The following is a 230,686-nucleotide window of genomic DNA, read 5'->3' on the forward strand; positions in this document are numbered from 1 at the left end:
ACAGATCAGCTCTGGTTCCGACGCAGCGGAAAGGACCTGGAAATAAGCATCCTGGGAACGTCGGACAAAACGATTATCACTGACTGGTATAAAGGGACCAAGTATCAGGTAGAGGAATTTCAAACTGCTGACGGCAGAGCTCTTCTCAATAATCAGGTTGATGCATTGGTGACTGCAATGGCCGCTTTTGCTCCGCCTGGCGCGGGTCAGATGACGTTACCGGAAAGCTACCAGGCGGTGCTTAATCCTCTATTAGCTGCAAATTGGAGATAGATCTTTAGAAAGTTTTCCGGTTGGAAACTTCTAGGATAAAGCGAATACTAAAAGTTCTTGGGAAGGGACTGGGAAACACTTCTTACAAGAAGGGTTTCCCAGATCTTCTTTCTTTGAATCCAATTGAGAGAGGCGTGTTTGGTGATGGAGGGAGGTAATCCGCCACAAATCGATCCAGGTTTAGCCTGTCTCGTTATTATCGCACGTTTCCATGCTATCGCAGCAGATCCAGATCAACTTGCCCATCAATTCAAAGTGGATGGCAAGCCATTCTCCAAATCCGACATTCTCCTTGCGTCCAAACAACTCGGTCTGGAAGCCAAAGCTGTGAAAACTGTCCCGAAGCGTCTCGATAGAACCCCCTTGCCTGCTCTTGCTCTCTGTAAGGATGGTAGCTGCTTCATACTTGCACGGAGCAACAGTGAGCAAGTCTTGATACACGATCCGGCTGCAGGACTTCCTCAGATGATATCGCTCGCTGACCTGAGTAACCGATGGACCGGTGAGCTCATTCTCTTCACGTCACGTGCGTCTCTTGCTGGAGAGATGAGCAAATTCGATTTCACCTGGTTCATTCCAGCAATAATGAAATATCGTAAATTGTTGAGCGAAGTGCTCCTGGTCAGTTTTGTGCTCCAGATCTTCGCCCTTATTACTCCTCTCTTCTTTCAAGTGGTAATGGATAAAGTCCTGGTACACAGAGGCTTCACGACTCTTGATGTCATTGCTATAGGCATGTTTGTGGTAATCGTCTTCCAAGTAGTCTTAAACGGTCTACGGACCTACGTCTTCTCGCACACCACCAGTCGGATCGACGTTCAGCTTGGGGCTCAATTGTTCCGTCACTTGCTCAATCTGCCAATGGCGTATTTCCATTCACGGCGAGTGGGAGATTCGGTCGCTCGAGTGCGTGAACTGGAGAACATACGGAATTTTCTTACCGGCAATGCAATCACGCTGGTTTTGGATCTGTTATTCTCCGTGGTATTCATGGCAGTAATGCTCTATTACAGCATGTGGCTCACTTTGATAGTGGTAATCTCCCTACCCTGCTATGCAATTCTCTCGGTGGTTTTCACCCCTGTTCTTCGTGCCCGCCTCCATGAGAAATTCAATCGGGGTGCCGAGAATCATTCCTTCCTGGTGGAGACCCTCTCCGGCATCGGAACAGTGAAGGCAATGGCAGTCGAACCTCAATTGACCCGCAGGTGGGATAATCAACTGGCAGCGTACGTGTCAACGAGCTTTCGCACCGCGACAACCGGTAACTTGGCCAGCAGCGGTATTTCACTCATCAGCAAACTGGTGACGGTTGCTACTCTGTGGCTTGGTGCCCGGCTCGTCATAAATGGTGACATGACTGTGGGCCAGCTCGTTGCCTTTAACATGCTTGCCGGCCAGGTCTCACAGCCCATAATACGACTCGCACAACTCTGGTCGGATTTCCAGCAGACTGGTATCTCCATTCAACGACTTGGTGACATTCTCAATGCTCGCACCGAAGTCTCGAGCGCTAAGAGCACCCTTCCGCCGATTCAGGGAAGGATTGTATTTGACAATGTGGTCTTCCGGTACAAAGCTGATGCTCCTGAAGTGCTCAGAGGAATCACCTTTGACATCCGCCCCGGCGAGATCATCGGTATAGTCGGCCGGTCCGGTTCAGGCAAGAGTACTGTCACCAAGCTCATTCAACGACTGTATGTTCCGGAACGTGGTCGGGTGATGATCGACGGTCTCGATCTTGCTCTGGCCGACTCCTCCTCACTTCGGCGCCAGATCGGGGTCGTACTCCAGGAGAATGTGCTCTTCAACAGGACAATTCGAGAGAACATCGCCCTTGTCGACCCGGGAGCGAGTATGGAACAGGTCATCCATGCAGCCAAACTTGCAGGAGCTCATGAATTCATACTGGAATTGCCCGAAGCCTACGACACCATGGTCGGAGAACATGGAGACACTCTGTCTGGAGGCCAACGCCAAAGAATCGCAATCGCTCGTGCTCTTATGACAAACCCTCGCATTCTTATATTCGATGAAGCAACGAGCGCTCTTGATTATGAATCGGAGCGAATAATTCAAAACAATATGAAAGCGATTTGTGCAAGCCGTACGGTGATCATTATTGCGCATAGACTCTCTGCAGTCCGCATCACGAATCGCATTTTCGTCATGGATCACGGACAGATCGTTGAACAGGGCCCTCACGCAGAACTGCTGAATCGTGAAAGAGGCTATTATGCTACTCTTTATCGCCTGCAACAAGGTTGAGCTAGGCTATGGGCATGCTGCTTCGACTCAGAGCTTTCGGCGATCTCTTGCAACGCTATAAGATGGTGATTGCGTACGCATGGAAGCATCGGAAGGAAATGGATTCACCTCCTCGTTTGTCTCATGAGGCTCAATTTCTTCCCGCTGCACTCGCCCTGCAAGAAACACCCGTCTCCCCTGCCCCGCGTGTCATCATGTGGCTGCTTATTGCATTTGCGGCAATCACTTTATTGTGGGCGTTCTTTGGTCATGTCGATGTTGTTGCCACTGCCCAGGGAAAGATCGTCCCTAATGAAAGGGTCAAAACAATCCAGCCGTTTGAGACTTCCACAGTGAGAGCAATCCATGTCACGGACGGGCAAAACGTGAAAGCCGGCGACTTGCTGATAGAGTTGGATTCCACAGCAACCGCTGCCGACATGGCTCGACTGGAAAACGATCTCATCGTTGCTAGATTACAGGCAGCCCGATCAGGTGCTTTTCTCCGGGCAATGGACGGTGGCGACCCTGTCCTGAGCGATTTGCCTGATATTCCTGTGGATCGATCGAGAGAAGAGCAGCGTCTTCTCGAAGGCCAGTGGCACGAATATAAAGCGAAGCTGGATCGCACCGAGGCTGAAGTAACCCGTGTTGAAGCGGAACTGCGTTCCACCAAGGAGGTGGTCAACACTCTTGAACGCACTGTCCCCATTGCACGTGATCGAGCGGAAGTGTTCAAAAAGCTTTACGAACAGGACGTCGCTTCAAAGCAAGACTATCTTGAACGTGAGAAGACGCTTATTGAGCAGGAGGGCCAGCTCGCATCTCAAACGGAGAAACTTCGGGAGAGTCAAGCAGCTCTCGATGGGGTCAAGAAGCAAAAAGCTTCACTTATCGCGGAGACCCGCAGAACCATGATGGACACTCAGCGGGAAGCCGACCAGAAAGTAACTGCGAATTCTCAGGAGCTGATCAAAGCTCAGCAGCGCCATAAGCAGATGAAGCTCCTTGCACCTGTAGAGGGTTCAGTCCAGCAGCTTGCAATCCATACAATAGGAGGTGTGGTCACTCCCGCGCAGCAGCTCATGATCATTGTCCCTAAAGATGATGCTTTGGAGGTGGAAGCATTCCTCGAGAACAAGGATATCGGTTTTGTCACTCCCGGTCAGGATGCAGAAGTAAAAATCGAAACTTTCACCTATACGAAGTATGGAACGATCCACGCAGAGGTGAAGCACGTATCGTCCGATGCGATACAGGATGAAAAACGAGGTCTGATCTATTCGACACGCGTCAAGCTGGGGCGCTCCACGGTTCACGTTGGCAAGAACGTGGTGAACCTGTCCCCTGGAATGGCGGTAACAGTCGAGATAAAAACCGATAAACGAAGAGTGATCGAATATTTTCTTACACCTCTTATCCAACACGCAAATGAAAGCCTACGGGAGCGATAGTAAATGTGATGACAACCCTCTATTACCATCACATTGATGCAACCATTCTCGGTAGACTCTTGACTCTGTATTTTCCGAATTACCCACCTTGTAAGAAAGATCTTGATGCACTGGTGTCAGAGTTGAATGAGCAGAATTGTTAACTGACACATATTGTGGAAGCCTGCCAACGCGTCCTCCTACTCTTGTCCATTCCCGGATCCGCTATTGCAGCAGAATTCGACAAGTTCATTGCCAAACGCCGACTGAATCAAAACGATGCTCTGCGTGAACCGATTTTACCCTTTGTGAATGCCCTACGATTGTTCTCTCGACCCTGGCGTTGCACCCCTGACCTCCTCGCTGGACAGCTTGAATCTCATGAATGAGACAGTCTCAGATGTGAGACAGGTCATGAATAGTCCGTTTGTACGGGTATCCATTCTCGAAACTAAGACAAGGACGGTGTGCTGGGGCATCTATCATAAGTTCCAGGGACCGCTTGAGATCTGGCTGGCCGAGAATTCGTCCGATCACGATGCCATTCTCCTTCCTGCGACCAATACCTCGTAATGGCTCCGTTCCCAATGGCTTGCCACTTTTGGGGCAGTCAAAGACCGCCTCGGGCTAGGGACTCGACGTTTCGTACACCGACAGCTCTCTCGCACTACAAAGTGAGCAAGCACTTTTGGTACATCCCTTGCATATAGCGTTGACGCGATAAAGAGATAATAAGGAGGTCACAGACCTTGTCAACCGAAAGGAACAAGAAACTGCTGGAGGTTCTGCAAAGTGTGGTGACGCCGGCCAGCGGCTGCACAGAACCCGTGGCAGTAGCCTATTCTGCCGCTCTGGCAAGATCAAAGGTTTCGGGTACGTTGGTGGGTGTGGAAATCCGATTGGATCCGTTGCTCTTCAAGAATGCGTTAAGAGTAGGGATACCAGGAACTACTGCCAGAGGTTTGCAGATAGCTGCTGCTTTGGGGATAGTAGCCGGCAAACCCGAAAAGGGATTCTGTGTAATAGACCAGTGCACTGAAGAGGATGTCGAAAAAGCCCAAGAAATAGTTCAACAGAAAAGGGTCACCATCACAGTGCCGGAGAATTGTACCGAATTATTCATTGAAACCATTTTAACGACCGATCAAGAAAAAGTGCGCGTCATCACGAAAAACCAACATCTCAATGTGGTCAGCATTGAAAAAGGAGATCATTTTCAACCGTGGGACCTGAATGCGCAACTGCCGGACTCGTTGGCCCATGATATCCAGGCCTACGACTTGGAGGATTTCATCTCATTTGCCGAGACTGTGTCAGTCAGTGATTTGAGTTTTCTCCAGGACGGGATTGCAATGAACATGACTATTGCCAGGGAAGGCTTCGCCATAAAGAACGGCGCGAGCCAAAATTATGCCAAGCTGGTTTCCGAGACATTCGTGAGCGACGATATGATCAGTCTGGCGGAAAGACTCTGCGCTGCCGCGTGTGAAGCAAGAATGTCCGGGAGTCGGCTGCCTGCTATGACCTGCGCCGGAAGTGGCAATCAAGGCATCACTGTTTTCCTCACCATGGAGGCTGTGGCGGAAAAGACTGGGGTCTCCCAAGAGAAGCTCTTGCGGGCTCTAGCGTTGAGTATCATTATCACCGTCTATTGTAAGTCGTTTACAGGAACTCTATCCCCCATGTGCGGATGTGCAATATCCGCTGGGGTGGGCACCTCCGCGGGGGTGGCATACCTCCTCGGTGGTGATGCCAGGCGAATCCTGGGGGCGGTCAGCAACGTCGTCGGAAGTATTTCGGGGATGATTTGCGATGGAGCCAAAGAGGGTTGCGCATACAAAGTCGCCTTGGCCTCCGGATGGGCCATAAAAATGGCTCTTCTGTCCATGAGAGGCTCGGTAATCAGCAATACCAACGGAATACTTGCCGACAACTTCAGAGAGTTGTTTGACAATCTTGGAGCTCTCTGCAAAGAAGGAATGGCTTCGGCCAATAAGGTTATACTTCGGCTGTTGACAAAAGGAGGCAGATAATGTCAGCCACAATAATCGATACGGACGTGTTGGTTGTGGGGGGCGGCGGGGCCGGCTTCAGGGCCGCGATCGGCGCGCGTCAAAAGGGTGTCAGGGTGGCGTTGTTGAGCAAGGGGCCTATAGCACGATGCGGAGCGACCCCGATGGCAGGAGCGGATTTTACGCTGAATGGCGCGAGCATGGCTAAAATCGAAGGGCTGCAAGGAGATCCCAACGACACGCCTGAGAAGGTCTTCAACGACATTGTTACGCAGGGCTGGTTCCTGAACAATCAGAAGTTAGTCGAACAGTATATCAGAGTAGCGCCTCAATGCCTACGGGAGCTGATTGAATGGGGAATCAAGATAAAAATATCCGACGAGCGCATGGTGTTCACCTCCGGAATCGGCATCATGGACGCTTTGCTGAAAAAAGCGAGGTCCCTCGGCGTGGACCTGTTGGAGGACACCGCTCTCCTTGAGCTTTGCACGGAAGACGGAATCGTCACGGGTGCCGTCGGGCTGGATATTCGTTCCGGGGAGTTCGTACAGTTTCACGCCAAAGCCGTGATCATAGCATCAGGTGGCTGGCACAAGGCTTTCTGGCCCAATACGGGTATGCGGGATCTCTCGGGGGACGGGACCGCCATTGCCCATCGTGCGGGTGCGGACCTCGGAAACATGGAATTCATAACCTTTTGCTGCAACGTGTTTCTCGAACCCCCTATCTGGAGGGGGAGCATCGCACCGTACATTCTCAGCTTGTTCATGGGCGGTCGTTTGACCAATAGCGACGGAGAGGAATTCCTCAAGAAGTATGATCCCTTCGTCGTTGAAAAGGGAACCTTTACGGAGTGGAACAAGAGCTTCATTTCGCATGCCACCTTGCAGGAAGTCCGAGCGGGCAAAGGGTTGCCCAACGGAGGGGTGCATTACACCAGGGGAGACGTGCCGTGGGAGAGAGTCGAGGGCGTCGTCTCCTTGATATTCCCAAATTGGAAATATAAGGCTATCGACCTGTCCGACTGGGGCAAAAAACTCAAAGAGAATGACCCCATGGAGGTCGGGGCCGCTGCGGAATATTTTGACGGCGGAATCGTAATAAACGATCGATTTGAGACCACCGTTCCGGGTCTGTATGCGGCTGGGGAATGTAGCCTGGGCGTTTTTGGAGCCAACCGCGTTTTTTCGGCCATCACCGAGATGCTTGTTCACGGAGCGGACGCTGGAGCCAATGCAGGAGAGTACGCAAAAGCGGCACACGTTCCCAAGACCGACGCGAAGGTTCTTGCAGGCTTGCAGGAGAGCGCCGAGGCACCTCTGCGCACTTCCAATGGACTCAAGCCGGCTCAGGTGAGAAGACGCGTCCAAGAAGCTGCCCATAAACATCTGGGGCCGATACGCAACAAGGAAGAGCTTCAGGCATTCATCCAATTCCTCGACTCAGTCAGCAAAGACGAAATTCCGAATCTGGCGTGCAGCTCGAAGAGCCGGAAATACAATAAAGAGTGGCTGGACGTCATCGAAACGAAAAATATGGTTCAGTTGCTTGATATGGCCGCTCAAAGCGCTCTAGCCCGTGAGGAAAGCCGAGGAGTCCATTTCCGTGAAGATTATCCGAACACCGACAATGATATTTGGCTCCAGGAGAGCATTCTGAAACGCACAGGTGACGGATTTGCTCTGAGCAAGCGACCCGTGACAGTCACCGCTATGAGTCTACCCAAAGGCACTCATCCTTACTTGGAATTCATGAAGGAACTCATGGCGTCGCATTCTGACACTCTCGGAAAACACTAAGAAATGAGGGAGAACACATGTCCGCCGACACGATAAAGGCAAAGGTTTTTCGCTTTGACCCTTCCGCAGACGCTGAATCTCATTACGATACCTACGAGGTTCCTTTCGAGGAAGGGATGAGCGCTATGGATGTGCTCGATTACATATATCAGAATCTGGACAGCACCCTGGCCTATTACGACCACGCGGGCTGCTCGCTTGGAATCTGCGGTCGATGCACGGGAAGAATCGACGGCAAGCCCGGCTTGTTTTGCCAGACCAGCGTTGATGGCGACGTCACGCTAGAGCCTCTCTCCAAGGAGAAGGCTCTGAAGGACCTCGTGATAGATAAGGATTCCCTGGGGAAACAGAGAGAAACGGCCGCTGGAGAGCAGGAAGGACCCGCAGCCTCGGACATCGACACGGTCTCCACCCTCACACGAAGGGAAATTGAGGCCCTGATTTCCGTTCCGCTGATCGAAGCGTTTATTGAAGAATTCGGCCGTGAAAAAACTCTCGAGGTAGTGGAAAAGGCCATTGCCTCCCTGGCGAGGACTGCAGGCACTGCCCTGCGAGATGTGGTCGGAGGCGATACCCTGGAATACTTTCAGAACAAGGTCTTACCTCTTTTCGGCAAGGGCGGAGCTCTGGATGTTGAAGTGCTCGATACGACACCGTCGCGTGTTGCATTCAACGTCACACGATGCCGATATGCCGACATGTACCGGAAATGCGGGCTGGAAAACTTCGGATACATACTCTCCTGTGCCCGTGACTATTCGTTGATAGAGGGTTTTAACCCGAAGATCAAGTTTACGAGGACGCAGACGATCATGGAAGGCGCGGATTTCTGCGACTTTCGGTTGTCGATGGAGGATGCCTGAGTCGGCGACCCGTGGAAGCAATCCTCATGGCTACATGAGCATGTTTGCTCGCTGCAGAGGGCATGCAAGATCCGGCAGGCCGAACAGCGCCAGGCGTGTGCGATCAGAATGACAAGCCGGAAAGCCTTCGGCTATTCCGAGGCGTCATGCGAGGCCATTTTATTTCTCTCTGCAAGGCTGGCCCAAGGTTCAGGCAAGGTTGATAGCGATGGCCCCTGCAGCGTCTCGCAAGAAATAGACCAATTAACAGAGAGAAGGGAGACGACTGATATGAAAAAGCGAGTGATTGCATCCCCGGAAGCACCGACGCCGATAGGTCCGTATTCCCAAGCGATTCAAGCAGGCAACCTGGTGTTCTTGTCCGGACAGATTCCTATCGACGCTCAAACGGGAGATGTTGTCATGGGGTCCGTTGAAGAACAGGCAAAGCTGGTCTTGGAAAATATCAAGCACGTGCTGGTCGCGGCCGGGACCTCCCTGGACGCGGTAGTTAAGACCACGGTGTTCCTGCAGAACATGGACGACTTTCCCAGGGTCAACGAGGTCTACGCTACTTTCTTCACGGACGAGCCGCCGGCACGCTCCTGTGTAGAGGTGGCAAGGCTCCCAAAAGGAGTCCTTGTAGAGATTGAGGCCATAGCTCTCGTACCTTGAGCGGTACACAGAGGCAGGCGAAAGAGTTGTAGAGGTGGACAAAATGACGTCTGAAATAGGGCTCAAATGGGTGAACGAGCATTCCGAGCGGCTCATAGAGACAAGCGACAAACTGTGGGAATTTGCGGAAACAGCGCTGCATGAATACCAGTCTTCGGACTTGTTGCAAGGCGAGTTGAAGCAAGCGGGATTCGAGGTAGAAACTGGAGTCGCCGGCATGCCCACCGCATTCAGGGCTCGTTGGGGTAATGGAACCCCTACCGTTGGATTTCTGGCCGAGTACGACGCTCTTCCGGGACTGAGTCAAAAATCCGTCCCCAGGAAAGAGCCGATGAAGGAAGGAGCGCCCGGCCACGGTTGCGGCCACAACCTCCTGGGAACTGCGGTCCTCGGCGCAGCACTAGCTCTGAAAGCCGAAATGGAACAGGACAACTTATCCGGTACTATCGTTGTGTTCGGATGCCCGGCCGAAGAAATCATGGTGGGAAAGATTGTTATGGCCAGAGAAGGGCTTTTCGACGAACTGGACGTCGCCCTCACATGGCATCCTCAGTCGCTCAATGGTGTTATGAACTGCGGATGGGTGGCCATGAATTCGGTGAAATTCGATTTTCACGGCATAACGTCCCATGCCGCTTTTGCGCCGGAAATGGGGCGGAGCGCTCTGGATGCAGTCGAATTGATGAATGTGGGGGTCAACTACCTGCGGGAACATGTGTCGAGCAATGCCCGGATCCATTACGTAATAACGAATGGAGGCCGAGAACCGAATATCGTGCCCGGGTACGCTCAGGTTTGGTATTACATTCGCGCCCCGAAGAGAGAAGAAGTCGACGCAATATATGCACGCATCAAGGATATTGCAGAAGGTGCGGCCCTGATGGCGGGCACGAAAGTGGAAGCACGCCTCTTGACCGCATGTCATGATTGTTTGCTTAATACTTCTCTCAACCGACATCTCTCCGATTCCATGCAATGTGTAGCTTCACCTGTGTGGAGTGAGGAGGAGCTGAGGTTCGCAAGGGAATTGACACAAGGCTTCGACGCGAATCAAAGAATGAGGCAGATCAGCATCTTTACACGGGATAACCTGGAAGGGCACATGTTACATTCGGATGTGCTCCCTCTTAATGATACCCATATTCTCTTGCCCGGCTCTACGGATGTGTCTGATGTGAGCTGGATAGTCCCGACAGGTCAGATCATGACAGCCTGTTACCCTATCGGGATACCACCGCATTCCTGGCAGCTTACAGCGAGTGTCTCCACGAGCATTGGGCACAAAGGCATGCTGTACGCCGCGAAGGTCCTGGTAAAGGCTGCTTCGGAGTTGATTCGTGAGGCCGGCTTGTTGGCACGCGTGAAGGCGGAACATCTGAAGAATACTTCAGAGAAAAAATACGTATGTGCACTACCGGAAGACTTCTCGCTTTCGACTGTGCATTTGGAATAACTCGCGTTCGCATAATCGCAGCGCCTGCCATTCACCTCTGCCGATTAGAACGAATCGGCATGAGAATCGCATTTCTACCCGGCCGCTACGGAACTTGAATAACGCGCATACGGTCGGAGAGTGGTCATGAAGAGTCTGGAAAAAGTGAGATAGGTCATTCAAAGACTGGAGCGTTGTTCACGGAGGGGACAATCAGCGGCGGCCCTTGTGCAGACTTGAGAAATCAAAGGAGAATCGTCATGTCGATTGAAGCGACAAGATTGGACCAGCCCAGTGCCCCTGTGATAGCCAACGTCAAGGTTGGCAAGTTAAGATTATGGATTTGTGTGGTTACATTTCTGGCGTACATGGTAGCCTTTTTCGATCGCGCGAACGTTGCGGTTTTGATTGCGGATAACGCTTTCACAAACGCCTTCGGGATCACCGAGGACAAATCTGTCCAGGGATTGCTACTGACAGCTTTCTTATTCTTCTACGGTGCCGCCTGCTTCTTTGCCGGGCCTTTCGTACACCGCTTCGGGCCCCGAAATACTCTTGGGTTCGCTCTCGCATTTTGGGCTGTCCTCATGACCGTCATGGGCTCCATTTCATCCGTGGCCGTATTGCTGGTTTGCCGTGCACTCTTGGGTCTCGGCGAATCGGTCCTTGGTCCAAGTACTTCCAAGTTGGTTCAAGCCTGGTTCCCGGTTCACGAGAGAGCCAAGGCCAACGGGGCGTGGTACATGGGCATTCAGTTGTCCCAGATGCTTTCCATGCCATTAATCGCGTGGTGCATCGCCTTATTCGGCTGGAGAGAGAGTCTCTTCATGCTGGCAGTAGCTGGAGCTGTCCCGGTTCTTCTTTGCTTCCGGTTTGTGTACAATTCTCCTTCGCTGCATCCCAGAATCACCAAGGAAGAAGTTGCCTACATTACGGCGGGGAGAGAGGGGGAAGTAGCAGAGGAGCGTGCGGGACGATTCTCCTTTGTTCGGAACCAGGATTTTTGGTTAATCGCTCTCATTTACGCGTGTCTTAATGCCGGATTCTGGGGGTTCATGGGATGGGTTCCCACCTATTTCAAGGCTACCCTCGGGTTTTCATTTACCACCATGGGGGTGCTTTCAGCTTTGCCTTATGTAGCTGGAGCAATTTCGATCATAGTTGTCCCCCCACTCATGGATAAGTTCAACTCGAGAGCCGCTTTCGTCATGATCGGTTGTCTCGGCTTCGCCGTCCTGCTCTTCGTGGCCATGTACGCCACAACACCGGCCATGTGCGTGGCTCTCCTTTGTTTGGCTCAAGTGTTTCTTTCACCGGCAATCGTCGGCGTTTGGACCGTACTCCAAAACGTTACGAAATCTACAGAGGTGGCCAATGCGACAGGGTTCTTCAACGGTGTGGCATACGTGTTCGCATCGGCGTTCCCCTATGCAATGGGTGCCCTCTATTCTTTCACGGGAAATCTGCAAAACGGTTTCTTCTTACTCGCTGCCTTGATGGCAGTTGCCGTGTTCTCCAGCCTGCCTCTGATCAAGCGGCGCTTGTGAGGCAAGCAATTTTCCGGGCATGGCACTCGGCGAAACGGGTTCCAAGGCTTCCTAGGAGACGAGCGCGGATGTCGGCATGTCCGCAGTCTCGGCAACCTGTACCAATGTGCGTTCAAAGAAGTAATCCACGCCACCGGCGGGAGCAAATCCGGTCCCGGCAAATAACAGGTTTCTCAATATTCCCTCTATGAAAACACATTGGTATTATCCATGCCACTCTCTGCCCCGCGGCTTGAAGGCGAAGAACAACGCCTCATGCCGCGGCCCCTATATTGCTTCCCCTATCCCTCTTTGCTATGCTCGACGTCAGTCCTGTGGGCTCGACAAACGAATCGTTCAACTCCTTTGAGGAGACGCTATGCACCGTCGCACGAAAAGATCTGTGAAAAGAGGACAGGAGCCATCGCCCCCCAACAACGCCAAAACTCAAGGGGACAAATTCCTCTTCCAGGTATGCCCCGCTAACCGCTGCTTGTTAGAAAGGTAGGCGAAGTGAGGCCCGAATCATGTCAAAAGGACCGCGCACAGCTCAGGATTACCACCACCAGTACCAGCAACTCTCCCAGAGAGTCGCGGAGGCTATCCAGGCAGTCCTGCAAATTGACGTGACCATCATGGACCATCAAATGGTCCGGATAGCCGGCACAGGAATATACAGAGATTGCCTCGGTCAAACCATCGAGACGAAATCAGCCTTTCATTACTGCTTGCAGACCAAAACTCCGATCACGATAGAGAACCCGGAAGACCACACTATTTGCAAAGAATGCGTACGTCGGCCCGGTTGCTCTGAAAAGGCTGAGATCTGCGTCCCAATAAAGTACAAGAAGGAATCGGTAGGAGTCATCGGTATTATCGCCTTTACCGAGGACCAAAAACACAGGTTCCTGGAGTTCGCTGAACGCTACTGCAACTTCCTACAAAAAATGGCATCTCTCCTGGAGGCAAAATATTCGGAAATTCAAATACTCATCGAAAACGAACTGCTGAGGTCACGGATAGGAAATATCATCAACCACTTGCATGAAGCCCTTCTTCTCTTCAATGACAAAGGCATGGTCTTGTACAAGAATGCAGCTACTACAAAATTGTTGAGAGAATGTAAAGTTCCAAATGATAAGGCGTTTATCGATCAGGTGTGGGACAGCGAGCCGGTTCGTGCTGCAGTTACCCGGAGACGATGCGATGCAAAATTGGATGAGATAATCATCAGGTACAGGAACGAGCAGTTTTGTCTCCTGGCCACGATATTCATACTCAAGAGTCATAACGGAGAAGATGACATCCTGGTCTCACTGCAGGACCTCAAGAAGATGCAAGAGAAGGTAATGCAGTCCCTTGAGGGTAGCCAGGTCGTCATTCGATTCAAAGACATCATCGGAATCTCGAAAAAGATACTTGAGGCAAAAAATGCTGCCCAAAAAGCCGCTCTCGCGGGTTCTAACATATTGTTATTCGGAGAAAGCGGCACGGGCAAGGAAATATTCGCCAGAGCGATACATAATGAGAGCGCGAGGGCTTCCGGCCCCTTCTTGCCCATAAATTGCGGAGCAATACCCGACGAATTATTGGAAAGTGAGCTTTTCGGCTTCGAAAAAGGGGCTTTTACCGGTGCCCACAACACGAAAATAGGCAAGTTTGAGGCGGCTGAAAAGGGCACGATATTCCTGGACGAAATAAGTGAAATGCCTCACAGGTTGCAAGTAAAGTTGCTGCGAGTCATTCAGGAAAGAGAAATCTTTCGTATCGGGAGTAACAGGCCGCGTAAAATAAATGTTCGCATAATTTCCGCGACAAACAAGGATCTTTTTCAGCTCGTAAGCAGCGGCATGTTCCGGGAAGACCTTTACTACAGACTGAATGTCCTGCCGATTCACATTCCGCCTCTCCGCGACAGAAAAGGTGACATCTTGTTCATGACCGACCATCTGATTGCCTACTATTCGCGTATACTTAACAAGAAAATCACAGGTATTGCAGAAGAGGCGAAAAAAATACTCCTCTCCTACGATTGGCCCGGCAATGTGAGAGAGCTGCAAAACGTCATAGAATATGCCGTGAATTTCGCATCAGGCGCAGTGATATCCAAGGAACTCATACTGAAGAGAGTGAACGTGATGAGAGCGGGATGTCGGAAACGAAGTAGCGCAGTGGAAGCCAAGCAAGCGGATTCATTACAGAGTTGTGTGGAAAGAACGGAAAAGGAGATTCTTGAATACAAGGTGCGCTTGTATAAAGATGACGCAGAATTTGTCACCAGGATTTGTCAGGATCTCAAGATCGGCCGGGCCACCTTCTATAGAAAGATCAAGAAGTACAACATTTCTCTCAACGGCGAAACTACCTCGGAACCTCGTTTCACAGTGTGTTGAAATCGTCCCCTTGTGGGGTGAACCACTGACTGCTGCACGTCAGGTAAAGGAACAATACGCCACCCCTGAAGCTCAGTTATCAGCAGTATGACGAACGCTCGTGAGGCGACGATTCGTCTATTCTGTGATGTTTTCACCTGCAAATGTCACCGACTTCTTAAATCATGTTTTGCTCTCTCAGTTCCGACTTGAGCCAGGCGTACGCTACCGGAGCTGCAACGAGACCGGCAATGCCGAAAATTGCCTCCATGGCTATCATGGCACAAAGGAGTTCCCAGCTTCGGGCCTGCACTTCTCCCCCGATAATATGTGCATTCACCAGGTATTCGAGTTTGTGAATCCCCGCGAGAAACAAGTAGGAAGCCAATGCCACTTGAGGGGATATTCCCAGGCTGATCAAAACGATGAGAGTGTTTGAAATGACGTTTCCCAACACAGGAAGGAGGTTGGTAACGAAAGTAAAGGGGATCAGAACTGTGACTAGAGGGAAACGGACCCCGGCCAACGGCAGGAATACTGCTAAATAGAGTGCTGTCAGAACGGTATTGAGTGCCGAAATCTTCACTTGAGCGAGCACGATTTTATCGAAAGCATCTGTCAAGCCTTTTGCCCGAGCATGCAGAGCACTCGCGAACGGAGGAAATCCATCTATATTGCTAAAATGCTGAAGAGCTGTCATTCCTCCTACGATCATCCCCAACAAAACCTGCACAAATGTCTTTATCCCCGCAACTCCGGCCGCTGAAATTCTCTGAGCATGTTCTCGCAGCATTTCAGTGATTTGCGCTCGTAGATCTTCCACCGTATGGGGAATCAAATCGGACATGTCGTGAGGCAAGGAACGTTTCAGTTTTTCAAGGGTTTCCGCAGCGACTTTCAGAAGGGCCGCCATTCCCCCGCTTCCATTGAGGAACCAGGCCAGCCCAAGGCCAGTCCCCAGGAGTCCAATAACCACGAGGACAGCTATCGCAGCCAATGCCACTTTGTGCGTAAGGCCACCCCATCGAGCAGGTAGTCTCGATGCAAGCTTCAATGTAAGGACATGAACTGCAAGACCGGCAAAAACCGCAGGAAGAAGACCGAAATGGATTACCAGCGGAACGGCTAATGTGCAGAGGATGTAAGTAGCGTTCACGGAATTAAGCATCGTGATACTCAATCATAATCTACCATGCAAGGATTCCCAAAAGACACGGCATCCACGAAGTAATCCTCTTGGATGCGAAATCGTACCAAACTACTTGTCTCTTTATTCTCTCTTATCGTCCCGAGCAAGACACGAAAACCCTTCATTAGGAAGAATGTAAGCTGTCCGTAGGAATGTGTTTTGATGAAACAGCAGACAAGTACCTCTCCCAATAGCCCATCTTCATCGTGCGAAGCAGGTTGTAAGCGTCCTCAGAAGCACAATGCTTCCGAATACGGCGATGATGCCTCCGGACACGCTGTTCACCATGCGAAGGTGCATCCGATCCATTCTATGCGCAACCATTCCGGCGGTAAGCGCCAGTATTGGAGCCCAAATAGCTGAACCGACGATAACTCCGAACACCAGTTTGCCGGCAGCCACATAGTCTCCTTTCCACCCGGGCACGCCAAGGGCAGCAAAAGCGGCTGTGAAAACCAGAAGAGGCACGGGATTGGCAAGTGTAAGCAGAAGAGCCGATAAGAAGGCATCAATCAAGCCTCTTTTATCCGAATTGTTCCGCTGCATCGGAGGATCCGAGCAAACTATGACGATGCCGACGATAGCTATAAGCAGTCCGCCCACAAGCTGAATCCACTCATGCGCCCGTTCCAGGGCATCTGCAATGAACGTTATGCCAAAACCCGCTATGCAACAGTAGATTCCATCGACAGAGGAAGCCCCCAATACGGACACCAGGCCTGCAAGACGTCCATGGGTGAGTGTTCTCTTGACGCACAGCAAACCAATCGGGCCGATGGGAGAACATGCGAAAAACCCCACGAACAGTCCCTGCACGAATGCTGCTACTTCCATATCAACTCCTCAGATGTGCCGTCGCGACTTCCCTGCCCTGGCACTTGAGTAGGATGTTTCGCGAAAAAGCTTCTTTCGGGTTTTCCCTCGATCCGGCACATCTTCGGGGAACTGTGAATTATTCTCAGCCTGTGTTCACAGCCTCTAAAATTCTCATTCAAACCGTCATGGTGAAAAAGCCTGCCCCCAACTATATGATTTTTCAGAATAATCATATTATCACCCGGTTATTACCCGGCCGACATTGTAGGTTTGGGAATTTTTCCACGCTTTGACGGACAAAACGACACTCTCCCGCTTCGACTCAGGCGTTCTCTGAACGCGGTTGTTCTGGACAATGGTTTGCCTCATTTGCTTGCTGTTCGAGTCGATCCATCTCGTCCAGGTAAACCGCCTCCAGAGTGGTGCGCACTTTTCCCAAAATTTGAACAAAGTCTTCGATTTCGATTATATCGCTTTTTGCTTCACACATTTTCAGGCTCCTGTTCGGGTTATGGCATCGAAATGCATTAACGTTCAGTGATCGGCCGTTCCCGGAACTCTGGAGAAGATTACCCGGCTCATCTCGCCTTCCAGCTCCAAACTTGAGCGCAAGCTGCACTCTGGCTCGAGACAATAAGCGAAGACCCCCCGAACGCGGGGCCCCCGGCAAAACAGACTCCTGAGGAGCCTCTACCCTGTGTAGTGAACGAAATCAAGTGGAAGTTCCCTTATTTACACATTTCTCATACCATGCCAATGCTGCTTTCACATATCATGCGATGTTTCGTGGGAACGAATTCTCATTCGTTGATTTGAATCAAGCTAAGAAGTAATATTTTGAGTGAAACTTAACAATAGACAAATAACCCAGGCTTATATACGATGCACAATAAGGTCACTATTTGGTGAGACTTTGTCATTTTGTCAAAACAAAAAGGAGAAGACGTCAATGGATAAATTCTGCTATTCCTGTGGAGCACCTTTGGACATGCCCGACTTTAAGGGCATATCAGAAGACTACTGCAAATTTTGCATCGACGAACAGGGTAGTATAAAGCCCCGGGACGAGATTCAGGCGGTAGTTGCCGAATGGCTCAAAACGTGGCAACCCAATCTGAACGACAAGACAGCACTTGAGCGGGCAGCCAGTTATATGAAAGCTATGCCTGCATGGGCTGATTAAACTGCGAGCAATTGTTTCAAGAAATGTACAAGGGATCGACTTTCTGAAGAAAGTCCTTCCCCTGAACCTCCCCTCCTCCACATGCATAGACTTTGTTTCTAAGTGTTCATATCGCTAGTTGAACGGCACCAAAACTATCTTCCATTCTTTCCTCGGCTTGACAACAGGCGTATGTTTTTGGTAATTTACGGAAGAATTTTATGCTGGAAATTATCTAAGACGCACGGTGCGGAGGGCACTTTTTTAGACACCACTAACCTAAATCCTCAATTGAGAAAAGCCTGAACAAGGCATGCCTACAACGGACTACAAGACCGTCGTGGGCTTCTTGACTTCATTCTTTTCATTCAAAAGGGGATTCGGTGCGGTTTACTTTGTCGCAACCAGGTAATTTTCTTAATCAATGTATTACTGATTCTTCACCTTCTCGAACAAGAGGCGTCAATGGACTTCTATTGCAGGTTGCAAGAACGCTTTCAGTTTTCCCGGTGAAACGTTATAGACGGGGGATCGCTCTGCTTTTCAGTGAAAGACCCGGAATGAACGATTCCCTATTTTCTGAAATCCGTGCCCCTGAGACGCAGTAGCAAGAAAAACTATTAAGCATGAGAAGCGCGCAGGAATTTGGTCGGAGGGAATTCGTACATTGAACAGACATCATTTTTCAGGAATTCTTCTCCTTTTTTTATCTGTCATCTCGTTAGCCTGTTTGTACGGATGTGATGCATCCCAACCGAACACCAAAGCGGCTGATGCTACCGAGAAACTGGTTATTTCCACCTATCCGGGAGATCATTCTGCATTATTGTGGATTGCCGAGAAACAGGGATACTTCTCTGCGCGAGGTGTTGACGTACGACTGGAAATCGAGGAATCCGGACTGGCTTCACTACGGCAGGTGTTTGCAGGAAAGGCCGGTCTGGCGACCGTATCTGAATTCGTTTTTGTGAGCAACATTAGTGAACATCCGGAGCTTCGCGTCCTTTCCGCTATCGGACAGACTCGTGATGTAAGGCTTGTCGCGCGAAAGGATCATGACATCACCGAGATATCCGATCTTAGAAACAAACGAATAGGCGTTGTTCGTTCCACCGTTGCCGATTATTTTTTTCACCTTTTTCTCATGTTCCACCGCATTCCCCGCCAGGAAATCCACATCGTGGACCTGACTCCTTCCGAACAGATAAAAGCCATCGCCAAAGGCGAAATCGATGCAGCAGTAACCTGGGCTAATTTCGCCAAGGAGATGGAAAACACATTAGGTGATAAAATGATAAGTTGGCCGGCCCAGAGCGAACAAGATTATTATTGGCTGCTCGTCGGGACCAACTCCACTCTGGAAAGACAATCCTCTGAGATAAAAAAAATCTTGTCTGCACTGGATGCTGCAGATGATTTCTTGCACAATCATCGTGATGAGGCGCTTCGGATCCTGGTATCCAAACTGGGCCCCCATCACATACCGGAAGTATGGGAAAATAGCAGTTTCGATCTCAGTCTGAGCCGCCCTTTTGTCCTGGCAATGGAAGCGGAGTTGAGATGGATGAAATCCAGTCAGGGTGTTCAGGAATTCGAGATGCCGGACCTCTTGGACTTTATCCACTTTGGCGTGTTACAGTCCGTCCGACCCGAAAAGGTCCAGATGCTTCACTAGGGACCATTGATGACCATCAAGCGTAGAATTTTAATCACCTCCATTTTCTTCATCGTCCTGATGCTGATCATCGGTTCGATTCTCTTCTGGAATTCCCATGAGGTGAGAAAAGGTATTCGCCAGAGTGGAATTACCTCCGAAGTGGTCAGAAGCGCCTTCCTGATGAAGTCCTTCATGGATGAATACCTTACACATGCAGGCAGCCGTCCGTTGAGGCAATGGATCAAGCAGAACGAAGTTCTGGGTAAAATCATCGACGATGCGAAGGCAGATAGTTCATTCGATCGGGTACTATTACGGGATCTGGCTGATAAATATCGAGACGTCAACTCCGCGTACCGGCAAATTGTGGAAGTGGGCAAAAACACAGATCATTACCTTGATCTGAAGCTGCTCAAGGAAACATTGTCAGGCATGGTGTCCGTGCGTCTTGAGGAGTTGGTTAATGCAGCAGAACGCCTGGACAGGGCTACACGTTCCCAGATGCTGCAGAAACAGAGGATTACAGAAGTATCGGTGCTGATCGCGTTTCTGACAATGATCGGGATTATCATTCTCAATCTCCTCCTCATCAGGAAAGCGGTTCTTTCTCCAATACAAGAACTCTCCCGAGGTGCAGAGATTATCGGTTCAGGAGATTTCGATCATTCCATAGTCACAAACAGCAGGGATGAAATAGGAGTGCTGGCCCAAACTTTTAACGGCATGGTGCGGAGACTGCGTCAATCCTATGATTCCCTGCAAGCGGAGATCGAAGAACGCAAACGGGCTGAACAGACTGTTGTGGCCGAACGAAAACGGCTTTACGACATGTTGGAAACAATGCCGGTTATGGTCTGCCTCTTGACGCCGGATTTTCATATTGCATTCGCCAACCGCAGTTTTCGTGAAAAATTTCCTGACGAAAAGGGAAGGAAGTGTTTCGAATATCGTTTCAATCGTGAAGAACCGTGTGATTTTTGCGCGGCGTGCAATGTGCTCGAAACAGGTGAACCCCATCAATGGGAAAGTATGGCGCCGGACGGCAGCATCATAGAAGGTTTCAAATATCCGTTTACCGATGTTGACGGTTCGCCTCTCATACTGGAAATAGGTATCGACATTACCGAGCGTAGAGAAGCAGAACAAATTCGGGAAAAATCTCTTGAAAATGCGGCAATCCTCAGTAGAGTTTTCTCTACAACGCATTTTTCGCTTGTTTATCTCGATAAAGAGTTTAACTTTATTCAGGTAAATAAAGCGTATGCAGACGCGTGTGGTTATCCTCCGGAGTACTTTCCGGGAAAAAACCATTTCGATCTGTACCCGCATGAAGAGAACGAGTCCATTTTCAGGCGAGTGGTTGAAACGGGCGAAGCTTTCACGGTTTATGCAAAACCGTTTGATTTTCCTGACGATCCCGATCGAGGAACAACATATTGGGATTGGAGCCTTTATCCGATAAAAGATGCAGACGGACAAGTTGAAGGACTTGTCTTCATCCTCCTGGACGTAACTGACAGGCATAAGGTCGAGGAGGCTTTGCAGGCTGCAAGCGCATACAACCGTAGTTTGATCGAAGCCAGCCTGGATCCCCTCGTCACTATCAGTCCAAAAGGAATTATCACTGACGTCAATACCGCCACTGAGAAGGTCACAGGATTTTCCCGGGAAGAGCTTGTCGGCACAAATTTTTCGGATTACTTCACCGATCCCGAAAAAGCGCGGGAAGGCTATGAAACAGTATTTAGAGACGGTTTAGTGAGCGACTACGAATTGGAGCTTCAACATAGGTATGGCGGAACTGTTCCCGTAATGTACAATGCTTCTCTGTATCGGGATATGTACGGAAGCATTGTCGGAGTCTTTGCGGCTGCCCGCAATGTCAGTGAGCGCAAGAAGGCGGAAGAGGAACTTCTGAGATCGAACAAAGATCTGGAGCAATTCGCTTATGTGGCCTCCCACGATTTGCAGGAGCCTCTGCGTAATATCGCAGGTTGCATGCAAATGCTTGAGAGAAAATACCAGACTCGGCTCGATTCAGATGCGATTCAATACATTCATTATGCAGTGGACTCCGCGGTACGCATGAAAACGCTCATCCTGGATTTGTTGACGTACTCGCGAGTGGGAACCCGGGGAAAACCTCCAAAATTGACAGACTGCGGCCAAATATTGGCAGAGGCTTTGAACAATTTGAAGACAATCATTTCCGATACCGGAGCGATAATTACTCATGATCCTCTGCCCACTGTAACAAGTGACGAGACCCAATTACTCCAGGTATTTCAAAATCTCATAGCAAATGCTATAAAGTTTCGGAAGAAGGACGTTGCTCCGCATATTCATATTTCAGCAGTCAAGAATAGGAATAATTGGATCTTCTCCGTAAAAGATAATGGCATCGGGATCGATTCCCAGTATCTCGATCGCATTTTTGTGATTTTTCAAAGGCTCAACAAGAGATCGGAATATGAAGGTTCCGGAATGGGGCTGGCTATAGTAAAAAAGGTAGTGGAACGTCATGGCGGAAGAGTGTGGGCAGAGTCGGAGCCGGACGTTGGAACTACGTTGTACTTCACCATACCAAAAAGGGGTTTACAAGTATGATGGTCAGGGGCATGCAGGTGCAATCAGTTGAAATTCTCCTGGTTGAAGACAATCCTATTGACGTGTTGATGACCAAAGAAGCGTTTACCGCCGCCAGGATATGCAATAATTTACATGTTGTAGAAGATGGTGAGGAAGCTCTGGATTTTCTCTATAAACGAGGAAGATTTACAGACGCTCCTACCCCCGGCATCATTCTGTTGGATCTAAATCTTCCCAAGAAAGATGGACGTGAAGTATTGGCGGACATTAAGAAACATCCGTCTTTGCATCATATTCCCGTCGTTATTCTCACTACTTCTGAATCTCCTGAAGATATCTGGAGAAGCTATGAACTGCATGCCAATTGCTTCATCACCAAGCCGGTCGACGTGGAACAATTCAACCATGCGCTGGAACGCCTTGGCGAGTTTTGGTTCACCCTGGTCAGACTTCCAGAAGCCCAGTGCGAATAAACACAAGATCGGGGACTGAGAGTTCAGCATGGACCTAATACGAGTGCTAATTGTAGAAGACAATCCCGTAGATGCCCTTTTTCTGAAAGAAGCGCTGAGAGAGATCACGAACACGAAATTTTCGCTCACGCATGCGGAAACAATTGAGAGCGCTCAAAAGTGTCTGGAAGAAGAAACCTTCGATGTTATCACTTTGGATCTGGGATTGCCCGATGCTCAGGGAATTGAGACTTTTCTGGAGATAAAAAAGGTTAATCCTGATATTCCTGTTGTGGTCCTCTCCGGTCTCGATGACGAAACGGTGGCCATTCAATCCGTGAGAGAAGGCGCACAAGATTACCTCCTAAAAGACAAATACGACGGGTATTTGCTGTCACGATCCATAGCATTCGCTATAGAGCGTAAGCAAGCGGAAAAGGCTTTGAGAAGAGCCCAGCAACGCTTCGAGTTGGCCCTGACCGGTGCGGATCTGGGCTGGTGGGACTGGAATATTAAAACAGATGAGGGAGTCCTTAACGAGCAGGGAGCTAGAATACTCGGCTTTAGGTTAGATGAAATAGCACCGAGTCGTGAGAAATGGAGAAAATGTGTGCATCCGGATGATGAACCCTCTGTTCTAGCCGCACTGAATAGACACATGGAGGGAAGCACGGCTGCATTCGAATCTGAACACCGCCTGCGCACAAAAAACCGCGAATGGGTCTGGATTCTCTTGCGCGGGAAAGTTGTCGAATGGGATTCTGAAGGCCATCCCGTACGAATGGCCGGCACTATTATGGATATTACGGCGAACAAAACGGCTCAGGAAGCTATACGGCAAAGTGAGCAACGTTTCAGAGCCATTTTTGAAGCAGCCGAAGATTACATTTTTCTTAACGATAGATCCTCAAAGTATATCGATGTAAATCCTGCGGCGGAACGATTCCTGGGGGCACCTGCATCCAAAATTATCGGTAAAACGTACAAAGATTTTCTACATCCTGAAGATGCCGCTTACATAAGAGATGTGGATTCACGAGTTCTCAAGGGGGAATCAATACAAAGCGAGCACACAGCCAGAATTAATGGTGCAATGGTGACTCTTTCCGACACAAAAGTCCCCCTGAAGGACGATTCGGGCCAGGTCATAGGTATTCTCACCATAGCTCGCGACATTACCGACCTGAATAGAATCAAGATCTCTCCGGATACTATGGAAGAATATCCTTCCAAAGCTATGCAAGCTACTCTCAAGAAAGCGTTGATAGCAGCAAAGACGAATATCACTATCCTGTTGACCGGAGAAAGCGGTAGTGGAAAGGATCATCTCGCCCAATATGTTCACAGGCACTCTCTTCGTGCAGGGAGCTCGTATTTTTCCATTAACTGTGCGGCCATAGCACCGAATCTGGCCGAATCGGAACTTTTCGGCCATGAAAAAGGAGCTTTTACCGGTGCGGCTGCACGAAAACGAGGAATGCTCGAGTTGGCCGAAGGTGGCACGCTCTTGTTGAATGAGATCGGTGAGCTTTCATTGCCGCTCCAATCAAAGCTCCTGACGTTCCTGGATACCAAGAAATTTACGAGAGTCGGCGGTGAGAAAGAAATCTCGGTAGACGCAAGACTCATTGCCGCTACGAATAGAGACCTGGAAAAAGAAGTGGCAGAAGGGCGTTTCCGACAAGATCTCTTCTACCGGTTAAATGTTATGAGAATAGAAATTCCGCCGCTCCGGGAAAGATCTGAAGATATTCCCCTGCTTGTGGAGCAGCTTCTCGTAAAACTTGGCGTGGAAATGCAGCTTCATGAGAGACCTCTGATTTCTCCACAGATTCTCAACGCCCTTAAGAAATATCAATGGTCCGGAAACGTCCGTGAACTGAGAAACGTCCTGGAGCGTGCTTTGATGCTATCGGACGGGAGAACACTGACCCTTGCACATCTCGGGCTTCAAGACGATATGCAATTCTCTTCCGACGGCAATAAGACTTCATTTTCCATATCTTTCCCCACGGAACAGTCTCTCAATGAGATCACCCATGATTTGAAACGATTCATGGTCAATGAAGCTCTGCGACACTCGGGCGGCAGCAGGGTCGGAGCCGCCAAGTTACTGAGAATCTCACGCTATTCTTTGAAGCACTATATGAATAAGCTCGGGCTCGATGACGATATGGAGTGAGACGACTTCGTCTTCGGGTTGTCTTGACACAATTATGTACAGTAGCATCTTGTATTCGACAAAAGGGAAATTGGGTTATGCTGCATATGCGCTGTTACAGGTCCCTCTGTCAAACAGATTCTTGGCACTTACGGCGACCCCAAACCGGATCGGATGAAGACTCCGTTCCATAGGCATGGGGAGGTGGAACAATGTTCAAAGAGGAGCGAACGGCCTATAAATTCCGGTGGCAGGACTTGGGCGACATCGAGGAAGGTAGACCCAATCTGGGTCCAAGCACCGGCGTGGCCGTTTACAGACTTATGCAATACTCGTTGAGAGACGTCTTAATTGTCAAATACGGTGTGCAAAGGACCAATGAAATCCTCAAAGAAGCGGGAAAGCTAGCAGGCTCCGAGTTCTGCAAAAACGTGCTGAATATGGATCTTGGGCCGGATGAATTTCTCGCTGAACTGCAAGACAAACTTAGGTCGCTTGGTATTGGGATCTTGAGGGTAGAATACGCCGACTTCGAGAAAATGCGGTTTACGCTGACCGTTTCCGAGGACTTGGATTGCTCCGGCCTGCCTGTGGTGGGGGAGACTGTCTGCGACTATGATGAAGGATTTATCGCGGGAATTCTGTATGCGTATTCTCAAAAAGAATTTGATGTCACTGAAGTTGATTGCTGGGCATCAGGCGGAAGGACCTGTCGCTTTGCGGTTAGTTTGAAAGAATAGGGCTGGCGCTCACTGACACGAGCGTAGGCTTGTTACCATGCCCGCTGGACTATTGAGTTTGGGAGCGTGTGGTGACCGAGGCGGAACTTCGAACATTACGCAACCTCACGAAAAGCATTTCAGATCTGCTTAATGGTGACGTGCCCGAGCCTCTATCCCTATCCGAGCCCGTGCATGAGGACCTCGCTCTGCTGCGGAAAGCAACCAACGATCTGATTAAGGACTTCGATGAGTCACGTAGTTTTATAAGCAGCCTCGCCAGGGGAGATCTGGGCGTCGATCCGCCGGTCCGCAATTTAATGTGTTCCCCGTACAAGCAATTGCATGCAAACCTGCGGCATCTGGTTTGGCAGACGCGGCAGGTTGCCAAAGGTGACCTGGGCCAGCGGGTTGATTTCCTTGGCGGGTTTTCCCAGGCATTCAACTCGATGATACTGTCTCTACGAGAGAAGCGATCGCTCGAGGAGGCTTTGAAAAAGTCCCACGAAGCACTTGAGGCCAAGGTCCAGGAGCGTACCGGAGAGCTTGCGGCAATAAATGAGCACCTGAAGCAGGAAATCATTGAACGCCAAAAAGCTGAAGAAGGCTTGGAAAAGGCCCTCGCCCATCTAACCCGCATCAATGACGAGTTGCGCCAATTCGCCTACGTGTCTTCTCATGATCTTAAGGAGCCGCTTCGTAATATCGCTGTTTCTGTTCAGAAACTGCAAGAACTCCTGCATATTGAGGCCGGGTCCGATGAGGAGATGTGGATGAAGTGGGCCGTCGATTCAGCCTCTAGAATGGCTTCTCTTGTTGATGATATTCTGGCGTTTTCCAGGTTGGATTCACACAAGCCGTATAGGTTGATCGATTCCGAAAAGGCTTACGAAAAAGCCTTGTCCAATTTGCGCTCTGCTATAGAAGAGAGCGGTGCGACGGTAACACACGATCGACTCCCGGCCGTGAAAGCCGATTTGAACCAACTTGCTCAAGCATTTCAACATCTTATCGGCAACGCCATAAAATATCGACGAGATGAGCCGCCTCGTGTCCATGTTTCAGTTGTAGCCGAGCATAAGGAATGCCAATTCTGCGTTCATGACAATGGAATAGGGATCAAGCAAGAATACCGGGATCGTATCTTTTCCATTTTTAAACGGCTTCACCACAATAGCGAATATCCCGGGACCGGCATCGGGCTAGCGATCGCGAAGAAAGTTATAGAGGGCCACGGCGGACGGATTTGGGTCGAGTCCGAATACGGGAAAGGCTCTCGGTTCTATTTCACTATCCCGACTTAGTAGCTGGCGGAGTGCCTGCAGGTCCCGGGATCGAGAGGACCGAACGTCTGTTACTATGGCCGAATCACATCGGCCTGCTGGAGAGCGCGAGGCGTGATGCCAAATTAAGGCCCGTGTTCCGATTTTCCTTCTTTGATTGCTAATCGCTGTAAAGTCGCTGGTTGTCCGCACGCGACTTTGTCCAAGTCCTCGCATCTAAGCTTGGAGGAAGAACAGGAGGAAAAGAAGCCATGAAAACACTTCTTGGGTTGTTGTTATTGATAATATCTGTAACGATCAATATGGCAAACGCGGACACAATTACCGGGAACCCGTTTCCCGTATCGCTCTGTTACGGTATTCAGACCTATATAGACCAGATCGACAGGGCATGGACGCAATCCGGGATCGATTCGGATACGCGGAAGACCATCATGGATGCTGCCAGATCGCAGCTCGGGATAATTTACGATCAATCCAAGGACAACTTATCGATTGAAGATCGCCTGCGTTTCTCAATCGGGTTGGACGAATTTGTACAAAACTTAAATCGCGGTAATCTCGATACCACCGACTTGAATCGCCTGCAAAGCAGGTTGATGCAGACGTGTAGCATCGGTATGCCATAAAGCAGCCGTATGCAGTCTGTTTCACGGAGACGGGTAGAGGTCGGTTACTTGCTAAATCGATCTATAATACGCGATTACCGCATTTCAGGATTTGTCGTGATAACAAGATCATAGTTCCTAACTGCAATTTTTGAGAATTTGGTTAAGAGCGCCGTGTCATCTCTTTTCGAGAGCACCCATTAATGCTCGGATCTCGGTTTGCATTGCCCTGAAAGCGGCTTCCATGGTAGTAAGTTTGCCTTCCAATGCTCTCACGTGCTCGGTCGTCAGCATGTTTACCTGAATCTGATCCATTTGTCTTGAGTGTGAGTCCAAGTTTCTTGAGATGCCCTCCAGGCGAGAAGCCATTTCCTTGACAACTTCTGGAACCGGTAAAACTGCCATGTTGGCCCCCTCTATGGTAATTTGTCGCTTGCTTTTGCGACATGTGTACGTCCTTACGAGAATGAAAATCTATCATTGAATGGCAGTGGGATTGCCTCTCATTCCGAATTATTGGTCGATAAACTGTCAAGGATAATCTAATTTACTATTACAATGTTTGTGTCCTGTGTCAACACTTATTTTTAATTGTGTGCAAGCAACGATCGAAGTCCATACCAGAGCAACATGTCACTTAGTCGCCTGGAAACACGTCTTTACAGTGTGCTTGTCACCGTAGCCAAAGAGCATGGCGTAAGGAGCCGTCGAGGTTTCAGAATTCAGTTCCCTCTTACCCACGAAGATCTCAGTTTCCTTGTCGGTGCACATCGTGTGAGCATCACCAGAGCCTTGAAAGCCCTCAAGGAGTCCGGCCGATTATCGCAAGAAGGGAAGACATTGATTGTCTATCCCGAGGAAGCAGCATAGACATTATAACAGTTGCCAAAATTAGTGTCCGATTGAAGATTTAGGAATATTGGTGGGTGCCGTGCCTCCGTGCCGGCACATTTTTCAAATACAGATCAACCGGTTCGGGCCGGCAGAGAGGAGGGAGAGACCGTCTCAAAAATCAAAATTTACCCTGGATCGTGGCACGATTCTTTGTCCATTCATGAATTTTGAGACACTTTCGGGGCGCCGGTCCCTACTAATATCTTGTAATTCACACGAGGGATAAACTACAGAATTTTCGGCACTGACTATAAGTATTCGTCCGCTCTCCAACTCTCAGGAAAAGCGCATTCAAAACCGGACAATTATTCTCAAAATCAAGGACTCCAGACTCATTGCATGTGTTGACCGCAGAGAATTTACTTACGCAATAAGTCTCGTCTTATTACTTACTTGTCAGATTATTCATCCTCCGTCTTGGATTCAAGTTGAAAAAAAAACCTGGAAGGATATACTCCAGGGCTATGCATTTATGGCATATCAAAGCGGACGAAAATCTTGTCAGGACACATAACCTAATGCATTAGAACGGTGGGAATGAAGCCGTGAGTTTGGTCTTTATCATCGCAGCCGTGATTACCGGATTCGTGGCTGCAAGCCTCTGTTTTTTTCAGACTACCAGAAAAACGTATCCAGGCTTTGGCTATTGGACTGCGGGGGTGGGCGTTATCGCCGTGGGATATCTCCTGATAGGCATCCGGGGCCAAATACCTTTCTGGATCTCCATATTGAGCAACATGCTGTTTCCGCTCGGAATGGTTTTACATCTGGACGGTATACGACGTTTTTTCGGTCTGAGCCCTGCTTCCAAATGGTGGTACACCCTTCCCGCAGTGGTTGCAGGCGGAATAATAGTCTTCTATTGCGTGTGGGATGAACCGGTTTTGAGAGGTTGCGTCATCTCGGTTTCTCTCGTTGCTGTCCACTGGACAATGGCAGCATTACTGTTTTCGGGGGATCTCCCGTACAAATCCGTGTTCCGTCGGACAATCGCATTTCTTCTAGTCACAGGCGCAGCATTGATTCTTGCTCGGGCCATATGGATGATCTCTGACACAGGTTTTCTTTTATTCCGTTCTCCCGGAGAGTTCGTCTTCTTCACGCTCTTTATATTGATTCACTTGGGCGAGAATCTGTCGATGGTGATGCTGAACGCTGAACGGGTGGAAGACGAGCTTCTCGAAGCCGAAGCGGGGTTGAGTCAAACGGTAGCTCGCCTGGAAGAAGCATTGGCTCGACAGAAGATCGCCGAAAAATCACTGAGGGAAAGCGAAGAGCGTTATAAGACCTTTTTCGATACTTCGCGAGATGCGGTCTTCATCTCGACGACAACAGGTCAGTTTGTCGATTTCAATGATGTTGCCCTGGAAATGCTTGGCTATTCCCCGAATGACAGACAAGAAGTCATGACGAAGAGTACCTTTTCCTTCTATGTGAGACCCGAGGATCGGGAAATCCATGTAGCAGCGGTATCGAGGATGGGCTTCCTCAAAGATTATCCGGTAGATCTGCGTAAGAAGGATGGGACGATTATTCACTCACTGGTGACCACGGTAGCCAAGAAAGACTCCAGCGGCAATGTAGTGGGGTTCCAAGGGACCTTTCGGGATATTACCGAACTGAAAAAAGCTGACGATGCACTGCGAGAAAGCGAGGAACGATACAGGCTCATTTTCAACAATGCGCCACTAGGTATCATGCACTTCGACTCCAGCGGCGTAATTGTTGACTTCAACGAAAGATTTTCAAGAATTATCGGAGCCGAAAGAAACGCTATTCTTGGTTTCAACATGCTGGAGAGAGTAAAAGATCCCATGATGCTTGAGGCAGTTCAACAATGTCTTAACAGCGGATCCGGGTACTTTGAAGGCGATTATCTTTCTGTAACCGGCAATAAATCCACTCCTGTCAGAGCCCTGTACAGCCGGATCGATTCTGATGATGGCCGATTCCTCGGAGCGATTGGACTATTCGAGGATATCAGCGAGCGCAGAAAAGCCCAGCGGCAGTTGCAGGAAAGAGAACAAATGTTGGCAAGCATCCTCTCTGCTTCGCCGATCGGAATAGCATTAACGAATGTGGAGAGAAAACTTATTTGGGTCAATGACTCTTGGCTCCGCATATTCGGTTTTGAAAGGTATGACGAATGCGTCGGCCGGAGCACGGAAATGCTGTACCCATCCAAGGAGGAATTTATCCGCTTAGGCAAGATCATCCAATCGGCCTTGGTTGAGTCGAGAGTCATAGATGCTGAAGCAAAAATGGTAAGAAAGGACGGGACGGTTTTTGATGCCCATGTTCGGCTCAATCCGGTGGATCCGACAGATGAGAATAAAGGGTATATTTCAGCTCTCGAAGATATATCCGAAAAGATAAGGACCAATCGGGAACGTGAACAGTTAAAAAATCAGCTCTTCCAGGCACAAAAAGCAGAGGCAATCGGAACCCTGGCTGGAGGTATCGCGCATGATTTTAATAACTTGCTTACCATTATTCTCGGATATTCGGAAATACTCCTTCAAGAAACTGATGAGAACACTCTTGCACATGAGGATTTGCAGAAAATCGTGCAATCGGCCCAGAACGGTTCGGATTTGATTCAACGTTTATTGATGCTGAGCAAAAGGGCGGAAACGCATCCTATCTTTCTGGATTTGAATCGTCAGATTCGAGAGACCATGGCTCTGTGGTCTCGTTCTATACCCAAGACGATTTGGGTGGAACTGAGTCTGGACGATAATCTGGGTCTTGTCCGGGCAGACCCGGCTCAAATCGATCAGATATTGATGAACCTGGCAAACAATGCGGAAGAATCCATGGAGAACGGGGGGAAGCTTACCGTGACAACCTCCATGGTGACACTGGATGATGAATTTTGCAGAAGACACCCCGAAATGAGCCCTGGTAATTTTGCGCTTCTCACTGTTTCCGATACCGGCAGGGGGATGGATGAAGAGACTCAGGAAAGAATGTTCGATCCGTTCTTCACGATCAAAGGCTGGGATTCTCGAAAGGGAAAAGGTCTTGGACTCCCGGTTGTGCTTGGAATTGTCCAGCAACACGGCGGCTGTATTGAGTGCTTGAGTGAAGTCGGCAAAGGAACTGTGTTCAGAATTTATCTGCCTATCTTTGAGACTCAACCTTCTCCTGAACAGGAGATCTCCCCTACAATGCCAGCTAAAGGGACAGAGACGATCCTTCTTGCAGATGATGAAGTGCTTGTAAGGGATCTCGGATCGCGATTCTTGACAAAGTCGGGTTACCGAGTACTGACTGCAGCCAACGGTCGGGAAGCATTAGCAATATATAAGGAGCATCGATCCAATATTTCGTTGGTGATTCTTGACCTGATCATGCCTGAGATGGATGGCGCACAGTGTCTCAACGAACTTGTAAAAATAGACCCCCACGTACGAGTAATAGTATCCAGTGGACACTCCGATTCCGAACGCCTGAAGGATGTGCATTTCGAATCCATCAAAGCCTTTGTGAAAAAACCCTATGACGTGAAGCAGTTTCTTTCTGTGGTTCGATCCGTGCTTGATGCTGAATAGAAGATCCCCACATTTTCGGTATCAAAATACGCGTCGTTAAGCTGGAGTCACAGAGGGAGATCGCATGAGTCTTGCCAATCTTCTGCCCGGAAGTGATACAATTACAATTAATGGATTTTGCGAGCACAGGGGGGAAAGCAATGTTAAAAGAATTCAAAGAATTTGCCATGCGTGGCAATGTTTTGGACATGGCGATCGGTATTATTATCGGTGCCGCATTCGGGAAAATTGTAAATTCATTTGTTGCGGATATTCTCATGCCGCCCATCGGACTTCTGCTCGGAAACGTGGATTTCTCGAATTTATTCGTGAACCTTTCCGGCACTCGCTACAGTTCATTGGCTGAAGCCAAAACTGCCGGAGCAGCCACCCTCAATTACGGCGCTTTTCTCAACACATTGATAGACTTCATCATCGTGGCCTTCGCAATCTTTCTCCTTGTCCGCCAGGTCAATCGGTTCAGAGCTCAACCGGAAGTAACGACAAAAGAATGCCCGGAGTGTTTGTCGAAGATTCCCCTGAAAGCGTCGCGGTGCCCTCACTGCACGTCAGAGTTGAAGTCATCGTAACTGATCGTTCCTGTTTGATAAAGGGCCGATTCCGGATTTTTTTACTAGATGTGCCGGCACGGAGGCACTGCACCCACCGATTATCGAAAGGGCGCTTTTCGCAATCGAACAAAAAAATTCTGAAATTTGCTATAATCGTCCTGAATCGTGAGGAACGAACGAGGAAGTATGAGCAAGAAAATCCTTGAGAATCTCTGGCAAGTCGGCGGCAGCGGACTGACGGATCCTGCGGATGCGGCTGTTTATCTGGTTCGATTCGGTGATAAGGCAGCTCTCATCGATGCCGGATGCGGAAACGCACATTCGCGCTTGAAAAAGCACGTCACCAAATGCCTCTCTCCGAATGTGCAACTGGAATATCTTCTCCTCACTCATTGCCACTTTGACCACACCGGCGGCGCCGAAGCCGTAAGAGAGGACTTCGGCTGCAGGATCGTGGCACACGAGTTGGATGCTGTGTACCTCGAATCAGGTGACAGTGAAGTAACTGCTGCTTCCTGGTATGGCACGCGGATGCCCCCCCTGTCAGTCGATATTAAGCTTAGCGGCGAGAATTCGGTCCTTACAATTGGAGACGGCACAGTAAATGCTATTCACTGGCCCGGCCATTCTCCAGGTTCTGTTGTGTACACTACTCTGATTGAGAATAAGCTCGTGCTCTTCGGGCAAGACGTGCACGGCCCCATCCACCCTGCCCTCCTCTCCGACGAAGAACAATACCAATCCTCTCTGGCGAAACTCCTTGCTCTCAATGCTGATCTTCTGCTGGAAGGTCACTTCGGCATTCTCCATACAAAAGAAGAAGTGCAGGAGTTCATTCAATCCTTCATGAGATAATCAAGAACGAGAATCGGGGAGGAACTTCTTGTAAGAAGTTCCTCCCCGAACCCCACCTCAAGAACTTTCAATACTCGTCGAAACCTCGATTTCCCTGCGGGAAATGGAGGTTCCGACGAATGTTAAAAGTTTCTTGGAGGGAGTTTGGGGGGCTTTCTTTGCATAGAAGGTCCCCCGAAATCCGCCTTTCTCGATCTTAGAAGGTAGTGATTTTCAGTTCGATGCGGCGGTTGATTTTGCGGGAATCCGGTAGAATTCTCGGATCTATGGGGTGGAATTCGCCGAAGGAGGCTGATGCAATACGATTGGAGGGTATTCCGCCCGATATTAGATATCGCACCACTTCCATGGACCGTGCAGCGCCAAGTTCCCAGTTTGACTTGAATCTGGATCCTGCCGATGTCGGCACATCGTCAGTGTGGCCTTGAACCAGAATGACCATGTCCAAGTCCTTGGGTATTTTCACGGCCATTTCTTTGTAAATTTTCAAGAACTTGTCGAGTTCCTGTTTTCCTCGTTCATTCACGGTCTCTTTGCCGGAAGGAAAAAGAATCTCCGCCTGGAAAATGAACCTGTCTCCTTGGATTTTGATGTCGGGAATTCCTCTGAATACCTCATCGAGCTTGGAGAGAAACTCGCTCCTGTAGCGTGCCAGTTTTCGTAGTTTGTCTATTTCTTTATCTTTTTCTCCAATGAGATGCACCAGTTGTCCTATTCTGAACTGCTTCTCGGAACTTTCTTGAGTTTCGGCGAGCTTGGAGGAGATATTCTCCAACTGAGATTTCAGTGATACGATCTCTTTCTGAAGCTGCGCTGCTTTAGTTTTTTCTTTCTGCTCGGATTCGGCGGAATTGGCTAACATGGTATTGAGCCTGGAAATGTCGCTCAGGTATGTTTCTACTTTCTTATTCAAGTCTGCTATGGTGCGATTGAGGGCAGCGATTTCAGAAGTAAGCGTAGCAATGCGTGAAACTTTCTCCGTGACTTCGTCTTGGGCAGTCTTTGTCTTCTTCTCTGATTCACTCAACTGAAGATTTGCATGCGCCAGTTTCTGCTCGGAAGATTCCAGGAGTTCGCTCTTACTCTTTAATCCGGCAAGCAGCGTGGCAATTTCACCCTGATGCATTTCCAGCGCCTTTTGGGTTTGTTCTGCAAGGTCCTTCTGTTCGGACAGTTGCTTTCCGGAAGATTCCAGTTCGGCCTCTCTTTGGGCCAGGAGTTGTGTTTTCTCAAGAAGTTGCGCTGCAGATGCTGCTATTTCTCTTCGAAGCTGCTCCAATATTTGCTGGAGATTTGCCGACTTATTCTGTTCGGCTCCGAACAACTCGGCCAGCCTGGCAGTTTCTTGCCTGAATCGATCCAATTCTTCGGATGTGCGCCGAATTTCCTGGTTAAGCCTTTCCAGTTCGCTGTCTTTCTTGCTCAGTGAGCGTGACAGTATGGTTTCGGTAATCGTGAAAATGGTTATGACAAAGATGAAAATGAGAAGAAGCGCGACCATGACATCGGTAAAGCCGGGCCACACATTGAAATTTCGTTCCGTACGAGAGAGAGTTCGTCTAGCCATCACGAGCTTTCTTTACGGGTTTTTTCCGCTGTTCCATCAAGGATTTGAGCAGGATTCCCGCGGAGATTGGCAAGTCCGATGGATACGATTTTATTGACTAATCTGTCTTCGGATTCGAAGATTTCCCGCATCTCATGGCCGGATTTTTCGATTGACTCTCTGGATTTTCGCGTCTCTTCCAGAAGATCCTTCGTGTGATGCCCGAGAACATCGATCCGATCCAGAAGATTGCTGACCAGGTAGTCGAATTTCGGTGCGAGAGCGGGTTCAACCGTTGGCTGCATTGACATTTGGACGGTCGGCGGTTCCGCAGTGGCCGGCAACATGGAAGTTACCACGAAGTAATCCAGATCGGCATGCAATCTGGAGCGAGCTTGTCTCGTTTGAATATCTACAAACCCCACGAGCACCGATCCGGCCAATCCGAACAGTGAAGTGCTGAATGCTGTCGAGAGACCTCCCAGCATTCCGCTGATGGAAGATTTGAATTGCGTGAGAAAAGCAACCGGATCGTCGATTTTCTCTGGCTGAAGTGCGAACAGAACGTCCTTTACCCCTGAAACAGTGCTCAGTAGCCCCCAGAACGTACCGATCAACCCGAGGAGCACCATGACGCCCAGAAGGTACCGCACAATAGAAGCCTTGTTCTCTTCATATTCAGCGTCCACATCTGCCAGGAGCGGTGCAATCTCCATGATCAGGCCTGCTCGGTTCTCGATTGCCAGAACACTCGAGCATCTGTTTCGTACCAGACCCTGTACTCCATCAGTTCGGAGATCGGATTTCAGTTTTTCCAACGAATTGTCCTGCAGGGCATTGGAAACGGTACGCAACACTTGGCATTCACGCAGGATTCCGGTTAGCTGCCGAAAACAGAGCACAAATCCCAGAATGCCGATTCCTACGATCAAGCCGTTTAATTGCGGTGCACTGAGAAAAAAGTCAATGAGAAGATTTCTCAAGAGGATCAATCCAAATACTATGAGAACACAGAAGACTACAGAGACCAACATAGCCCGGCGCGCAGTCCGCAAGCAGTGTAGTTGCTCCATGCATGGCTCCTTTTTCTGGTGGAGTGCGAAGATAACGTCAGCATAATCAAGGCCCTTGGAATATTTCCATTTCGTGCGATTCTGATTCGGATTGCATGATCTTGACTTGCTGAACAAAAGTCAGAGCGTTTGCGTCTAGTCTAACCGAGCGTGCCTGATATCTCAAGAGCATCTGTGAGCACGGAGACTCCCGCTTACAATGCAATGCTCAAGATGAGCAAGTGAGGAATTTTTCAAGTAAATTCTAAGTCACCAGACCTGGGATCGTTTTGCCGTCATTTCACGGCAAGAGCCGGTTATAGCAAGCGTATAAAATAGCGTTCGATTGCGAAAAAACACCGCCCCACAATTGGTGGGTGCCGTGCCTCTGTGCCGGCACGTTTTTCAAATATTCACTGAAACAGGAACTGCTCTTTTGGAGGATCTATAGTCTCAACTCTTTCGGCGGTAATTTGCATTACTTGCTTGTCTTCGATGGTTTCTATCCCCAGTTTTCCTTCAACTCTGATCCATGACCCTGCTGCCAGATTGCTCGAGTCGGCATATTTTACGAGCACCCCAACAGGTCTGGCATCTGCTGCACAGCAAAACATAAGCAATTGATAGCAGAAAAACGTATTCTCAGGCAGCTTGTCGTTCGTATACACCATGCCTATGGTGCTGATTTTCCTACCTTCATAGGATTTCGCGTCCACGACGAGTCGAAGCAGTGACGGATCGTTCGGAAGGTCCGCGGCATCGTTTTTCGGAGAATTGGCTGCCATGCTGCTTTGGCCGGAATGGCTCATATCGATTGAACGTTTCTCCAGAGCTTCGGGACTGAGTTCCGATACAACAGCCTGCGGGAGGTACAGTAACGGCAGCAGGAGTATCCCTATCTGTACGAGCAGGGTCACGCCTCTCTTGCCGCGAGTATGCGGATCGCAATAAACACGCGCTATCACAAAGACAACCAGTATGCCCGCGCCTACTTCCACCAGCCACCAGTAATCGGGACGGAGAAACTTGGCAATCAGATGCCTGCCTCCCATCCCCTGTAGAAGAAGACAGAAAGCCGCAATCCATGCCACCAGGACAATCAACTGGAACAGATGGGAAAAAGACGCAGTTTCTCGCTTACTGTGCACCGGGCAGACCTCCTAATCCATATTGCAGAAACGAGGTGCACGCCAAAACCATCCCGAAGATGAGCAAAGAAAGAACCAGGATGGTGCGTTTGCGGAACATGGTCAGGTACATCAGCAGGAGTTTGACATCAAGCATAGGGCCAAGAAGCATAAAAGCCATTTGAGCAGTATCCGGCAGCACACCTCTGAACCCGGCTGCTATGAATGCATCGGTTTCACTACACAGATTGAGCGCCATTGCAAGCGCCATCATTGCGATGATTGCCAGTCCCGGTGAGGCAAACAGCTCACGAAAAACATCCACGCCGATAATCGTCCTGCATCCCGCCGCTACAAATGCTCCAATCACAAGAAACTTGCCGACGTCAAAGAAATCGTCACAGGCGTGCTGGAACGCTGCAAGTAAGCGCTGTGTTACGCTCCTGTGGCTGTCTCCATGATCGTGTGCGCCACAACCGCATGCTGAATGTGTCAGAGCATGCGCATCCTCCAGGAGCATATCTTTCTGTTGAAAGAGAAAGCTCATGATGAGCGCTATGGCAACCGCAATGCCGTAGCCGAACACCATGCGGGTACCAAGAAAGGTCCAGTCGCCGCGGTACGCGAGCCATGTGGACCCCGCCACAACCGGATTTACGATGGGGCCTCCGAGAAGAAACGCTATTGCTGCGGATGCGGGAACGCCTTTGTGCAGCAGTCTCCGTACGACAGGGATTATTGCGCACTCGCATACGGGGAAAACCGCCCCTAAACCGGCGGCAATAAGAATGCTCGTGTGGGTTCGTCCTGCAAGGATTCGACTCACCCATTCCTGCGGGATGAAAGTCTCTATCAAACCGCCGATTACTGCACCGATCAGCATGAATGGCATGGCCTCCAACATAATGGCCACAAAGCTGATGGACAGATCGTTGACAGCAGTATCGATCCCGAGCCCTTTTCCAAACACCAGCAACCCTGCGGCAAAGATCAGGAACGCTGCTTCAATGAGAAACGTGAAATTGAAAGTACCTTGATAATTGGCCGAATTCACATCAGCGACGGACAGATTCTGTGAGTTGGAGTCTCCACAAGTGCATGAAGTAACGTGGTATTCGGTTTGGCTGCAATGATGATCGTTGGACACGGACCGTTTCCATAGTTAAATCAGAGATTCAAGGGGTTGAGTGTCTATCGCTTAGCAGGACCAGAGAACTTGGATCGGATTTCGCTTCAGGATCTTCCTCGAGTCGAAACCCACTTCAACGTGGTGGCTGCAAGATAGGCTGCACCGGCAATGATGATCGTTGCCGCTCCGGCAGGATAATCCGGAACGTAGCTCAATGCAAGCCCCGACGTGGTAAATAGGGCGCAAAGAATGGCAGAAAGGATCATCATCCGCCACAACGTCCCGGAGTAAAGGGCCGCTATCCCGATGGGAAGTGTTAAGAGGGCAATTACCATGACTATTCCGACTACAGTGGATAGTACCACGACCGTCAGGGCAGTCAGGCACAACAGCAGCAGATAAAAGAACTCAACGTTGAGACCTCGCAGGCGGGCGAACTCGTCGTCAAAGCAGACAGCAAGGAACTGATTGTAAAAGAGCACTCCAATGAGAAGAATGACAAAATCCAGGCCGGCGAGAGTCCACAAATCGGTGCTGGAGACGAGCAAAATATTGCCGAAGAGATAACTCATAAGATCTTCATTGTATCCGGGTGTTCGGGAGATGAAGATAATGCCTATGGCCATACCTACGGCCCAAATAGCGCTGATAACGTTGTCTTCCCGCTGTTTTGCCCAGAGGCTCACCAATCCTATTATTATGGCTGCCAGGATAGCTGTGACGATTGCTCCATGCATCGGCAGCACTCCGGGCATATGATGGACTTTCTGAATGTACAAAGCCGCGCCCATGCCACCCAGTACTGCATGGGCAATGCCGTCGGCAATGTACGATATCCTGCGGACCACAACGTACGTGCCGATGATTCCGCAAGCGATGCTGGCAAGGATTCCCGTTAAGAGGGCATGCTGGAGAAAGGGATAAATTTGTACGTCAGTTATAAATTGCTGCAAATACTGTCCCCTTCACCATTATGTCTTATCATCCTCATAGGTGAGCCATAGATGTCATTGATTATCTCACCTGTTATCTCAGTTGTGGGATGCATGAGGACTTTGCGTTTCACACAAATCACGCTCTTGATAATTCTCGATACGAATCCCAGATCGTGTGAGACCATCATGATAGTGAGACGTTCATTCAACGTCCTCAGCAATTGGTATAGGTCTGTTTCCATGACTGCGTCCAGATTCGCAGCGGGTTCATCCAGGAGTAGCAGGTCCGGTTCGCAGGCCAAAGCGCGTGCTATGAGCAATCGCTGCCGCTGGCCTCCGGACAGGGCCGAAAATGATTTTTTTCGCAGCTCGTAGAGTCCGACCTGTTTCAGAGCCTCAGAGACGACGTTCTTGTCCTCCCGTGAATAGCCTCCGAATAAACCGCCGCGGCCGAGCCGTCCCATCAACGCCACATCCATCAACGTTGCGGGAAACAACGGATCGAGTTGCGTGTACTGGGGCATGTACCCGATCCGCGGCCGTGCCTGCTCCGGTGTCATCCCCATGACTCGGACTTCACCTCGAGTCGGTCGAAGCAATCCCAGTATCACCTTCAGGAGAGTGGTCTTGCCGCCGCCGTTCGGTCCGACAACGGATACAAAATCGCCTCGAGGAATGGAAAGATTCACATTCTCCAATGCAGGATATCCGTTGTACGCGAACCAGAGGTCCTTTACAAAAACTGCGGGACTGTTTTGTTCATCCATAGGATTTCTCGCTATCCGTTCTAATACTAATTTGCATTCAAAGAGATAAGATCTTACTGCCTTGAAAGCACATTGGTAAGTCACTTCTTCTGAGTCGCAAGAGCGGCTTCGAGCTTTGAAGCCATATCCTGCAGGTTCTTGAGATAATCCGGTGCAAGGTCATCAAGAGGTATCACCGCTCCACCAATGGATCTTGCCAGAGTTTCTGCGGTTTTTTGCGAAAATTGCGGTTGCACGAAGATGACCTTCACGTCGTCTTCTTTTGCTAATTCGATCAATCTGGCAAGTTGTCTTGCTGTGGGTTCTTTTCCACCCAATTGGACTGCCACCTGTTTCAATCCGTATGCATCCCCAAAGTAGCCATATGCCGGATGGAATACGAAAAATTTCTTACCCTTTATTGGCGCAAGAGCTTTGGTCAATTGATCGTCGATCGCATCCAAATCCTTCTGCACATCTGCCAGATTTTTCTCGTACACGGCTTTGTTGGCGGGATCGAGGCTAATGAGTGTGTCGGCAATAGTTTGTGCCTGAATCTTGGCAAGTCTCGGATCCAGCCATGTGTGCGGATCTTTCTCCCCGGCATCATGAGCATGACCGTGGGAGTCTCCGTGATCGTGCTCTTCCTCTTCCGTCATGGTCCTGAGTTCAATTCCCTTCTGAAGATCCACTACTTTAAGATTCTTGAACATAGGGCCGATCTTTTTGATGACCGATTCCTCGAACGGAAAGCCCATCTTGAACAGGACTCGAGCACCAGACAGCTTCGCGACAAGTTTCGGGGTCGGCTCAAACGTGTGGGGATCCTGACCGGGCCCTACCAACACATTGGTGTTCACATGGGGACCTCCAATCCGGTCCACAAAATATGCTGCAGGCAGCAAACTGACGAATACTTCTACTTTGCCTTTTTGATCTGCATTGACAGGCAGAGTGACTGTCAAAATGGCTATCAACAACAGAGTAATTGTGCCCAAAAAAGTTCGCATGGTGCATCTCCTTAGCGCAGAGCTGTTCGGCTCTTTCCGGAGGGCCCGTCAATCCGACGAATGGTGATGCAAGTCTTTGTTGTCGCTCCGATCGCATACCACATGGACGGCATTGCAGGTCTCACATTCCTCAAAATGATGATCATGCACGAACTCCTCCCAGTGCGGCCGCTGATTCGGCATAATGAGGCCGGTTCCCCTGCAGAGAGGGCATATATTATCGAGCGCTGCTATTACCGCTGCCCGTATAAATTCCGATCTGTTGGGGATGCCTTTCATTGCGTCTCTCAGAGATTCCGGGACTTTGAACGTGATGACATCGAGCTTTTCCCTTTTCATGTGGACACTCTCCCAACGCGAAGATTTGACAAGCATTGTTACTTTGTAACACCGACTTGTCAAGGCTCGTGCGATTGGGCATGTGGCCTAAGGCAGAAAACCCGGCTGAAATTCAACCGGAGACCCCAATCCCCCACAGACGGTCGTACCCGTGATCGTGCCCTTTGCCATGTTCATGCCCTTCGTGACTATGATGATCGTGTGAACCGTGTCCATCCTCGTGGGACTGGTGATCATCTTCGTGAACAGGATTAGCATCCCCGTGACTGTGATGAGCATCCCCATGATCGTGACTGTCCTTGTGACCGTGTTTATGGCTGTGCCCATGACTGTCCCTGCTTTGCTTACTGCCAAGATCTCTCAAATCGTATTTGCTTTTTGGTTTGAGATCATGCTTGTGAGCGTGTTGATGGATGCTTTGATCCGCTTGACGGTGCTTGGGCGGTTCGTGACCCTGAGCGATTTTGACATCATTCGCGTTGCACAGCGAACTCACCGTCGTCAGAGAGAACAAGATGAACGCGACGATCAATGTTTTCTTCATTTTCGAGTCTCCTTAAAGAGCCACTTTAAAAGTCGAATCTGAGCAGGAACTCGCCACCTATCACGGGGTCTATTTTTTTTGTCGGTCTGGTCCCGAAGAAATTCGCGGGAGTGCCTGTTTCCCATCCTGGAACGGATCGGTCTATGCATGCGTAGCTGAACCACTCGCCCGGCTGCCAATATGCAACGTTAACCGTGAATAGCCATTGCTCCAGGAGAGCCCAATCAATGCGGCCCATGATTTCCCAGCCCAGGGATCCATCCGGAATATTGGGCGAGGCCGGATATCGATTGAGATTCAGATCGATGTTCCCGTCAGGCGTCCCGGGAAACGCTCCAAGTCCCGCATTAGGGCCGATGCACCCCCAACTGTATCCGTTACTGGTCCTCTCGGCCCGCACATAGCTAAGGCAAACGTTCAAGTTCGCTGCCACCGCATAGTCAAGGCGACCTGCCAGGACAAAGGCGTCCCTCATATATCCCCATCCTGAGAGGCTGTAAGCATTGAGACCCGCCCCATAATCGCGAGCAATGAGCCAACTGTACGGCTTGAAAAGAACGTGATTACCAAGTGTCCGATCGTAATTAGGGTGACGAACAAAGACTGCAGGCTGTTTGTCGATGAGTGTGCCGTTTCTTCGATCCGGTCCGGGAGACCAAAACTGAAGCAGAGTCAGTTTTGCCGGCCCCATCAGCCAACCCCACTCCATTGCATAGCGCCATTGCTCGATGTATCGCGGGTTTGGAAAACCTACTGCCTGATTGGGGTCTGCATGCCACCTGTCCGTCCAATAAACCCATGCCGCCTCTCCATTGATGAAAAACCGGCCGTTGAAGTACTTGGCGAAGACAGAGCCATGGACTATCTCAGAGTCCTGGGGTACCAATCTCGTAACGAGTGGATCGTTAGGATCGTCGATGAGCGCCTCCGGACCGATGTGGTAACTCCCGTACGTGCCGAGGATTCCCATGTGCAACGGTCCGTTCATGTATCTGACGAACCCGAGCACATCCTTGGAAAAGGTCCCGCCCCCATCCGCTCTGCTGTAGTACTGTCCAGGTACGACGGCCCCGCTTGCACGCAGATATTCCGGTAAATTGTAAGGATCCCCCAACTCATCCGCGATGAGTTGAATGCTCGATGTACCCGCGAATCTGAAGGGATAATACGCGAGGCCAAAGTCCAGGGGGCCGAAGGGAACGTTTATGAGCATTGATTCCGTGGTTGCTGAAGAGCTGCCCAAATCTCCTCCGTCATACTGAACGCCCAGGCCGAAAGCCCACGGACGTTTTCCAAGGACAAACTGGCCCCAGGGCGTCTGTACCGTGGCCCAAAACAGCGTCCATTGGCCGTCACTCATGGCCGTGTTGATTCCCGGCGAGTTCTGGGTGAGGTAATCCTCACTCACCGGTTCACCGTATGAGGCGAGACGATATTTGGCGTTTAGCCGCATTGCGGGATTGAGTTGAAAGGTAGGCTCGAATTCCACTTCGAAATATGACCAGCCCGCCTTGGCTGAAGTGCTGATATTGGTGTCGAACTGCCCACCGTTCCAGAAATTAAAGTTCCCGACCCTTGTGCCGCCTCCATTGTCCACATTGTACGGACCGAAGAATCCTTTGGAACTGGTTTGGGCATACCATTCGTAATGCCACAACATATGCGCGTGCAGATCCATCTCCCAGGCTCCGACCGAACACGGGATTGAAGCAAGGAGCAGGGCGAGCAATGTGCCCATGAAACATCTGCGAACAATAATCGAACGCATCCTCCCTCCTCAGCCCTGGTGAAAACTTTCACTGGGCCCTTAAAGTAATACAAAGTATTACCTCACCGTGTAGCACAGCGAAAATCCGGTTGTCAATGTAAAATCATGATGCCGCGGCAACCATTCGCTGAGGGTGCGGGAGACATTAAAAGACATCTCATTGCGAGCGCGGAGTGGCGAATTCATCTTGTTGTTTGGAGGATTCGGATGCTGTTCAAAAGCCGCTAAGAATTGTGAAGGACAAACCTTGGAACAGTTTTGACGCACAAACTACACAATAAAAGTATGGCCAAAAGTGAAATTCGACAGAACCGATTAACAGAAGAATGGGTCATCTTTGCACCGGCCCGCAGCAAACGTCCCCACGATTTTATCAAAGAAAAACCTGACGGAGCACCTCTCCCCGAGTATGATCCTGATTGTCCCTTTTGCCCGGGAAATGAAGACAAGCTGAGCGAAATTTTCTTCGAGACCAAAGGAAAGGGCAAGTTGCCGTGGCTCACCAGAGTGATTCCCAATAAATACCCTGCCCTCACACCCACAGGTGATGCGAAACGGCACGTTCGCGGCCACCAGATAGCGATGCCGGGGTACGGTCATCATGAGGTGGTTATAGAGACTCCTGTTCACAACCGTCCCGTGGCGGCGATGAGTTTACCGGAAGTCTCGTCGGTTATTGAAACGTACCACATGCGATACCGATTTCTTACGAGCGATCGCAAGGATATGGTTGTGATAATCTTCCGCAATCATGGTGAAAGAGCAGGAACGTCCGTGTCCCATCCCCATTCGCAGATTATTGCAGTTGGAGCGACACCGAGGCACATACGATACAGACAACATATAGCGGAAGGTCATTACGACCGTTGGGGGACCTGCTTGCTATGCGACGTCGTTGCCTCCGAGGTCGAGGCCGGAACCAGAGTTCTTTTTGAAAATGATAATTTTTGGGCCTTCATCCCCTATGCGGCTGAAGTGCCCTTTCAGGTTTGGATAGTGCCTCGAAAGCATCAGGCCGATTTCGGAGACGTTTCGGAAGAAGAAAAATCCGATCTTGCTGCAATGTTGCTGAAGGTTCTCGCCATCCTGCATGCAAAACTGAAGAATCCTGCGTACAATTACGTGATACATTCAGCGGGCACACTTAAATCAGGCGAACCACACCTTCACTGGTATCTCGACATCCGCCCGAGACTAATTACCCGAGCAGGATTCGAGATCGGATCGGGAATCGGCATAAATCCGTCAGTTCCGGAAAAGGACGCCGAGTTTTTGCGACAATCGGATTGACGTCGAACACCTTATTTTGTCATGGCAACATAGCGTCCTCCTTTTACTCCATATTTTGAAGTCTTCCTGAAAATTGTCGATGAACCAAAACCTGGTCAAGAAATACCTCCAGCCATTGTCCCCTCTGTTCCCGGGGAATGACTATTTTTAAGGGAGTATTGAGGAGGAAGCCATGACAACCGAAGCACATAAAGCTATGGAGGAGTCCCGGTTATTGGAGGCGATTGAAGGCTTCGTGCAAGCAATCCGCTCCAAGGATCTCGATGGTGTCATGTCCATGTACGCGAAGGACGTAGTATGGTTCGATCTCATGGCGCCATTGCAGCATGAAGGAGCAGACGCATATAAGAAACTTTGGGAACAGTGTTTTGCCGCTTATCGGGGCCCGGTCAGTATCGAGATACGCGATCTCAGCATAAGTATGGGCGATGGTGTGGCATTCAGCCATAGCCTCAATCGGATGAGCGGAACATTTCAAGACGGGCAGATCCTCGATTTCTGGTTCCGCTGGACCGCTTGCTTTCGTAAGATCGACGGCAGATGGACGATCACACATGAGCATATCTCTATACCGTTCGATCTGGAAACGAACAAAGCTCTCTGGGAGCTTAAACCGCAGACAATCTCTTGACAGCAGCGAGGATCGAATTATGTTCACTATCACCAAGGCTTTCGGCAGTTTTTCGGTAGATGATTTGCAGAAAGCGAAAGAATTTTATGGTGAGACACTGGGACTGGAGTTTTCTGAAATGCCTGAGGGATTGGAACTGCACATATCAGGTGGAACCAGGGTATTCATATATCCCAAACCTGACCATATTCCGGCAACGTTCACGATACTCAATTTTCCTGTGGATCACATTGAAGAAGCAGTAAATGAGCTTACGAAACGAGGCATACGTTTCGAGGTGTATGATGAAGGCGCACTCAAAACAGATGAAAAAGGGATCTTCCGTGACGGCGGGATTAAGATAGCCTGGTTCAAAGATCCTGCAGGAAATTTTTTGTCAGTGCTTGAGGAAGGACGAGATTGATTTCATGTGAGTGCCATGTCTTCTGATATTTCTCCATTAGAGATCGTCATCCGGTCCATAATCGGCTTGGGTATTTTCTGCGCTTTGATTTTCGGAGGAGCCGGGACTTTTGCCTGGCCTGAAGGTTGGCTCTACATCGTAGTGCAAGCCGGTTCGTGGACGTACATGGTCCTGTGGCTCGAGAAATACAATCCCGAACTCTTGAAGGAACGGGCTGAATTGTGGAAACGAGTGACCAAGCCCTGGGACAAAGTTATCGTGATTCTCCTGATGGTCGGTTTTATACCGCTGATAGGGCTCCCCGGAATTGACGTTATCAGATACCGGTGGTCGAAAATTCCGCTTGTCTTTGAGATACTAGGATTTGTCGGAATTCTCGTCTCTTCCGGATTAATGTTTTGGGTTCTGAAAATCAACCCCTACTCCTCGGCAGCCGTTGAAATCCAAAGAGATCGGGGCCACAAGACTATCACTACAGGCCCTTACAAATATGTTCGGCATCCGATGTACGTGGGAGCTATACTGAACATGATCTCCATTCCTTTGGCTTTGGGCTCTCTGATTGCGTTTATCCCTGCTATTCTCATGACGGTCGTAATTGTGGTGCGGACCTACCTTGAAGATAAGACTTTGCACCATGAGTTGGACGGGTACGCAGAGTATGCTGACACGGTAAAATACCGGCTCGTTCCTGGAGTGTGGTAGATTTCTCCTGATGACATTCCTTTGAGGTGTTGGTTATGAGCGACCTTCCGAGTCAACAGATTGACGAATTCAAGACGCTCCTTTTTACGTATATCGTAATGGGGCCGCTTCTATCGGCATTGTTCGCAGACAAGATCGATAACATTTTTGTTGCCTGCCTTTTGTTCGTGGGACTTGTGGGGACTGCTTTCGGATATTTCAAAAATCGAATTGAAAAACTGGAAGAATCGCTCAAGGAGCAAGAGCGAAAGCTCATGGAGATGGGCGCTCTGAATAACGGGGAATTCGAGTAGGTTCATCCGGAATCATGAGTTGTCTCCCTGGGAAGTCTTTATAACGGGTGCTGAACGTCTTGACGTTTAGCCGTTAGTAATTCTTTTGGTAATCGCTATAAGGCGCGCGAACACCAAACCTGGAGAGAAACTCTGGTCGGTGCCGGGACAGGGAAGAGGAAATGACACGAGCATTCCACCAACAGCGAATCATATCGCGAAAACAAGAAAAGCTTGACTGACTGCGAGGCAAAGCCTATTCTCACACGGGGCAGGTAATCGTGCCCGGTTTCTTCTGCAATATTTGTTTTTGGGGATTTCCGAAAGATAGCTATAGTTTCGCCCTTTTTGTATTCTGGACGGTTAGATGGTGAGATAATCCTTGAAAAAATAAGGCGTTCCGCACATACCCGGTTTTGTGTAAAGATTCTGGGAAGGAGGAACGCCAGTTGAAGAGATCTATACCAGATCCGTTCGGGATTGACGAGATTCATTTCAGAGCGTGTTTCAGCGCACCGAGTTTCCGTATCTTCGTTGCGCTGGTGGTCGGTTGGGTGCTCACTATGGGCAAGCACACTATCAGCCAGGTGATTCTGACCATGAGACTCCATGAATCCAAGCACTTCGCCAGCATCTACCGATTCCTCGGCAAGGGACGATGGGAGACTGACTTTGTCTCCTATTTCGTCTTCAGAATGTTGGTAGAAACGCTGATTGCAGAAGGGATCGAGATCCTTGTGGTGATTGACGACACCTTGAACAAGCACACTGGCAAGAAGATCTGTGGCGCGGGCTGGCAGCATGATGGTTCACTCCCAAAGCATACTAAGCAAAAGGGGTATGGAGTGTGCTTTGTCATCATAGGACTGGCGATTCGCCTTCCCGGCATCAGCGATCGCATGTTTTGTCTGCCATACGCTGCCCGCCTTTGGTGGCCGCCAAAGGCCAAGTTTAATCCCAAGAGCCTGCCCTACAAGACAAAACCCGAACTTGGATTGGATCTTATAAATCTGACTCATTCATGGCTCCAAGAGGGAGAAAGACTGAGAATTGTGTTCGACCTGGGATACTGCTGCGATACCATCCTCAAAGCACGACCCAAGAATGTGCACATTACAGGGAGGCTGAGAAAGGATGCAGCTTTGTTCGCTGTGCTGGAACCTGCTCCATTTACAGTGATGGGCAGACCTCGCAAGAGAGGCGCTCGACTGCCCTCCCTGGAAACGATGTTCCAGGACCCCAATCTGGGGTGGAATGAGATTAGGGTCTTCTGCTATGGAAAACAAACTAAGCTCCTGATACATCAGTTCACGGCGCTATGGTATCATAGCGCAGGGCAACAGCCTCTTTCGATCGTGTTGTGCCATGACCCGGCCGGCCACCATGCCAATATGGTGTTTTTCGATACGGACCCTCAGGCTGCACCACAGCAGATTATCGAGCGCTACGCTGCACGCTTTAGCATTGAGATGACCAATCGAGAGACCAAGAACCTCCTGGGTGCGGCTGAACCTCAGTGTCGGAAAGAGACCTCGGTAACCCGTGCCCCTATGTTTGCTTACTGGGCCTACTGCTTTGTAGTGCTTTGGTTCGTTGGGCAATTCGTCACTGCAAAGAACCTCGTTGCCGACCCGGCTCCCTGGTACTGCCGGAAAAAGTCGTTCACCTTTTCAGACATGCTGGCAGCAGCTCGAAGGAGTCATTTCTCGCTGAGAATTTATTCGAAAGCCAGCCGAATCAATAAGTTCGAAAAACTCAACGGCCCGCGCTCCACGCGCGGACTCGACCATGCAAGAATCGCGAAACTATAGGAAAGATAGGACGACGGCCAAAATTGCTTTGGACGGCTTGCCGAAGGGCGAAGTCATACAGTTTGGCCCATGTAATCTTAGAGGAATTGCCCCCATGTTATGGTTACCATTCACGGGAGGCTCGGGAGCAAACAATCAAGCTTTGTACTTGTTCTCCCTGGCAGTCCCCCACCACATCGGTCACGCAAGAGAGCCGGAGCGCTAGCGCGTACAAACAAAAATAGTATTCAGAAAGAGAGGGGGATGGAACAATGGCTGACCTTAAGACTAGCGGAATAATACAAGGTGTAGTCTTGGATAGAAATCGGGACGGGATCATTGACGGCATTGCTGCAGATACCAACCGGGATGGTATCATTGACGCCGTAGCCTTTGATAACAACCAGGACGGCATTATCGATGCTATAGTCATGGATGTCGATCAAGACGGTATAATTGATGCTGTCGCTTTCGATCGAAATCGAGACGGCGTAATTGATGCCGTGGTATTGGATGTCAACGAGGATGGCATTATTGATGCTGTTGCCTACAATACAAATCAAGACGGTGTTTTTGACACAGTTGCTGCAGATGTCGATTACGACGGTCAAGCAGACTTTGTGGCTTTCACTTCAGTAAGCGATATTGACTCCGGCACTGACGTTTAGTAGTCGCCTTTATTGACATGTAGCTTTGGGAGGTAAGCTATGCCTGATGGACAGGATGCTCAGCCAAAGGGGATTATGGGTTCCATTTTTGACAAAACCAAGAAGGTAGCCGAAGCCGGCTTTGAGAGGACAAAGCAAGGATACGATCAGGTTAAAGGGGGATCCATTCAAAAGGGTATGCTCGATGCTATGAAGGCTTCAGCACTCTCGTTGGCTAACACCGCCGCCGAGATTGACGCAGAACTCAGGGACCGCAATTCACCTTATGAAGTCGCCTTTTATCGAGTATCCGGAAGTCTGACGCTTGTTGGGGGTGTAACTTTTGACATCCATTTTACCAAGACGTCTCTGGCCAAGCAGGAAAGCGACTTCATCGTAATAATCAATCCCAGAACGGACAGCCAGATTCGGGTTCCGCGCAAAGCGCTTGCCGGGAGGGAAACCGCCAAAGTAAGAGATCCCGAAACAGGAGAAATCCTGACCGTAGACGTAGGAACGAGAACAGTTATATCCTGAGCCTGATTACCTGAATGAATGATAATATAGACAAGCCAAAAGTTGCAGTATTGTCCCATCAAGAAGTATCCATTCTGTTATACGGGGTAGAGAAGATCTTTTCCTGCGATCACGGACCCTCCGATTTCATAAATCCCCCTACCCCCTTTACTAAGGGGGGAATTTGTGGACTATAGGAATTGCCAAAAACTAATGTCCGATTGAGGACAGGGGTACTGGTAGGTGCCGTGCCTCCGTGTCGGCACGTCTTCAATATGGTCAATGATATCGATAAAATGGACCGGCAGCGACGCCGGTCCCTACCAATATCCTGTAATTCAAACGCGGGATAAAAGACAGAATATTTGGCACTGACTATAAACTTACGCGCTTCACACAAAGCCTTGCACTTTTCGGCAATTCTCTCGGCAGCGCTTCGAGCTTATGTTTTTGGTGGTTTCGTGGTCGCGTCGACCTCTCTCACACATCCCGGATCACTCACTGCAGTTCAGCTTTCTTGCGAAATCAGCGGCCGGTGGTATATATATGGCCGAGATCTACAAAGATCGTCTCGATTACGTCAGAGAGAGTTCCAGCGAATCAGAAAAGTTTGATTCGCAATGCATGCACTCTCTCACCACAGAGGATCGCGACGATATGCTCTCGACACTTTTTCTCTGAAGTTCTACTCTCAATTCCAAGAGGGTCGCCTGTTTCAAAGTGAATCCATGAAGGCAGAAGTATGAAATTCAAATTATTCCATAAGATTTTTTCAGCATTCATAATCACGATTTTGGCAGCAATAATCGTTTTGGCCCTGGCGATGTACTTTACAGCGAATCGTCGATTCTCGGAGTATGTGACAAAAGTGGAAATGGGGCAATTGGACGATCTGGTAGTCTCTCTTGGCACTCTCTATCAGGAGAAACACTCTTGGGAGCAGTTCCAGGAAAACCCTCGCTTCTGGTTTCGATTCATCTGGATGTATTTACCTGAAATCCCCGGCTATCATCCTTCCCCTCCTCCTCCTCTCCCCCAACTGTCCGAGGGACACAGAGAAAGGAACCTTTCGGCCGCAGATCCTTCATTACGCCGTCAAAAGAATCAGGACACCGGCGATCGCCACGAATTCCGTGAACAAGAAGTTTCGGGGACGAGACCACTCGGGCCGCCACCTCTTCCTCCCCGGAGAGACTCCATTGGGCCGCGCGTTGCTCTTTTTGATGAGAACAAACAACCTGTTGCCGGCCCCCCGGGATTTCCTGTCCGAGGTTATGTGCTGCGCCCGATCGATGTCAGTGGACAGACGGTAGGCTGGCTCGGACTCATGCCTTTGAGGCATGGATCCCATCCCCTGGAGCTTGCTTTTATCCGGGAACAGACCCGAACGATGTTTCTGGCAGGATTATGTGTCTTCGCTCTGGCAGGCTTGACATCCTTTTTTCTCTCCAAACATTTGCTCTCACCAATCAAAAAGCTGACAGAAGCTGCAAGGGAGCTCCGCTCTCTTCGATTCAGCACAAAAATTGACGTACATACCCGCGATGAACTAGGCCAACTGGCTAATGCTTTCAATTCCATGGCGCAAGCGCTGGAGAAGAATGAAATGCTTCGGAAGCAGTGGACATCCGATGTGGCGCATGAATTGAGGACCCCTTTGGCCATACTTCGGGGGGAAATAGAAGCAATGCAGGATGGGGTCAGAGAAATCAGCCCCGAGAGGCTCATCTCACTCCATGATGAGACAAATCGAATCGGCAAACTTGTGGACGATCTCCACGTGCTCTTTGTAGCGGATTCGGAAAACCTTGTGCAGCAAAAGTACCCGGTGAAGCCGCTGAGAATCCTCCAAGAGGTCCTTGGCACGTTTGAAACTCGCCTGGAGCAAGCAGGTATTCAAGTTGAGGATCATTCAATCGAGGATCGGGAGTCGGTGATCATCGGAGATGAGGATCGCCTGAAACGACTGTTTACGAATTTGATTGAAAATACCGTTCGATACACCGATTCTCCTGGATTCTTGCGTATCAATACTTTTTGCTCGGTACAGAAACTTACTCTCGTCCTTGAAGACTCCCCACCGGGAGTCCCATCCGAGGCCCTCGACCAGGTTTTTGACAGACTCTATCGTGTGGATAAGTCAAGGAGTCGAGCTTCGGGGGGTAGCGGCTTGGGCCTTTCAATATGTAGGGAAATCGTCACGGGACATGGTGGTTTGATTCGCGCCTCACATTCATCACTGGGAGGATTGCTGATTTCTATCGAGTTCCCGCTTCAGAGCGAATGAATGAAGTTGAGGTAGGCATGGCCGGCAGAAATGTATTAATTGTAGAAGACGAATCCAAAATTGCCGAGTTGCTGCGGGATTATCTTATCGCGGCCGGTTTTGTTGTAACCATTGTCGGGCGTGGAGATTTGGCGGCCGGGGAAGTGCGGAAGACCTCGCCTGCACTGGTGCTTCTGGATATCATGTTGCCTGGAATGGATGGAATGGATGTGTGTAGAGAAATCAGGAGATTTTCTACCGTTCCTATTATTATGCTTACTGCCCGTGTGGAAGAAATCGACCGGGTCATCGGGCTGGAATTGGGTGCAGACGACTATGTATGCAAACCGTTCAGCCCGAGGGAAATAGTAGCGCGGGTAAAAGCCGTGCTCAGACGCACACAGCCGGAGCCTGGAGAACCTAAGCTGGAGGTGGGCCCGATCTTGATGGACTGTGATACGCGCGAAGTCACTCTCAGAGGAATTCCCGTGAGTCTTACCCCCAGTGAGTTCGCTCTTCTCAAAGCATTAATGGAACGGCCGAACCGCGTATTTACTCGCGGAGAGCTTCTGAATCTCGTTCAAGGCTACAATTTCGATGGGTATGAGCGAACTATCGATTCGCACATCAAGAATTTGCGAAAAAAGATGGCAGAAAACTTTGCGGACCAGGAACTCATAAGCACGGTACACGGGGTTGGGTACAAACTCGCTGTGGTTGACCGCGTTCCGGGAGGTGACGGCTAATACGGGTTCTCGGCTTGCATAGTGCTTTCCTGCGATTATCTCTTCACTCCATACTCTTAATACAGCTTCTCCATATTTTTTCCACATTCATAGTCTAGAATTTTCCTCAGACAAGCAAAGCCTTGGCGCCAACAGGTTATAGGTATTTCGCTATACCTGTCGGTATCTATCGCTTATCAGGAGGAAAATCTATGAAGAAGTCGGCTATCGTTTTAGTCCTCGCGATTCTATTTACTGCATCAGTGACTTGCCTTCCTGCTTTTGCTGAACCTCCAGCACCCCATCAAGGTCCGCCTCCTCCACATGGAGGAGCATTCTTCGGCGGGCATCCGGGACCGCCTCCAGGTCCGCCCCCTCCGCACATGGGAGGAGGTTTCGGTCTGTGGGATGCTCCACCTCCTCTGATGGAAAAACTTCAGTTAACTGACGACCAACGCAAACAGATGCGTCAGGCGTATGTGGATTTTCAGGACAAGACCAGAAAAACCCGAAATGCTTTGATGGGTTTGCATGATGAGAAAAGAACCATGTTGATTTCCGGCAAAATAGATCAAGCGAAGCTTGCGAAAATCGACGAAGACATTACAAAGCTCTCTTCTGAAGTAATGGCCGAAGAACTTCTCATGAAGAGACAACACCTGGCAAAACTCACCCCCGAACAGGTCAACCTCCTGGCTGACTTCTTGGCGAAAAAAGAGATGAAACACGGACCAAAGATGAGGGGTAGATAATCGTTTCTTATCCTGTGGAGCGCTCTGGAGGGTCTCTCTACTGCGCTCCACCACCATTTGGAAACACGCTCAATAGTAGTAGCGTAAAGTCACATAACATCCTTTTGGGAGGCTTTCCGTGCGAATCTCGAATCAGAATACAAGCATAGTATTAGAGCTCGTAGCCAAGGGTGAGAACCTTGATCCAAATGACCTGCAGGCTTTTTATCAATGGATAGACGATTCATATAACGCACTGGAATTCGATCAAGTTCAAAAACGACGGTTTGCCGCATATTGCCGCTCGTCTCTTGATTCGCCTTCCATGAGGATTTATGTAGGAGTATGGATTCTTAAGTTGTCCATATGGGAAGCGTCACAAGAACTCATCGATCACCAGGAACGACTAACATTGACAGAGACCGTGCTTTCACGTGCGACGAATGAGTGCTCGCACTTCTCGAGGAGAAGAGTGAAGTAATCTGGCATCAGGTATGCACACAAAGGCTTTCTGACTCCGGGATCGCGATCGGAATTCTGCAAAATTGCTTTCACCCTGGTCTCTCGACGATCTTGGGATTTCACAATTTGAAACAGACAAATATATGCCGAAGAAACAACTGAGACGCAAACATGCCGGAATACTGGTGACGATTGCCATAGTAATCCTTTGTGGGGGAGCTTATTGGCTCAATGGAGGATTTTCCGCCAAGCCGCAACAGGAATACGAAACGGAAAAGGTTCTGAAGCAGGATGTGAGGTCAGTGGTTCAGGCAACCGGAATCGTCAAGGCAATGGTGGGGGCTGACGTGAAAGTTGGAGCCAGGATGCCGGGTAAAGTCGTAGAGCTGCCCATCAATGTAGGAGATAGGGTCAAAGAAGGACAAGTCATTGCCAAAATCGAGCAGGATGATTTAGTCGCAAAGGTAAAGCTTCAAAAGGCGGTGCTAGCAGAAGCCAGAGCTGAAGAAGTGCGTTTGACAAAGGATTTTGAACGCGACAAGCAGTTGCGTTCTACTAATTCTATCTCCCCCCAAAAGTTAGACCAAAGTGAAGCTCAGCACGAAATGGCAAAGGCAAGGACTCTCAAGTGTGAGGCTGAGCTGGAGTATTGGGAATCTCAGCTTTCGTATGCTACCATCATCGCGCCCATTAAAGGCACCGTCGCCTCTGTCAATACGATGCAAGGAGAGACGGTGGTTACAGGGCTCAACGCACCCACCTTCATCAGAATCATCGACCTTGATAATTTGGAAGTGCTGGCCTATGTGGATGAAAACGACATTGGTAAAGTGGAGGTCGGTCAAGAAGCCGTCTTCACTGTCGCAGCCCATCAAGGTGCCGAGTTCCTCGGCAAAGTAACCTCGATCTATCCCTCAGCAACCACACAAGATAACGTCGTCTACTACATCACATCCGTAAGTGTGGACAATCGAGGAGGCAAGTTGAGGCCGGATATGACTGCGAACGTGTTGATCCTTGTCGATCGGAGGAAGGGCGTTCTCACTGTGCCTCATAAAGCTGTTCAACGCGATGGAAATCGGAAGTTCGTTTTTGTGATGAACAATGGCATGCCGATTAAACGGTCAGTGACGATTGGACTGAGAGATACCTCCTGCTTCGAAATAACCGATGGTCTGAAAGAGGGCGAGCTGGTGGTTGTCGGCGAAACTCTCCGGAAGTGACAATGCGGAGGCTTCCAGTGGCACAGGGGGGAACCCTTCTCATATGATCAGGATGCTGCGCATGGGCCGCCAAGCACTCAAATCCATTGCGGCAAATCGGACCAGAACAGTCCTCATGATGCTCGGTGTGATCATCGGCGTGGCGACGCTCACGGTTATTGCCTCTTCAGTACTGGGGGCTCGCGCTGAAGTATTGGCCAGAGTCGAGAAATTCGGTCTCCAGCAAGTCGGTATCATAGCCGGTGCGGGCAGAAAACCGGGAGTTCCGCAACCCGTTTGCACGAGTCTGAAGGTGGAGGATGCACAAGCGATGCTTTCCGAGATCCCCAATGTGAAGAGCGTGTGCTCGGAGATCGTACGCACGGATTTCCCTGTAAAGCACGGCAATAGGAGTACTTACGCTGCCATCATTGCAGCCGATCCCAGTTGGGCATCCATGTGGGGCATCGGTCTGGACAAGGGAAGATTCTTGTCACAGGAAGACAACATTCATCTGGCACGTGTGGGTGTCATTGGCAAGACCATCCAGAGGGACCTCTATGAACATGAAGATCCGATTGGGAAACGGATACTCATCAACAACAATCCCTTTACTATCGTTGGTGTCCTTGAAACGAGAGGGACAACGCCCCACGGTGACGACATGGATAATCAGATTATCATACCCGTTTCCACCGGGCAAAAGAGAGTCTTTCACCAGGATTACGTCTTCGCTATCAAGGTGGAATTGAAAAACTCCTCCAATATGTCCCGGAGCGTGAATGATATTCGGGAACTTCTCCGGGAAAGGCACAATCTCGGTCAGGGAGTCGAAAACGATTTTACCATTATCACTCCGACTCTGATCATGAACATGATGGCGAGTCTTTCTGCAACATTCAGCCTTTTTCTCATGTTGGTCTCAGGTATATCGCTTATTGTGGGGGCAATTGTGATCGCAAACATAATGTTCATGTCCGTGCACGATAGAAGGAAGGAGATAGGTCTTCGGAGATCGGTTGGAGCGAGAAAGAGAGACATTCTTCTGCAGTTCCTACTGGAGGCAGTCTGCGTTGCCGCCACAGGCGGGATCTTCGGGATTATTCTGGGACTTGTAGGACTCAAAGTGTTGTCAGGTTACATGAAAGTGCCTGCTACCATCATGTGGCAGCCCATCGTTCTTGGGCTAGTAAGTGCAATTGCGGTGGGACTTATAGCAGGAATTCAGCCGGCAAGAAAAGCGGCAAATGCACATCCCGTAGAAGTGTTGAGGTGAGCCTGGTGCGAACGGGTCAATTACGTGATTTCCGAATTGCTATAAGGTCTCTCACAGGCCACCCATTGAGAGTTGCCCTCTCCGTGCTGGCTATCATGATCGGCGTAGCATCCCTTATTGTCCTGGTCGGAATCGGAAGAGGAAGTGAGCAAAAAATCCGTAAAGTAATTGAAGATATGGGCCCAAATCTGATCGTCGTGAGTGCAGGACAGTCAAGGGTAGTCAAGGGGCAGCTCGGTCAAATGGGCATGATGACGAACTTGACATTAAAAGATGCCAATGCAATTGCTGCAGAGTGTCCATCGGTTCGCACGGTCGCTCCAGCTTACTTTAAGAAAATGCTGGTAAAATTTGAAAATATGACCTACAGCACCAAGATCGTGGGGACTATGCCTTCAATCCAGGAAGCACGAAATGTCTCGGTGCGACCCGGATCGTTTTTTGATGAAACGGAAAACAGCCTCATGGCACCGGTGGCAGTTATCGGCCCCACGGTAGTGGAGTCTTTATTCGGCCTACGTGACCCCATCGGTGCATCCATCATGATCGGAAGAGTGATGTTTCATGTCATTGGAGTAACCGCCTCGAAGGGGTCTGTCGCCGGTGAGGATCAAGACGATCAAATATTCGTGCCGCTACGGACAGCCATGGTAAAACTCATGAATGTGACGTACCTGAGCACTGTTTACGTTGAAGCTGCTGGAGTCAACCGGATTCACACTGCTGGGGCCGAAATAAAGTCGCTCCTTAGAGAACGCCATCGCTTGCGTGAGAACAAAGAGGATGATTTTACTATTCGGAACCAAACCGATGTGATGGAGACCCAGAAGTCGGTCGCAAAGACATTCAGCCTGTTGGTCGCGAGCATTGCCATCAGTTCCCTGATTATTGGAGGTGTGGGAATTCTGGGGGTCATGCTTCTTTCAATCCGGGAACGAATAAGCGAAATCGGTATCAGAAGGGCTGTCGGCGCGAAACGGAGGGACATACTTGTTCAATTCCTTGTCGAATCCTCGTTCCTTGGCATACTGGGCGGAATTGCAGGCCTCTTCCTCGGACTGGGCGCATCATTTGGAGTGAAGGCGACCTCAGGCATCCCGGTAATTTTGCAGCCAGACTACATCGTATTGTCACTCGTGTTTTCGCTCGCGACGGGCCTCGTTTTCGGCATCTACCCTTCCTGGAAAGCTGCCCGGCTCGACCCGATTGAAGCGCTGAACACTGAAGCATAATGCACAAGATCGCAGACGTTTGCAGAGATAGCAATTAGTTGCTGATTGCGAGTCGGCCGATTGAACTGCGCAGGGAATAGGCAAGGCTTATATGCTCCTACCCCACCTGCAGGATTTCCATTATTCGGCTCCCATATCGGCGACTCTCTTCATCGCTTCCCACAAGAATCGGTCTTGTTCAGTGCTTTAAGGATCTTCTTTGGAATTCCCGATTCGCACGGCACCCCTGTCTGACAAAGTCCACAACCATGCCCGTCAGAGCCGAAGCTTTTCCTCACATATTCACCGCAGGTCTCATGGACATGCTCCCGACATTTCTGCTTATCGTGACCCGTTTCGGTAATAGCGCCGACGGGGCATCGTTTACGGCACGCGGTGCATGAGCCGTCATAGAAAAATAGGCAGTATGCGTGGTGATTGTCATATGGTCTTTCCGTAACAGGCACAGACAGATCGGCAATTACCGAACCGACACGATGAGCTTTCCCCTTCGATGTGATCAGCCCGTCGCAGAGACCGAATGTTCCGAGCCCTGCTGCATAGGCTGCATGACGCTCCGACCATTTTGAAGAGAAGACGAACCTGGCCGATTTGACCCGACTCCACTCCGGGAGAAGGATTGGTGCCACGGATTTGATACCTCTGCTGCTCAATGCGTTAACCAGGTGCCGCCGAAGACTATTGTTGAATTCCTCGCCAGGGAACCGAGCTTGCACCCATCGTCGAGACGGGTAAAAGGTCTCTTTGCGATTGTCTGACCTCGTAGCCTCTCGTTGTGGAAGAATCCAACTGATGACCGTGAGATTGGCAGGATTGACGACCACGTCAGGAAACCCGATTGAAAAGGCTTCAAGTGGTGTCCAATGTGATTCGCTGACGAGATCCTTGTACGCCTCATAAAGAGGGTCAGCACCTGACGAAAATCCCACGAGAACGGCATCCCACGCCTTTTCATCAGGTTCCATCTTGAGAGAATTGTCTGGAGAATCTTTCAGATATTCTTCTATAATTTCGGTTAACCAGATTCTTGCATCTGCAGCCATAATACTGCTCCTGAACTTCTCGGATCCAACCGCGCCTTTCAAGCGTTCGCGCAGCGGTACTCCATGTGGAGGTCAGAATACTCAGCCATAAAGCTTTTTCAAAGTCCAGGCCATATTCTGGCCCAACTGCTTCATTGTCTGGAGGCCTTCCTCATCCTTCTCCACTTCACCAATCTCCCTGCCAACCCCAAAATTCCAATAGGAAGAGCCCGGGATAATCATTTGTCCTGACAGGAAGAAATGGTTCATCGTATCGAATGCGTGGATAGCGCCTCCCCTTCTCTGGACTGATACTGCTGCTCCGACTTTTCGCTTGAACATGTTCTCATTGGCCCTGGACACCATCCCCACCCGGTCTATGAGAGCTTTCATCTCGCTCGACACATCGGTGAAGTAGGTAGGAGAGGCAAGGATGATGCCTTCCACTTCCAGCATTACGGCAATGTAATCGTTCACGACGTCCTTTTCGTTCGTACAGCGTTGGTTCTTCTTTCCCCAGCACTTGTAACATGCCATGCACCCCCGGATTTCCTTGCCTGCCAGTTGAAACAGTTCAGTTTCTACACCTTCTTTTTCAAGTTCTCTGAAAACATGACCTATCAGAATGGCCGTATTGCCGTCTTTGCGGGCGCTTCCGCTGAAAGCTGCTACTTTCATGGTCCCCTCCTTCGTAGGTCCTATCAGTCCAGTGAAAATCCTGTTCAGGTTTGTTTCCCATGCTTAGTCTCTGCGAACCGACAGCAACAGGAAAGAAGCGATTATTCCACCGAATTATGACTTGTTGAGTCCTCTTTTCATTTCTCCCTTGACGACCTTGGAATGCACATATTCCCTATAGTGTAATTCGCTTCCCGATTAAACGGGGGTGTCCTCGATAAAGCGAAACAACAAACCTTATTTTAGAATTATTAGTGACAAATGTCGCTCGAATTTATTCGAAAGAAAGGGCTTTCAGCGGAGAATTTTGCGGGGTCTATTCGTCGCAACGCGATGTTAAGAATTCCAGATTCGAAAGAAAGTGAAACCGTACCGGGGTTAGAGAAAGGAACCACTTTCAAGAAGTTCCTTTCCGATTTTCTTCTTTGGTTACGGAATCGCATCTATTCCCTGGGACACGTATCCAAGTACCGTTGTCTATGCTTCTGCAGGACGGCTCGGAAATCCTGATTTCCTGCAACACTGCCGCGGAGCCGAACTGCCGATGCGGCATCCCAGGCCAATCCTTCGTAAATGTTCTGAATCTTGGAAACTCTGTGAGTTCCCGAATACGGCTGCAACTTGGAGTTCAATTTGTTTATGGCCGCGCGCATCTTCGTTTCGGCAGCATCGGGACTTGAGCGAAACGCCTCGTCCACTTCGTTGAAGAAAATTCCAACTTCCTTGCAGATGACACGGGTTAATTCTTGTTCACTGAATTCCTTAACCGGCTTCTGCTTTGGGGCCGCTTCTTGTTTCGAAGCTTCCGTCTCAGCCTTCTGGTTTTCGGGAATCACTACAGATTCCAGCATAACTCTCCTCAATTCGTAAACCAGATTTCTTAGGTCTCGGACTTCATCTCTTAACTGAGACACGTCTTTTCTGACCTGATCGAGTTGAGAAAACATGTCCTGCGAGTGGACCGCCGGTGCAGTCCCCAGAAACAAAACAGCAGAAACGACAAGAATAAGACTTGCTCTCACGTTCAGCATGTGCCGCCCCTCCGCAGATATTTGCAGGTACACTACACCAGCTCAAAATCCAAGTCTACACGATTTATGCGTTTGTAAGTAAGGCTTCAGTCTCGGGCGGTGGTTTGAGAGTATTTTGTCTGAGTACGTAGATATCGTTGAGCGAAGCGAACCGCCGTTGATGCCGGAGACGTTTGAATGCCTGTCATTGCGAGCGAAGCGAAGCAATCCTCTGAAGTGCAGGCACGTATCAGGAGATTGTCCCGCGAGACGCGGGATCGCTGCGCTCCTCGCAATGACATGTCCCATTTTCTTCTTTCGTTGGAAATCGTATTACGGCTCGATCTTGGTCCCCAGCACTTGGAGAAACTTGGCCAGCCAGTCGGGATGAGCAGGCCAGGCCGCGGCTGTGACCAAATTGCCGTGTACATATGCCTTGTCATAGCCCACGTCTACCCAGGTGCCCCCTGCACTATTCACGTCCGGTCCCACGGCAGGATATGCCGAACATGTCTTGCCTCCAACAACGCCGGCCGCAGCGAGTACCTGGGCTCCGTGACAGATAGCTGCTATCGGCTTGTTCGTTGCATCGAAATGCTTCACTATTTCGATCACTTCAGGGTTCAGGCGAATGTATTCCGGAGCACGCCCTCCCGGGATAACGAGAGCATCATACTCTTCGGCCTTCACATCCGCGAATGTGGCGTTAAGAGTGAAATTGTGACCGGGCTTTTCACTGTAGGTCTGGTCGCCTTCAAAATCGTGGACTGCAGTACGGATCCTGTCACCTGCTTTTTTATCCGGGCAAATCGCATGGACCGTATGGCCGACCATGAGCAAAGCCTGGAAAGGAACCATCACTTCATAATCCTCGACGAAGTCTCCCACAAGCATCAAAATCTTCTTGATTCCCATAGTCACCTCCCTGTGTTGTGATGCACAAATAGATCGGGTGTAATACCGATTTGTTTTTCTTTTTGTAATCTGGCAGGCTTGAGGTATCCTTCGCTGCGGACGACGCAAGGCCGTCTAATCACTCCGCTCAGAACACCTCCGCCTTCGCCATCTCATATGCATAATTGCGAAATGGTATAATGTCATTTTATTGTAATCGAAAAAAGGAAACAAAGGAAATCTTTTGCTTTCTGCTGCTTGTCAACGGACCTCATCAACTGCTTTGGTCGCAAGTCCCACTATACGGGTCGGCAGACTGCAGAATCCGAGCGCCTCACTGTAGTGCTGTCCCTCATCCAGGGCCCAGTGTACAAAATTCTTCACCAGCCCCCCTTTTGCTCCGTCAGAGTAGGTTTCGTAGAGCATTAACCAAGTATATGTCACTATGGGATAGGAATTCTCACCCGTAGGGTCCGGCAGAAACATGCGCAGGTTAGCAGGCATGTGCTCTGCAGAGTTCATCAGGGCTGCCTGCCCATTTGATGGCAGGGGCTCAACAAACTTACCGGACTTGTTCTCTACCAAGGCAAAGGCCAGGCCGGCTCGCTGCGCGAATCCGTATTCAACGTAGCCTATGGCTCCATCACTCATCTTGATTCGGCCTGCAACCCCTTCGTTGCCGCGTGCGGCCATGGCATTGGGCGGCCAATTCACGAGCTTGCTGACGCCGGGACCACGGTCGCGCCATTCCTTGCTCACGGCACTGAGGTGGTTGGTAAAAGCAAACGTAGTCCCACTGCTGTCCACTCGCGTGACGAGGATGATGCTCGCGGCCGGAAGGCTCAGGCCTGGATTCGCTTGCTGTATTCGAGGATCGTTCCAGGTCTTGATCGTGCCTGCAAAAATACCTACATACACATCTCGCGGAAGCCTGAGTATGCCGTTGAGGCCTTTCAGATTATATGCGAGTACGATAATGCCCGCAGTAGCGGGGATCAGTTTGACTCCCCTGTTGACCTTGGTCATTTCTTCATCGGACATAGCTGCATCGCTTGCACCGAAATCCACCTGTTCCTTGAGAAACCTTTTGGTTCCTTCTCCGCTGCCGACAGATTCATAAAAAATGGCTTTATCAGGATTGTTCTTCTGATATTCCTCGATCCATTTACGGTAAAGGGGGGCCGGAAATGTCGCGCCAGCTCCGGAAATCTGTACTTCAGCCTGAGGTTTCGTAGTTTCCGGAGCGTTCTGCCCACAGGCAACGAGGAACAATGCTATTAGTGTCATTACAATAATAATGGACTGTGACCGAGCAATCATGATGGAGCTCCCTAGAAAATTAACTGAATTGACCGCTCACGTACTCCTTCGTCAGTTCTTCTTGAGGATCGTTAAAGATCTGTTCGGTTGGACCATTTTCCACGAGAAAACCGGTCCTTCCGGCTTTGGAAATGTCTACGGAGAAAAAGGCTGTCTCATCTGCTACACGCATTGCCTGTTGCATATTGTGGGTAACAATTGCAATCGTGTATTTTTCTTTGAGTTCCAGCATTAACTCCTCGATAACACGCGTGGCGATCGGATCCAGAGCTGAACACGGCTCATCCATGAGCAAAACAGAAGGCTCCGTCGCAATTGCTCGTGCAATGCAAAGGCGTTGCTGCTGTCCACCGGAAAGGGAAAGCCCTCCGTTCCGCAGTTTGTCCTTTACTTCGTTCCAGAGTCCGGCACGTGTTAAGGCGTTTTCCACCTTTTCATCCATGACGCCCTTGAAACGATTCAGCCTGAGCCCAAATGCCACGTTTTCGTAAATACTCATGGCGAACGGATTGGGCTGCTGGAACACCATGCCTATGTACCGGCGAACCGCTACAGGATCGATCTGAGGCGCGTAAATGTCCTGACCGTGAAAGAGCAGTTCGCCCTTGAAGCGAAAAGAACGTATGAGATCGTTCATGCGGTTGATGCATCGAAGCACCGTACTCTTCCCGCATCCGGAAGGGCCGATGAATCCGGTGATCTTTCGAGATCCTATATTTATCTCGCTGTCGCGAACCGCAAGAAAATCGCCATAGTACAGTTCATCAATTTTGCATTTAATTGCGACTTCATTTTGACCGCCAATCGGCGACAGAGTCGCTCCATGCTGTTGGGATTTCCCGTTGGCCTTCATTTTACAGCTCCTTTATTATTCCCCTGCCGCCCTATGACTCTTTTCACAACGAGCAACATGGTTACCATTTGTTCTTTGCGTTGGCCGATTGTACGGCTGATGATGTTGAGGACGAGAACGAGAGTAACGAGCACTAGCGAAGCGGTCCAGGCGAGTTCGATTTGATTCTCGTACGGCATGCCGGAAAAATTGTAGATTAATACTGCAAGAGATGCCGTAGGTTGCATCACATCAACCCCCCCCTCGAACAACCAGTAACTGCTGAACAAAGCAGTGAACAGCAACGGTGCTGTCTCGCCGGCCGCCCTCGCGACTGCAAGCATTACCCCTGTGATAATCCCCGGCATAGCAGTTGGAACGACTACTTTCCATACCACCTGGCTTGGTGTGCATCCCATACCGTGTGCAGCGTCCTTCATGATCCGAGGGACCATTTTCATGGCTTCTTCGGCAGTCAGCATTACAGTCGGGATCATAAGCAACGAAAGAGCAATGCCACCAGCCGGTGCGGAATACGTTCCTGTCACGAGGACAACCGCTGCGTAGGCGAAAACGCCTGCAAGGATTGACGGCAAACCGGTCAGTGTCTTGGCGCAAAACCGTGCCACTTGTGAGATGCGGCTATCAGGGCCAAATTCTGCAAGAAATATTGCCGCCATTATGCCCAGAGGCACGCTTATAAGCATTCCTATACCGACCATAACTATTGTTCCGATAATAGCATTGCCGAATCCGCCGCCCATCTCAAAGGCTGTGGGGGGTAAAGAGCTAAGGGTTTCCCAGCTCAGTCTCGTTCCCCCGCGAATGATCAGCATGATAAGAACGGAAAAAAGCGGTACGCACGCTATTATTGCGAGGATCCACGTCCCCAGGCTAAGGAGAGCGCTGATCATAGAACTCCTCTCAAAAAAGGAGCGCTCTAATTTCGGCAATTGTATCTCCGCTGTTTCTTGTCGTAGAGGTTGCGTAGGGCTCATTGTCTCAGCTCCGATGTTGGCTGGTCAGTGTGATTATGGCCTGACCGATAACATTGACTACAAGGGTGATGACCAGAAGGACAATAGCTGCATACATCAGAGCCTGCGTCTCAACGGTTCCCGCTTCCGGAAAGTTCAACGCAAGGAGTGCAGCGAGCGTGTTCGCAGGAGAAAAGAGAGACAGACTGATCTGATTTGAATTTCCAACCAGCATGGCCAGTGCCATGGTCTCACCCAAAGCCCTACCCAGTCCAAGCACCAGTGCGCCGAAAATGCCGTGAGATGCCGTCGGAAGCATGACTCTCAGGATCGCCTGCCAACGTGTCGTTCCCATGCCGTACGCAGCTTCTTTCACTTTGTGGGGAATGGCCAGCAGGGAATCCTGCGAGATCGCCGCGACAGTGGGCAAGATCATAATGGCAAGCACCAGCGCTGCTGGGAGCATTCCCGGACCGGCCAGAGAAGTGCTGAAGAAGGGAATCCAGTTCAGCTTGTCGTACAGAAAATCAGTTACAGGCCTCACGAGAGGAATCAGAACAAAAATGCCCCACAATCCGTACACAACACTGGGGATAGCAGCCAGCAATTCAATGATATTCTTGAATACGACTTGAAGAGTGGGAGGCATGAAATCCTGAGTCAGAAAAATTGCTATGACAATACCGGCAAATCCGCCTATCAAGAGCGCCAAAAGCGAACTGTACAGTGTTCCCCAGATGTGAGGCAGAATGCCGAAATGGGCTTTGTTGGCATCCCACGTTGTGTTTACCAGGAAACTCAGACCATATTCCCGCATCGCAGGGATCGCTTTCCCCCCTATCTCCCACAGGATGATGAAGAGCAGCAGGATAACGGCCGCAGTACATCCCCACGTTAAATAATGAAAACCGGTGTCTGACCACATTTCGGCTTTCGTGGGAGGAGATGAAATAGACTCTTCGTCAACAATTACTCGTACAAGATGTCTTCCAAGCATGAGCTGTCACCATCGAATTCCGGAAAAGGGGAAAAGCCGCCTGTAAAAAGGCCGCTCTTCTCTCTATGATTCTGCCTAGTAATAGTGATGCGTTTCCGTGAATACGAATCAGGGTTGGGCGCAGAGAATCCGAAAGAGCCGATCCTGATTCATCGACAGGAAGGGCAGATCACTTTATGTTGTTCGACGCTTTTATGACCTCTTTAATAACGTTGTCCGGCAAAGGAATGTAGCCCAATTTTTCGGAATTCTTCTGCCCTTCCGTCAAACAATATTCAACGACTTTGCGACAAATTTCAGCCTTCTTGGGGTCTTCATATTTCTTGTAAAACATCATCCAGGTGTAGGTGACAATGGGATAAGAGTCATCACCATCCGGATCCGGCAACCAGGCACGCATGTCTTCCGGGAGTTGCACTTTCGACAGAGAAGCGGCTCCGGTCTCAGGGGTCGCTGCCACGTACTTGCCGGCTTTATTTTGGAGGAGAGCCGTAGGCGCTTTGGTCAAAATGGCATAGCCGTATTCTATGTACCCGATTCCTCCCGGGGTCTGTCGTATGGTTGCGGTGACACCGTCGTTCTTGGGAGCGGCCACAATCTTGTCGCTGTCGGGCCACTTTACGGTGGTACCGAACCCTGGACCTTTCGACCACTCTTCGCTGATGGCGCTCAAATGTTTGGTGAAAACGAATGTAGTGCCGCTGGCGTCAGCCCTTCGAACGACGGTAATATCCAGGTCGGGCAGCTTTACTCCCGGATTTTCCTTGCCTATCAAGGGATCGTTCCACTTCTTGATCTGCGCCATAAAAATCTTGGGGTACACTTCACGGCTCAGTTTCAGAGGCTGTGAAAGGCCCGGAAGATTATAGGCTATTACAATGCTTCCTGCGGTCATGGGAAGCAACTGGACTCCTTCTTTTACCTGGGCAATTTCCTCGTCTGTCATGGCAGCATCACTGCCGGCAAAATCTACAGTGTGATTTATGAAATCTTTGATTCCTGCCCCGCTCCCTTTGCCCTGGTAATTGATCTGGACATCCTTATAGGCCTGATTGTATTGTTTGAACCATGTCGAATAGATAGGAAACGGAAATGTGGCACCGGAACCGGTCAATCGAACGTCGGCAATTGCCGAACCGGCAAACAATATTACGATAAAACACGAGATTACTGTCAAGACAGTAGAGAACTGCTTGCCCACCATTTTCTTCATTTGTATCCTCCCTTTATTCTTACCGCACGTGCCTCCTGCATCTTACGTTTCCAAGCCATCATTTGGGGCGCGTTTATAAAACAACCTAGGGAGAGAGTATTAGGAAAGCGTTATTGAAATGTGAGCTTATCGTCAATGTGGATCCTCAACAAGATGGTACCACATTTTTACCAATGTTTCATAGACTGAAGAAAACAGCAATGTAGCTTTTTGCAACATAGAGATTACAATAATGGAGGCAACGCGAAGACATGCACGATCGAATGCGCCAGATGGACACCCATGGAGACTTTCAATCAGGTGGACACACAAGGGACTGTCAGGAAATCATACAGAACACTCTGTGATCGATTTTTGGATCGGACAAAGCGATTATTCGGGTCACGTACAATTAACAGGCTTTGACCTCCCGAGACGAACCTGCTCGAAGGACAATCTCTCCATAACAAATTTTGAATAAGCCTGCTCATATCGATTCGCTTTTTCTTCTCCATAATCTGGCAGGCTTGAGGTATCCTTCGCTCTGGACGACGCAAGGGCGTCTGATCACTCCGCCCAGAACACCTCGGCCTTCGCCATCTTATATGCGTAATTACGAAATGGTGTCAAGCGAACTATCCCGTGACAATTTCAATAGTTGGCTCTAAAAGTTCTTCAATTCTGACGAATGCTTTCCCCCCCTGCCAGGAGCCCGAAAAAGCTTTATCTTTTTCGGAATTCCGTAGTAAAAATACGTTACTTTGGGGAGCTGGGACAAGTTTTAAGTATAACTTCCTTTTGTGATAACTTTTTGAAAGTAGAGGGGAATCATCTCAATGACAATGGATACGCGCATTAATCGCGCAGGCTATGTCGGACTCTTTATCGTAGCTTCGTCTGCCTTGATGTATGAAATTCTGCTTACACGCATATTTAGCGTTACCATGTGGTACCATTTCGCGTTTATGGTTATTTCCATAGCCATGTTCGGTTTGACGGTGGGAGCAGTCTGTGTCTACCTTTATCCGAAATTCTTTCCTCGAGAGTTAACAAAATACCACCTGTCCTTGTACTCACTGCTTTTTTCAATTTCAATGGTTGCGAGCTTCGTCATCCAACTGTACGTCCCTTTTTCCTTTCCCTCGGATGACATCCTGTCGCTTTCCGTCGTGGCCAATTGGCTGTTCTGCTATTTCGTCATCTCTGTCCCTTTCATCTTCGGTGGCATTTGCACGTGCCTGGCGCTTACAAGATTCCCCATGCAATTGAGTAAATTATATGCCGCTGACCTCGCAGGGGCGGCTGCAGGGTGCGTCATCATCATTGTCTCTCTGGAGACTACGGACGCGCCCACCACATTGATTTTTATTGCAATTTTTGCCTGTACGGGTGCGTTGTTCTTCCTTTACGGAGAGCAATTCAAGAGATTGACTGTTGCGGGACTCTTCTGCCTTGTATCCCTCAGCCTGTTGGCCGCAGGCCACTCCTGGTTGACCAGGGAAGGTACTCCATTATTGCAGATCAAGTATGTGAAAGGTGCGCTCGAACCACCTTCCCTCTATGAAAAATGGAACAGTTTTTCCCGGGTGAAGATCTTCGGCGATCCTGACTTCATGTGCACTCCTTTCGGCTGGGGATTGAGTCCGAAACCCGTCGGCGATACCCGCGTGCGACAATTGTGGCTCAATATCGATGCCCATGCAACCACGATACTGACGAAGTTTGATGGGGATATTCGGCCGCTCTCCTATCTGAAGTGCGATGTAACCAACTTGGCTCATTGGATTAAGCCGAATGCGGACGTTCTCGTCATTGGGGCAGGAGGCGGCAGAGATCTGCTTTCAGCACTCGTATTCGACCAGAAATCCGTATTGGGTGTTGAGATGAATCCCGCTATAGTGTCGGCTGTCAACGGTCCATTCGGAGAGTTTTCGGGACATTTGGACAAACATCCCAAGATTCGGTTTGTCGTGGACGAGGCTCGCAGCTATGTCGCACGTGAGAACGATCGGTTCGATATTATCCAAATATCGTTGATCGATACGTGGGCGGCTACTGCCGCAGGCGCATTCGTATTGACCGAGAATTCTCTTTACACTCTGGAAGGGTGGAAGATTTTTCTCCAACACCTCACGCCTGACGGCATTATTGCCGTCTCTCGAGGCAGCGCCGCGGAGAACTACCGAGTTGCGTCACTTGCGCGAGCAGCGCTCCTCTCCCTGGGAGTGTCCGAACCGGAAAACAACATAGCTGTTGTCAAGTTTCGAACGGTGGCGACAACTCTCGCATCCAGATCTCCGCTGTCTGCACATCAGCTCGATACTCTTGAAAATGTGTCCAAAGAAATGGGGTTCAACGTTGCATACAGCCCTCGAGGGGGAACGGATAAGTTTTATCCCCCTATAGTGAAAGGTGAAAATACGGGATCTTTTGAGGATCGTTACCTGATCGATCTGGCTCCTCCTACGGACGACAAGCCTTTCTTCTTCCACATGCTGAGGCCAACGGACTTTTTCCGCTTTTGGACCATGAGCGACAATTTAGGAATGGGGCGGAATGCAGGAGCAGTACAGATTTTGCTGCTCGTGATCATTGTTGTGACTATTCTAACAGGAGTATTCATCCTTTTGCCGATCTTCGCCAAGGCAGGCCTGCCTGTGTATCGGAAAGCCGCTCCGTTCATGCTCTTTTTTGCAGGGATAGGCCTGGGCTTTATGTTTGTAGAGATATCTCAATTGCAGCGCTTCAACATTTTCCTGGGGCATCCTTCGTACAGCCTTTCGGTCGTGCTTTTTACGTTACTCCTGTCGTGCGGATTTGGCAGCTATCTGACGTGGAAAGTCGATACGACAAGATCCTTTCGACCGACAGCGGTGAGGCTTATCATGCTGCTCGGAGCATTGCTCTTTTTCGGGCTCCTCACTCCGAAAATCATACAAACCTTTCAGGCATCCGCCACGGTGGTCAGAATATTAATCGCGGTCGGCATTCTGACCCCGCTGGGATTATTCATGGGGATGGCCTTTCCCCTGGGAATGTCTGTCGCGTCCAGGACCCATCCGAACCTTGCGCCATGGTTATGGGGAGTCAACGGTGCAACATCGGTGTGCGGGTCCGTGTTGGCGCTTGGTGTCGCACTCTTTTTCGGAATCTCCACAGCTTTCTGGCTGGGTGCATGCTGCTACGTTATCAGCGGTATTGCCCTTTACTTCTCAATTTCCGGCAAGCAGACGGATTCGACGGCGGAAGAGTGTGCGGATCAGGGGGTTAGCTCACAGGTGGCGTAGCAGAGTCTCAAAACTAAAAACCCCCAGAAAAGCTTTAGCTCTTCCGGGGGCCCGAAGTAAAGTAAAGTTACTCTCTGGAGCGGGAAAACGGGATTTGAACCTTTTTCACTGCCAAGTAATAGTCATAATATCAACCTATTACCTTATCATAACTGCTATTGCAGACACTTTGCAGAATCGATTGTCCTGACGCTAGCTGGACCTTTCGCAACCCACTGGTATTTAAGTGAGGATACCTTATGAGTCCCCGAATCTTGAATTCTCAAAATGGCCCCAGGTGTTCCACAGCGAACAACTCACCGCAGCGCTTCTGGATCGCCTTACCCATCACGCTCACATCCTGACCATGAACGGAGAGAGCTATAGGTTCAAACAGAGCATGTCCAAAAAGAAGAAACAATGATTCTATGTTAGTCATGCTTGAGGTCTATTCGGACTTCAGCCCCCCGGCATCCTTCCAAAGTAATTTCGCCTCGAAATCTTTTGGCGAAAGCCTGTACGAGCTTAAGACCCAATGAAACACTCTTTTCCACGGTGTAATTCTCGGGAAACCCTACACCATCATCACGCACAACCAACTGATACTCGTTCCCTGAGATCCTCCGCAGAGTTATTTCTATGACACCTTCGCCCCCTTTGGGGAAGGCGTGCTTCAGAGCGTTTGTCACGAGCTCCGTTAGGATAAGGCCGCACGGAATAGCATTATCAATATCGAATACTACTGGCTGCATTTTTGTTGTAAGTGCTATTCTAGTATCTTCGTCACTTTGGAAGCCGATTAGGTCCTCCGCGAGTTCCGACAAATATTCGTCCATTCTGATTTTGCCCAGATCATCCGATTGGTATAGTTTCTCATGGACACGAGCCATCGCAAGAACGCGTGCCTCCGCCTCTCTGAGGCTCGCCCTATGGTCCTCGTCAGCAATGTGGTCGGCCTGAAGAATGAGGAGCCCCGCAATCATTTGAAAGTTGTTTTTGACCCTGTGATGTAGTTCCCTGAGAAGCACTTCTTTCTCTATAAGGGAAGCCTTGATCTGGTCCTCGGCTTTCTTGCGTTCTGTGATGTCCTGGTGATGCCACAACTGGCCATAGCGGTTCCCGTCGATGAATATAGGAACGAAATCTCGTAGATAGGTCCGTCCATCGCTCATAGCGACTTCCTCAGCCTTTACCGGGCGTTGCTGAGCAACAATCTCCTGTATGCGAGCGACGGCTTCGGCAGGCGGGGCGTAAGAATCCCGGATTTTTTGAATCATTTCGCTCGGCGACAGCCCATGCAGGCCGCTGGGAACATCGTCCAAATCGAACATGTCACAGAAAGCTTGATTGGCAAACTCGATCTTGCCTTCTTCTGACACGAGCAGCACTCCAGAATGCAAGCCTGAAAGCATAGTGTAGAATCGTTGGAACGTAGCTCTTAGAATATCTTCCGTCCGCTTGCGCTCACTTATGTCTCTTATGACGCCGCAAATGTGCCAACAATCAGTAGATTCATCGTGAATGAGCCGAGCGTTAGTAGAACACTGTGTCACTCTTCCATCCTTGCACTTGAGAGAAAGCTCATGGTCCGAGACCGCTCCATCTTCAGAGAGCTTGGCAATGAGCAATTGTCTTTCCTCAGGAACATGATAGATGCTCAAAATCGATGAGCCCACTAATTCCTCTCTTGAGAAACCAAGGACGGTCTCGACTGATGGACTGACTTCCACCACTGTGCCGTTGAGAAGGGTTTCCATATAAACATCCTGAATGTTTTCAAAGACTCGCCGGTGTCTCTCTTCACTCTCCCTAAGCGCTTCTTCCGCTCTTTTCCGTTCCGTGACATCTTCGAGCAGTCCGATTCCTCCGACCACTGATCCGTCTTGAGACACCATCGGGGCAAACTCGCACTTGATCGCTGAAGTCTTATTTCCCAGGACGGACGTGTAGTAATCTTCGTAATGGCTGTCTTCACCGGAGAGAGTCTTCCTAATTGCAGCAATGGCGTGCCGATCTTTCAAGTCTGCAAACAGATTCAGTCTGATGACATCTTCTCTCGAAGCGCCGATCACATGTGCGAAATTGCTGTTACAAGCTGTGACTGCTCCGTGGTGGTCGAAATGGATGACCCCGATCGGGGCATTTTCAAAAATTAGCCTGTACTTCTCCTCAGCCTGCCTTAACTGGTCGTTCAAATTACGGAGTTGGCTTTGCATGATATCACCGATGTTGGTCAAGCGCATTGATTGGCTGAGCAGCTTCCTGTATTTGTCCAAGAGGTTCCGATAGTGTGACGGCCATGCGTCATCCGAAGGAGCCAAGCATTCAATGAGTTCTTCGGCTGTTCGTATGGTTTCCTCTTCTTCGTGGAAAAGACTGTGATTCATAGCGGCAACCATTCCAATTAGTTCATAAAATCCGTTAGCTTGGCATAGATGCCTAACCCCACAATGAGCCAGTGGCGGCTGGCATCCCAATGCTGTTGAGTTAATGTTACCTGTTCGCTCATGCCACGGGGGTGATCGTCACCCCGTCGAAGGCCGGGGTCCAGAAAATATCGAAAGAACCGGATCCCGTCTTCCGACGGAATGACGAAGCAGTTGCGCCTCTCGGGCCAACCGCTTAAGTCAACAGGATTGGGGGTGACAAGTTAATCAAGCAATCGGACAATGTATTGGCAATATACAAAGAGCAAATTGGTACCAAACATTCAGGGAATAAGGCCTGTTATTCGTTCTCGATTTTCACGAGATTGAAGGTGACTGCTTCCAAGTCTTCCATGAATTCTTCCCCACATTCCAGCGCGGTATCGTTGTCTTCAAGATAGCGCCAGTTGATCACCACCTTTCTGCCTTTCTTGGCGAATCGATCCAGCATATCGAACAAGTTGAGGAAGGCCTTGGAACTGCTGCTGTTCAAATAAATCATTTCCAGGTTTAATACGATCCCCTTGTCTTCGCACTCATTCAGGCATTCATTCACCCATTGCAGAATAGGTTCGTAATATCTAGCGGCGTTCTCCGGATAGGATTTACCTTTCAGCTCGAGTACGCCGGTCGCCGCATCAAAGTGCACAGAAGGTGTAGATTTTGTTGCATCTAGAATGAGATGGTTCACGGTATCCCTCAAATCGATGTCACCATAGAGAAAAAGAATTTGTCATCATCCACAGGGATTAGGTTGAATTCCAGCGGCTTGCTCGCACGTCGTGCCATATCGATAAAGCCGAGCCCTGCGCCTTTGGATTTGCCTTCGCCAGATGCCATCTTACGCTGTTTTTTGTACAGGTCTTTGAGCTCTTCCTTGCTCATTTTGCGAAGTTCCTCGAGTCGCTTAGCGAGTATTTCCGCGCTTTGTTTGCCAACGTAATTTCCACAACAAACATAAAACTGGCCATTTGACTTTCCGACTGTAACGATGCCGAACCGAAGCTCCTCACCGCCGCTCTTCTCTGAAGAAATTTTTTCGGCTGAATGACTCAATATGTTCTGCATTTGTTCTACGAAGATCGGAAACACCTTGCTGATTGTGCTGGTCTGCGTCCCTTCAAGTTCCATCCTCTGCCAAAGCGTTTCCCCGATTCCTTCGACAATGCTTTGAGACACCGACCCGCAAAAGCAAAAAATTATTCCTTCTTTCATGAGGCTCTTGTAAAGTTCATGCACGGATAATGCCACTGCCTTGACCTCCTGGTACGGAAAAAGGATTGAATCCCACGAGGGTGATGTCATCCAGTTGCGGCTCGTCTCCTCTATATGTCTCAATTGCTTCCTGGATGTCCCGCATTTGATCCCGAAACGGTTTCTGGCAATTATCCAAGATGAGTCGCTTGAACCGCTTCTTGCCAAAAGGAAGCCGCCTCGGCCCTCCTGTTTGATGGAGTATCCCGTCAGTGCAAATATAGAAAATAGTATTGTCGTCGATCGCGACCGTGCGATTGACATATGAGAAGTTCAACTTGGAATTTTTGTACCCAACGCTCTGCCTGTCTGGAGGAACTTCATAAAGATCACCCTCTCTGCAGCACCAGAGCCCGATTCTGGCGCCGGCAAAGGTCAATTTCCTCTCAAGCTTATTCACTAAGCAGATCCCAATGTCCAGGCCATCGTCAGAAGAAGTCTCTTTATGGTGCTGATTCAGAGAGCTCTTGACGAGCCGATTAAGATGAGTCAGGAGGAGGGCGGGATCCTTGTACCCGACCTTTTCCACCGCTCGATCCAAACTTGCTCCGCTGATCATCGTCATAATTGCGCCAGGGACTCCATGCCCTGTGCAGTCTATTACCGAAAGCAGAAAGCCTTCCGGAACGGTCTCATATTTGTATATATCTCCACCAATCAGATCTTTGGGTTCCCAGATTATGAAGTAATCTCCCACATTGGAGGCCATTTCCTGTTGATTTGGCAGGAAAGCAGTTTGAATGGTTCGGGCATACCGGAGACTGTCCATGATCTCGGTATTTGCTTGCACCAAGCTGAGTTCGATCTCTCTCTTCTCTCTCAAAGAATCGATCATCGAGTTGAACGCATCTGAAAATCCTCCGAGGAAATCGACCCGCTGGCTCAAGTCGCCCATGGCTACTTGCTTTGTTTGCCAGGTTAAATGGCGCAGACTGGCGTGAAGTCGTTTGAATGGCGAAATCAGAAAATTCCTGCGTGGAGGCTCGATCTCCAGAAGCCCCTTAGAAAGAGACGAAAGGAAATCGGAAGCTTCGGAAAATTTCTCGATAAAGTGATTCGTGGTCTCGCAGAGCTCTTTCAGTTCGTCATCCAGGCACTGACCGTTTTGATCAAGAAGTCGCGCGGGGGTACCGTTGAGTAGACTCATGAGTGCTTGCTGCACTGATTTCACTATGGCTGATTGTGCTTGATTCAATTATGACCCTAGCTCTTCAAGTTTACAGAAAACCTGCAGGTTCTTTCCCCTGAGGCCCAGCAGTCTATTTCTCTGACCTCGAATTCCTTGCCTGTATACGTATCCAGTACTCCTGCGATGAATCCTTCATCGTAATCGCAAACCGTTTCGCCCTTCAAAGGGAGTCCCGAACAATCCAAGTCTTCATCAACGGTCAAAACAAATTCCATCTTCTCAAGATCAGCCTTTTCGATTCTGAGAATTCCAATTCTAAGCAGCTTCAGCTTTTCTTGAAGATCGGCAATAAACTCATTGAATTCGAGTTTAACGTTAAGAACACTTTTGCAGAATTCCGAGCCAGCCAACTTGCCGGCCTTTACGAGGATTTGGCTGGCAGCCTGCGGATCATATTCGACAATCAGGACGTCCCTCATAGTGTACTGCATCAGTCTATAGACAGCTACGAGGGTAGTGGGGCCAAGGTTCGGCCTTCCTTGGTCTATGTTACCCAAGTCTTCCCACCGGAAGTGACTGGTTGTCCTGTCTTCTTTGAACATTTGTCTTCTCCTGGGAAAGCAAATTCACATATATTAGTTTGGAAATTCCCTGTTGGTCAAGGATAAACGGCTTTTGGCTTTGTATCGCTACAAGACCTTGTTACGTGGAGAGACTCGCACTCTATGCTCGTGGTCCGGTGAGTAGAATCCCAATGTTTTCATCTGCCGCTTCAGCGAGTCTCTGCTTATTTTTAAAAGGCGAGCTGCCTCGGTCCTTTTGCCGCTGCATTTTTCAAGTGCTTGCTCTATGAGCGACCTCTTCAAATCGTTCGCCATATTGGTCAACGATTCCCGGAGGGGAAACGTCGCAGTCCATGTCCAGTCAGTCTGAGAAACCTCGTCGTGGAATGCTTCATCTTCGACCAAATCGATCTTGAGTTGTCCGCCTCGAGACAATATCAGAGATCTTTCAAGTACGTTTCGCAGCTCGCGAACATTCCCGGGCCAGGAATACCGGCAGAGTTTGCGCATCGCCACTGAATCGATTTCTGGGGTTCTGTCCAACTGCATCTCTGAGGTTAGCTCCTGCATGAGTTTTCGAGCCAGGATCGGGATGTCTTCAATCCTCTGTCTGAGAGGTGGCACAAAGACCGAATACACATTGAGCCTGTGAAAGAGATCAGCCCTGAATCTTCCCTCGGAAATCTCCTTCTCCAGGTCTCTGTTGGTGGCGGCGATCAGGCGTGCGCTTACCCTTATGGTCTTCTCTCCCCCAACTCGACTGAACGTCCTCGTGTCCAAAAAGGTCAGAAGCTTGGCCTGCAAAGAAAGCGGAAGCTCCCCAATCTCGTTAAGTAAAAGAGTTCCCCCCTCGGCAAGTTCCAGCAACCCACGTTTTCGCCTTGTTGCCCCGGTGAACGCACCAGCCTCATGTCCGAACAACTCGGATTCTGCCAATTCACGCGCCAGGGCGGCGCAGTTGATGGTGAAATACGGTCCGTCGGCACGTTTTGAATGCTCATGGATGAAGCGAGCCAAGTGGTCTTTACCGCTACCACTTTCACCTGCGAGGAGCACAGTGCTGTCCGTTTCCGCAACGAGCAAAGCCTTGTCAATGGTTTGGCGCATGGCTTCGGAAGTCGGACGATCCGGGACGATTCGATGCAATCTGGTCTGCACGTCCTTTCTATCTGTAATGTTCCGAAGGATGCCGCACAGCCCGTTGATTCTCCCGGATGCGTTTCGAATGGGCACCTTGATTTCCAGGAACGTGGTGGGTATCCCATTAACCAGTCTCGTCCGCTCTTCTTCTACGGTTTCGCCTCGCAGAACTCTTTCAGCCACTTCTCTGTTATGTCTTCCTGCTTCTTCACCGAAAAGATCCTCATCCGTTAATTCCACGAGATCGGCAGCAGGCTTGCCAAACAGCCTTTCCACTGCTGGATTCACATGCGTGTATTGAAGGCTTGAGTTTTGTACGAAAATGCAATCCTGGGCGGCTTCGAATATGGCCCGAAGTCGCTCTTCACTCTCAGCCAGCGCTGCGGTGCGCTTTTCAACGATGACCTCCAAGTCGGCTCGGTGTCGCTTGATCTCATCCTGAGCAGCCTTCATCTTAAGCAGGGACTCCATGCGAACCTTCAACTCAACCTTGTCAACAGGTTTGGAGATGAAGTCGTTTGCACCAGCTCCCACCGCCTCCAATCGGTCTCGTTTGTTTGTAAGAACGGTGACCATGACGATCGGTATGTCAGAGCAATCCTGGGAGCTCCGAATACGTCGAGTCACTTCAAATCCATCCATTCCGGGCATCATCACGTCCAAGAGTACCAGATCGAAGCTCATATCTAGCATTGCCAAAGCCTCGGTTCCGTTGGAAGCCACCTCGGACGAGTACCCAAGAGACTTCAGCATAGCTTGCAACAGATTTCGGTTGCGCTTCTCGTCGTCTACCACGAGTATATGTTTCCCAATGTTCATTGTTTTCACCGTATGCCATGAGCGAACCGATCGACGACACCTATCCTTCCGAGGTTCTCCTCAAGAGGTCACGAATCACCTGCCTCAACACGCGAAAGTCAAAGGGCTTCGAAATGTAGGCCGCACACCCGGTAGCCAGGCATTCTTCTTCATCAGCAGCCATCGCGCGGGCAGTGACCGCTACTACGGGAATGGCAGCGGTCTCCGGCGACTGCTTGAGAGCTCGGACAGCGGTCAACCCGTCCATCGCGGGGAGTTCGATGTCCATCAGGATCAGATCGGGCTTTTCTATCTTGGCGAGCAACAAACCGTCTTCCGCGTTTCTGGACTGTATTACCCGATGTCCCGATTTCCGTAAGATCGCCGACATCAGATTCAAGTTCCGCTCAACATCCTCAACAGCAAGAATTGTGGAGGGCGTTGAAAGATTATTGGTATGCGAGGATATCGTTTCGTAAACGCCGGGACCGGGCAGAAACGAATTCGGCGTGTTAGACTGTGGCTCAACTATTGGAATCGTGAAATGAAATGCGCTTCCTCGCCCTTCTCCTTCGCTTTCCACCCAGATTCCTCCGCCGTGAAGATTTACCAGACTCTTTGTTAAAGCCAAACCGATACCGGTGCCGGCTTCACTCCTTGTATATGATGAATCCACCTGCTCAAACATCTGGAAAATTCGCTCTCGATCCTCAGCCTTCAAGCCGATTCCGGTGTCTGTCACACTTACGATTACTTCGTCCTCTGTCCTGCGGAGGCCCACTGAAATTGCACCGCCGTCCGGCGTAAACTTGGCAGCGTTAGACAGAAGGTTATACATGATCTGTTTCAGTTTGACCTCGTCCGCCTGAATCTCCAGGTCTTCGAGCCCGCAGTCGACATTAAGGCTGATCGATAGCCCATGTTTCGTGGCTTTTTCTCTAATCATCGTGAGGCTGTGCTCTATCAACTGAACGACCTGCAATTCGGAGGCTTCCAGCTCCATCTTGCCAGCCTCAACTTTTGCCAGGTCCAGAATTCCGTTGATGAGATCGAGCAAATAATGGGCGCTGTCGAGGACATCTCCAAGGTAAAGCGACTGCTCGTCATTGATTTCGCCTGCTGAATGATCCAGCAATAGCTCTGAAAAACCAATGATGGCATTCAAGGGCGTTCGCAGCTCGTGGCTCATATTGGTCAGAAAATCCGTTTTCGCTTGGTTTGCATACTCTGCAATCATACGTGCTTGTATGAGATCAGTGACATCGATGAATGATTCTATCCCTCCAACTATTTCTCCTTGTTCATTTGTCATCATCGAGGCATTTTTAAGCACAGTCAGAACGCGTCCATCCTTTGCTCTGAAGTTGGCTTGTACTTTGACGATATCTTTGCCGAGATTCGGTAGATGAAGTGCACAGTTAGCTTTGCACTGGTCGCCCCAAAAACTGCGACATGTTTTGCCGATTGCTTCTTCTTCGCTATATCCGGTCATTCGACAAAACTCGTTGTTTACTTCTGTGATCTTACCGCCAGAGTCCACAATAAAGATCGCGGTGGCGGCTGTGGCTAGGAGCTGCTGCTGAAGGTCATTTGCTCGTCGCAATTTGTCTTCGGCTCGCTTGCGCTCTGTTATGTTGCGTGCCGTGTATACGGATCCCATGATCGGGCCGTCCTTTATACGTATTGGCGAAATTCGAACGTCGAAAACTCCCCCGAGCCTATCTGCCACCACTTCGGACTGACATTCGCCAGAACTATCAAGCATTTTGGCGTGCGGGCAATTGTCTGGGGAAACCGTTTGGCCATGCACGACCTCACAGCAATTCCGCCCGAGGGCTCGGTCTTGTTCGATTTTGAGAGCCTGACACATGGCGCGGTTCATGCGAACAATCCTGTGTTCCTCATCCAATATCATTGTGCAGTCGGACACCGCATCGAATGTCAGCTCCCACTGTGTTTTAGCTCGGAGGATCTCCTCTTGGGCAGCCGTTTCCGCCGTTATATCCTGATAGGTAGCGATGTGCTGACCACATCCAAGGATGACCGTCCGAAAACTAATCATCTTGTGGGTTCCATCTTTGCATGTGACGACGAAGTTTTTTGGTTCAACCTCGCCCATCCGGCCCTTGCTTAGAGTCTCCCTTCTCCAATCTGAGCAGACTCTGTCTCGATAATTGTTGTCTGGAAAAGCCTTTTCGAACAATGTGTCGATGTCGGAAACGTCATCAGTCGTATAGCCAAATATCTCAGTGAACTTAGGGTTGAAATATTCAAAACTAGTGTCAGGGGCCATGACTGATATGCCAAAAGGAGCGGCCTCGCTTAAGTTCCTAAATCTTGCTTCACTTGCCTTAAGTCTCCGTTCCATCCGGTTCTTGTAGAGAGCCATCTCTATGGCGCTTCGCAGCTCCTTCTCCCCGTAAGGCTTGACAAGGTAACCGAGGGGTTCAGCCTCTCGAGCCCTCGCCAGAAGAGCCTCGTCCGTGAACGCAGTCGCATAGATCACCGGAACATCCAAGACGGTCCGCAAGTGGCACGCTGTTTCAACGCCGTCCATCGGTCCCTCAAGTTTGATATCCATCAACACCAGGTCCGGCGGATCCTTTTCCGCGAGGGCGATTGCTTCCTCGCCAGTACTTACTATCGCTGCAATTTGATAGCCTAACTTTGCAAGGCGATTCCTGAGCAGCATGGAGATCACAGGGTCGTCTTCCACGACAAGTATCTTAGGTCTCGACATGGTTTCAACTCCATCCCTGAACTTCAGCTTGCTTGAATATCATCGAAAATTCGGTGTGTTCGGATGTGTCAAAACGAACCTCGCCTTGAAGCTTCCTCGCGAAGGCAGCCACCAACTCCAGGCCCAATGAACCTGAATTCTCTGGTCGCATTTCCCCCAAAATCCCTATTCCGTCATCTCTGATCACAAGTTCGAATAAATCTCTGTCCAATGATCGAAGGCGTACTTGGACTGTGCCTCCTCCACCTTCAGGAAATCCATGTGTCATGGTGTTGCCTAGGAGTTCTGTAATGATTATGCCTATGGGAATAGCCGTTTCCAGACTGAAGCAGATCTTATCGACATGAATATCGAGAGCGATTTTCGCGGTGGATTCATCACTAAACCCTATCAAGTCGTTCACGAGATCTGTGACATATTCATCAATCCGTATTTGGGCTAGGTTGCCAGATCCGTAAAGCTTTTCGTGAACTAGAGCCATTGCCTTTATCCGAGCATTCGCGCTCCTTAGCACGTCGACCGCTTTTTGTTCGTCAACATGGTCGGCCTGAAGAGTGAACAGCGCCGAGATGACCTGCAAATTGTTCTTCACTCTGTGGTGGATCTCTCTCATTAGCACCTCTTTTTCCTTCAGGGATGCTTTCAACCGTTCTTCCGCTATCTTTCTCTCTGTGATGTCCCTTGCAATAGCCTGAACTCCCGTGATCTGGGCATCTTTCAACAGGAGTTGCACGTTTTGGCCAATCCATATTGTGGTTCCATTTTTGGCAACAATTGGGAACTCGTAGTAAGTCTGAGGAGTTCTTTCGGCCATCTGCGACGAGTACCATTTAATGACCTCTTCAACGTGATCGGGATGAATAAGAAGGTAGTATGGTCGCCCCACAAGCTCTTCAACAGCATATCCGCTCTGGTTAAGGGCGACCGGGTTGAGATAAGTAAACCGCCCCCGGTCGTCAGTGGTATATATACTGTCATTGGCGCTTTCCACGACCCGTCGATATCGTTCTTCGGTCGCGACAAGCTCTCTTTCGACAGCTCTCCGCCTGCTAATTTCGGTTGTCAGCGCGTGGTTGTGCTTCTGCTCAAGAAGGAGTTGTCTCTGTTCAATCGTCAGATCCTCCACGAGCGTCATTACCAGCCTTTCCGTTCCAAGCCTAATCGATCGAAACGTAATACGGCCCCAAATCTCGATGGGTTTGATACCTAAGGCAGCATTCAAGACTCGTTGTTGTCGCGTGACAAAGACTTCCTTCACTGTTTCTTCCGCCTTCGCAGACTCCGTGAGATCAGAGAGTATGCTTGCGAATGGCTTTCCAACTATCTTTTCGTAGTCAGAACCCAATCTCTCACAAACCCGGTTTGCTGCAGCAATGTTGCAGGACTGATCGATTAGGAAAGCCATTATGGGTAGTGCCTGGAGTAGCTTTCCCAGGCTTGTTGTCCAGATCGTACAGCCCAGGTGAAAACTGCCTGACTCTGTGATATCCGATGAGAGTAGCTGAGTTAGGTCAAGTGTAACCGTATTTTGAGAATGAGGGTGTGGAAATGACGAAGGGTCGGAGCCTTCTGACCGATCGACCAGATCGATCTCAGCATCAGCCTCGGGGAACGCTCGCGAAATGCCGAGACCCACGCTTCGATTTGGCGAGCATGGTTCTGAATGCTCTCCACTGCGGCAATCTTCTTTCATACTTTTCTCCAGCGGATAGAACCTGAAAATGTTGACCATTGCCTCCATAGCCCGCTATCCTCTGCGGTTTTCACCGAGACCACTTTTGAGACATCCACTCGACAGGATACCCTATCAGCGTGTCGAGAAAAAATGAAAATCCACTGGGATAGCCCCTTACCTGAGATTATTGCACATATGGCATTAGAACCATAAATCCAGCGGGCTGTCATGCCGCTCCTGACTTCTTCAAGGGAGCTGAGACGTGAGACTTACCACAGTAGTTGCTCACTGGACCGAAACGCTCTTTTTTTTCCTTCCTCCGCCAATGCCGCACCAACAATAATTGCGGCGACGGCCACGATCCCAAACATAACCCGTACCGGAAAAATGAACTTTATTCAAAAATGCTCCTCCCCTGGTTTGTCTTGCATTAAAAGATCTCTGAACTCCCTGAATACTTTTTGATCATTCTTCATGAGTCTCATGCGATGTCCGTGATGCTTGAAGCATGAAGCATGCCAGTTTAGCTAACCTCTGACATCCTGACATAATGCTGCAGTGATCTTGATCCAGAACTATGGCTGTAGGAGTTTAACGAAGATCGAAAAGACGGAGCGGAGGGTCCGATTGACCCTACCTTCATTTCTGATGGCAATAAGTACCTATAATAATGAATAATTATCTGCATGGGTCACACCCGCCCTAACTTGCACTGATACTCAAAGATCTGGGCCCGCTTCGCGGTATCGTCGGCCGTGTCATTTCCAGCCACTTCTGGGCCAGTTCTCAGAAGATGCGCCCCTCCACCACTTTTCATCGATCTCACCCCATATTGAGAGATTCATCTCAAGAATCGTTTACCATTGTACAGGGTCGGACCTCTCCAGCCCGAGGCCCCAGGGTCTCCTAGACCCACAAGCAACAAATCTAAAATATTACATAGCCTTGTCAATATGAGCGTCTGGGAACGAGTCTATGAGACCCAACTCATGTCTGTCGAACTGGCAGTTGGGACAAAAGAGGTTCCAAAATTCTCCACAAGAAACGCCGCGATATTACTGAAGATATTTCTTCAAGGGAAAGTCTCTTCATGTTTGGCACAGCACATGCAACCGCCCGACTACGCTGATGCAAACGCAGGAAGGGCTTCCGCGCGGTGCCTGCAATGCCAAGCGTGGTTGCTTGCGAAGGGACTATAAGAAACGGCGAGCAAGACCAATAGGATGACCACGGGGAATGGAGGTGCATGACGGGCTGGCGATTCCTCTGTTCGTTGCATAGAAATCGAAGATACGCATTCAATATTAGAAAATTGGCCCATAAGGAGGCATGATAATGGCTGACTGGATTTCCTGGACCTCTGATTTGACTCTCAATGTGCCAAAGATCGATGAGCAGCACCGAGAATTGATCCGTCAGTTTAACGATCTCGGAGAAGCCGTGTGGGATGGTAAAGGGCGGGAAGCCATAGGCGACATCCTTAGATTTCTTGCAGACTATACGGTCAAGCATTTCCGCGACAGAGAACCTCTCATGGATACGTTGAGTTATCCCAATTCTGACGCCCACATGAAGGTCCACGCCGCCTTGATAGAAGAGGTAAGTGAGTTTATCCGCAAGGTTGAAGTAGGCTCGGTCGAGAGCCAGCTGGTGATCTCGGTCGTTGACAGGCTGGGCCAATGGACGAGGCAGCACATCAGATTAGAAGATAAGGCTCTGGGCCAATATGTTCTCAGCAAAGAGTGAAGCTTGGGTGTATCTGTCATTCAGATGGAAGGTTTTGGCCGAAATTGCTGTGAATTCCGAATCATGTCTGTCGCCAGATGTGGGCTGATCAGGAGGGGGCATGAACAAGCCTAAGATTTGTGCCAAGCAAGCTTTAGAAGATATTCAAGCAGGCAATGATGATGATTACCTCATGAAGAAATACAGGCTTTCGCCAAAAGGTCTCCAAAGCCTGTTCCAAAAATTGGGACAGGCTGGGATCATCAAGCATTTGAATGCACATGAGGTAATGGCAGACCTGAGAACTGGAATTAGCAGCCAAGGTCTCATGAAAAAATATGGGCTGACGTCAGAAGGACTGCAGAACCTGTTCCAGGAGCTCGATCGCGCAGGTCTTCTGAGGGGAACTGCTGAACAGCGCGGGGTGCCATCCAAGGTGGTCATCAACATTCACCGGATAGCGGAAGATATTCGGGTGGGTCTGACCAAGAGCCAGCTAATGCAGAAATACCATCTGAGCGCCCGAGGTCTAAGATGGATATCAATGACCCTCATCAGTTCGGGAGCGATCGCATGGTGGGAAATATACGACAGCCTTTGCGCAAATTACGAAGACCTGATTCCGGACAGGTTGAGGCAAACTAGGAGATACCCGCTGCCATTTCATTGCCCTGTCCATGAAGCGGACAATCCGCATGTGGTTGGACAATTGCGGGACGTTTCCGAGAATGGACTGGGAGTCGTCGGCATGAGAGCCCGCACAGGCGACACGAAGAATCTTGTAATACAAGGTGATGAGTTCGGTGAGTTCGCCAGCTTTTCACTCGAGAGTACATGCCGTTGGATCACGAAAGACCAACGAGGAGTATTTGTGGCCGGGTTCGAGATTTCCCATATCTCGATTGGAAATTTGAAGGAATTCGAATTATTGCTTCATATAGTGAAGTCGCGAGTAGAGACAAACCGTTCCTCAGTGGGAGGCACGTGTTTCGCGGAGGTACCTGTCTCAGACGGGAGACTGACGAGAAATGAGAAGCGGTCGGATATTGCGTCCGACTTAATGGATTGAGAACAGGTTTGCGAGGTGTCGGTTCATAATGCGAAAGATCGGTGCAAAAGAAATAACCGCTGATATCAGGGCCGGGATGGGCGACTACCAGCTAATGGAAAAATACAGACTTTCTGCAAAACAGTTGGAAATCATACTGAGGAAACTGCTGGAAGCTGACCTTATCACCCACATGCAACTCTATGAAAGAACGAGCCTGTCGGATAGTCAAATAACGAAGGCATTTGTCGATTCGCAACAAGCTGTCGGAGAATTAGAGTAGCGGCTCGGCGATGAGCCACTCAATCCAGATTCGCCATTCCAGGAACATCGGACTAATGGATTCCAAACAACCAATTCCCGCAAACATAGTGCTTCATGACATTCGTTCCGGTCTGGGGGATAATGGGATCATGGCTAAACATGGCCTATCGCAGAAAAGCCTTGAGACCCTTTTCCAGAAGCTCCTCGCCGCGAAGCTTATTACCCATGAAGAACTCTACAGGAGATCTTCCCTGTACAAGAAAAAGATGGACCGGATCGTGAGCCGATCGCACCTAAGGGCAGAGATTGGAGTGAGCATCCCCATTTATGATGTCACATGCGGCAGGGTGGGACTAATGAGGGACATCTCAGAAAAAGGGCTGCGCGTGGCTGGAATCCCAGCAGAGAAGGGGGATGAGAGGACATTTCAAATTCCTGTCGGCATGCTCATGCAAGCTGATCCCTTGCTGGTGATAGCCGAATGCAGATGGGTTACGATAAAGGGCAAAGAAAGAAAATACCATGTGGCAGGATTCGAGATCAAAGTTGTGTCTATGAGCGACCGAAGGCTTCTCAAAAGCTTGGTCGATCTTTTGTTGGCGCGAGCTGCCAGTGGCAAGTCGGGGAGAGAGAGCCTTAAAGAGATCGCAGAATCCCATGTATGCTCTCCAACTGATATTCAGGAACTGTTTTTGAAAGAGGATCACGGTGTTAGCCTGTCACATCAAAGCTCTGCGAAAAATGTTGCAGCACGTTGTTCCGCCGTGACAGACGCGGAGAGTACTAGATGAATTTTTCTGGTGAAAAGACTTCTCAAACGCTGGATTTAAACCAATTGTTTCCTTTGAGCCTTACCCAATCCGGGAGTTTCGACCTTAGGAGAATTCAATACAATTCCTTTGAGTCTGTGCTTCAGGCGCTGTCGATTCCTACCTTGCTTGTGGGTCGTAGCCACACTATAGAGTTGGCTAACGACTCTTTCATTTCGTTAGCGAACAACCTTGATCCGGTCGGACTGAAATTTTCGTCGCTATTCTTGGACAACAAAGAGCTAGAGCATCAGCAGTGGCTAGAACATGCCATTGCAGAGAGAAAACACCACGTCAAAGAGACGATCCTACAATTTGGAGACAAGACCGTTTGGGTCCGTATGCACTTGCGAACCATCAGGTTGGCCACCGATCACATGCTCTTGGTTCAAATAGAGAACCTGACAGCGGAAAAAGAACTTTCGATGAGCCAGAAATACAAAAATCTCATCAACATTTTTCCCATAGGAGTCGCTGAATTTGCACCGAGAGAAAAACTGTCAAGAAATCTTCGTCCAGATGAGCTATGGCGGGCTATGTTGACCTTTCGGCTGGTGGATGCAAATACCGAGTTCGCCAAGATGCACGGACATAGGTATCCAGACACGCTTGTCGGCCTTACGATGAGCCAATTCTTTCCAGATATAGGAAAGAGCAGGAGACTTCTCGCGAAATGGGTTAACAATGATTTTCAGACACTTTCATTCGAGCGAAAAGAAAAGAGTTTCGGGCGGCCATCGTCGAATTTTGAAAACACGTTGATCTTGAATGCAAACGATCAAGCAATGCTGGGAATCTGGTGGCTGAAGAGAGACATATCGGAAAGAAAAAGAATTGAGCGGGAAATGTTAAGGGCGCAAAAACTTGACTCCCTGGGACTCTTGGCCGGCGGGATAGCCCATGATTTCAACAACCTGCTGACAGCAATTCTCGGGAACATTTCTCTAGGCCTGAGCTATTCGGATGTCAGCCCAAAATCACTTGAACGGTTCCAAGCGGCGATTAGCGCCACAAATCGAGCTAGAGACTTGACAAACCAACTGCTGACCTTCTCGAAAGGAGGAGCACCTCTAAAGAAGCCAGGATCACTCGCTGACTTACTCAAAGAATGTGCAGGCTTTATTCTCAGGGGCTCTAAAATTCGGTGTAAATGCTCGATCTCCAATAATCTGTGGGCAGTAGATATGGATCAAGGACAAATCAGCCAGGTTGTCAACAACCTGCTCATAAATGCAGTGGATGCAATGCCCAACGGCGGGGTTGTGCTTGTCAGAGCCACGAATGCAGACATTCCCGACAACGACAAGATTCCTCTGAAAAAAGGGAAATACGTAAAAGCCTCAATTACGGACAAAGGTTGCGGTATAAGGAAGGAAATTGCCCAAAAGATATTCGATCCATATTTTACCACTAAGAAAAAAGGGAGTGGTTTGGGGCTGTCAACCTCATATTTTATAATTAAGAAACACGGGGGGATGATAACGGTTAGATCAAAAGTGGGCGTAGGTACGACTTTCCAATTTTTTCTCCCGGCCACATCGTCTAGCTCGAACCCTTCCGAGGAAACAGAGAAATTGTCTGTTGGAGCTGGTGGCAGAATCCTGTTCATGGACGACGACGTCCTTGTACGCGATATCGCTGTGGAGCTGCTGAGCAGTCTGGGGTATGAGGTCACACCGGCTTGCGATGGCGAGGAGGCCCTTGAACTGTGCAAGGCTGCAGTCGCACAGGGTAGATTGTTCGACGTTGCAATTCTTGACTTAACCGTCCCAGGGGCCATGGGAGGAGAAGAGACCGCCCCTAAAATGCTCGAAATCGATTCAAGTCTGAGGATTATCGCTTCCAGTGGATACGCTAACAGCATGGTCATGTCTGATTACGCATCTTACGGATTTACAGCGATTCTGCCAAAGCCGTATGATGCAAAAAAATTGGCTGCAACAGTTGGCAAAGTAATCGCGAATAATCCTCCGGGTCATGAAGGATAAGTCTCAGCTAAGTTAAGTGACTTGCCATTCCACTTTTGTGCTTCGTCCTGAAAAGGCATTCTCATTTGACTCGGAACGAAAGCCGCGTGCCTTGCTAGGAACCGGTAAAATGATTCACTATCGGCCTGTGTTCGGTGAGGGACAAGTAATTCCGGTTGACGGACGGACGCTCAATGGAATATGTTCAACACAAGCAAACAAAAGCATTTTAGCGATCCTCACCACAGTTTATTCCCTCGTGAGTTCTGTTGGGGGGACTGATGTCGGAGCCTTTGCCGAATTACGAGAGCTTTCCCGCCAGCGACTGAAGGAACCGGGACCAAAGGATTGAAGAACTGTCGCAGAATTGTCTCTGCAGCGGGCAAATAGACGAGAGAAGGGATAGGAGCATGATCCGAGCACGGCTACGGACTGCTTTGACTGCAGTCCTGAGCGTTATGGCGATGCTTCCGACCGACGGAGTAGTACGCTCCGCGGCCGAAACGCCGAGTGAGAAGGCACTGGCCGAAATTAAATACATCGCAGAGGAAGCATACCTCTACGGCTTTCCGATGATCGTTGGTTACAAGGTGCTCTACGAATACAATGTGGACCGCTCTTCCGGCCAGTTCAAAGCCCCCTTCAACCAGATCTCGAACGAAGCACGGGTGTTCACTCCAAAAGATACCACGATCAGCACCCCCAACAGCGACACACCATACTCAATGGTGCAACTGGATCTACGCTCTGAGCCGATGGTGTTATGCATGCCGGAAATTGAGAAGGCCCGATATTACGACGTGCAACTTGTGGACATGTACACCGACAACTACGGCTATATCGGCAGCCGTACCACCGGCAATGGCGCGGGCTGTTACTTGGTCGCCGGACCGGACTGGAAAGGGGAAACGCCTCCAGGCATTCACAAGGTATTTCGAAGCGAGACACAATTCAGTTTGGCGATCTACCGAACGCAGCTCTTCAACCCCGACGATATGGACAACGTGAAGAAGGTCCAAGCGGGTTACACGGTGAAGCCACTGTCGGAGTTCCTCGGTAAACCAGCACCGCCTCCCGCACCAGCCATCGACTGGCCGAAGTTCACTCCGGAGGCTTTTACCACTCGTTTTGCCGAGTACCTCGATTTCCTTTTGCAGTTCTGCCCGACGGTCGAAACGGCCGAGGTGGAAAAGCCGCTACGGGAAAAGTTTGCCCGGATTGGCATCGGAGCAGGCAAAAAGCTTCACCCCAAAGGTCTCACGCCTGAGATGAAGGCGGCTCTGAGCGACGCAATCAAGGAAGCCTTTGCGAAAATCGAGCAGACAGCGGACAGCATCGGCACGGTCGTCAACGGCTGGCAGATAGGCTCGGCTGCAGGCAGTCGCGATTTTTACAAAGGCAATTGGGCTCTACGCGCCGCTGCCGCCAAACTGGGCATCTACGGCAATGACGCAGCCGAAGCCACCTACCCGTTCACCCGGAGCGACATGAATGGCATTGTACTCGACGGCAGCAAGCATACCTACATGATGACCTTCGCGCCGGGTCAGTTGCCGCCGGTGAACGCATTCTGGTCAATCACCATGTACGACGGTCGGACGCAGCTCTTGGTTGAAAACCCGATCAACCGTTATCTGATCAACTCGCCGATGCTCCAGCAGTTGAAGAAAAACGCGGACGGATCATTGACCATCTACATTCAGAAAGATTCACCGGGAAAGGATAAGGAGTCCAACTGGCTTCCCGCACCAGACGGCCCGATGTTCATCGTAATGCGTCTCTACTGGCCGAAGTCGGAGCCGCCTTCGATCTTCCCTCTCGGGAGGGGGACCTGGCAACCGCCGGGCATAGTGCCAGTCCGTAATCTCAAAGCCAGGGATGTGAAGCGCTTTGGTGACAAATCGCTCGAAAACTTCATTCGTACAGACGAGCGTTATGGTCACGATGGTCTATTTCAGGGGCCTCGCGGTTGGGGATACTGGAATTACCCTGAATACCCCAGGCCGATCCAGAACCCGAACCTATGGCCAGACATGCAATCCACCTACTTCATTGGCCGGATGTCGATGCCCGCCGGCAGCAGTCTGACCCTTCGCTGCACCTATCCCCATGCGCGGTATTTGCAGGTTGCTCTCTACAGGGCCGAGCACAACACCTTTGTTTCAATTGGTGAGGCTCTCGCCGGGCAGGAGATCGAACCTGACCCTGGCTCCACGAACCCGTTCCGGGTCGGCGCTGACCGGCTCGCAGAGAAGCGCAACTTCACCCTTCAAATCCTGGCAGCGGACCCTCCGCTTGATCCGAAGGACCGCTAGAGGAACACGCTCTACGCAGGTAAAGATGGAGCGCAGCTCGAGGCCGTGATTCGCATTTACCTCTCAGATCAGGGCAGCGACGGCACGGGATGGGGGCCTGCGTCAATGCCTTTTGGGAAACGTGAGCTGCCGACGTATGAGGCAACTCTCCATGACGGCACTAAGCTTACTGCGGCGCAAGTGGTCGAACAGTTCGCCAGACAAATCACCGGCGCCACCAACCCGCATATCATCGGGATGTTTGAGAACAGGACGCAATTTATTTTGGCGGCAATACGAAAGCGTACCGTTATTTCTGGGATCCCAAGACCAGAAAGCTTTCGCAGGATGATTCATGGGTGGTCGAGGCGACGGTCAAGGGGCAGCATGCCACAGCCGCTCCGAGCATCATCGGAGACTGGATCATTATCCAAACCAACGGCATCGGCAGCAAGGAGAAAGCATCGAGTGTCGTCGCTGTCCATCAGAAAGATCCGAAGAGGATGACGACTATTTTCCCGTTCGGAGAACTGAAGTCAGGCGAAATGAGCTTTGCGCCGCCCAAGCCCCAAACCGATCCCGAGAACAGCATGGTCTATTCCGCGGATGTGGGGATGGGCAAGGTGGCGGGAATCACAATCGACCAGACCACTGGCGAGATCCTCGCCCAGTCGGATTTCTTTGAACCGCTCACTCCCAATTCGCTGACCACACCGGGTTTCGGCGGCCGAGTATACTTCCCGACTGAGAAGGGTTTCATCGTGCTGCAGGTCAGGCAGAAGGCCAAACTGCAACAGTAGCCGCCCAGTCAACATGTTGGGGGATGGTGAGGGACCGAAATGTCCGGTTTTTTTTCTCTAATCGGACGTTTTCTGGGTTTCCCCTCCAACCGGGTCTTATTAGTGAACGTCATTGAAATTTGCGCCAACAGCCTACCCGCAAGGGGCACGGATCGGTTCGAACTCTTGGTTATTACGCCATATTTTTGGTCGACTGATAGTGAGCTGCATCGAGGCTAACGCCATTCTCGATGCAGCTCACTAATAGAATCAAACAGTGAACCCTACGACCGTGATGTCGTCCAATTGTGGTTCATCGCCTCTGTAAGTCTCGATCGCCTTTTCAATGAGTTGTTTTTGCACGCAAAACGCTTCATCCCAATGGGACGACAGGAGACTCTCGAAATTCTTGCGGTCAAATGGAAGACCTTTTGGTCCGCCCGTCTGATCGATGGTACCGTCCGTGCACATGCAAAAGGTTGTCCTCGCGTCGATTGAGACAGTATGATTTACGTAGTTGAAATCCAAGCTCGAACTCTTGTACCCCACACTCTGTTTGTCACCGCGGATTAACCTGGTTTCGCCATCACGAACACAATAAAGTCCAATCCTGGCTCCGGCAAAAACCAGTTCCTTGCGGACCGTGTCCACGAAGCACAGGCCCGCATCCAGACCGTCATCAGAAGAAGTCTCTGCATGGTGCTGGTTGAGCGAGGTTTTCACCAACGAGTTGAGCTTGTTCAAGACAAGAGCAGGGTTGGTATACCCCACGTCTTCCAATGCTCGATCAAGATTCGCACCGGCGATCATCGTCACTATTGCTCCGGGGACACCGTGACCGGTGCAGTCCATCACAGCAACCACAAAGCCCTTTTCAAAGAACTTGAATTGGTACAAATCCCCCCCAATGACATCTCTAGGCTTCCATATGATGAAGTAATCACGCAAATGGGCTGCAATTTCCTGATCATTGGGAAGAAAGGAGGTTTGGATGGTATGGGCATACCAGATGCTCTCCATAATCCTCTTGTTGGCATCCATGAGGTCTGCATTGGCTCGCTGAAGAGCCTCGTCGGCCTTTTTGAGCTCAGCGATATTCTCTTGGATCAGGTCGCCCCTACGTTTTAGCTCCAGATGGTTCTTTACTCTGGCCTTGACAATCGGCAGGCTAAACGGTTTGGTAACATAATCCACCGCGCCCAATTCCAGCCCCTGGGTTTCATCGTCCTCTTCTGCCTTGCCGGTTACGAATATTACCGGAATATTGCTTGTAGATCCGTTATTCTTTAGCCTCCGACATACTTCATAGCCGTCCATCTCCGGCATCACGATGTCGAGAAGAATCAGATCCGGGCTCTTGGCCTTGGCTATTTCCAGAGCGGCCTTGCCGTTCTTGGCAAAATAGGTCGTATAGTCCGATTTGAGACCATCCATCAAGATCTTAATATTCTCGGTCACATCATCCACTATCAATATCTCAGGCTTCGATCCATCGGTCATGGGAAATCCTTAAATTGAAATTTCCAATCTTGCGGTAAGCTTTGCAAGAAGTTCAAGCGCTTGCTCGAATTCCAGGTCGTTGATCAGCGTCTCGATCTTGATCAACTGATCCAAATTCGCCGAGCCCACCAGAGGTTTCAAAGTCTTGAGGTGATCGATGGCTTCGCCGTTGTTTTCCTTTAGGAACATGGCGAGTTCCCTGACTACAGGGGAAACACGTGACACATCGATTCGTTGATCGCCTTCTTCAGAAACGGTGTCTTTCATAGCCGACGGTTCTTCGGCTATAATCCAGGCTTCGAGGGAATGGCGGAGAATCTCCTTTTCCTCCATCAATCTTGTCGCCAAATGGTGCAAGCGTTCACGTTGGCCGTTCTTGATGGCCGACTCCAATTCTCTGGCGGCAACAAATATACCGTTCGCCGAGAGATTCCCAGCAAGGCCCTTAAGGGCATGGGCTTTGTCTGCTGCCGTAGAGAGATCACCTTGCTCTATCAAGCTGTCTATTTCGCTTGGTACGAGAATGTATTTCTTTCCGAAATCTATGAGTAATTGTCTATAAAGACCCCGGTTTCCGCTAAGCCGCTTTAATCCTGCAGATATGTCTATGCCGTCAATCGTCTCGGGAAGGTCGCCCTCTACTGTATCGTGCTCTGCCGATCTTTCGTTCACGAGCCTAATGGCAGAACTCAGCGGTCTGTCCTTGGGTTTAATCCATCGTACCAGGACAGAGAATAACTGCGCGGGATCAATGGGTTTGCTTACGTAATCATTCATGCCTGCGTTGAGACATTCCTCTTTAGCTCCCCGCATCGCATGAGCTGTCATCGCAACGATGGGCAAATCCTTGAAACGAGGATTCTTCCGTATCACCGCTGTGGCCTCATACCCCCCCATCACCGGCATTTGCACGTCCATGAGCACAAGATCGTATTCAGAGGTCTCTACGGCTTCCACAGCCTCTTTGCCGTTGTTTGCAATTTCCACGAACAATCCGGCGCCTGCCAGGATCTCGTTGGCTACCTGCTGATTCAACGCATTATCTTCCACAAGGAGCACCTTGGCGCCCTCGATCAGATCTGCGAAATCCGGTTCCACAGCCGGTGCAGCCGCACGCCTCTGTATTGTGCCTGTCGATGGTTCATGCCCGAATACTTGCATGATCGTGTCGAACATGAGCGACGGCGTGACAGGTTTCATCAGGAAGCCGTTAATTCCGACTTCTTCGGCGCGTGTCATCACGTCTTCACGGCCAAAGGCTGTAACCATTATGATTGAAGGAGCATGTTGCAGGTCTGCATCATTTCTTATTACTCTTGATGCTTCTATCCCATCCATTTCCGGCATCTTCCAGTCCATGACTACTAGGTCATAAGGAGCGTCTTGAGCAGAGGATCTCTTCAACTCGGAAATGGCGGCACGAGCCGAAGGGGCGGACATAACGCGGAACTTGAGCGAATCCAATTGCTCTACCAAGACTTCCCGTGCCGTGGGATTGTCGTCAACCACCAGCACCTTAAGGCCCTCGACACTTTGGGGTGGAACAAGTTGTCGTCTCTTCTCCCGGGACGCTCGGCCAAACTCGATGCTGAAGCTGAAAGTGCTTCCCCGACCCAGTTCGCTCTCAACGGATATTTGTCCTCCCATCATCTCCACGAGGTGCTTGCTGATAGTCAGTCCAAGGCCGGTCCCTCCGAATTTCCGGGTCACTGAGGTATCAGCCTGGGAAAAGGCGGCAAACAGTCTTGTCATTTGATCGGGGGTCATGCCGATTCCAGTGTCAGTCACTGAAAATTTAAGTACACAGTCGGTATAGCTGTTTTTCACATTCTCGACCTTTATAAGGATGTGACCGTGTTCCGTGAACTTTACGGCATTGTTGACCAGGTTTACCAAGACCTGTCCGAGACGAAGGGGGTCTCCAATCAAGGCCGCAGGGACGTTGCTTCCGATCTGGCTGATGAGCTCAAGGTCTTTCTCCGAGGCCTTAACCGATACCATGTTAGCGATGCCGTTGATGACTTCATCCAATTGAAAATCGATCGATTCAAGATCCAGTTTGCCAGCTTCTATCTTGGAAAAATCCAGGATATCGTTGATAATTCCAAGCAGAGTTTTGGCCGAGGAATCAATTTTTGATAGGTAATCACGCTGCTTCGAGGTGAGATCCGTCTTCAAAGCCAGACCGGCAAAGCCGATGATCGCATTCATCGGCGTCCGTATTTCATGACTCATCTTGGCTAGAAATTCACTCTTAGCCAGAGTGGCGAATTCGGCTTGAGTTCTTAATTGCTTGGCTGTCTCCAAAGCCTCTGCCAATGCCTCTTCAGCCTTCTTGCGTTCGGTAATGTTGAGAATTGCCCCGATCAGGCCCCGAACATTGTCTTGAGAGTCGGTGAATGAAGCTTTATGGAAAACCACATTGTGAACCATACCTCGAGTGTCACTGAGGACCGACTCATAGACCTGGACGCCGGGCTTAACAAAAAGTTCATTATCCTTTGCATGATATACTTTTGCCTGCTCCCGTGGAAAAAGGTCGAACACAGATTTGCCTACAAGGTCCTCGAGTTTCTTGCTGTAGAGCTCTCCGAACGCCTTGTTGAAGCCTAGATAGCGGCCGTCTGTATCTTTGTAAAATATTGGCACCGGAATGGCGTTCATCAGGGACGAGAGAAATGCGTCGGACTCTTTCAAAGCATTCTCTGCCTTCTTGCGTTCGGTGATGTCGAGAATCACACCGATCAGTCCGAGAAGATTGCCTCGCGAGTCATTGAACGTGGCCTTGTGGAAAACTACATTGTGTACGATGCCTAGGGCATCTTTCACCAGCGCCTCATAGCTCTGAATACCTGGATTACGAAAGAGTTCGAGATCCTTTGCATGGTATACTTCTGCCAGCTCCTTCGGGGCAATATCAAAAACAGACTTACCGACAAGCTCGTCGATTGTTTTGCCGTAAAACTCCTGGTACGCCCTGTTGAAGCCGAGATAGCGGCCATCTGTATCTTTGTAAAATATTGGCACCGGAATGGCATTTATGAGGGACGAGAGAAATGTGTCGGCCTCCTTCAATGCCTTCTCTGACTTCTTTCGCTCGGTGATGTCAAGAGCAACTGCTATGGTCTCCTTCATAGGGTCGGACAAGTCAGCGGCTTCCGCACTTATTGAGCCTTCGAAAATGCTCCCATCTTTGCGCCGGAACGCAACATCCACGTCGGATATCAGACCCGCCGTACCGGGGTTATAAAAGATTTTCCCAATGCGCTCGAACTCCTCACGGGAGGCATAGATCATTTCTACATCTTTTCCTGTGAAATCACTCTCGTCTTGATAGCCGAACATTTCTACAAATGTCCTGCTTACCCAAACGAAGCGTCGATTCCGCACACACACAATGCCCACAGGACATGCTGAGAGAATCCGATTCCCCATGGCTTCGCGCAGTTTAAGATGAGTTTCGATCTTGGCCTTGACAAGAGACAGGTTGACGGGTTTGGCTATATAATCGGCCGCACCGAGTTCAAGCCCCCTCGTCTCATCGCCCATCTCATGCATGGTGTAAACGAACAAAACTGGAATATCCCGAGTGGTCTCATCCGCCTTTAGCCTGCGGCAGATTTCATAACCGTCCATGTCTGGCATGGTTGTATCCAGAAGAATCAGATCCGGTTTCCTGCTTCGCACGACTTCAAGCGCGGTACCACCGCTCGTGGCGAAGCAGCACGTGTAGTCGGACTCGAACGCTTCCATCAAGATTTTGATATCTTCGATCACATTATCCACAAAGAGTATGGTCGGCCTTGGGTTGTCGATCATGGGATTCCCTTAAGTTGAAAGTGCCCGGCTCTTGCCGTATTTTCGCGAGAACAGTCTGCGCTCATATTGCACGTAATTGTTGAGAAATTGCATCTGGCTCAACCTAATTGAGAGATTTCTTTCCGTTCGAAAAAAACCCTTTGAGTTAAGCTACCGTAAGTTCCGCTAAACAAACGGTTATGGCAAAAACAATACCAAAACTCAAGAAGTTACAGCACCATAGCACTTTTCAAAGGCGGTCTCAAGTCAAATTGATTTAGCTGGCTGGGTCATTCTAATCCTGGGAACGAAGCTTGTTCCGAATCGAGGGTCAGGTCATCGCTCCGTAATTCTGTTGAGATTAAAGGAGGCGTGCCAGAACTGAAAACCCCCGAAAAAGTTGCAGACACTTTGCAGACAACTTTTTCGGGGGCCGTATCTAGTGGTATTGATAACTTAGTGGAGCGGGAAACGGGATTTGAACCCGCGACTTCAACCTTGGCAAGGTTGCACTCTACCACTGAGTTATTCCCGCGACTGGATGGTTACTATAATTGAGGCGTCTTAACCTGTCAACCCCTTTGTCAGGAGTGATCTCCGTTTTTTGAACGCTCTTTGTGATCTTGCATCAAAAGAGCGCACCGAAAACCTGTTCCTGTAATCGACGGGCCATTTCCGAGACCGTCAAGTAATGTAATCCTGTGCGTGCGTGCACTCTATCAAGACTATGCACGGTTATTCTGCCTCTGGAATCCATTTCTTGCAGTATCATTGCCTCCACTGCTGTTAATCGATGGTTATTGTTGGAAAAATTCATCAAGCCTCCAAGGCAATTTCAACTCTTCGGTGCACCTTTCCTAAAAATAAGATCCGGACAAGAAGTGCACAAGTCAGATTCACAAATTTTTTTCGGTCGAAATTGCCCGGCGCAAGCGATAGGAGTCAGACCTGTTCGATAGAATCCCCGACAGTTACCGGTCCGCCCTCCAGGACTTTCGCAAACACGCCCTGTTCAGGCATGATGCATTCACCGACTTTATTGAAGATCGCGCAGCGGGTGTGACATTCCTTGCCAATTTGGGTCACTTCCAGAAGCACGGACTCACCTACCCGTAATCGGTCTCCAACTTTAACAGCAGCAAGGTCGAATCCGGTTGTAGTAAGATTCTCGGCAAAAGAACCCGGTTTCACATCGTATCCTTTGTCCTTCATGGTCTGGATCTGCTCGATGGAGAGCAGTGAGATCTGTCGGTGCCAATCTCCCGCGTGGGCATCACCCTGTATTCCCAGATCTTTTTCCAGGACAGCGGATCCCGCGTCGGTCTTTGGAACACCTTTTTTCTTGCTCGTGCAGACGGCAATAATCTTTCCGGAGGGCATTTAATTACTCACTGATTCCGACACGTTCCGCGTGCAAGCCATATGAGGCCTGCAGCGGACATATCGTTTATGCAGGTAAATGAGACAGGTCGATCAAAAGGCAATTGTACCGATTCGCTTTTCTTCTCATAATCCGGGAGGCTGGAGGCATCCTTCGCTCCAGACAACGTAAAGCCGTCCAATCACTCCGCTCAGGACACCCCAGACTTCGCTATCTTATGTGCACAACTGCGGGCGGTATTAATCTTCTTCTTCCGCTTTCTTTCCTGAGGCTTCGATGATCTTTTCAGCCAGATTCGCGGGGACTTCTTCGTAGTGCGAAAACTCTACTGAGAAAATTCCTCTGCCTGATGTCATGGAGGTCAGGTCTGAAGCGTACTTGAGCACCTCGGCCATCGGCACCTGTGCTTTGACCACCTGGCTTCCGCCTTTGGAATCCATTCCCATGATGCGGCCGCGACGGGAGTTGAGATCGCCCATCACGTCTCCCATGCAATCCTCGGGAACTATTACTTCAAGGTTCATGATAGGCTCAAGAAGGACCGGCATAGCGTCGAGCATTCCCTTCTTGAACCCTTTGGAAGCAGCAATCTTGAACGCCTGTTCTGACGAGTCCACGTCGTGATATTTTCCATCGAAAACAGTGACTCTCACGTCAACGACCGGATAACCGGCAAGCGAACCGCTGACCATGGCTTCGGAAACGCCTTTTTCCACTGCAGGTATGTATTGCCGAGGGATTACTCCGCCAACGATCTTGTCCACGAACTCGAATCCAGTTCCCCTGGACAGAGGCTCAAGCTCAAGCCACGCCACAGCGAACTGACCGCGGCCACCAGTCTGCTTTTTCAGTTTGCCCTCAACTTTGGACTTACCCTTGATGGTTTCCATGTACGGAACCTTTGGGGTCTTGAGGTTCACGTCTACGCCGAATTTTCGCTTCAGTTTTTCTACGGTTACTTCAATGTGAACCTGGCCCATACCTGAGATGAGGAATTCGTTTGTCTGCGGGTCCCTGCTAATGGTAAGCGTGGGGTCTTCTTCGCTGAGTCTGGTGAGACTCTGCATGATCTTTTCTTCGTCGCCCTTGGCTTTGGGTTCGATGGCAAAAGATATAACCGCCTGAGGCATAGGCGCTGCTGAGATGATGATTGGCGATTTCTCTTCAGTAAGGGTATCTCCGGACAGGGTTTCCTTCAGCTTTGCCACTGCAACAATGTCCCCGGCCTGGGCTGAATCGAGAGATTTCTGATGCTTGCCCTGAATCGCAAGAAGCTGTCCGAACCGTTCCCGGGTTTCACGATTCGAATTGTAGAAGTTTCCATCCGGAGCGAGTTTTCCCGAGTATATACGGAAAAGGCTTAAACGCCCTGCATAGGGATCTGCCAGAGTCTTGAATACGTACGCGCTGAAAGGCTCGTCAGGCGAGGGTTTGCGAACCGCTTCATCACCATTCAAGGCACGTCCCGTTATGGCGGGCATCTCTGCCGGAGACGGGCAGGCATCGGAAAGGATGTCCAGAATGGGTTGAATCCCCTTGTTCATCAGGCCTGAAGAGAGCAACACCGGCATGAACACTTTATTGAGAATTCCTTGCCTCAATGCATTCGCGAGCTCGTCGGCTCCGAGTTCTTCCCCTTCGAGGTACCGCTCCATGAGAGCATCGTCCACTTCAGCAAGGTCTTCTATGAGCACTTCTCTCCTGGTGTCCGCTTCTTCCTTCAAATCGCCGGGGATGTCCGCCCTGTTCACGTTGCGGCCGTCACCATCGAAAATTAGCGCTTTCATGGACAGCAAGTCCACAACGCCTTTGAAATTAGCCTCTTTGCCGATGGGAATCTGGAGCACGAGCGGTTTGACCTGCAAAATTTCTTTTACGTCCGTGAGTACCTTTTCAAAATCGGCTCGCTCCCGGTCCATCTTTGTTATTGCTAACAATCTGGGAGCACCTTTGGCCTCAATCGCGGACCATACCTTTTCAGTGAGCGGTTTGATGGAATCTACCGCATCCACCGCCAACAAGGCCAAATCCACTGCCTGAAGAGCCGACAATACTTCTGCGGAAAAATTCGGATCGCCCGGAGTATCAATGATGTTTATCTTTTTTTTCTTCCACTCGATGGTGAAAAGCGAAGAATTTATCGTGAGTCCCCGCTTCACTTCTTCGGGCTCGAAGTCGAAATTCGAAGACCCATCGGTCACCTTGCCGACACGGTCGACGGCTCCCGAGTCAAAAAGCATGGCTTCACATAATGTCGTCTTTCCCGAACCCGCGTGGGAGACGACCGCGACATTACGAACATCTTCAGTCTTGTAATGCTTCATTTGTACCCCTTGTGAAGCGGAGCACCCGTATGGTGTCCGACTTTGTGCCAATCAAAACTACAAATTAACCATAAATGAACAGAAAAAGTCAAGCAGGCTCCTGTGTTTTTCCCTGGATTCATCCGTTTCCGAGGAATAATTTAAACATACCCTCCCTCAACCGCATAGAGGTTCGGGGGCGTAAGAGATCTGCTGTGGAAGACGAGACGGACAGAAATGTGCTTCGGGGCACAACTCTACAATTGATCATTGGTAAATTCTGATGCTAAATTATCATCTTGACTATACTCATGGAGATATTACTCCACCATATATTCATATTGAATCTCACCTATATTGACAATCATCTATTATAACTGATATAATAATGCTTGAGATTATCTCCATTTAGTTGTCGACTATACCTGGAGGCCCTTCACATGATTGCGAGAAAAAAGCTGTTCCTTCTCATTTTTGCACTTCTTTTCTGTTTCATGAGCCTGTCTGCGCACGCAGCGGAACGCTATGGGCCCTGGAAGTACTACGCGCCGTACTATTTTCCGCCAAATGGCTGTCATGGAGAGTGCTGGTCACCTTGCGATTTTCTTCCGGTGTACGAGTCTCCGCTTCCCGCAAGGCCCAGTTACGATACAGGAGGTCGAGTGCCCAAGGTTCCGGCTCCGATACGAAAAGTAGCCCCGAACCGAGCTGCATTGCATTTCGGCTATTGAACTCTGCTCCGCCACGCGGTACGCAATTCAGCTTCCCTCGCCCATAGAAATTCGGGGACGAAACTTTTTGAAAGATTCGTCCCAGAACGCCACCTCAAAATCTTCTAATGCTGATAATGATCGCAGCGAGTTAGCTGTCTTTGGCGAGTGAACAACGAAGACGGCTGAAAAAGTTGCTTGAAACTCTATAAGAAATGGATTGTACCGTTACCTCCGCTGATGCATCCTCAATGGAATAGAATAACTCCTTTCGGGGCTCTAACCGTCCTGGAGGGACGGACCACTTGTAGCCACGGGTGTAAAACCCGTGGACAATGGCTGAGACGGCATAAAGTACCCATGACCCTGAAGGGGTCCACCACTTGTTGGACGATTGGTCGACCCCTTCAGGGTCGCCACATTGTTTTTTGCTATGATCTACTCCGTGGGTTGATGAAAGCGTCTCAAAACCTGCGCACTGCGGCGAATCACGCAAGCCGGACGGGAGGACCTGCTTCTGGGAAAAAAGCAGTCCCGTCAAGTGAAGATCAGGCGAGGTTCGATCCGAGTGTACTGTCCGTTATAAGGTCATGGTCTCCCTCCGGCTGCTTACGTGAATGCCACCTCGCCGGATACCCAATGGTGGTAGAGCTTCCTGAGATTTATGGTCGTGCAAATAAGGTCCCACTGGGCCTTTACGTTGTCGATTCCGGCCACGGTCCATCGCCGAAAGCTTAATGCGCTCTTGATCCAGGCAAACGGTGGCTCGATAATCTTCTTTCGAGTCTTCAGGCGCTCTTTGTTCTCTGGTTTTTCCCTCTTGCTGCGGTGTCGTTCTAGGGCCGCCTCGTAAACGCTGAGGTCTATGAGGCGTCCGTTCTTGCTCTTGGAGCATTTCCAGCGATTGGGACACGTTAGAAAATCCTTGCAGTGATACCTGCGAACCTCATTGTGGTTCTTGCCGTTAATTTTCCGCTGATGAAAAGGCAACAAGCGCCCTTCAGGGCATATGAAGCAATCACGCTCCTGATCAAAGACGAACCGGGATCGGTGATAGAGATCCTCATCCGCACCTCTCTCGGAAACAATTTCCCCTGACGATTTCCCGATAAGAATGCCGTATTCTCGCTCATGGGCCAGACCTATCTGCCCTGAGGAAAAATATCCCCCGTCCGCCACATTTTCCTCTGCCACAGCGCCCAGATTCTCTTTCACCTTGTCGAGCATGGGGACCAATTGCCCGTTGTCGGCCCCATCCGTGACCACATCTGCGGCCACGATAAGGCCGCTCTTTTGGTCGGCAACCGCCTGAGCGTTGTACGACAAGTCTTTGGTCCGGCGATTCTTCATAAAGCGAGCTTCCGGTTCCGAAGGGTGAACTGACTTCTTGTCCGATTCATCCAACTCCTTCAGAGCCTCTTGTATCCGCTGTTTCCGTTTCAATCCGTCTTGCATGGACTGCGGAAGGCGATACTCACCGGTCTCTTCCCGCTCGGCTCTCTCTATCTCAGTCATCGCATCGGCAATCGTGCGGTCCAATCTCTCCGAAACACTTTCCAGAAACCTCTCCAGGTGCTCACGACCCCGAGCCTTGTCGTTGGATGAGACGGCTTGGATCTTGGTCCCGTCCACGGCATGAAGAGCTAGACCGATCAGATCGGCCTTCAGAGCAACACGAATCGACTGTCTGAACAGATGCCTCAATGATTTCTTGTTCGCCTTGAAGAATCGCCATAAGGAATTATGATCCGGAGCATTCATCCCCGTCAGCCAAATCAGCCCCATATTCTCAAGGCAACCCTTTTCAAGCTTACGGGTACTCCTGATCCGATTGAAGTATCCGAAAAGCCACACCTTCAACAGAAGATCTGGCGCATACGGAGGACGTCCTGTATCGCTGTCGGGAACCTCGATTCCCAACTCGGACAGATCCAAGGAATCCACGAAATCTCGGATAAAGCGCGCCGGGTGATCCTTAGCCACCCAGTCTTCCACTGACGGCGGAAACATCAAGATCTGTTCGTAATCGGCCCGGATCTGTTTGCCCATGACAGCCTCGTGGTTGTTGAATTCCTCTCCTTTCTAGTACATCTCTTGGCAAATCGCGAGCCCAAAATGGAGTTTTGAGACAGTTTCTGACACCCACGGCTATTATTGGGACGCCCCCGTTGGGGCTCCCCTTAGGCTGCATCCGCTACCATAAATCAGCGGCGGAGCTAAAAGAATAATCGAACAATCAAATAGAAAATTGAGTGAAACGGCAGAAGGATCTGTTACCATTTCGCAATTATGCATATAAGATGGCGAAGGCTGAGGTGTTCTGAGCGGAGTGATTAGACGGCTTTGCGTCGTCCGGAGCGAAGGATACCTCCAGCCTGCGGATTATGAGAAGAAAAGCGAATCGGCATGTATTCACGAGTAGTGTTACCAGAAAAGATCTGAAGGTGATCATATGAGGAAAGAATTATTTGAAGATCTGTTCGACAGCGTGCAGGAAGGTGTGTCTATTCTGAAAGGAGAAAAAGAGCCTTCCAGGACTTTTGTTTTAAATGTTCCAGATATAAAAGAACTCCGTGAAAAGAAAAAAATGTCTCAGGCTGAATTAGCTTCGTTAATTGGGATCAGCGTTAAAACACTTCAAAATTGGGAACAACGGAGGAGAGTCCCGCGAGGACCTGCCGTGAGATTGCTGCAAATTATTTCGACAGACCTGAATGCAGTCCGAAAGGCACTGGAGAAGATAAAGAAGGCTGAAAGCACTGCTTGACTTTGTCTCAAAATTTCGTCGCAACCGGGCGTTAATGCGGTTTATCTCCTTAAGCCGACTAAATACTCGCCTTGCAACCCGTTTTCTTCCCTCCTCGGCTGTCTCTTGCTGTTTCGCTATCCAGGGAGATCGGTTCTTCCCTACTCTTTTGCAGACGGGTTTTCCACGACTATCGTTTTGACGTTCGAAATTCTTCCGGAGGGCTTGTGTACCATGCGTATCTGATAAATTCCCGGCGGTAATCTCAGATTTGCAGAGTAATTCCCTTGTTCGTCCGTGGCCACTTCTCCGAAATCCTGCCAGGGACTCTGAGATGTCTGAATAGTGAGCACTGCGTTCCGCAAGTCAGGGAATCCTCCGCTCACATATAATTCATCTGAGGATACATCCGCCATGAGCGTATATTTGGTTTCAACTTTGTCTGCCGGAAGATCGTATTTTCTGGAAGTTCGGTCCTGCAAGCGGTCTTCGAGTTTTCTCACGAAGCGCATTGAGGAAGCTTTGTAGGGGGCTGAAAACGGGTTGTTTCCATCCAGTAATTCCGCCCAATCAAATTTCAAGCTGATATTGCCTTCGATTTTATAATGTTCGCCTTTCCGGCTGTCCATTCCATGCTCGAACTTTGCTCCCAACATACCGTCTCGAGTCTTAACCGACAATGCGGTCTTGTAACCGTTATGGTTGTTGATGTTTCCTTTGTATGTGTGAGCAGAACCGTCAAACTCGATATCCAGAAAATCGACAAAGGAAGGGAAAAGAAATTTGATTTTGGCGTCGACACCGCCGGGAAGCGATTCTTTGATCAACATGTCACGATCCGAACCAAGCACGGTATTCTCACTCACCGGCATGTACACATTGGCCGAAAACGTCAGATCCGAATGCCAGCCCGGCAGCGCGGAAAATTCAATGCCCGCCCCTATTTCACGGAGAAAATCTCTATCGGAAAATCGCGTTCTGGCCCAGTCGTGAAATCCGTAAATCCCCACCATGATTTCAGGGGAGAGCACTTTCCGATAGCCTGCGCTGACAGAAACGTTCTCATGTAATCCGTCGACATTTATTCGAGGAAGCAGAAACATGGTTCTGTTCACCTGTTTATTGACCGGAAGGAAGAGGTCTGCCCTGAACGTACCCGTGTTCTTCCAAGCATCGAAACCTGCATTGAATTCAAGATTCCGATGCACCACCTCTGGCAAGACTTTTTTCATGCCCAACTTCAAAGTGGAATTTACGGAATACTCGGGGAAACCCGTTTCGGATTTGTAGGGATTGGGACGGATTTTCCCTGGATGTCGCTTTAAGTTGTGGTATTCGATCTCATTTTCCGGTGGCGAGAATTTCGCGGCAGGAAGCCCTGCAGAAGCGATTCCGTACGAAGAGACGACAAGGATGAAAATGAGGTAGATAAATAATTGCAAGGAATTACCTTCTATGGTGAAATTTTGATTCATCCTTTATCTACATCGATATAATTTTCTTGCCTTATTGTCAAGCGAATTGAATTAAGACTGGAGTGCATTTAATTGTGGGTAGAGACGACATTCTGGTGCTATCATTGTCAACCGAATCCGCGTTGCATCGATATTCGAGGCAGCGGTTCTAGGTGGCTGATGTATACCATGTACTCACGTTCGACTTGACACCAACCGTGAATGCGGTTTAACCAGATATCCGGAGGCATGCATGGAGCTGATGCTCTCTGCTGAAGCTTCGACAGGAAGATCGGTTCCGCCAGGGAACGATTGATGGATGAAGGAAACACTGATTTCATGAACAGAGTTATTTCCCCGCATATTCTCGCCATTCCTCCGTATGTGGCAGGAAAGCCTGTTGCCGAGCTTCATCGGGAAATGGGGATTCCTGACGCGATCAAAATGGCATCAAATGAAAACCCTCTGGGCCCTTCTCCTCTGGCCATGCGAGCCGTGGAAGACAGGCTCGAGTCCGCGCATATTTATCCGGAGTCTTCTGCGCCAGAGCTCAGGGCGGCCTTATCCGACAAATTCGGCCTTCCCGCGGATCATTTTATTCTCGGGAACGGTTCTGATGAAATTATGGAAATGGCTGCACATCTTCTCATAAGACCAGGTGATGAGGCCATCATGGGAGAGAACGCCTTTTCCATGTACAGGATCTCCGTTGAAGCCTTTGCAGGCAGAGCAATCAGGATTCCCCTGAAAAAATATGCCTATGATCTTCCTGCAATGGCAAAAGCGGTGACAGATCAAACCCGGTTGATATTTATCGCAATTCCGAACAGCCCCACAGGAACGATTGTTTCCCGGGCTGAATTCGACGCTTTTGTTCGCGATTTGCCCACAGAAAGGCTGCTCCTGGTCATCGACGAAGCGTATCGCGAATACGTGGGCGAACAGGTGGACTGTCCTCAAGGCATTGACTATATCAACGGATCTTTACCCGTACTGGTATTGAGAACGTTTTCCAAGATTTTTGGACTTGCAGGACTCAGAATCGGTTTCGGCATGGCTCAGACATGGTTGATCGAATTGCTCAACCGCATAAGACCGCCGTTCAATGTGAATGCGCTGGCTCAATGGGCTGCACTGGCGGCTCTGGAAGATGATGATCACCTGCAGAGAACTCTTCGGGTGACCGGAGAAGGTCTGCAGTACTTGAATCGTGAGCTACGGGCGCTCGGCTTTGAAGCCGTTCCATCCCATGCCAATTTCATCACCTTTTGCACGGGCGGGAATGCCGCCCCCATATACGAAGGACTGTTGAAGGAAGGTATCATCGTCAGACACCTCAAATCCTTCGGAATGGAGAACTGCATACGAGTAACAGTCGGAAGAGATTGGGAAAACAAGCGCTTTATCAAGGCACTCAAGAAAGTAATGGAATCCCTGTAGTCTCATCTTCACGAGGAAATAAGGTATATATCATAATATCGGAGTCCAAGCCGGTTATGCTTTTATGAGCTGTTCTTCAAAAAACCTGGTGATTGCAATCGACGGACCGGCAGGAGTCGGCAAATCCACCTTGGCCAGGAAGTTGGCGGAGCGTTTGAGTTTCTTTCTTCTGGATACCGGTGCGCTTTACCGAGTAATGGCATTGGATCTCTTGCGCAAAGGGATTTCCCCTGAGATTCCGGAGATTCCGGAGGAGCTCCTGAATGATTGCGATATCAGGATCGAACACGAAAATGCCCAAATGCGGCTTTTCTTGCGAAACGAGGATGTGACTGCCCTCATTCGAGAGGAGCACGTCGGAATCGCTGCGTCAAAGTTTTCTATGAGGCCTGAAGTGCGCAGGGCGTTGCTTTGGCTCCAGCGACGCACCGCGGAAACGGGCAATATCGTGGCGGAAGGCCGTGACATGGGATCCGTGGTGTTCCCGTGGGCTCAGGCAAAATTTTTCTTGACCGCCGACCTGGAGGTACGTGCGTGGCGACGATTTCAGGAACTGACTGATAAAGGAATAAAAATCGAATTCCAGGACGTGCTTGAAGATATGCGCGCACGCGACTTCCGGGATCGGACTCGATCCGAATCTCCACTCGTCCAGGCGGAAGACGCAATTTCGGTGGACACGACCCATATGAGCGCAGATCAAGTCTTGGACCGGATTATATCGATTATTCGAGAGCACACGGGTCTTCTCGGAAAAGCGTGAGAAGGGATTTTTCCGGCTAAAGTGAGAAATAGGTTTCAAAAATGTCGTATTCCCCGGAAGTTTTTCTTGTCATATTGAGTCAAAACTTATATATATTATAGATTATCCTTCGTTGAGCAAGACGCGGGAAAAAGAGTCCGGGGGTGGCTGGATGGAAAACTTGGAAACCCAAACAAACAACTTTATCACTGACGAGGGCGAGCATGAAATGGCTCGCGAAGAAGATTTTGCCGAACTTGTGGAGAGTAGCTTTCACAAAGTCCAGGAAGGGGAAGTCGTAACTGGTATCGTAGTTCAGGTTACTTCGGATTACGTGATGGTCGATGTAGGATCGAAATCCGAAGGCCAAATCCCTTTAGAGCAGTTTTTGGATGAAAAAGGGGAGCTTACGGTCAAGGTTGGCGACGAAGTCCAGGTCTTTTTGGAGGATACCGAAGAATCCTCGGGCCAGGTGAAAATCTCGAAATCGAAAGCGGACAAGATCCGCATCTGGGAAGAAATTGCTGCAGTATGCGAAACAGAAAGGACCATTGTCGGCAGAGTAGTTGCCCGCGTTAAAGGTGGCCTGCAAGTTGATATCGGTGTGCCTGCTTTTCTCCCCGGTTCGCAAGTCGATTTGAGGCCTGTGAGAAATTTCGAGAAATACATTGGTGAGTCATTCGAGTTCAATGTTCTCAAGTACAATAGAAAACGCGGAAACATTGTGCTCTCGAGAAAACCTCTGCTCGAAAAACAAAAGGAGGAACGCAAAAACCTGATACTCGGAACTATGGAGGGTAGCGGGTTATTTGTCGGAACAGTAAAAAATATCACCGATTATGGTGCTTTTATAGATTTGGGTGGTATTGACGGGCTTCTCCATATCACGGATATGTCCTGGGGCAGGATAAATCATCCATCGGATGTGCTGAAAGTGGGCGATCAGATTCAGGTCAAGGTTCTCAAATTCGATCAGGACAAGGAACGCGTTTCCCTTGGCATGAAACAGATACAGCCCGATCCATGGGAGAACGTGGAAGAACGCTATCCGAAAGAATCCGAATGGACAGGCAAAGTCGTTAGTATCACCGATTACGGGGTATTCGTCGAACTCGAAAAAGGCGTCGAGGGCCTGGTACACATTTCTGAGATGACATGGACCAAAAAACCCAGACATCCCTCCAAACTCGTGCAAGTGGGAGACGAGGTGGATGTTATGGTCCTGAACGTCGATAAGGAACAAAAGAGAATCTCCCTCGGTATGAAACAGCTCAAGCCCAATCCTTGGGACGTCATTGCGGAAAGATATCCTGAAGGAACCAAGATCGAGGGCAAGATCCGGAACGTTACGGATTTTGGCGTTTTCGTGGGAATCGACGAAGGTATAGACGGCCTTGTTCACATATCCGACATCTCATGGACCCAGAGAATCAAACATCCCGGAGAGTTGTACAAAAAGGGCCAGACCGTTCAGGCGGTTGTCCTGAATATTGACAAGGAAAACGAGAGATTTTCTCTGGGCATTAAACAGATGCAGGAAGATCCCTGGGAAACCATTCCGGATCGTTATCCTCCTGGAGCAAAGGTTCGTGGAAAGGTTACATCCGTTACGGATTTCGGTGTTTTTCTTGAAATCGAGGAAGGCATTGAAGGCATGATCCACGTTTCCGAGCTTTCCAAAGAGAGGGTGAATTCGCCTTCCGATTTCACCAAGGAAGGTGAAGAATTGACCGCAATGGTCCTGAAAGTGAATAAGAAAGACAAAAAGATTGCACTGTCGATCAAGAGTCTCGAAAAAACAGGAGATTATGAGCAGGTGAAAGGCTATATGCACAGCCAGGAGGTTGTTGCGTCAAACCTGGGAGATTTGCTCAAAGAGAATTTGGGATCGAATTTCGGTAAAGAGTAGGTAGGTTTTCGCCGCATTATAAACGGCGTTTCCGAATTAGGCGCAATATGACACGTATTGCGCCTTTTTTATGTACGAGTTCGCAGTCAAAGCAGTAAAATTCAGGGAAACACTTCTTACAAGAAGGGTTTCCCCGAATTTTACTGCTTTGAATCGCATATGAATTACGATTCCCTTGCCGGAGACTCGGAATTAAGCATTGCTGCGGCTGCTTCGAGTGCTTCTTCTTTCGTGGTCACCTCGCCTGCATCCTGGAGTTCTCCGATATGTTTTAGAATCCGTCCGATATCGGGACCCGGCGTGAGGCCCAGACTATCCATAATATCATGACCGCTCAAAAGCGGTTTTGGCGGGGATTGTTCCGTGTCGAAACAGATTTCCAAAGCGCTGACAACTTGTTCCCGTGCTCTTTCCTCGCTTTCCGGAGTTCGGGCTGGCCCTCGGGTTGCAGCAAGATCCGCCAGAAACAGGAGCAGCAGCCCCGAGGTGTCGTCCCCGAATCTTCTGCACAAGCGCAGGACTGCTCTTTTCGTCACCTGCTCACCGGTGAATATCGTGGGACGCATGTGTCCTTCCACGAGGTTTCCGAGGATTGAGCTTTCTCTGTTGGCGAGCTTCAGCCTCTCGCCATAACGGTCTACAATCTCCTTTGATACCTTCTCGTGACCGAAAAATCTCACACGACCCGTAGGATCGATGAACCTGGATTCAGGTTTGCCGGAATCATGAAATAGAGCGGCCATTTTGAGCAGTGTGCGTCGAGGCCTTCCCTTCACGGGACAGTCATTCAGGTACTCTTTTATCCATGGCCCCAGGCTGCCGAAAAGGGATTCCGGGTCGAGCATGAGCTTTTCAAGTTGGCGAACAGTCTCGAGAGTGTGACCCCAGACGTCCAGATGATGAAATTCATTCTGGGTGCAGCCTCGCATGGCAGTCGTAACTGGGAATAATATTTCGATCACGCCTGCTTTATCCATGATTTCCAGAGCTTCGATTGATGAATCCGCAGCCAACAATGCGAACAGCTCGTCACGTATCCGCTCCGGAGAGATTTCCGCAAGTCGCGTGACTTCTTGTTGCATGTCGATCAAAGTTGCCGGATCGAGCGCAAACTGGAGGTTCGCCGCAAACCTGAAGGCCCTGAGAATGCGAAGAGGGTCATCATGGAACGATCGTTCGGAACAAGCACGTATGGTTTTGGAAAGAATGTCCCTTCGTCCGTCCACCACATCCACAATGCGATCCATGCTGTGGGTCAGGAAATCCTGAACCCTGACAGCGAGAGCGTTCACAGTGAAGTCTCTCATTCTCAGATCTTTTCTGATATCGGATCCTTTGAAAGACGACACATCTATGGTGACAGGCTCTTCGGAGACCAATACGATTCGGCCGGTTCCGAAGAAATCGTCCAAAGGAACAAAGCTGGCTCTATGACGATCGGCCCAATGCTTCGAGAGGAGGAATCCGTTTCCGGCAACTGCTATATCAAGATCGGTCCAATGAACCTCACCCATGAGGTAGTCGCGCAATGCGCCCCCAACCACATAGGATTCCGGTTCTTCATCGGCGATGTCTCTCAGCAGTGATTTCAGACGGGGGTCGAGGAAAGTCTTCATGGCAAAGCACTGCCTCTTGGGGATTTTAGAACCCCTTCAAACTACCATATGCAGCGACATGCAGGGCAAGATTTTAAGACAGATTATTACGATGTTTCCGGAACGAATGATTGCGAGACCGCAACGCCCGGCCTCAGCGTTGATCACTGGATACTCATGAAAGGAATGAGCAGAGGGAGAGTAATCGAAGATCTAAAGTTGGGCTTGGACCAATTCGAATCTGATGGTCCCCACAATGGGCGATGAAGTAAGCACCAGAGGAATCCGCGCTTCATCATCGGAAATCCAGAGTTTTCCGGTACCAACCTCACTCTTGTCACCGTGGAGCTTCACCAATCTCAAATTCAGACATACTGCCGGATGCTGGCCCGTCTGCAGGTTCAACCGGTCATTTCCAAGGTACGTGACGAACAGTCTGGATTTTCCTTTTCCGTCGTATATGTCCACAAACATGGGTTTCGTGAAGTCTTTTCGGTTTCTGAGCAGAAACGCGGCAGAAATGGGATCGTAAACTCCCGCGCACTGTTCCGCGTGATTCTCTTTCTCCTTCCCCTTCACCTTATCGACATTCACGAGTTTGGTTTTATGATCGAATGTCAGGGCGACCAGTTCAGGGCTCCCCAAATTCGATCTAAACGCATAATTGTACGTCAACGGCTGGAAGGTCTTGTCTGAAAACGTGGCCTGTATTCGACTCCACATTTCGGTTATAGCCTTCAACACTCCATCGGAGACCGCTTGCGCAGTGACGTCTATAATCCTTCCATTTCTTTTCGTAGCAATATCGCCGTGGCCTGCCTGGCTACCGTTCCAGGTAACCACGTAACGGAGAATCTCGGTCCGGTCTGCGGTCTGTCCTTCAGGAACAAGCACACTGAAACAGGCGAGAAATATGGCTGCGGCAAAGAACAGCCTTCCCGCATTCTGAATAGCACGATATAATTTCAGATTTTTTCCCTTCTTCAATGCAACATTGAACAATCCGCAGGCGGCATTGCTTATCGGTTTCGACGCCAATAAAACTTCTTGTTCACTTCCGGCATGAAGATGACGAGTTGATCGCCGGAAATTTGATAAGGCCATTTTACGGTATTACCCATATCGTCCGTGATGCTGATTTCACTTTTTTCGAGACTGTATTTGCCGGTGCGGCTCTTCGTCGCGTTGGAGTCTTCCTTATCCATTCGGTTAAAGACAACTTGTCCGCCGTTCGTGAATTCGATCATAGTCTTTGTGGCTTCCCTCGGTTTTTCCTGGTCGCCTTTATCATTGACCTGATACTGGAGTTCCCAGGTATCTACGAGAGCCTTGTCGCCACCGGCTTCTGTCGATTGACGCGGGATCATGGATAGGCACGACGCGAACAAAAGAGAGGACAGAAAAACCGCCATCCCTAGTGCACGTCCTACATGAACTGGTTTCAAGATCTTCCTCTGCGCGGAATTGATGATCCCCGGATGTCCTTACTCACCAAAGGCTACGGAACGGTTGTTTTTCCTCCGTCCCTGCCGACTCAGCGGATGGAGGAGTACGTTCTACTCGTGCGGCTATAGCTTCCGTCGGTCTTGCTGCCATTTCTGTCTGCTTGGGTTCGGTCGGCTTTGCAGCCGTCTGGATCGGGAACTCCCCTCTAGCCAATCGGGTCAGGAACGCTTGATCCACGATAATGCAATACGAACCTTTCTGAAGAGTATGAAACACTGCTTCCGCGTCTTGCCAATCGAGGCCGAGACATCCGTGTGTGAGCCTGCCTCCGGTGGCCTCTGCGTAATGTATGTATTTCATACCATGAAATACCAGCTTGTAACGGAAAAATCCAGGCACCCGTCGATCTTCCCACCTCTTGGGGATGGGCTCGTTTTCTTCGATAAAGTACCAGTCAGGTCTGATCCAGTCGGCGACGGGGACCTTCTCCGTTATCGGATATATGCCTACAGGAGTTTCAAAATGTCCGACTTGTGTCTTACCCTTCCCTATTGCAACCGGCCCGATCCTCAGGAGTCTGCCGCCCGCATCGTAAAGATAGAATTGAAAACTTCTTTTATCAATAATTATAAACGGTTTTCCGTTTCGCTGTCGTATGAGACTTCCCATATACCGCGCATCGCCCATTACCCCTTGTACCTGCTCTTCACTATAATTCTGGGCGTACGGATTGTCGTACATCTGCTGTTGAGCTTGTTGCGGAGGAGCTTCGTTTCTCGAGCGTCGTCGACTTTGTGTCTGGCGCGATATCTGATCCCGGAGAATTCTCTCTGCACCCCGATGGTCGTATTGAAGATCCCCAGGGGGATACTGAGCATATTGTTCCTGCTCAGGCGATCCATAATATTGCTGATAATAATCAGGCTGATACATCTGAGCCTGGGCTGGGGTCATCAAAAAGAACAACGAGAGAATAATCCCCAGAAATTGCAGCATATTACCTGTGATTAAAACCCTCTTCTCTCGCATGGATGCGAAAACTCCTTCATAACCCTGAAATTATTTCCACTTATAGTTTAATTTACCCGCGCTGTCAACTGCCCTTCACGAATCGAATCTCGCATGCAAGCACATGTGCCAAGGTCCATGTTTAAGCCAGTAGTCCGTATTTCTTCAATTTATACTGCAGGTTACTCCGGGAAATGCCTAAAATCTTAGCTGCTTGTGCTTGTACATTCCCGGCATTCTTTAATGCCTGTCTGATTATCCGTTCTTCTATCGCGTCCAGAGTCTCCGCGAGACCTTTTTCCCCCGACACCAGTGTATCCAGTTCTGCCTCGATTTCAGGGGTTTGTCGTAATTCCAGGGGCAGATCCTCGGGCATTATCGCATCCCCCCTGCACAGGACCAGGGCCCGTTCGATCACATTCTCCAGTTCCCTTACGTTGCCGGGCCAGGAGTAACTGTACAGTGCGGACATCACATCCGGGTGGACTTCCTTTATGGGGCGATCCAGTTTCTCACAAAACTTATTGAGGAAATGCGCCACGAGAAAGGGAATGTCTTCCCGACGTTCTCTCAGAGGGGGCATGTCGATCCGCACCACGTTCAGCCTGAAAAACAGATCCCCCCGGAACCGGTTGTTCTCTACTTCTTCCTTCAAATCCCTGTTCGTGGCGGCAATGATGCGAACGTCAACTCGAATGTCTTTGTTGCCACCGACTCGCTGAAATTCGTGCTCCTGCAGTACCCTGAGCAATTTCACCTGCAGATTGAGAGACATTTCTCCCACTTCATCGAGGAATAGTGTCCCCTGATCGGCAAACTCGAATTTGCCCTGCTTGAGGGAAGCTGCTCCGGTAAACGCTCCCTTTTCATATCCAAAGAGTTCGGATTCCAGGAGACTCTCTGACACTGCTCCGCAGTTAATGGGAACGAACGGAGATTTATTCCTGGAGCTGGCCTTATGGAGCCCGCGAGCTACAAGTTCCTTGCCGGTTCCCGATTCGCCAGCAATGAGCACGGTTGTGGGGGTATCAGCAACCCGTTTCATGAGGGTAAACACGTTCTCCATCGCCTTGGATTTGCCGATGATATTTCCCCAGACACTCCCAAGCTCGGATTCCAGGTGGCGGATGTTCTTGACAAGAGAGCGCCTCTCCACTGCACGGGCCACGGCACGTTTCACGTCACGGTTGTCAAAAGGTTTTTGAATGTGGTCCAGAGCACCTTTCTTCATTGCATCTACTGCCTGGTCCACTTCGGCAAAGGCGGTCATCAGGATGACCGGAAGATCCGGGTCCAGAGCGGAAATTCTCTCGAGTAACTCGATGCCGGTCATTCCAGGCATTTTTATGTCGGACAGCACGGTATCCACCGGTGAATTTGCGATAATCTCGATGGCCTTGGCACCGGAAGATGCTGTGAGCACATCATAGCCTTCGTCCATGAGCAGATCTTCCAGGACTATGAGGTAGTTCTTTTCATCATCTACAATCAAAACAGTGCTCATGCCGGATTATCCCGAATAGAAGATAAAAAAATCATTATACTGCCTCGACCGGAATGTCGAAAGTTATTGCGATCGCCGTCAATCAGCGCCGCCAGCAGGAAGAAAGACCGAAAAAACAGTTCCTTCTCCTTCCCGGCTGGATACCGTAATTTCACCATTGTGCGCCGCAATTATGTTGTGAACGACCGAAAGCCCCAGTCCGGTCCCCATTTCATGAGTTGTGAAAAATGGAGTGAATATTCTGGGAATATCTTCCGGTTTTATTCCCTGGCCGGTGTCGGAGAAATCGATCCTGATCGTTCCGTTTTCCGGCGTAACGGTTACAGCGAAAACACCGTCACTCTGCATTGCCTCGAACGCATTGATCGCCATATTGAGAAAGGCCTGATACAAAAGATCCCTGTCTCCCATCACTATGGGAACCAACCCATTAAGATCGTTATCTTTCCAGGTGATCCGCCGTGCGTCGGTCTCCTGGATGAGATTGTCTCTCACCCGCGAAATCGCGTCACGAACGTCGATCGGTTTCAGCTCAGGCGATCGAGGTCTCGCGAAATCCAGGAAATCAGTCAAGATATTGCTGAGCCGGGTGGCTTCTTCCACGATAACACCAGAGAGTTTTCGTACTCTCGCTGGATCGGGATTGGTTTTCTTAACCAGCATTTCCGCCGAAGATTTCACAATACCCAACGGATTGCGAATCTCATGAGCAATGGTTGCAACCATTTGGCCTATGGAAGCGAGTTTCTCGGACTGCTGAAGTTGTTCTTCCAGATGCTTCTGTTCACGGGCTCGAAGGAGGAGGATACGTTCGCCGCGCCTGACTATCAAGATGAGAGCTATGAAAAGAAACGCCATGAGTCCGACAGCAACAACAATGATTGCGACAATCGAACGCTGGACACTTGTATACTGATCGGTGACATCCTGAGTTATCTGGATGACTCCGTAAATGTTTCCAAGCATCCAATAGTTGCCGGTAACCTCTCGCAGCGGATAATATGTTTCCGTCATCCGCTGGCCGTACCAGCGGGCCTCAGGATTCGAATCCTGCCGGATATGGGTCACATCTTTGCCGCCCAAAGCACTCTCAAGCGCATTATTTCTCGGTTCTTCCTTTCCGATCAGGTCGTACTCGCTGCTATAGATAATCTTCCGTTGGCGATCGATTATCTTGATGCGCTGAATCTTCAAACCGTACGTGAAATCCTTAATGAGCGAATCGAGTGCTCCAAATTGGTCCCATTTACGAAGATCCACGGGTATGCCGCGGCTCTTCAGCGGTGCGTAAAAACCGACATAAATGTTGTAATTCAGATTTTCTGAAACAAGCCTCGCGTAGCTATCTGCGCTTCGGAGTAGTGTTTCAACGCTCTTTGAATAGAGAAACGCGCCCATAAGAGCGGTTACGATGGCAATCACCACAAAACCGGAAAAAATGAAATATTTGACTAATCTAAACGGGCCGCCGCCAATTCCGGCGGCAGTGGTGTCCGGGATCATCCCGTCTCCTCTGGCAGAAAATCAAAACCGACTGCAATGTATCATCAGGCTCAATCATCGTAAAGGAAAAGGCAGCTCAAGCGGTCGAGCCTTCCGGAGCGGAATAATATAGCTGTTATCGAAAGTCTTGACGGAATCCAATGCCTGCAATGAGAAGAATCAGTAGCGCCGGCGTCCCTGCCGGCGATAACTTATTGCTTTGTTTGGTGAATTGTTCGCCGGCACGGAGGCCGGCGCAATGCTGTTGAATTAAGGAAAGGGTTCTTGATTTTTCACGTTTAACCTCCGAGAATTCAGAAGGAATTGTGTTGACATGCGGGTAGTTACGCGCGATAAATTCTTTCAAAACAAGCTGCTGAAAGGATTTTATTATGGCACGCATTATGCTTTGAAGAACCATGCCAACTTAGCGCGTACGCTGAAAAATTTCTTCACATTATTCCCGGACAAATCGACCCTTCCAAGAAACGCTCGCCTCAGGACTTTACTCGAAACAGAAAACTCGCCTTTGGAAAGCTTATCACCTTCATCTTGTCCATTGCCGCCAGTGGAAAGGGTAAAGGAGTGGACATGAAATCCGGTGAATTCTTTCGACATGCCAGAATTCTTGGCCTTTGGCCTGACGCCGAGGCGATCCATCGAAGCGCGCTCACCAAGGCGCGCAAAAAGGTGGATTGGAGGATCTTTCGGCAAATACTCGATGATGCGGTTGGTCTGGCTTATGAGTGTTGGCCTAAGAGCCCGAAGGACGAGTGGCATGGTATGTCCACTCATGCGATAGATGGCTCCGACTATACGCTTCCAGCCGCCGATGAGCTCAGGGCCGAGTTTGATCCTGAGAGCGGACTTGGGCAAGCGGGCAAAGGACATTATCCTCAGTGTCTTGTATGCACGCTCTATGACGTCTTCAGACGTCTGCCCATCGCAAGAACTGTGGTCCCGGTGAATTCTTCGGAGCGGGACCAAGCCAAACATCTCCTGCCCCTCGTGCCTGAGGGAAGTGTCTTGCTCCTGGATCGAGGTTACCCAGGATATGAATTTCTCAGCTACCTTTTGGACAAGTTCAAAGGCTATTTCGTGATACGTTGCCCCGCAACGTCCACCTTCGCCACAGTAAAGGAATTCATTCGGAGCGGGAAGAGCGAAGCCGAAATCGTGATTCCTCCGACATCGAACTATCTCAGCCAGGTGACGGCTGAACAACGAAAGGCCGCCAAGCCCATCAGAGTGAGAGTCATCAGACTGTCCAATCCTGACGGAACCCTCTCGGTTCTCCTGACGAATCTTTACGACAAGGTGGAGTTTCCGAGACAGGAGATCACTGACCTCTATTTCAGGCGATGGGAAATCGAGAGCTATTTCCGGGATGAAAAGATTGGGCTCGAAATCGAAAAATTTCATGGCAAAACCTGCAACAGCGTCCTGCAAGAACTCTTTGCAGCTGCGATCATGGCTGTGATCTCAAGAACTCTCATGGCCATTTCCACCCAGTTACTCGGTGGAGAGCTCGGAGAACCTCAGTTCAAGAATGCGGTCATGACGCTCGCGTCTGAAGCCGCCGTGCTCGCCGCAGACGATCCTGAAAGAGCCATCGAAATCTTTCAGGATATTCTCAAAGAAATCTATCGTGTCAAATACTATCGACCAAACAGTCAGCGACCACCCCAACCAAGGGTGAACAAGCAAAGCAAAAACAAATGGCTTTACCGCAGGTACAAAAATGTCCCCGCAGCTTAAGTCAACAGCATTGGGAGGCCGGCGCTACCAATTGCTGGGAACTGCTCTTCACAATCCGTGATTACTTTCGAGAATCGGTATAATATCTATAGTTTCGCCCTTTTTGTATTCTGGACGGTTAGATGGTGAGATAATCCTTGAAAAAATAAGGCGTTCCGCACATACCCGGTTTTGTGAAAGATTCTGGGAAGGAGGAACGCCAGTTGAAGAGATCTATACCAGATCCGTTCGGGATTGACGAGATTCATTTCAGAGCGTGTTTCAGCGCACCGAGTTTCCGTATCTTCGTTGCGCTGGTGGTCGGTTGGGTGCTCACTATGGGCAAGCACACTATCAGCCAGGTGATTCTGACCATGAGACTCCATGAATCCAAGCACTTCGCCAGCATCTACCGATTCCTCGGCAAGGGACGATGGGAGACTGACTTTGTCTCCTATTTCGTCTTCAGAATGTTGGTAGAAACGCTGATTGCAGAAGGGATCGAGATCCTTGTGGTGATTGACGACACCTTGAACAAGCACACTGGCAAGAAGATCTGTGGCGCGGGCTGGCAGCATGATGGTTCACTCCCAAAGCATACTAAGCAAAAGGGGTATGGAGTGTGCTTTGTCATCATAGGACTGGCGATTCGCCTTCCCGGCATCAGCGATCGCATGTTTTGTCTGCCATACGCTGCCCGCCTTTGGTGGCCGCCAAAGGCCAAGTTTAATCCCAAGAGCCTGCCCTACAAGACAAAACCCGAACTTGGATTGGATCTTATAAATCTGACTCATTCATGGCTCCAAGAGGGAGAAAGACTGAGAATTGTGTTCGACCTGGGATACTGCTGCGATACCATCCTCAAAGCACGACCCAAGAATGTGCACATTACAGGGAGGCTGAGAAAGGATGCAGCTTTGTTCGCTGTGCTGGAACCTGCTCCATTTACAGTGATGGGCAGACCTCGCAAGAGAGGCGCTCGACTGCCCTCCCTGGAAACGATGTTCCAGGACCCCAATCTGGGGTGGAATGAGATTAGGGTCTTCTGCTATGGAAAACAAACTAAGCTCCTGATACATCAGTTCACGGCGCTATGGTATCATAGCGCAGGGCAACAGCCTCTTTCGATCGTGTTGTGCCATGACCCGGCCGGCCACCATGCCAATATGGTGTTTTTCGATACGGACCCTCAGGCTGCACCACAGCAGATTATCGAGCGCTACGCTGCACGCTTTAGCATTGAGATGACCAATCGAGAGACCAAGAACCTCCTGGGTGCGGCTGAACCTCAGTGTCGGAAAGAGACCTCGGTAACCCGTGCCCCTATGTTTGCTTACTGGGCCTACTGCTTTGTAGTGCTTTGGTTCGTTGGGCAATTCGTCACTGCAAAGAACCTCGTTGCCGACCCGGCTCCCTGGTACTGCCGGAAAAAGTCGTTCACCTTTTCAGACATGCTGGCAGCAGCTCGAAGGAGTCATTTCTCGCTGAGAATTTATTCGAAAGCCAGCCGAATCAATAAGTTCGAAAAACTCAACGGCCCGCGCTCCACGCGCGGACTCGACCATGCAAGAATCGCGAAACTATAGATAATATAGCAAACGTCAGAATTTTTGTCCGATTGCGAAAAGCGCTTCTCGAAAATCGGTGCGTGCCGTGCCTCCCCAATGACATCTTTGATCTCTCGCGTGTCCAAACGAGTTTTTGTACGGTCAATGTCTCCGGGGTTCCTCTTTCTTGCGCGAGACTACATAGAGCATGGTGAATCCTGCCAGAAACGATATGAGGGACCCGGCAAATATACCGATCTTGGCTGTAGCGAGTTCCGGTGTACCGGCAAAGGCAAGGTTTGCAATAAAGAGAGACATCGTGAACCCGATTCCGCAGAGAATGGAGCCCGCATATATGTGCCTCAGATCGAGTTGTTCCGGCAGTTCCGCTATGCGGGTTCTAATCGCCAGCCATGAGGCAAATGAAATGCCCAGCGTTTTTCCGAGGACCAGCCCGGCAATCGTTCCCAGGACCACAGGATCGCTAAGCGCCGGCAACAAAGTACTCAACTGCAGACTGACTCCCGCATTGGCCAGAGCGAAAATCGGCACAATGAGGAACACTACCCATGGGTGCAGGTGAAATTCCAGCCTGATCAGGGGCGGCTCCACTTTCCTGCACAGGGTCGCAAGAGATCTGACTGCAGATTGATGTTCGGAATTCGTATACACACTGTAACCACAGGATCCCGCACATTGAAATTGACTGAGCACTGCGGATGCCCTGTTCAAAAAATCGTCCGTATCATATCTGGAACGCGCGGGAATGGTCATAGCAATCAACACTCCGGCCACTGTGGAATGTATTCCGGAAAGATGCACAAAGAGCCAAAGCGGAATACCTACAAGCGCATAAGGAAGTGTTTTGCGAAAACCCAGGACATTCATCACGACAAGAACAAGAAGCAGAACAGCAGCTATGGACAAGTAATGAACGGATATGTATGAAGTGTAAAAAAGTGCGATTACCAGAACAGCGCCGAGATCGTCCGCAATTGCAAGCGCAGTGATGAAGACAATGAGGCCGCGAGGAATTCTCGAGCCCAGAACGGTCATAGCTCCAATCACGAACGCTATATCCGTGGCCATGGGAATTCCCCAGCCGCGCAAACCGGGTCCTGCAGGGTTCAGGGCAAAATAGATGAGTGCGGGAACCAGCATGCCTCCCACGGCTGCACTGACAGGCAAGAAAGCCTTCCGGAATGAGCCGAGTTCACCGACCAGAACTTCACGTTTGATCTCCAGGCCGACGAGAAAGAAGAACAGAGCCATAAGACCGTCATTTATCCAAAAATGTAAGGGTCTATCCAAGACGATTCCGGCAGCGCCGATCAAGGTCCGAATATGCCAGAGGTTTTCGTAGCTTTCCGAGAAACCTGAATTCACCCAGATCAAAGCTGCTGCGGAGGCCAAAAGAATAAGGATTCCGCTGGATGCCTCTTTTTCCGCAAAAAGCTCAAAAGGGCGCAGCAACAAACGCCCTAACTGCTCGCCTTCTCTGAATATTTTCTTTTTCATGAAAACAGGTTCAATCATCGACGATCCTTAATCCACTGCAGTTTCTTTATTAAGACATGTGAAAATGACGACGTGGCAAGTTGCTTTCCGCCGGCCTCCCGGACAGCGTGCACCTTATTCCAGTGGATTGACCACCATTAAATTGAAAATACAGGAAGCTTCCGGAGAGAATCGCCCGATCGAGATTGCTCTCTAGAATTCGTCAGCTCCCTTTGATATACACTACAATCTCATGCAATTCTTTGGAGAGTCAACGTGCTAAACATTCAAATTCTGGTATTGTCTTTGATCCCACTCCTTTCGGGCATCGTACCCGACGATAAGAGCGCATTGTCTTCAACTGCTCTCTTCGGCATGGAGGACAGCGTAACCGAGCAGTTCCTTGTCGGAACCTGGAAGTACTCTGAGGATCTGTTTCGATGGGGGTTGGCGGACAAAGAGAAGGCTCGGATAAAACCGTCTAAAACTCAGGCCTTTATGAAATTACGAGAAGACGGCACCATACATATGGTCAATTTCTTTCGACCTACGAACGGACACTGGCATTTGACTCCTGAAGGAATAGCCATTAGCGGTCCGGGGTTTCCCGATCGGTTCCAGATCTTGCCTGTGAGGAAAAGAGACAAAGACAGGATATGGCTTCTGCTGCCGTTTGCAAGTGGATCGATCGGCATTGGGATGCTACGAATTCCTGATGAAGATCTTTCAGCTATCGAAAAAAAGTTTCAGTCCGATACCAAGCGAGAAAGGCTCAGAAGTTCGGGTGAGTCAATGCGCCGCAAGGCCGAACCTGACGTGCAGGAGTCTACTTCTCTCATTCCGGAAACGAATGGGCAATCAGATTCTTCACATTAGTGCTTGCTCGAATCGTCTCTCCCCCCTTTGTTAAAGGAGAGGAATGGGGGCATGGGCGTTAAAACAAAAGCACCCACTCTCAACTTTTTGGTGGAGGTCGGCGTCTCTGCCGACCCATATTGATGAAAAACGCTCGCGAACAGCTAGGCATCCACCATTCAGCAGCTAGCTAATCCTTGTCATTGCGAGGAGCGCAGCGATCCCGCGTCTCGCGGGACAATCGCCTGGTACTCAGGCGCTTAATTTCAGGCGATTGCTTCGCTTCGCTCGCAATGACAGCCATTCGGACTCTTTGGCAAAAACGATGAGGTTCGCTTTGATCATCACACCCTGAGCCGGATCCTTGTTTTAACGCTTATGAAGAATGGGGGGATTTTGAGTGCAGTTTGGCCTAATAGGCTGTATTGCGGGATAGACCAGAGTCTTTGACAATCACTCTATTCGCATATTTTCCACTGGAACGGAGACGGGTGACTACCAATCTCGAAGAACATAATCCGCGATTACTCTTGAGAATCACTGCATGAGCAGGACCTACTTTTCTTCAGACCGGGTAGTTCGTTTCAGGAGGGCGTCTTTTTCGAGTATTCGCCTGATTACTTCTTTCACACCGGCATCTCTTACCGGTTCCAGAAGAGTTCTCACCATGCGAACATCCTCGGGTGTCAGCTCTTGCGGTTGAGCATTGGAAGACGTTTGAGGTTCCTGTTTGGCCCAGGATCTCTGATGAAAACGGATGTCAGTTATTGCTGCTTCCCTACCCTTCACATGTTCATTCAGCTTTTCGATGAGAACCGTTTTCACCGCTGAGAGTTCATTCATCCACACTGAAGAATCAACGATGACATGAAGTGTAGAGCCGGCTACCCGCTCAGCCTTCGCATGCCGGGCAATCGGAGCGTCGACGATCTTGGGCCAGAGCTTGACGAGAGCATGTTTGGACAGCGCGTTTTGCAGACCAAACTCCGAGAGCAGCTTACCAAGAACCGAACCTGCCTTGACAGGCTCTTTGAGTCGATTTCGCTTCATTCTACGGTGTCGCGCACTCTGATGGGTCGCCCTGGAGCTTGGATATTGCATGCTCGAGAGCGGGAAGCACCACTTCCAGGTTTTCCCGGGCTCCGCGGGGACTGCCGGGCAGATTGATAATCAGGGTCCTGCCGCGGACCCCTGCCACTGCCCTGGAAATCATTGCATGAGGTGTTTTCTTGAGGCTTTCCGCACGCATGGCTTCAGCCATGCCCGGCACCAGGCGGTGACAAATTGCGGATGTGGCTTCCGGTGTCACATCCCTGGGCGACAATCCCGTGCCACCGGTTGTCAGGATCAGATCGGCCTGGTACTGATCGGCCCAGGTGACAAGCATCTCCTGTATGGATTTTTCCTCGTCCGGAACTACTGCGGTCCACTCAGTTTGAAAGCCTCGGGACCGGAGGATTTGCTCCAATTCCGGTCCCGAGGTGTCTTCTCGAAGTCCTTGTGAGGATCGATCGCTAACGGTGAGGATCCCCGCACGCAGCTTTATCGAAGATTTCGTAGCTTTCATGTTCTTCGTCTCGGGCGGTCGGTATTCCTCTCTGGAAATCGCGCACCTGCGCCTCTTCTGCTTCCAATTCCTGCTTCAGGAATCCAGCCGCTTTCCACGGATCCACTTTGGCCCCGCACGTGAAGATGTCCACTGCCGCATAGCCGAGTTCAGGCCATGTGTGGATGGTTAAATGAGATTCCGCTATAACCACGACGCCGGAGACGCCCTGAGGATTAAAGTCTTGAAATGCTGTTCTCAGGACAGTCGCACCAGCGACCTCCGCGCCTTGAACCATTATCTTTTCAAGGTAATCAAGGTTGTCGATCTTTTGCCTGTTACAGGACCAGAGCTCGATCAGAAGATGAATACCTAAAGCTTTCATCGTCATCCCCCGTACCGAGTGGGCTGTTGCCTCTCGTAAGTATATAGTTACAGAAATACCGCCCGTAACCCGCACTGTCGAAGCAGCCAAGGAAACAAGGACAGCCTCCGCCGTACTGAATCTGTCGATACAGTTATCCCCTTCAGATTGTCAGTCCGAACAGGGAAAAATGAATAGGAGTGGAAGCGCGCTTCCTCACTCCCGGAGGCTAGGGTCTTAATCTTACGAGGAGGAAATCAAAGATTTCCCCGCTCAGGTAAACCCCTCCGCACACTGATTTTTTGTGATAATGAGTCGTAATGGGAAAGACGGAATACGCGTAACCGGCGAAGTGGTCTTCCCCACACCAACATGCGTTGTGAGATGTAATCCGGTTCATATTCCAGTCCCTGGGGAGTGAACCCCTGATGATGTATAAGCGTTCTCTTTTGTCTTTTTTTACTGTCTATTGTCAAGTAAAAAAGATCCGCGAACAGCCTGAATTTTACAGTTTTTCTTTCTTTTTTTCCCCGGTTCTGCCAGAGCTGATTTTCTTGTGAAAATCTCCCGCACAGCCGGTAAAACTAATACAGTTCCGATCCGCAATTCGAGCACTTCTTGTGAAACTTGCTGACCGTTCCTTCCCACCCGCACATTGCGCATTCCTTATGAATGTGGGTTTCGGAACCTGCATGCTGCTCCACCGCGGCTCCTTTGAACAGCGCCCGAAACAGCGTCACTCCCAGAAACAGAATCACTATACCAGCGATTCCTGCCATAACCATACTCGTTGTGCTCATACTCTCTAACCGTCGATGTCAATCAGAATAGATCAGTGTATTCCAACCTGCTGAGATGTGCAATACCTCATCAGATTCGCTTTTGTTTTTGTAATCTGGCAGGCTTGAGGTATCCTTCGCTCCGGACGACGCAAGGCTGTCTAATCACTTCGCCCAGAACACCTCAGCCTTCGCCATCTTATATGCATAATCGCGAAATGGTATCAGATGCCGGGCCCCGCAAAGTTGGTTTCATCAGACGCAATTTTCAGGACCGAGCCGCAGGTCGGGCACACATCATATTCTAAATCCACGAGTGCACGACATTTGGCGCAAAAGCGAGGAGTATCAGGCAGCGAGCCGGGCACTCTGAAGCCGCATCGAGAACATTGAGTCGCCTGTTCGGATATCAATACTGCACAATTTGGACAGAGGACAAGCACCCCTTCCCCCAGCGGTTCGTAGGGATAGCCGTTTCGTAACCTGCTCACCAGGTGGCTTGTCAGCCATCCCATAAACAGCATGAGAGGAACAAGAGAGACTACAGCTATGGACGGATTGTAAGCCACAATGGCATTGTAAATTCCATGCAGGAGAATTGAGGCTGTCAAACCTTCTCCCACTTTAACCAATTCACCATCCTTCCGAAAACGCGCCAATCCGAGAGAGTATCCCCACATTACTGAAAACATGATGTGCGCAGGGGTGGCGTACACGAGTCTCAGAACAAATACTTCAGGGCCGAGAAGAGCCATGTACACGACGTTCTCTACGGAGGCGAATGCGCATCCCGCAGTGGCTGCAAAAAGAAGGCCGTGCATAGGATTCGTGAAATGGCGGCTGCGGTAAACCCCTGCCCATACTGCGACTAATTTGGAAAATTCTTCTATTGGCGCAATCAACAAGAATCCCACTGCTGTGGATGTCAAGTACGTATCTTGTTGAAGAATTGCCCCTGTGACGTGCTCGATGAGCCCCGCGGGAATTGTGCAAAAACATCCCCAGATGAAGACGCGCAAAACATGATCGAAAGAAGTGCCGAAACGGCCGGATCTCCAGCGAAAATAGAGCAGCCACGCGATACCGGGAATCAGGCCGGTCAACGATAATAATAATTGCAGAATGTCACCTCAATTGAATCGTTTCGGGACCGTATTAGCATGATAGCACTCTCAGGCCAAGTCTTGCGTCCGGGTCCCAACTTATACGACAATGCCAAACAGGGATACGCGTTTCCAAACGACCGCGTATTTTCCGGACTGAGGAATATCTGTATTACTCCGTAGGGACTCTTGCGGTCGTGTTCGTACGTTTAGAAATTTTCGGAGCTTTGCATGTCTGTTTCTTCCGCTGTCTGCGGTTCACAAAGAGCACCTCTCGTCAAAACGGAGGAATTGGAAAAATACTTTCCTGTGCCAAAAGGACTATTCGCCCAGGCTGCACAGTATGTTCACGCTGTTGACGGAGTGGATCTGGAAATTTGTCCCGGGGAGACTCTCGGGCTCGTGGGAGAGTCCGGATGCGGAAAATCAACGCTGGGACGGCTGATTCTCAGGTTGGACAAGCCTACTCATGGGAGGATATTCTTCGAGAACGAAGACATAACGCATCGCAGCCGGTCGGAGATGAAATTGCTCCGGCGCAAAATGCAGATTATTTTTCAGGACCCCTATTCTTCACTGAACCCTCGGATGACGGTAGAGAATATCCTTGCCGAGCCACTCGTAATCCATCGCGTCGGAAATGCGGCAGAAAGACGGGCCCGGATTCGTGAGCTGGTGGAAGAAGTTGGACTCAGACCGGAATACCTGCAGCGTTATCCGCACGAATTTTCAGGAGGCCAGCGACAACGAATCGGGATTGCACGGGCCTTAGCATTGAATCCAAGCCTTATTATCGCAGACGAACCAGTATCGGCTCTGGATGTTTCTATTCGGTCTCAAGTGCTGAATTTGATGGAAGATCTGCAGGAGAAATACGGACTCACATACCTCTTCATCTCGCATGATTTATCCGTCGTAGAGCACATTGCAGACAGAGTCGCTGTTATGTACCTGGGAAAAATTGTGGAAATCGGATCGAAACGCGATATTTTCGAGCGCACACTCCATCCTTATACGGAAGCACTGATGAGTGCAGTGCCCATCCCGGATCCTCTGGTGAAACGAAGTCGCATAATTCTCGAAGGAGACGTGCCCAGTCCCATCGATCCGCCATCCGGATGCCGCTTTCATCCACGATGCTGGTTGAGAATTCCTGTTTGCGAGGAAATCGTTCCGCCGCTCCATGACATCGGAGACGGTCACATGGCGGCATGTCACGTGCGAGCGCCTGCGTTTCCTTTGCTGAAGGACCCGGTGTAATACCCTTTTGCATCTTATAGTCAGTGCCAAAGATTCTGTCGTTTATCCCTCGTGTGAATTACAAGATATTGGTAGGGGCCGGCGTCCCTGCCGGTCCATTCTATCGATATCATTGATCATATTGAAAATGTGCCGGCACGGAGGCACGGCACCCACCAATCTTCCCAATATTCAATCGGTCACTAATTTTGGCAACTGTTATAGAAGAATCGGTGGGGGCTTCTTATACCGATTCGCAACAAAGAAGGAAGGTTTGGGGATCCTTTTTTACAGATGGATTATTGCGCGGATGCACTTGACAAACCCTGATGATACCCTCTCTGCATCTCTGCGGTACAATTTTCGTCCTTTCAGAACGGTCCCTTCTTCTCTTCGTCCGGCAGCTTTTCGTGCATGAATAACCAGACCGGCCAGAAGCAGACGATCAGCAGCCACAGCCATTTATGCGTGTAACTGTAGGTATTGACCGGCGAATGGTTATCGATGGTGTTTTGCAGTGCGTCGGATTTCTGCATGGTCAGGAGGTAAATGACAAATCCAACGACCAGGTAGATGACTGCAAGTACGATCAGAATTGTCTGCATGACCCTTATTCACTACGTCCTTTCGTTGTAGTCCATCGCGGCTTTTTTGGGCATCTTGGTTTTGCTCTTCTTCTCCGACGGTCATCCGGCTTTCAGGTGGATCGATTTGCCAAGTGCATAATTTCGTTTTACTTTTCTGAATGCGAGGTTTGCTGCAATCCAATGGCTTCCATAAGCCATTCCAAAGATTTGCGATTTTCCGGATTCTCCTCCAGAACAGGGCAGCGACTCGGATCGGAACGCGATGTGAGCAATTCCATAGCCAATTCCATGCAGTTTCGGTAACCGCAGGCACCGCAATTCGTTCCGGGAAGCCGTTTGAATATTTCCACTGACCCGATCCCTATCCTTGGCTTGGTCTCAGGTTCAAGCGTATCTTTACGGTCCCAGGCCTGGAGCACGAGCTCCATTGCGCAACGGACCAGTACCTGTATGTCCAGCAAGTCATCTGCACGGCAGATTACCAACTCGCGACCTTTGAACGACAGAAGCCTGTGTTCCTCTTCAAAAGCCAAAAGGGGTTTATCGGGATGAAAAGCTCCGCCTCGAATGAACCTGGCCATATAGGGAATGAGGTCGTCCAGTCTGTTCTGAAAAAGACACTCGACTCTCAGCCTTGTCGGATCGGTAGAGCTGGGTTTCACTGCAGCGACTTGAAACGCGCCGAGAACTGTTTTCCAGGTATCGTCCAGAGGACCGCCCTGCGGAATCCCTCTCCGAGAAGGTCCATACGGAATTAACCCGCTGAAACTCAGTTCTCGTTTCCTTAAAGTCTGCAGTATTTTTTCGGCTGGAGCGGAAATCACCAGGCTGTCCGCGACAATCCCGGAGCAAAATCCCGGGACCGGAAGTACATCAACAGCAACGCCTTCGGTCTCGAAACCATGCAGACCTGCTTCAAAAGCGCTCATATCGGGGAAGATCAGAATTTGTGCCATACCTGATATGAATCACGGTCCTGGGAGACAAGTCAAGTGGGTGCAGGAGTAGATTCGCTTCAACCAGACCGAAACCCGGAAAAATCAAAATGGAATTATCAACAGGTGTTAATAACTTTTCATCGGCTTCTCATCGGGTATTCTTGACATCATCGAAATATTAGGAAGTTAGCAGGCCCGTTGATTTTTTTAGTGATTTTTGTCTGCACCAGCTTTGGGCACTTTGTTGGTGAAGGCTTGGGACGGCGGGTCTTCGAAAGTTATCAACAGGCTTACCGGCAAGTTATCCACAGAAAATGTGGATATCCCCGGAAGCTCCCAACAGGTCCGGCATTCATGTGATTGCGCGTGCAACGGAGTGCAAATCTGCGAAACTGTTGGATACGCATGACAGCTCTGGTTGCTGAAACTTGCAAAACACGGGAAAATGTGGTTTTGGTATCTGATATTTATTTTTCGGCGGCCATTTGATTCACTGCCCCTGATAAAAACGCCAGAGACAAGATGCAGACTCTAAAAGATCTCCTCTATACCCTCAATGCCGTGAACTTCATCGATATCGGGATCATGGCGACGCTCGTCTATTTCATTGCATCACGGCTGCAGGGAACTCGGGCATTTGAAATCCTCGGAACGCTTTTCGGGCTGGGATTATTCTACCTTGTGGCATCCTGGTTCCGGTTGATTCTCACATCCGTCATTTTCCAGTATCTCTGGGCCGCAATCATTATCGTGCTCGTCATAGTTTTTCAGCCAGAAATACGCGAAATTCTGGATCGAGCTTCCCCGATTCGTTATCTGCGCGGCCGGCAAAACTACGATATACAGCCCGATCTTGTCGACGAATTGGTCACGGCAGTGGCGGAGCTGATTCGACTCAGGCTGGGAGCGCTCATTGTTTTTCAGCGTGGGAACCGCCTGGGAGATGTGATCATTCACGGCAAGCTCATCGATGGTGTAGTTTCAGCCGATGCGCTGGTCATGATCTTTCAGAAGACTTCACCTCTCCATGACGGAGCGGTTCTCATCAGCAACGGGAGGATCAAATCCGCGGGTTGTATTCTTCCCCTTTCAAAGGACCAGGACCTCGCGTCCACGTATGGAACTCGTCATCGAGCAGCAGTAGGACTGACTGAAAGGACGGATGCCTTCTGTGTCGTGGTATCGGAAGAGCGGGGAGAGGTCTCGGTCGTGGAAAACCGCGAGATCACGAACTTCAAGAAGAAAGGTGAATTCCGGAGCGCCCTGGAACGAGGATTCGCGCGTATATCCAATTCAGAACAGCCTGTCCGCCGTGGTGTTCTGACTCTCATACTCTCGAACTGGCGCATGAAGGTGCTGTCAGCGGGGGTGGCTTTTTTCCTGTGGTTCATCGTAGTCGGTCCTCAACGGTCCGAGGTGGGCATGTCAGTCCCGATCCAATATACGAATTTGCCGGCGGCCATGGAAATCACCGGCCAATGGATGGATCGAATCGATCTGAGGCTCCGCGGGTCCGAAGCGGGACTTGCAAACCTCAACCCGGGTTCGGTCAGGGCAATTGTCGATCTGAGCACGGTTGTACAGGGTTTGAACTGTTTTCGCTTGACCGAGAAGAGCATCCAGGTTCCTCCCGGAATAACCATCTCGCAAATACGACCTTCAGATTTGTATTTGAACATAGAGGCAGCATCAGCGAAAAAGATGACCGTTGTGCCTACGATTGTGGGAAAACTCGCTGAAAATACGAAAGTTGTGGTGACTCCCCCTGAGGTTATGGTAAAGGCTCTTCAGGGAAACTTGAGACGGGTCGCCTCCGTCACGACGGAACCGGTCAATGCAGTCGAATTGCATGCCAAAGGACGCATCCTGGTTCCGGTGATCGTCAAACCGGATGGTCTGAGAGTCGATTCCATAGATCCCATCCAGATAAACGTAAGTATTGAAGCCGAAAAATAAACGTCCAACTTCTCTCCTTGCGGCCTGACCAGTTATGAGTATTTTTGCAAGAATTTTAGACCTGTTGGGGATTGCTGACGGCTTGAGAGTGGATTTGGCCATGGATCTCGGAACGGCCAACACGCTCATCTACGTTAAAGGTAAGGGAATTATCGTTAACGAACCGTCTGTTGTAGCCCTTGAAGTAAACACGAAGAAGGTTGCGGCAATAGGAAGGACCGCTCGGCAGTTTCTCGGAAGAACACCAGCCCATCTACGAGCTGAGAGACCTTTGAAAGATGGAGTCATTGCAGATTTCGATGCAGCAATGGCTATGATCCGGGGGTTTCTGGAAAAAGCGTTCACCCCGAGGCTTTGGATTAACCCGAGAGTCGTTATCGGCGTACCCTCAGGGATCACCCAGGTAGAGAAAAGGGCAGTAAGAGATTCGGCTTACCAGGCTGGGGCAAAGCAGATCTTTCTGTTGGAAGAACCCATGGCCACGGCTTTAGGAGCCGGATTGGATGTGGACATGCCAGTGGGCAACATGGTTGTGGATATCGGAGGTGGAACCACTGAAGTGGCAATAATCTCCCTTTCTGCCACCACGTATTGTGAGTCTATCAGGGTCGCAGGCGATGAAATGGATGATGCCATTCTGCGCTATCTTCAGCGAACCATGCGGGTCGAGATCACTCCCGAACTTGCAGAAGAGATAAAGATTCGCGTTGGGTCTGCATGGCGTCATGGAAACGAGAAGAAGATGTCCATCACGGGAAAGGAAGTCGGCAAAGGCGGCCCTCGGACGGTTGAGGTGACCTCGTCACATGTTGCCGAAGCCCTGGAAGAACCGGTGGACATTATTCTCGAGACGATTCGCAGAGCTTTGGAAAACGCTCCACCCGCTCTCCTGGCGGATGTAAAAGAAAGAGGGCTGATATTGTCCGGAGGAGGAGCACTCCTTTCCGGATTGGATTCTCTCATTCACAAAATGACGGGAATTCGGGCCTATACTGCTGACGATCCACTCACTACCGTAGTTCGGGGCTGCGGCATGGCTATCGAGAATCTTCCCCGATGGGAACGTATCTTTCTGAGTTGAAAAAGAGGGGTCATTTCGCTCATGGACGAACGAGACAAGGAACTGCTTAACCTTATACAAGCGGAATTTCCCGTTGAACCGCATCCGTACCGAGTGCTCGGCGAAAAACTGGAAATGACCGAGGAAGAAGTCCTGAACCGCATAGCATCCTTGAGAAACGAAGGGATAATCCGGCGGATGGGAGCATCGATCAATTCCCGCAGAGTAGGGTACGTAAGCACGTTGCTGGCGGCGAAGGTGCCTCAGGATAAATTCGATTTCTTTGTGCAAACCGTAAATGCCTGCCCCGGAGTGACTCACAATTACGAACGGAAACACAAATATAACGTCTGGTTTACTCTGATTTCTCCTTCCCTTGCAGAAAAGGAACGTACAATACAAGAACTCTCCGATTCCACCGGCGTACCCATTCTCGAATTGCCCGCCCGCAGAATCTTCAAAATTCGAGTTGATTTCAAGTTTTAGCCTCCAACCGAAAAAGCAGGACATGAAACTATTATTAAAACTAAACTCGAGCTATTGATTACAAGTAATTCTTACGATACCTCGCAGTGGGATATTTTGTGATTTATTATCATCACGTTACAAATTCACACGGTATTCTGCAGGAACAATAATCCCCTTTTGACACGCGTCATACAATTTGGTAAGATTTGCCGTTTCGTAAGGGATATACTTTGTGTACGTGGGGAAACCATGGAGAATCATAATAACGGCGATCCAAAAATAAAGAGAGAAGTTCAGGAGCTTCTGCTGCTATTTGAAATCAGTCATACCCTGGACCGCAGCCTGGATCTGAGGGATGTCGTCGGTCCGGTCTTGGAGCTTATAGCCAAACATATGGGAATGTTGCGAGGGACTCTCACCCTGCTCAATCGACAATCCGGAGAAATCTTTATAGAGGCCGCACACGGTCTTTCTGAAAGCCAGAAAATCCGGGGGCGATACAGGCCTGGAGAAGGGGTAATCGGTCAAGTAGTAAAGACCGGAACCCCCGCGGTCGTTCCTCATATTTCTGACGAGCCACTCTTTCTGGATAGAACCGGAGCCCGCAAGGGAATGAAAAAAGAAGATATTTCATTTCTCTGCGTGCCCATCAAAATAGAAAACGAAGTTGTAGGCACCTTGAGCGCAGACCGTCTCTTCGATGCAGAAGTGGCACTGGAAGAAGATGTCAGGCTGCTTTCCATCATCGCCTCCATGATAGCCCAGGCAGTGCGTTTGCGGCAGTCCGCGCAGGAGGAACGCCATCGATTACTGGAAGAAAACGAACGCTTGCAACATGAATTGAAAGAACGGTTTCGCCCGTCGAATATCGTCGGGAACTCAAAAGCCATGCGCATGGTGTACGACCTCATGGCTCAGGTCTCCAAAAGCGACACAACAGTCCTGATTCGAGGAGAAAGCGGTACAGGCAAAGAACTCGTTGCCCATGCAATACATTTTAACAGTCTGCGCTCCACCAAACCTTTCATAAAGGTAAACTGCGGCGCGCTGCCGGAAAGCGTTGTGGAAAGCGAGCTGTTCGGTCACGAAAAAGGAGCGTTCACGGGCGCCATTGCCACGAGAAAAGGCCGATTTGAACTTGCTCACAGTGGGACCATCTTTCTCGACGAAATCGGAGATCTTTCTCCCACTACACAAATTAAATTGTTGCGCGTTCTCCAGGAAAAGGAATTCGAACGCGTCGGCGGCTCCGCCACTATCAAGGTGGATGTTCGCGTGATCACCGCAACCAACCGGGACCTGGAACAGCTCATAGCTGAAGGCCAGTTCCGCCAGGATCTCTACTATCGGTTGAATGTGTTTCCCATTCATGTTCCCCCCCTTCGGGAACGCAAAACAGACATTCCACTGCTTGCCGACCACTTTGTCGAGAAATACAGCAAAGCCAATCATAAGACCATCAGACGCATTTCCACGCCGGCAATCGATATGCTCATGAGCTATCACTGGCCGGGAAACGTGCGTGAGCTGGAAAACTGCATGGAACGGGCAGTTCTGCTCAGCAGCGATCACGTAATTCACGGACATCACCTGCCCCCGACACTCCAGACCGCGGAAGCCAGTGATACAATCCACAGCGGCACTCTCGATGGAACTCTTGAGAATATCGAGCGCGATCTGATCCTGGACGCGCTGAAAGCAGCACGCGGTAATAAGGCGAAAGCTGCCCGTGCGCTCGGCATAACGGAACGGATCATGGGATTGCGAGTCCGGAAGCACGGGATAAATCCGCGACGTTTTCGTACCTCTGCGTAGCGGTCACCCAGTTTCCCTACCAAATAGTAGCTTCTTCACCCTGTGCGTCGGTCAGCCGTATTTGATCGGCGCACTTCCTATGTATTATTTCAAGCACTTAGCTCTTCCACGACAACTTTTCATTTTTGGCATCTCTATTGCTCTTTGCCTCCCAAGACAAAGCTGCCGCTTCGAATGCTCTGATTAAGTTCCCCGTGAGCGCTCACCACATTCAGATCGGATACGCGACGGCTTAAGCACGCAAAGAATATTTGGAGGTGACTTGACATGAATCCCGCAGACAACGCATGGGTTTTGGTGGCATCCGCTCTGGTGCTTCTTATGACACCAGGTCTGGCCATGTTTTACGGTGGATTGACCAGATCCAAGAACGTGCTGTCCACCATGATGCACAGTTTTTTCCTGATGGGACTGGCTTCGATAATCTGGCTCTTCTACGGCTTCAGCTTGGCCTTCGGAACTGATATTGGCGGAGGAATATTGGGAAGCCTGCAATATTTCGCTCTTGAAGGAATAGGCGCGGAAGTCTGGCCCGATCAGACCATTACAGGATCGACGTTCATGATATTCCAGTGCATGTTCGCGGTAATCACTCCGGCTCTTATTTCCGGTGCTTTTGCAGAACGTATGAAGTTCAGTGCCTTCGCTGTTTTCATGCTTCTCTGGATTACCGTCGTGTATTGTCCTGTTGCCCACTGGGTGTGGGGTCCTGACGGATGGCTTCTTAAATTGGGTGCGCTGGATTTCGCCGGAGGCACCGTTGTCCACATCAATGCTGGAGTCGCAGGTCTAGCCTGCTGCATCGTCCTTGGGAAACGTAAAGGCTACGGCACCGTCCCCATGATTCCGCACAATCTTACCCTCACATTACTGGGAGCGGGTCTTCTCTGGTTCGGTTGGTTCGGTTTTAATGCAGGAAGTGCCCTGAAGGCAGACGGAACGGCCGCCATGGCTTTTGTAGTCACTCACATGGCCACTGCTGCAGCAGCCCTTTCCTGGGTCTTTGCAGAATGGATACTCAAAGGAAAACCGACCACGCTGGGTGTGGCATCAGGTGCGGTGGCAGGGCTCGTAGCAATTACCCCCGCTGCCGGCTACGTGGGCCCGGTCTCTTCGGTAATCATTGGAGCTGTTGCAGGTGTGGTGTGTTACCTGGCTGTTTTGGCCAAGGGTCCTCTGGGATATGACGATTCTCTCGACGTGGTTGGCGTACATGCGGTCGGCGGGATCTGGGGAGCGTTGGCTACCGGGCTCTTCGCATCCAAAGCGATCAATGCTGCGGGCAATGACGGCCTTTTCTTCGGGAATGCCGGACAATTGGGAACCCAGTTGCTGGCTGTCGGCGTAACCATCATCTATTCATTCGTGGTGAGCTTGATCATTCTTTACATCATTAAAGCTGTGATAGGACTGCGAGTTACCGAAGAAGAAGAAGTATCCGGCGTAGATCTTTCCGCCCATGGTGAGGCAGGCTACACCCTCTAATCCAGGGCTGCTTGAGGGAAACGCTCAATATATTCCGGTGACCCGATCGCGGGCCGGAGAGGGAAAAAGGGGACCAGAATGAAAAAAGTGGAAGTCATAATCAAACCGTTCAAACTGGATGACGTGAAAGAGGCTCTCAGCGCTATAGGCGTTCAGGGTATGACCGTGACCGAAGTCAAAGGGTTCGGACGTCAAAAAGGCCACAAGGAGATCTACCGAGGAGCCGAATATCTGGTGGATTTCCTCCCCAAAATCAAAATGGAAATGGTGGTTGCCACTGAAATGGTGGACCAGGTAATCGAAAAAGTAATTGCGGCTGCCCGCACCGGGACCATAGGAGACGGCAAGATCTTTGTAATGCCCGTGGAAACGGTTGTGCGAATCCGAACTGGCGAAAGAGATGCAGACGCAGTGTAACCATTTTGTTCAAGATGCAATGCAATCCGGGGGGCGTGTTTCTCAAGAGCACGCCCTGGAGCACGAATGAGACAGCGAGAGTGGCCGTACGAAAGTGTAACTTGGAACTCCCAAAACTTACATTTATGTAACTTTCTTGTACAGTCCCGAGTCAACATTCAGGGGTACTCATTTTAGATTCCCCCTTATTCCAGGTCATTACAAATACGATTGCACCAATTGGCCTGCTGGCATAATGCTTGCTTGGAGTCCCCGGAGACGTGAGGTCCATTTGAGACCTCTTGGTCTGGGGTGAAAGAAGTTTTCGGGGACAAGCCGGCACCCGTAACGTTCCCAAGCCCTGCACGAACTTGGAGGGAATGGAAAAACAAGATGGATGGTGCAAACACTGCTTTCGTTATGGCCTGTTCGGCGCTTGTCCTGGTGATGACTCCGGGTTTGGCGATCTTTTACGGAGGACTCACCAACTCGAAAAACGTTCTGTCAACGATGATGCACAGTTTTTTTCTCATGGGTTTGGCCTCGGTGGCATGGGTCGTGTATGTGTACAGTTTGTCCTTCGGACCGGATGTAGGCGGTGTGATCGGTAATCTCAGCCACTTCATGGGTGCGGGCGTGACCGCCGCCGTTAAGGAGGGCCTTACCATTCCTCATACCGTGTTCATGACGTTCCAGGGTATGTTCGCAATCATCACGCCCGCGCTGATTTCCGGTGCATTTGCCGAGCGCATGAAATTCAGTTCGTTTGTAGTATTCAGCTTGCTCTGGCTCACCTTTGTGTATGCTCCCATTTGTCACTGGGTGTGGGGCGAAGGATGGCTTCAGAAACTCGGAGTTCTGGATTTTGCCGGAGGGCTCGTGGTTCACTTGAACTGCGGTGTTGCCGCCTTGGTTGCGGCGATTGTGGTCGGCAAACGGAAGGGCTACGGCAGTCGAGCTTTCATTCCCCACAACTTGACTCTGACTCTGCTTGGAGTGGGATTGCTGTGGTTCGGATGGTTCGGATTCAATGCAGGAAGTCGTCTCGCAGCAGATGGAGTAGCGGGCAACGCGTTCTTGACCACGCATCTGGCTGCTGCAGCGGGGGCACTCTCGTGGGCATTCGCTGAATGGATTCTCAAGAATAAACCGACAACCCTGGGCGTCGCTTCAGGTGCGGTTGCAGGATTAGGTTCGATTACTCCGGCATCCGGCTTTGTCGGCATGGGATCCGCGTTGATTATCGGTCTTGTGGCTGGAGTGATCTGTTACATGGCCGTGCTTTCCAAAGAACGGCTGGGATATGACGATTCCCTGGACGTGGTGGGAATCCACGGTGTCGGAGGAGTTTGGGGAACGCTGGCCACAGGACTCTTTGCATCCAAGCTCATTAACGAATCCGGAAGTGACGGCCTGTTTTTCGGGAATCCGGGACTTTTCGTCACTCAATTCATCGGAGTAGCTGTTACGATCGCATATTCGTTCATAGTAACCCTCATTCTCCTGTATGTGGTAAAAGCTATCTTGGGGCTCCGCGTGACTCAAGAAGAAGAAGATGCCGGAGTGGATACGTCGGCACACGGAGAAGTCGGGTACAATTTCTAGCTTCTTCCGGCATTCGGCTTTCTCGATTTGCATGAGAAATTGGCTCGAACAATCCTGAAGCGTATTCGGAATCAGAAAGGGGGAATACATGAAGAAGATCGAAGTAATTATAAAACCGTTCAAGTTGGATGACGTAAAAGAAGCGCTGAGTTCTATCGGCGTGCAAGGCATGACGATAAGCGAAGTAAAAGGATTCGGGCGCCAGAAAGGCCATAAGGAGATCTACCGGGGAGCTGAATATCTGGTGGACTTTCTCCCGAAGATCAAAATGGAAATGGTCGTAAAATCCGAGATGGTCGATCAGGTGATCGAGAAAGTCATTGCCGCAGCTCGAACCGGTAGTATTGGAGATGGCAAGATTTTCGTAATACCCGTGGAAACCGTCGTTCGTATCCGAACCGGCGAACGGGATGAGGATGCACTGTAAGTATCGCAAGTTTTACCTTAATCGTTTAACTAATCCTGCTCCAGGAAAGGATAGGATCAAAGAGGCAAGTCTTCTCCCGGAGCATAGACCGATCCCGGTCTGACCCATTCTGTTCTCGGGCCGTGCGGGATTCACGTTCAGACTTCCTGGAATGCCAAGATTAGAAAGTCGATCAGACGGATAATCTTGAACCCGTCCTTTCCACATAAAGGACATACAACTTTACGTAACCATAAGGAGAGTGGCATGGAGCCCAAAGAGGTACTCGAGTTTGCAAAAGAAAACGGCGCGGTCATGGTTGACCTCAAGTTCATGGATTTCCCGGGAATGTGGCAGCATTTCAGTGTTCCGCTTCATGAACTGGAAGAAGACTCATTTGAGTCGGGTTTCGGCTTTGACGGTTCCTCGATTCGTGGTTGGCAGCCGATTCACGCTTCAGACATGTTAGTAATTCCGGATCCTGCGACTGCAATCATGGACCCGTTCATGGAGCACCCTACCCTGTCGCTGATCTGCAATATCGTCGATCCGGTCACCATGGAACGATATTCAAGAGATCCCAGGAACATAGCCCAGAAAGCCGAAGCTTATCTGAAATACACCAAAATCGGAGACACCGCATTTTTCGGGCCTGAAGCAGAGTTCTTCATTTTCGACGATGTGAGATATAGCTATTCGTCCAATACCAGTTTTCATTTCGTCGATTCCATCGAAGGTATCTGGAACACCGGTAGGGATGAGGGACCAAACCTCGGATACAAGCCTCGCCACAAGGAAGGCTATTTTCCTGTATCTCCTTCCGATTCCCTTCAGGACATCAGGACCGAGATGGTGTTAACCCTGGAAAAATTGGGAATCATTATCGAAGCACAGCATCACGAAGTCGCTACCGCAGGCCAGAGCGAAATCGACATGAAGTTCGCTCCGCTCGTAAAGATGGGCGACCAGCTCATGTGGTTCAAATACGTGCTGAAAAACGTTGCCAAACAGCACTGCAAAACCGTTACCTTCATGCCGAAACCGCTTTTTGAAGACAACGGTTCGGGAATGCATACGCACTTGAGCATTTGGAAAGACGGCAGTCCTCTCTTCGCAGGTGACAAGTACGCGGGACTTTCCCAAATGGCACTGTGGGCGATCGGCGGAATCCTGAAACACGCGCCTGCATTGTGCGGGATCTGCAATCCCACCACGAACTCATACAAGCGCCTCGTGCCCGGCTTCGAAGCACCCGTGAACCTGGCCTACTCTTCCAGGAACAGATCGGCATGCTGCCGTATTCCTATGTACAGTGCGTCTCCCAAAGCCAAAAGAATCGAGTACCGCACTCCGGATCCTTCATGCAACGGCTATCTTGCATTCAGCGCCCTCCTGATGGCAGCTCTGGATGGAATCGAAAACAAACTGGATCCGGGCCAGCCCCTGGATAAGGACATTTACGCCATGTCTCCCGAAGAATTGAAGGATGTTCCTTCTACTCCGGGCAGCCTGGAAGAAGCATTGAAAGCGCTTGAGGCAGATCACGAGTTCCTGCTCAAAGGCGACGTGTTCACTCAGGATGCAATAGACAAATGGCTTGAATACAAAATCGAATCCGAAGTGAACCCGGTGAGAACCAGACCTCATCCGTACGAGTTTGCTCTGTATTTCGATATTTAATACCATTTCGCAATTATGCATATAAGCTGGCTAAGGCTGAGGTGTTCCGAGCGGAGTGATTAGACGGCTTTGCGTCGTCCGGAGCGAAGGATATCTTCAGCCTGCCGGATTATGAGAAGAAAAGCGAATCGGTATAACAATCCCTGTCCGCCTGTAGAATCAGCATACGGCGGATTCGCAGTGAAAGACGCAAAAGCCGGGGAAACCCTTCTTTTTAGGAAGCGTTTCCCCGACCTTTTCTTTGCCTTCTCTCTCGCGGTGCGAGCCGGTTTTTCTGCAACCGATCAAGTATGATAGAATCTTTTTGTGATACGGATAAGATGAATCTCGTACTTTCTTTGCGGTCAAGAAAATAGAGAGGCGCTCATGAACACCGTGAGAATTGCTCAGGCACAGATTAATCCCACCCTCGGAGACTTGAACGGAAACGTGGACAAGATTGCGCGATGGATTGACAAAGCGCGTGAGGGAGGGGCTGACATCGTTACGTTTCCGGAGCTCGTTCTCTGTGGGTATCTCCCGGAAGATCTTCTTATCAGAGCGGGTTTTATCAAAGACAACTGGTCGGCGCTTCAGGATTTGATCCCTCGATGCCTGGGAATCTGCGCAATCGTAGGTTTTCCGCACCTCGAAGATAACAAAGTCTTCAATGCAGCCGCGGTTATATGTGACGGCAAATTGATGGGGATTTACAACAAGATCGAACTGCCGAATTATGGCGTTTTTGACGAAAAGCGGTATTTCCATCAGGGCTCAGGCTGCTTGATATTTTCTATGAACCAGATCCGCTTTTCCGTAACCATTTGCGAAGATTTGTGGATTCCCGATTCGATCACGGAATCCTGTGCCCGAAACAACAAGGCTCACGCAGTTCTTAGTATTTCCGCATCTCCCTTTCATGCAGGAAAACTGACTCTCAGACGATTCATCGTGGAGAGGTTCGCCAAAGCTACAAATACGACGGTTTTTTTCAACAATCTTCTTGGGGGGCAAGACGAGTTGGTCTTCGACGGCGGAGCAATGGTTGTCGGGCCGAAGGGTGAAGTCCTGGCTTCTTCACAAAGGTTCAAGGAAGACATGCTTGTGACGGACTTTCATGCAAGCGACGTTTCTCCGGAGCTGCCTTCATGGAATCTTAAGCTTCCCTTCATGGAACTTGAATCGGCCGTTCGAACTAACCGAATTCCCCTGGAGAATACTGTCGCCCCTCAATTTACCCGGGTGGAGGAGATCTATCAGGCCCTTATTCTCGGGACACGAGACTATGTCCGAAAGAATGGTTTCCAGAGGGTGGTAATCGGTTTGAGCGGCGGGATCGATTCCGCTCTGACCGCAGCCATAGCAGTGGACGCGCTGGGTCGAGACCGGGTTGTCGGCGTAACCATGCCTTCGCAGTATACTTCCGGTGAGACGTTTTCGGATGCCGCTGCGCTGGCTCGAAATCTCGAAATCGAGCTTATCACCGTTCCTGTTCGGGATATATTCGAATCGTATGTACATGCTCTTGCCGAGCCTTTCTGCGAAGGCCAACCCGGCGTGGAGTTTGAGAATATCCAGGCCCGGATCAGAGGGAATATCCTCATGGCTCTGTCCAATCGATTCGGTTGGCTCGTGCTTACCACAGGGAACAAAAGCGAGATTGCCGTTGGTTATTCCACGTTGTACGGAGATATGGCAGGAGGCTTTGCAGTCATCAAGGACGTTCCCAAAACCGTTGTGTACGATTTGGCCGAGTACATCAATGCGCAGGCAGGGTGCTCTCTCATCCCTCAGTCCATCATCGACCGCGCCCCGTCAGCGGAACTTCGACCGGATCAGAAGGATGAAGATTCCTTACCGCCATATTCAGTGTTGGACCCGATCCTCCAGGAATATATCGAACAGGATAAAGACCCTGAAGAGATAAATGACTACGATCCCGAAATTGTGTGGGAAATAGTCCGCATGGTGGACTGCAACGAGTACAAGCGCAGGCAGGCTCCACCGGGAGTCAAAATCACTCCCAAGGCATTTGGAAAAGACAGACGTCTTCCGATCACAAATCGGTATTTATCTTATAAGAGAAGCAGAGTGAGGAAGAAACCATGAAATATATGGTCATACAGCATATAGAATCCGAAGGCCCCGGTTCCCTGGGCGCATATCTCCAGGCACAGGGAGATACGCTTGATACTATACACGTATACAACGGCGATATTCTGCCTGCCGATGCGACCGGGTACAAGGCAGTGATTTCTCTGGGCGGTCCGATGAATGTCTACGAGGAGGAGAAATATCCGTTCCTTAAAGCGGAGACTGATTTCTTGCGAAATATCGTAGACGCGGGAACACCTGTCCTTGGAATTTGTCTTGGAGCCCAGATGATTGCCAAAGCGCAGGGAGCCGAAGTGTGCAAGTCTCCGAAAAAAGAGGTCGGTTGGTGCACTATCCGACTCACGGATCAGGGATTGAAGGATGCGTTTTTTCAGGGGCTTCCTTCAGTTCTTGAAGTTTTTCAGTGGCACGAGGACATGTTTCATATTCCCGAGAACGGGTTGCTCCTGGCACAATCTTCGGATTGCCCGCACCAGGCTTTTCGGTACAAGAACGCGTACGGATTGCAGTTTCACGTTGAAATCACAAGAGAAATGCTTTCGGACTGGTTTTCGGATTCACCAGAGCTGCAAACCATACTGACTCGTTTCGACCAGGTGAAATCGGAATTCTCGAAATGTGCAGAAAGCATATTTGATAATTTTGTTAGGAATGTGCGATAATGAGCTGACCTTTGTTGGGGAATGCTTGTGAAATATTCCGATATGACTTGCGAATTCTGCGATTACTTCGAACCCTGGGAATCCGAAGGCTCGTACCTTATCAGTAGCGGACAAGAACACGATTACAAGTCACGATGGACTCTTGAGTTGAACGGGTCCTGCAGACGTTTTCCTCCCGAAATCAGGCCGAGTTCGGATTCCTTCGAATTTCCGGGATACCCGATGTTCCCGGTTGTAAGCAAGAATTATTGGTGCGGCGAAGGCCGCTGGACTGACCCCGCAAATGGCGAACGCTACTACTGGGGCGACTGGGACGAATGATATCGAATGCGCTTTTTCATTCAGAGAGAGAAATCGGGGAGGAACTTCTTGTAAGAAGTTCCTCCCCGATTTCTCTCTCTGAATGAAATTCGCATCAGGCGTATTTTTCCAGCCAGCATATGAGGGCGACGATGGTCCATATTTGTCTGTTGTTGTCTTTCTTTCCTGTCAGGTGCTCGTGAAGAATTCTTCGGCATTCTTTTCTATCGAGCATCCCGCACTGTGCCAGCCTTTTCTCGGAAAACAGGTCTTCCAGAAATCCTCTTAGTTCCTTCTGAATCCAGAAAGGCAGCGGTGGCGTGAAGCCTTTCTTCTTCCCTTTTCGTATTTCCGGTGGCAGGAGTTTCCGCACCGCTCTCCGGAGAAGTCTTTTGGTCTGGAGCCCACGCGATTTGACATGCGGAGGCATGAGCGCGACCCGTTCCACTATTTCATGATCCAGCAGTGGAACCCTCGCTTCCAAGGAATTAGCCATAGTCATACGGTCGACTTTTGCGAGATTGTCATCCAACAGGAACGTCTTGGTATCCACATAGAGGAGGCGATTCAGAGGATGCGCATGCCTGCATGCTTCAAAGTGAGTCTCAAAAGAATGAAAACTGTCTCTGAAGCCATTCTCAAGAAAACCCGGGGAGCACAGAGATCTCTTTTCCTCTTCATTGAAAATTACCTTCCACCAGTAGTGGCCCTGCTCGAGAGAAAGTTCAGCCCCTGTGACGAATCGCTTGGCTTTGTAGTCGAAACTGATTCGCTCCAGGGAAGTGGGAAGAGCCATGACAGCAGGCGTAATTATTCCGTTCCGCACCCATCGAGGAATGATACGAAATAACCTGCTGACTCGGTATGCCACATGCGTAGGGTAGCCAGCGAAAACCTCATCTCCCCCGTCCCCTGTGAGGACGACTTTGACATGCTGTGCAGCCAATCGTGACACAAGGAAGGTGGGGATAGCGGAATAGTCAGCGAATGGTTCGTCAAAGAACGTGAGCAGTTCGGGTATGGATTCGATCATACCCGGATGTACGATCTGTTCCAGGTGATCCGTCCCGAGCGTCTGTGCTACCAATCTGGCTTCCTGGGATTCGTCGTACGATTTTCGGTCAAATCCTATGGTAAACGTGTGAAGAGGCATTCCAAGCTTGCGGGACATTACCGCTGCCACGGTAGTGGAATCGAGACCGCCGCTGAGAAGGGCTCCTATGGGGACGTCGGAGATCATCTGACGCTTTATGGCCGTCTGGATCAGGTGCAACACCTCTTCCTCGTAATCTTTGTTCGAGGAATTTTCATCTCCAAGTGCCGGAAGCGGAACGTCCCAGAATTTTCGGATATTGATGCCATGTGCATCGCAGCTAAGCACATGTCCCGGCGGAAGTTTCTTCACGGACTCAAACGCAGTGGCAGGCGTGGGAATGTACATCAGAGAAAGGTAATCATATAGACCCTGATAATCGGGATTTCGCGGCACGGGAGCCTTGAGAATCGCTTTGATCTCACTGCCGAAATACAGGGCCTTTCCAGGGATGAAAGAGTAAAATAACGGCTTTATCCCGAGGCGGTCACGAGCCAGGAAGAGCTTTCTGTTTGCATTATCCCATATTGCGAAGGAGAACATACCATTAAGCGGCTCGACGCAACGTTCGCCCAATTCTTCGTACAGGTGGACTATGACTTCGGTATCGGATCTTGTTTTGAACGTATGGCCGCGGGCGATCAGGTCTTCACGTAATTCCGGGTAGTTGTAAATCTCTCCGTTAAAAACGATCCAGAGGCTCTCGTCTTCATTGCATATGGGTTGCTTGCCTGTTGTCAGGTCGATGATACTCAACCTGCGCATTGCAAGCCCGACAGAACCGGCCACATAGTATCCTTCGTCATCGGGACCGCGATGCACCATGGTTCGGTTCATCCGCTGGAGCAATTCCCTGTCAGCATTCGCGCCGGTTTTCAGGAGAAAAATTCCGCAAATTCCGCACATTATGTACCGACGACTTTCAATCGCGTTCCTGGAGCCGCAGGGACGCGAACTGGTCCAGGATCAACCCGAAGAAAATGATGTTTATACCTCCTGCCAGAAAGAGAACCGTGCCTCCGGAGAACTGGGCAAACATGATGAGATTGCGAATGGTCAGGATAATACCGGCAATCACCATGGCAAGCCCGGCAGGGAAAAAGATCTTGTTGGGGTTGGCGATGGTTACCACACGAAGGATGAACGTCAGAAACCGAAAGCCGTCGCGGAACGGCCGTAATTTGCTCTGTGTCAGCTTCGGTCTGCGGCGAACCTGAATGGGAACGAATTTTACACTGTATCCTGCGGTAATGAAACTCAAAGTGCTTGTGGACGGAAAAGAGTAACCATTCGGATAGATGTGGAGAAAACGTGCTGCTACAGCGTGCCTGAATGCCCGAAACCCGGAAGTGAGGTCGGCTATTTTCTGTTCGGAAAGAAACGACGCAAGTCTTCGCAGAAAGAGATTTCCCGCTGTCCGCAACCAGTGTCCTTCATTTCCGTTAAACGATCGAGCCCCCACCACGAGATCGTACTCTTTCAAATAACCCAGCAGCTTTGGCAGCTCCCGCGGATCGTGTTGTCCGTCCCCGTCAAGCACGGCCACGACCCCTCCTTTGATAGCCCTCAAAGCGGTCTTTATGGCTGCACCGTTTCCCTTGTTCAGAGGGTGGGAGATGACATCCGCCCCTGCTTCACGGGCACGAACGGCAGTTGCATCTTTGGAACCGTCATCAATCACGAGCACCCGTGCTTCCGGGAGTACCGTTCTTGTTTCTTTCACCACGTCAACGATAGTGGTCTCCTCGTTGTAGGCAGGAATCACAATGGTGATTTCCTCGTGGGTATTCTCGACCGCAGAATATTCTTCTAGCTGGTTCATGGCCTCATCTGTATGTAGGTAACATTTCAGAGCCTTAGCTCCGGATAGACGAATGCTCCAGACCGGAAGATGATTTCGATCCGAGCACCGGCAATGGAATACCATTAATAGGGGATTGGTGTCAAAAAAGGAACGATTGAGAAAAGGAAGGTGCACTTGTTTTCGCATAAAATCTAATCCAAACTGTCGTGCCCCTGGAAGGGAGAGACTGTCGCAAATCTTGATCCAATTGGAATCTCGTTGAAGAAATGCTTCACGGCCGGACCCAAGGGCCACGGTCTGATACCAACTCCCATGGCGAAGAGTGCCACAACGAATGATAAAAGTCCTTCCCAGATGAGGGACTCTTATAGGATTTCGCAATTATGCATATAAGATGGCGCAGGTTGAGGTGCTCTGAGCGGAGTGATTAGACGGCTTTGCGTCGTCTGGAGCGAAGGATACCTCAGCCTCCCAGATTATGAAAAGAAAAGCGAATCAGCATGAGATATTGCGACCGCGTTGGTCCGCTACACACGTCTTTCGATCGTGCCAATACTCATTGTTTTTGACTGTTCGTCCTTTAAACAGAAAATTCAGGTGAAGAGTATGCCTGATATCATGAAATGATGTATCGAAAGATTTTATTGACAAAAAGATATTGATATCATATTATACAGATAGTCATATATTGCAATAATTTATTTGGAGGAGAGGCATGTCTGAGAGGCTAAATTGTTGGCAAGTTCTCGGTTGTAATAACGAGCAGAATTGTCCGGCGTTTCCGGAACACGGGCGCAATTGTTTCGCGGTCACGGCTACTCTCTGTAGAGGCGAAACACAGGGGACCTATGATGAAAAAATCGCCAAATGTCGTAAAGGATGCAAATTTTTCCAAGACATGATGGATGGGTCAGTTTAGGTCGTTTGAGGGTTTTCTGCGAAGATTTCTGGACGATTCCATAGGGATTTCTGGTGGCAGTGCAGGGACTTGAACATCAGGGAGACCGTCCACTCACGTCGGCAAATATTGGGTGAGCCTTCTTAGTGGGCGGTTCCTTCATCCGTCTTCTTCAGGAAAAATGAATCTCTGACTCAATCATTCTCATCTATGACGAGAAGGCCTTTCTGAATCAAATGCTCATTATATTCGGATTGACTCATGGGGCACTCTAGTAATGCAATGGTCTCTCTACGCGTTTCCAGCTTAAGCTGCCTTCGCATGCTCTCCAAGTTGTCTGGCCCAATGTCTTTGTACTTTTTGCTATGAGACATCCACGTCTTAATTCCCGTTTCCTTTCCCTCATAGCAGTGAAAAAAGCATGGGTGATCGTGAGACTTATCTTTCACAAATCCTTTTGCCTGCAGGCTTTTTTCCGCAAGCTTACGATCTACTTTCATCCATTACCTCGAAAGCAGTAGCAAAGACATTCTTTAGTCTCTTGGCCCCACCTCGTGCTTGAGCTTCGTTCAGGTCCCTATAATGTTCATAAAAACTGAGTAATTGGATGACAAATTCTTCTATTGCCTCTTGAGGTGTATCACCAGTGGCGTAAATATCCAATCGCTCGTTCTCGGCAAACCATAAATTCTCTCCCCTCGCAAGTTTGATCGTAACTGGCTTAAGAGCACGTAAATTCAAACCGTCTCGGCGAAATTGAAAGGCGGGAACTTTGTATTGGTCAGGCAGTGCGTATGACAAATTCTCAGCAGTTCTTACTCTTATCGTTCTTGTTTCTCGTTTCTGGGTAGATTCTGGACTTGCCGTGTCTATCCTTTTATCCCATGAAGCCCGAAATCCCTCAATTGGTAGCAGTTCATCAGCAAATTCTGCAAATGCCCCGGCCATTCTACGTCTCCTCGCCTTTTATGTACGCACGGTAGTTCTCTGTAATGAGTGTATGAAAAAGCAAGGCCGATTCCGTGTGCGCTTCATCAAGATACTCTTCGATTCGGTCAAACTCTAGATCTCCTTCGGATTTCGCGTAATCGAAATCCAGTAGAAATGCTTCCTGTCCCCCGTCAGTCCTCATAACTGATTCTATGCGTGTTGTAATTTTTCCTTTGCCAGCAGGGAGTACGAATGCAGTGCTGAAATTCTCAAATCTCCCCGGAAAAAGATTCATCATTTCCTTACAAAACACAAAAAAATGCTCCAATGGAAGAAGCCTGTTCTCTCTCACAAATGGAATAATATTCACGTGCCTGAGGCCAACACGATTCAGCTCATTCAACTTTATGATGGAACCAAACAATCCCAGTAAACGCAGATACTCTTTTTTGAAATCTTCGAATCCCGGATAAGCTCGAGAGAAATAACCGAATCTATTCAGAGACACCATGACGCCTGCACTAGCATCCGATTTCTCAAATCGGTATGGTTCCAACGCATAAGCCATTCCATCTTGGATTTTCGGCACGAGCAGATTCGGGTAAATATCTCTGATGCAATCCTGGATTTCGGACCGTTTACACTCAATGGCAGTCTCACCTGGAAAACGAATCTCAAATACCACTTCAATCAATGGTGAGTTAGGATGTCGGTTATCGGGTATGAGGTTCACTTCGCCGCTCACATAGTAGACTAAAGTAATTCTATTTCCGTTGACACCCGGAGTCAATCAGAAGCAATTGAGGACTTTAGCGAGTCAGACCTTCTAACGCAAGCGAATTGAGCAAAATCACGAGGCGATCCTTCGCAAAAAAAAAGGCGCTAGTCTGAAAAAAGTTTGTTCAAGAACAATTAGACGACACAAAGGAATTCCGTGAAGCAAAGGTAGATAATTTTAAGGAGGGCCTCAAAATGTCCACTGAAATTTATACCGCAAGATGGAAATGCAAGAATCGGACAACATTTCAAGCGATGGGATTGCCGAAAAACCTCGCGCTTTGTTGTGGATGCCCAAGCCTTCGCCGACTCACAATTGATCAGGCTGAACTTCATCTGGTATGCTTGCAGCCGGTCAGACGGTGAACCGAAATCGCCTTTCAATCAACATTCTCTGGGAGCGATTAGCCCTGCAAGACGATTCAACCGAATAACTGCCTGTGACTAATACAGATCACTTAGGGGGATCAGGGTCACCCCGTTAGGAAGGCTCTGATCCTGTCCAGCAGACTGTGAAAAAATTTGCATACACTTTTTCGAGGGTAATTTGTGGCTATTTCTGAATGATTTCAAAGGGAGCATTGGTGGCGGTGCAGGGATTTGAACCCCGGACACTGCGGATATGAGCCGCATGCTCTAACCGACTGAGCTACACCGCCTTAACCAGATACTCATAACAGTACAGGAACGGGCTGTCAAGTGTCGCAAGCAAGACCAAAGGCCGGGATCTCCTAAAAAGGGGCATTCTTGAATATGCTGAAACATTTGTTTTTTCCCACGACAACAGAGTCCGTCAGAGTTATCTCAAAGGGATGAAGAATTTCTCTCAGACGCTCTGCCTTCACGATCGCGGACAGATGGGAGTGGCGGTCCGTCGGGATGATTGTGAGCTATGATCAATGACGTTGCATTGTAGTGAGAGCGCGTTCCATCACTTGACGGGGAAACAGAACCACCTGGTCTACGGTACCGGCTCCGAGTATTTCCTGTCCCAGGACTATGCCGTGATCGTCCAGGAATACGAGGAGCACGTTTTCGTCTTTCATGGTGCTGAGCCATGCAAGGAGAAACTGTTCCACTTCCTTCGAGTTCACCAGAACTTGAGGACTTGGGGCCATCGTCTCGCTAAAGCGTTCGAGAATCTCACCTACAAGTCTGATGAGCGTCGCCGCATCTCGATCCATACCTTTCACCTGGAGCAGTTCCACGGAAGACGTCAAAAAGATCGCACGCATTGAATGAAAGGTGCGTTTGAGTTCTTCCGCCACCTCTTGCGGACTGCTTGCCGAAGACACGTACGTCAGCAGTAGTTCCAGCAGATCCCAGTCCGTGAGTTTGCCCGATCTGAGGAGTTTTTCTTTTATTTCAGCTTCTCGATCCGTCTTATTCTCCATAAGAAATGTCGGCAGCCCCATCTCAACCATAAGCTTGCGTTCTTTAAGTCATAGTAGCATAATCGCGAAATTCGATTGAATCATTTCGCACTATGTAAAGGGAATTCATGGGAAACAACAGAGCGCTTATAACAGGTGTTACCGGTCAAGATGGTGCATATCTTGTGGAGTTCCTTCTGAAAAAGGGGTATGAAGTCTGCGGAGTCAAGAGACGAAGTTCGCTCATTAACACCCAGAGAATAGACAGCTTTTATCAGGATCCGCACGTCGACAGTCGAAATCTCATCCTCGAATACGGCGATACAACGGATTCCACTAATCTTATTCGTATCATCCAGGAATTCCAGCCGACCGAGATATACAATCTCGCGGCCCAGAGTCACGTTAGAGTTTCCTTCGAAACCCCTGAATATACGGCTAATGCAGATGCTCTCGGCACATTGAGGCTCCTGGAAGCAATTCGTATCCTGCGCTTGCAGGAAAAAGTGCGCTTTTATCAGGCTTCCACGAGTGAATTGTTCGGACTGGTCCAGGAATCCCCTCAGAAAGAGACCACTCCGTTTTATCCTCGCAGCCCCTACGCTGTGGCAAAACTCTATGGATACTGGATCGTCAGGAATTACCGTGAGGCGTACAACTTCTTCGCGTCCAACGGAATTCTGTTCAACCACGAATCTCCCATGCGAGGCGAGACCTTTGTCACCCGCAAGATTACTCGCGCTGTGGCTCGCATTAAACTCGAAATGCAAGATAAGCTGTACCTCGGCAATCTTTCGGCAAAGCGCGACTGGGGATACGCGGGGGATTATGTGTCGGCAATGTGGCTTATCATGCAACATCACGAACCGGACGATTTCGTCATAGCCACCGGAGAAAATCATTCAGTGAGGGAATTTGTGGAACGGGCTTTCAAAGAAGTCGGTATCATCATCGAATGGAGAGGAGAAGGCCTCAACGAACAAGGAATCGACTCCGAAACAGGCAAGCCCCTTGTCCTCGTGGATTCACGGTACTTCAGACCTACGGAAGTGCATGAGCTCCTGGGAGATGCAACAAAAGCAGCCAAATTGCTCGGTTGGAAACCGCAGATGTCGTTCAAAGAGCTTGTCCGACGGATGGTTATTGCAGATCTCAGGGAAGCCGAAAAAGAGCGTTTGTGCCAAGTGAACGGTTACAATTAGGCAAGTGCTTTATCACTGTCGAACAAATAAAAATTGAACACAAATGTCTGCATTCAGTTACTGAGGGGTAGAGAAAATCTTCTCTCGGATCACATTCCCTCCAACTTTCAAAATCCCCCCAGCCCCCCTTTACTAAGGGGGGAATTGCAGGTTGCTTCTATTCTTCACCTCCCCTTTTATAAAGGGGGGCTGGGGGGATTTTCCCTAGGAACAACTAAATGGATACAACACAATCTCTGTTGACAAAGAATCGCGTGCGTGTATTTTAGATCGACTGGAGAAGAAATAATGATCCACATCAGCTGCCCGTTTTTCTTTTTTAGCTTTAGGAGGTATAAACGCGCGGGCTGAGTGTGACCATCAGGCGATACACGAAAAAGCGGAGTTCACACTCCGCTTTTTTTTTGGTTTCGAGAATAGACACACGGGAAGGGAGAATACAGATGACAGGACCTCTCGACGGAGTACGCGTGATCGAGATTTCCATGTTTCAACAAGGTCCGGTCGCGGGCATGCGCCTGGGCGATCTTGGAGCCGACGTGATCAAGATCGAGCCCAAAACGGGAGATCCGGGCAGGCAATTCATGCGAATCATCGGCGCAATGGTGGGTCTCGAAGGCCGCAATTATTATTTCGAACACGGCAATAGAAATAAACGGGGCATGGTTTTGGACATGAGGAAACCTCAGGGAATGGAAGTATTCCTCAAGCTCGTCGACTCAGCGGACGTGTTCCTCAACAACATGAGCATACCCGCACCCGAAAGAATGGGCATAGGGCCGGATGTGCTCATGGCCCGCAACCCGCGGTTGATTTATGCGCACGCGTCCGGGTGGGGTCGCAAAGGGCCGGATGCGGACGATTATTCCTTTGATTATACGGGAATAGCCCGTTCCGGACTGATGTTTGCCTGTGGAGAAAAGGGCGCTCCTCCCACACAGATTCTTCCGGGAATAGGTGATGAAGTCGGCGCACTCGCCTGTGCCTGGGGAGTCACTGCCGCACTGTATGCCAGAGAGAAAACCGGTAGAGGCCAAGTGGTGGACACTTCTCTCATGGGGAGTGTCATCGCCACTCTCGGGCTTATTATGGCCGCTCCATCCATGCTTGATATGGAATTTTCCCGAGAAGTACGAGCAGAAGCCGGAAATCCGATATACAACCACTATCGTTGTCAGGACGATCGATGGATTGCCATTGCTCACCTCCAGCCAGAACGGTATTGGCCGAAGGTTTGCCAGGCTTTGAGCCTGGAAGAGCTCACAGACGATCCCAGATTCAACTCCATAGAAGCACGGAGCAAGAATGCGGCTGCTCTGGTGGCTATTTTCGACGAGAGATTCGCTTTGAAGCCGAGACATGAATGGCTGGCACTCCTCAATCAAGCCGGGTGCATTTGCACGCCCGTGCAGACTCCCCAGGAAGTGACCTGCGATCCCCAGGCATTGGCCAACGACTATTTCGTGTACATGAACCATCCCGAGCACGGGAAAACCAAGATGGTCGGATTTCCATGGGATTTCAGCGACACCCCCGCGTCGTGCAGGCTCCCTGCTCCTGAATTCGGGCAGCACACAGACGAGATTCTTTCAGAACTCGGGTACACTGCGGTGGAGATCGATAGTTTGAGACGTAATGAAGTCATATAGCAGTAGAAGCACGTGTAAAGAAGTACGATCGGGAGGACATTCCTAAAAGGAGGTCCTCCGCAATACTGCTCTTCTGAATGCAAACGGTATCACTTAGGATGATTAACTGAAAAAGTAGGACATTGACATAATTATGTAATTCACTTAACATATTATAAAATTAACTGTATCGAGAGGGCATGCCGAATGCGTAAGCCTCAATGGAATTGTTTATTGTCGGCTGCCATATGCATTTTTTGTGTGATTCAAGCAGCCACGGGTGCAGCCCAAGTATTTTCCGATACGGAGAATCCCTGTTCTCCTATCTTCTCTTTTCCCTCTATTGAAGGAGAAACCAAAGTAACCATCATCTGGTCCAACCTTCTGAAAGGGAGAACTGACATTCTCACGAATCCGACCCGGTCATTCGATTTCATGCAAGATTGGAACATGCCCAGAGGCGCAGTGTTTGTCGACACAATGCTCAGACTGCAAGTAGGACCATTCTCAGGCAGAATGCATTACAACATGCGCAGTTACGCGGGCACGGCGGTATTCCCGGATCTGGGAACCACCGGCGACGCCCGATTCGATTACTCCGGATTGCGGTTTGGATGGGACTTTGACCCTCTCCGATGGGGCAGGTCCAGGATTGGCTTGAATATGGATTTCGACGCGTACAGCCCTTCTCTTGCGGTTGGGGGAACCGTGGGAGGTGGATTCCAGGTGACGGGACCGTCTGCAATGACACTCGGGTTTCATGCAGTATTCACCCCCGATTATGATACGTACGGACTTTCTGCCACTGCAGAAGCGAGAGCACGATGGCCTGTTACAGGCACTGAGGTAATCGATTGGGAAATAGCGGGTGGATTGAAAGCTCCGGAAACCACTCTGGGAACAATTGCATTGCGGACAGGATATCGCCGTACCTCAATTGAGTTCAAAAATGGCATTTTGTTCAATATGGTGCCGGTTCGTTCAGAAGTTGAAGTAGTTCTCGGCGGATGGTTCGGGGAACTCGTTTACTATTATTGAGTGTGAACCAAAGAGGGTGTTTTCAATGGCATATCGTGAAATCTGGCATGAAATTATCATCAAAGCTTCCCCAGGCGAGCTTTACCAAGCGTTAACCGATGTGAAAAAGCTTGCGCATTGGTGGACCATCGAGACGCGAGGAGAATCTGCCGTCGGGAAGAAATTGGAATTCTGGTTTTATGGGAAATTCTTAAAGGAGATGGTTGTAACCACTCTGAAGGTTGATGAACTCGTGCGATGGCGTGCAACTGAGCGGAGCGATCCTGATTGGGTGGACACCGAAATCGAATGGAAAATCTTCCGAGAGGGCGACAAAACGTTTCTTCACCTTCGACACTCAAGATGGCGCGAGGATGCCAAAGTGTTCCCTCAGTCCTCGATGCACTGGGTGCTTTTCCTGCTTAGCCTCAAGGAATTTGTCGAGACGGGCAAAGGCCGTCCGCATCCTTACGACATGCCGGTGGGCCTATAAAGTCCTTCTGGATAGAAAGGACTTATACTTATTCGGTTTTCTTCTCATAATCTGGGAGGCTGGAGATATCCTTCGCTCCGGACGACGCAAAGCCGTCTGATCACTCCGCTCAGGACACCCCAGCCTGAGCTATCTTATGTGCATAACTGCGAAATGGTATTATACGGTAAGGAGGAGGACAAAAATATGTCCTCCGTGTACGTGATATTTGTTCAATTGGATGTACTATAACTCATGTTGTGGCATGCCTCTTTGTTATACAGCATACTTTGAAAAGCGTTCTTCCACTTTTTTCCAGTCAATGATCTGGGGAAAGGCGTCCACATATTCGGCTCTACGATTCTGGTATTTGAGATAGTATGCATGTTCCCAGACGTCGCAGACCATAAGCGGCATAGATCCCCAGCTCGTCAGATTTTGGTGCTTTTCCGCCTGAAGAATGACTAATCGTTTGCTGAAAGGTTCCCATGCAAGAACACCCCAGCCTGACGCCTCGACATCTTTCGAGGCCTGAGCAAATTGTTTCCAGAACGTATCGTACGATCCGAAATCCCTGTCTATAGCTTCGGCCAATTTTCCGGTAGGCTTGCCACCCGCTTTTGGGCCCAATGTAGAAAAATAGATCCAATGGAGCACAACACCCGACCCGTTAAATGCGAGATCGCGCGATAGTGCTTTTATGTGCTCAAAATTTCCTTCTTTTCTGGCCTTGTCCAGTTTCTCCAGAGCGGTGTTCAGTCCCTTCACGTAGCCTGCAAAATGTTTGTCATGATGAATCTTTACCGTCTCTGCATCAATTACGGGCTCAAGAGCGTTTTCCGGATACGGCAGCGGTGGCAACGTATGAACGAACGGCTGATCTCCCGGGTGTTTTGGCTGAGCAAGAGCTTCGGATGTCAACATGTGGGAAAGAATCCCCGTGGCAGCAGCAGCACCTGCCCCCACCATTAATTCACGCCTCGTAAACTGGTCTTGCATGACCTCCCCCTGATCTTCTGTTTTCTATTCGGTGATCGTCCCACGTGAACCATCTCGCCTCACGGGCCACTGCGCCGCTCGCAAGGTGAAAGGTTCACGACAGCAAGAAAAATGCAATCGGCAAATCACCTTAAATTGAGCATAAAGGATTGTGCTTTTTATGTGAAGTGGAACGCTTTATTACTATTCACAAAACTACAGGAATACGTTTGTTTAATGCAATGTTTGCGAGCGAAATTGTTACGTCATAACAGAATACTTCTACTCCGTTTGCTATTGCCGATCTCAACTCGCGACCGTACTGCGGGTCGATATGATCCGCGGGTTTAAATTCAGTTGCATCCGAACGCTGCACGAGAAAGAAGATTACCGCTCTATCACCGGAACCGACCAGTTCCTGGAGCATCACCAGATGCTTCAGACCTCGAGCAGTAATTGCATCGGGAAAACAAGCGGTTGTTCCTTCGATTAATGTGCAGTTCTTGATTTCGATGAAGCAACGGTTATTCAGACGCTCCAGCATAAGATCCAGCCTGGAATCGCTTCCGCAAGGCACTTCGGCTCGGACTGTCTCGTACTCGCGAAATTCGGGAATGACTCCGTTCAGGACAGACTCTTTGACGAGCCTGTTCGGGACCGACGTATTCACACCTACCAAAGACGTTGGCATTTCTATCAGTTCCCAGGTGTAGCGGAGACGTCTTGCAGGATTGGAGCTTTCCGATATGTACACGGGTCGTCCGGGGTCGCAGCACGTCTTCATGCTGCCGGAATTCGGACAATGCGCTGTCACGATCTCACCGGACGAACTTAAGAGAACGTCTGCCATGAAACGCTTGTAGCGTTTTATCAGAGTCCCTTTGATCAACTTCGGCCAGGGAAGCCCGTGATGCTCAGGAGTATTCGCTGGAGAAATTGTGAAGTATTTCATAAGTGGGCGCACAAAATGAGAGTTTTGAATTGAATATGTGCCGGCACGGAGGCACGGCACCCACCAATATTCCTAATCTTCAATCGAGACTAATTTTGGCAACTGCCATAGCTCACGTAGGATGTGATGAGCGCAGCGAATCGCATCGGTCGAGAAATACCTCGACTGATGCGGTTCACCCGCGCGGATCGCGCGTTCACCGCATCCTACTCTGGAATGAAAGAAATCGGGAAACAAAGTTGTCGTTCCAAGAGAATCTCGGGAGGGAGTTTTCGCAAAAACCTATTCACATGGGGGGCTTTCTTCACAACAGGTGTCTTCTCCATTTTCAAGACGGTCCAGGGCTTCTCTCGCAGCATTTTGCGCGGCTTCTCTCTTATTCCTGCCTGTTCCCAGCCCAGCCATATGGTTTCCCAGGAATACTGCCACGGAAAAGGTCTTCTGATGTTCTTCGCCCCATTGATCTATGACTTCGTACGTGGGAGTGACGCCCATGACTGCCTGAGCCTTTTCCTGAAGAGCGCTCTTGCAGTCGTCGACACCGTCGCGTGTGGAACACCGTTTTATGAGAGGATAGAAGTGCTGCTTGATCATGTCTGAAGCTTTTGTGAATCCGCCGTCCAGAAAGACTGCAGCTATCAGCGCTTCAAGAGTGTCAGCTAGGATGGAGTCTCTATCGCGGCATCCTGACAATTCGTCACCACGGCCCATTCTGATGAACGGTGCGAGGTTCAGTCTTCTCATGAGTTGAGCCAAAGCTGCACGATTCACGAGGCTTGCCCGCTTTTTCTGAAGCTCGCCCTCTTCTGCCTTGGGGAATTCTCTGTACAGGATCTCGGCTATCACAAGCCCGAGTACCGCGTCGCCGAGAAATTCGAGACGTTCGTTGTGGCGGATACAGAATCCGCGGTTCTCATGCCAAAAGCTGCGCCTTGTGAGTGCGGCCAGGAGATGCCCGTTATTGTTGAAGGCATGCCCGAGAATCAGCTCTATTTCTTGCTGCTCTGTCGCGGAAAGTACGGTCATGTCAAATTCTTTAGAGCCGTCGCCAAATCCTGCAGGTGAGAATGCGCGGTAAGATCGTAAAACAGTGGAGTTATCGAAACAAAGCCATCGTTGAGTGCAGTTGCATCCAGAGAATCGTCCGATTCTTCGATGGGGACCTCTCCCGAGAGCCAATAATAACGGTTGCCTCTGGGATCTTCTCTTTCTTCAAAGGATTCACGCATTTTTGCGAGACGCTGTCGTGTCAGTTTATATCCTCTCAGCGCTTCAGGCGGAATAGCCGGGATATTAACGTTCAGGGCGACTCCCGGGGGAAGTCCGAACTTGAGCAGCCAGAGGGCGAGCCTTTCAACGTGAGGCACCACCCATTGAAACGGCGGATTCTTCTTCTGTGCAAGGGATACCGCCATGGCCGGTACCCCGAGAATTGCCGCTTCAGTTGCCGCAGAAACAGTCCCTGAATACAAAACGTTTATGCCTACATTGGCACCGTTGTTGATCCCCGAAATCACCAGATCCGGTACTCGCGGCAACAACGAATGTATTGCCAATTTCACCGAATCCGCGGGAGTTCCGCTTATCCCATACCCGTAGAATGATCCGTTCTTGGAGATCTCGTGAGCCTTGATCGGATCGTACAGCGTAATGGAGTGGCCCACGGCACTTTGCTCGGCTTCCGGGGCCACTACCCAATACTCTCCTACGTGTTCCATGGCAATTGTGAGGTATCTGATTCCCTCTGCATGAATGCCATCGTCATTGGTTAACAGAATAAGCGGTCGGTTCGCTGTCATCCCAGATCTTCACACGCTTTGCGGAGCCGTTCCAGGCCCTTTTGTATTTTTTCTTCCGACGTGCAGAAGGAAAGACGGATGTGATCTTCCGAACCGAAAGGACCGCCCGGAACGCAAGCCAAATGATACTGTTCCAAGAGGAAACTCGAGAAATCCATCGAATTCTGAATACCTCTTTTTCCATAGAAGCTGGACACATTCACGAATACATAAAGGGCGCCATCGGGTGTCACGGCACTCAATCCGGGGATCTGCCCAAGCTCTCTCATGAAGAGATCTCTCCGGGCATGAAATACTGCCCTCATACGCCCCACTTCCTCCTGCGGCCCCATAAGAGCCTCAACTGCCGCAGCCTGCGCGGTATTGTTGGGGTTGGAGGTGGATTGGCTCTGAATGTCCGTAACTGACCTTACCAGTGCAGAATTCAGGGATGCCATGTAGCCGATACGGAATCCCGTCATTGCGTACGACTTGGATACGCCGTTCACCAGTACGGTTCTCTCTTTCATTCCGGGCAATGAAGCAAACGAAACAGCCGAATTCCCGCTGTAGATCAGCTTGTCATAAATCTCATCGGAGATGACCAGAAGATCGTGCTTTTCCGCCAACGCTGCTATTCCTTCAAGGATTTCCCGGGGGTACACCACCCCTGTGGGGTTCGAAGGAGAATTGAGAAGTATCGCTTTTGTGTTCCCGGTAATCCGTTTTTCGATTTCCGATAAGCGAGGCACAAACCGATCGCTTTCCTCACTCGGTACGATTACTGCCGTCCCTCCTGCCAAAGCGACCATTTCCGGATACGACACCCAGTACGGAGCGTTTACCAGTACTTCGTCGCCCTGGTCGACCAAAGCCTGAAATATATTGTACAGGGTATGCTTGGCTCCGCAGGAGACCACGATATCCGCCGGCTTGTATTCCAGACCGTAATCCTCGGAAAATCTGTGACATACCGCCTTCTTGAGTTCCGGAATCCCGCCCACGGGAGTGTAAAACGTTTCTCCGCGGTCCAGGGAACGCTTTGCAGCCTCCCTGATGTGTATGGGTGTAGGAAAATCCGGTTCTCCGGCTCCAAAACCGACCACATCAACTCCCTGGCTCTTAAGTTCTTTCTCTTTTGCCGAAATGGCAAGAGTTGCGGACGGTTTGAGTTCATTTGCTCTTTTGGAGAGGATTTTGATCATAGAAAAACTCCTGGATCGTGATCAATGATTCCGTATATTCGGAAACTTCTTCTTCAGAACGTTTAAGACATAGTCGGGGACGAGACCTTCAGGCGACCCTCCGGCCATCACCGTTGCTTTGATAATGCGGGAGCTCACGTACAAATACCTGTGGGCTGTCATCAAGAAGAACGTCTCGATTTTTCGACTCAGTTTGCGATTCATGAGAGCGAGCTGGAATTCATACTCAAAATCCGAGACAGCTCTCAATCCGCGTATAATCGCGTGAGCCCCGGTCGATTCGGTGTAACGGACCAGTAGACCGTCGAACGCTTCGCAGGATATCCTCGGATCGCCCTGGACGCTGTTGCGGATCATATCCAGCCGTTCCTCAAGAGTGAACACGATTTCCTTCTCGGGGTTAATTCCAAGCGCCACAATCACTCGGTCAAACGTACATAAAGCTCTTCTAATAATCTCCAGATGACCGTTGTGAAACGGATCGAATGTCCCTGGATATACGGCGATTTTTTCGCACATGGTATAACTCTCGTAAAAGAAATTACCGAGAATCTCTGAATTCAAAGATCTCTATCAGTGTTCCGCCATATTTTCGTGAAAACCTCTTGTCAAATCCCGAAGGAGCTTCCAAGGGGGTTGCTTTAGAGTCTCTCTCGACAATGAGGAGACAACGGGGTTCAAGGACGTCAATCAAAGCCGATTGAAAAACAATCTTCTCGACCCATTCGGATTCGTACGGGGGATCGAGAAAAACCACATGGAATCTTTCGGCCTGTTGCACCAGCCTCTTCAGAGCTGTCGGAACGTCCGCGTTAATTATCCGGATCTGATGCCCGAGACCGAGTGATTCAGTATTGGCCTTTAGAGTTTCGGCTACGCGACGATCTTTGTCAACGAATGTGACATATTGGGCACCCCTGCTGAGCGCCTCAAATCCGAATGCCCCGGTACCTGCAAACAGGTCCAGGATGCGCGAGCCTTCAACTGCGGGTCCGAGAGTGCTGAACAACGCCTCGCGGACACGATCCAAGGTAGGACGAACACCTTTTATACGAGGTGAAACTAACCGAAGACCCTTGAAACGGCCGGCAATGATTCTCATATTCCAAAAAACATCCTATAACCTGTTTTGCACGATGGTTCAAGGGGCCACCCATCGAACGGCGAATTTTTTCTCAATCTGCTCCTCGTTCGAGCATGCATTCACGTCTTCACATACTACACATCCGGTGCATATGATACTATTCGACTAATACACGTTTGAAAAGGAGTCGGGAATGCTAGCCGAAATTAGTGTTTTTCCCTTGGACAAGGGGTCGAGCGGTCTCGGGACATACGTTGCGGAAGCCGTAAAAGTGATTCGGGAAAGCGGTCTCGATTATGAATTGCATGCATTGGGCACTCTGGTGGAAGGCCCTCCGGAAAAGATCTGGGAGATCATCCGAAAATGTCATGAGGTGGTAGCTGCGCACAGCGACCGGGTGATGATGAACATAAAAATTGACGACCGCAAAGACCGTCAGTCTGCCATAAAGGCAAAGGTAAAATCCGTCGTGGACAAGCTTTAGGAGAGTATTCAGACAACTCAGAGCAATATGACAACAGCGAACAAAAATGGCACAAAAACGAAGCATGATTCATCTGCACCACAATACTCCACGGATCGTGAAATTCTGGAAATCGTGGATGCTAAAGATCGCGTGATCGGGACTGCAACCCGCGCCGAAATCCATCGGCTCGGCCTGATTCACAGATCGGTTCACATATTCATATTCAACTCAGCGGGGGAATTGTACATGCAAAGAAGGTCCCCCGCTAAAGACAGGCACCCTTCCAAACTGGATTCTTCCGCCGCGGGACATGTGGATCCGGGCGAAACGTACCAACAGACCGCAGCGCGGGAACTGGGCGAGGAACTGGGTATTACCTGCGATTTGCAGGAAATCTTGCGAGTGCATGCATGTCCTGAAACAGATAACGAGCATGTGGTCCTTTTCGCAGGTACAACCGACCGGGAGCCGAAGCCCGATCCTGATGAAATCCAGTGGGGAGCATTCATGAAGACAGAGGATGTTTGCTCGCTCATGAAACAAAATCCTAAAGATTTCGTACCCGCGTTTATTTTGCTCTGGAACAGATTTGAGAGGAAATCCGGATGAGGGCTGTAATTCAGCGAGTCTCACGAGCGAGTGTATCTGTGGGAGGTCAGATTGTCGGCGAAATAGGTTCCGGAATGCTGGTTCTCTTGGCTGCAGCCAGGACTGACGGGCCGGAGCAGGTCGCGTGGATGGCGGAGAAGATTCCCGGTTTGCGCATATTTCCCGATAGCGACGACAAATTGAATCTCAGCCTGGGACAGGTTGGAGGCTCCATTCTTGTTGTATCGCAGTTCACATTGTACGGAGATTGCCGAAAAGGAAAAAGACCTTCGTACGCTGCTTCGGCTTCACCGGATGAAGCTTCGGTTCTGTACGAGAGTTTTGTATCCAGACTGCGCTCGATGGGGTTGCATGTCGAGCAGGGTGTGTTCGGCGAAATGATGCAGGTTGAACTGGTGAACGATGGACCTGTGACGCTGATCGTGGATTCGCCGTGAAGTTGAGGTGGGGTTCGTGGAGGAACTTCTTATACTCATTTGCATTCAAAGAGATAAAATCTGGGAAACCCTTCTTGTAAGAAGTGTTTCCCAGACCCTTCCCAAGAACTTTCAATATTCGCCCAAGCCCATGGTTTTTCTATTGAAAAACTATGGGCTTGGGCGAGTGCTGAAAGTTTTTTGGAGGGTTCGGGAACCTTTTTTACAAAAAAGGTTCCCGGATATTACTGCTTTGAAAGCACATTGATTTAACCAAGAAGTTCCTCCCCGATTTTCCTTTACTTCCACCCTGTTGCCTTGAAAAAGGTGTAGCAGAATACTCCATTTTGTTCTGCAGTCGCATAGAGATCTGCGATTCCCTTATCCCACTCTGCTTTTGAGATGAGTTTGCGCTCCAGGGCTGTTGCTTCCACACCTTCCACCATTGCCGTAAACGTCTTCCTGGTAAAACCGTCTACTAATTCGGGTTTGCTCGAATCCGCGTAGACCATCCGTGGATCCACACTAACGTTCTTGTACCCTGCCGCGGTGAGGAGCGGATACAATTGTCTCCCGATAAGCGAGTTGCCTCCCAATGCCGACTGAGCATCCACCAAACACTGAATGGCTTTCTTGGCATAGAGGCTGTCCGGATGGAAATACGCGGAACCGTGGTCGCCTTCTATCACAGTGATCGTTCCTTGCTCTTTCAATACATTCTTCAACACAGCAAGGGCACGTTGCGGGTCCGGGAGGTGCTCGAGGACAAAACACACAAAGATATGGTCGAACGATTCTTCTGCAAACGGCAGGTCGAACAGGTTAGCCTGTTGAAACGAAACATTGCGGAAACCGCGCTCAAGAATTTTGCTCTGCGCCTCTGCGAGCGACACTTCCGACATGTCGATTGACGTGAAATTCGCCTCCGGACTGTTCGCCGCCAGAAAGATTGTTTGCGAACCGACACCACATCCGACTTCGAGTACGTTACTGCCCGGATCGTATTGTGTGTCATGATGAAGCAGAGAAGCGAGGGTATTTGCCTGATCCGACAGGCGATCCGTCTCCCTTCCGGAATAACCGTGAACGTATTTCATCTCGTCCCTCTATTCTTGGATTTTCGTTTTCGGAATCCCGCAAGTAATATCAATTTGCGTTCAAAATCCCCCCATTCCCCCCTTTAATAAAGGGGGGGTAGAGGGGATTTTTGTTTAACTTTGAAAGCAACCTGATCCTATCTTCTCGAGTGCACAACAGTATTTATCCTGGTGCGGACTCCATCAATTTCCAGGAAAAAGTCCCCTTCATCTCCCGCAACTATGTGCTCGGATATTTGATAGTACGCCGATCTTGAAAATCTGGCCCGGAATTCACCATTCTTCACGTGACAATACGGGACGTTGTCATTTCCGATCCAGAATTCTTCAGGATTGAGGATCTCTACGGTTCCGTCGTTCAGGACCAGGACAATGCGACCGTCCCCGTCCATGGACGCACGCACGATCACGAATGGAGCATCTTCAACTTCAACCCTGCAGACTTCACGTCCCAAACGGACCTGGTATCCGCCATCGGGTAGCTTTTCCAGCATCTGATTGAACTGCTTGTAAATCTCCGGATGAATGATTTCCGCCCCGTTTTGGAACCATCTGCCGTCTTTATCTATAACGAGTTTAAGATACGGAGTCGCATCGAACACTTCTCCGTTTTCCGCTTCAGACATTCTGCCTCCTGATGGCATTGTATCAAAACCCGGAGTGTACTATACATTTTTTGGCAGGATTATGCGAAAGCGGAATTGTATCCAACGTTGGACCGAAGCGACCAACAGTCAACCGTGTCGCGTCACGTGCAGACACATCTTCAATATGATCAATGATATCGATATAATAGACCGGTAGAGAGAGACTATCTCAAGAGTCGAAATTTACCTCAGATCGTGGCACGACATCCTTCTTCCCGGCGCTGAATTACCGGGCTATTATCCCACGTCCCTCTGGGACGTCAGCTTCCTGAGCCTCGAAGGGGCGACAGAAAATAGCCCGGTGCTTCAGCGCCGGGTGGTCAGCGTGGCACGATTCTGAACGTCAATACAGTTTTGAGACACTTTCCTAGTATCCGCCTCAAAAAGGGTAGGCACTAGGCCTACCCCTACAAAGATGGCGAATCGTGCCACGATTTGTATATTTTGGATAATTTTGAGGCGGCTTCGGGACGCCGGTCCCCACCAACATCTTGTATTGGAGCCTGGGATAAACGTCAGAATTCTTGGCTATCGCTCTAAGAAAGCGATCTCGGACAGAGTTTTTCCATGCGCATGATGACAGGATTCATGTCTGTAACTTCCTCATGGGCTTTCATACGTATGACTCCGTACCCCTTTTGGCGATAGCGCTCGTCATCGTGCATGACAATTGCCCGGGGGATGAACTTCAACTGATACCCCGCGTCGAAAAGCCTTTTCGAAAATGAGACATCCTCACCCTGGTAGAAACCGAGGTGATCGTCCCAGCACTGATCCACAAAAACATAGTCTTTATATATTCCGTACCCGCCGGTCATATACTGACATTTGTCGAACACTTCGTGGTACGTCTTGAGAAATGTATAGTTTTCAATGAGGCTCACCCAATCGCAATAACGAGAAAGATCGGGATTCAGGATTATTCCTGTGGCAAGATCGAAATCACCGTCCACTTCAAGCACAGCCTGCGCCCACCTCGGGTGAAGCAAAAAGTCGTCATCCAGGCATACAAATTTGTTGAAGCTTGCATTTCGTGCGAGCACGTTGCGCATGGCTCCAAGTCGCCCTTCGGCTGCAGCCTGATCCATGGAGAACGTTCGGGTATCCGGGCCTGTCAATATGCCGTCCACACATCCGGCAACCAGTATTTCATATTGGTCCACCGCCAGATTTTGCATCCGGATGCTTTCCATCAGTCGTGCAATTTTATCGTTACGTTTACCGTTCGTGATTATTCCGAAGCTGAAGCCCTGAGGTTTGAACGACTCTTTTGTCCTGCATGCAATTGTCGGTGGCAGTGCTTTTCCAAATTGATTCAGCAAGTCGATACGTTGACTGAGCGTGAGAATTTCCAGGCGGTGAATCGCAGCGATATTGTCCAGCACCTCATTCCTGAGAATATCGATTTCCTGTTTCAAGAGCACGATTTCCCGTTCGCTCGAGCCTTGCAGATCGCTTCGCAGAATCTCTATTTCCTGTTTGGCTGAGCTCACACCGCCCACTTTCAGAGCATGCAATTCGGCCTTCAGTCTGATTACTTCCTGTCTCAGGTATTCCATATCTCCGTTCGCCCCTGGAGCAAACACCTTAGCCACATAAGAGCCTATTTTAGAAAACCACTTTTCAGCAGTCATTTTTCGATCTCCCGGACATCCATCGTCCAATCAACGTGAAATTCCCGACAATACGGGAGCAATTTTGTCATTTTCAAGCAGGTCATATCCCGGGAACTCGGCGAAATCGTATGACCCAACCCTTAATGATAAGTAACACTTGTTCTTACTTCAAGTCCATTTGTGCAGTTAGGAAACCACATTTTCACAAAAAGAGTCCAACCTGAGCTTCAATTGCCGTTTCTCCTGCTCATTCAGATGATATGCCACAAGCAATTCATCCTGGATATCACGGCAGATTTTTTTCACAAGCTCATTCCGTTCTTTGCCTTCTATTCCATAGGTTCGGCAGAAACCATCCATAGTGGGGGGGATCAGCGCAATTCCCCGAACACTGACTTTTTCTTGCTGAAACTTCCAATAAAGCGCCCGTAATTCTTCACAATCGCTTTCTGTGAGACCGGGATTGCACGCTGTTAAATTCCTGGTGCTCGTACGAATTGCGGTCTGAAGTTGCGCATCGTAATTCTTGACTGACGCCTGGTCCCCATCCGAGTTCATCCTGTAAAGATACTGCACTTCAGGAACAATCGACGTATTGCGTGCGCCGGAAATACGAGACCAGAGGTCGAAATCCTGAGCGTACAACAGATTCTCGTCGTACATTCCTGCGGCCATTGCAGCGGCCTTTCTAAACATCATGGTCCCGTGGCCGTACACATTATGGAATTGGAGTCTCCACAATCTGTAGAGAGGATCGACAATCAGAGTTTTACGTTCGATCAGATTGTCGTTCGCATCGACCATATCGAAAAACGTTCCGACAAGATCCACGCAGGGGTGAGCATCAAACTCCGCTACCTGCTGTTTCAACCGATCCGGAAGACTCACATCGTCTGCATCCATGCGAGCAATGAACTCTCCGGACGCGAGCGCAATTCCTTTATTCAACGAACGGGTAAGGCCGATATTGTCGTGTCGATGGATTCTAATTCTGGAGTCTCTGAATCGATCAAGCGCATCGAGAGGACCTGTGGAACCGTCATCGATGATCAGGAATTCGAAATCGTCGTATGTCTGCTCAAGAATGCTTTCTACTGCACGAGCCAAATAACCATGATCGTTATACACGGACATCAATACGGTTATTTTCGGCTGCTTCATCGTCATAGTCTTATGAGTGCATCATTTCCGATACAGGAAACCTGTTGCAGAGTAACCCTTCAGTTGAGCAAGGCATTAGATGAATGCCCCGATGGGGCAACCCAATGATAGCCGTGGGTGTCAACCCACGGAAAAAATGCGCCAAACCCTTTGGTCTTACGGACCCTGAAAGGGTCTCCCAATAGATTGGAGAATCTTGCACGCTCTTCGGGTGACCCCTCCGGGGTCGTTCATCAGGAAATATAGACGTGCTTCTCCACGGGTCTGCACCCGTGGCTACAGTTGGATCGCCCTTCCTGGGCTCTAGACTACCTCTTCCCACGGACAGTTGAATGATTATGCAGTCTCGTGATTTCCGGATCGATCTCATGCGCTGCATGCTCCTCACGCTTTCGCGATGGCTTGTCTTAGTACCGCCATCTCGAGCTTCACAATGTTGTCCAGGGAAAAACGCTCCATTACGGTCGTTCGGGCATTTCGTCCCAGGTTAAGTCGCAATTCCGCGTCTTGAATGAGATCCCGGATTGCAGCATGAAGACTCTTTGAATCCGTACCGCTCAGATACCCGTTGAATCCGTGAGAGATGATTTCTCTGATGCCGGGTGAATCGCCGCCAATTACGGGTAATCCGCATGACATTGCTTCGATAAGCGTTTTGGGGTGGCCTTCGTACAGGGAAGGAAGGATAAATATTTGAGACCGGTTGAAGAAATCCGGCAACTGCATGTTCGGAATATTGCCTTCCCACGAAACGCGGCCGTCAAGATGGGAGAAGCGCTTTTGCAGGCCGGGACGAAGCCGCCCTTCTCCTATGAGGGTAAGTGTCACGGGTAAATCCGACACAGCTTCCAGCAGGGCTTCCAAGTTCTTTTCCGGCGCGATTCGTCCGACGAAAACCAACGAGTTTTCAATCCGATGCGATTCCTGGGGACGAAAGACATCCGTGTCGACGTAATTGGGAATCACGCATGTTTTCGGCGATGCTTCCGGGATTCGCTGTGCGATGTCGGCTGCCATTACTTCAGTGGTTACCACTACCTTTTCTGCCGCGCGAAAAACCGTTTCTTCGACACTCCTCGCTTGAACCGCTTCAGGCGAATCGTACCCGAACTCACGCTGCCAGTTGAAGGACCACATATACCCGCACCGCGCAACGAGCGGTTTTCCGAACATTTTCGCCGCTTGAAGAGCGAACTGAGCACCATTGGTTTGATTGGTCTTGATCACGTCGCAATCGGCAAGCGCTTTACTGTGTATCGACAGGAGCTCGCTTTCGTACTGCTCCCATGGGAGCCCGGTTTCATTGCACAAAATCCGGATGCCCCCAAGCTCTTCAGTGTACTGGACATCCGACGCATCGCCGTACGTGAGAAACGATACGTTGAAATCATGTTCCATGAGCCTGCGATAAATGGCTATTTCTCTCTGAAGCATGCCCATCATGCCCCACGTACGAAGGGACACTCCCCGGGTGAAGAAAAGCACCAGATTCGTGCTCATCGAACCGCTTCCTCGACCAACGCCAAGTACTTCCTTGTCACGTCCTCCAGGGTTGAAACGGTGATAAGTCTCTGGAAGGTCTCGTAATCCTCCACAAGCTTTTCAAGCTGCGGAAAAATTTCTTCTTCGTGCTCGAAAGGCAAACCGCCGCACGCAACCAGTTCCGGGTGGCCTCCATCGTTCACGTACAGGGCCGGCAACCCGCATGCAAGAGCTTCTATCAACGCGTTGGAACACGGGTCGTTTCTGCTCGCCGTGATGTATATATCGTGCTGGCGAAGCAAATCTGACAAGTCTTCAGAAGAAACCGGAGGAATATGTTTGACCCGATCGAACTGCTCGGACACATTTCCCACGAAAGTGAACTCATAACGGTCCCAGTCGAGATTCTTCTCGATCCATTTGTACACGGGACCGCCTTTTCTGGGGTTGTTCGACCAGCTCGTCGCTATGAGGCGAATTTTTCGTTTGCGGTCGAAAGGTATGCGTCCGTCAGCGTGAAAAATGGAAGAATCCACCGCATTGTGAATGATAACCGGTTTCACCGGCTGGTAGCCTGTTTCCACTATTTTCTGGTACGTCCATGCAGATTGGAGAACCGTCCCCGATGCAAATTGCGCGTTCAGGTTATAGGTCAATTCGTCCTTTTCCCTGTCGTACCCGCGAATAAGGTGGATAGGGCCGTCTATCCTGTGGACCACATTTAATCGATGCTTTTTGCTGAACTCAAGGAATCGATCCACGTCGAAATGTATGGAGTTGAGCACATACGCGTCAATGCCGTCGTGCAATTCGTTTTCGCGGACATCCAGGTCCAATGCCTCAAACCCTTTCCGCAGTGCGAGCATGAACTGATTGCCGCCACCGTACGGCGGTTTGAAGAAACTGTGCCAGAGCCCCACCGTCAATTTGCTGGGTCGAGCACCCGGAGTCTTCTCAAAAGATGTCTTGGCCAATGCCGCTCCTGTGAATGGTTTGATAGAATCGACTTTTTCATAGACCGACTGGAAGAGATGCGTGACTGATCCGGGAGTGTGTCGTTCCTGAACTCGCGATGCATGCGCTTCGATTGACCGGCCAAGCACGTTCTCAGAAATATCCCGTTCTATGATGCGCACTGCATCGGGTGGTGTTCGGTACAGGCACTCGTGTTCGAGGATGTCCGGCGCCATTCCCACGTGAGTGCTGACGATCTTGCAGCGTGCCGCAGCCGCTTCCAGGATCGCATGGGGTCCTCCCTCGGATCTGCTGCCTACAACGTACAGGTCGATGATGTTATACAAAACGTTCAGGACAGATCGTGGCAACGAATTGGTCTGCAAATCGTCACCCTCAGTTTGTTCACCCAGGTACGTGAACGGAAGCCCTTCCTCTGTTAGTCTCTTGACGATCCAATTACGTCGCGGGCCGGCCAGAACCGTATGAGCCTTGATGCCGCGTTTGCGGAGTCCCAATAAAATTTCCAGCAACACGTCAGGCCCTTTTACCAATTTCGGGCTTTTGAGATCCGAACCTTCCGTATCCCGTTGAAAGCTGCCGATGAGATAAACGTCATCCGGAATGTGCCACCGGGATTTCAGTTCGCGTATTTCCGAAGCATCTCTTTCCAGTGGCTTGAACGTGTTCACGTCCACCACGTACGGGATGAGGTCGGATTCGATGCCAAGTGATTTGAACTGTTCCTGAGCCTGCTTCGATCGAGTGATCCATGAGCCCACAATCGATAAAGCTTTTCTATGCTCCGGCACTGTCATGTAGCGAAGCGGTTCTCCGGGGATGTGACAGATGATTCTCTTTCCGGAAAGCTTTTTCAAAGGCCATATGAGCAGCCCGTACCACCAGACTGCGTGCACGATTTCCGATTCCGGAAGGTCAACCAGTTCGACTACCTGGGACAGTGCTTCCCTCGCAAGCTTCAAATCCTCATCAACAGCCCAGCCGTGCTGATCCCCACCGGTCAGAAATACTTTCGGTTTTGTCATGTTTTCACAGCCTCAATGCCGAAACCCGAAGTATAGTTTTTCAATACGGAGCTTGATTGCGTGAAATTGCGGGAATCCAGCCGCACTGCAATTCCTTTCATGATCCGAACCAGCGCTCCGAGGAGGAAAATCAATCCCGGGCTCCTGAAACGAGCCGCTTTGGCATTCATGTATTCACGAAGCATGTCCACGAGGACACTCCAGAACAGACCTTGTCTCTCAATCTTGATCGGCTCGAATCTGAGAGACTTTAAAACATCCTGCCAATAAGTATCGGTGTACCGACCGAAATCGTACGGATCCCCGTGAATACGGTTCAAGAAAGGAACTGAGATCAAAACAGTCCCATTTCTTTTGAGCACGCGTCTTATTTCCGAAAGCACGTGCACCGGGTCGGGCACATGTTCGAGCATTTCCGAACAAATCACCCCATCGAAAACACCGGTTCCAAACGGGAGCCAGTGAGCGTCAGCTTGCACGTCAGGGTGCTTTGCAGTCGATATATTCGCATACACGACATTCAGTCCGTAGCGCTCGATATCGAATAATCCCCTCTTGCTGGTCCGGTTTCCGGCAAGATCGAGCACGAGCGATCCTTGGGGAAAGATCTGTACGTGTCGTGCGTGGAAATCGTCTACGTAATGACGCCTGAGAGAAAACCCCAGGCTTCCTGCAACGGAGCCGGAATCCACAGAGATCCTCGACACAATACCGTTCATGCCCCTCTTCCCCAATTCCGCAGACTGTACCGGAATTATTCTGTCATACCACTTTGCATTCAAAATCCCCCCGTTCCCCCCTTTATTAAAGGGGGGTAAGAGGGGATTTTCGTCTCACTTTGAAAGCAAATTGGTATCAGTCCTGCGTAAATATCTTTTCACGGGCAACACGGACCCATTCATCGACCGTTATGCCCGTGCGATGCTCACCGGTGGATTTACGAACCCCTCGCCCCAGATGAAGAAAGAAAACGTTCCCCTCATCATCGAACGATCTGTCCACAGGGAGATCCCTGAATGGAGACCCCGGCGATATGCTTTCCACAAGGTGCGGTTCCCACAAAGTATTCGGGCATGCGAAAACCTTGAACCCTGCTTCCCGCAGTCTTGTGGTGACCAGATCTCCCACGTCGAACTCGGGCAATCTCGGGAAAAAATCGAGCTTCAATCTGGCAAACAAACGAAAATCAACCATGTACCCGAGCACGTGCAGAATTCCTTCAGGAGTGCGAGTGCGGTCGAAGCGCACTCCTGCGGCTCCTGTGCCGTCAACCAGTTTTCCCTTGAGGTACGATAACCAGCCTGACCTGCACGGCAGTGTGTCCATGTGCATTGTCATAAGATAGCGTGTCTCCGGATCTATCAGGCGCACCGCAAGTTCCAGTCCTATGGCATTGGCATAGCTTCCCCATTGAAGCTGGCTTCCCGGAACATCGGCTTTTATGGCTTCTTGAGATTCAGGCGGCAACGGTTCCGTACGGTTTAACGCCACATTGATGCCCGATTGTTCTTTGAGCCATTCGACTTGGGATAGAGGCGAATTGTTATCGATAACCCAGACCTCGTGCGGTTCGGGAGTGAATCGGGTAATACCTTCCAAACACACCTTCAATATGGATGCTGCCGCATCGTTCCGAAGATTGGAAACGACAGCCAGGCGAGGAGCGTCCGGAGGCATGGAAATGTTCCTGTACACTTCAACTTGGTAATTCCGACCGTCAATGGGTATATTCATGATCGTCATATTCTGACCGGGAGTTGGGCCTTTACTCTTTTGTATCATCCGGTGAATCGGTTTCCCGATGACCGACGGCCATAATGCTGTCGCACCAGTCCATACGAAATTCACGGCAGACTACTTCCACAATCCACCGTTTCAGAGGATTGTCCGTGAGAGGAAATTTGTTGTATCGGGTCATCAGGTCCACGTGGAATCCTGCACTTCTCAGAAGGCTGTACAGATCGTTCGGCGGCCAGGGAGTAATATGCGTGCAATCCCTTTGGCGAACCGGATGAGCCGCATTCGGAACAGTTACCATTACTTTCCCACCCGGGCGTATTCTCTCGTATGCGGCTTTCATTGTCCTGAAGGCAGTGTCCACCGTCATGTGTTCGAGCACCTGATTAGCCATCATGAAATCGAAAGAGATACCCTCCGGTACATCGGCAAAACTGTGGTAATCGAAATCGCCTGCAGGATCGGTGTCCATGCAGAAATATGCAGCACCTGACGCGACGATTACCTGACGGAAAGGTTTGTGAGCACCGGCGCCGATGTCCAGGACGCGCGAGCCACTGGTGAGCAGTTCCGGTAGTACCTCATGAGGGGACTTGACGGAATAATCCAGAAACGACCCGAATTTTCCGTGGCATTCGGATCGCCACTGCATCAGTTTATTCCAAGAAAATTGACCTTCTACGTCCATGCACCTAAACCTGACCGTCATTGAAGCAAGTACCAACAACGGAATTGGGGAACTCGCAATCAAAGATGCGGATTAGAGAGAACCTTATCCCAGTCTGGCTCTCTGTGAACTACACGAATTAGCTTTCATGAATCCAAATCGGGCGGCACGGAGGCCACCCGCTACAGACTCATAGCAGCCAGCGGAGGGGCTGACCTGCGGAGGCTGCCTCAAAATTCCCGAACGCACAAAAATCGTGCCGCGATTCTCCATCTTCGTAGGGGTAGGCCTAGTGCCTACCCTTATCTGGGCGGACTCGCAGGAGGCTGTCTCAAAAGTCTTGAATGCAGAACAAATCGTGCCACGATTCATCATCCCTGTAGGGGCAGGTCTCGTGCCTGCCCTCCTGCAATGGACCGGCACGGAGGCCGGTCACTACCGGGCACCCACGAGGGGCGCCCCTACTTAGCATCGGAACCGCCCATTCAGCAATTCCATCAAATGTTGTCATTGCGACGAGTCCAGCGATCTCGGGTCTCGCGGGACCTTGCCTGTCTCGCCGGAAACGGAATCCGATTTCTCCGAACACTCATCCTGCAGAATGAACTCCCACTGACATCTGCCGGACACAATCCCTCTCGCTCTACCGGGCCCTGTCACTGCAAAACTGAGGATACCTGCAACCCGCTCCAGAGTCTCAAATGATGCATTATCTCTCGCAGCAAAATGCACTTCGTACGCACCGTTCGATAACTTGTTCTCAGGATACCAGGCTCGGACGAGGTACCTGTTGCACGTTCCCGGCTCCGTCAGTCCGTCCTCTGCCGAAATATTCCACTTGCAGAGTATTCCCGCTGCATTGAGAATACCCAGCGAGAACATCGGCTTTTCCAGCAATCGGTTCAAGCGCAGGTCCACTTCGATTCCGAATGGCTGGCCCGCCTGAATTTCCGTCAGAGTGGAGCCGTCTTCCGCGTAAAGCCGTGCGCCGAAAATGTTCGCCTCTTTCGTTGTAATACGGCTTCTCACCCGATGTTCGAGTCGCCCCTGCTCCGACCTGAAGACCAGCGTTTCGTATGCATTGATCGCTTCCAAGGCTGTTCCCGACGAGATGAGCTCGCCCTGTTCCAGGAGGATACCCCGCTTTGCGACGAATTGGAGCGTCTCCAGACTGTGGCTGACCAGCAAAATGGTAGCTCCGCTTTCTCGCATTTCTTTGACCCGGGCGAGGCTTTTGTTCTGGAATTTCAGGTCTCCCACGGCAAAGGTCTCGTCAATGAGCACCACATCGCTTTCGATGTTTACTGCCACGCCGAATCCCAGCCTGCCAAGCATACCACTGGAATACATGCGCACAGGCTTATCGAACCATTCTCCCAGTTCGGTGAAATCCTCGATATCCGGAAGCTTTGCATCGATTTCCCGCCGCGAAAGTCCCATCACCGCGGCCAGCAGGCGTACATTCTCGCGACCGGTCAATTCCATGTGCAAACCTGCGTTCAGCTCGATCATTGGGAAGATTCTACCGTGAATCTCTACTCTGCCCCGCGTCGGAGCCGTGACTCCGGCCAAGATTTTTAGCAGCGTGCTTTTTCCTGCACCGTTTCTGCCGACTATTCCTACCGTTTCACCCCTGCGGATTTCCAGGTTCAAATCTCTCAGCGCCATGGGACGGCGGTCACCGTTGTACGTCGAGTTTGCTTTCTTGGATCGAATCAGATCCGACAATGTGTGAACAAACTCGGGCAGCGGCAGGCCGTAACGTTTCCAGAGTCCTTCTATCTTGATTACAACGTCTTCGGACATCCTGCCTCACAGTACATCGGCGAAATAGCCGGAAAGTTTTCGGAATACGGGCCAGGCAATCGCCAGGATAACGAGAGTCATCAGCACCGATAACAGAAAAGCCTCACTGGGCGGCGCTGCAGATTTCAGCAGTACGTTGCGGAACCCCTCTATTACTCCAACCATGGGATTCAGCATGTAAATGGATCTCCACTGCTCGGGAACTGTACTCAAAGGATAAATGACAGGAGTGGCGAACAGCCATGCCTGGGTAAGAAACGGTGTGGCGAAAATGAAGTCTTTTCGGAACGTTCCCAAACCGGCGAGGAGTATGCCCACGGAAAACGAGATGATCGTCATCAGTACAATGAGGGCCGGCAACCAGAGAAGATGAATTCCCACAGGGATTTTGAACCAGATCAGCATGCCCGCCAAAATGATGCCGGACATGAAAAAATCGAACAGGGTCGCAGCCACTGAAGCCAGAGGAAATACTTCACGCGGTAAAGCGATCTTTTTGATGACCTCTGCGTTCGTGGTAATACTGGGACCGCATGCAGCCACGGCATTCGTGAAGAACGTCCAGGGTACCAGGCCTGCAAAACTAAAGAGAATGTAGGGAATTCCGTCGCTCGGAATATTGACGAATCCGCGCAGCATATTGAACAGCAGCATCAGAATCAGAGGCTGCAAGAATGCCCACCAGATGCCGAGGGCTGACCTTCGGTACCGGCTTGTTATATCCCTAACTACGAGAGCGTACAGTAATGTTGCGAACCGCGCCCATCTGCGGCTCTTGGGAGACACATTAACGTACACCCCGCGGTTCAATAGTCCCACTTTTGGCAAATCAAGAACTCCAATTTCACGTGATCGACGAAGAGAGCCTGTATCTCAAAAAACAAGGGACCCGCACCGTGCACGAGTCCTTGGAAGCCATTCATTGTGTATCAAATACAAGAGATCGATCTCTCTCATTGTTTCTGACAGACTACGGCCTGTATTTTCTCACGCAGGATTGTGGAGGCAAATAGATCCATTGTCAAGACCATAGCTTGCTGACACAGTCACTACAAACGTACAAAGGTAAGCATTCAGTTGGACTCAACCTCCGCGAAGCGGTTTAGTCCAACTATTAGGTTTGTGAGAATGCGCTTCGCGACTCTCACAAACCTAATAGTTACGCATGGAAAAGGGTTCTATAGCCCCGAAGGGGCTACCCAACAGTAGTCCAGCGGGACGCGGGATGCAAACCCACGGAAGTGATACGGCAAGTCCTTTTGTCTTCAGGACCCTGAAAAGGTCTAACAATGACATTCGAGAATCCTTGCCTTTTGGTCGACCCTTTCAGGGTCGTTGAACCATGCCTGGGCGTGCCGCTGTCCACGGGTTGACCACCCGTGGCTACTATCGGGTCGCCCTTTCAGGGCGCAGAATTTCTAGCGCCCGCTTACAACTGAACGATTGCGCATGAAGTTTTTTCTCATTTGACATAGATGTCCAAGTGTCAGATACTGGGAAGTCATTGTTTTGTTGCGGGGTTTGTGTACATGAAAAAGGTACTGGTGACCGGTGGGGCAGGTTTTATAGGCAGTCATCTGGTTGAGGCTCTTCTCGGTCAAGGTTGCTCTGTTATTTGTCTCGACAACTTTTTCACCGGAAGCATGAAAAACATCATTCCATTTCGGGATAACCCGAATTTCGAATGCATTCGACACGATATAGTTGTCCCGATCCTCCTGGAAGTCGACCAGATCTATCATCTCGCGTGCCCGGCTTCTCCTGTCCATTATCAGGAAAATCCCATCAAGACGCTCAAGACGTCCGTGTTGGGCACTTTGAACATGTTGGGCATTGCCAAGCGAGTGAAGGCTCGCATTCTCCTGGCTTCTACATCGGAGGTGTACGGCGATCCGCAAATACATCCTCAGGTCGAGACCTACAATGGGAACGTAAATCCGGTCGGCCCCAGAGCATGTTACGATGAAGGCAAGCGCGCAGCAGAGACCTTGATGATCGGGTACAGGGATTACAATCACACCAACGTAGCCATCGCGAGAATTTTTAACACGTACGGTCCCCGCATGCTCCCCAATGACGGAAGAGTTGTCAGCAATTTCATCTGTCAGGTGCTCCGCGGAGAGAATATTACCGTATACGGTGATGGAACCCAGACGCGGTCGTTCTGCTACGTCGCAGACATGGTGGATGGTTTGATACGCCTCATGGAAAGCGGTGAATCCGGTCCTATCAATTTGGGCAATCCGTACGAAGTGACGGTTGGAGATTTGGCCGAGAAAATTCGCTGGATGATTCCCGGCACCGGGTCTGAGATCGCTTATAAACAGCTTCCCGAAGACGATCCCCTCAGACGAAAGCCCAATATATCTGTGGCTGAGACGAAACTTGGATGGACACCCAAGGTCCCCCTGGAAACAGGACTGCATTCTACGATAGAGTATTTCCGGGAGGAATTAGGGTCAATTCATGTCAAACGGTAACCAGCGAACCTTCTTGATTCTCCTCGGAACCGCTTTCGGCGGGGCCTTCCTTTATATGGCATTCAAAGATGTGTCATGGCCTGAATTCGTCAACGGTCTCAAACAGGTAAACCCCGTTTATTTCATTCCTTGCACACTGCTCGTTATCGCCATTCAATTCTTCAGGGCGGTTCGCTTCGGCCTAATCCTCAATCCCTTTTGCCCTATGAAAATGAAAGATCTGTGGGATCTGCTCAATATATGGGCGGGAGCGAGCATGATTCTGCCGATACGTCTTGGCGAACTGGTGAGGCCGTATCTCCTGAGACAGCGAGATGCCACATTCTCAAGTGGTTTCGGAGCTGTAATGGTTGAGCGATTTTTCGATCTGTCCGGTCTCGTGCTGCTTCTTGGAGTAGTTCTCTGGAAGAACCCAAAGGCAGACATCTTCTACTCGTACCTCGGGGTCGGTTTGCTCGTGGTGCTCGCGGCCGGTTATCTCGTAGTACTCTTCATACTGGCTCGCAGAGATGCCTTTCAGAGACTTGTGGAAAAATTGCTTTCCTGGTTGCCGGAAAAAGTATCCCTTTTTGTCGGTAAGATTGTCCAACAATTAGTGGATGGATTCGGGATCATGGCGAGCTTCAAGCAAGCAGTGGTTATACTTGCGTGTTCGGTATTGATTTGGATACTTTTTTCTCTGATGACCTATTTGTTCCTTCTGGCATTCGCAGTGGATGCGCCGTTTCTCGTCGCAGTAACTATCCAGGTATTTATCTGTTTTGGAGTAGCCTTACCGTCCGCTCCAGGATTCATAGGCACATTCCATGCAGCTTGTCGTTACGCGCTTGCCATATTCGGCATACAGGCCGTAGTTGCGATCTCATTCGCAACGGTCTACCATTTGTTCTCTCTGGTATCCAATCTCCTCCTGGGATTGTTATCCTATCGCACATGCGATTTCAGATTCGATCAGAGTCTGTTCTCCAAACCGGCGGATTCCGAGGAGCCCGTTCCCGGAACAGATCCCCGGTTGGCAGAATAAAGGCTTACGCCGAGTTTCAAGGACGAACGTAGTGAAGAATTGGTCTGATTTGGACAAACGATATCTTTGGCATCCCTTTACGCAAATGTTGGAGTGGACTGATACGGATCCTCTCGTGATCCAGCGTGGAGAAGGAAATTACCTGATCGACACGGACGGCCGCAGATATCTCGATGGCATTTCGTCACTTTGGGTAAATGTCCACGGACATTGTCGAGACGCGCTGGACAAGGCGATAATCGAACAACTAGGAATAGTGGCTCATTCCACGCTCCTGGGGTTATCCAGTATTCCATCGATTGCGTTGGCCGAGAAGCTGGTGAAGATTGTTCCTGAAGGTCTGACCAGAGTTTTTTATTCCGATTCCGGGTCAACAGCCGTGGAAGTGGCCTTGAAAATGGCTTTCCAGTACTGGCGCAATCTCGGACGGCACACGAAACGAAAGTTCGTGACGCTCGCCGAAGCCTACCACGGAGACACCATAGGATCGGTGAGTCTCGGGCAAATTGACCTGTTTCACAGTATTTTCCAGCCACTCTTATTCCACACGTTTTCTCTTCCGACTCCGTTTCCGTACAGGCACCCGGATCTGAGTCTCGAGGAATGTCGCGACAGATCTTTGGATCATCTGCGGGCGTTGGCAGAGGACCACGCGGAAGAAATAGCAGCGGTGGTTGTCGAACCGCTTGTTCAGGGCGCTGCGGGAATGATCGTTCATCCGCCGGGTTTTCTGAGAGGAGTTGAATCCCTGTGCAGAGAATTCGATATCTTGCTGGTGTGTGACGAGGTGGCAACAGGATTCGGGCGGACAGGAAAGATGTTTGCATGCGAACATGAAGGAGTGCGACCGGATCTCATGTCTGTAGCGAAGGGTCTGTCCGGCGGGTACTTGCCGCTTGCAGCGACACTTGCCACAGAGAAAATTTATGAAGCTTTTCTCGGCGAGTACGCTGAGTACAAGACCTTTTTTCACGGCCACAGCTATACGGGAAATGCTCTGGCGTGTGCTGTTGCCTGCGCGAATCTCGATATTTTCGAGTCTGAGCGAATCCTGGAGCAACTGCAACCCAAGATCGCCCTTTTGCAGGAACTCCTTTCCACTGAAATTGCACCTCTTCCTCATGTGGGTGAAGTGCGTCAATGCGGATTCATGGTGGGAATAGAGATTGTCGAGGACAGCGCTAAGAGACAATCGTACGCTCCCGAATTGCGAACCGGTGCACGAATTACGCAAGACGTACGGAGCCGAGGAGTAATCCTGAGGCCGTTAGGTGACGTAGTTGTGATGATGCCGCCGTTATCCGTTACTCAGGATGAAATTCGCACACTGGTAGCGTCTACCGCGCAATCCATAGCAAAAGTCTGCGGTGCTTAACTATGATTCATCGGGGAACTTTCTCGAATCATCGAGAAGTTCCCTTAACGTTTCCTTTTGAAAGAGTACATACAACAGATAGATGGTTTCCGATCCCATCCTTAAAATAGCAGTAATCAGCAAGTCCAATGCGGAGGGCGGCGGCGCAAGTAGGGTAGCCGATGATTTGGCTGTACTCCTCAATGAAGAACCGAACGTGATCGCACATCACTGGCTCGGCTATCCGGGAGCAGTGTGGAAACAGCATATGAGGCTGCTCTTCGGCGGACGGCGTTTTCATCCAATCGAACAAGCATGCAGACGGATTTCCCGGAAGTTGGGGTTTACCGACTTCTTCACTCCTGAGATCTTTCGCATGTGGCTGCGCAAAGAAGTTGATTATGACATCTACCATTTTCATGATTTGTCCACTGCAGTCTCGCCAATAGGTTTACGATGGCTCGCCCGGAGAGCGCACGTAGTTTGGACGTTCCACGACATTTCACCATTCACCGGCGGCTGTATTTTTCCGATGGAATGCAAAAAATGGCATGCGCGATGCCGGGATTGTCCCAAATTGCAGGAATGGCCTCTCTTGACAAATTTCGACCGGACCCGTCTCATGCAGGCCTATAAGCGAAAGACTGCCGGCAAGAACCTTTTTACCGCTATCGCTCCATCGGCATGGATGGCACGGCAGGCGATCCGCTCCGGCATGTTCAGTCAACCGCCGAGAGTCATTCCTTACTGCGTGGACACCGATCTGTTTCAGCCCCACGACAAGCAAGCGGTTCGCAAGAAACTGGGATTACCCGAACACGCATATCTCATTCTGGTATCCGCTGCTCACCTCTATGAAATCAGAAAAGGCGTGGTCCATGCCCTGGCAGCATTGAAAGCGCTGGACAGGCCATTCAGTGTCCTGCTCGTGGGAAATTCCGACCCCGAGGTTTTAGCCCGTTTCAAGAATTTCGATCTGCATGTCACAGGATATGTCAGAGATGCCGAACTCTTGAGTCTCTATTACGCTGCGGCTGATGTTTTCCTGTTTCCGACTCTGGCGGACAATCTGCCTTTGACAGTCATGGAGACCATGGCTGCAGGCACTCCCACAATTGGGTTTAGTACGGGGGGAGTTCCGGAAATGGTGAGCCATAAGGTTCACGGCTGGCTGGCAGAAACAGCCGATGTGCAAGGATTGGTAGAGGGACTCCGGACAGCACACGACAATCCCGAAATGCGGGAGAAATGGGCAAAGGCGTCCAGGGCAAAGGCCGTTAAGCTGTATAGTAAGCCTGTATTCTTAAAGAATCATCTTGATTTTTATCGGGAAATATTGACATGCGGTCGCTAAAAGCGAAGCTTCCGGGAATAGCTGTGAAGGTCGCACGAAGGGTATTTCGAGTGAAATCGCCCACCCATGTAACACGTGTGGTCGAGCGACTGAACCTGAACGTGAAAGTGGTCTCATTCGATGTGTTCGATACCTTGCTCAGACGAGTCGTGTTTCCACCTGAAAAAACCAAGATTCCCTCAGCCCGTGCACTCTCCGGATTGCTTCGTTCCCGGGGCGTGTCCATCGACGTAGGGCAGATCCTTGCGCTGAGAACCCAGGTAGAAATTGCGCAATGGCAGGCAGCCAAATCGCAGGGTTTCGATCCCGAGTATCATATACACGGCGTTTTTCACGGGCTGCTGAAGAATTTTATGGACGAGGACGAAGCGCGTCTTCACGTGCCGCGCCTCATTGATGAAGAAATCTCTGGTGAAAAATGGGCGTGCCGTTCCGAAGAAGGCATGGTTGAAGCGGTCCGCAGACTGCGAGAGCTTGGGAAACGAGTAGTATTCATTTCCGACATGTATCTCGGGCACGACCATGTAAAGGAACTCCTCGATCGAAACGGATTCAAAGGCCTCTTTCACCGCGGGTACGTTTCTTCAGAGCACAGACTGAGTAAACGCAGCGGCCGGCTCTTTGTTCGAATGCTTGAAGACGAACAGGTCGAGCCGCGGCAATGGATTCACTTTGGTGACAAGATCACGAACGATTTGCTGCGTCCGAAATTTCTGGGAGGAAGATCGTACCTGTACTGGCCCGATCATCATGAAACACGCCTCAGACGCCTCGAACACCTCGCTCTTCGCGAGGACCACGATGGAGATTGCAGGGTCACTCTCCTCGTGAATGCCTGCGGACTCCGGAACTCCGGCGAACGAGGGGCGGCTTTCGATTGCGGATACACTGTTTTCGGCCCCCTCATTGCTCATTTTGTACATCGCGCAGCCCTGAAAGTAGCAGAAGACCGGATTCGCTCAGTCATGTTCGATGGTGGAACTTCGCCTATCCTGCAGGAGGTGTTCAAGAGAATGGGGATTCCCGAATGCGATGATGTCCGTGCCGAATCTTGTTGCATTCCGGATTACATGATGAATCTCATGGTCCCTGACTGGACCGCCGCCCTGAAGAAGACTGCAGGAAAGACTTCACTTCGTGAGCTGTTTTCGACACTCTTCCTGGATACGCAGAGTCTTTTTCCCATCGTTCGTTCGTGCGGATTCAACTCTCTTGACGATATCGTGGAGTCCGGCACTGAATGGAGACTCCAATTGCTGTTGAACCATCCGGAATTCCGCAAAAGCGTCCTCGAACAACGGGAGCATGATCGAGGACTGCTCCGGGATTATCTCGGGCAACAGGGAATTGAAGCGCACGATACGGTATCGGTCATTGCCTTTGGGCCGGACACCCGTTTCCAGGAGACCCTCCAATCGGTGTGCAGCGTAAAGGGCCATTATCTTTTCTTATCCGAAGATCGACGAGGACAGGGGTTCCTAGCATCCGGTTTAGATTCACACGGACGGATCTCCGAAACCGCAATCGGTCTTTTGCACACTCTGACCGCACCATTGGATGCGCGCCCGCTCGAACTGAAGCGCAATCTTGACGGTAAGATTGTTCCCGTATTTTCTGAATGTCGAGACAATGCGGCAACAAATCGGGATCTGGCTGTGCTTCAAGAAGGAATTCTCCAATTTGCGGAGACTTACGGCCAGATGACAAGATTCGCCAAGTTCCCTCTGACGGACGAGGACACTGCAGGTTTCCTGGGCCGTTTCGAGCGATTCGTACGAAAGCCGACCGTGGCGGAAGCAAAGACAGTCTTGAGCTGTCTCAATGGAGAACCGAGCTGGAGACGAGGCAGAATAGCTGTTGTTGGTGGACATAGTCTTGTTTCGGCGTACGATTCGTTCGCTTCACTGTTCCGGAAGATGTATTCTGGATGAGTGCGGTCCATATTTTTGGAATTGTAACGCTTTTTACTGGACAAATTGACCTGTTTTACGCACGCTGATAGAATTAGTGAGTTCCTTAGAGAACGTGGAGGGAATCACGATCGAATCCTCTCAGGATTTGAAAAGCCACCGACGTATATCGAAGCGAATACCGGGGGCCTGAACAATAGTTGATGGACGCAATCGTTTGTGCATTCATTCGGATAAAATACAGTTCAGGAGGAGAATCTGATGGCGGACCAAAGATTTCAAATACAGGGAATGCCCGTTCAGGGACAAGGCAGAATGATGCAAGGCGCCGGGCAGCAGGTCATGATGCCGCAGTACGGTGGTGGCGCTGGTGGTGCGGAAGGAATGATGGTCCGAAGAATGGCCGCGCGTGAAGGTATGGAGTCGTATTACAGCAATTGCGCTGTAGTGGCCAGCAGTCCGCGCGAAATATCGGTTCTATTCGGCCGATACGTGACTCCGCCCCCCGGCTCGGGTTCTGCTGAATTGAACCCGGTCTATGAAAGACAAATCTACATGACCGTGGAACAGGCGGAAGATCTTGCAAAAGCGCTCATAGAGACCGTAAAATTGTTCAAAGCGAAAGCAAATCAGCAGGACTGACCGCGGCCATTTTCAAAATTCGAGTAAGATGTAATTGTGGGCTCAGTACTAAGAAAGGATGGGGGAGTTGTTTCCCAAATTTAGAGCCGATCTTGAAGTCTCACAATACGACGAGGGCGAAGGGAAAATCAGCATAGTTCTCAAGGACCCCATTGCTGACAAGTTCTTTCGTCTCTCCGTTTACGAGTATCTCTTTCTGAAGGTTTTTGACGGGACCAAAAGCCTGGATGCTGCCCTTCAGGAACTCAAAGCCGCAGGCCACTTTTATTCTCTTGAAGACGCCCGCCTCATTCTCGATAGTGCTTCCCGCCTGGGTCTTCTTCTGGGAACACCTTTCAGCTCAGCCGAGAAACAGCTCTTCATCAAGAAATACATGGATGATGCACAGCGAATGAAGCATTTTGCGAGCGTCTATTTTCTTTTCATTCCTTTGCTGAATCCGGACAAGTTTCTCGAGAAAACGCTGTGGATCTTCAAATTGTTTTTCAACAAATGGGTCGCGATCTTTATCGCGTTGTTGATTCCCGGAGCCATCTACTTCGTAATAGACAAACTTGACGTTCTGGAGCGGGAATTTCTCTTCTTCTTCAATCTGGAGAACATCATCTACCTGTGGATCACCATCGTCATCGCGAAGCTTGTCCACGAGTTTTCCCATGCGTATGTTGCAAAACAATTCGGTCGATACGTTCCTGAAATGGGCATAGCACTTCTGATTCTGTTTCCGTGCCTCTACTGCAACACGACCGATGCGTGGCAACTGTCGGATCGGAAACAGCGCATGGCCATTGGAGCTGCAGGAATTCTTGCGGAAGCGGTTCTTGCGGTATTTGCGATCTACATATGGCATTACACGAAGCCCGGTATAATCAATTCATTAGCTTTTTATCTCTTCAACGTATCCTTGATTTCGACACTGATATTCAACGCCAATCCTCTCATACGATTTGACGGATACTACATCCTCATAGATGCGATCCGCACGCCGAATCTCGTAACCAAATCGCGGCAATATTTGAGGCACATTGTGATGGACAAACTTCTGGGCCTGGCTCAGGTTCAGAACAATGCCAAGACGCTACGGGAGAAACTCATATTCGGCATTTACGGTACGACATCTACCATGTATCGTATAGCTCTGTATGCATTCATTATCGTGGGCGTATATACCCGCTTCGACAAGGTGCTGGGCATCGTATTGGCATCGTGGGCAATCGTGACCTTCGTACTTATGCCGATGAAGAACGGAGTCTCGGGAATGTATGCCCGCAGGGGACAGATGAAACCCAAATTCGCCGGTTTTGCACTTCTGACGGCAATTCTCGTAGCGGCTCTGGCTGCCCTATGTCTACCTCTTTCGGCAAAATCCCTCTACCCCTGCTATATGGCTTCTTCCAAGACACAGAAGTTGACTATTCCTCTCATGACCATGGTCGATCGGGTGCTCATACGGGAAGGATCTGTGGTGAAGGAAGGGGATCTGCTGTACACCCTGGATACGAACGAATTGGAGCTGAATCTTTTCAAGAAGGATACGGAAAGCGAAATTTCGAAAAAGAAGATGGAAATATTGCTCGTGGACGAGAAATATAAATCCCGCGCGATCCAGAAAGCTCTCGATTCGTACATTCAAAAGGAAGAGGCGAACCTTACCCGGGCGGATCTCGAGCTCGCGAAGAACGGCATACGTGCTCCCTTCGACGGTATAATCTCAAAGTTGGACCTGTCTGTGCAAAGAGGATTACGGACGGAAAAAGGGTTCGTTGTCGGCCAGATCGATTCGGATAAGGATCGGGTGGTCTACGGGCTCATTCTGGAAGACGAGTTGTACAAATTCCACAAAGGACAATCAGTCAAGGTATGGTTTCCTATTGGTACCGGTCTGGTGCTAGATGGAACAGTCGAATCAATCAGGATGTACAGCCAGCGGGAACTTGACGATTCGCCGTTTTCCAGTCGTTTCGGGGGGGAAGTTGCAACAGAACCGAGAACATTGGAACAGCATGGAAAACGAAGCGGATCTTCACGGAAGAATGCGGATCAAAGAGACGTGCCGCTCACCGCTGTTTACGTGTGCACCGTCGATCTGGCAGGGAAAGGGACTGATGTCCCTCTGGGGATTACGGGAAGATTAGTGGTCCCGTACCAGGCGAGAAGCCTTCTCTCCCGAGCAGTGGACGAACTCGTAAAAACACTGAACAAAGAAGCGTTTTTCTAGCCATTTGTACCCATTCAGTTATTCACGGGAAAAATCCCCCCTAACCCCCCTTTATAAAAGGGGGGATGAAAAGGCATGTGTAATTCCCCCTTAATAAACAGGGAACTAGCTCGGGACTCATCAGTATGAACGGATAAAGAATTTGGCTAATCCGGATTATATGTAGGCGGAAAAGGCGTAGGCACATGGATCGAATCGTATTTCAGGATGTAGGGCCTCAGGTCCCTCAGAAAACTGTTCAAGCGGCACAACCGGTAGCTCACAGAGCGGTGTTCACGCTTGCAAAAATGGCTCTGGAAGCTGGTTCGCTTGACAGCCTCTATTTCCTCCTGGTGAATGACACCCGAATCTTGGTTGAATTTGATAATTGTTTTCTCGTTACCCATATGGGAGGGCATACGAATTTCGTCGCTGCCACCAACCAAACTTCTTTGAACAAGAAATCCGAAGCGTACCGCGAAATTACCAAATTGGGCAGAGAACTGAAAAGTCTCACGAAACCCATAGCCCCCGGGACAGAACAGGATATCCTCGGAATAGCGGACCCGGATTTTCCGGATTCTGCCAGAGAAGCGTTGGGCCATTACCTTCACTTCTCAGGATGCAATCGACTCTGCTACATACCCCTCATGCACGAAGGCGAAGCCATGGGGCACCTTGTCATGGAGTTCTTTTCCGAAGGGATGCCCGACCGAATAGCATTCGAACACCTGATTGCCATATCACCGGTGTTCGGGGCTGCTCTCGCCCAGAGATGGGTGCTGCACAAAAGGCCTGAACTGGCAACTATGACGAGCACAAAGCCTCTGGAGCAGAAAGGACTGATGAGCTCCAAGAAAGCCAGGTACGCCCTCGCGGCGGCAGTGGCTGCCATTCTTCTTTTTCTGCTGCTCTTTGTCGTGCCGGTCACCTTCAGCGTGGGAGGCGAAGCGGACATTATCCCCCGGGACAAACATCTGGCTTTCTGCAAAATGGAAGGGCTTATCGAAAAAGTGTTCGTAAAGGAGGGGCAGGAGGTCAAGGAAGGACAGGTATTGGCCTCTCTGGACCCCAAAGACCTCGATTATAGAATCAAGAACGCGCAAACACAGTTCGATATCAACACGGAAGAAATGGTTATCCTACGTAGCTCTGCAGAAGAAGACGTTTCCAAACTGGCCGAAAGTCGACTCGCCGAACTGAAACGCCAAAGCGCATGGCTGGAACTCAGCTATTACCAGTGGCAGAAGCAGTTTATTGAGATAAAAGCTCCGGTCGATGGAGTTGTCGTTACCAAAGACGTGGAAAGTCTCATCGGTAAGAAATTCACGCCAGGCGAACCATTCTGTGAAGTGGTGTTACCATCCGAGCTTTGGGTCCAGGTCGAGGTTCCGGAAGACCGGGTCTGCTACGTAAAGCCGGGTCAGGATATGTGGGTGTACCTGAATAATGAACCTCTCAAGGGATACAAACTGAAAGTAGCCGAAATTGCACCCGCGTCAGAAGCCGTGGAACGTCTGGGGAATATCTATCGTGTGAAGGCCCCCTTTCCCGATGCAGAAGCCTTTGCAAAAGTGGGTCTGAAGGGAGTGGGAAAGATCGAAACCAGAGACGCAAACCTCTGGTTTATTATCACAACACGGATCCTCAAGCACTGGAACAAGTTGATGCTGTACTTCTAACCTATCAAGGCGGGGTCTCCTGGAATCGACCGAGACTTGAGATCTTGATACATTTCCGCCAAGAGTTTTGTCCTGATATCAGCCATTATAGGAGTTGTCAAAAATTCTGTCTGAATCAAAATCCCTCCTTTCCGCCCTTTACGAAAGGGGGGAATTGATGCCGCCTTTACCCCCCTTTTCTAAAGGGGGGCTGGGGGGATTTTTCGAGAGACTAGCCGTACCGAATTAAGGTCATTATTTTTGATAATCGCTATAACACCTGCTGCATGTGACATACGAACACCTTTGGCAATCGGAATTTACGAATACTGCTGTGTTTTCCATACTCGTACAATCTCACAATCAACTGTCTGAAGAAGTGCTCGGTGTAATTTCTCGTATTGAGATCGTTTCCATCAACTTGAAGGATGTCTTCTTCGGAAGCTACATTGAGCCTCTGAACGCGATTTCCCGGTTTACTGCAAAGAAGATCAGACGACTCCTCAAGGAAGACCTGGGACCGAAATTCAGCGAAAGTCAACGAAGAGAACTCGAAGATAAGCTGGAATACCCTTCAACAGATTCTCTCACGGATATTGCGGCTCGCGCAGTCTCCAGCATCGCCCCGGACCTGCAGCAGCATGTTGCAGAGCTCATTGTCCGGTACGAGCTCGAATCTTTCTGCGACTCTCTGTATGTGAACGCCGGCATGCAGGAATTCATGAGAGAACTGAAGAAGCGCAATAAAAGATGCGTGCTTCTGTCGGACATTCATCTCAGTAAATCCCACCTGTCATATGTCCTGAATCGAAAGGCCGTAACCTGTTTTGATGCTATCTATGCAGGTGCGGACCTCGGCGCGGACAAATCGTCCGAAGCACTTTTCAGATCGCTCCTGCTTGGGGAGAACGTCCCACCTCAATCGGTGCTCCACATTGGAACGGATCAGGCGAACGATTTCCATGTGCCTTCTCGTTTGGGATTGAACACGGTGCTCATTGCGGACCCTCTTCTCAAAGCAAAGAAGAAGGTGCGAGCAACCTACTGCGACATGTCGGCAGCCAATCCGTACTGGCGGGGAATGCATGTTATAGGATCGACAATCCCACCACAGTCCGGAGATTTTTATTACGATTACGGTTTCTCGTTCTTCGGGCCGGTATTCTGCACGTATATTCTCGGGGCGCTGGAAATCGTGCAGAAATATGGGATTAGGGACATCTATTTTCTCGCCAGGGAAGGCAAGTTTTTTCAGCAACTGTTTGAACTGCTCGCCCCGGATTTCTTTAGAGATATCCCTCGATCTCATTACGTGTACCTGTCGCGTCGTTCAGTAGCACTGGCTTCGATTCATGAAGGTCTCACCTTTGAGAAAGCCATAATCCTGCCATTCGATAATCCCAAGCAGCAGGGGCTGTACTCGATTCTCCAGGCATTCGGATTACCCTGGGAAGAATTCGTGGAAAAGGCCGCATATTACGGACTGCCTGACATCCGAAAACCCCTTTGGGGCCATGAGGATATGGCAATACTCAGAGCGTTTTGCAGCGATGCGGAGTTCACCCGGCGAGTGATCGAATTGTCCGCTCCGTACCGGGGTCTTGTGGAAAAATATCTCACCCAGGAGGGATTCTTCGGAAAAGCACACGTAGCCTTCGTTGACGTAGGCTGGCTCGCGACGATCCAAAAACTGGTTGGGGATGCTTGCGGGAAGAGGAATGATTATCCCCACGTGTACGGGTTGTATATGGGATTCAGGGAAGCTGCATCCCACCGGTTCGATCCTGAAAAGAACACGCTTTTCGGACTCCTTTGTGACAACCGGGTTCCGGAACCGCAATTCGACGGTCCGTTCCATTTTCTCCAGGTGTTCGAACAAGCCGCCCGGGCTTTTCACCCCACAGCAACGGGTTTTGTGGAAGATCCGGTAACCGGCGCCATTACCCCCACTTTCAAGAGTGAATCGGCTCCCGATCGGTTAATCGAACTGCGTCAAGATCCGGTAATTCGCGAGCTCCAACAGGGTGTCATTGATTTTACGCTGCAATTTCGCTCCATCATAAAGTCAACAGCATATACGTTCAGCGATATAAAGCCGTTCGTGGGGACTCTTATGGAACGCCACCTCGTGTTTCCTACAGCCGAGGAAGCGGATCGGATCATGAACCTGAAGCATTCCGAAGATTTTGGAACCGACAATGTCATGGACTGGACAGGAAACAGAACTCGCGGGCTCAGATCGATCCTCAAACCAAGGACGCTCTGGCGAAACATTCGGGGGTCATACTGGCCGGCCGGAACGGCAGGAAGTGCAGGAGCTCACCTTCTTCAATACCTGTTACGCGTCCGTGACCTTTTGAAATCGTGAAGGTAGGGACAGGAAAAGTGAAACAGCAGAAATCCTTTTACGATCTCTTCCTTTTTTCGGCGATCAATTTCACTCATTGGACAGCCGCTCGTTTGAAACGTCGCAAACCTGGACTCCACGCACACTTCCATGAGCTGATACGCTGTATCACAGTCGAAAGCTCGCGCGTCTTCTACTGGGCTGCTTCCCTGTTCAGCCGACTTTCTCATTTTTTCTTTAGAGCGAAATATAGCCTTCAGAGAAAGATGAAATAGGTCAAGACGAAAGATTAGTTCCGATGTATTCCTTCAGTTATTCACGGAGGTGAGACGCTGTGAACATGTCATTGCGAGGAGCGGAGCGACGTGGCAATCTCCTGACACGTGCCTGCACCTTCAAGGGATTGCTTCGCTTCGCTCGCAATGACAGGCATTCAGACGCTCTGGCATCAACTACGTAATCAAACAAAATACCTCTCAAACCACCGCCCGTGACTGAAGCCTTACAGTTTTAGAATAATATCGAGACTTTTTGGAAGGGTTTGGGAACAATTCTTACAAATGGATTATAGCAAGTGCATAAAATGGTATCCAATTGCAGAAAGCACTTCTTGACAATTGGTGGGTGCCGTGCCTCCGTGCCGGCACATTTTTAACATGAAATCAGCCAGTTCTGGCCGGTAGGGACGCCGGCCACTACCGTTCTTCTAGAGAACAATGTGTTCAAAAGGGCAAGAATTATGCCCCAGAGCAGCGCGGCTTTGGAGGCTTTACTAATACACAATTTCTCCGAAGTCAGGAGGAAGATCCCGGTAATTAGGGTTCAATTTCGTGGTGTCCCAAATCCAGTCTATCCAGTAGAAACTCACCTGCCCTGCTCCAGTCGTAGCAAATTCGAGAGTCCAATCCCCAGTGGATGTATAATTTAACGGCACAATTGCCGTAAGATCGCTGCTGCCAAAGACCGTTGCGCCCGTCCACAGGGCTAGATCGGTAAGAAGCACTCTTCCATTGCTGCCAGGATCTCCAGCCAAGGAGCACGTCCAGAGCTGCAATTGCGCATCAGGGGCGAGGACTTCGCTCAATTCCAAAAAGGCCCACGTGAAAGTGTCGTCATTCGAGCTGGTAATTCTGTCAGTTCCAATGGATAAGCTGTTCTCGCCCCCGTGCTCCAGAATCCCTTCACTGTGAATCCACGAGCGCTCTCCATAAGAGATCAACTGATTGTAATACAGCCATGTGCTCACATTAAAAGCCGCGTCCGTATACTGCACGATGCGAACGTCTAGTGCCGTATAATCCTGGACATAAAGAAAATTGGAACTGTCGAACGTAAAAAGAACGTCTATAGATTCGCTATATTGATAATTGCCGTTCCAAACCTGGTAATCCATAGTTGGACTCGGATTGTTGATAAAATAGTGCACAAGGATTTCTCCGGTCCAATTACCGACAATGTAATAATCGCATCGGTCCAGGAAACCCGTCACTGGATCGAAAGATGTCGAGTAATTGTAATGAATCGGTTCACCATCGTATCCGATCCCATCATGTAAATCCGGCTGAAACTCGTACGTGCTGTGTGCGCCGTACGCCGCATAGTCGTCATCAGTGAACCAGAGCGTGCAATCAATGGCTGCCCAGGAAGAACCATTCCAGAGATAGATCTCGTGAGCGCCTCCCAAATCTGCAGATACCCATCCCTGTTCGTAGAAGAGCCATCCTCCTGAGGCTTCGTCCTGATAATACCAGTCACCCCCGAGATCGGCCCAAAAGTGTGCCCCATCCCAGTATATGTCGGCGGTCTCGGAGTATATTTTCCATTGCTCCACACCACAGTCCCACCACCACACATCTTCCGAATAATTGTCGTATGCCCAGTAACCGTTATCATTGTAGATCGTGCACCACTGGCCCGTGTTCTGTATCCAGAACGCTCCGTCCCAGTACCATTGCTCATATACGTCCCACTGCTCGAATCTGAAGTTGTAGATAAACCACGTGCCTGTACCGTCTTCTTGGGCAAAATAATTGTGCATATCGTAGAACCAGTAACCGAAAGCCCCGATGTGCTGGTACCACCACCCATCTCCCGCGTATGTCCAGGGATTGGCGGCACCATCGTCAACTGCTCCATCGGACCCAGCGATCACGTCTCCGGCATTCTGGTTACTCGTATCGTCCTGGGCTCCGTCCAGCAGAATCCTGTGCTCAAGGACTTCCATCCCCACCTCTCGATGCTGAATTTGTCGGAGAAAAGCAAAGGGAGTCAAGGCAATATCCTTTTCCGGAAAAGGACCTACACCACGATAATATCCGTGGGAATTATTTCAATTGTAAATCTTGCAGAACATCAGTCAAGAAAAAACCTGGAACCGATTTCTCCGGAATTTCGCGGTCCGACACATTGAATTTTCCTGTGATTTTCGGTATCCTAATGAAAAACCCGTACAACTTTCTGGTGAATATATGCCTAAATCATCCGCTCCATTAGTGAGTGTGGTCGTTCCTTCCTATAACCATGAACGTTACGTCAAACAGGCCTTGATGTCGGCACTCGCGTCGACTATCGATGATATAGAAGTTGTTGTTGTCGACGATGGATCGAGTGATAATTCCCCTGAGATTATTCAAAGCATTGACGATCCGAGGATACGATTCTTCTCCCAATCCAACAGCGGAGCACATGCAGCAATTAACAAAGGGGTGGAGCTTGCCCGGTCTGAATGGATAAGCATTCTTAACTCCGACGACCTGTATTTTCCTGAAAAACTGCAGACCCATCTGGAATTCCATGCCAGGCACCCGGAATTGGAGGCATCCGTTTCCACTGTTCGGTACGTGGATGAAGAAGGCGAACCGCTGGATGGAGAGAACGAATCGGTGAAGTGGTACCGGACTGCACGTCTCGCGTATCGCACTCAGCAATCGCTCCTGAAATCGCTTTTCGTCGCAAACCATCTGGTTACCACTTCAAGCATTTTCGTAAAGAAACAAACGCTCGTGAAACTGGGCGGATTCAAATCTTTCCGGTATGTGCATGATTGGTTTTTCTTCCTCTCCCTGGCGCGAAAGGAGATGCTCCAGGTTATAGACAAACCGCTGGTGTGCTATCGTTTGCACGGCGATAATGCGGTGTTTGAAAATATGGACCGATTACTCGCGGAATGCCACTTTGTTCTCGAGTGGCACCTCCACGAATGTGCGCGCGGCAAGAATCCGGTCTTGAGCATCGTAGAAGCTCATGAGCTGCTTGCGGCAAATCCACTGGTGGATTTTCAAGCATTGGCTCTCTGTCAGACATGGCGGGAGTCAAAAAAGAGCGACGCATCCAAGGTTTTTGCCGGAATCGATACCATGCAGAATCCCGTGCTAAAAGCCATCCTGGGCATTATCAAAGCGAGAGGCGGAGAAATCGCTGCCTTGAGGACGGAGAACGAAAGGCTTTGTCAGGAATCTCAGAGGCTGAATCATGAAAATCATCGTATCAACTATCAGAACCATAATTTGACCGGCGAAAATGTCCGGCTCAGCACTCAATGCGAACGCATGAGCGGAGAACACGCCAGATTAGTGCAAGAATGTTACAGATTAATAGCAGAAAATGAAAGAATCAACAGAGAGTGTGAACGTATCACATCTGAATATATGAATTTTATCAAAATGCATTCTGACTCGCAGAAGTAAGTGGTACTAGTTGCACCTGCTGTTAGACCGAAAATTGTCCTGCAAGAAAGCGCTGTCACAGATTTTATACCTACAAACATTAAAGAGTTACAGTAGATTTTGTTGATTTCGACGTTCACAATCTGTATCCCCGATGTAAAAATCATTTGACAAATCACCTCGCAAGTGTTTATTATTAGGCACTTTTGTGTGCGGACTGTGCATCTCTCCGGTGTGTCTTTATTTTTCTATTCGCGGATGCGGTGGCGAAGAGCACCATTGCAAATGCCATTCAATGGTGAAGGAGGAATAATGTTGCCAAACAAATGTAAGCCGTGTGGGCAACAATTACTATGATTTATACGTGTCATACCAATGTGCGTTCAAAGAAGTAACATCTGGGAATCCGCTCCCGGCATGTCTCCGAAGCGAAGTCAGCCACGCCAAGGCGTGGCGTTCGTAGCGAAGGAAATTTGCCGGGACCGCGCAAATAACAGGTTTCTCAATATTCCCTTTATGAAAACACATTGGTATTACCGGCTGCATTCTCTCGTTCATAACCGAAACATGAAATTCGGCGAGCTTACCGCGAATGGATTACGGATCTGCAGAAACAGATCGGCGACACTTCGTGATAACGGATGCGTCGAAGACGGAGGCTGCTCGCAATCCGTCTCCCGGGTCCGGGTTCTTTCTTTATATGCGAGGGATTTCTTAGATCGGAAACGAGATTTACCGGTTCGTTCCAGGCTGCATTCGATAGTTGCAGAGGCTCACGTGTAGTCTCGCTTTCGGGGGCTTATATGGAATATGCGACTTTTGCGCGGAAGCGCTATTTGGTTTATTTCATCGTTGTTTCGGCTTTCTTCACAGCGTTCATTCCATGGGGCGGCGCAGAGCAGTCAACTGCAACTTCTGTGGAGACAGACCGATCCGTTCCTTCACCGCATCCCGGAGCTGCTCAGAACGAGTCACCGACCCCCTGGAAGACTCCACCGCCGGCTGTACCTTCCGAACGTCTCATCCGGGAGGAAATACCTTTCAGCAGAACTTCCCCCCGCATAGAAGCCACCATAGTCAACCCATTCCGAAAAGCAGAAGTGCCCGCGGAAATACCCGGGGTCATTTCGGTCTTGAACTTTGAGGAAGGCGACCTCGTCAAAGAGGGCCAAATCGTAATGGAATTGGACAGCAAGCAGTATCAACTGGATTTCGAAAAAGCACGCGAAAAACTTGCCGCTCTCGAGATTGCGGCTGAAATAGCCCAGAAGGAACTAAAGACCCAGGAAGAATTGTATGGATTGGATTCAACGAGCCTTCAGGATCTCTTGAGGAAGCAGGGTGAAGCAAATCTCGCGATGTCCAGGGCGAAAGAGGCAAGAGCCGAGTTTGAACTGGCTGAGTTAAATCTCAAGCGCTGCAAGATTCGCGCACCGTTTACCGGATTCATAGCATTGATACATAAACAGCCGTTTGAGGCGACCAGAAATCTCGAGAGCCTCTTTTACATGGTTGACAGTGCCAAGGTGTTTACCATTGCTAATGTTCCGGAAGAAAGAATGCATGAATTCACTAAAGGAGTCAAAACGGTTTTCTGGCCGCGAACCGGAGGGGAATTCAAGGGAACTGTGGACCGAGTCGGAAAGGTAATCGATCCGAAATCCAAAACAAAGAGAGTTTGGGTGCTCATTCCAAATGAAAACCAAGCACTTGAAGTAGGTATGACCGGATCTTTGGAAGTCTCGAAGTAAACATGATAAGCGCTGTCAAATATAAACTGAAATTGCTTTTCTTTTTTGCAATGAGCGCTCCTTGGCTGTTCACTTCGTGCACGTTTACCCAGTTGAGAGCTTTCCAACCGGATATTCATCAACTTGCCACGGCAAATCGAACCGCAGCGTCTATGGTGGAAAACCGTCTCAGGCCTGCGACTCTCGTGGCCGGAAAACAATGGCTTATACTGGAAGATTGTAGAAATATCACACTGATGAACAATCTTGATATTCAAGTTGCTCGTCAGGACGAACAGACAAAACGTCAGTTGCGCAACGGCCAAATGGCTCAAATGCTGCCTCACGCAGCCGTTTCCGGCCAATTGAGCGACAGGGATAACATAGGCTGGAGTTACAGCGAAGTCATCGCTGAAGAAGGGCTCTCTGCATCAACGGCTCCTCGGCCCGTAATCTCCTTCCCGCCGTATCCGTACAGGTACGCTAACGGACGAGAGCGATCTACATGGCGCTATTCTGCAGAATTCAGATGGAGCCCCGTCGAAGCGTTGACCGCTTTCTATCGAACCAAGAGCAGGTCGAACCAGCGCATCTCTGCGTACTACGAGCGAATCAAGCGAGCCCAAAAGGTGCTCGGCCGAACCGAGAGTTCCTTTTTCCGATTACTGGCTCTTCAAGAAGCTTTGCCTATGGCCGCTCGGCTGAAGAGCATTCGTTCCGACATCGTCGACAAACGAGCCGAGCTTATTGAAAAGAAACTTGTGAATATCGAAGAATATAACGATGCAGTCCAACGATATATCCGGGCAAGGCGTATTTACGTTCAGGTGAGAAACGATCTCGAGAAGCAACGGAATTTCTTGGCATCCTCAATGGGGCTTTCGCCGGATTACACAATTGATGGCGGCTTTTACGTAGCCGGTAAGCTCGAAGAACCGGGTTTCAGAGCCGAAATGGCCGATCTGGAAGCTCAAGCGGTAAGAACCCGACCCGAATTATACATCGCGGGACTGGAAAATCTCAGTTCCGAGAATGATCTGAAAGCCTCGTATATCAAGTATGCGCCACAAGTCACAGGGTTTTACAGGTATAACCGCGATAAAGACAAATTCCTTCTGGACAAGGAATATGCTGAATATGGAATGAACTTCAGAGTAGACCTGTTCGATTGGATCGGCGCTTCCTTTGAAGGAAACGCAGCTCAGTCGAACATATATAAGACCCGCCGAGACCTGACAAGGGTTGCTTTGGAAGTATCGTTGGAAGTGCGGGACACTTTCCTAAAATATTTCGATGCATTGGAGCAGGTTCAGAATTCAGCCCAGTCAGTCCGGATGGCAAGAAGAGTGCTGGAAGTGGCAAGACACAGGTCGGCGACCGGCGCTGCAGATAAGGTCCGCGAGCAGGAGGCGGGAGCAAATCTCCTGGAGGCAAAGATCGAACGAGTTAGTAATCTCGGAGAGGCTGCAGCCAATCTGGCGCTCCTTTACGCGGCCATGGGAGTAAATTACCAGGAACCTGTTCCCCAGGATTAGTATTCAATTACTCTGGTATTCTTACGAAATCGGTGTCCACATTGTTATAGTATTATTATGAACAAAAGAATTCCGCTGACAGTGTACACCATAGGTCATTCCAATCATTCCTTCGATACTTTTTTGTCCTTACTGCAGCAGCATTCAATCAAGATGATTGCGGATATCCGCAGTTTTCCCGGTTCGAAAAAATTCCCTCATTTCAACCGCGACTACCTCAGGGAGAATCTGCCCGAACATGATATCCAATATCTCTGGATACCCAAATTAGGAGGACGGAGAAAAAGTCCTGCAGGATTCGTGTCGCCGAACACGGGACTTGTCAATCCGGGTTTCCGAGGGTACGCGGATTACATGGGCACTCTTCAGTTCCGTGAAGGAGTGTCGGAATTCCTTGCCGCGGCCAGGACTTCCAGGACGGCCTCCATGTGCGCGGAGGTTCTGTACTGGCAATGTCACCGGCGTCTTCTAAGTGACTATCTTTCGCTTTTGGGAATAGAAGTTTTTCATATCATGGGGCAAAAGGATCCGATTCTCCATCCCCTGTCCCCGGAGGCGACCATGACGACCGAAGGCATCGTCATTTATCCACCGGCGTTACAATTTCATTAGACAAAGAAGCTTGCAGAGTCTGCGCAGAATGCGGTATCCATCAGGAACCGCATAAAATCGCGCTATCACCAGATTCACGAACGATACGGTTCATTTCATCCATCCCATCCTACTCGCTGTGAGTCGAACTATTGGCACTTGCCAAAATTAGTGACCGATTGAGGATTAGGAGTATCGGTGGGTGCCGTGCCTCCGTGCCGGCACGTGTTCATCAATGATATCAATATAATGGACCAACAGGGACGCCGGTCCCCTACCTGTAGCTTCTATTTGAGCATGGGATGAACGTCAGAATTTTTGGCACTCGCTAAAAGTCTAATCCATTCGCAAAAGAGTGACTATTGTTTGAAATCTTGAAAAGACAGTGCTATCAGCGGCCGTTCCCAAACGAGGCGAATGTCGAACCGCCGGAAGGAAAGACCCAGACTGTCGCGCTGCTTGGAGCTTTGGATGCAGCCCAGTCCATGATCGATTCCGTTTTGTTGAAGCTCCTGGCGAGCCCCATTTTCCTGCCGATATCCTCCGGCAGAAGCCGACTGTCGCTGAAAATCCCCAGATGGTTGCGTCTCAGCATTTGAAGACCGAAATGTCCGATAAACACCTCCTCCACCGGTTCGCCTTTCTTCGCCTTTTCCACGAGAGATAGAACGCGATTTTTCCCAATCACCTTTAGGAGCGTTCTCATCACCGGATAGGGAAGAGTCTTCTTCGCTAGAGGCATCTCGCCCAGGCCATGGATGCTGCGTGCGAATGCCAGGAGTACTCCTCCGGGCTTGCATGCGTACAGTGAATTTCCGATGCATTTGACCGATTGCCGCAGGTCGGCATCCATGGGAAACGAGTTCGCCACGACAACATCGGCCTGTTCCGGGACTTCCTGTCGGGAAATTTCAAGCACGAACTTTTCACCCTGTCTCTGAGCAATGATGGGGTCACCGCAGAAAAAAGCTGCCGCACGCGCCTGTTCGTTCATGGCCACGTTTACAATGAACACGTCTTTTTTCAGGAGACTCGCTCCCTCCTCGAGATCTTGCCGCATCGGAGAACGATCCCCCACGGTGCCGACGTAATCGAAATTGTCCGGATCGACCCCTTGCATATGATTCTTTCCGATCGTCTCGGCAGCGGCACAACCGGGAATCAACATCTTCAGTCCTCCTCCGAATCCGAGGAGCAAGTGAGGTTCAATGGCGCCAACACACACAATAAGGTCAGCTTCCGTGAGAAGCCTATTGAGAACCACTTTGGTGCCTCTGGCAGTGATCCCGACTTCTCTGAGACTGTCCGAATCGGACGCGTCATGGCAGCGCCAGGGATGCGCGTCCATCAATGCTCGACCGAGCTTCTTCTCCACTTCATCAAGACGGCTCTGGCGGTGGACACCCGTGGCGATCAAAATTTGTATGCTCTCTGCAGTTGCTCCTGCTGCCAGGAGTTCATTCATAACAGGCTGCAGGAATTCGGCTACGGGTGTGGGACGAGAATGATCGTCAACCACAGCGACAACACGCTTACCGGAAAGAGCACGTTGCGACAGTCGAGATGCTGCAATCGGGTTGGACAGAGCTTCCGCACATGCTGCGGCTGGGTCCGCAATTGTAGGCACCGACCTGGGTTTCAGCTCACCGAGAATTCGCCATGTGTCTGGAACGGAAATCTTGAGAGATTCTTCTCCCCACGGAAACTCAATGAATCTGGCCATTGATTTTTCACCTCGATACATTTTGAATTCAGGAGGATAATATTGCGAAAGACTTACGCCCCAACCTCTCACAGGTTCTGACTTCGTTCCGAGCTCTTCGTCCCATAGAGCCCGGGAATTTCAGAGACTGTCTCAGAATTCTCGAATGCATAACAATCGTGCCACGATTCGCCATCTTCGTAGGGGTAGGCCTAGTGCCTACCCTTATTTGGGCGGACACGAGGCCCGCCCCTACAATCAGGCCGGCAGGACCATGAGAACTTCGTGCCACGATCTGGGATAGATTTCGACTTTTGGGACAGCCTATTCATTGCCGGGAATTTTTGCGTCAGTCGTCCCTCTGAGACTCAAAAATCACATATTGTTCCTTAAACGGCGATGAATCGTCGACCTATTTTCCCCGGGTCTCGCGGGATTCCTCCGGAACAAATGACCCAAAACACTCTAAGCTAGCACATGCTCGGACACCCTTCCTTCATTACGAAAGAATATCAGGTCCCGCGACGTCATTTTCGGTTCAGAAACCGCCTTGAGCTTCGCAGCCACTCGGTCCACCGCCAGGATCTGGAGTTTAGCAAACGCGTCATTTGATTCTGTAGCTCTTCAATCCGGGCCTGGTGTTGTTCCATCAGTCGATTCTGTTCGGAATACTGTTCGGAAAGTCGGCCCAGTTTTTCTTCAGTCTCTTCTATACGTGATTCCAAAGAAATATTCAGTCCTAATGCAGTGAAGAAGCTTCTTATCGCAGCGGTACTCTCTGCGTCGGCTCGGAAGAATTCCCGTAACGCTCCCCCTCTAGCACTCTCTCCTACTCCGATTATTCCTAAACCGTGACAATGTGTGAACTCGAAAACAGGGTACCGGTCGGCCAATTCTCGGAACAACCTTTCCACACCAAAATCGCGTTCCCGCACACAGGTATCGTGCATCAGCACAATTCCCTTCTTGCTCATTTTGGGAAGCCACAGTTCAAAATCGCGTTTTACCGCATCGTAATAATGGAGACCGTCAATGTGAAGAAGGTCGATAGAACCATCCGAAAAATGCTGGACCGCCTCGTCAAAGCTCATACGCATGAGCGTGGAAAAGCCTCCATACAAGGGATCATGATAGCTCGCCAGATCCTGATATACCTCTTCCCCGTACCAGCCAGCGTGCTCGTCTCCTCTCCATGTATCAACTGCCGAACATCTGGTCGGAAGATCCAATGATTCGACAGCCTGGCAGAATGCACAATACGAAACTCCCGTGTACGCGCCTAATTCCACCAGGGTTGCAGGCCTCAGGATCTGTATCAACCCGAATGCGAAGGGAATATGTTCCGTCCACGCTGAAATCCGAAGCCTCAGAGGTTTCATGAATACAGCGGGGTAATCGAGAGGATTGAAGTCCATTGCCTGCACGTTATTCGGAATGCACCCGGAGCGAGATCTTTTCCATAGGAATCCCTATGAGCCCACTCCAATTGCTCGTTGAATGAGACTTGAAAATGAGCGCATCGTGCATCCAATGTTGATGCACATGCTGTTCCTGAGATCCCTCTGCCACCGCCGCAGTTATGGAGTAATCGCCTACGAGCAATATTGGCATGCGGAAACAGAACTCTGCTTCGAATCTTTCCCCGGCCTGTATCGACACGGGATTGTTTCTGTACGTTACGTACGTGTTGTCTCCAAACAAAGTCTGTCCTAGCCGGTCGCGCACGTAGAAGCCCACAATCGGGCTCATTATATCCGCGTGCGCCATGCAGATGATTCGCAGGCACACAGATTCACCGCCTACTATCCATGAGAGCGGTGTTTTTGACATGCGTTCCAGAAATTTCACGTCAATAATTGAGGCGCTGAAGTTGCCGAATGAATGTGCATCGGGATCGAAGTGGAATACTTCGATGTCATTCCGAAGAGGTGATGCATTAATGTACTTCAGCCTTTGATCGACCATTTCCTCAGGGTCGATCGGCACAGGAAGCTCTCTGATGGAATTCTTCGATCTGTTCACATCCTGTCGAGCCGCGAAGACCTTTTCGAGATACAGATCGCAAATGTCTCTTGCAGATCCCTGTGCCTGGATCATACCTCCGTCCAAGAGAATTGCTCTATCGCATAGATTAATGACCGCAGCAGTGTCGTGACTCACGAACAACAGTGTCCCTTTTTCCAGAAATTTCCGTAAGTAGCGCATGCATTTCTGAGCGAAGAACGCATCCCCCACAGCCAGCGCTTCGTCAATGACCAGAATGTCGGCATTCACATGCGCTGCAATCGCGAAGGCCAGACGGACGTACATTCCACTGGAATACGTCTTCACCGGCTGATGGATAAAATCGCCGATATCCGCAAATTCGAGGATTGCCTCGTACTGCTCGTCAATTTCTTCCTTCTTGAGCCCCAATACCGAGGCATTCATGTATACGTTTTCTTTCCCGGAAAATTCAGGGTTGAAACCGGATCCCAGCTCGAGAAGCGCGCCGATGCGGCCTCGAATTTCAATGGATCCCGTGGTAGGCGCAAGCGTGCCACAGATGATCTGCAGGAGTGTGCTCTTTCCGCTGCCATTTTTCCCGATTATGCCGATTGATTCTCCCCGGCCTATATCGAATGAGAGATCGCGTAAAGCCCAGAATTCTCGAAAATATCGCTTTTCCCGTACGGGCAGCCACCGTGACAGCATTGTGCGAAGCGGCTGTTTCAATCTGTCCTGGGGAGAGTCCCAGAGATGATAGCTCTTTCCGATATTATGGATCGAAATTGCGGGAAAATCAGTATCCAGACTCATTCCATGTTGCTCCGAACGGATAGTCTCCTTTCGCATTCTCCCAGTTTCAGATGACATCTGCAAATGCCCTTTTGGTTTTCATGAACCAGGCATAGCCCAACTGAAGAACGATCAGGGAAAGAAGTCCAATCAACGCGAGCCATCCCCAATCAGGATATGCCCCCCACATGAGGGTTTTTCGAGCATTCTCGAGAATTACCGTAAGGGGATTCAGTTGAATAAGAAGCCTATAGGGTTCCGGCACAGCGGACAGCGGGAAGAAAATGCCTGAAATGAATAACAAAATCTGCACCACTATGCCGATAGGATGCCCTATGTCTCGGACAAAAACCCCCAGAGAGGACAAGAACCAACTGAACCCCAGAGTCAACATAAGCAGGGGAAGCGCCACCAGCGGAAACAGATAGATCGTCGAAGAGAAAGTCCCCTTAAACAGGATGAGCGCAGGGATTAAGATCGTCAGACTGATGACGGCTTGTACAAGGCTTGAACAGAGTATGGCAACCGGTAATATTTCCAGCGGGAAAATAACCTTTTTCACGTAATTCGGATTGCTGAGAATCAGTTGAGGCGCTCGGATGATGCTTTCGGCAAACACATTGAACAGTACGAGACCGCAAAACAGCGTGAGTCCGATATCCAGGAATCCTTCATTTTGCCCGACACCCCATTTTATGCTGAAGATGACGCCGAACACGAAGGCATACACTGCAAGCATGAGAAGCGGCGTTATGAATGACCACACTATTCCCAGGTACGATCCCCGGTAACGCTCGACGGTATCTCTCCATGCGAGCCGCGCAATCAAATCTTTGTGGCTGTACAGATGGACAGCCATTCTCAAAGGATTCAGGTATTGCGCAACTGGGACCGGCTTGCCGGAAATAACTGACGGAGGCTCCATTTCATTCATTGTACGACGTGCTCTCGATACGGATCGAAAATTGGGTTTTCACGCATACTACCGAACCGAGACAGCACGTCGCGTCTTCTCTGCACTGACAGCTCTGGTAAACCCGGACGAAGATGCAGCCACTGCAGAAGTCCTACTGCAGCAGGATCCAATCGGCGCTTCTTATCAGGAACTGGGAGTGGGAACAACTCTCGGTCGGCTCATTGCTTCCAGGCTTTTACCCAGTGTTTCATAGAGGGCTCTGGCTTGTACGTGGGACAGGTAGACCTGCCGTTCGTACACTTCAACCAGGGAACGATTTCCGGCTTCATCCGTGCCCGGTCTGAGCTTGCCGAAGAGCAGGCAAATATCGAAAGGGGTAGTTTCAATCATCGTGCAGTTCGTATAATACCCTTCGTCTTTGAATGAGAACATTTTCGGAAGAGTCTGCTGTTGTTGTTGATCCGCCATATGAACCTCCTTACATATTCATTCCGACCTAAAGATACCACGAAAGAAATGCATCTGCACCTAAAAGTTATCCCCCCTCATTGTTCGGAGAATATTCAGGTCATGGAAACCAGGGAACAACTCGAATGCCTGCAGCTTGTTGAATGCACGAATTCTCCGTTAATGTAATAATCGGCAAAGTACCCAATATTTTAGTGACTTGTTTATATGTCAAGTCGCGCAGAAATAGATTTAACTTCGAACTATTTTTGATTTTCTGATGTCCTTTGTGTTAAGGTCGCCAACTTTCCCGCGAGTACGATAATTATCGTGCACAAAGCGGGTTCTATCCATTCATTAAGGCTTGCGAAAAATTCGGTTCAAAGGAGAGGTGTAATGAGAATTTGCATTGCTATAATTATGACGCTTTCATTGGCACATCTGGTGCATGGAAGAACATTCGAGGAATATGTGTTAGTGAATTACGACCCGCTGGTAAGTGAATTGAAACATCATGGATTCGGAGGACCATTAGGCAAAGAGACGGCAGAATTTGCGCTTATCAGGCAATTGATAGAAGACGGCACAAATCGCGACCATTCGGTAAGCATTGTGGGAATGTCCGTAGGCGGTGTTAATGGAGAGGTCATGAGCAGTCTGGGTCTGGAAATGGGAAAGCAGAACGAGAAAGGCTTGTTGCTGAAGAGAGTGTATTCTGCGGATGGTAACCCCTGTTACGCAATCTGCGGTCCCAGGGCAAACATTTGCTCAGCAGTTGCCATCGTGTTGCTGTGGGACAAGTATATTACCCAGGCATATTGTGAAAGATTCAACACAAAGGAAATCTCTGCATGGAAAACATCAAAAGAGCTGTCGCGAAAAATAGAGCTTGGGACGGCCGGGCACGATGACATCATCGATTACTGTGAATTTGCCGAACCCAGACGCAGGGCACTCATGCGCGCGAATCGCATGTACAGCTCGACGGCGGCCGGTGTTATCGAATCTGTAGTTCAGAAATTGGGTCCTCTCTTCAAGTTACGAACGTTTTAGAGCGATTGCCAAATGTTGTCATTGCGAGGAGCACAGCGATCCCGCGTCTCGCGGGACAATCGCCTGGGATTCAGGCGCTTAATTTCAGGCGATTGCTTCGCTTCGCTCGCAATGACAAGCGTTAAGGTCGAACTAACCATGAGAACCCTGAGGATTCTCGGTGTTCATTGTCGACTCGTCCTGGTGTCAACACTTTTCTGCAATCCATCTTCTAGATGATTAGGAGGTTTTGAGACAGCCTCCCCATGGCTACCCCAACAGGGATGGCGAGTCGCAGCATGATGTTCCGTTCAGTTATGAATTTTGAGACAGTTTCTCCCTGGCGGTCCATTCTTTCGATATCATCGATCATATTGAAGATGTGCCGGCACGGAGGCCGACACCCACCAATATTCTTATCCTCAATCGGACATTCATTGCGGCAGCTATAATAACGTCTTTTTCGTGCCTCCAGGTTGCACAGCAAATGGGGCACTATTCCGAGAACTCTTTTTCCTCTATACTTACGGACAGGATTAGTTCACAAGAAAGCAGGGTGAGACGCTCATCGGAGAAAGTCCTTGAATGCTGCGAACGCTAACGAGCGTTTTGGTCATTGCCAAAATATATGACCAAAACTCAGTGCAGATGGTAGTCGAAAAATCCCCCCTCCCCCCCTTTAATAAGGGGGGAATTAAGGTGTTGCCTCTTACCTCCCTTTCGTGGAGGGGGGGACTGGGGAGATTTGATACGATTTCGCAGTTATGCACATAAGATAGCGAAGGCTGGGGTGTCCTGAGCGGAGTGATTAGACGGCTTTGCGTCGTCCGGAGCGAAGGATACCTCCAGCCTCCCACATTATGAGACCCTGAGGATCGGTTCTCTTCTTCCAGAAAGGATGAAGTGGTGATTGGCGCCTTGCCCTTATATTAGTCTCTTGAATGTGAATCCTGTAGAATAGTTTCTCATGGACCGCCAGCGTCCTTTATTCACTGAGGTGTTGAACCTCTTTTCAGCAATGACGAGGTGCATGGATATCGGCGGGTACCTGTAATCAGAGGAGCACTCAATGGATGAACTCCGGTTCGTTTTCCTGTTCATGGGTCTTGTGGTTTTTGTCGTCATAGTCCTGATCGATTGGCTTTTTAGAAACCGTTGAAACTATCTATTACTACACTCTTTCTACAGTGCGATTCCGCTGGATTATGTGCTCCAGGTTATATTTTCTCACCCTATAGCCGATTTGTCTCAGGGTAATCCCGAGATCCTTTGCCGCCCGGGATTGCACCCAGCTATTCCTTTCCAGCGCAGCGATTACACTCCGTCTCTCGATATCCTTGAGCGCGTCCAGGGATTCGCATGCCTCCGCTTGCCATTCGTTCCGCGAGAAATTCGGACATAAAGTCAAATCTTTTGCCTCAACCAATCCCCCGGGCACGGTAAACGCGAGGTACTCGATAAAATTCTCAAGTTCCCGTACATTGCCCCGCCACGCGCATTTTTCCAGAGCTGCCATTGCTTCCCGCGTGAGTTTAAGCGGCAGTCCCAGGTCCCGCCGAACTCTGTCACTAAAGAACCCCACCAGAGGAGCCAGATCTTCCGGCCGTTCCCTGAGAGGAGGGATCGCAATGGGAAACACGTTCAGTCTGAACAGGAGATCCTGACGAAAGATCCCGTCAGCAACAGCTTCACTCAAATCGATTTCTGCAGCAGCTATGAGCCGTACGTCCGCAGAAACGGCCTTCATACCTCCCACGGGCTCGAATTCCTTATCCTGAAGAAATCGCAAAAGCTTGGACTGGAACGGAAGCGGCAGTTCATGAATATTTTTCAAAAAGATCGTTCCGTGATTTGCCTCCTCCAAACGGCCCATTCTCGGTTCCAGAATTCCGGAGAATGCATCTTTTTCGCAGCCGAAGAGTTCCGATTCGATGCGATTTTCGGGAAAAGCCGAGCAATTCACTGCCACAAAGGGAAAACGGTTTCGATCGCTGAGTTCGTGAATCAATCTTGCGGCCAGAGATTTTCCGACTCCCGGTTCCCCAGTAAGCAGGACCGTTGCATTGGTTGGAGCAATCTTTCTGATGAGCTGCTGTGCTTGAGCCATTAACGGGCTTCTGCCAACAGCGAGGAAGTTGTTTATTTTTTCCGACAATTCCGTTTTAAGAGAGTCAAGTGCCCGTGTGAGAGCGTCTTCCCGCGCACGTACCTGGTAATTCAAGCTCACCAATTGCGCAATTGTGTCCGCAATACGCGAGAGAAGTCGAATGTCTTCGTCCAACGCTACAGTTGTGGGGAACACCCGTTGCGAATTGAGGACTCCCACCGGAGAATCATCCATAACAATAGGAATGCCTATCACTGAAACGGATTCCGGTTCATCGCCAATCATTTTGACAGGAAAATACTTTCCCGTCTTGGGCGCAATCCAGATACCACCGGTTCTGAAAACAGCCCCTGAAAGACTGAATGCGCTATTCTGGGTTTCTTTCTTCTCTTCTTCTTTGGTTAATCCGCAGGATGCCCGAAGGAGGAGGCGCCCGGTTTCCGGACGTTGAAGCATTATCCACGCTCTCCTGGTGGATGTATGCTCCTGAAGGATGCACAGGAATCGATAGAGCATGTCATCCAGGTCCAAGGCCTTATCGATGTCTTGACTCAACCCTCGTAGAATATTCAATTCGTAATGATTGGCGATGGATTGCTTGTCGTTGATTCGTTCTCGTGGCAGCATGTATCGCTCGCTTTCAAAGAGAAAGATTCTAAAAGATTATAATCGCCTGTGCAGTCCCGTCAAAAGCTGTGATTTCGCCATCACAGAGTAAGATCTGGGGAACCTTTTTTGTAAAAAAGGTTCCCCAGACCCTTCCAAAAACTTTTAACACTGGCCTAATAGCTGGTTTTTCGTGAGAAAAACCAGCTATTAGGCAAATGCTAGAAGTTCTTGGGAAGGGGTCCGGGGAAACACTTCTTACAAGAAGGGTTTCCCCGGAGCTTTACTTTCTTGATTGCGAATCAGCGCCTTTTCCGGAATCTCACGAGACCGGGACTAATTGTGGCATAGCGAAATGTGTGCCAAACCTTCGAAAACTAGCCGTAATCCTTATGAACTTCTCCGGGAAGATCTAACCGAATGGTATCTTTTGAGTGAAATATTACAGGAATGTCAGATTTTTGGAGCGGTCTTTTTCAGAAACCAGGCATTTTCTCCGTTACTCGATTGAATGGCCAATTCTCTCAGGACTCTCTCGAAATCGAGATCCTGAATGCGGGTCTGCCGCAACAATGCATGGGTAAGGTGGTCGTATATGCGGTCTTTCGACGCTCCGGGAGATGACTGCAAGAATGCAGTGACAATCCGTCGAACTGTGTTTTCGTAATTGGATGTGGCGAGGACAGGGTTCTTTACCTCGCTCCGGCGGCATGGTTTGCGGTAATTGATGACCAACTCCCGTTTTACGCTTTTCCGCGTAACCCGCTGGTTGTACGTGGACGATCCAGTATCGATATACAGCGGTGAGGTGCTTTCGCCTATCTCAAATCCGGCCTTTATCATGATATCCTGGACCCTTCCCCACATCGCCAGCGAAGAGTCGTGATAACAGAGGCTCAACCATCTTCCGGGCTTTAGCACCCTGCAGCATTCCGACATCGCTGCAACCATGGTTTCGGTCCATTCATTCAATCCTTTGCCGCGAGTTCCGTTCACCACGATTTCACGCTCGCGCCAGGACGTATTCATGCCGAGCCATGCCTCCCAGATGAAGTTCAACTCCGCATATTGAACCGTACCGCCGTAAGGAGGATCGGTGAAAATGTACTCCACCGAGGAATCCGGCAGTGCCGAAAGATCCGTAGCAGATTGCGTTGAGAGGCAGAGTTCGTCCAAAGAAATGCTGCTGAGCAGCATTCGTTTTGCCTTGTACACGCGTGAAAAGATTTTACCCAGGGTCTCCATAGCATTGCGCTGCTTTGACATGGGCGGAAGCGACCAGGTTCCGGGTATGTACCCCCCTCCCCCTTTCAAATGCTGAGCTTTGAGACTCAGAGCAAACATTCCCGCGGTAACGATCGCTCTCAGATCGTCATCCGATCCGGCTGCGTGCATACATGCGGCAATGGCCTTCAGATTCCGTGTTGTGAAGAGATCTCGAACCTTCCTGAAATTCCGGCTTGGACGCCATTCATCACCCCAGGGAATATCCGAATCCTGCACATCCATCATGAATCGATCGGGAAACGGGTGCTCGACGGGTGAGTTTTCGATACGGTCTATCCGAGGAAGGTCGATTTCTCTGAATGCAGCCTGTTCTTCCGGGGTTCCGCAAACGGATCTGGTGATTCTCCCTCTTGTGCATGTCTCATTGCAGGAAAAATTCAGGGTAACCGGCCTGTTCCCGCATTTGGTTAAGAAAGGAGTTATAGGCTGAATACGACCGCGTTTCCGAAAACATGAAGGGCAGCCGGGGGGATTACCTGAGACGGCCTCAAATAAGGTAATGTGCGCTCCGCAGCTCGGGCACTGGTACACATTCGAGTACACAACGTGATGAATGGTACCGGGACTGCCACACAGATGACATGTCGTGGAATACAAGTCATCCATGAAAGGCTTCACCGTTTCACAAAGCCGATTGAATCTCTGTTTGAGATCTTCCGGATCGCACGGATTCACCACGAATCGGGTGATGAACGTCGCTGCGGGCGAAGCATCGATTCCTATAGCCTTGCGACCCAGGGTCAATGCGGCAAGGACGGTGCTTCCCGATCCGCAGAACGGGTCCAAAACAAGGTCACCCGGGTCCGTGTAATGTCGCACATATTCCTGTATTGCGTCCGCGGGTTTCTTTCCAAGATGATAAGGATGCATGCCGTAAAGTGGCGAGTTCCGGTTCGTTTCTATAGGCTTGATGAATTCCTGAACGTGATAGTCGGAAGAGTTTGGATCGAAAGGTTTGTCATGAACATGGGACTCCGCGAAGTCTCTGAGAGAAGGATTCGGTCTGTCTCCTGAATAAAACAAGGCGTCTGGTCACTCCTGCTTTCGCTGCATCTCCTCAAGTGCTTTCAGACATGCCGCGGTTTCTTTGTACGGCCCGGGTTTGGTCCATACAGGATCGTCGTATCGATCGTGACAGGGGAGACAGCGCGCAATTGAAGTTATTCTCCGAAGTTCTTCCTGGTTGAACCCGCGAGCAAGCTGGTGTGATGTGCCCTGCAGCTCTTTTCCGTTCGCGTCCACAACGCTGTCTATAGAGTATGGGATTTTCAGGCCTGACGCTCGGGAATCGTAGAGCGGTTCCACAGCCACCTGATTTTCTTTGGATTTGAAAGTAGCCACTCCTTCCCCGAGTCCGAGTGCTTTCGGGTCCAGATGGCAATCCACGCACCTCGGGACTTCTTTCCTCGTGGTATGCGGGTGTGTCGGGCCAATGGCGACAGAGGAATTCCCGTTACGCAATTTCGTTATGGCAGAATCGAACGGGGGCACGATTTTTCCGTCTGCATCCACTACGGTATTCCAGACCTGGCACCCGGGAACCAGAATGCCCACCTTTCCGCGGGAATTAATGCCGTACACATGCCGCTCATACCTGAAGAATCCTCTTCCTTCCGCCCATCGCCCTTGAGTCTGCTTCCCGGTCAGGTGATCGGTTCCGCGATTGGTGAAATCCAGAACCTGGTGGCAACCGTAACACTGAGGACTCCATGCGCTGTGGCACGAATCACATTCCAGGCGATCGTGGCCGGGAATCCCATGATTCTTCTTGCCGGTGACAACGTTCACGGGGTGCTGCTTTCCTGTCAGCTTTCCGGTAAGCGCGAAACCTTTTTCCGTGAGTCTCACATTCGGCAGAGGCCGGCCCTTGGAAGTCTTGAGAATGGTATCTCCATCATTGAGCCGAATAAACGGCGAACCTCTCACGAGAGTATGAATCAGCGGATCTTTGCTCTCCACGGTCATGGTAGCGGGAGGAGTTTTCCTGGAACCGTGACAGTCTTCGCAGCGGACCTCTATCTGATCTTTCATAAATTTGTGGACAGATCCGTCGCCCATGGTGTCCTGGCCTGTGTGGCAATCTATGCAAGCCATTCCTTTTTCATGATGCACATCCGGCACCAGTTTCCAATAGAACCGGCCGTCGCTCAGGATATCGTTATTGAGCTGTCCATGCACAAACGGCGTTCCGTACTGAGAGCTTTCCATTTCTCCGTGATAGTTGAGGCCTATTCGCGCGCTTCGATTGTGGCAGGCTCTGCACCGATCGTTCGGTATAAGGTTTGTTATCGTGTGGGTTGCGGGATGTCCCGTTTCATCCCGTTTGATTGTGGGATCTCCTCCGGAATAGTGCCCCCGGTCTCCGTAGGGGGCATGACAGGCAGGGCATCCCTCCAGCCGGCCCATGGTTTCCCTGGGACGGGAACCCCACAAATGGCAGGCTGCGCAGAATTTTCTGAAGTGGCTCTCCGCAATGTTGAAGACGCCTGATTCCGTTTTTTCCGCATGCACGGGTGAAAGCGTCGTTTTCCCGTCCGAAACACTTTTTATGGCAAATTCGGATTCCGAAGTTGACTCCAGCCCCCATTGGAATCTGAGTATTCCGATTATACCGGCATTCGTGGCCATGATCGAACGAGGGACATTCTCGACTCGATTCAAGAGCGGGTGCTCTCTCTGAGAATGGCAGGATCCCAGAGCACTCTTTTGTCCTCCACAGCTTGCAGCGGCAAGGTCGAGGCGAGCAGGATTGCGTCCGCCTCTCAGTCCGGCATGTGCACCCTTTACCGTCAAGTCGGGTCCGTTCCCTCCATGACATGTCACACAGCCGAATACCGTGTTAGGATGAGATTTTGACAGGTCCTCGATTCCGAGATGACACGTGAGGCACCTTTCTACCGGCAGCTTCCCTCCAAACGGGCTTACTTCTATGATTTCGGGTTTCTTGTTTTTGAGGGAACTTATTTCGGATGCGATTTCCTGCCTCTTCTCGCCGGATTGCTCTGCGGCGAGCTGTTGTTCCAAACGCTCCCGAGCAAGTTCGAAACCTTTGAGCTGATACTGCTTCCACTCAGGGGTGCGATGCCTGTATTCGATATACCCAAATGTGCCCAGAAGTATGCATCCCAGAATCAGGCATGCTGAGAGATAGACATTTGACGGGGATTTCACGAGAAATAACCCCATAGTGTCAGAGCAGTAAGCAAAATCACGGTTGCACCGAAGATAATCGAAATCAGCAACGGCTGTCTGGGGAGAAGATACGGAATTGCAGCCAGTGCCGCGGTCGCTGCCAGGGGAAGAAGGATTCCCGCAACAAAGGGGGGAAAATAACGGAGCATCTGCTGGATACCTACAAAAATCCAGGGAGCTTTCACATCTTGTTCGGGAATTCCGGAAGGATCTGCAGGTACGGAAAGCGGTGCATCCCAGAGAGCCGAGACGATCCCCAGGACAGCGAATGCAAGAAGTGCGGCCAGCATCTCCTTTCGCACGAGGAGCGGGAAACTCTTGATTCTGTTTTTGGGCTGACCAGGCTGCACTGGAGATTGAACTTCCACTCGAAGACACTGTGCTCGGTATTGCTCGATCGGAAACATCGGTGTTGAGATGCGCTCAATCATATCACAGGAATCATCGAGGGTTAAGGGAGGGTTAATTTTGGAAGGTCATTTGCCCTTAAAAATTGGCGGTCGTTTTTCAAAGAACGCTTTGATTCCTTCCTGGTAGTCATCGCTGTCGTACACGCTGCGGCGCATGCTCTGCACCCTCTCGAACGTCTCAGGACTGAGATTATGCGACGTCGACAACAACCTGATTTCTTCCTTGAGAAGACTGATTACAAGTGGTGAGTTTTTGGAGATCTGCTCGGCAAGGGTTTGAGCAACCGTCTCCAACTGATCGATTGGGACTGCCCGGTTCACTATTTCCGCATCGACCAATCGTTTCACGGGAAAAGGTTGTGCTGCAAACAACATTTCTTTGCAGATATGGGTTCCGCCGGTGATAATGAGATTCTGGACTCCCGAGATGTTGTACGGCACTCCGATTTTCGCAGGAGTGATAGCAAAGGTTACGTCTTCAGCCGCGATAATTATGTCGCAGCTCAGCACCAGCTCACATGCTCCGCCCCATACGCTCCCCTCCACCATGGCGATTATGGGAGCAGGAAAGTACTCGATGGTCCTTACAGCCAGTCTGAGCGGGTCGGTGTACGTCAACGGATCGCGACCATCCAGGGGTAGTTCGCGCATGTCATGACCCGCGGAAAAAATCTTCGACCCGGCAGGCGCTCTAAGAATGACAACCCTTACGCTTTGTCGTTTCAACTCTTCCAAAGCGTCACAGAAATCTTTTATCAGCTCTTCACTCAACGCATTGAGTTTTTTTGGATTATTGAGTGTAATAGTGCCTATCCAGTCTGAAAAAGCCAATTCTACCAATCCCATAGATAACAACTCCCGGGTTTTGGATTTTCATCACGCATACCGCTAAACTGGCGTAAGTGGTTAACATGCCAGGGAAGATCAGGAGCGTTCGTGAGGATTCCCAATAGATTATCGGAGAGATTGATCTTCCAAGCGTCAGCAGCATTAGACGTGCTTCCGAATAACGTAAGCTATATAACCCCCTTTTTCTCAAAGCCCATGTAGACGCACCTATTCATTGACGAAATACGGCAGTCATATTTCAGCGATCAACCATGCTTACACGTCCGAGTGTCAGCCTAAAATGGCGACTCTCGGAACGGGTTCGTCCGGCAACTTATAAACAGTCTTCGTTAGCAGGGGAATTTCGCGTGAACGTATCCTACCATTTAACTCAAGTCAATGCTTTTTTCTCATGCTCATACCCCGAGGCAAAGGGGAGAGAAAACTATTTCTTCTTGCCGATATCTTTTTCGAGCAGCTTGTTGAGCTCTTCCTTTATCTGTTCCAGAGAGATCATGGTGGCCTTTCTGGAGGTCGTGATGAGTTTTCCCTCGAAGAGCCCGTACTCCACCGTCTGTGGATAGTGAAATCGGCGCTTCGATATACGACGCTTGTCGAGCCAACCAGCCTGATGAATCGGCAGATAGAAAGAAAAACGGAAGGGTTCAAGCACAACATGAAAATGGTACAGATCGAAATAACCTTCTTCAAATTCGACCTTGCATTTGGGGCTCAAGTACATCCGGATATGATGCTTGTTGCTTCCTGTTTCGGATTCCCACTTCTTCTTGGCTTCCGGTGACAGATGATAGATTTCTCTATCTCCGCGGCGCACATAATTCACGGTCAAGCAACTCGTTCCACTCTTGAATATTTTCTCGAGCACGTTGTGCTTAAGCGGGAACAGATCTGTGCTGGTCTTGGTCTCGTGCACGAGGAAACAAAGAAAATAGCAGCCCCTCGCTATCTCCTGATCCGGCGATCCCATGGCCTCAATAGCTTCCATGGCTGCATTATGAAAACGCACCTTTTCAGGAAGAACGGTTTTAGTTTCCTTCGGCTTTTTTGGTTTCTGATTCGGTCGAGGTGGTGGTCCGAGTCTAAATCCGCCTCGAGTCTTCGGAAGAAAAGGTTTCAGGCCTTTTTCTTCCCTCTTGTAGACGATGATAGGGTCTCGTCTGGGTGGCTTTTTAGCCATGAGTGTCTCCTTGACTGCACGAACACAACAGGTTCGCGGGTTCTTTCCGGCTCCAGCAATCTTCTATCTATAGTTGAAAGAGCCCTTGCCTGTTACCACAAAAGATTCCGGGCACAGGGACTTAGGAAGCTTCCACATGCAACTGGTTCTCAATACCGAACCAGAAATAAGCCACAATTTTGCCTTTAATGGCGCGCACCCTTTTCATCCATATGGATAATCTCAGGGTAACATTTCGGATATCGCTTCAAATGCCGTAGAAAGGCATCAATCCGCTTCGATCCGATTTTTGCGTGAATCGCAGACTCACCTGTAAACGTTTAGAGAAAAGGAATCAAGAGAAATCTTAAATAGCCGGTGATCTCCAACAATAGGCTCAGGATGATCTGACTGATTTCAAAAGTCAATAGTTGATTTCCTATAAAGTAGCTCGGTCATACTTTCGCACTGCCAAAGAGCCTCCCATGATCTTGAAACAACTGCGTCACCGTGCTGAACAAAGAGCTTGAGTAACTGTGCTTCCACCAAGTCCGGATTCATTATGATTGCCTAGTCGGTCTTCCCGGAGCTATAAAGGAACATACTTGGAGGCCCACATGGAAATTATCGATAAAGCTCTCTCCGGAGGCAGATCAGTCCTTTCAGAATACGAGTCGAAACAGGTGCTCGCACGGTACGGCGTTCCGGTCACAACCGAAATGCTTATAAAAAACGAGCAAGAGCTTTGCCTGGCAATCGAGCGCATTCCTTTCCCGATTGTTCTGAAGGGCTGCTCTCCCGATTTGAGTCACAAAACCGAAAAAAATCTGGTCATCCTCGACATACGCACCCGTGAAGCAGCGGTGGAAGCATTTCGTGAGATTTCGGCAAAGATCGGTCCGGATGACGCAGTGCTCGTTCAGGAAATGGTCAACGGCGCTCGTGAACTTGTGGCAGGCATGACGCGCGATGCTCAGTTCGGTCCCTGTGTCATGTTCGGTCTGGGAGGCGTATTTACCGAAGCACTCAAGGATGTGTGCTTCAGAATGGCGCCCCTGAGCCAGCGCGACGCGTACGAAATGATGGAAGACATACGGGGACACAAAATATTGGGGCCTGTAAGGGGAATGCCCGAGGCCAACCGGGAAGAACTAGCGGAGGTTCTCGTCACTGTCGGACGCATCGGCCTGGAAAACAGCAGCATAAAGGAAATAGATATCAATCCGTTGATTCTGAGGGATGGCAGACCTGTCGCTGTTGATGCACTGATTGTCCTCGGCTGAGCATTTCATATGGTCCCGGTCGATAAGGAGTCATCATGTGGTTCCTGATACTCTCGTGGCTGTGGCTGAGCAAATACTGATTCGCTTTTCTGTTCATAATCGAAAAGCACTCCTTAAGAATTGGTGGGTGCCGGCCTCCGTGCCGGCACATTTGCAAAACAAATCAACTAGTTCTGTCCGGCAGAGACTCCGGACTCTACCGGCCTTTGTAAAAGGTGGAACGTTCAAAACGTCAGAAATTATGTCAGCCGATATCGGGCTAGCCTGTTATTCTTTCCTGCTATTTTTCCCCATTCCTCCAGTTGCTGGGTCTCGTCTGAAACGAGCGGTTGTATTCGTCGTCGAATGCTTTGTCCAGATCCTGTTTTGATGGCAACAGGGAGCCGAAGAATTGTCTCAGATTGAGATCGCCCGTACGCGTGCTCGCGTCCTGGGTGCTCGATGGTTGGCTACTCTTTTCCTGAGTTCCCTTGACCGACGAAGTGATCTGTTTTTGGAGGGCGGCAGATCGATCTGCATCACCCGTTCCGAGCTTTGACTCATTATCGAATTCCTGATGGATGGGCATCGGTTGTGATGCGACCGCGCATCCAATCGCTACAGCTATTATCATCAAAAAGATTGATGATATTGTTATCATTGACTTTATTATCACAATTTCCTCCAGATATGACATTGCGCGCCGATCGCGTTATTTCGTTTTTTCGATTCTATCATATTTTCTGGTTTAATGTCTAGAAGTTATGTTGATTATTTAAAGCATAACCAATTCGGCAAGATTCCGGATTTATAAAAAATGCTAGGAGGTTAAGATGAGGTATTTTTTAGAGCGGAATACATTAATGATCGAATTGTCACAATGAGATGAATCATTTTTATCAAAAAAACCTTGACAAGAAAAACCTATCCTATTAGAAGTTGCTCACCTGCATCAGCCCTACCAAATAATTCCTCCATGAGACTCCAACCAAAATATCCTACCCGGTGCCCCAGAGGGGGTCCCGCCTTTTTCGAAGTAGTGATTTCTCTAATTATTCAGCTATTAAAGAGGCATCGCCGTAACTGTAAAAGCGATACTTTTGGTGAACAGCTTGCCTGTACGCGCTCAAAACGCGATCGGTTCCCCCTAGCGCGCAGACAAGCATAAGGAGCGTGGATTCCGGCAGATGGAAGTTGGTGATAATTCCCTTAACAATTTTAAACCGATATCCAGGAAGAATAAATAATGACGTTTTGCCTTTTCCCGGACAAATATGACAATCCTCCGACACGGCTGTTTCCAAAGCCCTGGTGCTGGTGCTTCCGACAGCTATTACGCGTCGTCCCTCGCGTGCAGCGCGAGTGATGTTTCTGGCAGTCTCATCGGAAATCTCAAAATATTCCGATTCCATAGTATGCAATCTTACATCCTGTGTACGCACAGGTAAGAACGTTCCGGGTCCGACGTGAAGGATTATACGCGCAACAAGTATCCCCATACCTTCAAGTTCTTTCAGAAGTTTTTCCGAAAAATGCAGACCTGCCGTCGGCGCGGCAACGGAACCGGCAACTCGCCCGTAAATAGTCTGATATCGGCAGCGATCCAGAGCTTCGTCTCGCTTGGCTGTGTGAATATAGGGAGGAAGCGGCGGTTTGCCATGTTCTTCAAGAAAATTCAGAAGCATTGATTCGGTTACAGGAAAGCGGACCTGTATTCTGCCGGGGCCCACGGCGTGGATGCATTCCAGTTCAACTCCATTTCCAACAAGAATTCTCGATCCCGGCTTAATAGGTTTGCTCGATTTCGTGATGCACGTGCGTACTGCATGGAATTCTCCGGGCCCAAACATTTCTCCGGGGTCGGTCACCAGCAATTCCACGCGGCCCCCGGTGGTTTTCTTTCCCTGGAGAAACGCGGGAATCACCTTTGTCTCGTTGAGCACGAGAACATCCGAAGGCCTGAGCAATCCGGGTAATTCGGCGAACAAGTGGTGAGCGACAGCCCCGGTTCGGCGATTCAAATGGAGAAGTCTCGATCGGTCCCTTTCAGGAGAAGGTTTTTGCGCAATCAGGTCTGGCGGCAGCTCGTACGAATACGTTGCAAGCCGAAAGCTCTCGGGGATGTCCATCGATGCATCATCTGTGTAGAGCGCTGTATTTTCATCCATCATGTCTATTCAAGGCTTTTTCTGGCCAGGAAGATAATGAACAGTCCGGATACCATCAATATGCTGCCCATTATTCTCAACGTTGCATCATCCTGTTCGAGAACGGTTTTCATAAATTGTTTCATTTTGTCGGGAAATCCGAAATAAGGGAGTCCTTCCAAAACCATCACCATGCCGAGGACGCAAAGAAAATATTCCATGATCGGCCTGCTCACGGATTCACGTATGGAGGTTGGTACGCTGCAGATTCCCGCGCGTTGCGAATCAGATCCGCTGTCAGGACAATCAGCAGGCCCACATATAGTCCGATGTAAAGAAAGAATTCTGCGGGGACATGAATGTTGCCCAGAGACAGGAGTGCGTCCAGCAACACGGGTGGCACCATTGCTGCCACCGAGAACTTCAGCGAAGTTCCGTAGGAAAGCACCATTTTGTAGAATCGTACGGCGAAGTAGGGAACTAATGCGAGGACGAGCACCTGAAGCGGTTTCAAAATCAGGAAAAAGAGTACGGTAAAAAGAGCTGCCAGCCTGATGACGGTAGGAAGATAGCGATCGGCTAGATCACTGAGATTGGCGGCATTGATGATCGCATCCGGGGCATCTTTTAAGGATACGATTCGTATTTCTCCGCCATTCTTTAAGATCACCGCATCCCGGGAGAGCACAATACCGTGGGTATGCTGCTTGAGGTACTCTGCGGCTTCTTTCTGCATTCCTTCTCTGGTGTCGATAACAACGGGTGTCTGATCTCCCAGATCGACAAAATGAGGCTGTTTTTCGCGAATCGAAGCGTGTCCGTCGCGAATACGAATTTCCGGAAAATATGCATCATAGTTATCCACAGCAGTTGCAGCCAGGCGTTCGATCCGAGGCCCCAAAGATAAAACTGCAGCTAGACTGCTCAGAGCAATACACGCGAGCAGGACGAGAACCATTTTCAATGGAGATACCGATGAGATCAATTTGGAGATGGACATGTGCGGCCCTTCCCTGAAGACTTATGGACTCACGATTTCAATTGTTCCCGAAACGAGTTGTTTTATTGTTCCGTCTTCCGTTGAAACGACTAGTGCTCCATCCGGCGCTATAGCTTCAGCCCGGTATCGTATCCCATCTCTGATGACATAGGATTTCCGATGCGCCCATCTGCCGTCCCACGAGTTGGGAATAAACGCCGGTCCTTCGGTTCTCACGCGATCGTAGAGGCTGTGCATCTTGTCGAGAAACACGCGAGCGATTTCTTCCACGTCGGAGATTTGACCTGTACAGATCGCCATCGAAGTCACCAATTCTCGCAAATCAGGGGGGAAATCGTCTGGAGAACAATTCACGTTCAAACCCAATCCGACGATCACGTATTCCAGGCGGTTGGAAGTGACGGCAGCTTCGGAGAGGATTCCCGCGATTTTCCGACCGTTCACCAACACGTCATTCGGCCATTTCAACTCAGCCCTGGCGATTCCGTATGACTCTACTGTTTCTGCAGTGGCAATGGATGCTGCCATTCCCAGCAGAGACGCGTGCTGCGGTTCGATGTGCGGCTTCAGAATGACCGACAAGGCCAAATTCTTGCCGGGAGGCGATACCCAGGTGCGCCCCAGTCTTCCACGTCCGGAGGTTTGCTTGAGAGCCAGGATTGCGGTGCCTTCCGAATCCCCTTGGCGAGCCAGTTCACGCGCTATGTCCTGGGTGGAACCCAAACTCTCATATATTATCAGATTACCGAACATGGGGCACTTTCCAGATCGCGAAGGATGTGATGAGCGAAGCGAATCGCATCGGTAGCGAAAGACCTCGACTGATGCGGTTCACCCGCGCGGATCGCGGGTTCACCGCATCCTACGCTGGCTTTTCAAGCCTTTTATCAAGAGCTTCTAACATTCGCCGGGGATCAATTTCCAATGAGGAAATTGATCCCCGGCAAGTATTAGAAGTTCTTGAGGTGGGGTTCGGGGAGGAACTTCTTACAAGAAGTTCCTCCCCGATTTCCTTCCTCACGAGCTCTTGAGGGAGCGCATTTTTTCCAGTCCGCTTCCCAGCCCTGACAGTTTGGCCGTAAGCTCGGAATGTCGTTCCTTTTGCTTCTGGACTGCCGCTGCATTGGCCTTTGCGAGGAATTCCTCGTTGGAAAGCTTTCTCGATACTGACTGTAGTTCTTTCTCGATTTTCGCCAATTCTTTGCTGAGCCGGAAAATCTCTGCATCCGGATCGACGATGCCTTCCAGAGGAACCAGGATGCGCATTTCATTTACCACTGCTGTCGCGGCCATCCGAGGCGGTTCTATCTCCTGACTCGGAGAGATCACCCTGAATTCGTTGACTTTCGCGAGAGTCTCCACCATGGAGCGATTCTTGTCCAGGAGTTCCCTTTCCTGTTCCGAAAACGAGAAGACCAGAAGCGGAAGTGCTCTTGACGGGGCAATGTTCATCTCAGAACGAATGTTGCGTACTGAACTGACCACTCCCATGAGGATTCCCATCATATTTTCAGCTTCTGGATCGATTCGGGAAGGATCGAATTCCGGGAACGGTCCCTTCATGATGGACGCGCGTTCCGGACGAATTTTTGCAGCTATCTCTTCTGTGATAAACGGAATAAACGGATGCAAAAGCATCATCAAGGCGTCCAGCACATAACGCATGGTAGCTGCAGTAGCCCGTTTCGCGTCCTGATTTTCGCCACCCAGCGATATCTTGGATTCTTCGATGTACCAGTCACAGAACTCATGCCAGGTAAACTGATACAGAGATTGCGCGGCATCGTTAAAGCAATAGGTCTCGATGGAAGAGCGAACCTCCTGAATGGTCCTGTGCAGCCTGGAAAGGATCCATCGTTCCGCAAGAGGCAGAGACTTGGAATCCGCAGGGGTATCTTCGGGTGACAATGTCTCCAGGTAAGGAAGAGCAAATCTCGCTGCATTCCACACCTTATTCATGAAATTGCGATACCCTTCGATCCGGCTTTCGGACAGACGAATGTCCCTGCCCTGCGCTGCGAGTGCGGAAAGCGTGAAACGAAAGGCATCCGTGCCGTACACGTCCATGACCTGAAGAGGATCGATGACGTTTCCAAGGGATTTACTCATCTTCTTCCCGGATTCGTCCCTCACGAGCGCGTGAATGTACACGTCCCGGAATGGAACATCCCCCATGAATTTGATCCCCATCATCATCATACGGGCAACCCAGAAGAAAAGAATGTCAAAGCCGGTCACGAGGCACGACGTGGGATAAAAGGTGTGCAGCAATTCCGTCCGGTCAGGCCAGCCCATGGTGGAAAACGGCCAGAGAGCCGAAGAAAACCAAGTATCCAAAACGTCTGTTTCCTGCAGCAGGGTGGAACCCTTGCATTTCGGGCATTCCGCGGGATCTTCTGTGGCGACAATGATTTCTCCGCACCCCTGGCATGTCCAAGCAGGAATGCGATGTCCCCACCAGATCTGCCGCGAAATGCACCAGTCACGGATATTGTTCATCCATTCGTAATAGACCTTGGTCCAGTTTTCCGGGATGATTCTGGTATGACCCTTTTGCACCGCTTTCAAAGCTGCCTGTGCAAGAGGCTCGACTTTAACGAACCACTGCTGGGAAATAAGCGGTTCCACAACCTCCTTGCAACGGTAGCAGCGGCCCAATCCAAGCGCATATGGTTGAATACTCTCCAGATAGCCCTTTTCCTGCAGTTCCGCGACAATCGCTTTTCTGCATTCGTACCGATCCATCCCCGCGAAATGAATGCCGTTCGCATTGATATGACCGTTGTAGTCCATGATCGTGACGTGTTCGAGATTATGGCGCATGGACAGCTCGAAGTCCGTCATGTCGTGGGACGGTGTCACTTTCAACGCGCCGGTGCCGAATTCCATAGAGACCACGGGATCTCCAATGATCCGCAGCTTACGGCCGACCAGTGGGAGAATTGCGTTCTTCCCGATGAGATGACGGTACCGGTCATCCTCAGGATTCACCGCAACTGCTGTATCTCCCAACATGGTCTCGGGTCGGGTGGTAGCTACAACGACGTGTTCGTCGGAATCTTCGATGGGATAACGAATAAGCCAGAGATTCCCGGAAGCCTCTTCATGCTCGACTTCAAGGTCCGACAGCGCCGTATGACATCGGGGACACCAGTTTACAATGTAATCGCCTTTGTAAATGAGTCCGTCTTCATAAAGTCGCACGAACACTTCGCGCACTGCCCGAGAAAGTCCTTCATCCATGGTGAATCTTTCCCGATCCCAATCGCAGGAGCAGCCGAGTCTTCTGAGCTGGTTGATAATGACTCCACCAGACATGGCTTTCCAGGTCCAGACTCGTTCTATGAACTTCTCTCTACCAAGGTCTTCTCTTTTCAGCCCTTCCAGGGCAAGTTGCTTTTCCACTACATTTTGCGTGGCAATTCCCGCGTGGTCGGTCCCGGGCATCCAGAGAGTATTGTATCCGTTCATCCTGTGATACCGGATGAGAATATCCTGTAACGTGTTGTTCAGAGCATGGCCCATGTGCAAAGAGCCGGTCACGTTGGGAGGCGGAATTACAATGGAGTATTCTTTTCCCGTTTTCTCATCGTCTGCGTGAAACAGCTTCTTTTCTTCCCAAAAGGAGTACCAACGTTTTTCGATTTCTGCAGGTTCGTACGCCTTGGGTAAAGTGCCCTGATCCATAACACGCTCCTCATCTTGATGTATCCGGTTTCTGATGAATGCAATCGTCCTTTTTATCACTCTTAGCCGAAGAACTCAATGTCTCCGAATGCGCCGGATCTATCGGTGAAATCGGTAAGTTCATGTCAGTGTCACGCCTCTATGCTGATGGGCTACCAAATTACGGTATAGCAAGTGTATAAAATAGCATCCGATTGCGAAAAGCACTGCTCGACAATTGGTGGGTGCCGTGCCTCCGTGCCGGCACGTTTTTCTAATACACATCAACCAGTTCGGGCCGGCAGCGACGCCGGCCCCTACCAATATCCTGTAATTTGCACGCGGGATAAACGACAGAATTTTCGGCGCTGACCATAGCTCGAAACCAATGCGGTTCTTGTTTCGAGCGATGCTCATCTTTCATCGTGACCACGTTCATGACCTTGCGCAGAGTGACAGGCGACGTGCTTGCATACCTGACCGTAACTTATTTAAATCTTGACAAATTTAGCAATACAATGTTAACAAGGTTCTCTGTGTGCCTTCCGGGCAGGCACGCAGGTTGATGTTTCATGCAAATTTTCTGTGGGATGAAGGTATCTTTGTTCTCTAAAGCTCACACACTCTTTTCACGCGTCAAAATCAGGACTGTTCAGACAATCCCGTTTCTTGCGGTTCTCGGATTCTTCTTGCTCTTCGCCAACCAGACAGGTGCTGCGGAACCCCTCGTATATCCGGATTCCATGGCCTTTCACGGAAAAAAACCAAAGGAATCCATGATTGAAGCACGGGGCGGGTATCAGTGGGGATTTCACGAAATCCGCTGGCGAGACGGCGACAACCCGAACTCCCTGCCAGGTCCGAGGATAGGTCCCGGGAAAATGGTGGTGCCTCTGGACAGCATCATGTTCGGGCTCCAGGGTGAAACATTTGTGTCCACGGATTTAGCCCTGCGGGCTCAGGTCTGGATGAACATTACCCAGCAAGTACAGAGCAATTTCTATCTAAGTCGCATAGACCCACCTCCCGCCCAAGTGCCTGTTTCGTTTCAATCCCGATGGGATTCCATGGCGAGAGTCCTGGAGGCCGATGTCACTGCCATCTATCATCTCGGATTGCGAGGGACACCCTACGCTGCCGGAATAACCGGAGGTTTTAAATACAACAATTTCGATTATTCTTCGCAACGAACGGGAAATGCTTCGGGAACAATCCAGAATCACATGCATGTATACATCCCCTACACGGGCGTTTACTATGCGCACAATGACTTTCTCGGTGCGGTCGCTCGATTGGATATATCATTCTCACCCCTGACCATTTTGTCTCTCGACGCTGAACAGCGCCTGGAAACTACCACTACGACCTTTGACGGGCTTTCCATTACCGGGTGTCAATTCGGGAGCAATTTTGAATGGTCCTACGCGGCAAGTGAGAACTTTCTCCTGGGAGCTGTTGCCAAATACGATTATCAGGCAGTTTCCGGAGGTGTCACCCTGAAAACAGGAGGCCGGTCATCTCGATTTTCTCTGGATACATGGCGCCACTCAGTCTTCAGCGGCATCAGTTTCACATATCTCTTCTGACAGTGCAGACCGCTATTTTCTCGCTTCCACACTTATCCATAGAAGAACATCTTGATTTTTTAGGGTAATTTCAGTATACTATAATCACGCCGTTTTATACAGGAGATCAAGATGCGATCTACTTTTTTGGTGGCGACCTTATGTGTCGCTCTGATAATGGCATTTGGTGGGAGCGCGCAGGCGGTAGGCCTGTACACTGTGGGCAAAGAGGACTGCAACTGTTCACCTCTTACAGCCAATGGAATCGTGCCTGACACTCTGAACAAAATGTACTTGGCTCTGCTCATCCCCGAAATTTCCGGAGTTCTTGACAAGGTTGCAATCGAACTAAAGGGTATGTTCGATCAGATCGGAAAACCGCCGACTGTAGAAGCCGCGGTGATCGGCGAAACGCCGGAATCGAAATCAACAGTGACCCCGGAAAAATCGAAGGAAGAAAAGCCCGCAATCGAAAAGAAAACCGATACGAAAGAGAAGAAATCACGTCTCCAAAGCAAAGCAGACCAGAAAAAGAAGAAGAAACGCGTTAAAGTGCCCAGCCGGGTAATGTAACGACAGATTTTGTAGGGGAGCCATTTAATGGTTCCCTTACCTATGTTTTTCCAGCCCGTACCGCTCTGTTTTCCCACGCCACACCATCGTCATTCAGATTCGATACATTTTTGTAAGCAGATTGCCTCTTGACTCTGGTGTTGTTTACAGTATTTTCTTTCCGGACTAAATGTGCACGCGTACAGTAAATGGCAGAATTTTTGTCCGATTGCAGAAAGCGATTCTCGAAAATCGGTGGGTGCCGTGCCTCCGTGCCGGCACATTTTTCAAAACAAATCAACCAGGTTGGCCCGGCAGAGACGCCGGGCCCTACCGATCCTCATAAAGGGTAGGTTGTTCAAAAGGTCAGAAATTATGTCAACCTGACCCCTCGCTAGCTGGCACAACAAACTGTCGGCCCTCTCGGGACCACGTATAGGAATCTTCCTAACCGTCTGGCGATACCACTCCCCACGGAGATTTTTATAGGAACTGCTGTAAAGTGCATGGACCGGCCTTTTCATCAGAGAAGCAGCTAAAATCGATTCACAGAGACTATGGATGACACCGAAACGGAAAATCAAAGCCAAGAAATTTGTGCAAGACCTTCGAAATGGACTCGGAGATGACGCGCTCATGGAAACGTATTCTCTTACACCCGTTCAACTGCAGAAAGTATTTTCGCAGCTTGTGGATGCAGGAATGCTTGATGAAATGGAGTTGTATATGCGAACCTCCATTTCCGATTCCGTGGTGACAAAAGCCTTTGTAGAAAGTCAGTTGGCAATAAAGGAACTGGATTCTCCCGGATTCTTCACACCTCCTGAAGTAGACCCGAAAGCCGAAATAGCGTTCACGGAAGTAATCAGTCTGGACAGCATCAAGTAGCGATTCCGCCCACGCACCAACCTAAGGTATTGGTGGGGATCGGCGTTCCTGCCGGTCTATTTTATCGATATAATTGATCATATTGAAGATGTGCCGGCACGGAGGCCAGCACCCACCAAATACTTCTAGTCCTCAATCGGTCGTTTTAATTTTCGTAATTCCCACAAACTTGGCGCGCCAAAATTCAGGAGATTGCTTCCCTTTGCTCGCTATGATCGGTGTTAAGGGGCTCGGGACCTGAGATCGACAACGATGTCATTGGACGGTGCTTATCCCTGCCCTATATTCTGCTTAAGCTCATATGTTCCGAAGGAGAATTAGTATGCTGAACGACAATGCTATAGAAAAATTCAAAACGAGCCTGCGAGGGGAGTTGATTCAACGAGACAATCCGCGCTTCGACGAAGTCCGTAAACTTTACAATGGTATGATCGACAAGCGTCCGCTTATGATCGCTCGCTGTGCAGATGTGACCGATGTTATCTCGGCAGTGAGATTCGGTCGGGAGAACGATCTTCTCACGGCAATACGTGGCGGCGGCCACAATGGACCCGGTCTGGGAAGCTGCAATGATGGCCTTGTCATCGATCTCTCTTTGATGAAAGGCGTGCGGGTCGATCCCGCAAATCGCACTATGCGTGCCGGCCCCGGTTGCTCACAGGGAGACCTGGATCACGCGGGTCATGCATTCGGATTGGCCGTTCCGGCAGGGATTGTTTCGACCACCGGCATTGCCGGGCTCACGCTCGGTGGCGGACATGGCTATCTAACGCGAAAGCACGGTCTCACAATTGACAACCTGATCGAAGCGGATGTCGTGCTCGCAGACGGAAGCTTTGTGACTGCCAATGCGTCGCAGCATGAGGACCTCTTCTGGGCCATACGTGGAGGTGGGGGTAATTTTGGCGTCGTAACGAGCTTCGTTTATCAAGCTCATCCCGTGAGCACGGTTTACGGCGGGCCGATTTTTTGGGACGTCAAGAATGCACGCCGGATCATGCAGTGGTATCGCGAGTTCCTTCCTCAGGCTCCTGTGGAACTCTCCACCTTCTTCGGTCTGAAGACGGTGCCCTCAAAACACCCCTTTCCCGAAGAGTTTTGGGGGAAGAAGGTTTGCGCTTTGATTTCCTGTTACAACGGGCTTCTTGGCAATGCGGAAAATGCTATCAGACCGATTCGTGAGGAGCTTCCGCCACCAATATTCGACTGGGTAGGCCCTATTCCTTTCCCCGCGTTGCAGAGCCTGTTCGACCCGTTGCTGCCACCAGGACTCCAGTGGTACTGGAAAGGCGAATTCGTCAAGGAACTCCCCGACGCGGCAATTGACGTGCATCTGCAGCATGCAGCAAAAGCGCCGAGCGAGTTATCATTGATGCATCTCTATCCGATAGATGGAGCGGTCCACCTTATAGGATCGAACGATACAGCCTGGCGTTACCGGGACGCGACGTGGTCCATGGTCATTGCGGGAATCGATTCCGACCCGGCCAAAGCAGCGGCTCTCAAGTCCTGGGCCAGAGGATATTGGGAAGCGCTGCATCCTTACACCTTGGGCGGCGCATATGTCAACTTCATGATGGAAGAAGGTGAGAATCGCATTCAGGCGACGTACGGGAACAATTACAGGTTGCTCGCTGCGATCAAGAAGAAATACGATCCCACTAACTTCTTCCGTGTGAATCAGAACATCAAACCGGGCTAGGAGAATGACGCAGCATATTTGATTCTAGAGTATCGTCCCTATGCGAGACACGATGGTTGCTTGCAATCACCGTGTTTAATGTAATTCTCAATAATCGCGAATCATCACAAGCCGTTCTTTGAAATTAGTAGCCACCGGCCTCCGTGCCGGTGGATGTAACATGTAAGTAAATCAATCCATTATGCCCGGCAGAGACGCCGGGCGCTACCAGTACTCTTCATTACGAATATGAGATTGCTGCAAAATTGTTGAGAAGCCTTACAGGATTACTGCTTGGCTGTGTCGTTTTGCCTGATGCTCTTGGCCTGTCTGACCTCATCCACCAATTGCCGTGTAGCGCCGGCAATGTCAGGTGCCGCGGTGATCGCGGTGACCACTGCAATGCAATCCGATCCTGCCAGCACGACTTCCCGGGCATTCTGTAACTTGATCGATCCAATGGCGACGAGGGGAAGGTTCGTCAAAGATCGAACTTTTTTCACACCTTCCAATCCCCACGGAGCAGTCGCATCGGGTTTGGTAGGAGTCGAGAAGACAGGGCTGATCGCGAGGTAATCCGCGAGCTCGACTGATTCGTCGGTGATTTGATCGAGTTCGTTGATGGAGATTCCGATGATACGATCAGGGCCGAGGATTTGTCGTGCCCGGGAAAGCGGCATATCCTCCTGACCCATATGTACGCCGTCTGCATCTAGAGCTAGAGCTATGTCGATTCTGTCATTTATTATGAGAGGCACGCGATGACTTCGAAGAAATTCCCGTAGTTGAACTCCCTCACGGTAGAAATCACGCGTGCAGAGGTCCTTTTCCCTCAACTGAACCGCAGAGACTCCTCCGGAAACCGCAGCTTCCACGACTTCGAGAGTAGAACGTCCCAGAGAAAACGAACGATCTGTAACGAGATAGACATGCCATGTTGAAGGGTCTGTCATGATTCCGTAATCCTCGCGCGGGTTGCCAAATCTTCGGGAGTGATGGTGTACAGAGCATCCAGCACCTTTTGCCAGAATGTCCCCGGCCCAGGTGTATCGATGGCGGCCTGTTCTCCAGCTCGTCCGAAAAAAGCCAGGGCTGCGGCAGAAGCTATCACCGGATCCTTCTCCACTGCCAGAAAAGCGCCGATAATTACGGTTGCAGCACAGCCGGTTCCTGTCACAGATCTCAACAAAGGGTGACCGTTTGCTACGGAAAGGGAACGGGTGCCGTCAGTGATGAAGTCACGTTCTCCGGTGATTGCGATGCATGTTCCAAGGCACCCGGCCAGTGTTTGCGCAGCCTGGGATGCCTGATCCGTTGTATGAATGGAATCCACTCCGCGAGTAGCTCCGCCTGCCGGTGAGAGCGACAGTATTTCCGACGCATTCCCCCGTATCACCGTAGGCAGGGATTCTTCGATAAGACGGCATGCTGTCTCAGTGCGAAGACGAGTAGCTCCGGACCCCACTGGATCCAGGACCACGGGTTTTCCGCCAATGCGGGCAATCCTGGACGCATAAGACATGGAATCGATCCATTGCGTTGACAACGTTCCTATATTGATCACCACGGTGCTTGCAATGTTCACGATATCGTCCAGCTCTTCCCGGGCATGAGCCATGATCGGGGAAGCTCCCATCGCAAGGAGCACGTTTGCTGTTGAATTCATCACAACGTAATTCGTGATACTGTGCACCACCGGATTGGTGGAACGGACTTTTGCAAGCAATTCTCCAGCCGCTTCATTGTGATTCGCCATATTTGACTCTCCTTTCTCCCACACGAATTCGCAATCGCCGAAATAGCGGGCATAGCATGCGCAAAAGGTCCCGCTAAATGAACATATGTAATACCATTTTGCAGACGAGTGGACAAAAATCAAATGTCCCGGAAGAGGCGCCGGACCCTACCATCAGCCGGTAGTGGCCGTGCCTCCGTGCCGGCCAAAATTGGGTTCATAAAAGCGAATACGTATTAGAGTAATTGTCAAGAATTCTGACGCTTATCTCACGCTCGTCTCTGCAGGTCCATGCGATTGACACAATTGATTGTTTTTGAAGATGCGCCGGCACGGAGGCCGGCAGCTACCAGTAATTTTTCTTCAATCGGATACTAATTTCGGGAATTGCTAATAATCGTAAAAGCCCCGGAATTTCAGGTGAGCCAGCGTTTGCGGCGTTTATAATGTTTCACATCCCGGTAGCTCTTGAGCTTGCCTTTTTCCGTGAAGCCCAGATAGAATTCCTTTACATCTTCGTTTTCTCTCAATTTTTCAACTTCGTCATCCAGGACGATCCGGCCGCTTTCCATGACATATCCATGATCCGCAATACTAAGAGCCATACGCGCATTCTGCTCCACGAGCAGAATGGTTACTCCTTCTTCACTGTTTATTCGTCTTATAATATCGAATATTTCGCCCACGAGCATGGGGCTGAGGCCCATTGACGGCTCATCGAGAAGCATCAGTCTCGGGTGAGCCATAAGACCTCTCCCGATGACCAGCATCTGCTGTTCTCCGCCACTGATATATCCTGCCTGAAAGCTCCTTCGCTGGGTCAGCCTGGGAAAATAGTGATAGACCATCTCAAGGTCTTTTTTTATTTGTTTTCTGCTTTTAATGGTATGGGCTCCCACAAGCAGGTTTTCTTCCACAGTCAGGTCTTCAAAGGCTTTTCTTCCTTCCATCACCTGAAAGATCCCCATTCTGACAATATTTTCAGGCTCCATTCTGTCGATTCGTTTGCCCATAAATGTGATGGAACCATCCGTAACTTCGCCGTCTTCGGATTTCAGCAGGCCGGAAATCGCTTTCAGAGTCGTGCTCTTCCCTGCGCCATTATTGCCGAGGACCGTCACGATCCGGCCTTCTTCCACTCTGAGGGAAAGTCCTTTAAGGACCAGGATTACATCATTGTAAACCACTTCGATGTTGTTCACTTCAAGCATTACTGCCACGGTTATGCTCCCAGTCGCGAATAGGCCAGGTCCTTTTCACCGAGGTACGCGCTGATGACCTGTTCATTGTGGCGAATCTCTTCCGGCTCGCCCTCGGCAATCTTAATCCCGAAATCAAGCACGCAAATTCTGTCGGAAATATCCATGACAACGCCCATGTCGTGCTCTATGAGGATGACGGTCACTCCCCATTCCTCGTGAATATCGAGAATAAATCGTGTTATATCCTCAGTCTCTTCGAGGTTCATTCCCGTGACGGGCTCATCCAGAAGAAGCACCCTGGGCTTCATGGCAAGGGCTCTGGCGAGTTCTACTCTCTTTTGCAGCCCGTACGGAAGAGTGCCGACCTTTTTCTTGCGAATGTGTTCGATTTCAAGCAAATCGATGATCGATTCCTCGATTTCTTTCCTGAGCGCAAGCTCTGTTTTCCGAGCAGATCCGAAGTAAATTCCCGCTGAAAAAAGTCCCGTATCCAAGTGCACGTGACGGCCCAATTTGATGTTATCGATGACCGTCATGCCTTTGAACAACTCTACATTCTGGAATGTCCTGGCTATACCGAGCGCTGCAATATCGTGTGCCTTGAAACGGCTGATGTCACGCCCTTCAAAAAAGATCTTTCCGCTGCTCGGATGGTAGAATCGATTAATACAATTGAGCATGCAGGTTTTGCCCGCGCCGTTCGGGCCGATAATGGCAAATATTTCGCCCTCCCGGACTCCCGTCGAGACTCCCGCGAGGACGTTCACGCCTCCGAACCGGAGAAAAATATCATGCACGCTCAGCAGGTAATCACCGGGGTTGAGGTTCTCTGATACGGAAGGAGGCTGCATTTCACTTCTCCGGAACGGACTTTATCTGCACCCGGGTTTGCATGCGGAATTCCTTGCCATCCCGGTATTTGACATCTGACGACACGTCCAATCGTTCTCGATCGCCGTAGAGCGCTTCAATGAGCTGTGAATATCGCTGTTCCACAAAACTACGCCGCACTTTGCGGGTTCGCGTCATCTCATCGTCATCTGCGTCCAATTCCTTGTGAAGCATGACAAACTTCTTGACGCGTGCGGCTTTAGGGAGTGACGCATTCGCCTCGGCCAACTCTTTGGCAATCAGGTCGTACACCTCGTCTTTCTGTGAAAGATCCGTGTATGTGGTGTACGTGATTTTTCTGTTTTCGGCCCATTTGCCCACATTCGGCATGTCTATGTTGATCATTGCCGCAACGAACGGCCGATCCTTTCCCACAACCACCGCTTCTGCCACGAATATGCTGAATTTGAGCTTATTTTCGATCAACTGCGGGGAAAATTTGGTACCGTCATTGAGTTTTATGACATCTTTCATGCGGTCGATCATGACCAGATGTCCGTCTTCATCCAGAATCCCCTGATCACCCGAATTCAGCCACCCGCCGGCCATGGTTTTCCGGGTCGCTTCCTCGTCTTTGTAGTAGCCTGCGAACACCGTTGGTCCACGAGTAAGAATCTCGCCTGAATCGGAAATCTTGATCTCCATTTCGGGTATGGGTCTGCCTACGGTGTGAAGCTTGATGTCCCCGTTTCTATGGGCCACCGAAATGCCCGAGGTTTCTGTCTGTCCGTAAATCTGTTTGATGTTAACCCCTAAAGCTTGGAACAGGTTGAAAATGTCAGGTCCGAGTGCTGCGCCTCCGGTGTACACGTTGCGAAGATGTGCGAGCCCGAAGTAATTTTTCAGGGATCGGAATATCAGGAAATAACAGACAAATTCCACTGACTTCCAAAACAATCCCAAGGACTTGTTTTCCAGCCTGCGTTGCGCAATCTTATATCCGAGCGGCATGCAGAAGCGGTAAAAGAAACGCTTGATCCATACCGCATCCTGAATTTTTACTTGAATGTCAGAGCAGATCTTTTCCCAGAAGCGAGGCGGAGCAAAAAGAATTTGCGGCCCAATCTCTCTGATGTTTTCTGCAACGGTTTCGGGCTTTTCGGGAAAGTTGACAGTGAATCCTTTGTACAGATTCCAGGACACTGCGGTCATTTGTTCCCCTACCCAGGGAAGCGGCAGAAACGAGACATGATTGTCCGTAGGATATGCAGGATCGATCACGTCGTAATTGGCAGCCATTTTGATCATGTTGTTATGGGTCAACATGGCGCCCTTGGGGAGCCCTGTGGTGCCGGAGGTGTAGGCTATTATTGCCACGGTATCGCCGGTCAATTCATCGATATACTGCTGAAATAATTGTGGTTCGTGTCTGTCCAGATCCCGGCCCAAGTCCTGGACGGTTTTCAGCGGGATGATAAGGGGATCGTCATAGTGCCGCATACCTTTGGTATCGTCCACAATGACTTTCCGTACACCCGGACACGAGTCCTTCAGTTCAAGAAACTTGTCCACCTGCTCTTGGTCTTCAGCCACCAGAAACACTGCATCGGAATGATTGATGATGTATTTCACCTGGTCAATGTGGCTGTCAGGAAAAATCCCGACGGATGCGCCTCCCAAACACTGTATGGCAAGCTCCGAGTAGACCCATTCCGGACGGTTATCGCCAAGGATCGCCAGTTTGTCTCCCTTCCGATACCCTAAAGCGACAAGCCCAAGTGCCAGAAATTTGACGTTCTGCAGATACTTCTGCCAGGTGACGGATTGCCAAATGCCGAATTCTTTTTCGCGTAACGCAGGTCTGTCCGGACCGAACTTCGCTGCATTTTCACAGAGGAGAGAAGGAAGCGATAACGCCATTAGAGAACCGTCCGTAGATACTGATTTGTAGCAAATAGATTAAATCGACCTATCCTGTGTGCTGTTCTTGATGGCCTCAGTGCCCGGCGGATGAATGCATTTCTTTTCTTTTTGCTTTCCTCTTGGGTAGCTCCGGCATATCGAATCCCCGGATTCCCACACAGCAATACCGCGTCGGCGGAAAACTCTCTCTGACGTGGGGTTTCCACAGGCGTTAGAACATCGCGCCGCGCCTCTGGTGGTGACAGGCGTCCCTGCCTGCCAATTGGAGAACTCATAAAGGGAATGCGGCCTTAACTCATGTGTACTCCGCAGGTTAGCTGTCTCCTCAGAACAAATGACAGGAACAGACCTCATTCATCCGGCCATTTCCAAGAAATAGGACTCGTGCCTTCATGAAATGTTAGGCCGGCAGAGACGCCGGCCTCTACCAGGGCATGCGGGCCATTTAACGTCCTTGGGTAGTTCGTGGACTCCCCCCTGCAATTACCTACTCGTCCAGCCTTATCCAATCGGAAGCAGGCTCGTAAATCTTCTTTCCTATGTTGGCTTTCCAGATTCTAGCAACAGGAAACTTGTTATCTTTGATCGTGTACGGTGCAGACAATCCGCCGGTGTCAAAGTCTTTCAGAGACTGCAGCGCCTTCACCAGACCGTCACCATTCAGTTGACCGGCTTTGTCTGCTCGTTTGAGGCATTCCACGAAGATGAGTCCTGTCATGAAACCCTGCATGTACGAATTATCGCGAAAAGCAACTTTGGGATAGGTCTTCTTCGTGTATTCCCTGATCTTCTTGATCATGGGAACATCTTCATTCCACCAGTACATGTAGGGATTCACAGCGAGATACCCTTCAGCCAGAGGTCCGAGATTATCTAAAAGCGTCTTGGTTGCGCCCCAGAAAGTGCCCATAAACTTGCACTGCATCCCGTAATCCCGGCACTGTTTGATTACTTCAGCAACAGGAGAAAGTACGAATCCCTGGAAA

193 protein-coding genes, 2 tRNA genes and 3 pseudogenes (2 of these 198 running past the window's edge) are annotated in these 230,686 nt (G+C 50.0%); 95 read left to right on the forward strand and 103 right to left on the reverse strand.

What is annotated here, in order from left to right; genetic code table 11:
* From DESTI_RS31605 to DESTI_RS17375, 10 genes are all read left to right on the forward strand, one after another.
* Positions 1-273, forward strand: the final stretch of a protein-coding gene (locus DESTI_RS31605) for a calcium-binding protein (RefSeq protein ID WP_014811269.1). The gene continues 11,577 nt to the left of window position 1, outside the view; only the last 273 of its 11,850 coding nucleotides appear in the window; its start codon lies off the left edge, out of view; it ends in the stop codon at positions 271-273.
* Between the two features lie 144 nt (positions 274-417).
* Positions 418-2,541, forward strand: a complete 2,124-nt coding sequence (locus DESTI_RS17335) for a type I secretion system permease/ATPase (RefSeq protein WP_014811270.1) — start codon at positions 418-420, stop codon at positions 2,539-2,541.
* Between the two features lie 8 nt (positions 2,542-2,549).
* Positions 2,550-3,974 (forward strand): HlyD family type I secretion periplasmic adaptor subunit, encoded by a 1,425-nt coding sequence (locus tag DESTI_RS17340; RefSeq protein ID WP_014811271.1) that lies wholly within the window; start codon positions 2,550-2,552, stop codon positions 3,972-3,974.
* A 393-nt stretch (positions 3,975-4,367) separates the two neighbouring features.
* Positions 4,368-4,526, forward strand: a complete 159-nt coding sequence (locus DESTI_RS30845) for a hypothetical protein (protein ID WP_157212193.1) — start codon at positions 4,368-4,370, stop codon at positions 4,524-4,526.
* 176 nt (positions 4,527-4,702) lie between these two features.
* Positions 4,703-5,986, forward strand: coding sequence for an L-cysteine desulfidase family protein (locus tag DESTI_RS17350; RefSeq protein ID WP_014811273.1), 1,284 nt, complete (start codon positions 4,703-4,705; stop codon positions 5,984-5,986).
* Complete coding sequence (locus tag DESTI_RS17355) at positions 5,986-7,764, forward strand: FAD-dependent oxidoreductase (RefSeq protein ID WP_014811274.1); 1,779 nt, start codon at positions 5,986-5,988, stop codon at positions 7,762-7,764. The genes DESTI_RS17350 and DESTI_RS17355 overlap by 1 nt, the downstream gene beginning before the upstream one ends.
* Positions 7,765-7,781: 17 nt before the next feature.
* The gene (locus DESTI_RS29065; protein WP_014811275.1) at positions 7,782-8,627 is read left to right on the forward strand and encodes an L-2-amino-thiazoline-4-carboxylic acid hydrolase; all 846 of its coding nucleotides are present in this window, start codon (positions 7,782-7,784) and stop codon (positions 8,625-8,627) included.
* A gap of 270 nt (positions 8,628-8,897) precedes the next feature.
* Positions 8,898-9,281: a RidA family protein gene (locus DESTI_RS17365; RefSeq protein ID WP_014811276.1), complete on the forward strand. Its 384-nt coding sequence runs from the start codon at positions 8,898-8,900 to the stop codon at positions 9,279-9,281.
* 43 nt (positions 9,282-9,324) lie between these two features.
* Positions 9,325-10,734, forward strand: a complete 1,410-nt coding sequence (locus DESTI_RS17370) for an amidohydrolase (RefSeq protein WP_014811277.1) — start codon at positions 9,325-9,327, stop codon at positions 10,732-10,734.
* A gap of 239 nt (positions 10,735-10,973) precedes the next feature.
* On the forward strand, positions 10,974-12,260 hold the full coding sequence (locus DESTI_RS17375; RefSeq protein WP_014811278.1) for an MFS transporter: 1,287 nt from the start codon (positions 10,974-10,976) through the stop codon (positions 12,258-12,260).
* 51 nt (positions 12,261-12,311) lie between these two features.
* Here the strand turns inward: DESTI_RS17375 and DESTI_RS31610 are convergent, their stop codons facing one another.
* Positions 12,312-12,437: a hypothetical protein gene (locus tag DESTI_RS31610; protein WP_272913385.1), complete on the reverse strand. Its 126-nt coding sequence runs from the start codon at positions 12,435-12,437 to the stop codon at positions 12,312-12,314.
* A 329-nt stretch (positions 12,438-12,766) separates the two neighbouring features.
* Here DESTI_RS31610 and DESTI_RS17380 point away from each other — a divergent pair, with 329 nt between their 5' ends.
* A complete protein-coding gene (locus tag DESTI_RS17380) occupies positions 12,767-14,632 on the forward strand; it encodes a sigma 54-interacting transcriptional regulator (protein WP_014811279.1) in 1,866 nt (621 codons plus the stop codon).
* Positions 14,633-14,789: 157 nt separating this feature from the next.
* Here the strand turns inward: DESTI_RS17380 and DESTI_RS17385 are convergent, their stop codons facing one another.
* The 3 genes from DESTI_RS17385 to DESTI_RS30850 form a co-directional block, all read right to left on the reverse strand.
* On the reverse strand, positions 14,790-15,779 hold the full coding sequence (locus DESTI_RS17385; RefSeq protein ID WP_014811280.1) for an AI-2E family transporter: 990 nt from the start codon (positions 15,777-15,779) through the stop codon (positions 14,790-14,792).
* 222 nt (positions 15,780-16,001) lie between these two features.
* Positions 16,002-16,634 carry a LysE family translocator gene (locus DESTI_RS17390; RefSeq protein ID WP_014811281.1) on the reverse strand — a complete coding sequence of 211 codons (633 nt, stop codon included), beginning with the start codon at positions 16,632-16,634 and terminating at the stop codon, positions 16,002-16,004.
* 304 nt (positions 16,635-16,938) lie between these two features.
* Positions 16,939-17,106, reverse strand: coding sequence for a hypothetical protein (locus DESTI_RS30850; protein ID WP_014811282.1), 168 nt, complete (start codon positions 17,104-17,106; stop codon positions 16,939-16,941).
* 459 nt (positions 17,107-17,565) lie between these two features.
* Here DESTI_RS30850 and DESTI_RS17405 point away from each other — a divergent pair, with 459 nt between their 5' ends.
* From DESTI_RS17405 to DESTI_RS17440, 8 genes are all read left to right on the forward strand, one after another.
* Positions 17,566-17,799, forward strand: coding sequence for a zinc ribbon domain-containing protein (locus tag DESTI_RS17405; RefSeq protein WP_014811283.1), 234 nt, complete (start codon positions 17,566-17,568; stop codon positions 17,797-17,799).
* A 646-nt stretch (positions 17,800-18,445) separates the two neighbouring features.
* Positions 18,446-19,453, forward strand: a complete 1,008-nt coding sequence (locus tag DESTI_RS17410; RefSeq protein WP_014811284.1) for an ABC transporter substrate-binding protein — start codon at positions 18,446-18,448, stop codon at positions 19,451-19,453.
* Between the two features lie 9 nt (positions 19,454-19,462).
* Positions 19,463-22,042 (forward strand): PAS domain S-box protein, encoded by a 2,580-nt coding sequence (locus DESTI_RS29070; RefSeq protein WP_014811285.1) that lies wholly within the window; start codon positions 19,463-19,465, stop codon positions 22,040-22,042.
* Positions 22,039-22,497, forward strand: coding sequence for a response regulator (locus DESTI_RS17420; RefSeq protein WP_014811286.1), 459 nt, complete (start codon positions 22,039-22,041; stop codon positions 22,495-22,497). Before DESTI_RS29070 ends, DESTI_RS17420 begins: the two co-directional genes overlap by 4 nt.
* Before the next feature lie 28 nt (positions 22,498-22,525).
* The gene (locus DESTI_RS29075; protein ID WP_014811287.1) at positions 22,526-24,658 is read left to right on the forward strand and encodes a sigma 54-interacting transcriptional regulator; all 2,133 of its coding nucleotides are present in this window, start codon (positions 22,526-22,528) and stop codon (positions 24,656-24,658) included.
* A gap of 191 nt (positions 24,659-24,849) precedes the next feature.
* Entirely contained in the window at positions 24,850-25,377 is a 528-nt protein-coding gene (locus DESTI_RS17430) for a V4R domain-containing protein (protein ID WP_014811288.1), read from the forward strand.
* A 71-nt stretch (positions 25,378-25,448) separates the two neighbouring features.
* Entirely contained in the window at positions 25,449-26,660 is a 1,212-nt protein-coding gene (locus DESTI_RS29080; protein ID WP_014811289.1) for a sensor histidine kinase, read from the forward strand.
* A 230-nt stretch (positions 26,661-26,890) separates the two neighbouring features.
* Complete coding sequence (locus tag DESTI_RS17440; protein WP_014811290.1) at positions 26,891-27,268, forward strand: hypothetical protein; 378 nt, start codon at positions 26,891-26,893, stop codon at positions 27,266-27,268.
* Positions 27,269-27,424: 156 nt separating this feature from the next.
* Here DESTI_RS17440 and DESTI_RS17445 read toward each other — a convergent pair whose 3' ends face one another.
* Positions 27,425-27,652, reverse strand: coding sequence for a hypothetical protein (locus tag DESTI_RS17445; RefSeq protein ID WP_014811291.1), 228 nt, complete (start codon positions 27,650-27,652; stop codon positions 27,425-27,427).
* Positions 27,653-27,877: 225 nt separating this feature from the next.
* Here DESTI_RS17445 and DESTI_RS17450 point away from each other — a divergent pair, with 225 nt between their 5' ends.
* From DESTI_RS17450 to DESTI_RS17465, 4 genes are all read left to right on the forward strand, one after another.
* The gene (locus DESTI_RS17450; RefSeq protein ID WP_083846791.1) at positions 27,878-28,117 is read left to right on the forward strand and encodes a helix-turn-helix domain-containing protein; all 240 of its coding nucleotides are present in this window, start codon (positions 27,878-27,880) and stop codon (positions 28,115-28,117) included.
* A gap of 569 nt (positions 28,118-28,686) precedes the next feature.
* Positions 28,687-31,695 (forward strand): PAS domain-containing hybrid sensor histidine kinase/response regulator, encoded by a 3,009-nt coding sequence (locus DESTI_RS17455; RefSeq protein WP_014811292.1) that lies wholly within the window; start codon positions 28,687-28,689, stop codon positions 31,693-31,695.
* A gap of 140 nt (positions 31,696-31,835) precedes the next feature.
* Positions 31,836-32,264, forward strand: coding sequence for a large conductance mechanosensitive channel protein MscL (mscL, locus tag DESTI_RS17460; protein ID WP_014811293.1), 429 nt, complete (start codon positions 31,836-31,838; stop codon positions 32,262-32,264).
* 168 nt (positions 32,265-32,432) lie between these two features.
* Positions 32,433-33,101 carry an MBL fold metallo-hydrolase gene (locus DESTI_RS17465; protein WP_014811294.1) on the forward strand — a complete coding sequence of 223 codons (669 nt, stop codon included), beginning with the start codon at positions 32,433-32,435 and terminating at the stop codon, positions 33,099-33,101.
* A gap of 196 nt (positions 33,102-33,297) precedes the next feature.
* Here the strand turns inward: DESTI_RS17465 and DESTI_RS17470 are convergent, their stop codons facing one another.
* The 10 genes from DESTI_RS17470 to DESTI_RS17520 all read right to left on the reverse strand — a co-directional run bounded on the left by DESTI_RS17470 (position 33,298) and on the right by DESTI_RS17520 (position 43,297).
* A complete protein-coding gene (locus DESTI_RS17470) occupies positions 33,298-34,668 on the reverse strand; it encodes an OmpA family protein (protein ID WP_014811295.1) in 1,371 nt (456 codons plus the stop codon).
* The gene (locus DESTI_RS17475; RefSeq protein WP_014811296.1) at positions 34,668-35,720 is read right to left on the reverse strand and encodes a hypothetical protein; all 1,053 of its coding nucleotides are present in this window, start codon (positions 35,718-35,720) and stop codon (positions 34,668-34,670) included. Before DESTI_RS17475 ends, DESTI_RS17470 begins: the two co-directional genes overlap by 1 nt.
* Before the next feature lie 392 nt (positions 35,721-36,112).
* Positions 36,113-36,847: a TIGR03943 family putative permease subunit gene (locus tag DESTI_RS17480; protein ID WP_014811297.1), complete on the reverse strand. Its 735-nt coding sequence runs from the start codon at positions 36,845-36,847 to the stop codon at positions 36,113-36,115.
* Positions 36,837-37,973: a permease gene (locus tag DESTI_RS17485; RefSeq protein ID WP_014811298.1), complete on the reverse strand. Its 1,137-nt coding sequence runs from the start codon at positions 37,971-37,973 to the stop codon at positions 36,837-36,839. Before DESTI_RS17485 ends, DESTI_RS17480 begins: the two co-directional genes overlap by 11 nt.
* Before the next feature lie 86 nt (positions 37,974-38,059).
* Entirely contained in the window at positions 38,060-38,908 is an 849-nt protein-coding gene (locus DESTI_RS17490) for a metal ABC transporter permease (RefSeq protein WP_014811299.1), read from the reverse strand.
* Positions 38,893-39,657: a metal ABC transporter ATP-binding protein gene (locus DESTI_RS17495; protein WP_014811300.1), complete on the reverse strand. Its 765-nt coding sequence runs from the start codon at positions 39,655-39,657 to the stop codon at positions 38,893-38,895. The genes DESTI_RS17490 and DESTI_RS17495 overlap by 16 nt, the downstream gene beginning before the upstream one ends.
* Before the next feature lie 80 nt (positions 39,658-39,737).
* On the reverse strand, positions 39,738-40,646 hold the full coding sequence (locus tag DESTI_RS17500; protein WP_014811301.1) for a metal ABC transporter solute-binding protein, Zn/Mn family: 909 nt from the start codon (positions 40,644-40,646) through the stop codon (positions 39,738-39,740).
* Between the two features lie 48 nt (positions 40,647-40,694).
* Positions 40,695-40,985: a ribbon-helix-helix domain-containing protein gene (locus DESTI_RS17505; protein WP_014811302.1), complete on the reverse strand. Its 291-nt coding sequence runs from the start codon at positions 40,983-40,985 to the stop codon at positions 40,695-40,697.
* Between the two features lie 112 nt (positions 40,986-41,097).
* The gene (locus DESTI_RS30855; protein ID WP_014811303.1) at positions 41,098-41,529 is read right to left on the reverse strand and encodes a hypothetical protein; all 432 of its coding nucleotides are present in this window, start codon (positions 41,527-41,529) and stop codon (positions 41,098-41,100) included.
* A 25-nt stretch (positions 41,530-41,554) separates the two neighbouring features.
* Positions 41,555-43,297 carry a hypothetical protein gene (locus DESTI_RS17520; protein ID WP_014811304.1) on the reverse strand — a complete coding sequence of 581 codons (1,743 nt, stop codon included), beginning with the start codon at positions 43,295-43,297 and terminating at the stop codon, positions 41,555-41,557.
* A gap of 285 nt (positions 43,298-43,582) precedes the next feature.
* Here DESTI_RS17520 and galT point away from each other — a divergent pair, with 285 nt between their 5' ends.
* The 15 genes from galT to DESTI_RS17600 all read left to right on the forward strand — a co-directional run bounded on the left by galT (position 43,583) and on the right by DESTI_RS17600 (position 57,445).
* Positions 43,583-44,587, forward strand: a complete 1,005-nt coding sequence (galT, locus tag DESTI_RS17525; RefSeq protein ID WP_041286295.1) for a galactose-1-phosphate uridylyltransferase — start codon at positions 43,583-43,585, stop codon at positions 44,585-44,587.
* Positions 44,588-44,759: 172 nt separating this feature from the next.
* Positions 44,760-45,218, forward strand: a complete 459-nt coding sequence (locus DESTI_RS17530; RefSeq protein WP_014811306.1) for a YybH family protein — start codon at positions 44,760-44,762, stop codon at positions 45,216-45,218.
* Positions 45,219-45,237: 19 nt separating this feature from the next.
* Positions 45,238-45,621, forward strand: coding sequence for a VOC family protein (locus DESTI_RS17535; protein WP_014811307.1), 384 nt, complete (start codon positions 45,238-45,240; stop codon positions 45,619-45,621).
* A gap of 15 nt (positions 45,622-45,636) precedes the next feature.
* Positions 45,637-46,326, forward strand: a complete 690-nt coding sequence (locus tag DESTI_RS17540) for a methyltransferase family protein (RefSeq protein WP_014811308.1) — start codon at positions 45,637-45,639, stop codon at positions 46,324-46,326.
* A gap of 35 nt (positions 46,327-46,361) precedes the next feature.
* Entirely contained in the window at positions 46,362-46,619 is a 258-nt protein-coding gene (locus DESTI_RS17545; protein WP_014811309.1) for a hypothetical protein, read from the forward strand.
* A 428-nt stretch (positions 46,620-47,047) separates the two neighbouring features.
* Positions 47,048-48,409, forward strand: coding sequence for an IS701 family transposase (locus DESTI_RS17550; RefSeq protein WP_014808181.1), 1,362 nt, complete (start codon positions 47,048-47,050; stop codon positions 48,407-48,409).
* Positions 48,410-48,660: 251 nt separating this feature from the next.
* Positions 48,661-49,056 carry a hypothetical protein gene (locus tag DESTI_RS17555; RefSeq protein WP_014811311.1) on the forward strand — a complete coding sequence of 132 codons (396 nt, stop codon included), beginning with the start codon at positions 48,661-48,663 and terminating at the stop codon, positions 49,054-49,056.
* A gap of 39 nt (positions 49,057-49,095) precedes the next feature.
* Positions 49,096-49,572, forward strand: a complete 477-nt coding sequence (locus DESTI_RS17560; RefSeq protein ID WP_014811312.1) for a hypothetical protein — start codon at positions 49,096-49,098, stop codon at positions 49,570-49,572.
* Between the two features lie 721 nt (positions 49,573-50,293).
* Positions 50,294-51,838: an ATP-binding protein gene (locus DESTI_RS17570; RefSeq protein ID WP_014811314.1), complete on the forward strand. Its 1,545-nt coding sequence runs from the start codon at positions 50,294-50,296 to the stop codon at positions 51,836-51,838.
* The gene (locus DESTI_RS17575) at positions 51,835-52,563 is read left to right on the forward strand and encodes a response regulator (RefSeq protein WP_041286297.1); all 729 of its coding nucleotides are present in this window, start codon (positions 51,835-51,837) and stop codon (positions 52,561-52,563) included. Before DESTI_RS17570 ends, DESTI_RS17575 begins: the two co-directional genes overlap by 4 nt.
* A 191-nt stretch (positions 52,564-52,754) precedes the next feature.
* Positions 52,755-53,294, forward strand: a complete 540-nt coding sequence (locus tag DESTI_RS17580) for a Spy/CpxP family protein refolding chaperone (RefSeq protein WP_014811316.1) — start codon at positions 52,755-52,757, stop codon at positions 53,292-53,294.
* A 118-nt stretch (positions 53,295-53,412) separates the two neighbouring features.
* Positions 53,413-53,754, forward strand: a complete 342-nt coding sequence (locus DESTI_RS17585) for a hypothetical protein (protein ID WP_014811317.1) — start codon at positions 53,413-53,415, stop codon at positions 53,752-53,754.
* A 124-nt stretch (positions 53,755-53,878) separates the two neighbouring features.
* Positions 53,879-54,958 carry an efflux RND transporter periplasmic adaptor subunit gene (locus DESTI_RS17590; RefSeq protein WP_014811318.1) on the forward strand — a complete coding sequence of 360 codons (1,080 nt, stop codon included), beginning with the start codon at positions 53,879-53,881 and terminating at the stop codon, positions 54,956-54,958.
* A gap of 61 nt (positions 54,959-55,019) precedes the next feature.
* Positions 55,020-56,213, forward strand: coding sequence for an ABC transporter permease (locus tag DESTI_RS17595; RefSeq protein ID WP_014811319.1), 1,194 nt, complete (start codon positions 55,020-55,022; stop codon positions 56,211-56,213).
* Positions 56,210-57,445, forward strand: coding sequence for an ABC transporter permease (locus DESTI_RS17600; RefSeq protein ID WP_052316068.1), 1,236 nt, complete (start codon positions 56,210-56,212; stop codon positions 57,443-57,445). The genes DESTI_RS17595 and DESTI_RS17600 overlap by 4 nt, the downstream gene beginning before the upstream one ends.
* Before the next feature lie 149 nt (positions 57,446-57,594).
* Here DESTI_RS17600 and DESTI_RS17605 read toward each other — a convergent pair whose 3' ends face one another.
* The 9 genes from DESTI_RS17605 to pstS (DESTI_RS17645) all read right to left on the reverse strand — a co-directional run bounded on the left by DESTI_RS17605 (position 57,595) and on the right by pstS (DESTI_RS17645) (position 66,388).
* Positions 57,595-58,488 (reverse strand): epoxyqueuosine reductase, encoded by an 894-nt coding sequence (locus tag DESTI_RS17605; RefSeq protein WP_014811321.1) that lies wholly within the window; start codon positions 58,486-58,488, stop codon positions 57,595-57,597.
* 81 nt (positions 58,489-58,569) lie between these two features.
* Positions 58,570-59,145, reverse strand: coding sequence for a flavodoxin family protein (locus tag DESTI_RS17610; RefSeq protein WP_014811322.1), 576 nt, complete (start codon positions 59,143-59,145; stop codon positions 58,570-58,572).
* A 443-nt stretch (positions 59,146-59,588) separates the two neighbouring features.
* Complete coding sequence (locus tag DESTI_RS17615) at positions 59,589-60,176, reverse strand: hypothetical protein (protein WP_014811323.1); 588 nt, start codon at positions 60,174-60,176, stop codon at positions 59,589-59,591.
* 312 nt (positions 60,177-60,488) lie between these two features.
* Positions 60,489-61,070 carry a DJ-1/PfpI family protein gene (locus DESTI_RS17620; RefSeq protein ID WP_014811324.1) on the reverse strand — a complete coding sequence of 194 codons (582 nt, stop codon included), beginning with the start codon at positions 61,068-61,070 and terminating at the stop codon, positions 60,489-60,491.
* Positions 61,071-61,310: 240 nt separating this feature from the next.
* Positions 61,311-62,369: a phosphate ABC transporter substrate-binding protein PstS gene (pstS, locus tag DESTI_RS17625; RefSeq protein WP_014811325.1), complete on the reverse strand. Its 1,059-nt coding sequence runs from the start codon at positions 62,367-62,369 to the stop codon at positions 61,311-61,313.
* A gap of 19 nt (positions 62,370-62,388) precedes the next feature.
* Positions 62,389-63,222 (reverse strand): phosphate ABC transporter ATP-binding protein PstB, encoded by an 834-nt coding sequence (gene pstB / locus DESTI_RS17630; protein WP_014811326.1) that lies wholly within the window; start codon positions 63,220-63,222, stop codon positions 62,389-62,391.
* On the reverse strand, positions 63,219-64,199 hold the full coding sequence (gene pstA, locus DESTI_RS17635; protein ID WP_014811327.1) for a phosphate ABC transporter permease PstA: 981 nt from the start codon (positions 64,197-64,199) through the stop codon (positions 63,219-63,221). Before pstA ends, pstB begins: the two co-directional genes overlap by 4 nt.
* A gap of 4 nt (positions 64,200-64,203) precedes the next feature.
* The gene (gene pstC, locus DESTI_RS17640) at positions 64,204-65,175 is read right to left on the reverse strand and encodes a phosphate ABC transporter permease subunit PstC (protein ID WP_014811328.1); all 972 of its coding nucleotides are present in this window, start codon (positions 65,173-65,175) and stop codon (positions 64,204-64,206) included.
* Positions 65,176-65,344: 169 nt separating this feature from the next.
* On the reverse strand, positions 65,345-66,388 hold the full coding sequence (pstS, locus tag DESTI_RS17645; RefSeq protein ID WP_014811329.1) for a phosphate ABC transporter substrate-binding protein PstS: 1,044 nt from the start codon (positions 66,386-66,388) through the stop codon (positions 65,345-65,347).
* 815 nt (positions 66,389-67,203) lie between these two features.
* On the opposite strand from pstS (DESTI_RS17645), the gene DESTI_RS17650 reads away from it, so the two are divergent.
* Positions 67,204-69,654 (forward strand): spermidine synthase family protein, encoded by a 2,451-nt coding sequence (locus DESTI_RS17650; RefSeq protein ID WP_014811330.1) that lies wholly within the window; start codon positions 67,204-67,206, stop codon positions 69,652-69,654.
* A 250-nt stretch (positions 69,655-69,904) separates the two neighbouring features.
* A pseudogene (locus DESTI_RS31795) lies at positions 69,905-70,057 on the forward strand (ATP-binding protein); the annotation flags it as partial.
* A gap of 7 nt (positions 70,058-70,064) precedes the next feature.
* On the opposite strand, the gene DESTI_RS17655 reads toward DESTI_RS31795, so the two are convergent.
* The 8 genes from DESTI_RS17655 to DESTI_RS17690 all read right to left on the reverse strand — a co-directional run bounded on the left by DESTI_RS17655 (position 70,065) and on the right by DESTI_RS17690 (position 81,376).
* Positions 70,065-72,020, reverse strand: a complete 1,956-nt coding sequence (locus DESTI_RS17655) for a PAS domain-containing sensor histidine kinase (protein WP_014811331.1) — start codon at positions 72,018-72,020, stop codon at positions 70,065-70,067.
* A 340-nt stretch (positions 72,021-72,360) separates the two neighbouring features.
* Positions 72,361-72,750 (reverse strand): DUF1987 domain-containing protein, encoded by a 390-nt coding sequence (locus DESTI_RS17660; RefSeq protein ID WP_014811332.1) that lies wholly within the window; start codon positions 72,748-72,750, stop codon positions 72,361-72,363.
* Positions 72,751-72,758: 8 nt separating this feature from the next.
* Entirely contained in the window at positions 72,759-73,310 is a 552-nt protein-coding gene (locus tag DESTI_RS17665; protein WP_014811333.1) for a SiaB family protein kinase, read from the reverse strand.
* Complete coding sequence (locus DESTI_RS29085) at positions 73,291-74,508, reverse strand: SpoIIE family protein phosphatase (RefSeq protein WP_014811334.1); 1,218 nt, start codon at positions 74,506-74,508, stop codon at positions 73,291-73,293. Before DESTI_RS29085 ends, DESTI_RS17665 begins: the two co-directional genes overlap by 20 nt.
* A gap of 8 nt (positions 74,509-74,516) precedes the next feature.
* Positions 74,517-75,044 (reverse strand): V4R domain-containing protein, encoded by a 528-nt coding sequence (locus DESTI_RS17675; protein ID WP_014811335.1) that lies wholly within the window; start codon positions 75,042-75,044, stop codon positions 74,517-74,519.
* 87 nt (positions 75,045-75,131) lie between these two features.
* Positions 75,132-76,964, reverse strand: a complete 1,833-nt coding sequence (locus DESTI_RS29090; RefSeq protein ID WP_014811336.1) for a sigma-54 dependent transcriptional regulator — start codon at positions 76,962-76,964, stop codon at positions 75,132-75,134.
* A 40-nt stretch (positions 76,965-77,004) separates the two neighbouring features.
* Positions 77,005-79,683 (reverse strand): response regulator, encoded by a 2,679-nt coding sequence (locus DESTI_RS17685; protein ID WP_014811337.1) that lies wholly within the window; start codon positions 79,681-79,683, stop codon positions 77,005-77,007.
* 4 nt (positions 79,684-79,687) lie between these two features.
* The gene (locus DESTI_RS17690) at positions 79,688-81,376 is read right to left on the reverse strand and encodes a sensor histidine kinase (RefSeq protein ID WP_169316385.1); all 1,689 of its coding nucleotides are present in this window, start codon (positions 81,374-81,376) and stop codon (positions 79,688-79,690) included.
* A gap of 1,317 nt (positions 81,377-82,693) precedes the next feature.
* On the opposite strand from DESTI_RS17690, the gene DESTI_RS17700 reads away from it, so the two are divergent.
* The 7 genes and pseudogenes from DESTI_RS17700 (at position 82,694) to DESTI_RS17735 (ending at position 90,265) form a co-directional block, all read left to right on the forward strand.
* Positions 82,694-83,104 (forward strand): bacteriohemerythrin, encoded by a 411-nt coding sequence (locus DESTI_RS17700; protein WP_014811339.1) that lies wholly within the window; start codon positions 82,694-82,696, stop codon positions 83,102-83,104.
* Between the two features lie 100 nt (positions 83,105-83,204).
* On the forward strand, positions 83,205-84,152 hold the full coding sequence (locus DESTI_RS17705; protein WP_014811340.1) for a PilZ domain-containing protein: 948 nt from the start codon (positions 83,205-83,207) through the stop codon (positions 84,150-84,152).
* A 28-nt stretch (positions 84,153-84,180) separates the two neighbouring features.
* Entirely contained in the window at positions 84,181-84,414 is a 234-nt protein-coding gene (locus DESTI_RS17710) for a hypothetical protein (protein ID WP_014811341.1), read from the forward strand.
* A gap of 55 nt (positions 84,415-84,469) precedes the next feature.
* Positions 84,470-85,186, forward strand: a complete 717-nt coding sequence (locus DESTI_RS17715; RefSeq protein ID WP_014811342.1) for a PilZ domain-containing protein — start codon at positions 84,470-84,472, stop codon at positions 85,184-85,186.
* The gene (locus DESTI_RS29095) at positions 85,183-87,192 is read left to right on the forward strand and encodes a hybrid sensor histidine kinase/response regulator (RefSeq protein ID WP_014811343.1); all 2,010 of its coding nucleotides are present in this window, start codon (positions 85,183-85,185) and stop codon (positions 87,190-87,192) included. The genes DESTI_RS17715 and DESTI_RS29095 overlap by 4 nt, the downstream gene beginning before the upstream one ends.
* A 443-nt stretch (positions 87,193-87,635) precedes the next feature.
* A pseudogene (locus DESTI_RS17730) lies at positions 87,636-89,033 on the forward strand (DUF1254 domain-containing protein); the annotation flags it as partial.
* Positions 89,034-89,824: 791 nt separating this feature from the next.
* Complete coding sequence (locus DESTI_RS17735) at positions 89,825-90,265, forward strand: hypothetical protein (RefSeq protein WP_014811346.1); 441 nt, start codon at positions 89,825-89,827, stop codon at positions 90,263-90,265.
* 249 nt (positions 90,266-90,514) lie between these two features.
* On the opposite strand, the gene DESTI_RS17740 is transcribed toward DESTI_RS17735, so the two are convergent.
* The 6 genes from DESTI_RS17740 to fusA all read right to left on the reverse strand — a co-directional run bounded on the left by DESTI_RS17740 (position 90,515) and on the right by fusA (position 99,247).
* The gene (locus DESTI_RS17740) at positions 90,515-91,744 is read right to left on the reverse strand and encodes a response regulator (RefSeq protein WP_014811348.1); all 1,230 of its coding nucleotides are present in this window, start codon (positions 91,742-91,744) and stop codon (positions 90,515-90,517) included.
* 9 nt (positions 91,745-91,753) lie between these two features.
* Positions 91,754-95,563 (reverse strand): response regulator, encoded by a 3,810-nt coding sequence (locus DESTI_RS29100; protein ID WP_014811349.1) that lies wholly within the window; start codon positions 95,561-95,563, stop codon positions 91,754-91,756.
* Between the two features lie 439 nt (positions 95,564-96,002).
* Positions 96,003-96,077 (reverse strand) — tRNA-Gly (locus tag DESTI_RS17750).
* Positions 96,078-96,170: 93 nt separating this feature from the next.
* The gene (locus tag DESTI_RS17755) at positions 96,171-96,359 is read right to left on the reverse strand and encodes a hypothetical protein (RefSeq protein ID WP_014811350.1); all 189 of its coding nucleotides are present in this window, start codon (positions 96,357-96,359) and stop codon (positions 96,171-96,173) included.
* A gap of 125 nt (positions 96,360-96,484) precedes the next feature.
* Positions 96,485-96,922 carry an MOSC domain-containing protein gene (locus DESTI_RS17760; protein WP_014811351.1) on the reverse strand — a complete coding sequence of 146 codons (438 nt, stop codon included), beginning with the start codon at positions 96,920-96,922 and terminating at the stop codon, positions 96,485-96,487.
* Positions 96,923-97,162: 240 nt separating this feature from the next.
* Positions 97,163-99,247 (reverse strand): elongation factor G, encoded by a 2,085-nt coding sequence (gene fusA / locus DESTI_RS17765; RefSeq protein WP_014811352.1) that lies wholly within the window; start codon positions 99,245-99,247, stop codon positions 97,163-97,165.
* A gap of 419 nt (positions 99,248-99,666) precedes the next feature.
* Between fusA and DESTI_RS17770 the strand changes: the two genes are divergently transcribed.
* Positions 99,667-99,957 carry a hypothetical protein gene (locus tag DESTI_RS17770; RefSeq protein WP_014811353.1) on the forward strand — a complete coding sequence of 97 codons (291 nt, stop codon included), beginning with the start codon at positions 99,667-99,669 and terminating at the stop codon, positions 99,955-99,957.
* Positions 99,958-100,545: 588 nt separating this feature from the next.
* Here the strand turns inward: DESTI_RS17770 and DESTI_RS17775 are convergent.
* Positions 100,546-101,985: an IS1182 family transposase gene (locus DESTI_RS17775; protein WP_014808019.1), complete on the reverse strand. Its 1,440-nt coding sequence runs from the start codon at positions 101,983-101,985 to the stop codon at positions 100,546-100,548.
* A 403-nt stretch (positions 101,986-102,388) separates the two neighbouring features.
* Here DESTI_RS17775 and nadS point away from each other — a divergent pair, with 403 nt between their 5' ends.
* Entirely contained in the window at positions 102,389-102,703 is a 315-nt protein-coding gene (nadS, locus tag DESTI_RS17780) for a NadS family protein (RefSeq protein ID WP_014811354.1), read from the forward strand.
* 140 nt (positions 102,704-102,843) lie between these two features.
* Here the strand turns inward: nadS and DESTI_RS17785 are convergent, their stop codons facing one another.
* Positions 102,844-104,124 (reverse strand): inverse autotransporter beta domain-containing protein, encoded by a 1,281-nt coding sequence (locus DESTI_RS17785; protein WP_014811355.1) that lies wholly within the window; start codon positions 104,122-104,124, stop codon positions 102,844-102,846.
* 351 nt (positions 104,125-104,475) lie between these two features.
* Here DESTI_RS17785 and hisC point away from each other — a divergent pair, with 351 nt between their 5' ends.
* From hisC to DESTI_RS17800, 3 genes are all read left to right on the forward strand, one after another.
* Positions 104,476-105,576 carry a histidinol-phosphate transaminase gene (hisC, locus tag DESTI_RS17790; RefSeq protein WP_157212194.1) on the forward strand — a complete coding sequence of 367 codons (1,101 nt, stop codon included), beginning with the start codon at positions 104,476-104,478 and terminating at the stop codon, positions 105,574-105,576.
* Positions 105,577-105,640: 64 nt separating this feature from the next.
* Positions 105,641-106,339, forward strand: coding sequence for a (d)CMP kinase (gene cmk, locus DESTI_RS17795; RefSeq protein ID WP_014811357.1), 699 nt, complete (start codon positions 105,641-105,643; stop codon positions 106,337-106,339).
* 151 nt (positions 106,340-106,490) lie between these two features.
* Positions 106,491-108,227, forward strand: coding sequence for a 30S ribosomal protein S1 (locus tag DESTI_RS17800; protein ID WP_014811358.1), 1,737 nt, complete (start codon positions 106,491-106,493; stop codon positions 108,225-108,227).
* 164 nt (positions 108,228-108,391) lie between these two features.
* Here DESTI_RS17800 and DESTI_RS17805 read toward each other — a convergent pair whose 3' ends face one another.
* The 6 genes from DESTI_RS17805 to DESTI_RS17830 form a co-directional block, all read right to left on the reverse strand.
* Positions 108,392-109,843 carry a CCA tRNA nucleotidyltransferase gene (locus DESTI_RS17805; RefSeq protein ID WP_014811359.1) on the reverse strand — a complete coding sequence of 484 codons (1,452 nt, stop codon included), beginning with the start codon at positions 109,841-109,843 and terminating at the stop codon, positions 108,392-108,394.
* Positions 109,844-110,035: 192 nt separating this feature from the next.
* Complete coding sequence (locus tag DESTI_RS17810; protein WP_014811360.1) at positions 110,036-110,860, reverse strand: DUF3108 domain-containing protein; 825 nt, start codon at positions 110,858-110,860, stop codon at positions 110,036-110,038.
* Positions 110,842-111,267: a lipocalin-like domain-containing protein gene (locus DESTI_RS17815; protein ID WP_014811361.1), complete on the reverse strand. Its 426-nt coding sequence runs from the start codon at positions 111,265-111,267 to the stop codon at positions 110,842-110,844. The genes DESTI_RS17810 and DESTI_RS17815 overlap by 19 nt, the downstream gene beginning before the upstream one ends.
* Before the next feature lie 43 nt (positions 111,268-111,310).
* Positions 111,311-112,297, reverse strand: a complete 987-nt coding sequence (locus DESTI_RS17820) for a L,D-transpeptidase (protein ID WP_014811362.1) — start codon at positions 112,295-112,297, stop codon at positions 111,311-111,313.
* 121 nt (positions 112,298-112,418) lie between these two features.
* The gene (locus DESTI_RS17825) at positions 112,419-113,780 is read right to left on the reverse strand and encodes a sigma-54-dependent transcriptional regulator (protein ID WP_014811363.1); all 1,362 of its coding nucleotides are present in this window, start codon (positions 113,778-113,780) and stop codon (positions 112,419-112,421) included.
* 78 nt (positions 113,781-113,858) lie between these two features.
* Complete coding sequence (locus DESTI_RS17830) at positions 113,859-115,283, reverse strand: two-component system sensor histidine kinase NtrB (protein ID WP_014811364.1); 1,425 nt, start codon at positions 115,281-115,283, stop codon at positions 113,859-113,861.
* Between the two features lie 519 nt (positions 115,284-115,802).
* On the opposite strand from DESTI_RS17830, the gene DESTI_RS17845 reads away from it, so the two are divergent.
* Both DESTI_RS17845 and DESTI_RS17850 read left to right on the forward strand, forming a co-directional pair.
* On the forward strand, positions 115,803-117,020 hold the full coding sequence (locus tag DESTI_RS17845; RefSeq protein ID WP_237671475.1) for an IS4 family transposase: 1,218 nt from the start codon (positions 115,803-115,805) through the stop codon (positions 117,018-117,020).
* 203 nt (positions 117,021-117,223) lie between these two features.
* A complete protein-coding gene (locus DESTI_RS17850; RefSeq protein ID WP_014808181.1) occupies positions 117,224-118,585 on the forward strand; it encodes an IS701 family transposase in 1,362 nt (453 codons plus the stop codon).
* A gap of 123 nt (positions 118,586-118,708) precedes the next feature.
* On the opposite strand, the gene nhaA is transcribed toward DESTI_RS17850, so the two are convergent.
* Positions 118,709-120,082 (reverse strand): Na+/H+ antiporter NhaA, encoded by a 1,374-nt coding sequence (nhaA, locus tag DESTI_RS17855; protein ID WP_014811365.1) that lies wholly within the window; start codon positions 120,080-120,082, stop codon positions 118,709-118,711.
* A 237-nt stretch (positions 120,083-120,319) separates the two neighbouring features.
* On the opposite strand from nhaA, the gene DESTI_RS17860 reads away from it, so the two are divergent.
* Positions 120,320-120,919, forward strand: a complete 600-nt coding sequence (locus tag DESTI_RS17860) for a hypothetical protein (RefSeq protein WP_014811366.1) — start codon at positions 120,320-120,322, stop codon at positions 120,917-120,919.
* 534 nt (positions 120,920-121,453) lie between these two features.
* Here the strand turns inward: DESTI_RS17860 and DESTI_RS17865 are convergent.
* The 5 genes from DESTI_RS17865 to DESTI_RS17885 form a co-directional block, all read right to left on the reverse strand.
* Entirely contained in the window at positions 121,454-121,948 is a 495-nt protein-coding gene (locus DESTI_RS17865; RefSeq protein ID WP_014811367.1) for a DciA family protein, read from the reverse strand.
* Position 121,949: 1 nt separating this feature from the next.
* The gene (mog, locus tag DESTI_RS17870; RefSeq protein WP_014811368.1) at positions 121,950-122,465 is read right to left on the reverse strand and encodes a molybdopterin adenylyltransferase; all 516 of its coding nucleotides are present in this window, start codon (positions 122,463-122,465) and stop codon (positions 121,950-121,952) included.
* Entirely contained in the window at positions 122,413-122,829 is a 417-nt protein-coding gene (gene speD / locus DESTI_RS17875; protein ID WP_014811369.1) for an adenosylmethionine decarboxylase, read from the reverse strand. Before speD ends, mog begins: the two co-directional genes overlap by 53 nt.
* 563 nt (positions 122,830-123,392) lie before the next feature.
* Complete coding sequence (locus DESTI_RS17880) at positions 123,393-123,608, reverse strand: hypothetical protein (protein WP_157212196.1); 216 nt, start codon at positions 123,606-123,608, stop codon at positions 123,393-123,395.
* A 203-nt stretch (positions 123,609-123,811) separates the two neighbouring features.
* Complete coding sequence (locus DESTI_RS17885; RefSeq protein WP_014811371.1) at positions 123,812-124,690, reverse strand: PrsW family glutamic-type intramembrane protease; 879 nt, start codon at positions 124,688-124,690, stop codon at positions 123,812-123,814.
* A gap of 231 nt (positions 124,691-124,921) precedes the next feature.
* Between DESTI_RS17885 and DESTI_RS17890 the strand changes: the two genes are divergently transcribed.
* Complete coding sequence (locus tag DESTI_RS17890; protein WP_014811372.1) at positions 124,922-125,950, forward strand: ABC transporter ATP-binding protein; 1,029 nt, start codon at positions 124,922-124,924, stop codon at positions 125,948-125,950.
* 350 nt (positions 125,951-126,300) lie between these two features.
* On the opposite strand, the gene DESTI_RS17895 is transcribed toward DESTI_RS17890, so the two are convergent.
* Both DESTI_RS17895 and DESTI_RS17900 read right to left on the reverse strand, forming a co-directional pair.
* Positions 126,301-126,534: a hypothetical protein gene (locus DESTI_RS17895; protein WP_014811373.1), complete on the reverse strand. Its 234-nt coding sequence runs from the start codon at positions 126,532-126,534 to the stop codon at positions 126,301-126,303.
* Between the two features lie 128 nt (positions 126,535-126,662).
* Positions 126,663-127,472: a (Fe-S)-binding protein gene (locus DESTI_RS17900; protein ID WP_014811374.1), complete on the reverse strand. Its 810-nt coding sequence runs from the start codon at positions 127,470-127,472 to the stop codon at positions 126,663-126,665.
* Between the two features lie 504 nt (positions 127,473-127,976).
* On the opposite strand from DESTI_RS17900, the gene DESTI_RS29105 reads away from it, so the two are divergent.
* The 12 genes from DESTI_RS29105 (at position 127,977) to DESTI_RS17965 (ending at position 141,402) form a co-directional block, all read left to right on the forward strand.
* Positions 127,977-129,410 (forward strand): diadenylate cyclase, encoded by a 1,434-nt coding sequence (locus DESTI_RS29105; protein WP_014811375.1) that lies wholly within the window; start codon positions 127,977-127,979, stop codon positions 129,408-129,410.
* Between the two features lie 34 nt (positions 129,411-129,444).
* Positions 129,445-130,491, forward strand: a complete 1,047-nt coding sequence (locus tag DESTI_RS17910) for a rod shape-determining protein (protein WP_014811376.1) — start codon at positions 129,445-129,447, stop codon at positions 130,489-130,491.
* Positions 130,492-130,512: 21 nt separating this feature from the next.
* The gene (gene ahbA, locus DESTI_RS17915) at positions 130,513-130,956 is read left to right on the forward strand and encodes a siroheme decarboxylase subunit alpha (protein ID WP_014811377.1); all 444 of its coding nucleotides are present in this window, start codon (positions 130,513-130,515) and stop codon (positions 130,954-130,956) included.
* A 231-nt stretch (positions 130,957-131,187) separates the two neighbouring features.
* Positions 131,188-132,753, forward strand: a complete 1,566-nt coding sequence (nifA, locus tag DESTI_RS17920) for a nif-specific transcriptional activator NifA (protein WP_014811378.1) — start codon at positions 131,188-131,190, stop codon at positions 132,751-132,753.
* Positions 132,754-133,020: 267 nt separating this feature from the next.
* Positions 133,021-134,238 carry an ammonium transporter gene (locus tag DESTI_RS17925; protein WP_014811379.1) on the forward strand — a complete coding sequence of 406 codons (1,218 nt, stop codon included), beginning with the start codon at positions 133,021-133,023 and terminating at the stop codon, positions 134,236-134,238.
* A gap of 78 nt (positions 134,239-134,316) precedes the next feature.
* The gene (locus DESTI_RS17930) at positions 134,317-134,655 is read left to right on the forward strand and encodes a P-II family nitrogen regulator (protein WP_014811380.1); all 339 of its coding nucleotides are present in this window, start codon (positions 134,317-134,319) and stop codon (positions 134,653-134,655) included.
* Between the two features lie 372 nt (positions 134,656-135,027).
* Positions 135,028-136,239, forward strand: coding sequence for an ammonium transporter (locus DESTI_RS17935; protein ID WP_014811381.1), 1,212 nt, complete (start codon positions 135,028-135,030; stop codon positions 136,237-136,239).
* Positions 136,240-136,327: 88 nt separating this feature from the next.
* A complete protein-coding gene (locus DESTI_RS17940; RefSeq protein WP_014811382.1) occupies positions 136,328-136,666 on the forward strand; it encodes a P-II family nitrogen regulator in 339 nt (112 codons plus the stop codon).
* Positions 136,667-136,912: 246 nt separating this feature from the next.
* Positions 136,913-138,325, forward strand: coding sequence for a type I glutamate--ammonia ligase (gene glnA, locus DESTI_RS17945; protein ID WP_014811383.1), 1,413 nt, complete (start codon positions 136,913-136,915; stop codon positions 138,323-138,325).
* A 366-nt stretch (positions 138,326-138,691) separates the two neighbouring features.
* Positions 138,692-140,413, forward strand: a complete 1,722-nt coding sequence (locus DESTI_RS17955) for an NAD+ synthase (protein WP_014811384.1) — start codon at positions 138,692-138,694, stop codon at positions 140,411-140,413.
* The gene (locus DESTI_RS17960) at positions 140,410-141,081 is read left to right on the forward strand and encodes a type 1 glutamine amidotransferase (RefSeq protein ID WP_014811385.1); all 672 of its coding nucleotides are present in this window, start codon (positions 140,410-140,412) and stop codon (positions 141,079-141,081) included. Before DESTI_RS17955 ends, DESTI_RS17960 begins: the two co-directional genes overlap by 4 nt.
* A gap of 27 nt (positions 141,082-141,108) precedes the next feature.
* Entirely contained in the window at positions 141,109-141,402 is a 294-nt protein-coding gene (locus DESTI_RS17965; RefSeq protein WP_157212197.1) for a hypothetical protein, read from the forward strand.
* Positions 141,403-141,496: 94 nt separating this feature from the next.
* Here DESTI_RS17965 and asnB read toward each other — a convergent pair whose 3' ends face one another.
* Positions 141,497-143,380 (reverse strand): asparagine synthase (glutamine-hydrolyzing), encoded by a 1,884-nt coding sequence (gene asnB, locus DESTI_RS17970; protein WP_014811387.1) that lies wholly within the window; start codon positions 143,378-143,380, stop codon positions 141,497-141,499.
* A gap of 16 nt (positions 143,381-143,396) precedes the next feature.
* A complete protein-coding gene (locus tag DESTI_RS17975) occupies positions 143,397-144,296 on the reverse strand; it encodes a glycosyltransferase family 2 protein (RefSeq protein WP_157212198.1) in 900 nt (299 codons plus the stop codon).
* Positions 144,297-144,993: 697 nt separating this feature from the next.
* On the opposite strand from DESTI_RS17975, the gene DESTI_RS31800 reads away from it, so the two are divergent.
* On the forward strand, positions 144,994-145,197 hold the full coding sequence (locus DESTI_RS31800; protein WP_014811389.1) for a two-CW domain-containing protein: 204 nt from the start codon (positions 144,994-144,996) through the stop codon (positions 145,195-145,197).
* Between the two features lie 173 nt (positions 145,198-145,370).
* Here the strand turns inward: DESTI_RS31800 and DESTI_RS17985 are convergent, their stop codons facing one another.
* The 5 genes and pseudogenes from DESTI_RS17985 to DESTI_RS30865 form a co-directional block, all read right to left on the reverse strand.
* The gene (locus DESTI_RS17985) at positions 145,371-145,676 is read right to left on the reverse strand and encodes a hypothetical protein (protein WP_014811390.1); all 306 of its coding nucleotides are present in this window, start codon (positions 145,674-145,676) and stop codon (positions 145,371-145,373) included.
* Entirely contained in the window at positions 145,660-146,124 is a 465-nt protein-coding gene (locus DESTI_RS17990) for a hypothetical protein (protein ID WP_014811391.1), read from the reverse strand. The genes DESTI_RS17985 and DESTI_RS17990 overlap by 17 nt, the downstream gene beginning before the upstream one ends.
* Before the next feature lies 1 nt (position 146,125).
* Positions 146,126-146,839 carry a TIGR04255 family protein gene (locus DESTI_RS17995; protein WP_014811392.1) on the reverse strand — a complete coding sequence of 238 codons (714 nt, stop codon included), beginning with the start codon at positions 146,837-146,839 and terminating at the stop codon, positions 146,126-146,128.
* 626 nt (positions 146,840-147,465) lie between these two features.
* Positions 147,466-147,542, reverse strand: a tRNA-Met gene (locus DESTI_RS18000).
* Positions 147,543-147,687: 145 nt separating this feature from the next.
* Positions 147,688-148,307: pseudogene (locus DESTI_RS30865) on the reverse strand (JAB domain-containing protein).
* Between the two features lie 77 nt (positions 148,308-148,384).
* Between DESTI_RS30865 and gmd the strand changes: the two are divergent.
* The 4 genes from gmd (at position 148,385) to DESTI_RS18025 (ending at position 152,596) form a co-directional block, all read left to right on the forward strand.
* On the forward strand, positions 148,385-149,458 hold the full coding sequence (gmd, locus tag DESTI_RS18010; RefSeq protein ID WP_014811394.1) for a GDP-mannose 4,6-dehydratase: 1,074 nt from the start codon (positions 148,385-148,387) through the stop codon (positions 149,456-149,458).
* 443 nt (positions 149,459-149,901) lie between these two features.
* On the forward strand, positions 149,902-151,107 hold the full coding sequence (locus tag DESTI_RS18015; protein ID WP_014811395.1) for a CaiB/BaiF CoA transferase family protein: 1,206 nt from the start codon (positions 149,902-149,904) through the stop codon (positions 151,105-151,107).
* Positions 151,108-151,293: 186 nt separating this feature from the next.
* Positions 151,294-152,124, forward strand: coding sequence for a hypothetical protein (locus DESTI_RS18020; protein WP_014811396.1), 831 nt, complete (start codon positions 151,294-151,296; stop codon positions 152,122-152,124).
* Between the two features lie 25 nt (positions 152,125-152,149).
* The gene (locus DESTI_RS18025) at positions 152,150-152,596 is read left to right on the forward strand and encodes an SRPBCC family protein (protein ID WP_014811397.1); all 447 of its coding nucleotides are present in this window, start codon (positions 152,150-152,152) and stop codon (positions 152,594-152,596) included.
* A gap of 255 nt (positions 152,597-152,851) precedes the next feature.
* Here the strand turns inward: DESTI_RS18025 and DESTI_RS18030 are convergent, their stop codons facing one another.
* From DESTI_RS18030 to rsmD, 7 genes are all read right to left on the reverse strand, one after another.
* Positions 152,852-153,574 (reverse strand): superoxide dismutase, encoded by a 723-nt coding sequence (locus DESTI_RS18030; protein WP_014811398.1) that lies wholly within the window; start codon positions 153,572-153,574, stop codon positions 152,852-152,854.
* Between the two features lie 187 nt (positions 153,575-153,761).
* Positions 153,762-154,505 (reverse strand): DNA/RNA nuclease SfsA, encoded by a 744-nt coding sequence (gene sfsA, locus DESTI_RS18035; protein WP_052316142.1) that lies wholly within the window; start codon positions 154,503-154,505, stop codon positions 153,762-153,764.
* Positions 154,506-154,787: 282 nt separating this feature from the next.
* A complete protein-coding gene (rnc, locus tag DESTI_RS18040; RefSeq protein ID WP_014811400.1) occupies positions 154,788-155,531 on the reverse strand; it encodes a ribonuclease III in 744 nt (247 codons plus the stop codon).
* On the reverse strand, positions 155,528-156,304 hold the full coding sequence (surE, locus tag DESTI_RS18045) for a 5'/3'-nucleotidase SurE (RefSeq protein ID WP_014811401.1): 777 nt from the start codon (positions 156,302-156,304) through the stop codon (positions 155,528-155,530). The genes rnc and surE overlap by 4 nt, the downstream gene beginning before the upstream one ends.
* Positions 156,301-157,488 (reverse strand): pyridoxal phosphate-dependent aminotransferase, encoded by a 1,188-nt coding sequence (locus tag DESTI_RS18050; protein WP_014811402.1) that lies wholly within the window; start codon positions 157,486-157,488, stop codon positions 156,301-156,303. The genes surE and DESTI_RS18050 overlap by 4 nt, the downstream gene beginning before the upstream one ends.
* 21 nt (positions 157,489-157,509) lie before the next feature.
* A complete protein-coding gene (gene coaD, locus DESTI_RS18055) occupies positions 157,510-158,007 on the reverse strand; it encodes a pantetheine-phosphate adenylyltransferase (protein WP_014811403.1) in 498 nt (165 codons plus the stop codon).
* Positions 158,008-158,029: 22 nt separating this feature from the next.
* Positions 158,030-158,590: a 16S rRNA (guanine(966)-N(2))-methyltransferase RsmD gene (gene rsmD / locus DESTI_RS18060; RefSeq protein ID WP_014811404.1), complete on the reverse strand. Its 561-nt coding sequence runs from the start codon at positions 158,588-158,590 to the stop codon at positions 158,030-158,032.
* Positions 158,591-158,765: 175 nt separating this feature from the next.
* Between rsmD and DESTI_RS18065 the strand changes: the two genes are divergently transcribed.
* Genes DESTI_RS18065 through dtd form a run of 3 tightly spaced genes read left to right on the forward strand, consistent with a single transcriptional unit; the run spans position 158,766 to position 160,084 of the window.
* On the forward strand, positions 158,766-159,056 hold the full coding sequence (locus DESTI_RS18065; RefSeq protein ID WP_014811405.1) for an MTH1187 family thiamine-binding protein: 291 nt from the start codon (positions 158,766-158,768) through the stop codon (positions 159,054-159,056).
* 27 nt (positions 159,057-159,083) lie between these two features.
* Positions 159,084-159,647, forward strand: coding sequence for an NUDIX hydrolase (locus DESTI_RS18070; protein ID WP_014811406.1), 564 nt, complete (start codon positions 159,084-159,086; stop codon positions 159,645-159,647).
* Positions 159,644-160,084, forward strand: a complete 441-nt coding sequence (gene dtd, locus DESTI_RS18075) for a D-aminoacyl-tRNA deacylase (protein ID WP_014811407.1) — start codon at positions 159,644-159,646, stop codon at positions 160,082-160,084. The genes DESTI_RS18070 and dtd overlap by 4 nt, the downstream gene beginning before the upstream one ends.
* 278 nt (positions 160,085-160,362) lie before the next feature.
* Here dtd and DESTI_RS18085 read toward each other — a convergent pair whose 3' ends face one another.
* The 11 genes from DESTI_RS18085 to DESTI_RS18140 form a co-directional block, all read right to left on the reverse strand.
* Positions 160,363-161,160, reverse strand: coding sequence for a methyltransferase domain-containing protein (locus DESTI_RS18085; RefSeq protein ID WP_014811409.1), 798 nt, complete (start codon positions 161,158-161,160; stop codon positions 160,363-160,365).
* Positions 161,161-161,297: 137 nt separating this feature from the next.
* Positions 161,298-161,786, reverse strand: coding sequence for a DUF1285 domain-containing protein (locus DESTI_RS18090; RefSeq protein WP_014811410.1), 489 nt, complete (start codon positions 161,784-161,786; stop codon positions 161,298-161,300).
* 557 nt (positions 161,787-162,343) lie between these two features.
* Positions 162,344-163,441: a GlcNAc-transferase family protein gene (locus DESTI_RS18095; protein WP_014811411.1), complete on the reverse strand. Its 1,098-nt coding sequence runs from the start codon at positions 163,439-163,441 to the stop codon at positions 162,344-162,346.
* 168 nt (positions 163,442-163,609) lie between these two features.
* A complete protein-coding gene (locus DESTI_RS29110; RefSeq protein ID WP_157212200.1) occupies positions 163,610-164,584 on the reverse strand; it encodes a glycosyltransferase family 2 protein in 975 nt (324 codons plus the stop codon).
* A 384-nt stretch (positions 164,585-164,968) separates the two neighbouring features.
* Positions 164,969-166,084 (reverse strand): glycosyltransferase family 4 protein, encoded by a 1,116-nt coding sequence (locus tag DESTI_RS29115; protein WP_014811414.1) that lies wholly within the window; start codon positions 166,082-166,084, stop codon positions 164,969-164,971.
* Positions 166,081-168,066 (reverse strand): glycosyltransferase family 4 protein, encoded by a 1,986-nt coding sequence (locus tag DESTI_RS18110; RefSeq protein WP_014811415.1) that lies wholly within the window; start codon positions 168,064-168,066, stop codon positions 166,081-166,083. The genes DESTI_RS29115 and DESTI_RS18110 overlap by 4 nt, the downstream gene beginning before the upstream one ends.
* Positions 168,063-168,785, reverse strand: coding sequence for a class I SAM-dependent methyltransferase (locus DESTI_RS29120; RefSeq protein WP_014811416.1), 723 nt, complete (start codon positions 168,783-168,785; stop codon positions 168,063-168,065). The genes DESTI_RS18110 and DESTI_RS29120 overlap by 4 nt, the downstream gene beginning before the upstream one ends.
* A 136-nt stretch (positions 168,786-168,921) precedes the next feature.
* Entirely contained in the window at positions 168,922-169,800 is an 879-nt protein-coding gene (locus tag DESTI_RS18120) for a glycosyltransferase family 2 protein (RefSeq protein ID WP_157212201.1), read from the reverse strand.
* A 31-nt stretch (positions 169,801-169,831) separates the two neighbouring features.
* Positions 169,832-170,455, reverse strand: coding sequence for a class I SAM-dependent methyltransferase (locus DESTI_RS18125; RefSeq protein ID WP_041286312.1), 624 nt, complete (start codon positions 170,453-170,455; stop codon positions 169,832-169,834).
* A gap of 522 nt (positions 170,456-170,977) precedes the next feature.
* On the reverse strand, positions 170,978-172,276 hold the full coding sequence (locus DESTI_RS29125; RefSeq protein ID WP_014811419.1) for an ABC transporter ATP-binding protein: 1,299 nt from the start codon (positions 172,274-172,276) through the stop codon (positions 170,978-170,980).
* A 6-nt stretch (positions 172,277-172,282) separates the two neighbouring features.
* Positions 172,283-173,095: an ABC transporter permease gene (locus DESTI_RS18140; RefSeq protein ID WP_237671498.1), complete on the reverse strand. Its 813-nt coding sequence runs from the start codon at positions 173,093-173,095 to the stop codon at positions 172,283-172,285.
* Between the two features lie 710 nt (positions 173,096-173,805).
* Between DESTI_RS18140 and DESTI_RS18145 the strand changes: the two genes are divergently transcribed.
* From DESTI_RS18145 to DESTI_RS18185, 9 genes are all read left to right on the forward strand, one after another.
* Complete coding sequence (locus DESTI_RS18145) at positions 173,806-174,756, forward strand: UDP-glucuronic acid decarboxylase family protein (RefSeq protein ID WP_041287306.1); 951 nt, start codon at positions 173,806-173,808, stop codon at positions 174,754-174,756.
* Entirely contained in the window at positions 174,743-175,780 is a 1,038-nt protein-coding gene (locus tag DESTI_RS18150) for a lysylphosphatidylglycerol synthase transmembrane domain-containing protein (protein ID WP_014811423.1), read from the forward strand. Before DESTI_RS18145 ends, DESTI_RS18150 begins: the two co-directional genes overlap by 14 nt.
* Positions 175,781-175,811: 31 nt before the next feature.
* Positions 175,812-177,155 (forward strand): adenosylmethionine--8-amino-7-oxononanoate transaminase, encoded by a 1,344-nt coding sequence (gene bioA, locus DESTI_RS18155; protein ID WP_014811424.1) that lies wholly within the window; start codon positions 175,812-175,814, stop codon positions 177,153-177,155.
* An 82-nt stretch (positions 177,156-177,237) separates the two neighbouring features.
* Positions 177,238-178,488 (forward strand): glycosyltransferase, encoded by a 1,251-nt coding sequence (locus DESTI_RS18160; protein ID WP_014811425.1) that lies wholly within the window; start codon positions 177,238-177,240, stop codon positions 178,486-178,488.
* Entirely contained in the window at positions 178,476-180,419 is a 1,944-nt protein-coding gene (locus DESTI_RS18165; RefSeq protein WP_014811426.1) for an HAD family hydrolase, read from the forward strand. Before DESTI_RS18160 ends, DESTI_RS18165 begins: the two co-directional genes overlap by 13 nt.
* Positions 180,420-180,659: 240 nt before the next feature.
* Positions 180,660-181,040, forward strand: coding sequence for a DUF3467 domain-containing protein (locus DESTI_RS18170; protein ID WP_014811427.1), 381 nt, complete (start codon positions 180,660-180,662; stop codon positions 181,038-181,040).
* A gap of 67 nt (positions 181,041-181,107) precedes the next feature.
* Positions 181,108-183,258, forward strand: a complete 2,151-nt coding sequence (locus DESTI_RS18175) for a site-2 protease family protein (protein ID WP_014811428.1) — start codon at positions 181,108-181,110, stop codon at positions 183,256-183,258.
* Between the two features lie 185 nt (positions 183,259-183,443).
* A complete protein-coding gene (locus DESTI_RS18180) occupies positions 183,444-184,919 on the forward strand; it encodes an efflux RND transporter periplasmic adaptor subunit (RefSeq protein WP_014811429.1) in 1,476 nt (491 codons plus the stop codon).
* A 313-nt stretch (positions 184,920-185,232) separates the two neighbouring features.
* Positions 185,233-187,266 (forward strand): hypothetical protein, encoded by a 2,034-nt coding sequence (locus DESTI_RS18185; RefSeq protein ID WP_041286315.1) that lies wholly within the window; start codon positions 185,233-185,235, stop codon positions 187,264-187,266.
* A 751-nt stretch (positions 187,267-188,017) separates the two neighbouring features.
* On the opposite strand, the gene DESTI_RS18195 is transcribed toward DESTI_RS18185, so the two are convergent.
* A complete protein-coding gene (locus DESTI_RS18195; RefSeq protein ID WP_014811431.1) occupies positions 188,018-189,469 on the reverse strand; it encodes a DUF4347 domain-containing protein in 1,452 nt (483 codons plus the stop codon).
* Positions 189,470-189,713: 244 nt separating this feature from the next.
* On the opposite strand from DESTI_RS18195, the gene DESTI_RS18200 reads away from it, so the two are divergent.
* The 4 genes from DESTI_RS18200 (at position 189,714) to DESTI_RS18220 (ending at position 194,787) form a co-directional block, all read left to right on the forward strand.
* A complete protein-coding gene (locus tag DESTI_RS18200) occupies positions 189,714-190,931 on the forward strand; it encodes a glycosyltransferase (RefSeq protein WP_014811432.1) in 1,218 nt (405 codons plus the stop codon).
* Between the two features lie 782 nt (positions 190,932-191,713).
* Complete coding sequence (locus tag DESTI_RS18210) at positions 191,714-192,661, forward strand: efflux RND transporter periplasmic adaptor subunit (protein WP_014811434.1); 948 nt, start codon at positions 191,714-191,716, stop codon at positions 192,659-192,661.
* A 2-nt stretch (positions 192,662-192,663) separates the two neighbouring features.
* Positions 192,664-194,175 carry a TolC family protein gene (locus tag DESTI_RS18215; RefSeq protein WP_014811435.1) on the forward strand — a complete coding sequence of 504 codons (1,512 nt, stop codon included), beginning with the start codon at positions 192,664-192,666 and terminating at the stop codon, positions 194,173-194,175.
* Positions 194,176-194,232: 57 nt separating this feature from the next.
* Complete coding sequence (locus DESTI_RS18220; protein WP_014811436.1) at positions 194,233-194,787, forward strand: DUF488 domain-containing protein; 555 nt, start codon at positions 194,233-194,235, stop codon at positions 194,785-194,787.
* Between the two features lie 370 nt (positions 194,788-195,157).
* On the opposite strand, the gene DESTI_RS18225 is transcribed toward DESTI_RS18220, so the two are convergent.
* From DESTI_RS18225 to DESTI_RS18245, 5 genes are all read right to left on the reverse strand, one after another.
* Positions 195,158-196,489, reverse strand: a complete 1,332-nt coding sequence (locus tag DESTI_RS18225) for a lactate racemase domain-containing protein (RefSeq protein ID WP_014811437.1) — start codon at positions 196,487-196,489, stop codon at positions 195,158-195,160.
* Between the two features lie 506 nt (positions 196,490-196,995).
* Positions 196,996-197,883, reverse strand: a complete 888-nt coding sequence (locus DESTI_RS18230; protein WP_014811438.1) for a class I SAM-dependent methyltransferase — start codon at positions 197,881-197,883, stop codon at positions 196,996-196,998.
* 10 nt (positions 197,884-197,893) lie between these two features.
* On the reverse strand, positions 197,894-199,267 hold the full coding sequence (locus tag DESTI_RS18235; protein ID WP_014811439.1) for an ABC transporter ATP-binding protein: 1,374 nt from the start codon (positions 199,265-199,267) through the stop codon (positions 197,894-197,896).
* Positions 199,268-199,313: 46 nt separating this feature from the next.
* The gene (locus DESTI_RS18240) at positions 199,314-200,180 is read right to left on the reverse strand and encodes an ABC transporter permease (protein ID WP_014811440.1); all 867 of its coding nucleotides are present in this window, start codon (positions 200,178-200,180) and stop codon (positions 199,314-199,316) included.
* A gap of 165 nt (positions 200,181-200,345) precedes the next feature.
* Positions 200,346-200,630, reverse strand: coding sequence for a DUF3467 domain-containing protein (locus tag DESTI_RS18245; RefSeq protein WP_014811441.1), 285 nt, complete (start codon positions 200,628-200,630; stop codon positions 200,346-200,348).
* 375 nt (positions 200,631-201,005) lie between these two features.
* Between DESTI_RS18245 and DESTI_RS18250 the strand changes: the two genes are divergently transcribed.
* Entirely contained in the window at positions 201,006-201,662 is a 657-nt protein-coding gene (locus DESTI_RS18250) for a hypothetical protein (protein ID WP_014811442.1), read from the forward strand.
* Positions 201,663-202,812: 1,150 nt separating this feature from the next.
* Here DESTI_RS18250 and DESTI_RS18260 read toward each other — a convergent pair.
* From DESTI_RS18260 to DESTI_RS18285, 6 genes are all read right to left on the reverse strand, one after another.
* Complete coding sequence (locus DESTI_RS18260) at positions 202,813-204,375, reverse strand: sigma-54 interaction domain-containing protein (protein WP_014811444.1); 1,563 nt, start codon at positions 204,373-204,375, stop codon at positions 202,813-202,815.
* Positions 204,376-204,807: 432 nt separating this feature from the next.
* Positions 204,808-206,664: a DNA methyltransferase gene (locus DESTI_RS31620; protein ID WP_014811445.1), complete on the reverse strand. Its 1,857-nt coding sequence runs from the start codon at positions 206,662-206,664 to the stop codon at positions 204,808-204,810.
* 9 nt (positions 206,665-206,673) lie between these two features.
* Positions 206,674-208,812 (reverse strand): cytochrome c3 family protein, encoded by a 2,139-nt coding sequence (locus DESTI_RS18270; RefSeq protein WP_041286321.1) that lies wholly within the window; start codon positions 208,810-208,812, stop codon positions 206,674-206,676.
* Positions 208,809-209,183 carry a hypothetical protein gene (locus tag DESTI_RS18275; RefSeq protein WP_157212202.1) on the reverse strand — a complete coding sequence of 125 codons (375 nt, stop codon included), beginning with the start codon at positions 209,181-209,183 and terminating at the stop codon, positions 208,809-208,811. The genes DESTI_RS18270 and DESTI_RS18275 overlap by 4 nt, the downstream gene beginning before the upstream one ends.
* 126 nt (positions 209,184-209,309) lie before the next feature.
* Positions 209,310-210,089 carry a methylmalonyl-CoA decarboxylase gene (gene scpB / locus DESTI_RS18280; RefSeq protein ID WP_014811448.1) on the reverse strand — a complete coding sequence of 260 codons (780 nt, stop codon included), beginning with the start codon at positions 210,087-210,089 and terminating at the stop codon, positions 209,310-209,312.
* Between the two features lie 427 nt (positions 210,090-210,516).
* Entirely contained in the window at positions 210,517-211,269 is a 753-nt protein-coding gene (locus DESTI_RS18285) for a hypothetical protein (protein WP_014811449.1), read from the reverse strand.
* A 596-nt stretch (positions 211,270-211,865) separates the two neighbouring features.
* Here DESTI_RS18285 and DESTI_RS18290 point away from each other — a divergent pair.
* On the forward strand, positions 211,866-212,531 hold the full coding sequence (locus DESTI_RS18290; RefSeq protein ID WP_014811450.1) for an acetate--CoA ligase family protein: 666 nt from the start codon (positions 211,866-211,868) through the stop codon (positions 212,529-212,531).
* A gap of 280 nt (positions 212,532-212,811) precedes the next feature.
* Here the strand turns inward: DESTI_RS18290 and DESTI_RS18295 are convergent, their stop codons facing one another.
* From DESTI_RS18295 to DESTI_RS18320, 6 genes are all read right to left on the reverse strand, one after another.
* On the reverse strand, positions 212,812-213,186 hold the full coding sequence (locus DESTI_RS18295) for a hypothetical protein (RefSeq protein WP_014811452.1): 375 nt from the start codon (positions 213,184-213,186) through the stop codon (positions 212,812-212,814).
* 376 nt (positions 213,187-213,562) lie between these two features.
* The gene (queA, locus tag DESTI_RS18300; protein ID WP_014811453.1) at positions 213,563-214,681 is read right to left on the reverse strand and encodes a tRNA preQ1(34) S-adenosylmethionine ribosyltransferase-isomerase QueA; all 1,119 of its coding nucleotides are present in this window, start codon (positions 214,679-214,681) and stop codon (positions 213,563-213,565) included.
* A 2-nt stretch (positions 214,682-214,683) separates the two neighbouring features.
* A complete protein-coding gene (locus tag DESTI_RS18305) occupies positions 214,684-214,878 on the reverse strand; it encodes a DUF2065 domain-containing protein (protein ID WP_014811454.1) in 195 nt (64 codons plus the stop codon).
* An 11-nt stretch (positions 214,879-214,889) separates the two neighbouring features.
* The gene (locus tag DESTI_RS18310; protein ID WP_014811455.1) at positions 214,890-215,657 is read right to left on the reverse strand and encodes a DUF1189 family protein; all 768 of its coding nucleotides are present in this window, start codon (positions 215,655-215,657) and stop codon (positions 214,890-214,892) included.
* Between the two features lie 21 nt (positions 215,658-215,678).
* Positions 215,679-216,410, reverse strand: a complete 732-nt coding sequence (locus DESTI_RS18315) for a biotin--[acetyl-CoA-carboxylase] ligase (RefSeq protein WP_014811456.1) — start codon at positions 216,408-216,410, stop codon at positions 215,679-215,681.
* A gap of 264 nt (positions 216,411-216,674) precedes the next feature.
* Positions 216,675-219,344, reverse strand: a complete 2,670-nt coding sequence (locus tag DESTI_RS18320; protein ID WP_014811457.1) for a valine--tRNA ligase — start codon at positions 219,342-219,344, stop codon at positions 216,675-216,677.
* Positions 219,345-219,895: 551 nt separating this feature from the next.
* Between DESTI_RS18320 and DESTI_RS18325 the strand changes: the two genes are divergently transcribed.
* The 4 genes from DESTI_RS18325 (at position 219,896) to DESTI_RS18340 (ending at position 224,030) form a co-directional block, all read left to right on the forward strand.
* Complete coding sequence (locus DESTI_RS18325) at positions 219,896-220,909, forward strand: hypothetical protein (RefSeq protein WP_014811458.1); 1,014 nt, start codon at positions 219,896-219,898, stop codon at positions 220,907-220,909.
* A gap of 111 nt (positions 220,910-221,020) precedes the next feature.
* Complete coding sequence (locus DESTI_RS18330) at positions 221,021-221,461, forward strand: hypothetical protein (RefSeq protein ID WP_014811459.1); 441 nt, start codon at positions 221,021-221,023, stop codon at positions 221,459-221,461.
* Positions 221,462-222,001: 540 nt separating this feature from the next.
* Positions 222,002-222,328 (forward strand): hypothetical protein, encoded by a 327-nt coding sequence (locus DESTI_RS18335; RefSeq protein WP_014811460.1) that lies wholly within the window; start codon positions 222,002-222,004, stop codon positions 222,326-222,328.
* A 322-nt stretch (positions 222,329-222,650) separates the two neighbouring features.
* A complete protein-coding gene (locus DESTI_RS18340; RefSeq protein ID WP_014811461.1) occupies positions 222,651-224,030 on the forward strand; it encodes an FAD-binding oxidoreductase in 1,380 nt (459 codons plus the stop codon).
* Positions 224,031-224,296: 266 nt separating this feature from the next.
* Here the strand turns inward: DESTI_RS18340 and thiE are convergent, their stop codons facing one another.
* The 6 genes from thiE to DESTI_RS18370 form a co-directional block, all read right to left on the reverse strand.
* The gene (gene thiE / locus DESTI_RS18345) at positions 224,297-224,962 is read right to left on the reverse strand and encodes a thiamine phosphate synthase (RefSeq protein WP_014811462.1); all 666 of its coding nucleotides are present in this window, start codon (positions 224,960-224,962) and stop codon (positions 224,297-224,299) included.
* On the reverse strand, positions 224,959-225,765 hold the full coding sequence (thiM, locus tag DESTI_RS18350; RefSeq protein ID WP_014811463.1) for a hydroxyethylthiazole kinase: 807 nt from the start codon (positions 225,763-225,765) through the stop codon (positions 224,959-224,961). Before thiM ends, thiE begins: the two co-directional genes overlap by 4 nt.
* Positions 225,766-226,160: 395 nt before the next feature.
* Positions 226,161-226,955: an ABC transporter ATP-binding protein gene (locus DESTI_RS18355; RefSeq protein ID WP_041287312.1), complete on the reverse strand. Its 795-nt coding sequence runs from the start codon at positions 226,953-226,955 to the stop codon at positions 226,161-226,163.
* A gap of 11 nt (positions 226,956-226,966) precedes the next feature.
* Positions 226,967-227,797 carry an ABC transporter ATP-binding protein gene (locus DESTI_RS18360; RefSeq protein WP_014811465.1) on the reverse strand — a complete coding sequence of 277 codons (831 nt, stop codon included), beginning with the start codon at positions 227,795-227,797 and terminating at the stop codon, positions 226,967-226,969.
* Between the two features lies 1 nt (position 227,798).
* Positions 227,799-229,697, reverse strand: coding sequence for an AMP-binding protein (locus tag DESTI_RS18365; RefSeq protein WP_014811466.1), 1,899 nt, complete (start codon positions 229,695-229,697; stop codon positions 227,799-227,801).
* A gap of 490 nt (positions 229,698-230,187) precedes the next feature.
* On the reverse strand, positions 230,188-230,686 hold the 3' portion of the coding sequence (locus DESTI_RS18370; RefSeq protein WP_014811467.1) for an ABC transporter substrate-binding protein. The gene runs 671 nt beyond the window's last position; 499 of the gene's 1,170 nt are visible here — the last part of the coding sequence; its start codon lies off the right edge, out of view; the stop codon is at positions 230,188-230,190.

It is taken from the genome of Desulfomonile tiedjei DSM 6799, assembly GCF_000266945.1.
Classification (GTDB): Bacteria; Desulfobacterota; Desulfomonilia; order Desulfomonilales; family Desulfomonilaceae; genus Desulfomonile; species Desulfomonile tiedjei.

Coding starts and splice junctions, on each gene's coding strand:
- DESTI_RS29090 (WP_014811336.1), bottom strand. CDS start 76,964: ATGAACATTGGGAAACATATACTCGTGGTAGACGACGAGAAGCGCAAC.
- DESTI_RS17955 (WP_014811384.1), top strand. CDS start 138,692: ATGAACACCGTGAGAATTGCTCAGGCACAGATTAATCCCACCCTCGGA.
- DESTI_RS17805 (WP_014811359.1), bottom strand. CDS start 109,843: ATGAAGACTTTCCTCGACCCCCGTCTGAAATCACTGCTGAGAGACATC.
- DESTI_RS17895 (WP_014811373.1), bottom strand. CDS start 126,534: ATGCAGACAATTCTGATCGTACTTGCAGTCATCTACCTGGTCGTTGGA.
- DESTI_RS17475 (WP_014811296.1), bottom strand. CDS start 35,720: ATGGAGCAACTACACTGCTTGCGGACTGCGCGCCGGGCTATGTTGGTC.
- DESTI_RS17760 (WP_014811351.1), bottom strand. CDS start 96,922: ATGCCCTCCGGAAAGATTATTGCCGTCTGCACGAGCAAGAAAAAAGGT.
- DESTI_RS17715 (WP_014811342.1), top strand. CDS start 84,470: ATGGATTCCAAACAACCAATTCCCGCAAACATAGTGCTTCATGACATT.
- DESTI_RS29115 (WP_014811414.1), bottom strand. CDS start 166,084: ATGAGCACGAATCTGGTGCTTTTCTTCACCCGGGGAGTGTCCCTTCGT.
- DESTI_RS17825 (WP_014811363.1), bottom strand. CDS start 113,780: ATGAGCACTGTTTTGATTGTAGATGATGAAAAGAACTACCTCATAGTC.
- DESTI_RS17775 (WP_014808019.1), bottom strand. CDS start 101,985: ATGGGCAAACAGATCCGGGCCGATTACGAACAGATCTTGATGTTTCCG.
- asnB (WP_014811387.1), bottom strand. CDS start 143,380: ATGTGCGGAATTTGCGGAATTTTTCTCCTGAAAACCGGCGCGAATGCT.
- DESTI_RS17595 (WP_014811319.1), top strand. CDS start 55,020: ATGGGCCGCCAAGCACTCAAATCCATTGCGGCAAATCGGACCAGAACA.
- DESTI_RS18290 (WP_014811450.1), top strand. CDS start 211,866: ATGGAAATTATCGATAAAGCTCTCTCCGGAGGCAGATCAGTCCTTTCA.
- DESTI_RS17935 (WP_014811381.1), top strand. CDS start 135,028: ATGGATGGTGCAAACACTGCTTTCGTTATGGCCTGTTCGGCGCTTGTC.
- DESTI_RS17575 (WP_041286297.1), top strand. CDS start 51,835: ATGAATGAAGTTGAGGTAGGCATGGCCGGCAGAAATGTATTAATTGTA.
- DESTI_RS18070 (WP_014811406.1), top strand. CDS start 159,084: ATGACAACAGCGAACAAAAATGGCACAAAAACGAAGCATGATTCATCT.
- DESTI_RS18020 (WP_014811396.1), top strand. CDS start 151,294: ATGCGTAAGCCTCAATGGAATTGTTTATTGTCGGCTGCCATATGCATT.
- DESTI_RS17890 (WP_014811372.1), top strand. CDS start 124,922: ATGTCTGTTTCTTCCGCTGTCTGCGGTTCACAAAGAGCACCTCTCGTC.
- DESTI_RS17535 (WP_014811307.1), top strand. CDS start 45,238: ATGTTCACTATCACCAAGGCTTTCGGCAGTTTTTCGGTAGATGATTTG.
- pstS (WP_014811325.1), bottom strand. CDS start 62,369: ATGATTGCTCGGTCACAGTCCATTATTATTGTAATGACACTAATAGCA.
- DESTI_RS17445 (WP_014811291.1), bottom strand. CDS start 27,652: ATGGCAGTTTTACCGGTTCCAGAAGTTGTCAAGGAAATGGCTTCTCGC.
- DESTI_RS17590 (WP_014811318.1), top strand. CDS start 53,879: ATGCCGAAGAAACAACTGAGACGCAAACATGCCGGAATACTGGTGACG.
- scpB (WP_014811448.1), bottom strand. CDS start 210,089: ATGGGATTGGTAGAATTGGCTTTTTCAGACTGGATAGGCACTATTACA.
- DESTI_RS17465 (WP_014811294.1), top strand. CDS start 32,433: ATGAGCAAGAAAATCCTTGAGAATCTCTGGCAAGTCGGCGGCAGCGGA.
- DESTI_RS18235 (WP_014811439.1), bottom strand. CDS start 199,267: ATGAGTCTGGATACTGATTTTCCCGCAATTTCGATCCATAATATCGGA.
- DESTI_RS17685 (WP_014811337.1), bottom strand. CDS start 79,683: ATGTCGAGACCTAAGATACTTGTCGTGGAAGACGACCCTGTGATCTCC.
- DESTI_RS18260 (WP_014811444.1), bottom strand. CDS start 204,375: ATGCTGCCACGAGAACGAATCAACGACAAGCAATCCATCGCCAATCAT.
- DESTI_RS17615 (WP_014811323.1), bottom strand. CDS start 60,176: ATGCTGAACGTGAGAGCAAGTCTTATTCTTGTCGTTTCTGCTGTTTTG.
- queA (WP_014811453.1), bottom strand. CDS start 214,681: ATGATGGATGAAAATACAGCGCTCTACACAGATGATGCATCGATGGAC.
- cmk (WP_014811357.1), top strand. CDS start 105,641: ATGAGCTGTTCTTCAAAAAACCTGGTGATTGCAATCGACGGACCGGCA.
- DESTI_RS17620 (WP_014811324.1), bottom strand. CDS start 61,070: ATGGGAATCAAGAAGATTTTGATGCTTGTGGGAGACTTCGTCGAGGAT.
- DESTI_RS29125 (WP_014811419.1), bottom strand. CDS start 172,276: ATGTCCGAAGACGTTGTAATCAAGATAGAAGGACTCTGGAAACGTTAC.
- nifA (WP_014811378.1), top strand. CDS start 131,188: ATGGAGAATCATAATAACGGCGATCCAAAAATAAAGAGAGAAGTTCAG.
- DESTI_RS18120 (WP_157212201.1), bottom strand. CDS start 169,800: ATGAATATACCCATTGACGGTCGGAATTACCAAGTTGAAGTGTACAGG.
- DESTI_RS18150 (WP_014811423.1), top strand. CDS start 174,743: ATGTCAAACGGTAACCAGCGAACCTTCTTGATTCTCCTCGGAACCGCT.
- gmd (WP_014811394.1), top strand. CDS start 148,385: ATGGGAAACAACAGAGCGCTTATAACAGGTGTTACCGGTCAAGATGGT.
- DESTI_RS18225 (WP_014811437.1), bottom strand. CDS start 196,489: ATGGCCAGATTCATTGAGTTTCCGTGGGGAGAAGAATCTCTCAAGATT.
- DESTI_RS29070 (WP_014811285.1), top strand. CDS start 19,463: ATGACCATCAAGCGTAGAATTTTAATCACCTCCATTTTCTTCATCGTC.
- DESTI_RS17500 (WP_014811301.1), bottom strand. CDS start 40,646: ATGCGAACTTTTTTGGGCACAATTACTCTGTTGTTGATAGCCATTTTG.
- DESTI_RS18230 (WP_014811438.1), bottom strand. CDS start 197,883: ATGGACTTCAATCCTCTCGATTACCCCGCTGTATTCATGAAACCTCTG.
- DESTI_RS17540 (WP_014811308.1), top strand. CDS start 45,637: ATGTCTTCTGATATTTCTCCATTAGAGATCGTCATCCGGTCCATAATC.
- DESTI_RS17385 (WP_014811280.1), bottom strand. CDS start 15,779: ATGCTTAATTCCGTGAACGCTACTTACATCCTCTGCACATTAGCCGTT.
- DESTI_RS18110 (WP_014811415.1), bottom strand. CDS start 168,066: ATGACAAAACCGAAAGTATTTCTGACCGGTGGGGATCAGCACGGCTGG.
- DESTI_RS17800 (WP_014811358.1), top strand. CDS start 106,491: ATGGAAAACTTGGAAACCCAAACAAACAACTTTATCACTGACGAGGGC.
- DESTI_RS18245 (WP_014811441.1), bottom strand. CDS start 200,630: ATGGCGGATCAACAACAACAGCAGACTCTTCCGAAAATGTTCTCATTC.
- DESTI_RS17375 (WP_014811278.1), top strand. CDS start 10,974: ATGTCGATTGAAGCGACAAGATTGGACCAGCCCAGTGCCCCTGTGATA.
- DESTI_RS17495 (WP_014811300.1), bottom strand. CDS start 39,657: ATGGATGAACAAAACAGTCCCGCAGTTTTTGTAAAGGACCTCTGGTTC.
- DESTI_RS29105 (WP_014811375.1), top strand. CDS start 127,977: ATGCAGACTCTAAAAGATCTCCTCTATACCCTCAATGCCGTGAACTTC.
- DESTI_RS17610 (WP_014811322.1), bottom strand. CDS start 59,145: ATGAAAGTAGCAGCTTTCAGCGGAAGCGCCCGCAAAGACGGCAATACG.
- DESTI_RS17405 (WP_014811283.1), top strand. CDS start 17,566: ATGGATAAATTCTGCTATTCCTGTGGAGCACCTTTGGACATGCCCGAC.
- DESTI_RS18330 (WP_014811459.1), top strand. CDS start 221,021: ATGCGATCTACTTTTTTGGTGGCGACCTTATGTGTCGCTCTGATAATG.
- DESTI_RS18125 (WP_041286312.1), bottom strand. CDS start 170,455: ATGCAGTGGCGATCCGAATGCCACGGAAAATTCGGGTCGTTTCTGGAT.
- DESTI_RS18355 (WP_041287312.1), bottom strand. CDS start 226,955: ATGCTTGAAGTGAACAACATCGAAGTGGTTTACAATGATGTAATCCTG.
- DESTI_RS17865 (WP_014811367.1), bottom strand. CDS start 121,948: ATGAAGCGAAATCGACTCAAAGAGCCTGTCAAGGCAGGTTCGGTTCTT.
- DESTI_RS18210 (WP_014811434.1), top strand. CDS start 191,714: ATGGAATATGCGACTTTTGCGCGGAAGCGCTATTTGGTTTATTTCATC.
- mscL (WP_014811293.1), top strand. CDS start 31,836: ATGTTAAAAGAATTCAAAGAATTTGCCATGCGTGGCAATGTTTTGGAC.
- galT (WP_041286295.1), top strand. CDS start 43,583: ATGGCCAAAAGTGAAATTCGACAGAACCGATTAACAGAAGAATGGGTC.
- DESTI_RS30845 (WP_157212193.1), top strand. CDS start 4,368: ATGAATAGTCCGTTTGTACGGGTATCCATTCTCGAAACTAAGACAAGG.
- nadS (WP_014811354.1), top strand. CDS start 102,389: ATGAGGAAAGAATTATTTGAAGATCTGTTCGACAGCGTGCAGGAAGGT.
- DESTI_RS18320 (WP_014811457.1), bottom strand. CDS start 219,344: ATGGATCAGGGCACTTTACCCAAGGCGTACGAACCTGCAGAAATCGAA.
- DESTI_RS18215 (WP_014811435.1), top strand. CDS start 192,664: ATGATAAGCGCTGTCAAATATAAACTGAAATTGCTTTTCTTTTTTGCA.
- DESTI_RS17960 (WP_014811385.1), top strand. CDS start 140,410: ATGAAATATATGGTCATACAGCATATAGAATCCGAAGGCCCCGGTTCC.
- DESTI_RS17770 (WP_014811353.1), top strand. CDS start 99,667: ATGATTGCGAGAAAAAAGCTGTTCCTTCTCATTTTTGCACTTCTTTTC.
- sfsA (WP_052316142.1), bottom strand. CDS start 154,505: ATGAAATACTTCACAATTTCTCCAGCGAATACTCCTGAGCATCACGGG.
- DESTI_RS18030 (WP_014811398.1), bottom strand. CDS start 153,574: ATGCAAGACCAGTTTACGAGGCGTGAATTAATGGTGGGGGCAGGTGCT.
- DESTI_RS29110 (WP_157212200.1), bottom strand. CDS start 164,584: ATGAAGCAGCCGAAAATAACCGTATTGATGTCCGTGTATAACGATCAT.
- pstA (WP_014811327.1), bottom strand. CDS start 64,199: ATGAGCCCTACGCAACCTCTACGACAAGAAACAGCGGAGATACAATTG.
- DESTI_RS17830 (WP_014811364.1), bottom strand. CDS start 115,283: ATGATCCCGGACACCACTGCCGCCGGAATTGGCGGCGGCCCGTTTAGA.
- surE (WP_014811401.1), bottom strand. CDS start 156,304: ATGACAGCGAACCGACCGCTTATTCTGTTAACCAATGACGATGGCATT.
- DESTI_RS30855 (WP_014811303.1), bottom strand. CDS start 41,529: ATGAAGAAAACATTGATCGTCGCGTTCATCTTGTTCTCTCTGACGACG.
- fusA (WP_014811352.1), bottom strand. CDS start 99,247: ATGAAGCATTACAAGACTGAAGATGTTCGTAATGTCGCGGTCGTCTCC.
- DESTI_RS18310 (WP_014811455.1), bottom strand. CDS start 215,657: ATGTCCATCTCCAAATTGATCTCATCGGTATCTCCATTGAAAATGGTT.
- pstC (WP_014811328.1), bottom strand. CDS start 65,175: ATGCTTGGAAGACATCTTGTACGAGTAATTGTTGACGAAGAGTCTATT.
- DESTI_RS18065 (WP_014811405.1), top strand. CDS start 158,766: ATGCTAGCCGAAATTAGTGTTTTTCCCTTGGACAAGGGGTCGAGCGGT.
- DESTI_RS17700 (WP_014811339.1), top strand. CDS start 82,694: ATGGCTGACTGGATTTCCTGGACCTCTGATTTGACTCTCAATGTGCCA.
- DESTI_RS17355 (WP_014811274.1), top strand. CDS start 5,986: ATGTCAGCCACAATAATCGATACGGACGTGTTGGTTGTGGGGGGCGGC.
- DESTI_RS17705 (WP_014811340.1), top strand. CDS start 83,205: ATGAACAAGCCTAAGATTTGTGCCAAGCAAGCTTTAGAAGATATTCAA.
- DESTI_RS18365 (WP_014811466.1), bottom strand. CDS start 229,697: ATGGCGTTATCGCTTCCTTCTCTCCTCTGTGAAAATGCAGCGAAGTTC.
- DESTI_RS17470 (WP_014811295.1), bottom strand. CDS start 34,668: ATGGCTAGACGAACTCTCTCTCGTACGGAACGAAATTTCAATGTGTGG.
- rsmD (WP_014811404.1), bottom strand. CDS start 158,590: ATGAGAATCATTGCCGGCCGTTTCAAGGGTCTTCGGTTAGTTTCACCT.
- DESTI_RS17710 (WP_014811341.1), top strand. CDS start 84,181: ATGCGAAAGATCGGTGCAAAAGAAATAACCGCTGATATCAGGGCCGGG.
- rnc (WP_014811400.1), bottom strand. CDS start 155,531: ATGACCGTACTTTCCGCGACAGAGCAGCAAGAAATAGAGCTGATTCTC.
- DESTI_RS18180 (WP_014811429.1), top strand. CDS start 183,444: ATGGATCGAATCGTATTTCAGGATGTAGGGCCTCAGGTCCCTCAGAAA.
- coaD (WP_014811403.1), bottom strand. CDS start 158,007: ATGTGCGAAAAAATCGCCGTATATCCAGGGACATTCGATCCGTTTCAC.
- DESTI_RS17505 (WP_014811302.1), bottom strand. CDS start 40,985: ATGAAAAGGGAAAAGCTCGATGTCATCACGTTCAAAGTCCCGGAATCT.
- thiM (WP_014811463.1), bottom strand. CDS start 225,765: ATGGCGAATCACAATGAAGCGGCTGGAGAATTGCTTGCAAAAGTCCGT.
- DESTI_RS18250 (WP_014811442.1), top strand. CDS start 201,006: ATGAGAATTTGCATTGCTATAATTATGACGCTTTCATTGGCACATCTG.
- DESTI_RS18285 (WP_014811449.1), bottom strand. CDS start 211,269: ATGGCTAAAAAGCCACCCAGACGAGACCCTATCATCGTCTACAAGAGG.
- DESTI_RS17365 (WP_014811276.1), top strand. CDS start 8,898: ATGAAAAAGCGAGTGATTGCATCCCCGGAAGCACCGACGCCGATAGGT.
- DESTI_RS17910 (WP_014811376.1), top strand. CDS start 129,445: ATGAGTATTTTTGCAAGAATTTTAGACCTGTTGGGGATTGCTGACGGC.
- DESTI_RS17755 (WP_014811350.1), bottom strand. CDS start 96,359: ATGAATTTTTCCAACAATAACCATCGATTAACAGCAGTGGAGGCAATG.
- DESTI_RS17690 (WP_169316385.1), bottom strand. CDS start 81,376: ATGAAAGAAGATTGCCGCAGTGGAGAGCATTCAGAACCATGCTCGCCA.
- DESTI_RS18195 (WP_014811431.1), bottom strand. CDS start 189,469: ATGGAAGTCCTTGAGCACAGGATTCTGCTGGACGGAGCCCAGGACGAT.
- dtd (WP_014811407.1), top strand. CDS start 159,644: ATGAGGGCTGTAATTCAGCGAGTCTCACGAGCGAGTGTATCTGTGGGA.
- DESTI_RS29120 (WP_014811416.1), bottom strand. CDS start 168,785: ATGAACGGTATTGTGTCGAGGATCTCTGTGGATTCCGGCTCCGTTGCA.
- DESTI_RS17420 (WP_014811286.1), top strand. CDS start 22,039: ATGATGGTCAGGGGCATGCAGGTGCAATCAGTTGAAATTCTCCTGGTT.
- DESTI_RS17820 (WP_014811362.1), bottom strand. CDS start 112,297: ATGCGAGAGAAGAGGGTTTTAATCACAGGTAATATGCTGCAATTTCTG.
- DESTI_RS17370 (WP_014811277.1), top strand. CDS start 9,325: ATGACGTCTGAAATAGGGCTCAAATGGGTGAACGAGCATTCCGAGCGG.
- DESTI_RS17740 (WP_014811348.1), bottom strand. CDS start 91,744: ATGACCGATGGATCGAAGCCTGAGATATTGATAGTGGATGATGTGACC.
- DESTI_RS18095 (WP_014811411.1), bottom strand. CDS start 163,441: ATGACTGCTGAAAAGTGGTTTTCTAAAATAGGCTCTTATGTGGCTAAG.
- nhaA (WP_014811365.1), bottom strand. CDS start 120,082: ATGATTGAACCTGTTTTCATGAAAAAGAAAATATTCAGAGAAGGCGAG.
- DESTI_RS17650 (WP_014811330.1), top strand. CDS start 67,204: ATGACAATGGATACGCGCATTAATCGCGCAGGCTATGTCGGACTCTTT.
- DESTI_RS30850 (WP_014811282.1), bottom strand. CDS start 17,106: ATGTGTGAAGCAAAAAGCGATATAATCGAAATCGAAGACTTTGTTCAA.
- DESTI_RS17900 (WP_014811374.1), bottom strand. CDS start 127,472: ATGGCACAAATTCTGATCTTCCCCGATATGAGCGCTTTTGAAGCAGGT.
- ahbA (WP_014811377.1), top strand. CDS start 130,513: ATGGACGAACGAGACAAGGAACTGCTTAACCTTATACAAGCGGAATTT.
- DESTI_RS18160 (WP_014811425.1), top strand. CDS start 177,238: ATGGTTTCCGATCCCATCCTTAAAATAGCAGTAATCAGCAAGTCCAAT.
- DESTI_RS17975 (WP_157212198.1), bottom strand. CDS start 144,296: ATGAACCAGCTAGAAGAATATTCTGCGGTCGAGAATACCCACGAGGAA.
- DESTI_RS17560 (WP_014811312.1), top strand. CDS start 49,096: ATGCCTGATGGACAGGATGCTCAGCCAAAGGGGATTATGGGTTCCATT.
- DESTI_RS17940 (WP_014811382.1), top strand. CDS start 136,328: ATGAAGAAGATCGAAGTAATTATAAAACCGTTCAAGTTGGATGACGTA.
- DESTI_RS31800 (WP_014811389.1), top strand. CDS start 144,994: ATGTCTGAGAGGCTAAATTGTTGGCAAGTTCTCGGTTGTAATAACGAG.
- DESTI_RS17390 (WP_014811281.1), bottom strand. CDS start 16,634: ATGGAAGTAGCAGCATTCGTGCAGGGACTGTTCGTGGGGTTTTTCGCA.
- DESTI_RS18050 (WP_014811402.1), bottom strand. CDS start 157,488: ATGATCAAAATCCTCTCCAAAAGAGCAAATGAACTCAAACCGTCCGCA.
- DESTI_RS18085 (WP_014811409.1), bottom strand. CDS start 161,160: ATGAAATACGTTCACGGTTATTCCGGAAGGGAGACGGATCGCCTGTCG.
- DESTI_RS17580 (WP_014811316.1), top strand. CDS start 52,755: ATGAAGAAGTCGGCTATCGTTTTAGTCCTCGCGATTCTATTTACTGCA.
- DESTI_RS17655 (WP_014811331.1), bottom strand. CDS start 72,020: ATGAATCACAGTCTTTTCCACGAAGAAGAGGAAACCATACGAACAGCC.
- DESTI_RS18145 (WP_041287306.1), top strand. CDS start 173,806: ATGAAAAAGGTACTGGTGACCGGTGGGGCAGGTTTTATAGGCAGTCAT.
- DESTI_RS18240 (WP_014811440.1), bottom strand. CDS start 200,180: ATGAATGAAATGGAGCCTCCGTCAGTTATTTCCGGCAAGCCGGTCCCA.
- DESTI_RS17880 (WP_157212196.1), bottom strand. CDS start 123,608: ATGAGCACAACGAGTATGGTTATGGCAGGAATCGCTGGTATAGTGATT.
- DESTI_RS17985 (WP_014811390.1), bottom strand. CDS start 145,676: ATGAAAGTAGATCGTAAGCTTGCGGAAAAAAGCCTGCAGGCAAAAGGA.
- DESTI_RS29065 (WP_014811275.1), top strand. CDS start 7,782: ATGTCCGCCGACACGATAAAGGCAAAGGTTTTTCGCTTTGACCCTTCC.
- DESTI_RS17430 (WP_014811288.1), top strand. CDS start 24,850: ATGTTCAAAGAGGAGCGAACGGCCTATAAATTCCGGTGGCAGGACTTG.
- DESTI_RS18200 (WP_014811432.1), top strand. CDS start 189,714: ATGCCTAAATCATCCGCTCCATTAGTGAGTGTGGTCGTTCCTTCCTAT.
- DESTI_RS18165 (WP_014811426.1), top strand. CDS start 178,476: ATGCGGTCGCTAAAAGCGAAGCTTCCGGGAATAGCTGTGAAGGTCGCA.
- pstS (WP_014811329.1), bottom strand. CDS start 66,388: ATGAAGAAAATGGTGGGCAAGCAGTTCTCTACTGTCTTGACAGTAATC.
- DESTI_RS17570 (WP_014811314.1), top strand. CDS start 50,294: ATGAAATTCAAATTATTCCATAAGATTTTTTCAGCATTCATAATCACG.
- DESTI_RS18090 (WP_014811410.1), bottom strand. CDS start 161,786: ATGTCTGAAGCGGAAAACGGAGAAGTGTTCGATGCGACTCCGTATCTT.
- speD (WP_014811369.1), bottom strand. CDS start 122,829: ATGAAAGCTTTAGGTATTCATCTTCTGATCGAGCTCTGGTCCTGTAAC.
- DESTI_RS17440 (WP_014811290.1), top strand. CDS start 26,891: ATGAAAACACTTCTTGGGTTGTTGTTATTGATAATATCTGTAACGATC.
- DESTI_RS18025 (WP_014811397.1), top strand. CDS start 152,150: ATGGCATATCGTGAAATCTGGCATGAAATTATCATCAAAGCTTCCCCA.
- DESTI_RS17335 (WP_014811270.1), top strand. CDS start 418: ATGGAGGGAGGTAATCCGCCACAAATCGATCCAGGTTTAGCCTGTCTC.
- DESTI_RS18015 (WP_014811395.1), top strand. CDS start 149,902: ATGACAGGACCTCTCGACGGAGTACGCGTGATCGAGATTTCCATGTTT.
- hisC (WP_157212194.1), top strand. CDS start 104,476: ATGAACAGAGTTATTTCCCCGCATATTCTCGCCATTCCTCCGTATGTG.
- DESTI_RS29100 (WP_014811349.1), bottom strand. CDS start 95,563: ATGATCGACAACCCAAGGCCGACCATACTCTTTGTGGATAATGTGATC.
- DESTI_RS17925 (WP_014811379.1), top strand. CDS start 133,021: ATGAATCCCGCAGACAACGCATGGGTTTTGGTGGCATCCGCTCTGGTG.
- thiE (WP_014811462.1), bottom strand. CDS start 224,962: ATGACAGACCCTTCAACATGGCATGTCTATCTCGTTACAGATCGTTCG.
- DESTI_RS29095 (WP_014811343.1), top strand. CDS start 85,183: ATGAATTTTTCTGGTGAAAAGACTTCTCAAACGCTGGATTTAAACCAA.
- DESTI_RS17380 (WP_014811279.1), top strand. CDS start 12,767: ATGTCAAAAGGACCGCGCACAGCTCAGGATTACCACCACCAGTACCAG.
- DESTI_RS18325 (WP_014811458.1), top strand. CDS start 219,896: ATGCAAATTTTCTGTGGGATGAAGGTATCTTTGTTCTCTAAAGCTCAC.
- DESTI_RS17450 (WP_083846791.1), top strand. CDS start 27,878: ATGTCACTTAGTCGCCTGGAAACACGTCTTTACAGTGTGCTTGTCACC.
- DESTI_RS17520 (WP_014811304.1), bottom strand. CDS start 43,297: ATGCGTTCGATTATTGTTCGCAGATGTTTCATGGGCACATTGCTCGCC.
- DESTI_RS18335 (WP_014811460.1), top strand. CDS start 222,002: ATGACACCGAAACGGAAAATCAAAGCCAAGAAATTTGTGCAAGACCTT.
- pstB (WP_014811326.1), bottom strand. CDS start 63,222: ATGAAGGCCAACGGGAAATCCCAACAGCATGGAGCGACTCTGTCGCCG.
- DESTI_RS17990 (WP_014811391.1), bottom strand. CDS start 146,124: ATGGCCGGGGCATTTGCAGAATTTGCTGATGAACTGCTACCAATTGAG.
- DESTI_RS18340 (WP_014811461.1), top strand. CDS start 222,651: ATGCTGAACGACAATGCTATAGAAAAATTCAAAACGAGCCTGCGAGGG.
- DESTI_RS17530 (WP_014811306.1), top strand. CDS start 44,760: ATGACAACCGAAGCACATAAAGCTATGGAGGAGTCCCGGTTATTGGAG.
- DESTI_RS18315 (WP_014811456.1), bottom strand. CDS start 216,410: ATGTTCGGTAATCTGATAATATATGAGAGTTTGGGTTCCACCCAGGAC.
- DESTI_RS18360 (WP_014811465.1), bottom strand. CDS start 227,797: ATGCAGCCTCCTTCCGTATCAGAGAACCTCAACCCCGGTGATTACCTG.
- DESTI_RS17340 (WP_014811271.1), top strand. CDS start 2,550: ATGGGCATGCTGCTTCGACTCAGAGCTTTCGGCGATCTCTTGCAACGC.
- DESTI_RS17555 (WP_014811311.1), top strand. CDS start 48,661: ATGGCTGACCTTAAGACTAGCGGAATAATACAAGGTGTAGTCTTGGAT.
- DESTI_RS29075 (WP_014811287.1), top strand. CDS start 22,526: ATGGACCTAATACGAGTGCTAATTGTAGAAGACAATCCCGTAGATGCC.
- DESTI_RS17605 (WP_014811321.1), bottom strand. CDS start 58,488: ATGGCTGCAGATGCAAGAATCTGGTTAACCGAAATTATAGAAGAATAT.
- DESTI_RS18170 (WP_014811427.1), top strand. CDS start 180,660: ATGGCGGACCAAAGATTTCAAATACAGGGAATGCCCGTTCAGGGACAA.
- DESTI_RS17545 (WP_014811309.1), top strand. CDS start 46,362: ATGAGCGACCTTCCGAGTCAACAGATTGACGAATTCAAGACGCTCCTT.
- DESTI_RS17930 (WP_014811380.1), top strand. CDS start 134,317: ATGAAAAAAGTGGAAGTCATAATCAAACCGTTCAAACTGGATGACGTG.
- DESTI_RS17675 (WP_014811335.1), bottom strand. CDS start 75,044: ATGTTCAAAGAAGACAGGACAACCAGTCACTTCCGGTGGGAAGACTTG.
- DESTI_RS18220 (WP_014811436.1), top strand. CDS start 194,233: ATGAACAAAAGAATTCCGCTGACAGTGTACACCATAGGTCATTCCAAT.
- mog (WP_014811368.1), bottom strand. CDS start 122,465: ATGAAAGCTACGAAATCTTCGATAAAGCTGCGTGCGGGGATCCTCACC.
- DESTI_RS18305 (WP_014811454.1), bottom strand. CDS start 214,878: ATGGAATATTTTCTTTGCGTCCTCGGCATGGTGATGGTTTTGGAAGGA.
- glnA (WP_014811383.1), top strand. CDS start 136,913: ATGGAGCCCAAAGAGGTACTCGAGTTTGCAAAAGAAAACGGCGCGGTC.